The sequence below is a fragment of the Pantoea sp. X-Soil-MYKO-1289 genome, assembly GCF_059730625.1.
In genome coordinates, this window is the sequence record NZ_AP036004.1 from 340,042 (window position 1) to 559,081 (window position 219,040).

The window sequence follows — 219,040 nt, forward strand, 5'->3', positions numbered from 1 at the left end:
GCAGGGTCGATTTGCCGCAGCCGTTTTTGCCCACCAGACCGACTTTCTGACCGGGATTGATGGTGGCGGAAGCGTTATCGAGCAGCACGCGGACGCCGCGGCGGATTTGCAGAGAAGAAAAGACAATCATAAGCGCCGTATCGTCAGAATATGTTAATTTACCCACCACATAATTAGAGGGTGTCGCGTCGTGCATGGTAGCGGAAAAGCGCCGCTATGACGACGCTTTGGAAGAGGATAACTATGTCGCAGCCAGCAAAAGTTTTGCTGCTTTACGCCCATCCGGAAACGCAGGAGTCGATAGCAAATCGGGTCCTGCTGCAGTCGGCGCAGAAACAGGAGAACGTCACCGTACACGATCTGTACGCCCACTATCCTGATTTTTTTATCGATATTCACTATGAACAGCAGCTGCTGCGCGAACATCAGGTGATCGTTTTTCAGCATCCGCTCTATACCTATAGCTGTCCCGCGCTGCTGAAAGAGTGGCTGGATCGCGTGCTGTCGCGCGGCTTCGCCAACGGCGTCGACGGCAACGCGCTGGAAGGCAAATACTGGCGCAGCGTGATCACCACCGGCGAGCCGGAGGCGGCCTATCAGCAGAACGGCCTTAACCGCTATTCCATGTCGGACATTATGCGCCCGTTCGAACTCACCGCGCAGATGTGCCGCATGCACTGGATGACGCCGATGATCCTTTACTGGGCGCGGCGACAGCCGAAAGAGGTGATGGGCCACTTTGCCCGCGCCTATGGCGAATGGCTTGCCGCGCCGCTGCCCAACGGAGGTCTCTGATGGAAGGACAAACGCTGCTGACCGCAGGGGTGATCTATCTGGTGGCGGCGGTGCTGATTGTGCCCATCGCCGCGCGTCTCGGCATTGGCGCGGTGCTGGGCTATCTGGTGGCCGGTATCGCTATCGGCCCCTGGGGACTGGGCTTTATCAGCGACGTCGATGAGATCCTGCACTTCTCGGAGCTGGGCGTGGTGTTCCTGATGTTTATCATCGGGCTGGAGCTGAATCCGTCGAAGCTCTGGGCGCTGCGACGTTCGATTTTTGGCGTCGGCGCCGCGCAGGTGCTGATCTCCGCCGGCATCCTCGGCGCGCTGCTGTGGCTGAGCGACTTTAGCTGGCAGGCCGCGGTGATTGGCGGCATCGGCCTCGCAATGTCCTCGACCGCGATGGCGCTGCAGCTGATGCGCGACAAAGGCATGAACCGCAGCGAGGCGGGGCAGCTCGGCTTTTCGGTGCTCTTGTTCCAGGATCTGGCGGTGATCCCGGCGCTGGCGCTGGTGCCGCTGCTGGCGGGCAGCGACAGCGGCAATATCGACTGGATGAAGATCGGCATGAAGGTGCTGGCGTTCGCCGGCATGCTGGTGGGCGGACGCTACCTGCTGCGGCCGATTTTCCGCTTTATCGCCGCCTCCGGCGTGCGCGAGGTCTTTACCGCCGCCGCGCTGCTGCTGGTGCTGGGCTCGGCGCTGTTTATGGACGCCCTCGGACTGTCGATGGCGCTGGGCACCTTTATCGCCGGTATCCTGCTGGCAGAGAGCGAGTACCGCCACGAACTGGAAGTCGCCATCGATCCCTTTAAGGGGCTGCTGCTCGGGCTGTTCTTTATCTCTGTCGGCATGGCGCTCAACCTCGGCGTGCTCTATACCCATATTCTGGAGATCCTGCTCGGCGTGCTGATTCTGGTCACGGTGAAAACGCTGGTGCTCTATGTGCTGGCGCGGGTCTATGGCCTGCGCAGCTCCGAGCGTCAGCAGTTCGCCGGCGTGCTGAGCCAGGGCGGCGAATTCGCCTTTGTACTCTTTTCCGCCGCCTCCTCGGCGCGCCTGTTCGCTGGCGATCAGCTGCCGCTGCTGCTGGTGACGGTCACGCTGTCGATGATGACCACGCCGCTGCTGATGCAGGCGATCGATAAGCTGCTGGCGCGGCGCTTTAATGAAGTGGACGAAGATGGCGAAAAGCCGTTCGTGGAGGATGACCAGCCGCAGGTAATCGTGGTGGGCTTCGGCCGAATGGGGCAGGTGGTGGGCCGTCTGCTGATGGCCAATAATAAAAGGATCACGGTGCTGGAGCGCGATATCAGCGCGGTCAGCCTGATGCGCAAGTACGGCTACAAAGTTTACTATGGCGATGCCACCGAGCTGGAGCTGCTGCGCGCCGCCGGCGCGGCCAGCGCGCAGTCGATCGTCATCACCTGCAACGAGCCGGAAGATACCATGGCGATCGTGCATCTCTGTCAGCAGCACTTTCCGCAGCTGGAGATTGTGGCGCGCGCGCGCGGGCGCGTCGAGGCGCACGAGCTGCTGCTGGCGGGCGTCACGCAGTTCTCGCGTGAAACCTTCTCCAGCGCGCTGGAGCTGGGACGCAAGGCGCTGATTTCGGTCGGCATGCATCCGCATCAGGCGCAGCGCGCGCAGCTGCACTTCCGCCGTCTCGATATGCGCATGCTGCGCGAGCTGATGCCGAATCACACGGACAACGCCCAGATCTCCCGCGTGCGCGAGGCGCGGCGCGAGCTGGAGGATATTTTCCAGCGCGAGATGCAGCATGAGAGACGACAGATCGACGACTGGGACGAAGATCAGTAACAGCAAACAGGTTAACTACTATGCGTAAAAGATTTATTGCCGGTGCGGTTTGCCCGCACTGTCAGGAAAAAGACACGCTGGCGATGTGGCGAGAAAACAACGTTGACGTCGTGGAGTGCGTGAAGTGCGGACACCAGATGCGCGAGGCGGACAAGCAGGTTCGCGATCAGGTTCGCAGCCAGGAGCAAGTGATCGGTATTTTCCATCCCGAGTAGCGAAATGGCGCAGCTTTTTTTACGCTTAAACTTACAGCGGGATTGAATTCCGATACAATCGGCGCCACTAACGCTGAGGTTAATCGCATCGCGCAAGAGGCGATCTCAGCCCCGAACCTTTCTGGTTGGTGTTATTGCACGCAAGAATAGACCAATGAGACGGGATCTTAGTTCTCAACGGTTAGGAGATATCATGAAAGTAGCAAAAGACCTGGTGGTGAGCCTGGCCTATCAGGTACGTACAGAAGATGGTGTGTTGGTTGACGAGTCGCCGGTAAGTGCGCCGTTAGACTATCTGCACGGTCATGGTTCCCTGATTTCTGGTCTGGAAAAAGCGCTGGAAAATCACGATGTCGGCGACAAGTTTGACGTGCATATTCCGGCTAACGATGCATATGGCCAGTACGACGACAACCTGGTGCAGCGCGTTCCTAAAGACGTCTTTATGGGCGTTGACGAACTGCAGGTTGGCATGCGCTTCCTGGCGGAAACCGATCAGGGTCCGGTTCCGGTTGAAATCACCGAAGTGGAAGACGAGCACGTCGTGGTTGACGGCAACCACATGCTGGCGGGTCAGAACCTGAACTTCAACGTGGAAGTTGTCGCAATCCGCGAAGCGACCCCGGAAGAGCTGGCGCACGGCCACGTTCACGGCGAGCACGGTCACGACCATGACCACGATCATGACCATGGTCACGATCACGGCAACGGCGGCTGCGGCAGCCACGGCGGTTGCGGCTGCAACCACTAAGCCACCCAGATTTCAAAGGCCACCTTCGAGGTGGCTTTTTTTTTGCCTTTGCGATCGAAGAATGCGCGAGCAAGCGGCGAGGCAAGGCGCCAGGAAGCGGGAGAGCGGAGTATACCGCGGTATGTGAGCATCTCCGGCTGACGCAGCAACGCGGCATCGCTGCTGCGCAGCCATTCTGGACAGATCAATAATGCGGAGGCGGCGTCTCTTCCGACTGCGACGCCACCATCGACGGCGCGGCCGCTTTCAGCTTATCCAGCAGCAGGCGCTGCTGCTCGCGCATTTTCGCCATTTCCAGCTCATGCTGCACCACCGTCTGATTAAGCTGATCGATGGTCAGCTCCTGAAAGGCCAGCTTGCTTTCCAGCGCTTCAAGCCGTTGTTCCCACTCTGATTGTTGCATGACCTCTCCTTATAGTACGACGCTGCGAATCTCGCATCAGGCGCTGATTCTACGGCTTCCCCGGTAAGAATCACCCGATTTCTTTGCCGCTCCGCCTGTATAGGGTTGAATAACGCCTTTTGCAGCATCATCTCTGATGAAACTTCCTGATGCAAAAAAGGTCGGAGGAGAACCGGGTAATTACGCTGCGGGAGTGTTCGCCGCTGCCGCGTACAGTTATAGTGTGGAGCTTTAGTCCGCAATAATTCCCGAGGTGAGACGCTTCGGTTTTGGAGAAAGGATGAAATCACTGTTTAAAGTCACAATGTTAGCCACCACCATGGCCATCGCGCTGAACGCGCCGCTGGCAATGGCAGCCGAAGCGACCGCAGCGCCTGCTGCGAGCGATGCGGCACCGCAGGCGCCAAAAAATGCGGCCTTCAAAAATGAAGACCAGCAATCAGCCTATGCTCTGGGCGCCTCGCTGGGTCGCTACATGGACAACTCCCTGAAGGAACAGGAGAAACTGGGCATCAAGCTGGACAAAGATCAGCTGATCGCTGGCGTTCAGGATGCGTTTGGCGGCAAGAGCAAACTCTCCGATCAAGAGATCGAGCAGACTCTGCAGGCCTTTGAAGGCCGCGTGAAAGGCGCCGCGCAGGCGAAGATGGAAAAAGACGCGAAAGAGAACGCTGATAAAGGCACCGCTTTCGCCGACAAGTTCGCCAAAGAGAGCGGCGTGAAGAAAACCGAATCTGGCCTGCTGTATAAAGTAGAGAAAGAAGGCAGCGGCGACGCGCCGAAAGACAGCGATACCGTTGTCGTGAACTACAAAGGCACCCTGATCGACGGCACCGAGTTCGATAACTCCTATACGCGCGGCGAGCCGCTCTCCTTCCGTCTCGACGGCGTGATCCCGGGCTGGACCGAAGGTCTGAAGCACGTGAAAAAAGGCGGCAAAATCAAGCTGGTGATCCCGCCGCAGCTCGCCTACGGCAAAAACGGCGTGCCGGGCATTCCGGCCAACTCAACGCTGGTGTTCGATGTTGAACTGCTCGACATCAAGCCGGCACCAAAAGCAGATGAGAAAGCGCAGGCGCCAGCCGCCGACGCGAAGAAAGCTCAATAATCTGTCTGCCGCCGCCTTCGGGCGGCGGTTTCATTTCCAGCCTGCGACAAAGCTCTGGCATAAGCGTGCGACATTTGCCAGACTATCCTCTGCATAACTTTCCCAATAAAAAGAGTCTGCCCGCTGCGCTGAGACAGGCTCCAGCCATTTAGGGTAATGTCTTCGATGTCAAATCCATTCAATCCCGGCGAACTGAGCGACTTCGATTTACTGGAGCAGCGTCCCTTCGAGCAGACGGACTACGATATCCTCCGATCCTATGAGGCGGTGGTCGACGGCCTGGCGATGCTGATTGGTTCGCACTGCGAAATCGTGCTGCATTCGCTGGAAGATCTGAAGCGTTCGGCGGTGCGCATCGCCAACGGCGAGCATACCGGCCGTAAAGTGGGCTCGCCGATTACCGATCTGGCGCTGCGCATGCTGCACGATATGCACGGCGCGGACAGCAACGTTTCTCGCGCCTATTTCACCCGCGCCAAAAGCGGCGTGCTGATGAAATCGGTCACTATCGCGATACGCAACCGGCAGCAGCGCGTCATTGGGCTGTTGTGCATCAACATGAACCTCGATGTGCCGTTCTCGCAGATTATGTCGACCTTTATGCCGCCGGAGATGCATCAGGTCGATTCAAACGTGAACTTCGCCAGCTCGGTGGAAGATCTGGTGACGCAAACGCTGGAGTTCACCATCGAAGAGGTGAGCGCCGATCGCAATGTCTCTAATAACGCCAAGAATCGCCAGATCGTGCTGAACCTCTATGAGAAGGGCATCTTCGATATCAAAGACGCTATCAATCAGGTCGCGGATCGCCTCAATATCTCTAAGCACACCGTCTATCTCTATATTCGCCAGTTCAAGAACGGCGATTTTCAGGGGCAGGAGCGCTGATGCGCTACACCCTGCTGGTGACCGGTCCGGCCTACGGCACGCAGCAGGCGAGCAGCGCCTTGCTGTTCGCCCGCGCGCTGCTGGCCGCTGGTCATCAGCTGCAGAGCGTCTTTTTCTATCGCGAGGGCGTGCTGAACGCCAATGAGCTTACCGCGCCGGCCAGCGACGAGGCGGATATCGTGCGCGCCTGGCTGGAGCTGCATCAGAAGCAGGGCGTGGCGCTGAATATCTGCGTGGCCGCCGCGCTGCGCCGCGGCGTTACCGACGCCCAGGAGGCGGAGCGGCTGCAGCTGGCGGGCAGCAATCTGCAGTCGGGATTTGAACTCAGCGGCCTGGGCGCGCTGGCGGAAGCCGCGCTCGGCTGCGATCGACTGGTGCAGTTTTAATGAATCGCGTCGCGTTTGTGTTTACCCGCGCGCCGCACGGCAGCAGCGCTGGCCGCGAGGGGCTCGACGCCGCGCTGGCCACCGGCGCGCTGAGCGAGTCGATAGGGCTGTTCTTTATCGGCGACGGCGTTCTGCAACTCATGCCTGACCAGCAGCCGGAGAAGATCCTCGCGCGCAATCACGCCGCCACGTTTGGCGTGCTGGCGCTGTATGATATCGAGCAGTGCTATATCAGCCGCGAAGCGCTGTGCGAACGCGGCCTGGCGGAAGAGGGCGCGCGCGTCATGGATGTCGGTATTCTGGATGCGGCGGCGCTGCGGCAGCAGCTGGCGACCTACGATCGCATCATCACCTTTTAAGAGCGCGCTATGCTGCACACCCTGATGCATTCACCTTATTACAGCGACCTCGACACGCTGCTGCTCTTGCTGACGGCGGAAGACGATTTACTGCTGCTGCAGGACGGCGTGCTGGGCGCGCTGGAAGGCAGCAGCGCGTTGAGCCGCTTGCTGACGTCGCCCGCCACGCTGTGGGTGCTGACGGAAGACGTGATCGCGCGCGGCCTTGCTGGTCAAATTTCAGCCAAAATAAGGCCGGTAGACTATACTGGTTTCGTCGCGCTCACTGAAAAACATCGGCAGCAAATGACCTGGTAATGCGTAAAGCCTGGTTATTTCTTGACACCCTATGGGCTCAGCCCTAAAATTCTGCGTCCTCGTAGTTATACGGGGCGATTTATTACGTGTTTACGAAGCAAAAGCAAATCCAGGAGCTATTTAATGGCAACAGTTAACCAGCTGGTTCGCAAACCACGCGTACGCAAAGTTGCAAAGAGCAACGTGCCTGCGCTGGAAGCTTGCCCGCAAAAACGTGGTGTTTGTACCCGTGTGTACACCACCACTCCGAAAAAACCGAACTCCGCACTGCGTAAAGTTTGCCGTGTTCGTCTGACTAACGGTTTTGAAGTTACCTCCTATATCGGCGGTGAAGGTCATAACCTGCAGGAACACTCCGTGATCCTGATCCGTGGCGGTCGTGTTAAAGACCTGCCAGGTGTGCGTTACCACACCGTTCGTGGCGCGCTGGACTGCTCAGGTGTTAAAGACCGTAAGCAGGCTCGCTCCAAGTACGGCGTGAAGAAGCCAAAGGCTTAATGGTTCTCCGTTAAGTAAGGCCAAACGTTTTAACTTAAATGTCAAACTAAACTCGTAGAGTTTTGGACAATCCTGAATTAACAACGGAGTATTTCCATGCCACGTCGTCGCGTCATTGGTCAGCGTAAAATCCTGCCGGATCCTAAGTTCGGATCAGAGCTGCTGGCCAAATTTGTAAATATCCTGATGGTAGATGGTAAAAAATCTACTGCTGAATCAATCGTTTATACCGCGCTTGAGACCCTGGCTCAGCGTTCTGGTAAAAACGAGCTGGAAGCCTTTGAAGTAGCCCTCGAAAACGTACGTCCGACTGTCGAAGTTAAGTCACGTCGCGTTGGTGGTTCTACCTATCAGGTACCAGTTGAAGTCCGTCCGGTTCGTCGTAATGCCCTGGCAATGCGTTGGATCGTAGAAGCTGCTCGTAAACGCGGTGATAAATCTATGGCTCTCCGCCTGGCGAACGAACTTTCTGACGCTGCAGAAAACAAAGGTACTGCAGTTAAGAAACGTGAAGACGTTCACCGCATGGCAGAAGCCAACAAGGCGTTCGCTCACTACCGCTGGTAATCGCCACGTAGTTGTTGTTAAACCAGCGGGCGTGCAAAATGCTAACCCGCTGGGTTCGACTAATTTTGAACGTCCGAGAATCAGAGGAATCAAATGGCTCGTACAACACCCATTGCGCGCTACCGTAACATTGGTATCAGCGCACACATCGACGCCGGTAAAACCACGACGACCGAGCGCATCCTGTTCTACACCGGTGTTAACCACAAAATCGGTGAAGTACACGATGGCGCAGCGACCATGGACTGGATGGCGCAGGAGCAGGAGCGTGGTATTACCATCACGTCTGCAGCGACCACCGCATTCTGGTCCGGTATGGCTAAGCAGTTTGAGCCGCACCGTATCAACATCATCGACACCCCTGGACACGTTGACTTCACCATCGAAGTAGAACGTTCAATGCGTGTGCTCGATGGCGCAGTAATGGTTTACTGTGCTGTAGGTGGCGTGCAGCCGCAGTCTGAGACCGTATGGCGTCAGGCAAACAAATATAAAGTTCCGCGTATCGCGTTCGTTAACAAAATGGACCGTATGGGCGCGAACTTCCTGAAAGTTGTTGGTCAGATTGAATCCCGTCTGGGCGCGACTCCGGTTCCGCTGCAGCTGGCTATCGGCGCTGAAGAGAACTTCACCGGCGTCGTTGACCTGATCAAAATGAAAGCCATCAACTGGAACGATGCCGACCAGGGCGTTACCTTCGTTTACGAAGATATCCCGGCCGACATGCAGGAACTGGCTGAAGAGTGGCGCGGCAAGCTGATCGAAGCGGCAGCAGAAGCTTCTGAAGAGCTGATGGAGAAATTCTTCAGCGGCGAAGAGCTGAGCGAAGAAGAGATCAAAACCGCTCTGCGTCAGCGCGTACTGCGCAACGAAATCATCCTGGTTACCTGTGGTTCTGCGTTCAAGAACAAAGGTGTTCAGGCAATGCTGGATGCCGTGGTTGAATACCTGCCGGCACCGACTGACGTTCCTGCGATCAACGGTATGCTGGACGACGGTAAAGACACGCCTGCTGAGCGTCACGCTGACGACAGCGAGCCGTTCTCTGCGCTGGCGTTCAAAATCGCCAACGACCCGTTCGTGGGCAACCTGACCTTCTTCCGCGTTTACTCTGGCGTGGTTAACTCAGGTGACACCGTACTGAACTCTGTGAAATCCGCACGTGAGCGTTTCGGCCGTATCGTACAGATGCACGCCAACAAACGTGAAGAGATCAGCGAAGTTCGCGCGGGCGACATCGCGGCTGCGATCGGTCTGAAAGACGTGATCACCGGTGACACCCTGTGTGACCCGAGCAACCCGATTATCCTGGAACGCATGGAGTTCCCGGAGCCGGTAATCTCTATCGCCGTTGAGCCGAAAACCAAAGCTGACCAGGAAAAAATGGGTCTGGCTCTGGGCCGTCTGGCTAAAGAAGACCCGTCATTCCGCGTATGGACTGACGAAGAGTCTAACCAGACCATCATCGCCGGTATGGGTGAGCTGCACCTCGACATCATCGTTGACCGCATGAAGCGTGAATTCAACGTTGAAGCGAACGTGGGCAAACCGCAGGTTGCTTACCGCGAAGCGATTCGCTCTAAAGTTACCGACATCGAAGGTAAACACGCCAAGCAGTCTGGTGGTCGCGGTCAGTATGGTCATGTTGTTATCGACATGTACCCGCTGGAGCCGGGTTCAAACCCGAAAGGCTACGAATTTGTCAACGATATCAAAGGTGGTGTGATTCCTGGCGAATACATCCCTGCGGTTGACAAAGGCATCCAGGAACAGCTGAAATCTGGCCCGCTGGCAGGTTATCCGGTTGTTGATCTGGGCGTGCGTCTGCACTTCGGTTCTTACCATGACGTGGACTCCTCAGAGCTGGCGTTTAAACTGGCCGCTTCTATCGCCTTTAAAGATGGCTTTAAGAAAGCGCAGCCGGTACTGCTTGAGCCGATCATGAAGGTTGAAGTAGAGACTCCGGAAGAGAACACCGGTGACGTCATCGGTGACCTTAGCCGTCGTCGTGGTATGCTGAAAGGGCAGGAATCTAACGCTACCGGCGTTCAGATTCACGCTGAAGTTCCGCTGTCTGAAATGTTCGGATACGCGACGCAGTTGCGTTCTCTGACTAAAGGCCGTGCTTCTTACTCCATGGAGTTCCTGAAGTACGATGATGCGCCGAACAACGTCGCTCAGGCCGTTATTGAAGCTCGTAGCAAATAAGGCTACGGTTTAAAAATTGTGAACAGATGCCTTCATCAATGATGAAGGCATAACAGTAAGGATTATCGCCATGGCGAAAGAGCAATTTCAACGTAACAAACTGCACGTAAACGTGGGCACCATCGGTCACGTTGACCACGGTAAAACCACCCTGACTGCAGCAATCACCACCGTTCTGGCTAAAACCTACGGCGGCCAGGCTCGCGCATTCGACCAGATCGATAACGCGCCGGAAGAGAAAGCACGTGGTATCACCATCAACACCTCTCACGTTGAGTATGAAACCCCGTCTCGCCACTACGCGCACGTTGACTGCCCGGGCCACGCCGACTATGTGAAAAACATGATCACCGGTGCTGCGCAGATGGACGGCGCTATCCTGGTTGTTGCTGCGACTGACGGCCCGATGCCGCAGACCCGTGAGCACATCCTGCTGGGTCGTCAGGTTGGCGTTCCGTACATCATCGTGTTCCTGAACAAGTGCGACATGGTTGATGACGAAGAGCTGCTGGAACTGGTTGAGATGGAAGTCCGTGACCTGCTGTCACAGTACGACTTCCCGGGCGACGACACTCCGATCGTTCGCGGTTCTGCGCTGAAAGCACTGGAAGGCGACGCTGAGTGGGAAGCGAAGATCGTTGAGCTGGCTGGCCACCTGGATACCTACATCCCGGATCCGGTTCGCGCAATCGACCTGCCGTTCCTGCTGCCGATCGAAGACGTATTCTCAATCTCTGGCCGTGGTACCGTTGTTACCGGTCGTGTTGAGCGCGGCATCGTGAAAGTTGGCGACGAAGTTGAAATCGTGGGCATCAAAGACACCGCGAAATCAACCTGTACTGGCGTTGAAATGTTCCGCAAACTGCTGGATCAGGGTCAGGCTGGTGAGAACGTCGGCGTTCTGCTGCGTGGTATCAAGCGTGAAGAGATCGAGCGTGGCCAGGTACTGGCTAAGCCGGGCTCAATCAAGCCGCACACCACTTTCGTGTCAGAAGTTTACGTTCTGTCCAAAGAAGAAGGCGGTCGTCACACTCCGTTCTTCAAAGGCTACCGTCCGCAGTTCTACTTCCGTACAACTGACGTGACTGGCAACATCGAACTGCCGGAAGGCGTTGAGATGGTAATGCCGGGCGACAACATCAAAATGACCGTTACTCTGATCCATCCGATCGCGATGGACCAGGGTCTGCGCTTCGCAATCCGCGAAGGCGGCCGTACCGTTGGCGCGGGCGTTGTTGCTGAAGTTATCGCTTAATTGCGTTAGCCAGGTGGCCTTCGGGCCACCAGAGCAGAAAAGAGCACTTCGGTGCTCTTTTTTTATGTCTGAAGCCTGCTCAGGCCAGCTTATCCACACTAATCTTGGGTTTGAAATAAAAACGATTCTCATTTAATCTTTGATCATAAAACGATCGAGGTGAGCAGTAAATGTACGTTTGTTTGTGTAACGCCGTCAGTGACAAAACCCTTCGTGAGGCGGTTCGCCGCTATCAGCCTAAATCTATCCAGCAGCTGCGCCAGCTTGTCCCCGTCGGAAAGCAGTGCGGCAAGTGCATCCGCGTCGCGCGAGAAATCATGGAAGACGAGCTGCAAAATGTGCCGCTCTATAAAGAGATCGCCTAATCCTCCCTGGGCGCATGCCTTAATACCCACAAATTCTGTCGCGTTTTTTTGACTTCTTTTTATCCGCATCTACGCTCTAATTTAACTGGAAGCGGAGGAAGCAAAATGAAGGGCGACATTAAAATCATAAGCCATCTCAATAAATTGCTGGGAAATGAACTGGTTGCCATCAACCAGTACTTTCTTCATGCGCGGATGTTTAAAAACTGGGGTCTGATGCGCCTCAACGACACGGAGTACCATGAATCCATCGACGAGATGAAGCACGCTGATAAATATATCGAGCGCATTCTGTTTCTGGAGGGGATTCCCAATCTGCAGGATTTAGGGCGGCTGCGGATTGGCGAAGATGTAGAGGAGATGCTGCGCTCGGATCTCCAGCTAGAGCTGGAAGGAGCGAAAGACCTGCGTGAAGCAATTGCTTACGCCGACAAGGTGCATGACTACGTCAGCCGCGACATGATGATCGAAATTCTCGCGGATGAAGAGCACCATATCGACTGGATTGAAACCGAACTCGATCTCATCAACAAGCTGGGCATCCAGAACTACCTGCAGGCGCAAATCCGGGAAAGAGACGAAGAGTAGACTAGCTGTGAAACACACCCAGTAGAGCCCGTTTTCGCTGGCAGATAGCGAAAACGGGCTTGTCTCTTTTACCTTATCCGGATGCCCACTCCCGCCTTTACTCCGCTTCGCCACCTGCCGCCGCGATAATACCGCCATAAAATAAGGTTAAAAACAGAACACGGGTTGCTTCCTGAGCAGATTTACGTATAATGCGCGGGCTTGCCAATATTAGCAGGCGCGATTCGAGCAGAATCGCAGGCGGCAGCATGTTAGGTCGCCTGACAATACTCCCAATTGTGGAGTTATATGCTGAACGATTACACTCTCCCATCAATCGTAATGGGTGCGAGTAGTAATTTTTTTCGTCTATAAAAAGTTTGGAGCTCTGGTCTCATGCAGAACCAAAGAATCCGTATCCGTCTTAAAGCGTTTGATCATCGTCTGATCGATCAATCAACCGCGGAAATCGTTGAGACCGCCAAGCGCACTGGTGCGCAGGTTCGTGGTCCGATCCCGCTGCCGACTCGCAAAGAGCGCTTCACCGTTCTGATCTCTCCGCACGTTAACAAAGATGCGCGCGATCAGTACGAAATCCGCACTCACAAGCGTCTGGTAGACATCGTTGAGCCAACTGAAAAAACCGTTGATGCTCTGATGCGTCTGGATCTGGCTGCCGGTGTAGACGTGCAGATCAGCCTGGGTTAATCAGGTCATCGAGCGATTGAGAGGTTGATACAATGATTGGTTTAGTCGGTAAAAAAGTGGGCATGACCCGCGTCTTCACTGAAGACGGCGTTTCAATCCCAGTAACCGTAATCGAAGTTGAAGCAAACCGCGTTACTCAGGTCAAAGGCCTGGAGAACGATGGTTACCAGGCAATCCAGGTTACCACCGGTGCGAAAAAAGCGAACCGTGTGACCAAACCTGAAGCTGGTCATTTTGCTAAAGCTGGCGTTGAAGCCGGCCGTGGCCTGTGGGAATTCCGCACCGCTGAAGGTGAAGAGTACTCAGTTGGTCAGAGCATCAGTGTTGAAATTTTCGCTGACGTTAAAAAAGTAGACGTAACCGGTACCTCTAAAGGTAAAGGTTTCGCAGGTACCGTTAAGCGCTGGAACTTCCGTACCCAGGACGCTACCCACGGTAACTCCCTTTCTCACCGCGTTCCGGGTTCTATCGGTCAGAACCAGACTCCGGGCAAAGTGTTCAAAGGCAAGAAAATGGCAGGTCAGCTGGGTAATGAGCGCGTAACCGTTCAGAGCCTGGATGTGGTACGTGTTGACGCTGAGCGCAACCTGCTGCTGGTGAAAGGTGCTGTCCCGGGTGCGACCGGCAGCGACCTGATCGTTAAACCAGCTGTGAAGGCGTAAGGGGATAGCAATGGAATTAGTACTGAAAGACGCGCAGAGCGCGCTGACTGTTTCCGAAACTACCTTCGGTCGTGATTTCAACGAAGCGCTGGTTCACCAGGTTGTTGTTGCTTACGCTGCAGGCGCCCGTCAGGGTACCCGCGCGCAGAAAACGCGTGCTGAAGTAACTGGTTCGGGCAAAAAGCCCTGGCGCCAGAAAGGCACCGGCCGTGCGCGTTCAGGTTCTGTAAAGAGCCCGATCTGGCGTTCAGGTGGCGTGACCTTCGCTGCGCGTCCGCAGGACCACAGTCAAAAAGTTAACAAAAAGATGTACCGCGGCGCGCTGAAAAGCATCCTGTCCGAACTGGTACGTCAAGATCGTCTGATCGTTGTCGAGACGTTCTCTGTAGAAGCGCCGAAAACCAAGCTGCTGGTACAGAAACTGAAAGACATGGCGCTGGAAGACGTGCTGATCATCACCGGTGAACTGGATGAGAATCTGTTCCTGGCTGCCCGCAACCTGTACAAGGTTGACGTGCGCGATGCAGCGGGTATCGACCCAGTTAGCCTGATCGCCTTCGACAAAGTCGTTATGACTGCTGATGCAGTTAAGCAAGTTGAGGAGATGCTGGCATGATCCGTGAAGAACGTCTGCTGAAAGTACTGCGCGCGCCGCACGTATCTGAAAAAGCGTCTGCTGCGATGGAAAAAACCAACACCATCGTTCTCAAAGTTGCTAAAGACGCGACCAAAGCAGAGATCGTTGCTGCTGTTGAAAAACTGTTCGAAGTAGAAGTTAAAGACGTGAACACCCTGGTTGTTAAAGGGAAAACTAAGCGTCACGGACAGCGTATCGGTCGTCGCAGCGACTGGAAAAAAGCTTACGTCACCCTGAAGGAAGGCCAGAACCTGGACTTCGTCGGCGGCGCTGAGTAAGTCGGAGGAGAAAGACAATGGCAGTTGTTAAATGTAAACCGACATCTCCGGGTCGTCGCCACGTCGTTAAAGTGGTAAACCCTGAGCTGCACAAGGGCAAACCTTTTGCCCCGCTGATCGAAAAGAACAGCAAATCCGGTGGTCGTAACAACAATGGTCGTATCACTACCCGTCATATCGGTGGTGGTCACAAGCAGGCTTACCGTATTGTTGACTTTAAACGCAACAAAGACGGTATCCCGGCAGTTGTTGAGCGTCTTGAGTACGATCCGAACCGTTCTGCGAACATCGCACTGGTTCTGTACAAAGACGGCGAGCGCCGTTATATCCTGGCCCCTAAAGGCCTGAAAGCCGGCGACCAGATTCAGTCTGGCGTTGATGCTGCGATCAAAGCAGGCAACACCCTGCCGATGCGTAACATCCCGGTGGGTTCTACCGTGCACAACGTAGAAATGAAGCCGGGCAAAGGCGGTCAGATCGCTCGCTCTGCTGGCGCTTACGTGCAGATCGTTGCGCGTGAAGGCTCCTACGTTACCCTGCGTCTGCGTTCAGGCGAAATGCGTAAAATCGAAGCTGATTGCCGCGCAACCCTGGGCGAAGTCGGCAACGCTGAGCATATGCTGCGCGTTCTGGGTAAAGCTGGTGCAACTCGCTGGCGTGGTGTTCGTCCGACCGTTCGCGGTACCGCGATGAACCCAGTCGATCACCCGCACGGTGGTGGTGAAGGTCGTAACTTTGGTAAGCACCCGGTAACTCCGTGGGGCGTTCAGACCAAAGGTAAGAAGACCCGTAGCAACAAGCGTACTGATAAATTTATCGTACGTCGCCGTAGCAAATAATTTTAGAGGATAAGCCATGCCACGTTCTCTCAAGAAAGGTCCTTTTATTGACCTGCACTTGCTGAAGAAGGTAGAGAAAGCGGTGGAAAGCGGAGACAAGAAGCCCCTGCGCACCTGGTCCCGTCGTTCAACGATCTTCCCTAACATGATCGGTTTGACCATCGCTGTCCATAATGGTCGTCAGCACGTTCCTGTCTTTGTTTCCGACGAAATGGTCGGCCACAAGCTGGGTGAATTTGCACCGACACGTACTTATCGCGGCCACGCTGCTGATAAGAAAGCCAAGAAGAAATAAGTAGGAGGAAGAGATGGAAACTATTGCTCAACATCGCCATGCTCGTTCTTCTGCTCAGAAGGTTCGCCTTGTTGCTGACCTGATTCGCGGTAAGAAAGTGTCGCAGGCTCTGGATATTCTGACCTACACCAACAAGAAAGCGGCTGTACTGGTTAAGAAGGTCCTGGAATCTGCCATTGCTAACGCCGAACACAACGATGGCGCTGATATCGACGATCTGAAAGTCGCGAAAATTTTCGTAGACGAAGGCCCGAGCATGAAGCGCATTATGCCGCGTGCTAAAGGTCGTGCAGATCGCATCCTGAAGCGCACCAGCCACATTACTGTGGTTGTGTCCGATCGCTGAGACTCTGGAGACTAGCAATGGGTCAGAAAGTACATCCTAATGGTATTCGCCTGGGTATTGTAAAACCATGGAACTCTACCTGGTTTGCGAACACCAAAGAATTCGCTGACAACCTGGACAGCGATTTTAAAGTTCGTCAGTTCCTGACTAAAGAACTGGCAAAAGCGTCTGTATCCCGCATCGTTATCGAGCGTCCGGCTAAGAGCATCCGTGTGACCATTCACACCGCTCGCCCGGGTATCGTTATCGGTAAAAAGGGTGAAGACGTAGAGAAACTGCGCACGGTCGTCGCGAACATCGCTGGCGTACCTGCACAGATCAATATCGCCGAAGTCCGTAAACCGGAACTGGACGCGAAACTGGTTGCTGACAGCATCACTTCACAGCTGGAGCGTCGCGTGATGTTCCGTCGTGCGATGAAGCGCGCTGTTCAGAACGCCATGCGTCTGGGCGCTAAAGGTATCAAAGTTGAAGTTAGCGGCCGTCTGGGTGGCGCTGAGATCGCACGTACCGAATGGTACCGTGAAGGTCGCGTACCGCTGCACACTCTGCGTGCTGACATTGACTACAACACCTCTGAAGCGCACACCACTTATGGTGTAATCGGCGTTAAGGTATGGATCTTCAAAGGCGAGATCCTGGGTGGTATGGCTGCTGTTGAACAACCGGAACCGGCTGCTCAACCTAAAAAGCAGCAGCGTAAAGGCCGTAAGTAAGGAGAGTCGCTGATGTTACAACCAAAGCGTACAAAATTCCGTAAAGTGCACAAAGGCCGCAACCGCGGTCTGGCGCAGGGTACGGATGTTAGCTTCGGTACTTTCGGTCTGAAAGCTGTTGGCCGTGGTCGTCTGACTGCTCGTCAGATCGAAGCAGCACGTCGTGCTATGACCCGTGCAGTTAAGCGTCAAGGTAAGATCTGGATCCGTGTATTCCCGGACAAACCGATCACCGAGAAGCCGCTGGAAGTGCGTATGGGTAAAGGTAAGGGTAACGTGGAGTATTGGGTTGCCCTGATTCAGCCTGGTAAAGTCCTGTATGAAATGGACGGCGTACCAGAAGAGCTGGCCCGTGAAGCCTTCAAGCTGGCAGCAGCAAAACTGCCTATCAAAACCACCTTTGTTACTAAGACGGTGATGTAATGAAAGCAACAGAGCTGCGTGAAAAAAGCGTTGAAGAGCTGAACACTGAGCTGCTTAATCTGCTGCGTGAGCAATTTAACCTGCGCATGCAGGCAGCATCTGGCCAACTGCAGCAGACCCATCTGCTGAAACAGGTTCGCCGTGATGTTGCACGCGTTAAGACTTTACTGACTGAGAAGGCGGGTGCGTAATGACCGATAAAATCCGTACTCTGCAAGGTCGTGTTGTTAGTGACAAAATGCAGAAATCTGCAGTTGTCGCTATCGAGCGTTTCGTGAAACACCCGATCTACGGTAAATTCATTAAGCGTACGACTAAGCTGCACATCCATGACGAGAACAACGAATGCGGTATTGGTGACGTGGTTGAAATCCGCGAAACCCGTCCGCTGTCCAAGACCAAATCCTGGACTCTGGTTCGCGTCATCGAGAAAGCCGTTCTGTAACAGGAACTGCTTTTTCTGAAGAAACCCTCTGCTTCGGCAGAGGGTTTTTTTTTGCCCTTAATCTGCCTACGCTATCGACACTGGTCAAAATATCATCTGCTGACTTGTTCATAATAATCGAGCTTGTATGGCGGCAACGATGCCGCGTATTGGTTCAACATGGACAGGATGAATAGTGTGAAAAAGGAAACACCGGACCGCCTGCGTCGGTTTTTACTCACCGTGCCGCTGCTGGCAGCCATCCCTTCTGTTAGCGTGGCGAAAAAAGAGACGATACTATCGACCCTTCACTCACCGCAGCAAAAGGGCAATGGGATGCAACGGACTCTGTTATTAAAAAATGCTGAGAGGGTCGTCTGTATGGATGATGCGCGACGCGAAATTCGCAACAGCAGCATCTACATAAAAGGCGATAAAATTGAGGCGGTCGGCTCCGCAGACGAGCTGCCGCAAAGCGCAGACGAGATTATCGACCTGCGCGGGCACATCGTGGTGCCGGGCCTGATCAATACGCATCATCATATGTATCAAAGCCTCACCCGCGTCGTGCCGTCGGTGCAAAACGGCGAGTTGTTCAACTGGCTAACGCATCTCTATCCCATCTGGCAGAAGCTGACGCCGGAAATGATACATGTCTCAACGCAGACGGCGATGGCTGAACTGATGCTCTCCGGCTGCACCACTACCAGCGATCACCTGTACGTCTATCCCAACGGCTGCCGGCTCGACGACAGTATCGCGGCCGCAGCGGAAATGGGCATGCGCTTTCATGCCAGCCGCGGCAGCATGAGCGTCGGTCAGAAGCAGGGCGGCCTGCCGCCGGATAGCCTGGTAGAGAAAGAGGCCGCTATCCTGGAAGATACGCAACGCGTTATCGAGCGCTATCACGACAGCCGTCGCGGCGCCATGCTACGCATCGTCGTCGCGCCCTGTTCTCCGTTCTCGGTCAGCCGCGAGCTAATGAAAGAATCCGCGTCGCTGGCTCGCCGCTACAACGTCTCAATGCATACCCACCTGGCGGAGAACGACAGCGATATCCGCTACAGCCGCGAGAAGTTCAATATGACGCCGGCGCAGTATGTCGAGGATCTCGGCTGGGTAGGGCACGACGTCTGGCATGCGCACTGCGTGAAGCTTGACGATCACGGCATCGCGCTGTTTGCGCGCACCGGCACCGGCGTGGCGCACTGTCCCTGCTCCAATATGCGTCTCGCCTCCGGCATCGCGCCGATCCGGCATATGTGCGACGCGGGCGTTAACGTCGGGCTAGGGGTCGACGGCTCCGCCTCTAACGACAGTTCCGACATGATCGGCGAAGCGCGTCAGGCGATGTTGCTGCAGCGGGTCGGCTTTGGCCCTGACGCAATGAGCGCGCGTCAGGCGCTGGAGCTGGCGACGCGGGGCGGGGCGAAGGTGCTGAACCGCGATGACATAGGCGTCATTGCGCCCGGTATGCAGGCGGACCTGGCGGTCTTCGACCTGAACCGGCTCGGGCTGGCCGGGGCAGGGCACGATCCGGTCGCGGCGCTGGTCTTCTGTAATCCGGGTCAGGTGGCCTATAGCGTTATCAATGGGAAAGTAGTGGTGCGCAAGGGCGAATTGACGGTTATCGACCTGCCGAACGTGCTTCATCGCCATAACCAGCTGGCCGCGCAGCTGATGGCCTAAAGGCGCTAAACAGGGAGACAAGGGCGAGTGTCGAAAAATAAGGCAGATTACATTTGCTACTGCTGAGACTATTCCCTAGAATACGCCCTCCCTGTTATCAGGGAAAATAAGCGGCTCCATTGCTGAGCCGTTCATTTTTTCTACCCATCTGTGAGAACCGGTGTTATAATGCCGCGCCCTCAAATATGGGGCTTTCTAACGACCTGAATTTTGGGTCCCGAAGTAGTAGTTGACATTAGCGGAGCACTAAAATGATCCAAGAACAGACTATGCTGAACGTCGCCGACAACTCCGGTGCACGTCGCGTAATGTGTATCAAGGTTCTGGGTGGCTCGCACCGTCGCTACGCAGGCGTCGGCGATATCATCAAAGTTACCATCAAGGAAGCAATTCCGCGTGGTAAGGTGAAAAAAGGTGATGTCCTGAAGGCGGTAGTGGTGCGCACCAGGAAGGGTGTTCGTCGCCCGGACGGTTCTGTCATTCGCTTCGATGGTAACGCATGCGTTATTTTGAACAATAACAGCGAGCAGCCAATCGGAACACGTATTTTTGGGCCGGTAACTCGTGAACTTCGTACTGAAAAGTTCATGAAAATTATCTCTCTGGCACCAGAAGTACTCTAAGGAGCGAACAATGGCAGCGAAAATCCGTCGTAACGACGAAGTTATCGTGCTGACCGGCAAAGATAAAGGTAAGCGCGGTAAAGTTAAGAATGTCCTGTCTTCTGGCAAGGTCATCGTTGAAGGCATCAACCTGGTTAAGAAACACCAGAAGCCGGTTCCGGCTCTGAACCAACCAGGTGGCATCGTTGAAAAAGAAGCCGCTATTCAGGTTTCCAACGTTGCGCTTTTCAATGCGGCAACCGGCAAGGCTGACCGTGTAGGCTTTAGATTCGAAGACGGCAAAAAAGTCCGTTTCTTCAAGTCTAACAGCGAAACTATCAAGTAATTTGGAGTAGTACGATGGCGAAACTGCATGATTACTACAAAGACGAAGTAGTCCAGAAACTCATGACAGAGTTTGGCTACACTTCTGTCATGCAAGTCCCTCGGGTCGAGAAGATCACCCTGAACATGGGTGTTGGTGAAGCGATCGCTGACAAGAAACTGCTGGAAAACGCAGCAGCTGACCTGGCAGCAATCTCCGGTCAAAAACCGCTGGTCACCAAAGCACGCAAATCAGTTGCAGGCTTCAAAATCCGTCAGGGCTATCCGATCGGCTGTAAAGTAACTCTGCGCGGCGAGCGCATGTGGGAGTTCTTTGAGCGTCTGATCACCATTGCTGTACCGCGTATCCGCGACTTCCGTGGTTTGTCCGCGAAGTCTTTCGACGGTCGTGGCAACTACAGCATGGGCGTTCGTGAGCAGATCATCTTCCCAGAAATCGACTACGACAAAGTCGATCGCGTTCGTGGTTTGGATATCACCATTACCACTACTGCGAAATCTGATGATGAAGGCCGTGCTCTGCTGACTGCCTTTGACTTCCCGTTCCGCAAGTAAGGTAGGGTTACTTAATGGCTAAGCAATCAATGAAAGCACGCGAAGTTAAGCGTGTGAAATTAGCAGACAAATTCTTCGCAAAACGCGCTGAACTGAAAGCGATCATTTCTGATGTGAACGCAACCGACGAAGATCGTTGGAACGCTGTTCTCAAGCTGCAGACTCTGCCGCGTGATTCCAGCCCGTCTCGTCAGCGTAACCGCTGCCGTCAAACAGGTCGTCCGCACGGTTTCCTGCGGAAGTTCGGGTTGAGCCGTATCAAGGTCCGTGAAGCCGCTATGCGCGGTGAAATCCCGGGTCTGAAAAAGGCTAGCTGGTAATTGTCACCAATTGAATCACGGGAGTAAAGACAGATGAGCATGCAAGATCCGATCGCGGATATGCTGACCCGTATCCGTAACGGTCAGGCCGCGAACAAAGCTGCGGTCACCATGCCTTCCTCCAAGCTGAAAGTGGCAATTGCCAACGTGCTGAAGGAAGAAGGTTATATTGAAGATTTCAAAATCGAAGGCGACATCAAGCCGGAACTGGAACTGACTCTTAAGTATTTCCAGGGTAAAGCTGTTGTAGAAAGCATTCAGCGTGTCAGCCGCCCAGGTCTGCGCATCTATAAGAAAAAAGATGAGCTGCCGAAAGTTATGGCGGGATTAGGTATTGCTGTTATTTCTACCTCTAAAGGTGTCATGACTGATCGTGCAGCACGCCAGGCTGGTCTTGGCGGCGAAATTATCTGCTACGTAGCGTAATCGGAGGAAACTATGTCTCGTGTTGCTAAAGCACCTGTCGTTGTTCCTGCCGGCGTAGAGGTAAAACTCGACGGTCAGGTAATTTCGATTAAAGGTAAAAACGGCGAGCTGACTCGTACTATCAATAATGCCGTAGAAGTTAAGCATGCTGACAATGCACTGACCTTCGCTCCGCGCGACGGTTTTGCAAACGGCTGGGCGCAGGCGGGTACCGCTCGTGCGCTGCTGAACGGCATGGTTATCGGTGTTACCGAAGGCTTCACTAAGAAGCTGCAGCTGGTTGGTGTTGGTTATCGTGCTGCCGTCAAAGGCAACGTGGTTAACCTGTCACTGGGTTTTTCTCACCCGGTTGATCATCAGCTGCCCGCGGGTATCTCTGCAGAATGTCCGACTCAGACTGAAATCGTGCTGAAAGGCGCTGATAAACAACTGATCGGCCAGGTTGCAGCTGACTTGCGCGCCTACCGTCGTCCTGAGCCTTACAAAGGCAAGGGTGTCCGTTACGCCGACGAAGTCGTGCGTATCAAAGAGGCTAAGAAGAAGTAAGGTAACACTATGGATAAGAAATCTGCTCGTATCCGTCGTGCGACCCGTGCACGTCGCAAGCTCAAAGAGCTGGGTGCTACTCGCCTGGTGGTACATCGTACCCCGCGTCACATTTACGCACAGGTGATCGCCCCGAACGGTTCCGAAGTTCTGGTTGCTGCTTCTACTGTAGAAAAAGCTATCTCTGAACAACTGAAGTACACCGGCAACAAAGATGCAGCTGCCGCAGTAGGTAAAGCTATTGCAGAGCGCGCTATCGAAAAAGGCATCAAAGATGTTTCTTTCGACCGTTCCGGTTTCCAATATCATGGTCGTGTCCAGGCACTGGCAGATGCTGCTCGTGAAGCTGGCCTTCAGTTCTAAGGTAGAGGTCTAGGATGTCACACATCGAGAAACAAGCTGGCGAACTGCAGGAAAAACTGATCGCGGTAAACCGTGTTTCTAAAACTGTGAAAGGTGGTCGTATCTTTTCCTTCACCGCACTGACTGTAGTGGGTGATGGTAACGGCCGCGTTGGTTTTGGTTACGGTAAAGCGCGCGAAGTTCCGGCAGCGATCCAGAAAGCGATGGAAAAAGCCCGTCGCAACATGATTAATGTCGCGCTGAACAACGGCACCCTGCAGCACCCGGTTAAAGGTGCGCACACGGGTTCCCGCGTGTTCATGCAGCCGGCTTCTGAAGGTACCGGTATCATCGCCGGCGGTGCAATGCGCGCCGTTCTGGAAGTCGCTGGAGTTCATAACGTTCTGGCTAAAGCCTATGGTTCCACCAACCCGATCAACGTGGTTCGTGCAACTATCGACGGCCTGGAAAATATGAATTCTCCAGAAATGGTCGCTGCCAAGCGTGGTAAATCCGTTGAAGAAATTCTGGGGTAATCACGATGGCTAAGACTATTAAAATCACTCAAACCCGTAGCTCAATCGGCCGCCTGCCTAAGCACAAAGCCACTCTGGTTGGTCTGGGTCTGCGTCGTATTGGCCACACCGTTGAGCGTGAAGACACGCCGGCAGTACGCGGTATGGTCAACGCGATCTCTTACATGCTGAAAGTAGAGGAGTAACAGATGCGTTTAAATACTCTGTCTCCGGCCGAAGGCTCTAAGCACGCGTCTAAGCGTCTGGGTCGTGGTATCGGTTCTGGCCTCGGCAAAACCGGTGGTCGTGGTCACAAAGGTCAGAACTCTCGTTCTGGCGGTGGCGTACGTCGCGGTTTCGAGGGTGGTCAGATGCCTCTGTACCGTCGTCTGCCGAAATTCGGCTTCACCTCGCGCAAATCATTCGTGACTGCAGAAGTGCGTCTGTCTGATCTGGCGAAAGTGGAAGGCGGTATCGTTGACCTGAGCACGCTGAAAGCAGCCAACATTATCGGTGTTCAGATCGAATTCGCGAAAGTGATTCTGTCTGGTGAAGTTTCTGCACCGGTAACGGTTCGCGGTCTGCGTGTCACCAAAGGTGCTCGTGCTGCAATCGAAGCTGCTGGCGGTAAAATCGAGGAATAAGTAGCAGATGGCTAAACAACCGGGATTAGATTTTCAAAGTGCCAAAGGTGGATTTGGTGAACTGAAACGCAGACTGCTGTTTGTAATCGGTGCACTGATTGTCTTCCGAATTGGCTCTTTCATTCCGATCCCTGGTATTGATGCCGCTGTACTTGCCAAACTGCTTGAGCAACAGCGTGGCACCATCATTGAAATGTTCAACATGTTCTCTGGTGGTGCTCTCAGCCGTGCTTCAATCTTCGCGCTGGGTATTATGCCGTATATTTCGGCCTCTATTATTATCCAGCTGCTGACGGTGGTTCATCCAGCGTTAGCGGAGATTAAGAAGGAAGGGGAGGCTGGCCGTCGTAAGATTAGCCAGTACACCCGCTACGGTACGTTGGTATTGGCGATATTTCAGTCAATCGGTATTGCTACCGGTTTACCGAATATGCCTGGAATGCAGGGCCTGGTATTAAATCCAGGCTTTGCCTTCTACTTTACCGCTGTTGTGAGTCTGGTCACCGGGACTATGTTCCTGATGTGGCTGGGCGAACAGATTACTGAACGAGGTATCGGCAACGGTATTTCGATCATTATCTTCGCGGGTATTGTTGCGGGACTTCCGCCGGCCATTGGCCATACCATCGAGCAAGCGCGGCAAGGCGACCTGCACTTCCTCCTGTTGCTGTTGGTTGCAGTTCTCGTATTTGCAGTGACCTTCTTCGTTGTTTTCGTTGAGCGTGGCCAGCGCCGCATTGTGGTGAACTATGCGAAACGTCAGCAAGGTCGTCGTGTATACGCTGCACAGAGCACACATTTACCGTTGAAAGTGAACATGGCGGGTGTTATTCCGGCCATCTTTGCTTCCAGCATTATTCTGTTCCCCGCGACGATAGCATCCTGGTTCGGGGGCGGTACCGGTTGGAACTGGCTGACAACAATTTCGCTGTATTTGCAGCCAGGACAGCCGCTATATGTGCTACTCTATGCGACTGCAATCATCTTCTTCTGCTTTTTCTACACGGCGTTGGTTTTCAACCCGCGCGAAACGGCAGATAACCTGAAGAAGTCTGGTGCATTCGTACCGGGAATTCGTCCGGGAGAGCAAACGGCGAAGTATATCGATAAAGTAATGACGCGTTTGACCTTAATCGGCGCACTGTACATTACTTTTATTTGCCTGATCCCGGAGTTCATGCGTGATGCGATGAAAGTTCCCTTCTACTTTGGCGGTACATCACTGCTCATCGTAGTGGTCGTCATCATGGACTTTATGGCTCAAGTGCAAACTCTGATGATGTCTAGTCAGTACGAGTCTGCATTGAAGAAAGCAAACCTGAAGGGCTACGGCCGTTAATTCAGGCGCTTGAGAAGTTACGGAGAGTAAAAATGAAAGTTCGTGCTTCCGTCAAGAAATTATGTCGTAACTGCAAAATCATCCGTCGCGACGGTGTCGTACGTGTGATTTGCAGCGCCGAGCCTAAGCATAAACAGCGCCAGGGCTGATTTTTTCACATATTTTTCTTGCAAAGTCGGGTTGAGCTGGCTAGATTAGCCAGCCAATCTTTTGTATGTCAATGCGTTTCCATTTGAGTATCCTGAAAACGGGCTTTTCAGCATGGGGCGCATTTATTTAATTATAGGAGTGCATAGTGGCCCGTATAGCAGGCATTAACATTCCTGATCATAAACACACCGTTATCGCATTAACTTCGATTTTCGGTATCGGCAAGACCCGTTCTAAAGCCATTTGCGCTGCAACGGGTATCGCTGAAGATGTTAAGATCAGTGAGCTGTCTGAAGAACAAATTGATCAGCTGCGTGATGCGGTTGGTAAATTCGTTGTTGAAGGTGATCTGCGCCGTGAAATCACCCTGAGCATCAAGCGTCTGATGGACCTTGGTTGCTACCGTGGTTTGCGCCATCGTCGTGGTCTGCCAGTACGCGGTCAGCGTACTAAGACCAATGCACGTACCCGTAAGGGTCCGCGCAAACCGATCAAGAAATAATCGGGGTGAGTAAATAATGGCAAAGGCACCAGTTCGTGCACGTAAGCGTGTAAGAAAGCAAGTCTCAGATGGCGTGGCTCATGTCCATGCTTCTTTTAACAACACCATCGTTACCATTACTGATCGTCAGGGTAACGCGCTGGGTTGGGCAACCGCCGGTGGTTCCGGTTTCCGCGGTTCACGTAAATCTACTCCGTTTGCTGCTCAGGTCGCTGCAGAGCGCTGTGCAGAAGCCGTGAAAGATTACGGTATTAAGAACCTGGAAGTTATGGTTAAGGGTCCGGGTCCGGGTCGCGAATCAACGATTCGTGCTCTGAACGCCGCAGGTTTCCGCATCACTAATATTACTGATGTGACTCCGATCCCTCACAACGGTTGTCGTCCGCCGAAAAAACGTCGCGTATAACGCCGCGTTTTTAGGATAGTTGGAGAAAGAAAATGGCAAGATATTTGGGTCCTAAGCTCAAGCTGAGCCGTCGTGAGGGCACAGACCTTTTCCTGAAGTCTGGCGTTCGCGCGATTGATTCCAAGTGTAAAATTGAACAAGCCCCTGGTCAGCATGGTGCGCGTAAACCGCGTCTGTCTGATTACGGCGGTCAGTTGCGTGAAAAGCAAAAAGTTCGTCGTATCTACGGCGTTCTGGAACGTCAGTTCCGCAACTACTATAAAGAAGCAGCACGTCTGAAAGGCAACACCGGTGAAAACCTGTTAGCTCTGCTGGAAGGTCGTCTGGATAACGTAGTTTACCGTATGGGCTTCGGCGCCACTCGTGCAGAAGCACGTCAGCTGGTCAGCCATAAGTCTGTAATGGTTAACGGCCGCGTTGTTAACATCGCTTCTTATCAGGTATCTCCGAATGATGTCGTAAGCATCCGCGAGAAAGCCAAAAAGCAATCTCGCGTGAAGGCCGCTCTGGAGCTGGCTGAGCAGCGTGAAAAGCCAACCTGGCTGGAAGTTGATGCGACTAAGATGGAAGGTGTGTTCAAGCGTATTCCTGAGCGTACCGATCTGTCTGCGGACATTAACGAACACCTGATCGTCGAGCTTTACTCCAAGTAAAGCTTAGTACCAAAGAGAGGACACAATGCAGGGTTCTGTGACAGAGTTTCTAAAACCGCGCCTGGTAGATATCGAGCAAGTGAGTTCGACGCACGCCAAGGTGACCCTTGAGCCTTTAGAGCGTGGCTTTGGCCATACTCTTGGTAACGCACTGCGCCGTATTCTGCTTTCTTCCATGCCGGGTTGCGCGGTGACCGAGGTTGAAATTGATGGTGTACTGCATGAGTACAGCACCAAAGAGGGCGTACAGGAAGATATCCTGGAAATCCTGCTCAACCTGAAAGGGCTGGCGGTAAGAGTTCAGGGTAAAGATGAAGTCATTCTGACCCTGAATAAATCTGGCATTGGCCCTGTGACTGCAGCCGACATTACCCATGACGGTGATGTCGAAATCGTCAAGCCGCAGCACGTGATCTGTCACCTGACCGATGAGAACGCCGCTATCAGCATGCGTATCAAAGTTCAGCGTGGTCGTGGTTATGTGCCGGCTTCTGCCCGAATTCATTCGGAAGAAGATGAGCGCCCAATCGGCCGCCTGTTGGTCGACGCTTGCTACAGCCCTGTAGACCGTATCGCCTACAATGTTGAAGCAGCGCGTGTAGAACAGCGCACCGACCTGGACAAGCTGGTCATCGAAATGGAAACCAACGGCACAATCGATCCTGAAGAGGCGATTCGTCGTGCGGCGACCATCCTGGCAGAACAACTGGAAGCTTTCGTTGATTTACGTGATGTACGTCAGCCGGAAGTGAAAGAAGAGAAACCAGAATTCGATCCGATCCTGCTGCGCCCTGTTGACGATCTGGAATTGACTGTCCGCTCTGCTAACTGCCTTAAGGCAGAAGCTATCCACTACATCGGTGATCTGGTACAGCGTACCGAGGTTGAGCTGCTCAAAACGCCTAACCTGGGTAAAAAATCTCTTACCGAGATTAAAGATGTGCTCGCCTCACGTGGTCTTTCTCTGGGCATGCGCCTCGAGAACTGGCCGCCGGCAAGCATTGCTGATGAATAACCGGATCACAGGTTAAGGTTTCACTGAGAAGGATAAGGTCATGCGCCATCGTAAGAGTGGTCGTCAACTGAACCGCAACAGCAGCCATCGTCAGGCTATGTTCCGCAACATGGCCGGTTCTCTGGTTCGTCATGAGATCATCAAAACGACTCTGCCGAAAGCCAAAGAGCTGCGCCGCGTAGTTGAGCCGCTGATTACTCTTGCCAAGACCGACAGCGTAGCTAATCGTCGTCTGGCATTCGCCCGCACTCGTGATAACGAGATCGTGGCAAAACTGTTTAACGAGCTGGGCCCGCGTTTCGCGAGCCGTGCCGGTGGTTACACTCGCATTCTGAAGTGTGGCTTCCGTGCTGGTGACAACGCTCCGATGGCATACATCGAGCTGGTTGATCGTCCAGAAGCTCAAGCAGAAGCTGCCGCAGAGTAATCTGCAGCATCGTAAAAAACCCGCTTCGGCGGGTTTTTTATTGCCTGAAATTTACCCTGTCCGTTAAGCTCACTATTCTGGCTAACTCAGGAGGCGTTCATGTGGTTAATCGACCAGCTGGCTGAACAGCATATTCGCGCGGCGCAGGAAAAGGGCGAGCTCAGCAATCTCCCGGGCGAAGGCGCGCCGCTTGAGCTCGATGACGACAGCAACGTCCCGGCCGAATTACGTAGCGGCTACCGACTGTTAAAAAACGCCGGCTTTCTGCCGCCGGAGCTGGAGATGCGGCGCGAAGCGCTGGAGATCAGCGATCTGCTACGCAATCTCGATCCGGACGATCAGCGCTATCGCGAGCAGAGCAAACGCCTGCTGGTGCTGGAGCTTCAGCTGCGCCAGGCGGGGATGAGCACCGCGTTTTTGCAGGGCGCCTATGGCGAAGCGATCCGCGATCGTCTGTTGAAGGAGGAGTAGTGTACCGTATCGGACAACTGGCAAAGCTGGCCAACGTCACCGTCGACACCATCCGTTTCTATGAGAAACAGCAGATGATGGGGCATGAAATCCGCACTGAAGGCGGTTTTCGCCTCTACAGCGACAGCGACCTGCAGCGGCTGAAGTTTATTCGCGTTGGCCGGCAGATGGGCTTTGGGCTGGATGCGATTCGCGATCTGCTGTCGATCCGCGTCGATCCCGCGCACCATACCTGCGAGGAATCGAAGGCGATAGTTCAGGCGCGCCTGCAGGAGGTGAATGCCTTGATCGGCGAACTGCAAAATGTGCAGCGTTCGCTGCAGCGCTTATCCGACGCCTGCTGCGGCGCCGCGCACAGCAGCGACTGCTGTTCGATACTGGAAGCACTTGAGAAAGGAACGGATCCGAGACCGGAACACGCGCACCGGCGGGATTGAATTTAGCGCAAAAGAGCCTATATTTAGGCGGTCGAAATGAGGAGACCATGATGAGTAAATATCAGCACACCAAAGGCGAGATTCGCGACAACGCAATCCAGGCCCTGTTACACGACCCGCTGTTCCGCCAGCGCATCGAACAGAAGCACAAAGGCAAAGGCAGCTATCGGCGAAAAGAGAAACATGCGAAAGGTGGCGGTTGGGAGGCCAGTGATAAGAAAAGCGCTTATCACTGGCCTTCTGCTTTATGGGCATAAAAAAGCCGCCTTGCGGGCGGCTCTGCGTTAGATTTTGCCGTTCTGCTGCTTCAGCAAATCTCGAATTTCGCTCAGCAGCACCTCTTCGTTAGACGGTTTTGCCACTGGTTTTTCGACTTCTTTTTTCTTGTGCAGTTTATTCATCAGCTTGATGGCGATGAAGATTGCGAACGCCACAATAATGAAGTCGAATACAGACTGAATAAATACGCCATATTCCATCACGACAGGCGGCGTAGCGCCCTCTGCAGGTTTCAGCACCCATTTGAACTGTTTAAAGTCGACTCCGCCGATCAGCAGTCCCAGCGGCGGCATAATGATGTTTGCTACCAGTGAAGAGACGATTTTGCCAAAGGCGGCGCCGATAATCACACCGACGGCGAGATCGACCACATTGCCGCGCATTGCAAAATCACGAAACTCTTTGAAAAAACTCATACTTATCTCCTTTCCCTTGCCAGTGGCTAAAGTCTAACAAACCTTACGGCAATTGCCATCTAAGCGGCGGCATTTGTTAGCCCTGGCTGGGTAGTCGCGCTTAAAGGAAGAACGGACTTGGCTGGAACAAACGCTCAACGTCCGGCACGAACTTTTTGTCGGTCAGGAACATAATGACGTGGTCGCCTTGCTCGATACGTAGGTTATCTTTGGCGATAAGCACATCCTCGCCGCGCACCACCGCGCCGATAAGCGTACCCGGCGGCAGTTTAATGTCGTTGATCATCCGGCCGACCACGCGCGAGGTGGTTTCGTCGCCGTGGGCGATCGCTTCGATCGCTTCAGCGATGCCGCGTCGTAAAGAGGAGACGCCTACGATATCCGCCTTGCGCACGTGGCCCAGCAGCGCGGAGATGGTCGCCTGCTGCGGCGAGATGGCGATATCGATCACGCTGCCCTGTACCAGATCGACATAGGCGCGACGCTGGATCAGCACCATCACCTTTTTTGCGCCCATCTTTTTCGCCAGCATCGCCGACATAATATTCGCTTCATCGTCGTTGGTGACCGCAATAAAAAGATCGACCTGATCGACATGCTCTTCCGCCAGCAGCTCCTGATCCGACGCGTCGCCGTAGAAGACGATGGTGTCCTGCAGCTGCTCAGCCAGTTCGGCGGCACGGCGCGGATTACGTTCGATCAGCTTCACGCTGTAATTTTTTTCCAGCCGCTGCGCAAGACCGAAACCAATATTGCCGCCGCCCACCAGCATAATGCGCTTATAGGGCCTTTCCAGACGCTGCATCTCGCTCATCACCGCGCGGATATTCTGGCTGGCGGCGATAAAAAAGACCTCGTCGCCCGCTTCAACAATTGTTGAGCCTTGCGGGCGGATAGGGCGGTCCTGGCGGAAAATGGCGGCGACGCGCGTATCAATATGCGGCATATGTTCGCGCAGAATAGAGAGCGGATTGCCCACCAGCGGCCCGCCGTAATAGGCTTTTACTACCGCAAGACTGACGAGGCCCTCAGCGAAATTCACCACCTGCAGCGCGCCGGGATACTGGATCAGCCGATAGATATTTTCGATCACCAGCTGTTCGGGCGAAATAAGATGATCAATCGGCACCGCTTCGGGAATAAACAGCTTCTCAGCGTCGCGCAGATAATCCGCCGCGCGAATACGGGCGATACGGTTGGGTGTATTAAACAATGAATAGGCGATCTGACACGCCACCATATTGGTTTCATCGGAGCTGGTGACCGCGACTAACATATCGGCATCTTCCGCGCCTGCTTCGCGCAAAATACGCGGATGCGACCCGTGGCCCTGAACGACGCGCAAATCGAATTTATCCTGCAGCTGACGTAAGCGGTCAGGATCGGTATCAACCACCGTTATGTCATTGTTCTCGCCCACCAGGTTTTCCGCCAGCGTGCCGCCAACCTGGCCGGCGCCAAGAATGATAATTTTCATTGCGTCTCGTGCTCTTTAGTTAGTGCGCTTTTATCAGCTTAGCGTAGAAAAATCCGTCTCCGCCGTCAGTGGTCGGAAAGACCTGCAGCCCGCTGATTTTGCCCTCTGGCAAGGCTTCGGCGCGTGCGTCGGCGTGGCGCGACAGAAAGGCGGTGATTTGCGCTTCGTTCTCGTCCGGCAGCACAGAGCAGGTCGCATACAGCAGGGTGCCGCCTGGTTTCAGATGCGGCCAGATGGCGTCGAGAATGTCGCGCTGCAGCGAAGCCAGCTCGGCGATATCCCGATCGCGACGCAGCCATTTAATATCGGGATGACGGCGGATAACGCCGGTGGCGGAGCAGGGCGCGTCCAGCAAAATACGATCGAACTGCCGCTCGCCGCACCACGCTGCCGGGGTACGTCCGTCGCCCTGTTTGACCTCTGCCTGCATATTAAGGCGCTGCAGGTTCTCTTTAACGCGCGTCAGGCGTTGCGCGTCGACATCAACCGCCATGACCTGCGCATTAGGGGCTATTTCCAGGATATGCGTGGTTTTGCCGCCCGGCGCGGCGCAAAGATCGAGGATCTGCTCGCCATCTTCAGGCGCCAGCAGCAGGGCGCAGCGCTGGGCGGAAAGATCCTGAACCGTAACCCAGCCGTCTGCGAAGCCTGGCAACTGGCCAACCGGCGCGGGGGCTTCAAGCCGCAGCGCGTCAGGCGCCGTCTCGTCGGCAACGGCCGTTTTTCCGCTTTCGGTCAGCAGCGCCAGCCAGCTATCGCGGCTGTGGTGCTGGCGATTAACGCGCAGCCACATCGGCGGACGCTGGTTATTGGCGTCCACTATCTGCTGCCAGTTTTCCGGCCAGGCTTTTTGCAGCCGCTGCAGCAGCCAGCCGGGATGCAGATAGCGCTGCGGCGCACGGTCAACTTCGGCGATCAGCTCTGCCTGCTGACGCTGGAACTGACGCAGCACGCCGTTAATCAGGCCTTTAAGGTTGGCGCGCTTTAGCACTTCAGCGCCGGCGACGGTTTCCGCCAGCGCAGCGTGAGCAGGCACACGGGTATAGAGCAGCTGATAGATGCCGATCATGATGAGATAGTGCAGAACGCGCTGTTTGCCGCTGAGCGGACGCGCCATCAGTTTGCCGATGAGCGCTTCGAGCTGCGGCAGCGTGCGCAGTACGCCGAAGCAGAGCTCCTGCAACAGCGCGCCATCTTTATCGCCTACTTTTTTCTGCGCGGCAGGCAGCACCGCGCTGAGCGATTCGCCCTTATCGATAACACGCTCAATAAGTTGAGCGGCAAGGCTTCGCAGATTGGTTGATTTAGTCATTCGCGTTACGTCATTAAACAAAAAGCCCGGACAGTGCCGGGCTGGAGTCAGGCTAAGACGCGGCCTGACGTGAACCACTCGCGACGCGAGTTCAGCAGATCCTGCGCCGACATGGCTTTTTTGCCTGCCGGTTGCAGCAGCTGAAGATTTAATACTCCTTCAGCTGTCGCGACCTGAATGCCGTGCTTGTCGGCTGCGAGAATTTCGCCTGGCTGTTTCGCGACGTGCGGCAGCACGCTGGCCTGCCACACCTTCACCGGCTGGTCGTCAATCAGGAAATAGCTGACCGGCCAGGGATTAAAGGCGCGGATACAGCGCTCAAGCTGAGCGGCGGAGAGCTGCCAGTCAAGGCGGGCCTCCTCTTTGCTGAGCTTCTCGGCGTAGTTCGCCTGCACGTCATCCTGCTTCTCCGGCTGCGCGCGACCGTCCGCCAGCTGCGAAAGCGTCTCCAGCAGACCCTGCGGGCCGAGCTGCGCCAGCTTGTCATACAGCGTGGCGCTGGTGTCCTGCGCGGTAATCGGGCAGTTCAGCTTATGCAGCATATCGCCCGTATCCAGGCCGACATCCATCTGCATGATGGTTACGCCGGTTTCGCTGTCGCCAGCCCAGAGCGCGCGCTGAATGGGCGCCGCGCCGCGCCAGCGCGGCAGCAGCGAACCATGCACGTTGATGCAGCCGAGACGCGGCATCGTCAGCACCGCCTGCGGCAGAATAAGTCCGTAGGCGACCACCACCATCACATCCGCCGCTAAATCGGCGACCAGCTGCTGATTCTCGACGGGGCGCAGGGACTTCGGCTGAAACACCGGGATGTCGCGAGATTGCGCCAGCGTTTTCACCGGGCTGGGCGTCAGTTTATTGCCGCGGCCGGCGGGACGATCGGGTTGGGTAAAGACGCCGACGACCTGATGCTCAGAAGCGAGCAGCGCGTCAAGATGACGCGCTGCAAAATCAGGTGTGCCGGCGAAGATAATTTTCAGCGGAGCAGACACGGTTATCTCTTCTTTCAACGTCAGGAAGGACGCGCGTTCTGGCGCGCCAGTTTTTCCAGCTTTTGCTTAATGCGCTGACGCTTGAGCGGCGACAGATAATCAATAAACAGTTTGCCGTCGAGGTGATCGATCTCATGCTGAATGCAGATGGCGAGCAGGCCGTCGGTTTCCAGTTCGAAACTCTTGCCCTCGCGATCCAGCGCGCGCACTTTTACGCGCTCGGCGCGCGGAACGAAAGCGCGCTGCTCGGGAATGGAGAGGCAGCCCTCTTCAATACCGGTTTCACCGCTTTTATCCAGCAGCTCCGGGTTGATCAGAACCAAACGTTCGTCGCGATTTTCCGACACGTCGATAACGATGATGCGCTGGTGGATATCCACTTGCGTCGCCGCCAGGCCAATACCCTCTTCGGCGTACATAGTTTCAAACATATCGTCGACGATGCGCTGAACTTCAGCGTTAACTTCTTTCACTGGCGCCGCGATTTTGCGGAGACGATCGTCAGGGAAATGTAATACCTGCAAAACTGACATAAATATCCAGATCTGTATGCGATTAAAAAAAGATTATTGCTTCATATTGTAGACTTTTCGAGACCTGATTGACAGCATTCACCCGCAGGAAGCGGCGCGTAAAGCAGGGAGCGAATATGGGAAATATCGAGCGCTATTTGCGGCTTTCAGCCGTAGCCGGGCTGACCGGAAAACGCTGGCTGGACATTGCCAGCGCGCTTAACGAAACAGACGACGCGGCGCAGGTGTTGATATCGGCCGGTCTGAACCAGCAGCAACGTCATCAGTTTACTCATCTTTCATCGCGTCAGATCGCAGCGACCGAGGCGTGGCTCGCGGCAAGCGACGATAACCATCTGATAACGGCCTTAGACGACCGCTATCCCGCCGCTTTACGCGAGATCTATCGTTTCCCGCCGCTGCTCTATATAAAAGGCGAGCCCGCTTTACTCTCTTCCATGCAGCTGGCGGTGGTGGGCAGCCGTAACTGTTCGCACTACGGCCGGCAGTGGGGCGAATGGTTTACCCGGGAGCTGGCGCTGAGCGACCTCACCATTACCAGCGGGCTGGCGCGCGGCATAGACGGCATCGCGCATCGTGCGGCGCTGGAGGCGCAGGGAAAAACCGTGGCGGTGCTGGGCAGCGGATTGCAGCATCTCTATCCTAAAAATCACGGCGCGCTGGCGGAGGAGATTGTGGACAAAGGCGGCGCGCTGGTTTCTGAGTTCTCTCTCTCAACGCCGCCGCATGCGCTTAATTTTCCGCGCCGCAACCGCGTGATTAGCGGACTGAGCCGCGGCGTGCTGGTCGTAGAGGCGGCCCTTAAAAGCGGTTCGCTGGTGACCGCGCGCTATGCGCTGGAGCAAAATCGCAATGTCTACGCCTTGCCTGGCGCGCTGGGCAATCCCGGCAGCGAAGGGACACACTGGCTGATTCAGCAGGGCGCGTTGCTGGTGGCTCATCCTACCGACATCGTCGACGATCTTCGCGCTGCGCTTAACTGGCTGCCTTTTACACAGCCGGAAGGAATATATTCTGAGGACAGCGGCGATGCAGCATTGCCATTTGCTGAGGTGTTGGCTAACGTAGGTGATGAGGTTACACCTGTTGACGTCGTCGCTGAACGTGCCGGCCAACCTGTGCCAGTGATTGCAGCCCAACTGCTGGAGCTGGAGTTAGCAGGATGGATCGCAGCTGTACCCGGCGGCTATGTCCGATTGAGGAGGGCATGCCATGTTCGACGTACTAATGTACTTGTTTGAGACATATATCCACAACGAAGCAGAAATGCAGGTTGATCAGGATACATTGACTGATGACTTAACCGATGCCGGTTTTCATCGTGAAGATATCTACAATGCGTTGAACTGGTTAGAAAAGCTCGCAGATTATCAGGAAGGCCTGGTCGACCCGATTCTGTTAGCCAACGATCCGCTTTCAATGCGCATCTACACGGAAGAAGAAGGCCAGCGTTTAGATGCCGAATGTCGTGGTTTCCTGCTGTTCCTTGAGCAAATTCAGGTGCTCAATATGGAAACGCGTGAAATGGTCATCGAACGAGTCATGGCGCTCGATACGCTCGAGTTCGATCTGGAAGATCTCAAATGGGTGGTGTTGATGGTGTTATTCAATCTTCCGGGATGCGAAAACGCCTATCAGCAAATGGAAGAACTGTTATTCGACGTCAATGAAGGCATGCTGCATTAATTATTGGTTATGCAGCCATCGTTATGAGCAAATCAGCACTCTTCACCGTGCGTAAACAGGATCCCTGCCCCGCCTGCGGGGCAGATCTCGTTATTCGCAGCGGTAAACACGGCGCCTTTTTAGGCTGCACAAACTATCCAGCTTGCGACTATATTCGGCCGCTAAAAGGTCAGGCTGACGGTCACATCGTCAAGGTGCTCGAAGGGCATGCCTGTCCGCAGTGCGGCGCGGATAAAGCGTTGCGTCAGGGGCGCTACGGCATGTTCATCGGCTGTAGCCACTATCCAGAATGCGACTATAGCGAAGCGATAGACAAACCCGATGAAACCCTTATTGCCTGCCCGCAATGCCTGGAGGGTAAACTGGTGCAGCGTCGTTCGCGTTACGGCAAGACCTTCCACTCTTGTAACCGCTATCCGGCCTGCCAGTTCGCCGTCAATGCAACGCCAGTCGCAGGCATCTGCCCGCACTGTGCTTTTCCGCTGCTGGTAGAGAAGAAAACCGCGCAGGGCGTTAAACGCTTTTGCGCCAGTAAAAGTTGCGGCAAGGCCGCCGCATCAGAGAATTAAGATAACATCATGCAAAACCAAACTTTTTCCGGTTCGCTGGAAGATTGCCTCGAGCAACTGCGCCAGCAGGCCGTTATTGCGTATCCAACCGAAGCCGTATTTGGTCTGGGCTGCGACCCGGACAGCGAAAGCGCCGTAGCGGCGCTGCTGACATTAAAACAGCGTCCCGTTGAGAAGGGATTGATCCTCATCGCCGCCGATTATGCGCAGCTGGAACCCTATATCTCCGACCGCGAACTCACCGTCGAGCAGCGTGAACGCATGTTCGCTCACTGGCCGGGCCCGGTGACCTTTGTCGTACCTGCTACGCCGCAAACGCCGCGCTGGCTGACAGGACGTTTTGATTCACTGGCCATTCGCGTCAGCGATCATCCCGATGTCCAGGCGCTGTGCCGCGCCTTCGGCAAGCCGCTGGTATCGACCAGCGCCAACCTGTCGGGCGAAGCGCCTTGCCGCACGGTCGAGGCGGTCAGGACGCAATTCGGCGCGGCCTTTCCTGTGCTGGCGGGCGAAACCGGCGGTCGGCAGAATCCGTCGGAGATTCGCGATGTGTTAACCGGCAACCTTATTCGTCAGGGCTAATTCATGGATCAGTTTGCGGTATTCGGCAATCCCATCAGCCACAGTAAATCGCCTTTGATCCACCAGGCGTTTGCCGAGCAGACGGGCATTGCGCATCGTTATGGCCGGGTTTGCGCGCCGCTCGAGGCGTTCCCTGACGCTATCGCTGCGTTTTTCGCGCAGGGCGGACGCGGCGCCAACGTGACGCTGCCTTTTAAGCAGCAGGCGTGCGAGTTTGCCGACGAGCTGAGCGAGCGAGCGGCGCTCTCCGGCGCCGTCAATACCCTGAAAAAGTGCAGCGACGGCCGCATCCTGGGCGACAATACCGACGGTATCGGTCTGCTGAGCGATCTTGAACGTCTGGCGCTGATCCGCCCGGGCGATCGCATTTTGCTGGTGGGAGCAGGCGGCGCGGCACGCGGCGTCATCCTGCCGCTGCTTTCCGCCGGCTGCGCGGTGACGATCGTCAACCGAACCCAGGCGCGCGCGGAGGAGCTGGCGCAGCTTTTCCGTCAGAGCGGCGAGATCGATGCCTGCCGTTTTGATCAGCTGACCGGGCGGGCTTTCGATCTTGTTATCAACGCCACCTCCAGCGGCGTCAGCGGCGAGGTTCCGCCGCTGCCTGTTTCCCTGATCGATGGGCAGGTACGCTGCTACGACATGTTTTATCAGGCTGGCGCGACGCCTTTTTTACGCTGGTGCGAACAGCAGGGGGCACAGCAGCGCGCGGATGGTCTGGGGATGCTGGTGGGGCAGGCAGCGCACGCGTTTCAGCTATGGCACGGCGTCATGCCTGAGATCGCGCCCGTTATCGCACAGCTTAAACAGGCGATGCAGCCATGAATCAGGCGATTCAGTTTCCCGAGCGCGAAGAGTGGAACGCGGATAAACAAGCCGTCTGCTTTCCGGCGCTGGTGAACGGCATGATGCTGACCTGCGCCATCTCGGCCGACGCCCTCGAGCAGCGTTTCGGCCAGGGAGAGGCGATGGCCCTGTTTTCCGCGCATCGCTGGGATATAGAAGACGAAGCGGAAGCGGCCATCGCTAATGACGCGTTCGACGATCAGGAGTGGGTCTGGCTCGCCTCGGCGAGATAGTCATCCTTCCAGCGAACGTAATTGTTGGCGGAGTAAAGCAAGCCTGCAATCTCCTGTTCGCTCAGCGGACGCACCTGCCGGACCGGGCTGCCGAGATAGAGGTAGCCGCTTTCCAGACGCTTGCCTGGCGGAACCAGGCTGCCCGCGCCTATCATGACGTCATCTTCAATAATGGCGCCGTCCAGCACGATTGATCCCATTCCTACCAGTACGCGATCGCCGATAGTGCAAGCGTGCAGCATCGCTTTATGTCCGACGGTAACGTCAGCACCGATGGTCAGAGGGAATCCTTCCGGGTTGCTGGCGGATTTATGGGTCACGTGCAGCACGCTGCCGTCCTGTATATTCGTGCGCGCGCCGATGCGTACCTGATTCACGTCGCCGCGTATCGCGACCAGCGGCCAGATGCTGACATCGTCGCCCAGCGCGACGTCGCCAATCACTACGCTAGAGGCGTCAATCATGACGCGCTGCCCACACTGCGGATAACTCTCTTTATAACGTCGTAGAGCTGACATCTGCGTTCTCCTTATAGATTCGGCTACAGACTGGAACGGATCGCGAAGCCAGACAAGCGCAAAAGGCCTGCGATCGTTGAAGATCTCTGCAATAAGATTGTTTTATCGCCATACGGAAAAAAAGATCGAAAAAAGGGTTGTGCAATTAAATCGGATCCCTATAATGCGCCTCCACTGACACGGCACAACGGCTTACGGAATGCGGTGTTCAGGAGATTCGGTTCGCTGAGTCGCCGGATAAAATCCCTGAAAAAAGGGGTTGACTCCGAAGGAGAGTCGCGTAATATACGCCACCTCGCAGCAGCAGGCTGAGCCGCTGACTGCACCGCTCTTTAACAATTTATCAGACAATCTGTGTGGGCACTCGGGAGCAGATATCAAAAGCCTCCGGGCTTAAAAAATATCAAGCCTCACGAGTGGACACATAATGACATTCATTATGACGTTTTACAGATGAGCACCGCTTAACTGGTTTAAGCAAATCAAACTTAAATTGAAGAGTTTGATCATGGCTCAGATTGAACGCTGGCGGCAGGCCTAACACATGCAAGTCGAACGGCAGCACAGAAGAGCTTGCTCTTTGGGTGGCGAGTGGCGGACGGGTGAGTAATGTCTGGGAAACTGCCCGATGGAGGGGGATAACTACTGGAAACGGTAGCTAATACCGCATAACGTCGCAAGACCAAAGTGGGGGACCTTCGGGCCTCACACCATCGGATGTGCCCAGATGGGATTAGCTAGTAGGTGGGGTAACGGCTCACCTAGGCGACGATCCCTAGCTGGTCTGAGAGGATGACCAGCCACACTGGAACTGAGACACGGTCCAGACTCCTACGGGAGGCAGCAGTGGGGAATATTGCACAATGGGCGCAAGCCTGATGCAGCCATGCCGCGTGTATGAAGAAGGCCTTCGGGTTGTAAAGTACTTTCAGCGGGGAGGAAGGCGATGTGGTTAATAACCGCGTCGATTGACGTTACCCGCAGAAGAAGCACCGGCTAACTCCGTGCCAGCAGCCGCGGTAATACGGAGGGTGCAAGCGTTAATCGGAATTACTGGGCGTAAAGCGCACGCAGGCGGTCTGTCAAGTCGGATGTGAAATCCCCGGGCTTAACCTGGGAACTGCATTCGAAACTGGCAGGCTAGAGTCTTGTAGAGGGGGGTAGAATTCCAGGTGTAGCGGTGAAATGCGTAGAGATCTGGAGGAATACCGGTGGCGAAGGCGGCCCCCTGGACAAAGACTGACGCTCAGGTGCGAAAGCGTGGGGAGCAAACAGGATTAGATACCCTGGTAGTCCACGCCGTAAACGATGTCGACTTGGAGGCTGTTCCCCTGAGGAGTGGCTTCCGGAGCTAACGCGTTAAGTCGACCGCCTGGGGAGTACGGCCGCAAGGTTAAAACTCAAATGAATTGACGGGGGCCCGCACAAGCGGTGGAGCATGTGGTTTAATTCGATGCAACGCGAAGAACCTTACCTACTCTTGACATCCACGGAATTTGGCAGAGATGCCTTAGTGCCTTCGGGAACCGTGAGACAGGTGCTGCATGGCTGTCGTCAGCTCGTGTTGTGAAATGTTGGGTTAAGTCCCGCAACGAGCGCAACCCTTATCCTTTGTTGCCAGCGATTCGGTCGGGAACTCAAAGGAGACTGCCGGTGATAAACCGGAGGAAGGTGGGGATGACGTCAAGTCATCATGGCCCTTACGAGTAGGGCTACACACGTGCTACAATGGCGCATACAAAGAGAAGCGACCTCGCGAGAGCAAGCGGACCTCATAAAGTGCGTCGTAGTCCGGATCGGAGTCTGCAACTCGACTCCGTGAAGTCGGAATCGCTAGTAATCGTGGATCAGAATGCCACGGTGAATACGTTCCCGGGCCTTGTACACACCGCCCGTCACACCATGGGAGTGGGTTGCAAAAGAAGTAGGTAGCTTAACCTTCGGGAGGGCGCTTACCACTTTGTGATTCATGACTGGGGTGAAGTCGTAACAAGGTAACCGTAGGGGAACCTGCGGTTGGATCACCTCCTTACCTGAAGATACTGCCTTTCGAAGTGCTCACACAGATTGTCTGATAGAAAAGTAAAGAAGCAAGACGGCTGCGAAGTCGTGACGCATTTTTTGTGTCCCCTTCGTCTAGCGGTTAGGACTCCGCCCTTTCACGGCGGCAACAGGGGTTCGAATCCCCTAGGGGACGCCACTTGCTTGGTGACAGGTGAAAGGTGTCTCCACGAAATATCTCAAAGCCGGCGGCAACGTCAGGTTTGAGATATTGCTCTTTAACAATCCGGAACAAGCTGAAAATTGAAACGACGCGCGGCGTTATTCCCCCGTAACAGGGAATAAAGGCAGCGCGTTCGAGTCTCTCAATAATCACATCCGCGACGTCGCAAGACGCCTGTGGGTTGTGAGGTTAAGCGACTAAGCGTACACGGTGGATGCCCTGGCAGTCAGAGGCGATGAAGGACGTGCTAATCTGCGAAAAGCGCCGGCAAGGTGATATGAACCGCAACAGCCGGCGATGTCCGAATGGGGAAACCCAGTGTGTTTCGACACACTATCGCAACATGAATACATAGTGTTGCGAGGCGAACCGGGGGAACTGAAACATCTAAGTACCCCGAGGAAAAGAAATCAACCGAGATTCCCCCAGTAGCGGCGAGCGAACGGGGAGCAGCCCAGAGCCTGAATCAGCTTGTGTGTTAGTGGAAGCGTCTGGAAAGTCGCAGGGTACAGGGTGATACTCCCGTACACGAAAACACACATTCTGTGAGCTCGATGAGTAGGGCGGGACACGTGGTATCCTGTCTGAATATGGGGGGACCATCCTCCAAGGCTAAATACTCCTGACTGACCGATAGTGAACCAGTACCGTGAGGGAAAGGCGAAAAGAACCCCGGCGAGGGGAGTGAAACAGAACCTGAAACCGTGTACGTACAAGCAGTGGGAGCCTCTTTATGGGGTGACTGCGTACCTTTTGTATAATGGGTCAGCGACTTATATTCTGTAGCAAGGTTAACCGTATAGGGGAGCCGCAGGGAAACCGAGTCTTAACTGGGCGTTAAGTTGCAGGGTATAGACCCGAAACCCGGTGATCTAGCCATGGGCAGGTTGAAGGTTGGGTAACACTAACTGGAGGACCGAACCGACTAATGTTGAAAAATTAGCGGATGACCTGTGGCTGGGGGTGAAAGGCCAATCAAACCGGGAGATAGCTGGTTCTCCCCGAAAGCTATTTAGGTAGCGCCTCGTGAACTCATCTCCGGGGGTAGAGCACTGTTTCGGCTAGGGGGCCATCCCGGCTTACCAACCCGATGCAAACTGCGAATACCGGAGAATGTTATCACGGGAGACACACGGCGGGTGCTAACGTCCGTCGTGAAGAGGGAAACAACCCAGACCGCCAGCTAAGGTCCCAAAGTCATGGTTAAGTGGGAAACGATGTGGGAAGGCCCAGACAGCCAGGATGTTGGCTTAGAAGCAGCCATCATTTAAAGAAAGCGTAATAGCTCACTGGTCGAGTCGGCCTGCGCGGAAGATGTAACGGGGCTAAACCATGCACCGAAGCTGCGGCAGCGACGCGCAAGCGTTGTTGGGTAGGGGAGCGTTCTGTAAGCCGTCGAAGGTGTGCTGTGAGGCATGCTGGAGGTATCAGAAGTGCGAATGCTGACATAAGTAACGATAAAGCGGGTGAAAAGCCCGCTCGCCGGAAGACCAAGGGTTCCTGTCCAACGTTAATCGGGGCAGGGTGAGTCGACCCCTAAGGCGAGGCCGAAAGGCGTAGTCGATGGGAAACAGGTTAATATTCCTGTACTTGGTGTTGCTGCGAAGGGGGGACGGAGAAGGCTATGTTGGCCGGGCGACGGTTGTCCCGGTTTAAGCGTGTAGGCTGAGCATCCAGGCAAATCCGGATGCTTAAGGCTGAGGCGTGACGACGAGGCACTACGGTGCTGAAGCAACAAATGCCCTGCTTCCAGGAAAAGCCTCTAAGCATCAGGCAACACGAAATCGTACCCCAAACCGACACAGGTGGTCAGGTAGAGAATACCAAGGCGCTTGAGAGAACTCGGGTGAAGGAACTAGGCAAAATGGTGCCGTAACTTCGGGAGAAGGCACGCTGGCGCGTAGGTGAGGGGACTTGCTCCCGGAGCCGAGGCCAGTCGAAGATACCAGCTGGCTGCAACTGTTTATTAAAAACACAGCACTGTGCAAACACGAAAGTGGACGTATACGGTGTGACGCCTGCCCGGTGCCGGAAGGTTAATTGATGGGGTTATCCGCAAGGAGAAGCTCTTGATCGAAGCCCCGGTAAACGGCGGCCGTAACTATAACGGTCCTAAGGTAGCGAAATTCCTTGTCGGGTAAGTTCCGACCTGCACGAATGGCGTAATGATGGCCAGGCTGTCTCCACCCGAGACTCAGTGAAATTGAAATCGCTGTGAAGATGCAGTGTACCCGCGGCAAGACGGAAAGACCCCGTGAACCTTTACTACAGCTTGACACTGAACACTGGTCCTTGATGTGTAGGATAGGTGGGAGGCTTTGAAGCGTGGACGCCAGTCTGCGTGGAGCCGTCCTTGAAATACCACCCTTTAATGGCTGGTGTTCTAACGTAGGCCCGTTACCCGGGCTGCGGACAGTGTCTGGTGGGTAGTTTGACTGGGGCGGTCTCCTCCCAAAGCGTAACGGAGGAGCACGAAGGTTGGCTAATCCTGGTCGGACATCAGGAGGTTAGTGCAATGGCATAAGCCAGCTTGACTGCGAGAGTGACGGCTCGAGCAGGTGCGAAAGCAGGTCATAGTGATCCGGTGGTTCTGAATGGAAGGGCCATCGCTCAACGGATAAAAGGTACTCCGGGGATAACAGGCTGATACCGCCCAAGAGTTCATATCGACGGCGGTGTTTGGCACCTCGATGTCGGCTCATCACATCCTGGGGCTGAAGTAGGTCCCAAGGGTACGGCTGTTCGCCGTTTAAAGTGGTACGCGAGCTGGGTTTAGAACGTCGTGAGACAGTTCGGTCCCTATCTGCCGTGGGCGCTGGAAAACTGAGGGGGGTTGCTCCTAGTACGAGAGGACCGGAGTGAACGCACCGCTGGTGTTCGGGTTGTCATGCCAATGGCACTGCCCGGTAGCTAAGTGCGGAAGAGATAAGTGCTGAAAGCATCTAAGCACGAAACTTGCCCCGAGATGAGTTTTCCCTGAGCACTTGATGCTCCTGAAGGGACGTTGAAGACGACGACGTTGATAGGCCGGGTGTGTAAGCGCAGCGATGCGTTGAGCTAACCGGTACTAATGACCCGTGAGGCTTAACCTTACAACGCCAGAGGCGTTTTGTGAGACGCGAGATTTTCAGCTTGTACCGGATAATTCTGCGCGGCCTGCGGGCGGCGCGGAAGACAGAATTTGCCTGGCGGCCTTAGCGCGGCGGTCCCACCTGACCCCATGCCGAACTCAGAAGTGAAACGCCGTAGCGCCGATGGTAGTGTGGGGTCTCCCCATGCGAGAGTAGGGAACTGCCAGGCATCCAAATACAGTGTGCTGATATGGCTCAGTTGGTAGAGCGCACCCTTGGTAAGGGTGAGGTCCCCAGTTCGACTCTGGGTATCAGCACCAGTTACGTAAGAGTTCGGCGAATAAAGAATTTGCCTGGCGGCTTTAGCGCGGCGGTCCCACCTGACCCCATGCCGAACTCAGAAGTGAAACGCCGTAGCGCCGATGGTAGTGTGGGGTCTCCCCATGCGAGAGTAGGGAACTGCCAGGCATCAAACAAGAAAAAGCCCTTTGCATAAGCAAAGGGCTTTTTTCTTTTCTGCGGTTTACCTTTTCTGCCCATAAAAAACCCCGGAACCGGTCCGGGGTGTTGATGCTGTGCTCGGCGTTAATGGATAACCTGCGATAAAAACGCGCGTGTACGTTCAGACGTCGGATTCGAAAAGAAGGTTTCCGGCGGCGCCATCTCTACGATCTCGCCGCGATCCATAAAGATCACGCGATCGGCCACGGTACGGGCAAAACCCATCTCATGGGTAACGCACAGCATTGTCATACCGTCTTCCGCCAGCCCAATCATAGTATCCAGCACCTCTTTAACCATCTCGGGATCCAGCGCAGAGGTCGGCTCATCGAACAGCATAATTTTCGGTTTCATGCAGAGCGAACGCGCAATCGCCACGCGCTGCTGCTGTCCGCCGGAGAGTTGCCCCGGAAACTTATGCGCATGCTCTGCAATGCGTACGCGCTCCAGGTAGTGCATCGCCAGCGCCTCTGCCTCTTTTTTCGCGGTCTTGCGCACCCAGATGGGCGCCAGCGTGCAGTTCTGCAGCACCGTCAGGTGCGGAAAAAGATTGAAGTGCTGAAATACCATACCTACTTCGGTGCGCACGCGTTCGATGTTGCGTACATCATCATTCAGATGGATGCCGTCGACCACGATGCGTCCCTGCTGATGCTCTTCCAGATGGTTGATGCAGCGGATCGTCGTAGACTTGCCGGAACCGGAAGGGCCGCACAGCACGATACGCTCGCGCGGCTTCACCTGCAGGTTAATATCTTTCAGGACATGAAACTGCCCGTACCATTTATTCACGTTCTCGAGCGAAATCATCAAAGCTGAATCGTGATGCAAATGTTGTGTCATGGAAAACCTCAATGCGATTTACGCCCGGTGTGAAAGCGCTTCTCCAGATGTTGGCTATAGCGCGACATGCTAAAACAGAAAATCCAGTAAACCAGCGCGGCAAAGACATAGCCTTCGGTCGACATCCCCAGCCATGCGGGATCGACGGTAGCCTGCTGCACGCTGCTGAACAGATCGAAAAGACCGATAATGATCACCAGACTGGTATCTTTGAACAGCGCGATAATGGTGTTCACCAGGCCGGGGATGGTGAGCTTCAGCGCCTGTGGTAAAATCACCAGCAGCTGCGTTTTCCAGTAGCCGAGCGCCAGCGACTCCGCCGCTTCATACTGACCTTTCGGCAGCGCCTGCAAACCGCCGCGCACCACTTCGGCAACGTAAGCCGACTGGAACAAAATCACCCCGACCAGCGCACGCACCAGCTTATCGATGCTGGTGCCTTCCGACATAAACAGCGGCAGCATCACCGACGACATAAACAGCACGGTAATCAACGGCACGCCGCGCCAGAATTCGATAAAAATGATCGAGAGCGTACGCACGACCGGCATACGCGAGCGACGTCCCAGCGCCAGCAGAATGCCCAGCGGCAGCGCGCCGGCGATGCCGACCGCGGCGATAATCAGCGTTAACGTCAGTCCTCCCCACTGGCGCGTCTCGACGTGCTCCAGGCCAAACAGGCCGCCATACATCAGCAGCCAGACGACGAGGGGATAGATCACCGCCCAGCAGGCGATATAACGGCCGCGATGCGGCAGAGATTTCACAAACATCGGCACAATCGAGGCGACGCCCAGCACCAGCGCCAGGTTAATACGCCAGCGCAGCTCGTGCGGATAGAGCCCATACATAAACTGGCCGAAGCGCGCATGAATAAACACCCAGCATGCGCCCTCTTTGGTGCAGTCGGCGCGCGTCTCGCCAATCCAGTTCGCCTGGAATATCAGCCACTCCAGCGCGGGCGGGATCACCTCCCACATCAGCCAGAGGCAAAACAGCGTCAGCAGCGTATTAAACCAGCTGGAGAAGAGATTTTTTCGCGCCCAGACCCAGGCGCGGCTCAGCGGCGTGGCGGCGGCCGGCGAGGCTTCGTGTGTGGTAACAGACATCGTCATCCCGTTCTCTTAGCGCTCAACCAGCGCAATTTTGCGGTTATAGATATTCATCAACAGTGAAATCACCAGGCTGATCACCAGATAGACGCCCATGGTGATAGCGATAGTTTCGATCGCCTGGCCGGTCTGATTCAGCACCGTACCGGCAAACAGCGACACCATATCGGGGTAGCCGATCGCGGCCGCCAGCGAGGAGTTTTTCACGATGTTGAGGTACTGGCTGGTAAGCGGCGGAATAATGACGCGCATCGCCTGCGGAATAATGACCTGACGCAGCGTCACCGGATTGGGCAAGCCCAGCGAGCGCGCGGCTTCATGCTGGCCGTGCGGCACGGACTGAATGCCGGCGCGGATTACCTCGGCGATAAACGACGACGTGTAGACAGAGAGCGCCAGAGTCAGCGCCGCCAGCTCCGGGATCATTACGAAGCCGCCGCGGAAGTTAAAGCCGCGCAGCGTCGGCACGTCCCAGTGCGTGGCGGCGCCGAAGCCCAGATGCGCCACCACAGGGAACAGCACAAACATGGCGAGAGCGACGGGCCAGGTGCGACGCAGCTGGCCGGTCTTGAGCTGATATTTGCGATGATAGCGGAACAGCGCATAGCTGCCCACGGCGGCCAGTGCCAGCGCAACGATAAAGGGCCCGGAGCCTGGCGCATACTGCGGCCAGGGCACATAGAGTCCGCGGTTGCTGACGAAGGCGAGATCGAATGCGCTTAACGCCTGTCGCGGGCCGGGAAGATTACGCAGCACCGCGAAGTACCAGAAGAAGATCTGCAGCAGCGGCGGAATATTACGGAAGGTCTCGATATAGATTGTCGAGAGCTTGCGCAGCAGCCAGTTATCCGACAGGCGCGCCAGGCCGATGAAAAATCCCAGCAGCGACGCGAAAACGATGCAGAGCGCAGAAACCAGCAGGGTATTGGTCAGGCCCACCAGAAACACGCGCGCGTAGGTGTCGCCTTCGGTGTACTCGATGAGATGCTGGACGATACCGAAACCGGCGCTGCGATCAAGAAAGCCGAATCCGGACGTAATGCCGCGGCTGGCAAGGTTGATAATCGTATTGTGGATCAGATAACCCACCACGATAACCACCGCAACAATGGCGATAATCTGGTAAAGCCAGGCGCGAACCGCGGGATTACCGAATGAAATGTCCCTTTTCACGCTTGGGCGTTGTGACATGTTGAAACCTCAGAGACAAAGCGCAGGCAGGACGCCGCGCAACGCGGCGTCCCGTTAACATGTGTGATTAGCGGACCGGCGGGGCGTACTGAATGCCGCCCTGATTCCACAGCGCGTTCTGGCCGCGCGCAATCTTCAGCGCGCTGTCTTTACCCACGTTGCGGTCAAACACTTCCTGATAGTTGCCGACTTGCTTGATGATGTTATAGGCCCATTTGTTGTCGAGCTTCAGGTCTTTGCCGAAGTCGCCTTCCGCGCCCAGCAGGTGCGCCATATCCGGCGTGGTCGGCTTGGCGGTCATCTGATCTACGTTCTTCGAGTTGATGCCCATCTCTTCGGCGTTCAGCATGGCGTAGAGCGACCACTTCACGATGGTAAACCAGTCATCGTCGCCGCGACGCACTACCGGGCCCAGCGGCTCTTTCGAGATCACTTCCGGCAGTACGATAAACTCGTCCGGCTTGCCGAGCTTGATACGCAGCGCGTAGAGCTGCGACTGATCGGACGCCAGGGTATCGCAGCGACCGCTGTCGAGCGCCTTGGCGGATTCGTCAGAGCGATCGAAGGTCACCGGGGTGTACTGCATTTTGTTGGCTTTGAAGAAGTCCGCTACGTTAAGTTCGGTGTCGGTGCCCGCCTGAATACAGACCGTGGCGCCGTCCAGCTCTTTCGCGCTTTTCAGGCCTGCTTTCTGGTGAGTCAAAAAGCCGATGCCGTCATAGTAGTTCACGCCAGCGAACAGGAAGCCCATGCCGCCGTCGCGCGAAGAAGTCCAGGTGGTGTTGCGCGACAGAATATCCACTTCGCCTGACTGCAGCGCGGTGAAACGCTCTTTCGCGGTCAGCGGGGTATATTTTACCTTGCTGGCGTCGCCGAAAACGGCGGCGGCTGCCGCGCGGCAGACGTCAACGTCGATGCCGGAGAATTTGCCGCTGGCGTCAGCATAGGAGAAGCCCGGCAGACCATCGCTGATACCGCACTGCACAAAACCTTTCTTCTTAATTGCATCCAGCGTGGTGCCAGCGTGCGCCTGCTGAGTAACCGCGAGGAGCGCAGCGGCGGCGACCAACGTAGAGAGCATCATCTTTTTCATAAAGCATCCTGTGTGGCGTAATTATTTTGTTATGTTTGATGCGCGCTCTGCAGCGCGCTATTACCTGTCTGTGGCGGTCAGCCACGCATAGCACTGCAAAGCCAGTGCCAGGTTTGCAGAAACGTGAGTGGGCTGGAAAGATCTCTTATTAATCTGAAGTATCTGGAAAGCAGCGTTACTATCGCGCACCAAAAGGAAGCAAAGCGAGTCGTCCCGATCACAATTAGTGCAAATAGTTTCACTATATGGAAGCAATGTGAGCCACAGCTCAGGAAAGGATGTATGCGAAAGATGAGTTACGCTTTTCGGCAATGGCGATCACTGAGCGGCCGTCAGCGCAGGCGCTGCGGGGAAACGAGCGAGGAAAAAGGGGAGGCGCGTCAGAGAGGAACGGGAATCAATGCGCAGGTCATTTTCACTGGCGCGATTGCAACTAAGGTTACCATTTGCGAGCGAGTTGTTTCATCGCTTTCAGCTTTATGGCGAAAGGCTGAGCCAATAAAAACGCCAGCACTCAGGCTGGCGTCATTTACCGCATCAACTAAAAATCAGTTCATGCCGTATTTTTTCAGTTTCTTACGCAGAGTACCACGGTTGATACCCATCATCAGCGCAGCACGGGTCTGGTTGCCACGGGTATACTGCATCACCATGTCCAACAGGGGCTGCTCGACTTCAGCCAGTACCAGCTCATAGAGGTCATTAACATCCTGACCGTTCAGTTGAGCAAAATAGTTCTTCAGTGCCTGTTTAACCGAATCACGCAGAGGCTTTTGCGTCACCTGATCCTGTGAGTTAACGGTAGAAACGGTCAGTACGTCAGAATTTACGCGTTGTTCGAACATAGTTCTTTCAGCTCTTTATTTCGTTTACGCAAGATTTTCGAAGTATGCCTCCAACGCCTCCAGCTGTTCGCTGGCATCCTCTATGGCGTTGAATGTGCGCCGAAACTGGTCATTAGGGGCATGCTCCTGCAAATACCAGGAGACGTGCTTTCGCGATATACGGTATCCCTTGCCTGGACCATAAAAGTCGTGCAGCTCACGTATATGCGCAACGAGCATACGCTTCACCTCTGCCAGCGGCAGCGGCGCAAGCAGCTCCCCAGTGTCCAGATAATGCTGGATTTCCCGGAAGATCCACGGTCTTCCCTGAGCCGCGCGGCCTATCATCAGGGCATCGGCCCCCGTATAGTCAAGCACGGCTCTGGCTTTATGCGGGTCAGTTATGTCGCCATTCGCGATAACGGGAATGGTGACACTCTGCTTAACTGTCCGAATGCTGTCGTATTCAGCTTCCCCGTTGAACAGGCAGGCACGAGTGCGTCCATGTATCGTCAGGGCCTGAATGCCACAGCGTTCAGCCAATTGGGCAATCTCTACACAGTTACGGTTTTCCGTATCCCAGCCGGTGCGAATCTTCAGCGTAACGGGCACATCCACTGCGTTAACCACGGCGGTGAGGATAGATTTCACCAGCTCGGGATACTGCAGCAGCGCTGAGCCTGCCATCTTACGATTCACTTTTTTGGCCGGGCAACCCATGTTGATATCGATAATCTGCGCGCCAGACGCCACGTTAATACGCGCGGCCGCCGCCATATCATCGGGATCGCAACCTGCTATCTGCACGGCGCGAACGCCGGGCTCGTCACTGTGCACCATACGCAAACGGGATTTGTCACTGGCCCAGACTTCAGGGTTAGATGACAGCATCTCGGAGACCGCCATACCGGCGCCGTTCTCAAAACAGAGCGTGCGGAACGGCCTGTCGGTAATCCCGGCCATCGGCGCAGCAATGAGTCGATTACGTAGCTGGTGGTGTCCAATGCGCATGAAGAAGAAGTGACCGTAACTGTTCGCAAGGCGGCGTATATTACGCATTTTTTACCGAAGATGAAAGGCCAAACTTTGAACAATTCGCCGTAATCAGCGGTATAAAGATGGTTAAACAGCAGTCAATTTTTTAATTGCCATTTATATTCAATGACTTAAAAAAATACGCTGAAATTGTGAACAAAAATTTTTCTCAAAACATGGCGTAAATCACAACATAAAAAGCGCCACATCAGGGAATTAACCAGAGATATGACGCCCAGGCGCTGCTTTATTGCGCAATCTGATTGCGACCGGAGCGCAATTAACGCGTCCGGCTGCCGCTGTTTTTATTCAGGCAGAGAGCAGAGCGGTAAAACCGGTCGGCGATCGGATTAGCGACGCACGCCGGTAATGCGGCACCACTCCTCTTTTTCCGCCACCGGATCGAGCGCGAAGCGTTCGGCATAGGCCTCGCAAACGCTCTCCGCCTGGCTTGCCAGCACGCCGGAAAGACCCAGATGGCCGCCCGCTTTCGGCAGCACGCCAATCAGCGGTGCCAGCTCGCGCAGTGGACCGGCGAGAATATTGGCGACCACGACGTCGGCCTGCAGGTTCTCAGGCTGTTGATGCGGCAGGTAGAGCGACAGGCGATCGGCGACGCCGTTGCGCTCCGCATTATCGCGACTGGCCTGGATCGCCTGCGGATCGATATCGATGCCGATCGCCTGCGCCGCGCCCAGCTTCAGCGCGGCAATCGCCAGAATGCCGGAGCCGCAGCCGAAATCGATCACCGTTTTGCCCGCCAGATCCAGGCCATCCAGCCAGGTGAGGCAGAGCGACGTGGTCGGGTGAGTGCCGGTGCCGAACGCCAGGCCCGGATCGAGCATGACGTTAACGGCGTCAGGATCCGGCACGTCGCGCCAGCTTGGACAGATCCAGAGGCGCTCGCCGAAGCGCATCGGATGAAAGTTATCCATCCACTCGCGCTCCCAGTCTTTATCTTCGATCTGTTCGATCTTATGGCGAAAGCCGGATCCCAGCAGCGGATGCTGGCTCAGCTCTGCGACTACCTCCTCCATCTCTGTTTCCGCATCGAACAGGCCGATCACGTCGGTATCGCCCCACAGGCGCGTTTCGCCCGGCAGCGGCTCGTAAACGGGATTATCGTGCGTGTCCTGAAAGGTCACGGAGACCGCGCCGCTCTCCATCAGCGCATCGCTGAGGGGTTCGGCGTGCTCGCCGGTGCTGTTAATTTTGATTTGAATCCATGGCATAGCGTTTCTCTTTATTCCAGCGCGGCATCAGGCGCGCGGCCAAACAGATTACCGACCAGAAAAGCCAGCAGGCTTATGGTCAATGACGGAACGATAGGGTGAAAGCCACCCCATTGAATATTGAGGCTGGCAAGCAGCGTATAGCTGCCGGCCCCCGCCAGCATGCCGGAGATGGCGCCGGCGGCGTTGGCGCGCGACCAGTAAAGGCCAAGCACCAGCGGCCAGAGGAAAACGGCTTCCAGACCGCCGAAGGCCAGCAGATTGAGCCAGATAATCATATCCGGCGGATTCCACGCCGCCAGCAGCAGCAGCGCGCCCAGCAAGAAGGTGATGGTGCCGGATAGCAGGCGCAGCCGCGCTTCGTTTTCACTCTGCTGCGGCGCGATGCGCAGATAGAGATCTTTGATCAGGGTAGCGGAGGATTGCAGCAGCTGCGCGTTGATGGTCGACATGATCGCCGCCATCGGCGCGGCGAGAAACACGCCAGCGGCCATCGGCGGCAGCACGGTGATCATCAGCGTCGGAATAACGCGATCGGGAATAGTGAGATCTGGCAGGATCACCCGGCCGAGCGCGCCGGCGAGGTGCATGCCGAGCATCAGCACTACAACCACGATGGTGCCGAGAATAATGCCGCGATGCATCGCTTTGCTGTCTTTATACGAGATGCAGCGCACGGCGGTATGCGGCAGGCCGATAACGCCGAAACAGACCAGCACGGCGAAAGAGCTGAGAAACGTCGGGTTGATAACGTTATCGACCCCTTCCGGCGACACCAGCTGCGGATCGATAGCGCGCAGTTTAGTCACCGCCGTGTCGAGCCCGCCCGCCTGATGAATCACGGCGAACAGCAGCAGAAAGGTGCCCACCAGCATCACCAGGCCCTGCATGGCGTCGTTGAGCACGCTGGCGCGGAAGCCGCCGAAGGCGGTGTAGAGCGCGATTGTGCCGCCGAAAATCAGCAGGCCGGTATCGTAAGGAATGCCCGCAGCGGTTTCCAGCAGGCGCGCGCCGCCGATAAACTGCACCGTCATTGCGCCGATAAAGGCCACCAGCAAGCTAATGCTCGCCAGCCAGATCAGCAGCGTGCTGCGGTAGCGGGCATAAAGCATATCGTTCAGCGTCACCGCATTATAGCGGCGCGCCAGAATAGCGAACTTCTTCCCTAACACGCCGAGCGACAGCCAGACCGCCGGCACCTGAATCATCGCCAGCAGCACCCAGCCGAGTCCATATTTATAGGCTGCGCCGGGGCCGCCGATAAAGGAACTGGCGCTGATATAGGTGGTGGTAACGGTCATCGCCAGCACAAAACCGCCCATGGAGCGGCTGCCGAGAAAATATTCCGTGAGAAAACTGCCCTGGCGCTGTTTGCGCATGGCAAACACCGACAGCGCGGCGATCAGCACCAGGTAAGCCAGCAGCGGAAGAATGATTTCACTTTCCATCGTTATCCTCTAACGGCATATCGCGGAACACCAGACGTATCATCAGCCAGCACAGCACGATAAACAGCAGCGGGGCAAACACGCAGGAGAGTTCAAACCAGCGCGGCAGACCGGTCACGCCAGCCTCATCGCCGCCCAGCCAGGCAGAGACGCCCCAGACGGCCAGATAGGCGAGCGTCAGGTAGAGCGCCCAGCGCGCCTCTTTATTCGCTTGCAGAAAACGCCAGTCCATTATGCAACCTCTACGGCGACAAAAATGAAAAAGGCCGGTATCACCGGCCTGGTCTTGTTGACAAGGTGCCAACCTGGGCGCTGTCAGCAGTCTGAATCACTCCTGCATCGCCCTTGCTGTTGCGCTTACTTATCGTACAGTCCGAGTTTCTTTTCCAGATAGTGGATGTTGGTGCCACCCTGCTGGAAGTATTCATCAGACATAATGCGCATTTGCAGCTCGATATTGGTTTTAATGCCGTCGATGATCAGCTCAGCCAGCGCGTTTTTCATGCGGGCGATCGCCACGTCGCGGGTTTCGCCGTAGCAGATCAATTTGCCGATCATGGAATCATAGTACGGCGGCACGCTGTAGCCGGCGTAAATATGCGATTCCCAACGCACGCCAAAACCGCCCGGCGCGTGGAAACGGGTGATTTTGCCCGGGCTCGGCAGGAAGGTATTGGGATCTTCCGCGTTGATACGGCACTCGACCGCATGGCCGCGAATGATCACATCTTCCTGCTTGATAGAGAGCGGCTGACCGGCAGCGATGCGCAGCTGCTCTTTGATCAGATCCACGCCGGTGATCATCTCGGTAACCGGATGCTCGACCTGAATACGGGTGTTCATCTCGATAAAGTAGAACTCGCCGTTTTCATACAGGAACTCGAAGGTGCCTGCGCCGCGGTAGCCAATTTCGATACAGGCGTTTGAGCAGCGCTCGCCGATATAGCGGCGCAGTTCCGGCGTAATGCCCGGCGCTGGCGCTTCTTCGACCACTTTCTGGTGGCGACGCTGCATAGAGCAGTCGCGCTCGGCCAGATAGATCGCGTTGCCCTGGCCGTCGGCCAGTACCTGAATCTCGATATGACGCGGGTTCTCGAGATACTTCTCCATGTAGACCATGTCGTTGTTGAAAGCCGCTTTGGCTTCCGCTTTCGTCATGTTGATGGACTGCTCGAGCTCTTTATCGCTGCGCACGACGCGCATGCCGCGACCGCCGCCGCCGCCGGACGCTTTGATGATGACCGGATAACCGATACGCTTAGCGATAGCGCGGTTTTTCTCCATGTCGTCGCCCAGCGAGCCGTCGGAACCGGGTACGGTCGGCACGCCCGCTTTTTTCATCGCGTTGATGGCGGAAACTTTGTCGCCCATCAGGCGGATGGTGTCCGCTTTCGGGCCGATAAAGATAAAGCCGGAACGCTCAACCTGCTCGGCGAAATCGGCGTTCTCAGAGAGGAAGCCGTAGCCGGGGTGGATGGCGACCGCGCCGGTAATCTCGGCGGCGGAGATCAGCGCCGGGATGTTAAGATAGCTTTTAACCGACTGCGCCGGGCCGATGCAGACGGTTTCGTCCGCCAGCAGCACGTGTTTCAGATCGCGATCTGCGGTGGAGTGCACCGCCACGGTCTTGATGCCCAGCTCTTTACAGGCGCGGAGAATACGCAGTGCGATTTCACCGCGGTTAGCAATGACAATTTTATCCAGCATGGTTCGCCTCGTTATTCGATGACGACCAGCGGCTCGTCAAATTCAACCGGCTGGCCGCTTTCGACCAGAATGGCTTTCACGACGCCAGATTTATCGGCTTCGATCTGGTTCATCATCTTCATCGCTTCAACGATGCAGAGCGTGTCGCCGGCGTTAACTTTCTGTCCGATTTCAATAAAGGCTTTCGCGTCCGGGCTCGGCGTGCGATAGAAGGTGCCGACCATCGGCGAACGCACGATATGGCCGCTGATTTCAGCAGGCTTGGCGGACTCTGCGACCGGCGCTGCGATCGGCGCGACGGCGGAGGCTAACGCAGGCTGCGGAGCTGGCGCGGCGTAAGCCTGCTGCATAACGGGATAACCCACATTGGCAGGTGCACGGCTGATACGAACGGACTCTTCGCCCTCAGAAATTTCCAGCTCAGCGATGCCGGATTCTTCAACCAGTTCGATCAGTTTTTTAATTTTACGAATATCCATGAGTGTGGTTCCGTACTCTGTTTAATTGGAGTGAGACAGGCGTTTTACTGCCGTTTGTAAAGCCCATGAGTAGCCGTCGGCGCCTAAACCGCAAATAACGCCGGCGGATACGTCGGAAAGATAGGAGTGATGGCGGAAAGGTTCACGCGCGTGCACGTTAGAGAGGTGCACCTCGATAAAGGGAATGCTTACCGCCAGAAGGGCATCGCGCAATGCTACGCTGGTGTGCGTAAATGCAGCGGGATTAATAATAATGTAATCCACATTGCCTCTGGCCTCATGAATGCGATCGATCAGCTGATATTCCGCATTGGACTGCAAATGGCTCAGTTCCACGTCGAGCTGGTCAGCCTGCGCGGCTAACTCGCTGACGATCTGCTGCAGCGTAGCGCGCCCATACTTTTCCGGCTCGCGCGTGCCCAGCAAATTAAGGTTGGGACCGTTCAAAAGCAGAATGTGAAATTTATGCGCCATCGTGCTGCCATCTCCCGCAATCATTGAGGCATCGCGTAAAATACCTTGCTATCTTCCGTTTGTCACCCGCCGCACCCAAAAAGGCGACGCCGCGCGCAACAAAGCCGGGCATTATATCCGTTTCGGGACAATTCGCAGCAAAATACTGGTCTTATCTGCGAAGTTGATCCAGCGTGGCCCGGAGGCCACACCTTTTATCAGAAATAACGGGGAGAAGACAACTCAGCGCGGCAACCACTGACGAAACTTTTTGTAACGCCACGCTAACAACACCAGCGCGCCTAGCGCGTAAAGCAGCGGCTGAGGCGAGAGCACCTTCACCGACCAGAGATAGTGAACCGGCGCGAGGATCGCCGCCAGATAGATAAAGTTATGCAGCGTTTGCCAGCGGCGGCCGAGTTTGCGCTGGGCGCGCTGGAACGAGGTAGCCGCGAGCGCCAGCAGGATCAGCCAGGTCAGGATGCCCAGCGTAAGGTAGGGGCGCGTAATCAGCTCGCGGCCCAGCAGCCCCAGGTTGTCGACGCCTAACTCCAGCAGGTAGTAACTCAGCAAATGAAGAGAGGCCCAGACGAAGGTCCAGACGCCGAGCAGGCGACGGGTGCGGATCAGCAGCGGCTGTTTCGCATAGCGCGCCAGCGGCGACACCAGCAGCGTGCCCAGCAGCAGCTTCAGCGCCATTCTGCCGGTGAAGTGCTGAATATCCTTCGCCGGGTCGGCGCTCAGCCAGCCCTGGCTCGCCGCCATAAAGAGATAGACCAGCGGCAAAAACGCCGCCAGATGCAGGATCGCCTTGAGCCAGACGATCTGTTTCAGCGTCAGGCGCACTCAGTAGTTCTCCCGCAAGTCGAGGCCGCGATAAAGAGAGGCCACCTCGTCGGCGTAGCCGTTAAACAGCAGCGTCGGCTGACGCTTCACGCTGAGCGTGCCGCCGGGGCCGATAAAGCGTTCGGTCGCCTGCGACCAGCGCGGATGATCGACGTGCGGATTTACATTGGCGTAAAATCCATACTCATTTGACGCGATCTGATTCCAGGTCGTCGGCGGGCGATCGCGCGTCAGGGTGATCTTGACGATCGACTTAATGCCTTTAAAACCGTATTTCCACGGCACGGTCAGGCGAATCGGCGCGCCGTTCTGCGGCGGCAGCGCTTTGCCGTACACGCCGGTGCTGAGCAGGGTCAGCGGGTGCATCGCCTCGTCAAGGCGCAATCCTTCCACGTAGGGGTAGTCCAGCCCGCCGCCGATAAAGCGATCTTTCTGCCCCGGCATCTGATCGGGCGCATAGAGCGTCTGAAACGCGACGAAACGCGCGTTGCTGTTGGGCTCCGCCAGCTTCAGCAGCTTATTGAGCTCGAAACCGACCCAGGGCACCACCATCGACCAGGCCTCGACGCAGCGCATGCGGTAGATTCGCTGCTCCATCGCGAACTTTTTGAAAATATCATCCATGTTCAGCGTGATCGGCTTCGCCACTTCGCCGTCAATGGTCAACTGCCAGGGATCGGTTTTCAGCGTGCCGGCATTGGCGGCGGGGTCAGCCTTATCAAGACCAAATTCATAGAAGTTGTTATAGCCGGCGACCTTATCTTCCGGCGTCAGCGTCAGGCTGGCCTGATACTTTTCCGGCTTGCTGAAGGTCAGCGGGCGTCCGGCCGGCGCGGCGGGACGATCGTTGCCTTTGAACCAGCTCAGCACGTCCGCCTGCGCGACGCCGGGCATGCCGAGCGCCGCGGCGCTCAGGCCAAGGGTTTTCAGCACCTGGCGGCGCCGCATATTAAAGATGCTTTCCGGCGTAACGTCGGCTTCAGTCAGATATTTTGTGGGTTTCATCGCTCACCTCCCGGCTCGAATATGCCTTTCAGCATGATGACTATTGCCGATCGCCGCGACTTTCGCCGCTAAAATATGAAATTTCCTGCACGACGCGCCGATGAGAATGCGCCGAAAAGCTGAACGACCCGGACTAACCGTTGTCTGGTACGGATATACTTGCTCATCTTACGCAGCGGCGCTGCCGCAGAGCGGGATTTATGCTATTTTGCTCGCGCTTGCGTCAGGCGCGGCGCAGGGCGGGCGTAAATGGGTCAATACCGCAGCGAACAGGCACAGGGATGCGATTAACCACGAAACTATCTGCGTTTATTACATTTTTAAGCTTACTGGCGATGTTTTTGATGCTGGTGGGCTGCGCTTTTAGCGTTTACTGGCTAACCCATCAGCGCGTCGAAGGGCGCGTGCAGACGCTGGCGACCGAAGTGGATCAAGCGCTGCTGAAGCAGCCGCCCGACGCGCTGCGCGACTGGTTGCAGCACACCATGACGGTGATAAACACCGAGCGGATCGAGCTGCGCAACGGCGACGGCATCCTGTTCCGGCTCAGCCGGCATGAAAATCCGATGCTGGAAGATGAAACCAACCGCTATATCCAGTTCGACGTGCCGCTGCTTCATCAGCCGGGCGTAACGATGCGCGTCGTGGTGCTCGATCCCGCCAAAACCTGGTTCCAGTCTTTTACCGGCGTCTATACCCTGGCGGCGATCCTCTTTGTGGTGCTGGTGATGAGCCTGCTGCTTTTTATGATGCACTGCTGGCTCAACCGCCAGTGGCGCGGCATGGAGCGGCTGGAAAAACGCGCCGAAGCGATCCTGGCGGGCGAGCGCACGCAGCTGCGCAAAGGCGACGTCGACGAGTGGCCGCCGCGCGCCAGCAGCGCTATTGATTTACTGCTGAACGATCTGCAGGAGGCGGGCGAGCAGCGCCTGCGCATCGATACGCTGATCCGCGTCTTCGCCGCGCAGGACAGCCGCACCGGCCTCAACAACCGGCTCTTTTTTGACAATCAGCTGGCGACGCTGCTGGAAGACCAGGAGGATGTCGGCACGCACGGCGTCGTGATGATGGTGCGCCTGCCCGATCTCGATATGCTCCATGAGACGCTGGGAACGACGCTGGTGGATGAGTATCTCTTCGATCTGGTCAATATGCTCTCAACCTTCGTCTTGCGCTATCCCGGCGCGCTGCTGGCTCGCTACTTTCGCAGCGACTTTGCGGTGCTGCTGCCCCATCGCAGCCTGAAAGAGGCCAACAGCATCGCGGATCAGCTCATAAACGCCGTCGATTCGCTGCCGCCGATGCGCATGGTGAACCGCGACGATCTGATCCATATCGGCATCAGCGCCTGGCACAGCGGGCAGAGCGTGTCGCAGGTAATGGACAACGTCGAGATGGCGACGCGGCGGGCGACGCTGCTGGGCGGCAACAACTGGTCCAACGGCGAGGGCAATCCCCTCGATGCCGGACGCGGCAGCGTGCGCTGGCGAACCCTGCTGGAAAATACCCTCAGCCGCGGCGGGCCGCGTCTCTATCAGAAACCGGCGGTGCTGCTGGATGGCAGCGTGCATCACCGCGAGCTGCTGATGCGTATTTTCGACGGCGATAAAGAGGTGGTTGCGGCAGAGTTTATGCCGCTGGTGCTACAGTTCGGCATGGCGGACGGCTGGGATCGCCAGCTGATTACGCGCATCGCCGCCCTGTCTGACGTCTGGCCTGACGAAACCCTGGCGCTGCCGATCAATATCGACTCGCTGCTGCAGCGTCCCTTCGTCAACTGGCTACAGAACATGCTGCTGCAGTGCACCAAAGCGCAAAGAAAACGATTTTTATTTGAACTTGCCGAGGCAGACGTCTGTCAACACATCAACCGTTTAGCGCCGGTGTTCCGTGCGCTGCAGGCGTTTGGCTGTCGTATCGCTGTCGATCAGGCAGGGTTAACCGTGGTGAGTAGCGCCTATATCAGGCAATTCCCCATCGATTTAATCAAGCTCGATCCCGGTCTGGTGCGCAATATCGATCGGCGTACTGAAAATCAGCTGTTTGTGCAGAGCCTGCTGGAAGTGTGCAAATCCGCCCAGACGCAGGTATTCGCGACAGGGGTACGGACGCACGCGGAATGGCAGACATTAATTGGCCTGGGCGTGTCGGGTGGGCAGGGCGATCTCTTCGCGCCTTCGCAGCCTGTAAACAGTAATGTGAAAAAGTATTCACAACGCTATCATATTTAGCCATTTCCAGGGGCAGCGGCCCAAAGCGGGATCTGGACGCAGGAAGAGGCGGCGGCATCGTCAACATCCTGTGGCGGAAATGTTAGATTTTATGTCGAACGAGCGCGTCGCAACGGGGGCGCGAAGCCAGTAAAACGGGTAAATACCGCCGTTTTGTACCGGTCAGTTCTCGTTGTGCATCGCATAAAGTCAAATTGGTCTATTTTTTCACCGAAGCAGAACGTTTTTGCGCCTTGTGGCGGCTTCGCGTGGTTGGTAAAGTAAGCGGATTTTATTTTCCGCCCCCAGCTTGCAGGATTATCCTTTAGATATGTTTAAAAAATTTCGTGGCATGTTTTCCAATGACTTGTCCATTGACCTGGGTACCGCGAATACCCTGATTTATGTAAAAGGACAGGGCATCGTGCTGAACGAGCCTTCCGTGGTTGCCATCCGTCAGGACCGTGCCGGTTCCCCAAAGAGCGTGGCGGCCGTTGGCCATGATGCAAAGCAGATGCTCGGCCGTACGCCAGGTAATATTGCAGCGATTCGCCCGATGAAAGATGGCGTGATCGCAGACTTTTTCGTTACTGAAAAAATGCTGCAGCACTTTATTAAACAGGTGCACAGCAACAGCTTTATGCGTCCTAGCCCGCGCGTGCTGGTGTGCGTGCCGGTTGGCGCGACCCAGGTAGAGCGTCGCGCTATCCGTGAATCCGCGCAGGGCGCGGGCGCGCGTGAAGTCTTCCTGATCGAAGAGCCGATGGCGGCGGCGATCGGCGCGGGCCTGCCGGTTTCAGAAGCGACCGGCTCTATGGTAGTCGATATCGGCGGCGGCACCACCGAAGTGGCGGTTATCTCTCTGAACGGCGTGGTGTACTCCTCCTCTGTCCGTATCGGCGGCGATCGCTTCGATGAAGCGATCATTAATTATGTGCGTCGCAACTACGGCTCGCTGATCGGCGAAGCGACGGCAGAGCGTATTAAGCATGAGATCGGCTCCGCCTATCCGGGCGACGAAGTGCGCGAAATCGAAGTCCGCGGTCGTAACCTGGCGGAAGGTGTGCCGCGCGGCTTTACGCTGAACTCTAATGAAATTCTCGAAGCGCTGCAGGAGCCGTTAACCGGCATCGTGAGCGCGGTAATGGTTGCGCTGGAGCAGTGTCCGCCGGAACTGGCGTCGGATATCTCCGAACGCGGCATGGTGCTGACCGGCGGTGGCGCGCTGCTGCGCAACCTGGATCGCCTGCTGATGGAAGAGACCGGCATTCCGGTGGTCGTCGCAGAAGATCCGCTGACCTGCGTAGCGCGCGGTGGCGGTAAAGCGCTGGAAATGATCGACATGCATGGCGGCGATTTGTTCAGCGAGGAATAATCGCCTCAATCGGCTGAGACCTGGATCGAAATGCGCAGGGAGTCGCGTGTAAGCTGACGCCGCGCGCGTCGGCGTCAGGCGTCCAGCCCAGGGAAGTACGGCGATGGCCGTACTTCCTTACCTGTTGTCGAGGAACACGCAGAATATATGAAGCCGATTTTTAGCAGGGGGCCTTCCCTGCAGTTGCGCCTGTTTTTGGCGGTGATAGTAGCCATCGCGATTATCGTCGCCGATAGCCGCCTGGGTTCGTTTACCCAAATCCGCAACTATCTGGACACATCGGTCAGTCCGTTTTATTTCCTGGCCAACGGCCCGCGTCAGATTCTTGACGGCATTTCCGGTTCGCTGGCGTCGCGCCAGCAGCTTGAGCTGGAGAATAAAGCCCTGCGCCGCGAGCTTTTCCTGAAAAACAGCGACCTGCTGATGCTGGGGCAATATAAGCAGGAAAACGCACGCCTGCGCGAACTGCTCGGTTCGCCGCTGCGTCAGGACGAGCACAAGATGGTGACGCAGGTGATCTCCACCGGCACCGATCCTTACACCGATCAGGTGGTGATCGACAAAGGCAGCGTCAATGGCGTCTATGAAGGCCAGCCGGTCATCAGCGACAAAGGCGTCGTCGGTCAGGTTATCGCCGTCGGCCAGGTGACCAGCCGCGTTCTGCTGATTTGCGACGCGTCGCATGCGCTGCCGATTCAGGTATTGCGCAACGATATTCGCGTCATCGCGGCAGGCAACGGCTGCACCGAAGATCTGCAGCTGGAGCACCTGCCAGGCAACACCGATATTCGCGTCGGCGATATGCTGGTGACCTCTGGCCTGGGCGGGCGTTTCCCGGAAGGGTATCCGGTCGCGGTGGTCTCTTCCGTCAAGGTTGATACGCAGCGCGCCTATACCGTGATTCAGGCGCGTCCGACCGCCGGTCTGCAGCGCCTGCGCTATCTGCTGCTGCTGTGGGGCGCGGATAAAAACGGCGACATGCCGTTGGCGCCGGATGAAGTGCACCGCGTCGCCAACGAACGCCTGATGCAGATGATGCCGCAGGTGTTGCCGCCAGCGGGCGAGATGGGGCCGCCTGCGCCGTCCGCGCAGATGGGGCCGCCGGCGCCAGCCAGCAGCGGCGGGACGCAAAGCGCGCCTGCTAACGCGCGCGGAGGCCAGCCTTGAGTCGTTACCGCAGCCAGGGTCGTTGGGTTATCTGGCTGTCCTTTCTTGTCGCCCTCGTGCTGCAGATCATGCCATGGCCGGAACAGCTCTATATGTTCCGGCCTTCATGGATCCTGCTTATCCTGGTTTACTGGGTGCTGGCGCTGCCGCACCGCGTCAACGTCGGCACCGGCTTCGTGCTGGGCGGAGTGATGGATCTGATTGCCGGATCTACCCTTGGCGTGCGCGCGCTGGCGCTCAGCATCATCGCCTATCTGGTCGCCTTTAAATTCCAGCTTTTCCGCAACTTAGCGTTGTGGCAGCAGGCGTTAATGGTTATGGTGCTGTCGCTGGCGGTAGATGTCATTGTCTTCTGGGCGGAATTTTTGGTGATCAACGTATCGTTCAGACCGGAAATTTTCTGGAGCAGCGTTATCGACGGGATTCTCTGGCCCTGGCTATTCTTATTAATGAGAAAGATTCGTCGTCAGTTCGCTGTTCAGTAAGGAAATTTATGCTATCCCTCTATCTGGCTTCCGGTTCACCGCGTCGACGTGAGCTGCTGACGCAGCTTGGCCTGTCGTTTGAACGTCTCCATACCGATGTTGAAGAGCGACGCCGCCCTGATGAAGCGGCGGAAAGCTACGTGCGTCGCCTGGCGCATGATAAAGCGCGCGCCGGCGTCGCCGTGGCGGAACAGGACCTGCCGGTGCTGGGCGCGGATACTATCGTGGTGCTCAACGGCGACGTGCTGGAAAAACCACGCGACGCCGCCGACGCCGCCAGCATGCTGGCGCGGCTCTCCGGCCAGACGCATCAGGTAATGACCGCCGTTGCGCTGGCGGATCGCGAGCGCGCGCTCGACTGCTTAGTGACGACGGACGTGACCTTTCGCCTGCTGAGCGCGGCGGAGATCGCCGACTATATCGCGACCGGCGAGCCGATGGACAAAGCCGGCGCCTACGGAATTCAGGGCACAGGTGGAAACTTTGTCCGTAAAATTAATGGAAGCTATCACGCGGTTGTCGGATTGCCGTTGGTTGAGACAGGCGAGTTATTCAGCCATTTTCAGTCACTGCGTGCCGTAAGGGGATAACATGACGGCTGAATTACTGGTCAACGTCACGCCTTCCGAGACGCGCGTTGCCTATATCGACGGCGGCATTCTGCAGGAAATACATATCGAGCGCGAAGCGCGGCGCGGCATCGTCGGCAATATCTACAAAGGACGCGTCAGTCGCGTGCTGCCCGGCATGCAGGCGGCCTTTGTCGACATCGGTCTGGATAAAGCCGCCTTTTTGCACGCCTCCGATATCATGCCGCACACCGAGTGCGTCGCCGGCGATGAGAAGAAAAACTTTATCGTGCGCGATATCGCCGAGCTGGTGCGGCAGGGACAGGATTTAATGGTGCAGGTGGTGAAAGATCCGCTCGGCACCAAAGGCGCGCGCCTCACCACCGACATCACGCTGCCGTCGCGCTATCTGGTCTTTATGCCAGGCGCCTCGCACGTCGGCGTCTCGCAGCGTATCGAAAGCGAACGCGAGCGCGAACGCCTGAAGGCGGTAGTGGCGGACTACTGCGACGACCTCGGCGGCTTTATTATCCGCACCGCGGCCGAAGGCATCGGCGAAGAGGAGCTGGCGCAGGACGCCGCTTTTCTGAAACGCCTCTGGAGCAAAGTCACCGAGCGGAAAAAACGCAATCAGACCCGCTGCCTGCTCTATGGCGAGCTGGCGCTGGCGCAGCGCATTCTGCGCGATTTCGCCGGCGCGGCGCTGGATCGCATCCGCGTCGATTCGCGTCTCACCTGCGAACTGCTGGTGGAGTTCACGCGTGAATACATTCCGGAAATGGCCGACAAGCTGGAGCTTTACGCCGGCAAGCAGCCGATTTTCGATCTTTTCGACGTCGAGAACGAAATTCAGCGCTCGCTGGATCGTAAGGTCGAGCTGAAGTCAGGCGGCTATCTGATCATCGATCAGACCGAGGCGATGACCACCATCGATATCAATACCGGCGCCTTTGTCGGCCACCGCAATCTCGACGAGACCATTTTCAACACCAACGTCGAGGCGACGCAGGCGATCGCGCGCCAGCTGCGGCTGCGCAACCTCGGCGGCATCATCATCATCGACTTTATCGATATGAGCAACGACGAGCATCGCCGTCGCGTGCTGCATTCGCTGGAGGCGGCGCTGAGCAAGGATCGGGTAAAAACCGGCATCCACGGCTTCTCGGCGCTCGGCCTGGTAGAGATGACGCGCAAGCGCACGCGTGAAAGCATCGAGCATGTGCTGTGCGAGGATTGTCCGGTCTGCAAAGGGCGCGGCACGCTGAAGACGGTGGAAACGGTCTGCTACGAAATCATGCGTGAAATCGTCCGCGTTCATCACGCCTACGACTCCGATCGTTTTCTGGTTTATGTCTCTCCGGCCGTCGGCGAAGCGCTGAAAAGCGATGAGTCGCACGCGCTGGCGGAGGTGGAGATTTTCGTCGGTAAACAGGTCAAGGTGCATATCGAACCGCTCTATACCCAGGAGCAGTTCGACGTCGTTATGATGTAAGCCCTCGCTTCCGGCGAATCCCTCGTCGACGGGCTAAAAAAGCGGCCTTGCTTAGGTTAAAATGCGCATTCATACCGCTGATTGTCTGGCGACGGTTGAGTATGAGAGATAACCATCCGTCCAGTGCGGAAGACAAGGAGAGGTGTGTGAGGCAGCTGCCGAGGATTATGTTACTGCTGGTTGCGACCGCTATTGTGATCGTGGCGCTGCTGGTCAGCGGGCTGCGTCTGGCAATGCCGCATCTCGACAGCTACCGCAGCGAAATTCTGTCGACGGTGTCGCGCGCCAGCGGCGTCGGGGTGACCGCCGACGCGCTGAGCGGCCGCTGGGAAACCTTCGGTCCGACGCTGCAGATCCGCGATCTGCGCGTCGATATGCAGGAGAACGGCAAGCTCGACATCGCGCGCGTCACGCTGGCGCTGGATGTCTGGCAGTCGCTGCTTCACTGGCGCTGGCAGTTTCGCGATCTCACCTTCTGGCAGCTGCGCCTCGACAGCAACCGTCCGCTTTTCTCCAGCGATAAAGAGAAGAACAGCTTCCGACCCGGCCGCATCAACGAACTTTTCCTGCGTCAGTTCGACCACTTCGACCTGCGCGACAGCTCAATCTTTTTCCGCACCCCTTCCGGCCAGCGCGCCGAGCTGGCGATCCCGAAACTCACCTGGCTGAACGAAAAGAACCGCCATCGCGCGGAGGGCGAGGTGAGCCTCTCCAGCTTTACCGGCCAGCACGGCGTAGTGCAGGTGCGGCTCGACTTAAACGATAGCGAAGGCTTACTCAACGACGGCCGCATCTGGATGCAGGCGGACGACGTCGACGTGCGGCCGTGGCTGGGGCGCTGGATGCGCGACAATACGCGGCTCGACAGCGCCCGTTTCAGCCTGGCTGCCTGGGTCAGCCTGCACGAAGGCGAGCTTTACGCAGGCGACCTGCTGCTGCGCAAGGGCGGCGCCAACTGGCAGAGCGAAGAGGGCGCGCATCACCTGCAGGTCGACGGCCTGACCGCGCATCTCTCGCGCTATCAAAACGGCTGGATGGTCAACGTGCCGCAGACGCGTCTCAGCACCGACGGCGAGGCATGGCCGGCAGGGCACTTCGCGCTGCTGTGGCGTCCGCAGGATAAACAGCTGCTCGGCCCTGAACATCAGGGCGAAGTGCGGGTCAGGGCGACGCAGCTGGTGCTGAACCGCATCGCGCCGCTGGTGCCGCTCTTCGCGCCGCTGTCGCCGTCGCTGTTCGAAAACTGGCGCGCGCTGCAGCCGCAGGGCACCATCGAAGGGCTGGCGCTGGATATTCCGCTGGAGCAGCCAGATCAGACGCGGATGCAGGTCAAATGGCGCGACTTCCGCTGGCAGCCCTGGCAGCTGCTGCCGGGCGTCAGCAACCTGAACGGCGAGGCGCGCGGCAGTCTGAGCAACGGGCAGGTCAAGGTCGCCATGGGCCGCACCGATGTGGCCTATAGCGCCATGTTCAACGCGCCGCTGGAGATCCACCAGCTGCACGGCTCGATGAGCTGGCTGCGCGACGCGAACGGATTAACGCTCGACGGCCGCGATCTCGATGTGCAGGCGCGATCGCTCTGGGCGCGCGGCGATTTCCGCTATCAGCAAAATCTCGGGCGCGATCCGCGCCTCGACATTCTCGCCGGCATCCGCGTTACCGATGCGGGCGACGCGTGGCGCTACTTTCCGCAGCCGCTGATGGGCAAGGCGCTCACGCGTTATCTGAGCGGCGCCATTAAAGGTGGCCAGGTCGATAACGCCACGCTGCTCTTCGCCGGCAATCCGAAGCTGTTCCCCTTCCGTCATAACGACGGCATGTTTCAGGTCTGGGTGCCGCTGCGTCAAGGAACCTACGCGTTTCAGCCCAACTGGCCTGACGTGACGCAGCTCGATATCGATCTCGACTTTATCAACGACGGGCTGTGGATGCGGGCGCCGCATTTCAGGCTGGGCGACGTCGACGTCAGCCATTTCAGCGCGGCCATCCCGGACTATCTGAAAGAGAAGCTGCTAATTGACGGCGATATCAGCGGCAACGGCGATCAGATCGCGCGCTATTTCCAGGATACGCCGCTGAAAAAGTCGCTGGGCGCGGCGCTTGAGCAGCTGGAGATCAAGGGGAAAACCCAGGGGCACCTGAAGCTTGATATTCCGCTCGACGGCGAGCTGGTCCACGCCAGCGGCAACGTCGATCTCAACAATAACGCTTTGCACATCAAACCGCTCGACACCACCCTGGAAAACCTCACCGGCCGTTTCCGCTTTAATAACGGCAATCTGGACAGCGACACGCTGCGCGCGAACTGGTTCGGTCAGCCGGTCAACGTCAGCTTCAGCACCAAAGAGAATCCGCAGGACTTCGGCGTTAATATCCAGCTCGACGGCGACTGGCAGCCGGCGAAGCTGTCGCAGGTGCCCGCGCAGATCGCCAGCCAGCTTAGCGGCCATCTGCCGTGGCAGGGCAAGGTGAACATTAGGCTGCCGCATCAGGGCGGAGCGCGCTATGACGTCGAGTTGAAAGGCGATGCGAAAGAAGTAAGCAGTCGCTTACCGGCGCCGCTCAACAAGGCCGGCGGCGAAGCGATGCCGATTGCGGTCAACGCCAGCGGCGATCTGAAACAGTTCGAACTCAGCGGCAGCGTAGCGAATCGCCATCGCTTCAACAGCCGCTGGCTGCTTGAGCCGCAGCTGCGCGTCGAGCGCGGCGTCTGGCTGAACGATGCGCGCAGCAAACCCGCCTTGCCGGATCGCGCGGGCATGGTATTGAATCTGCCTGCGCTGGACGGGGAAGCCTGGGCCGGACTGATGATGGCGGGCGGCGCCGCTCAGGGCGGGGGCGCGAGCGAATTGGGCGACGTGGCCCTGCCAGGCGACGTCACCTTGCGCACGCCGGCGGTCACCCTGGCCGGGCAGCAGTGGCATGATATCGACGCGACGCTGGAGCAAGGCGCTAAGGGCAGCAGCAACGTCAGCATCACCGGGCGCGAAATTCGCGGCCAGCTGGCGATGGCGCAAAACGCCGCGTGGCGCGTCGCCCTCGACTACCTCTATTACAATCCCGAATGGCAAAGCGGCGGCGACAGCGGCGCGGCGCGCCAGCAGCAGCAGGCGAGTAAAATCGACTTCAGCCGCTGGCCCGCGCTGCAGCTGAGCTGCGCCGAATGCTGGCTGCGGGGTCAGAAGTTCGGGCGCATTCAGGCGCAGGTGATGCCGAAAGGTGATACGTTAGCACTTACTAACGGTCTGGTGGATACCGGCAGCTCGCGCCTCAGGGTCTCCGGCGAATGGGTCAACAGCCCCGACACGCCGCGCACCTCGCTAAAGGGCTCGCTGAGCGGCAGCAATATCAACAACGCCACCAACTGGTTTGGCGTCAACACGCCGCTGCGCGACGCCTCGTTCAAGGTCGATTACGATCTGCACTGGCGCTCGGCGCCGTGGCAGCCTTCGGAAGAGACGCTGAGCGGCACGCTGAAAACCCACTTCGGCAAAGGGCAGATCGCCGACGTCAATACCGGCGCGGCGGGACAGCTGCTGCGCCTGATGAGCTTCGACGCGCTGCTGCGCAAGCTGCGTTTCGATTTTAGCGATACATTTAATAACGACGGCTTCTACTTCGACTCGATCAACGGCACCGCATGGATTGAAAATGGCGTAATGCGCACCGATAACCTGCTGGTGGACGGGCTGGAAGCGGATATCGCTATGCAGGGCAAGGTCGATTTAGTGAAGCGCAATATCGATATGGAAGCGGTGGTCGCGCCCGAGATCTCCGCCTCGGTCGGCGTAGCGACCGCCTTTGTAATCAACCCGGTCGTGGGGGCGGCGGTCTTCGCAGCGAGTAAGGTGCTGGGCCCGCTGTGGAATAAAATCTCGCTGCTGCGCTATCACATCGACGGCCCGCTGGATAAGCCGCAAATCAACGAAGTGCTGCGCAAACCGCGCGAAGAAGAGAAGAAGTGAATTTGACGCCGTCAGGGAATTGCCGCAGGCTAGTAAAATCTGACGTTATTAGCGCAGGGCCACCGGGCTCTGACGCGCAATACGTGTCACACCCTCATTATCCGAGCATAAAACGAGCGAGATACGATGACTCTGAACCTGGTAAGTGAGCAGTTGCTAACTGCTAACAATATTAATCAGCAGGACCTGTTTTCCCTGTTAGGGCAGCTTTCAGAACGTCGTCTGGATTATGCCGACCTCTATTTTCAGTCCAGCTTCCATGAATCCTGGGTGCTGGAAGACAAGATTATCAAAGACGGCTCCTGGCATATCGACCAGGGCGTCGGCGTGCGCGCCGTCAGCGGCGAAAAAACCGGCTTCGCCTATGCGGACCAGATTACCCTGAACGCGTTGCGCCAGTCGGCGGAAGCGGCGCGCAGCATCGTGCGCGAGCAGGGCGACGGCAAGGCGCATACCCTTTCTAACGTTATGCATCGCGCGCTCTATCAGCCGCTTAACCCGCTCGACAGCCTGACGCGCGAAGATAAAATCGCCCTGCTGCAGCGCGTGGACAAAGTGGCGCGCGCCGCTGACGCGCGCGTGCAGGAGGTCAACGCCAGCCTGAGCGGCGTTTACGAGCAGGTGCTGGTGGCGGCGACCGACGGCACGCTGGCAACGGACGTGCGTCCGCTGGTGCGCCTCTCCGTCAGCGTGCTGGTAGAGGATAACGGCAAACGCGAACGCGGCGCCAGCGGCGGCGGCGCGCGCGTCGGCTACGAATTCTTCCTCGCCGATGAAAACGGCGACGTGCGCGCCGACGCCTGGGCGAAAGAGGCGGTGCGCATGGCGCTGGTCAATCTTTCCGCCGTCGCCGCGCCGGCGGGCACCTTGCCTGTGGTGCTGGGCGCGGGTTGGCCGGGCGTGCTGCTACACGAGGCGGTAGGCCATGGCCTGGAAGGCGACTTCAACCGCCGCGAAACCTCGGTGTTCAGCGGCAAAATGGGCCAGCTGGTGGCGTCCGAACTCTGCACCGTAGTGGACGACGGCACCATCGAAGGGCTGCGCGGTTCGCTGGCGGTGGATGACGAAGGTGTTCCGGGCCAGTACAACGTGCTGATCGAAAACGGCGTGCTGAAGGGCTATATGCAGGACAAGCTCAACGCGCGTCTGATGGGCGTCGCGCCGACCGGCAACGGCCGCCGCGAGTCCTATGCCCATCTGCCGATGCCGCGGATGACCAACACCTATATGCTGGCGGGCAAATCGACGCCGCAGGAGATTATCGAAAGCGTCGAATATGGCATCTACGCGCCTAACTTCGGCGGCGGCCAGGTCGATATCACCTCCGGTAAATTCGTCTTCTCGACCTCAGAGGCCTATCTGATTGAGAACGGCAAGGTGACGAAGCCGGTCAAAGGCGCCACGCTGATTGGTTCCGGCATTGAGGCGATGCAGCAAATCTCGATGGTCGGCAACGATCTGGCGCTAGATAAAGGCGTCGGCGTGTGCGGCAAAGAGGGGCAGAGCGTGCCGGTCGGCGTCGGTCAGCCGACGCTGAAGCTGGATAAACTCACCGTCGGCGGCACCGCCTGATCCTCCGCCCTCGCTGACAGCGCGCGGGTCTGGCAAGGATGCCGGACCTGGCGCTTTCGATCGCTGGACAGGGCGCAGGCCGTTAGCTGGCGCGATGCTGCTGATACTGCTCCGCCACCTGCTGGAAATACTCCGTCAGATAGTCAATGCACACCTGCACCTTCAGCGGCAGCTTATCCTTTTCGGTATAAAGCGCATAAACCGGACGCGGATCGGACTGATACTGCGGGAAAAGAATATCGATCTCCCCTGCGTTAATCTCCTCAATGACCCACATCATCGGCACATAGGCGATGCCGTTGCCAGCCTTGAGCCAGCGGATCAGCGTCAGCGAATCGTTGGTGACGAAACGGCCCTGCGGCGAGAGGCGTGAAACCAGCCCTTCCGGCGCGATCAGCTCGAAATTGTTATCGGGACGCACGCTGTACTCAAGCCAGGCGAAGTTATCGACGTCGGCCGGCTTCTCCGGCGCGCCGTGCTGCTGCAGATAGCTTTTCGCCGCGCATACCACCATCGGCATCGCGCCAAGGCGGCGAGAAAACAGGCTGGAGTCCTTTAGCGCGCCGACGCGGATCACCAAATCGAGCCCGTCGGCGATCAGATCCGGCGCCGGAATGCCCGCCACCAGATTCACGCTCAGACCGGGATACTCGCGCAGCATATTGCTGGTCATTTCGGCGAGGACGTTTTGCGCCATGGTAGAGGAGCTGCCGATGCGCAGCGTGCCGACCGGCGTATTGTTGAACGCGTAGAGCTGCTCGTGCACCTGCGTGGCTTCAGCCAGCATGCGGCGACAGCCCTGATAATAGATTTTGCCCGCCTCGGTCAGACCGATGCTGCGCGTGCTGCGGTTCAGCAGCTTGACCTGTAGCTCATCTTCCAGTTTCGCCACAATCTGACTGATAGACGAAACGCTGAGGTGAAGCTGGCGTGCGGCGGCGGTAAAAGAACCTAATTCAACCACTTTGGCGAAAATTGACATGCCTTTCAGTCGTTCCATTGTTTACTCTGGTTAAAAAGTGATTTAGCTCACATTCTGTAGAAAACGTATAGTCAGGCGCGTTACTATATGTGCGCCCGGGTATTCCCCGGTGATTCGCTTTTGCCCGGGAAGGGTTAAGCCGACCTGCTGCAAAACGTCTGTTGCCGCCCGATGATACGCTATTATTTACTCAGCAGTGGTTCGGATGCTGTCATCCGCCACCCAGCCGTTGCGGCTTGCAGCCGGGCAGGCTAAGGATTATCCCGGTCAGGTCGTACTAAGGATCCCTGATGAGTGTGCTTCCGGTTTTTGTCGTATTTGGGCTCTCTTTCCCGCCCATTTTCATTGAATTAATCGTCTCGCTAATGCTGTTCTGGCTGGTGAAACGACTGCTGACGCCAAGCGGTATCTACGATCTCGTGTGGCATCCGGCGCTTTTTAACACGGCGCTCTACTGCTGTGTGTTTTACCTGGTATCCCGTCTATTCGTCTGAGGTTTAAGTGAAATCGCTAATAAGAAAAATCGCGCGCTACGCGATTACTATCCTGCTGGTTATCATCGCTATTGTTATCATCTTTCGCGCCTGGGTGTTTTACACCGAGTCGCCGTGGACGCGCGACGCCAAATTTGCGGCGGATGTCGTGGCGATTTCGCCGGACGTGACGGGTTTGATTACCGACGTGCCTGTGCATGACAACCAGCTGGTGAAAAAGGGCGATACCCTGTTTGTCGTGGATCGCCCGCGCTATCAAAAAGCGCTGGATCAGGCGCAGGCCGACGTCGAATACTATCAGGCGCTGGTCAGCGAAAAACGTCGTGAGGCGGCGCGCCGCAACAAGCTGGGCACCTCGGCGATGTCGCGCGAAGCGATCGACCAGGCGAACAACGATCTGCAGACCACGGAACATCAGCTGGCGAAATCGATCGCCACACGCGACCTGGCGAAGATCGATCTGGATCGCACCGCCATCACCGCGCCGTCCGACGGCTGGGTAACCAACCTCAACGTCTATGAAGGCGAGTTCATCACCCGCGGCTCCGTCGCGGTAGCGCTGGTGCAGCAGCACTCGTTCTACGTGCTGGCCTATCTGGAAGAGACCAAGCTGCACGGCGTCGAGCCGGGCTATCGCGCCGAAGTGACGCCGCTCGGCAGCAACGTCGTGCTGCGCGGCACCGTCGACAGCGTCGCCGCTGGCGTGACCAACAGCAGCAGCTCAGTCGACAGCAAAGGCATGGCGACCGTGGACTCCAACCTCGAGTGGGTACGCCTGGCGCAGCGCGTCCCGGTGCGCATTCGTCTCGATCAGCAGCCCGGCAATCGCTTCCCGGCGGGCACCACCGCGACCGTGGTGATCACCGGCCAGAGCGATCGCGCCGATACGCAGGTGTCGCCGATGTCGCGTCTCTTCAATCGCCTGCGTGAGTTTGGTTAAGCGGGGCCGATATGATCGAGTTCCTGCGTTTCCCGATCAAGCTGACCTTCGCGCTGGTGGCGGCGCTGATGATCGGCTTTCATCTTAACCTTGAAACGCCTCGCTGGGCGGTGATGACCGCCGGCATCGTCGCGGGCGGCACCGCGTTCGTCGCCGGCGGCGATCCCTACTCCGGCGCGCTGCGCTATCGCGGCGTGCTGCGTATTATCGGCACCTTTATCGGCTGTATCGCCGCGCTCACCATTATGATCGCTACGGTGCGCGCGCCGGTGGTGATGCTGCTGCTCTGCTGCATCTGGGCAGGCGTCTGCGTCTGGCTTTCGTCGCTGATCAAAGTTGAAAACTCCTATGCGCTGGGGCTGGCGGGCTATACCGCGCTGATTATCGTGGTGACCGCCGACGCCAACAATGGCCTGACGCTGGTGCCGCAGTTTGCGGTTGAACGTTGCAGCGAGATTGTGCTCGGCATTCTCTGCGCCATTCTGGCGGATATGCTCTTCTCGCCGCGATCGATTAAAAAGGTCATCGACAGCGAAGTCGACGCGCTGCTGGTGGCGCATTATCGCCTGCTGCAGCTCTGCGTGGCGCATGAAGACAAAGAGGAGGTCGATAAGGCGTGGAGCGCGCTGGTGCGCCGCACCTCGGCGCTGGGCACCATGCGCGGCCAGCTGATGATGGAGTCATCGCGCTGGCAAAACGCCAACCGTCGGCTGCAAATGCTCAACACGCTGTCGCTGACCATGATTACCCAGGCGGCGGAAACCTTCCTCATTCAGAATTCGCGCCCGGAATATATTCCGTCGCAGTATCGTCTGCTGATAGAGAAGAAAGTCGAAAGCGTTGCCGACGTGCATCGGCGCATGAAAGTGATGCGGCGGGTGATTGGCGCCAGCGAAGAGGGTAAGGCGCCCGTGACGCTGGCGAGCTGGGTCGGCGCGGCGACGGAATATTTGCTGCTGCTGAAAGGGATTAAAAGCAACAGCCGCATCACGACGCTGGAAGAAAGCATTCTCGAGCGCGAAATCGTTATCCAGGCGCGCTCTGCTGAAACCCATCACGCGATGATTAACGGCATCCGCACCTTTGTCGCGACTGCCCTCGGCTCGCTGTTCTGGCTCTATACCGGCTGGACCTCCGGCAGCGGCTGTATGGTGATGCTGGCGGTGATCACCGCGCTGGCGATGCGCGTGCCGAATCCGCTGATGATGGCGAAGGATTTCTTCTACGGTATGATTTTTGCGGTGCCGCTGAGTTCGTTTTACTTTATGTACCTGCTGCCCAGCACCCAGCAGAGCGTGCTGCTGCTCTGCATCGCTATCGGGCTGCTCGGCTTCATTAGCGGCATCCTGATACAGCGTCGTCAGCTAGGCACGCTCGGTGCGCTGGCCGGTACCATCAACGTGCTGGTTCTGGATAATCCCATGACCTTCCACCTGAGCGTGTTCATCGACAACGTGCTGGGGCAGATGATCGGCGCTTTCGTCGCGCTGATGGTTATCCTGCTTATTCGCGACAAATCGAAAGCGCGCACCGGACGTAAACTGCTGAACCGCTTTATGTATGCCGCCGTGTCGGCGCTGACCACCAACCAGGCGCGCCGCCGCGAAAACCATCTTCCCGCGCTCTATCAACAGCTGTTTATGCTGCTGAACCTGTTTCCCGGCGATATCGACAAGTATCGCATCGCGCTGACGCTGATCATCGGCCATCAGCGGCTGCGCACTGCGGACGTGCCGGTCAACGCCGACCTGTCGGCCTTCCATCGCCAGCTGCGCGCCACGGCGGATCGGGTGATTTCAGCGCGCAGCGATGAGAAACGGCGTCACTACTTTGAGCAGCTGCTGGCGGAGTTCGAGGTCTATCAGCAGAAGCTGGTGCAGTATGAAGCGCCGCTCAGCGTAACCGAGCCGGTGAAACGCCTTGCCGATATGCTCAGCAAATACCAGAACACCCTCCTCCAGATCTGAATCTGGCCGCTGCCTGGCGCAGCGGCCGCTCCTTCCCTAAAACGCCCGCTTTTGCCATCTATACTTTTCTGACAGGAAAAGAAACTGACAGGAGCGACCCTATGACGACCCCACTGCACGACTGCGAATTTTTTCAGACCGGCTATCTGGCCGATGGCGAATGGCATCGCGCCGCCGCCACCTTTGATGTATTGAACCCCGCTACCGGCGAAGTGCTGGCCGCCGTGGCGAAGGCGGGCAAGGCCGAAACCGAACAGGCGATCGCCGCCGCCGAACGCGCTTTCCCCGCCTGGCGCGCGCAGACCGCCAAAGCGCGTGCCGAAATTCTCTATCGCTGGTACCAGCTGATGATCGACAACAAAGCCTGGCTGGCGCAGCTGATGACCGCCGAACAGGGCAAGCCTTTGAAAGAGGCGGAAGGCGAGGTGGAATACGCCGCCAGCTTTATTCAGTGGTTCGCCGAGCAGGCGAAGCGCGCCAACGGCGAAATCATTCCGCCCGCCAAACCTGGCTCGCGTATTCTTGCCACGCGCGAGCCGATTGGCGTCGTGGCCGCGATCACGCCGTGGAACTTTCCCATGGCGATGCTGACGCGCAAGCTCGGACCCGCGCTGGCGGCAGGCTGCACCGGCATTATCAAGCCGGCGAACAATACGCCGCTGAGCGCTTTCGCGCTGCTGGCGCTGGCGAAAAAAGCGGGCGTGCCGGATGGCGTGCTCAACGCGGTGGCCGGCGATACCCACGCCATCAGCGATGCGATTATGGCCAGCAAGGCGGTGCGTAAAATTTCCTTCACCGGCTCGACCGCGGTCGGTAAAACGCTGGTGCGCAACGCCGCCGACACCATGAAAAAAGTGTCGATGGAGCTGGGGGGCAACGCGCCCTATATCGTTTTTGAGGATGCGGATATCGACGCGGCGGTTAAAGGCGCCATCGCCAACAAATTCCGCAATGCCGGTCAGGTCTGCGTCAGCGTCAACCGCTTCTATATCCACGACGCCGTATACGACCGTTTTGTTAACCAGCTGGCAGAGGAAGTGAAAAAGCTCAAGGTCGGCAACGGCGTAGAAGAGGGCGTGGTCGTGGGGCCGCTGATTGAGGCTTCCGCCGTAGATAAAGTGGAAGAGCACGTTAAGGACGCCAAAGCAAAAGGCGGACGGATCGTCACCGGCGGCGAGCGTCATGCGCTGGGCGGCAACTTCTGGCAGCCGACGGTGATCGCCGACGCGCACGAAGAGATGACGCTGGCGAAGGAAGAGACCTTCGGTCCGGTCGCGGCCTGTTTCCGCTTTAGCGACGAGCAGGAGGTTATTCGTCGCGCTAACGATACCGAGTTCGGTCTTGCAGCCTACTTTTATACGCAGAATCTGCAGCGCGTCTTTCGCGTCTCAGCCGCACTGGAAAGCGGCATGATCGGCATCAACGAATGCGCGGTGTCGACCGAGCTGGCGCCGTTCGGCGGCGTAAAAGAGTCGGGGCTGGGGCGCGAAGGTTCGGTGCTTGGCCTGGAGGAGTACCTGGAGGTCAAGGCGCTGCATATCGGCGGCCTGAGCGAAAGCTAACGCGCGGGCGGCCTCGCGCCGCCCGGTGAGGAAGGACAGGAGCCTTCATTATGAAAACCGAGCGTTTCGACTTTGACGAGATCGTCGACCAGTCGCATTTTTTCCGCCAGTTCAGCGAGCGCTTCGCCCTGAACATTTATCGTATTGGCGACCTGGATGCGTTATGGGACGTACTCACCGGCGAAGAGCTGCCGATGCCGCTGGAAATTGAATTTATCAATCTGGGAAAGGGGCAGAAACGACGCTATGGCGCGCTGATCCTGTTATTTGATGAGGCGGAAGAGGAGCTGGAAGGCCAGCTCCGCTTTAATATTACCTGACGCAGCAAAAAGGGCCCCGACAAGCGGGGCCAAAGGGTTCGTCAGCAGTTGTTGACGAGGAATTACTTATAGAGTTCAGCAGTGAAGTGGTAGCTGTCGCCGGTGCGCGCCTCGATGACTTTATAAGCGCTGGCGCCTTGCTCATCGGCTTTCTGCGAAAGCTGCGCGCGATAGTCCATCGGCGAGCCTGCTGTACCACTGATTGTCACTGTCCCCGCAGGCTGCATATTCTGCGCCTGATCGCCGGTAATCAGCTGCGCTGCCTGAGCGCCGAATGCGATTACGGAAAGCAGGCTAACGGTTGCGATGGTTGTTTTGATTTTCATTGTTCGTCTCCTCATTACAATCAACAACCTGCGGTTGGCATCATGATGCGGGTCGTCGATATAGCAGGCGTCGCGCAGGCGCCCGATCGGTTAATTATTTATAAAGCTCAGCCGTGACGTGATAGGTGTCGTCCTGGTTGTTCTCGATGATGCGGTAGTGGCCTGCGCCCTGCGCGTCGGCCTTCTGAGAAAGCGCCTGACGGATATTGGTCTGATCGCCGTCATGACCGCTGATGCTAATAGTCTGGTTCAGCGGCTGCAGCGTTTCGGCCTGTTGATTCGATACCAGACTGGCTGCGCTGGCGCCAAACGACAGCGCGGCGGTCAGAGTGGCTAAAGCGATAAGTGATTTGGTTTTCATGGTCTACTCTCCTGAATTCATCGATAAGGCCACCCGATGCGCAATGCGCGCTTCAATAAGGTCGCCCGTCCAACGACGTCTGGCTAACGCGCTTATTTATACAGCTCGGCGGTAGCGTGGTAGTTGCCGTTGTTATAAGCCTCGATTACGCGGTAGGCGCTGGCGCCTTTCTGTTCTGCCTTCGCATTCAGCTCTTCTTTAATCTGCATTGGAGAACCGGCTACGCCGCTTACGCTTACTGAGCCGATAGACTGCAGATTTTGCGCCTGCTGTGCGTTAATTGATTCTGCTGCAAAAGCGCCGAATGACAGTGCAGATAGAATGCTCAGGGTTGCGATAGTAGTTTTAACGTTCATATATATTTCCTCGTCGTCTGTTTTTGTCTTTTTGTTTGATGTGATTCGCATCACGAAAAGAAGTATAGAACTAATAACGTGTGAAATTAATATCTGCCTAATAATGTTTTGTTGTGATTCTTTATCCTTATGACTCTTTTTTATTCTTTAACGTTATAAAAAGTGGTTGAAAAACAGGCGATCACTCGTAAATGCTTTCCAAAACATGTGGTTAAGTGACTTTAACTTTTTGTGCGAAAGGATGTGGTGAATGTGGCTGGTTATTGATTTGGATCTGGGTGTTCTCGCTAATCATGTAGTGTAAAGCAGCGTAAAATAGCGCGAAAGGTTAAGCAGGCAGAAAGGTATGACCATAGCCGTTCGCGGCGTCAGCGGGAAATAGAATAAGTTAACGGACTGAACAGGCAGGAAATGAAAAGGCTGACAGGAGAGGTAGGGCGACCGGCAGCGCGACTGCCGGTCAACGACGCGGTTTACAGCTCTTGTTCAAAGACGGTGAGAAGCGCGCTATGCAGTTTTTTGACGGTGAAGGCACGCGCGGGCGTAATAAATATCGTATCGTCGCCGGCGATAGTGCCGAGAATGCCTTCCGCTTTGCCCAGCGAGTCTAGCAGACGGGCGATCAGCTGCGCTGCGCCAGGGCTGGTGCGAATCACGATCAGCGCATCGTTATAGTCGATATCCAGCACCAGATTTTTTAACGGGCTGGTGGTGGTCGGCACGCCCAGCTCCGCCGGCAGACAGTAAACCATCTCCATTTTGGCGTTACGCGTGCGCACCGCGCCGAATTTCGTCAGCATACGAGACACCTTCGACTGATTGATATTGTCGAAGCCTTCCTCCTGCAGCGCCTGTACAATCTCGCCTTGAGAGCTGAATTTCTCTTGTTTTAACAAGGCTTTAAACGCTTTAATCAATTCGTCTTGCTTAGATGGGTTTCGCATAAGCTACCAGTAAAGAAAAATGCCGAACGCCCGCCGACGGCAGATACATTATTATGCATATGAATGAATTTTTATGCAATTAGTCGATAAAAAAGGCAGGCGCCGCGAGTTGCGGGCGGCAATGATAACAAAATTTTTTGCGCAGACCAAAAGGACGATAGAGCAGGAAAAGCGAAGGTTGCAGAATTGTTATACAATTGAGGTGTCATATGGATAGCTATCACGGCCGTGCTCTATCTGCCATCGACATCGTTGTCGGTCATTCAGGCGCGTTGTGCTGACAAAGTAGCAACCCAAAAGATTAAGTGCTGCTGCACGCATAATGAACAGTGGGTTTGTCATCGTCTGAGAAGTTGATTCAGGTCTGGACACAGATGGAAATTCGGCTCTACTCTGCCCCACCTTAATAAGGAGTACAGAATGAAAGTTGCCGTTCTTGGCGCTGCTGGCGGAATCGGTCAGGCGCTCGCCCTTCTGTTAAAAACCCAGCTTCCTGCGGGTTCCGAACTCACGCTCTATGATATTGCGCCGGTGACGCCCGGCGTGGCGGTGGATCTCAGCCATATTCCTACCGCGGTAAAAATTCAGGGCTTTAGCGGCGAAGACGCGACGCCTGCGCTGCACGGTGCGGACGTTATCCTGATCTCGGCGGGCGTCGCGCGTAAGCCGGGCATGGATCGCGCCGATCTGTTTAACGTTAACGCAGGCATCGTGCGCAATCTGATCGAGCAGGTGGCGCAAACCGCGCCTAAAGCGCTTATTGGCATTATTACCAATCCGGTTAATACCACGGTGGCGATCGCCGCCGACGTGCTGAAAAAGCACGGCGTTTATGACAAAAATCGCCTGTTTGGCGTGACTATGCTGGATATTATCCGCGCCAATACCTTCGTCGCCGAGCTGAAAGGCAAACAGCCGAATGAGGTCGAAGTGCCGGTTATTGGCGGCCACTCCGGCGTGACTATCCTGCCGCTGCTGTCGCAGGTGCAAGGCGTGAGCTTTAGCGACGACGAGGTCGCCAGCCTGACGAAACGTATTCAGAATGCGGGGACGGAAGTGGTCGAAGCTAAAGCGGGCGGCGGATCCGCGACGCTGTCGATGGGGCAGGCCGCGGCGCGCTTCGGCCTGTCGCTGGTGCGCGCCCTGCAGGGCGAGGCGAACGTGGTGGAGTGCGCTTATGTCGAGGGCGACGGCGAGTATGCCCGCTTCTTCTCGCAGCCGCTGCTGCTGGGCAAGAACGGCATCGTCGAGCGGCGAGCTATCGGCGCGCTGAGCGATTTTGAACAGCAGGCGTTAAACGGCATGCTGGAGACGCTGAAAAAAGATATCGCGCAGGGCGAGGAGTTTGTGAAGCAGTAAGCGCTGCGTTCAGACTCTTTTCACCGCTGACGAAGCCCGACTTAACGGGCCTCGTCAGCGTGTGAACCGCTTTCCACTTCCCTTCGTTGCGCCCCTTTACCCGTTCACCGCCGCGCTACAGACCGCCAGACTTAAAGGTGCGCGCTGCCGGCGTGCCGTTGCTGGCGGGCGTCTTCTTGCCCAGCGTCTCCATACGCACCTGGAAAGGCGGGAAGGGCATTTCGATGCCGTGCTCGGCAAAGCCTTTCAGGATCAGCTGATGCAGCTCGTGGCGCAGCGGCATGCGGTGTCCCATCTCCGCCGCGTGAATGCGCAGCTCAAACAGCTGAATCCCCTGCTGCAGATCGACCAGGAAGACATCCGGCGCCGGCACGTCCAGCACATAGCTGCAACGCTCGCACGCCTGTCTCAGCACCGTCGTCACCTCTTCGCTGTTCACATGCGCGGGCGCAGGAATAGTCAGCACCACGCGCGTTACCGAGTCGGAAAGCGACCAGTTGACGAACTGCTCGGTAATAAAGGCCTTGTTCGGTACGATAATCTCTTTGCGGTCCCAGTCGATAATGGTGGTGGCGCGCGTGTTGATGCGCGTAATGCTGCCGGTCAGATCGCGGATGGTTACGGTATCGCCGATGCGGATCGGCTTTTCGAACAGGATAATCAGGCCGGAAATAAAGTTGGCGAAAATCTCCTGCAAACCAAAACCGAGTCCCACACCGAGCGCGGCGACCAGCCACTGCAGCTTCGACCACTCGATGCCGATCATTGAGAAGCCAATCAGGCCGCCGACCAGCATCAGCACATACTTGGTCAGCGTGGTAATGGCGTAACCGGTGCCGGGCGTCAGATTAAGGTGCTGCAGCAGCGCCAGCTCCAGCAGCGCGGGCATATTGCGCACCAGCTGGGTGGTGATGATCAGCACCAGAATCGCAATCAGCACCGAGCCCAGCGTAATAGGCTGAATGCTCTCTACGCCCTGCACCGTAGTGCTGACGTCCCACAGTCGAATATTCTCGAGAAAGCCGAAGGCGGAATGAATCTCCGACCAGAGCACGATCACCGACACCAGCGCAATCAGAGTCAGGATCGAGCGCACCAGCCGCAGCGACTGCGCGCTGATGGCGTCGAGGTCGATAATCGGCTCGTCTACATCGACCTCGCCGTTTTGCGCGGCGGACTCTTTCTCATCTTCGTGACGCGCGCGGTTGGCCAGCATATCGGCACGGCGCTGACGCGCGCGGTCAAAGGCGATGCGCCGCCGCTGGATCAGCATCCAGCGGCGGATAATGTGGTAGATCACCAGCAGCAGGAACCAGATGGCGACCGAGGTCTCCAGTCGCGCCAGCAGCGCCTGCGCGGTCGCCAGATAGCCGATCATCGAGGCGAGGGCGGCCGCCAGCGGAATGGCGATCATCAGGTTCCACAGCACGCGGTTCACCAGATTCTCGCCGTTGCCCTCTTTGTCCAGATAGAGTGGAATGCCGGCGCGCTTCAGGCTCACGGTAACGATCGACAGCGCGCCGCAGATCAGAATAAAGCAGAGCCGGCCAAGCGAGGCGGAAAACTGGCGATCCTCCATATTGGCGAAGGCGATCAGCAGCATAATCAGCGGCACAATCAAGCCGATGGTAAGCGAGTAGTAGCGGGTCGCGCGAGCCACGCGGGTTTGCGGCCAGCGAAAATGCACCACAAATAAACCGTTCGGCCGGGCGAAGGCGGCGCTGATCATAAAGGCCCACAGCAGCGGCAGCGTCGCCGTAATGCCGTCGCCGAACGCCACCGCGATAGGGTAGGGCCAGGCGTGCTGTAACCCATAGCCGAGCGCCGCCCAGAGCACCGGCAGCGGCAGCGCCACCAGAATCGACCAGAAAACGGTGCGCACCGTCAGACGAAAGCGATCCTGCGTTACTTTGCCCACCTTGCTCGCCGAGCGCGCCAGGAAGGCATTGAAATGGCGGCGCGTTCTGAGGCTGAAGCCGACCAGCAGCACCGCGCCGATCAAGGGCAGCACGGTCTCGCGGCTGGTAACCATCATCGCCAGCGCTTTGCCTAACTGGCCCAGGGTATCGAGCGACAGCAGGCGCGACAGATCCCGCGCCACTTCCACCGGATAGTTCAGGCCGATCGGGCTGATGTCCGCCGTCCAGAACAGATAGCGGTGGGTGGCGTCTTTCACGTCGGTCAGCGCATCCTGCAGCTGGGTATTGGCGACTTTGAGCTTGGTAATCTCGAGGATCAGCGTATCGCAGCCGGAGATCAGCGAATTCAGCAGCTCGCGCTGGGTTTTCAGCTGCGCCTCCAGAATACGGCGCTGTTCGGCGCTGAAGGGCTTTCCGTCGGGCTGATGCGCTTTACGCAGCGTCTCCTGCTGCTGCTGCAGATCCTCGTAGCGCAGGCGCTGCACGCGCAGCTGCGCCATTTCGTTGTCGATCTGCTGCGACTTAGGCATATCAGGCAGTCGCGCCACCTGCGCGCGCAGCGCTTCGCCCAGCAGATTGGAGGCGCCGAGCCACTGTGACTGCTCGCGCAGGGTGCTCAGCGCCTGACGCACCTGGATAATCTGATTGGTCGCCAGCCGCTGCTGAGAGGCCACCAGATCCATGCGCTGCGCCTGCTGGTTCAGTGCGGCGGAGAGGTCGCGGTTAACGCGAAACTGATCGCTGATAACGGGCGGCAGGTCGCCGCTGTTTTCCGCCAGCTGTTCGGTGCGCGCCAGCGCCAGCTCCGCCTCGCGCTGACGCTGTTCGTTCAGCTGATTGCGCAGCGTCTGCAGATAGTTATCGAGCTGCGCCGCTTTGCGCTGATGCAGATCGGCGCGCATGCGCGCCAGCTCCTGACGATTGTTAGCGGAGAGCTGCGCCAGCTCCAGCTCGTCCACGCGCGCTTTATTGACCGCGTTTTCCGCCTGGCGCGCCCATATCTGCGCCTGGCTCTGCGGCGAGGCGGCGGCCGATCCGCTCTGTAAGCGGCGATCGCTCTCAGTCATCGCCCGACGCGCGTCGGTTTGCTGCTGCGGAAGCTGCGACAGCGAGTCGCTGATCTCACGGGCGCGGTCCTGCTCCTGCTGCGCCTGGCGGCCCTCTTCCAGCAGCTGGCTGCTGACCTGCAGGATCTCCTGATCGAGCTGCGCGCTGCTCATGCTGCTGGTGCTGCGCACGCTTTTGCTGCTGTCGTCTAGCGAGGTGATTTGCTGGCGCAGTTCGCGCGCGAGGCGGGGGAAGTCGTCGATGACCTGCTGATACTGCTTTGCGCGCTCCAGCGACGCATCGCGTTCGGAAAGATAGTTGAGGGCAGCCTCAAGAGATTGCACCTGCTCCGCCTGCGCGGGAGAGCTTTTTGCCGCTTTCGCCTCGTCCAGCGCCTGTTTAAGTTGGCTGGCGTCCGGCACGGTGGCCGCCAGCGCTGAAGTGCTGAGCCAGAGGCTCAGCAGCAGGATGAGAAACGATCGCACAGCAAAAACACTCTCAGCGGTTAGTCGGCGATAACGTCGACGGGATCGGTCTGCGGCAGCGCGATAGCCAGCGGCTGGCCGAGGCGCGTCTTGCTCTCGGCTTCCAGGCTCTCAGCCAGCTTCACGCGTCCCGGCGCGAACAGATTAATCACGGTGGAACCGAGCTTAAAGCGGCCCATCTCCTGGCCTTTCAGCAGCACAACGGCGCCTTCGCTATCCGCAGCCGGATAGTGCCAGCGTTTGATCACCCCTTCGCGTGGCGGCGTAATGGTGCCGGCCCAGCTGGTTTCGATGCTGCCGACGATAGTGGCGCCCACGAGGATCTGCACCATCGGACCGATATCGGTATCGAAATAGCAGATAACGCGTTCGTTGCGCGCGAACAAATTCGGGATATTGCGCGCCGTCAGCGGGTTCACCGAGTAGAGATCGCCCGGCACGTAGATCATCTCGCGCAGGATGCCGTTACACGGCATATGCACGCGATGGTAGTCGCGCGGCGCAAGGTAAGTAGTGACGAAATGGCCGTCGCGGAACTGCGCCGCCATCGCTTCCTGACCCGCCAGCAGCGCGTCGAGCGTATAGTGATGGCCTTTCGCCTGGAAAATCTGGTCGCCTTCGATGCGGCCCAGCTGGCTGATGGCGCCGTCGGCGGGCAGCACGATCAGGTTCGCGTCGGGATCGACCGGACGCGCGTCATCTTTCAACGGGCGAACAAAGAAGTCGTTAAAGGTGCGATAGCTGGCGGTATCGGACTTCCGCGCTTCCGACATATCCACTTTGTAGAACCAGACGAAGATATCAATCACCAGTTTGGTCAACCAGCCGCCGCGACGGCTGGCACCCCAACCGGCAAGTTCTGTTAACCATTTTTTCGGCAGTACATGATTCAGGCCGAGTTTTACACGATCAAACACCTTAGCCTCCTGGCTTTGTTTCGCGTCAATCAAAAAGGGGGCGAATCATATCAGCGCCCCGGTCAGATGGCGAATTTCCCCGTGATCCCGTCCGTTACAGAGGCGATGCCGGGTCAATGCCGCGCTAAGCAGCGAGCATCACTCGCTGGAGGAGAAATTCTTGCGCGTTTTCACCTGCGCCATGCTCTCCAGAATACGGTGATAGTTGTCGAAGCGTGAAACGTCTATCTGGCCCGCCTCGACGGCGGCGCGAATAGCGCAGCCGGGATCGCTGCCGTGCTTACAGTCACGGAACTTACAACTGCCGAGAAATTCACGAAATTCGACAAATCCGCGGGTAATTTGTTCCGGCTCAAGATGCCATAAGCCGAACTCGCGCACTCCCGGCGAATCGATCACGTCGCCGCCGTGAGGAAAGTGATACAGGCGCGACGCGGTGGTAGTGTGCTGGCCCAGCCCGGAGACGTCAGAAACATCGTTAGTCACGATGGCGGTTTCCACCGCCGCGTCCAGGCCGAGCAGGGCGTTCAGCAGGCTCGACTTGCCGACGCCGGACTGTCCGGCGAAAATGCTGATGCGATCGGTCAGGGCCGCTTCGAGATCCGCCAGGCCCGCTTTGGCATGGCTGGAGACCATCAGCACGCGATAGCCGATACGGCGATAGATATCCATCTGCTGGTCGACGAAGGCGCGCGCCGCGTCATCCAGCAGGTCGGTCTTGTTCAGCACCAGCAGCGGCTCAATGCCCAGGGTTTCGCTCGCCACCAGATAGCGGTCGATAATATTAAGCGACAGCTCAGGCAAAATCGCCGAAACGATAATGATCTGGTCGATATTGGCGGCGATCGGCTTTAGCCCGTCGTAGTAGTCGGGGCGCGTCAGCACGCTGCTGCGCTCATGCACCGCTTCGACAATGCCTTTGCCGCCGCCGAGCGCCGGGCGCCAGACGACGCGATCGCCGGTTACCAGCGAACGGATAGTGCGGCGCAGGTTGCAGCGATGCACCTCGCCCGCGCGGTCTTCGACGTCTGCGTGCATGCCGAAACGGCTGATCACAACGCCTTCCGCCGCTTCACCGAACAGATTGTCGTCAGCTTCCGGCGCATCGCGCTGGTTCAGACGACGCTGATGGTTAGCGCTGACGCGACGTTGTTGACCTTTCGACAGTTTATTTTTGCTCACGCATCCTCTCAGGCTTTCGTCAGACTTCGCCCGGTTGGGCAAAACGTCTATGATACACCTTATTCACTCTTGATGACGACTACGGCTACGGCGGGAAAAAGCATGGCGACAGGAAATGAAAATAATCTGATTTGGATCGATCTGGAGATGACCGGACTGGATCCGGAGCGCGACCGTATTATCGAGATTGCCACGCTGGTGACCGACGCGAATCTCAATATTCTGGCGGAAGGGCCGGTAATGGCGGTGCACCAGTCCGACGCGCAGCTGGCGCTGATGGACGAGTGGAACGTGCGCACCCATACCGCGAGCGGGCTGGTGGAGCGCGTTAAGGCCAGCGAGTTTGACGATCGCCGCGCCGAACTGGCGACGATTGAATTCCTTAAGCAGTGGGTGCCTGCTAACAGCTCGCCGATTTGCGGCAACAGCATTGGTCAGGATCGCCGCTTTCTTTTCAAATACATGCCGGAGCTGGAAGCCTATTTCCACTATCGCTATCTCGACGTCAGCACCTTAAAAGAGCTGGCGCGTCGCTGGAAGCCGGAAATTCTGCCAGGCTTCAAAAAGGCGGGCACGCATCAGGCGCTGGATGATATTCGCGAATCGGTCGCCGAGCTGGCATACTACCGCGAGCACTTTTTGCAGCTTTAGTTCTGAAAGGTGCGCAGGAAAACAGCAGGTTGCTGCTTTAATCGGCAAACGAATCGAAAGCGCAAAATTTTGCTTTTAGACTCTTGCAGCAGCAATAAATTCTCGTATAATGCGCACCCCGTACCGATGAAGAATTTATACAACGGTACAAGGCGCGGGAATAGCTCAGTTGGTAGAGCACGACCTTGCCAAGGTCGGGGTCGCGAGTTCGAGTCTCGTTTCCCGCTCCAAAATTTGATTAGCAGTACCTTTCCTAAGCGGGAATAGCTCAGTTGGTAGAGCACGACCTTGCCAAGGTCGGGGTCGCGAGTTCGAGTCTCGTTTCCCGCTCCAAAATTTGTTTAGCAGTACCTTTCCAGTGCGGGAATAGCTCAGTTGGTAGAGCACGACCTTGCCAAGGTCGGGGTCGCGAGTTCGAGTCTCGTTTCCCGCTCCAAATTTTACATCACTAAAAATCATACGCTTAGTTGAGCCGTTGACGATCGCCGCGTAACGCTGCGCTTATCAGGTTATCCACAGCGCGCCAGCCGTGTTTCACCGCAGCTCAGGGCGATCTGTAAAACTATTTTAAACAGAGTTATCCACAAGTTTCTCTCTTACTCCGCACGCTATCCACATTCTTATTTGCACACACTCTTTGCGTAACTGATTGAATTTCCGGGTAGTGAAGATATTTCATTTTGTTAAAGTCTTCTCTGGCGCGCTCTGTGGCAGTTGAATGACAACAGCTTTTTATTTTTATGCACAGCTTGTGGAAAAGTAGCTGGCGGTCGCCGCTGGTTAATCATGCATCACGCGGCAAACCCTTCTCAATGGCGCGCACCAGCCGTTTCTGCTGCGCGGGCTGGACGTCAATCGCCAGCGCCTGCCTTTTTTCCTGCTGCTGAAGCAGCGCCCATTCGATATGTTCGTCAAGCAGCGGGTTTTCGCCCAGCCGCTTCTCCAGCACGCCCGCGATTTCAGCGCGCCAGGGCGCGTTGCCCAGCGCCACCGCGATATTGCGCAGCCAGCGCAGATGGCCGATGCGGCGTATCGCCGAGCCTTCCGTCACGCGTAGAAAGGTTTTCTCGTCCCACTGGAACAGCGTCATTAGCTCCGGCGCATGCAGCGCGGCGCGCGGCGAGAAGTCCGTTTCGTCGCTGAGTTGTCCATAGCGGTTCCAGGGACAGATCAGCTGACAGTCGTCGCAGCCGTAAATGCGGTTGCCCATCAGCGGACGCAGCGCTTCCGGAATGGCGCCCTCAAGCTCGATGGTGAGGTAGGAGATGCAGCGGCGCGCATCCACCACATAGGGTTCGACGATGGCGTTGGTCGGGCATATGGTCATACAGGCGACGCAGCGGCCGCACTGCTCTTCCTGCGGCGCATCGATCGGCAGCGGCAGATCGATCAGCAGTTCGCCGAGGAAAAACCATGAGCCCGCCTCGCGGTTCAGGATCAGCGAGTGTTTGCCGGTCCAGCCAAGACCCGCTTTGGCCGCCAGCGGGCGTTCCAGCAGCGGCGCAGAGTCGACAAAGGGGCGGAAATTGAGCTCGCCGCACTTTTCCTGAATCATTTCTCCGAGCTTTTTCAGGCGATTGCGCAATACTTTGTGGTAATCGCGTCCCAGAGCGTAGCGGCTGACATAGCCGAGCTGCGGGTTTTTCAGCGTACTGGCAAAGGCGGCTTTAGCCGGAAGGTAGTTCATGCGTACGCTGATAACGCGCAGCGTGCCGGGCAGCAGTTCATGCGGACGCGCGCGCATCATGCCGTGGCGCGCCATCCACTCCATTTCGCCGTGATACTGTTTGTCCAGCCACGCCTGCAGCCGCGGCTCTTCCGCGCTGAGATCGGTGTCGGTGATGCCGACCTGCTGAAAGCCGAGATCCTTGCCCCACTGTTTAATCTGTTGAGCAAGCTGATGAAGATCGAGAGGGTATGACATGAGTAACCAGGAATCGAAAGCGAACGGCCGCAGTTTACCATATTCCGTCTGGCCTGCGCAGGCTCTGCGCCAGCTGGAGCGCGACGGCGCCGACGCGCTGGGCATTACGCTTTACGAGCTGATGCAGCGCGCCGGGCAGGCGGCGTTCGAGCTGGCGCGCGCGCAGTGGCCGCAGGCGCGCAGCTGGCTGATTCTCTGCGGGCATGGCAATAACGGCGGCGACGGCTATGTCACGGCGCGGCTGGCGCAGGCGGCGGGCTATGCGGTCACGCTGCTGGCGTGCGACAGCGATAAGCCGCTGCCCGACGAGGCGCAGCGCGCGCGCGAGGCCTGGCTGGAAGCGGGCGGCGAGATCCACGCCGCTGACGCCGCCTGGCCGGAGCAGGTCGATCTTATTGTCGACGCGCTGCTGGGTACCGGCATCAACCGCGCGCCCGCCGAACCTTATCTCAGCTTAATTAAGCTGGCGAACGCCCATGCCGCGCCGGTGCTGGCGATCGATATGCCGTCAGGGTTGTCGGCGGCGACCGGCTGCGCGCCGGGCGAAGCGATCGCCGCGACGCAGACGCTGAGCGTTATCGCGCTGAAGCCTGGCCAGATCACCGGCAAAGCGCGCGATCTTATCGGCGAGCTGCGCTACGCCGATCTTGGCCTGGGCGCTTTTCTCGCCGGTGAAAACGCGCCGATGGCGCGCTACGACGCCAGCTCGCTTTCACGCTGGCTGAAGCCGCGCAAGCCTACCTCGCACAAAGGCAACCACGGCCGCCTGCTGGTGGTGGGCGGCGACACCGGCACCGCCGGCGCGATTCGCATGACCGCAGAAGCGGCGCTGCGCGCCGGATCGGGTCTGGTGCGCGTCCTGACGCATCGCGATAATATTGCGCCGATCCTGACGGCACGTCCGGAGATCATGGTGGACGAGCTAACGGATGACGCGCTGCAAAGCGGACTGGCGTGGGCGGACGTGATCGCCATCGGCCCGGGTCTGGGGCAGCGCGAATGGGGACAGAATGCGCTGAAAGCGGTTGCCGCCAGTGAAAAGCCGATGCTTTGGGACGCTGATGCGCTTAACCTGCTGGCAATCAATGCGGAGAAACGTCAGAATCGCATCATTACGCCGCACCCAGGCGAAGCGGCGCGACTGCTGGGCATTAAGACCAGCGAAGTCGAGAGCGATCGCCTGCTCGCCGCGCAGAAACTCGCGGCGCGCTACGGCGGCGTCGCGGTGTTGAAAGGCGCCGGCACCCTTATCGCCAGCGAGCAGGGCGACATGGCCTTCGCCGACGTCGGCAACGCCGGCATGGCCTCAGGCGGCATGGGCGACGTATTAAGTGGTATTATCGCCTCGATGATGGGGCAGCAGCTGGCGCTGTTCGACGCGGCCTGCGCAGGCTGTGTGGCGCATGGCGCGGCGGCGGACGCAGTGGCGGCGCGGCGCGGAACGCGCGGCATGTTGGCAACAGATTTATTCGAGCTGCTTTGGCAGTTTGTTAATCCAGAGATGACCCAATAATAAAGCATGAAGACCTGTGTTATTTCCTTGCCCGACGAGGCGGCGACCCTCGATCTGGGCGCTAAGCTGGCCCGCGCCTGTACCGGCGCGGCGGTAATCTATCTCTATGGCGATCTGGGCGCGGGTAAAACGACCTTCAGCCGTGGATTTTTGCAGGCGCTTGGCCATCAGGGCAACGTCAAAAGCCCGACCTACACGCTGGTAGAGCCCTACCAGCTCGACGCGCGCGCGCTCTATCACTTCGATCTCTATCGCCTGGCCGATCCGGAAGAGCTGGAGTTTATGGGGATCCGCGACTATTTCACCGGCGAGGCTATCTGTCTGGTGGAGTGGCCGCAGCAGGGCGCGGGCGTCCTGCCGCCGCCCGATCTGGCGCTCACGCTAAGCTACGTCGGCGCCGCGCGCGAGGCGCGCCTTGAGGCGCACTCCGCGCTGGGCGAACTTCTGACCGAGCAGGTGGCGCAGGCATGATCGCACGGATGAAAAGCGCGCTGCTGCTGATACTCTGTCTGGCGACAGCGCCCGCGCTGGCGGCCAGCCTCTCCGATATCAAAGTCGAAAACGGCGACAGCAAGGCCACGGTAACCCTGAGCTTCGCCGGCCAGCCGGTGTACGGCTTTTTTCCGCTGCGCAATCCGGATCGCGTGGTGCTGGATATTCGTCAGAGCGGCGTGATTCAGGGGCTGCCGCTTAACTTCAGCGGCGAAAATATCGTCAGGCGCATTCGCACCAGCACGCCAAAGGATAAGCAGAGCATTCGGCTGGTGTTCGAACTGACGCAGGCGGGCAAAACGCGCGCGGTGACCCAGCGCAACGGCAGCAGCTACAACGTGGTGTTCACTATTCAGGGCAAGCAGCCCGTCAGCCGCGCCGCGCCAGTTTCGACCGCGGCCACGACGCCGTCGGGCCGGGCGGCGCCGAGCCGACCCGCCGCGAACCCGTTCAACGCCAACCAGGTGACGGCGGTCAGCAATACCAACACCACCACGCGCCCAGGCAATGCGCAGCCCACCAGCAACGACACGGTGATTGTGGCGATCGACGCCGGCCACGGCGGCCAGGATCCCGGCGCTACCGGCCAGCGCGGCCTGCATGAAAAGAACGTCACCATCGCCATCGCGCGCAAGCTGAAGGTGCTGCTGAACAACGATCCGATGTTTAAAGGCGTGCTGACGCGCGACGGCGACTACTTTATTTCGGTGATGGGCCGTTCCGAAGTGGCGCGTAAAGAGAACGCCAACCTGTTGGTTTCCATTCACGCCGACTCGGCGCCGAGCCACAGCGCCACCGGCGCGTCGGTATGGGTGCTGTCGAACCGTCGCGCCAACAGCGAAATGGCGAACTGGCTGGAGCAGCGCGAGAAACAGTCTGAGCTGCTGGGCGGGGCAGGCGATCTGCTGGCCAACAGCCAGGCCGATCCCTACCTGAGCCAGGCGGTGCTGGATCTGCAGTTCGGCCATTCGCAGCGCGTCGGTTATGACGTGGCGATGAAAGTGTTGCAGCAGCTGCGCGGCGTTTCGCCGCTGCATAAGCGTTTGCCGGAGCACGCCAGCCTCGGCGTGCTGCGTTCGCCGGATATCCCCTCGCTGTTGGTGGAAACCGGCTTCATCAGTAATGCCTCGGAGGAGCGACTGCTCGGCAGTAGCGCTTACCAGGATAAAATTGCGATGGCTATCTACAAAGGCCTGCGCAATTATTTCCTGGCGCACCCGCTACAATCGCTCCCAAAGGAGGAAAACCGTCCGATCGGCTCATCGCCGACGGTGAGCGTCGCCAGTAATCCGGCGACCGGCACCACGCAGTATACCGGCGCGGTGCAGCGTCATACCGTCACCCGCGGCGAAACGCTTTCCGGCATCGCCGCGAAATATGGCGTCAGCATGGGGACGCTGCGCGAGATGAACCGGCTGAAGCGCGATGTGGTCTGGGTCGGACAGCGCCTGAAGGTGCCGGCCAGCAATACGGTGGCGGCGCGCGGCCCGGCGCGTCATAAAGTGGTGCGGGGCGACTCGCTGACGGCTATCGCCGCGCATTACGGCGTCAGTCCGCAGGCGATCATCCAGGCGAACAATATGAAGTCCTCGAACGTGATGTTGGGGCAAACCCTGAAAATACCCGCCTCCTGACGGCCAGCCCGGCCAGGCGCCGGGCCAGGCTCTAAAAGGATAATCACCATGCCCATTCAAATTTTACCGCCGCAGCTGGCTAACCAGATTGCGGCGGGCGAAGTCGTCGAGCGTCCAGCATCGGTGGTCAAAGAGCTGGTGGAAAACAGCCTTGACGCCGGCGCGACGCGCATCGACATCGATATTGAAAAAGGCGGCGCGAAACTGATCCGTATTCGCGATAACGGCTGCGGCATCAGCAAAGAGGAGCTGGCGATGGCGCTGGCGCGCCACGCTACCAGCAAAATCGCCTCGCTCGACGATCTGGAGGCGATTATGAGCCTGGGCTTTCGCGGCGAAGCGCTGGCCAGCATCAGTTCAGTTTCGCGCCTGACCCTGACTTCGCGCACCGAAGCGCAGAGCGAGGCCTGGCAGGCGTACGCCGAGGGCCGCGAGATGGCGGTCACGGTTAAGCCCGCGGCGCATCCGTGCGGCACCACGCTGGAGGTGCTCGATCTCTTCTACAACACGCCCGCGCGTCGTAAATTTATGCGCACCGAGAAAACCGAGTTCGGCCATATCGACGAGGTGATTCGCCGCATCGCGCTGGCGCGTTTTGACGTCTCTATCTCGCTCAGCCATAACGGCAAGCTGATGCGCCAGTATCGCGCGGTCACTGATGAGGCGCAGCGCGAACGGCGGCTGGGAGCGATTTGCGGCACGACCTTTATGCAGCATGCGCTGCGCATCGACTGGCGCCATGACGATCTGCTGCTGCGCGGCTGGGTCGCCGATCCGGCCGGGTCGCGCCAGCTGACCGATATTCAGTATTGCTACGTCAACGGCCGCATGATGCGCGACAAACTGATCAATCATGCGATACGGCAGGCGTTTCAGACGCAGCTGCAGGCCGACCAGCAGCCAGCCTATGTGCTCTACCTGGAGATCGATCCGCATCAGGTGGATGTCAACGTCCATCCCGCCAAGCATGAAGTGCGCTTCCATCAGTCACGGCTGGTGCACGACTTTATCTTTCAGGGCGTGATGAGCGTGCTGCAGGAGAGCAGCGCGCCGACCCTGCCGTCGATTCAGGCGGAAGAGCCGGCGCCGCGCTGGCAGCCGGAGAATCGCCAGGCGGCGGGCGGCAACCACTTTTCTCAGCCCGCCGCGCCGCGCCGCAGCGAAGGCGGCGCGGCGGCGCCAGCATCACCGCCAGCCGCGCAGCCGGGCTGGCAGAATAAAGAGAATGCCTACAGCAAGCGCGAAGGTGCGGTCTATCAGCAGCTGCTGAAAACGCCGGCCGCAGGTCAGCGCGCGCCGGCCGAACCGGCCGCGCCGCGCGCGCAGCCGGTCGAGGCGCCGCTTTCTTCGCATGCGCAAAGCTTCGGCCGCGTGCTAACGGTGGTGCGAGAGCGCTATGCGCTGCTGGAGCAGGAGCAGGCGCTGCTGCTGCTATCGCTGCCGGTGGCCGCGCGCTGGGTGCGGCATGCGCAGCTGCAGCCGGGCGAGACGGGGCTGAAGTCACAGCCGCTGCTCATCCCGGTGCGCATGAAAATCGCGCGGCCGGAGCGCCAGATCGCCGCCGAGAGGCAGAGCCTGCTGAATGAGATGGGCATCGATCTGCAGCCGGAAGGGGACCACGTAACCCTGCGCGCGGTGCCTTTACCCTTGCGCACGCAAAATTTACAAATCTTGATTCCAGAGCTGTTAGGCTATCTCGCCCAGCAGCCGGAGAGCGGCGCCCCTCAGCTGGCTCAATGGCTGGCGCGACGTTGCGATACCGACGCGCCCCACTGGAATCACTCGCAGGCGATTACGCTGCTGGCGGAGCTGGAACGACTCTGCCCGCAACTGCTGAAATCGCCGCCTTCTGGCCTGATTCAGGCCCTGGATATTGAGAGCGCGCTTGCCGCATTAACCCATGAGTGAACAAAACCCGGCTGGCCGACCAAAGGCTATTTTTTTGATGGGGCCGACCGCCTCGGGCAAAACCGCGCTGGCGATAGCGCTAAGAAAGCAGCTGCCGGTGGAACTTATCAGCGTCGACTCTGCCTTAATCTATCGCGGGATGGATATCGGCACGGCCAAACCTTCGGCGCAAGAGCTGGCGCAGGCGCCGCATCGCCTGCTGGACATCCGCGATCCCTCGGAAGCCTATTCCGCCGCCGACTTCCGCCGCGATGCGCTGGCGGCGATGGCGGAGATCGTTCAGAGCGGCCGTATTCCGCTGCTGGTCGGTGGAACCATGCTCTATTTTAAGGCGTTACTGGAAGGATTGTCGCCGCTCCCCTCGGCCGATCCTGAGATACGTCAGCGCATTGAACAAATGGCGCGCGAAAAAGGGTGGGAGGCGCTGCATCGTCAGCTGTGCGACATCGACCCGGTAGCCGGGAGTCGTATTCATCCGAATGATCCACAGAGACTTTCGCGAGCACTGGAAGTTTTTTTTATTTCGGGTAAAACTTTAACGGAACTGACTAAAACATCCGGCGAAGCGTTACCCTACGATGTGTATCAGTTCGCCATCGCCCCTGCGACCCGTGAACTGCTGCATCAGCGCATCGAACTACGCTTTCAGCAGATGCTGGCGTCAGGATTTGAAGCGGAGGCTCGGGCCCTGTTTGCACGAGGTGATTTGCATACGGATATGCCTTCCATTCGCTGTGTCGGTTATCGTCAGATGTGGTCGTACCTGGCTGGCGAGATCGATTACGACGAGATGGTTTATCGGGGAATTTGCGCAACCCGGCAGCTCGCTAAACGCCAGATGACCTGGTTACGCGGCTGGGAAAATGTACGCTGGCTTGACAGCGACAGCCCAGAATCGGCGCGTGACGAGGTGCTTCAGGTTCTTAGTGCGAAGCATGGGTGATTGTGTACAATTGGCTGGTTATCGTGCGCAAATTTTTACGCAGTTTTTTCAGAACTTCGGTTCTACAAGTAATAAACAACAAGCATATAAGGAAAAGATAGAATGGCTAAGGGGCAATCATTACAAGACCCGTTTTTGAACGCACTGCGTCGTGAACGTGTTCCGGTTTCGATTTATTTGGTCAACGGTATCAAGCTGCAGGGACAAATTGAGTCTTTCGATCAATTCGTGATTTTGTTGAAGAACACGGTAAGCCAGATGGTTTACAAGCACGCCATTTCTACCGTGGTTCCATCGCGCCCGGTTTCTCATCATAGCAACAACACCGGTGGCGGCAGCAACAACTACCATCACGGCGGTAGCAACGCTTCTGCGCCGTCGCAGCCACAACAAGACGGCGACAACGCGGAATAACGCGCTACCCGTACAAGCCAGGGCGGGAGAACGCAGACCGTTTTCCGTCCTGGTCTTCTATTTTCTAAGCGAGGTTATAGCTTGTTTGACCGTTATGAAGCCGGTGAGCAGGCCGTACTGGTACACATCTGGTTCTCCCAAGACAAAGAGATGGAAGATCTCCAGGAGTTCGAAACCCTGGTCTCTTCTGCGGGCGTAGAAGCGCTGCAGGTCATTACCGGCAGTCGTAAAGCGCCACATCCCAAATATTTTGTCGGTGAAGGAAAGGCAGCTGAAATTGCCGATGCGGTAAAATCAAGTGGAGCATCGGTCGTATTATTCGATCATGCCTTAACCCCTGCGCAGGAACGCAACCTGGAACGCCTGTGCGAATGTCGCGTCATAGACCGTACCGGTCTGATCCTGGATATCTTCGCCCAACGCGCCCGAACGCATGAAGGTAAGCTGCAGGTCGAACTGGCCCAGCTGCGCCATCTTGCGACCCGACTGGTACGCGGCTGGACGCACCTTGAACGTCAGAAAGGCGGCATCGGCTTACGCGGCCCGGGTGAAACCCAGCTGGAAACCGACCGTCGTTTGCTGCGCAATCGAATCAGTCAGATTTTGTCCCGCCTTGAACGCGTAGAAAAACAGCGCGATCAGGGACGTCAGGCGCGCGCCAAAGCGGACGTGCCGACCGTGTCGCTGGTCGGCTATACCAACGCCGGCAAATCCACCCTGTTCAACGCCGTCACCTCCGCGAATGTCTATGCGGCGGATCAGCTGTTCGCGACGCTCGATCCCACGCTGCGCCGTCTGAACGTGGCGGACGTCGGCGACGTAGTGCTGGCGGATACCGTCGGCTTTATTCGTCATCTGCCTCACGATCTGGTGGCCGCGTTTAAAGCGACGCTGCAGGAAACGCGACAGGCGACGCTGCTGCTGCATGTGATCGACGCCGCCGACGTGCGCGTCAGTGAGAATATCGAAGCGGTCGATGCGGTGCTGGAGGAGATTGACGCGCATGAAATTCCCACGCTGCTGGTGATGAATAAAATCGATATGCTGGACGGCTTCGTTCCGCGCATCGATCGCAATGAAGAGAATCAGCCGATCCGCGTCTGGCTTTCCGCGCAGAGCGGCGAAGGCCTGCCGCTGCTATGGCAGGCGCTTTCCGAGCGTCTGGCGGGCGAAATCGCGCAGTTCGAACTGCGCCTGCCGCCGGAGGCGGGGCGCCTGCGCAGCCGCTTCTATCAGCTGCAGGCCATTGAAGATGAATGGAATGAAGAAGAAGGCGGCATCGGTCTACGCGTGCGTCTGCCGATGGTTGACTGGCGACGCCTGTGCAAACAGGAACCGGCGCTGCTTGATTACATAGTTTGACACGTTGCCCAAACGTCCTTACGCAATAGCTGGTATGGTGTAGCAGGCGGCTGCCGCTTTTCTGGGATCTTTTTCTTTAGCTCTTTAGGGCGAACGAAGGCAGCCAACACCGCTACAGCCGCGATAAGCAGGGTTTACCCAAAACTTTCAGGCTGTAGCAAGCTAGTCACAGCTACAGCCTGAAAGCTGCAGGGTAAACAGCGCACTTACAATAAATGGAGTAGAACATGGCGTGGAATCAGCCCGGTAATAACGGACAGGACCGCGACCCGTGGGGAAGCAGCAATAATAAAGGCGGCAACTCTGGGGGAAACAAAGGCGGTCGTGAACAGGGACCGCCGGATCTGGATGATATCTTCCGTAAGCTGAGCAAAAAGCTCGGCGGACTGGGCGGTGGCAAACAGAGTGACAATGGCCAGCGCAGCGGCGGCAGCGGTGGCAAACTGGTCGGGATCGTCGCTGTCGCGGCGGTTGTAATCTGGGCCGCCAGTGGATTCTACACCATTAAAGAAGCGGAGCGCGGCGTCGTCACGCGCTTCGGCAAGTTCAGTCATCTGGTGGAGCCAGGCCTGAACTGGAAACCTACCTTTATCGATCAGGTGCGCGCGGTAAACGTTGAAGCAGTGCGCGAGCTTGCTGCCTCCGGCGTGATGCTGACCTCGGATGAAAACGTGGTGCGCGTCGAGATGAACGTGCAGTATCGCGTGACCGATCCTGAACGCTACCTGTTCGCCGTCACCAGCGCGGACGATAGCCTGCGCCAGGCGACCGACAGCGCGCTGCGCGGCGTCATCGGCCGATCTACCATGGACCGCATCCTGACTGAAGGCCGTACCGTGGTGCGTAGCGATACGCAGCGCGAAATCGACGAAACCATTCGCCCTTACAACATGGGCATCACGCTGCTTGACGTCAACTTCCAGGCGGCGCGTCCGCCGGAAGAGGTGAAGGCCGCGTTCGACGACGCCATCGCCGCGCGTGAAAACCGCGAGCAGTACGTGCGCGAGGCGGAAGCCTATGCGAACGAAGTGCAGCCGCGCGCAAATGGTCAGGCGCAGCGTATCCTCGAAGAGGCGCGCGCTTATAAAGAACGTACCGTGCTGGAAGCGCAGGGTGAAGTGGCGCGTTTCGCCAAGCTGCTGCCTGAGTACAAGGCGGCGCCGGACATCACTAAAGAGCGTCTCTACATCGAAACCATGGAACGCGTGCTGAGCCATACCCGCAAAGTGCTGGTTAACGATCGCGGCAATAACCTGATGGTGCTGCCGCTCGACCAGCTGATGCGCGGCGCAACCGGCGCGGCGCAGAGCGGCCATAAAGGCGCGAGTCTGAGCACGCTGCCCGCTTCGCCTGGCAGCACTGCCAGCCGCAGCGACACGTCAGCCTACAATCCAGACAGCATCATGGATCAGCGTCGGGCCAATGCTCTGCGCAACGATACCCAGCGCGAAGGGAGAGAGTAATCGATGCGTAAGCCCATAATTGTAGTCATTATTGTTGTTCTGGTGGCGCTCTACGCTTCACTGTTCGTGGTGCAGGAAGGCGAACGCGGCATCGTGCTGCGCTTCGGCAAAGTGCTGCGCGACGATGAAAACAAACCGCAGGTGTTCGCGCCGGGTCTGCATATGAAAGTCCCCTTTATCGAGACGGTAAAAACGCTGGATGCGCGTATTCAGACCATGGACAACCAGGCGGATCGCTTCGTTACCAAAGAGAAGAAAGACCTGATTGTCGACTCTTACATCAAATGGCGCATCAGCGATTTTAGCCGCTACTACCTGGCGACGGGCGGCGGTGACGTTTCACAGGCGGAAGTGCTGCTGAAGCGTAAATTCAGCGACCGTCTGCGTTCTGAGATGGGCCGTCTTGATGTGAAAGATATCGTGACGGACTCTCGCGGCCGTCTGACCACCGACGTACGCGACGCGCTGAATACCGGCAGCGCCGGCAGCGACGACGAAGTGCAGACGCCAGCGGCGGATGACGCCATTGCCAGCGCGGCGGCGCGCGTCGAGCGCGAAACCAACAGCAAAGAGCCGGCGATTAACCCGAACAGCATGGCGGCGCTGGGTATTCAGGTCGTCGACGTGCGCATCAAGCAGATTAATCTGCCGACCGAGGTCTCGGACGCGATTTACAATCGTATGCGCGCCGAGCGTGAAGCCGTCGCGCGCAGCCAGCGCTCTCAGGGTCAGGAAGAGGCGGAAAAACTGCGTGCGCAGGCGGACTATCAGGTCACGCGCACGCTGGCGGAAGCGCAGCGTACCGCGCTGATTACGCGCGGCGACGGCGATGCCGAAGCAGCGAAGCTCTTTGCCGACGCATTCAGCCAGGATCCGGACTTTTACGCCTTTATCCGCAGCCTGCGCGCCTATGAAAATAGCTTCAGCGACAATCAGGACGTGATGGTGCTCAGCCCGGACAGCGATTTCTTCCGCTATATGAAAGCACCCTCTAACGCGACGCGATAAGAACTGCTATAACCTACGGGCCGACAATGATGTCGGCCTTTTTTTTGGGAATGGTAAATGAATAAAACCATATGGATGGCGCTGGCGCTGGTACTGGTGCTGGAAGGACTGGGGCCGATGTTTCTGCCGCGCATCTGGCGTCGTATGATCCTGAGCATGGCGCAGCTGCCGGATCGCCTGCTGCACCGTTTCGGCGGCGGACTGGTAGTGGCGGGCGTGGTCATTTACTACATGATCGCCGCGCACGGCGGCAGCTGATTTCTCTGCTGGCAGGGCTAAATTGTGCCTCCCGCTCGCCTATTCCCCAGGATGTTGTAGTGCGCAAAACTCAGGCGAAAAATGCGCGCAAACGTATGCTAAAAGTGCTGAAAGCCGCAAGATCAGATGGTAGAATCCATTTTTAAGCAATCGGTGATTTTGAAAATGGGTAAGAACGTCGTCGTACTGGGCACCCAATGGGGTGACGAAGGCAAAGGTAAAATTGTAGATCTGCTGACTGAACGCGCTAATTACGTGGTGCGTTACCAGGGTGGCCACAATGCAGGCCATACGCTTGTCATCAACGGTGAAAAAACCGTCCTCCATTTAATTCCATCTGGCATCCTGCGCGAAAACGTCACCAGCATCATTGGTAACGGCGTGGTGCTGTCGCCTGAAGCTCTGATGAAAGAGATGAAAGGCCTGGAAGAGCGTGGCGTACCGGTACGCGAACGTCTGCTGATTTCTGAAGCCTGCCCGCTGATCCTGCAATACCATGTCGCGATGGATCTGGCGCGCGAAAAAGCGCGCGGCGCCAAAGCTATCGGCACCACCGGTCGCGGCATCGGCCCGGCCTATGAAGATAAAGTGGCGCGCCGCGGTCTGCGCGTCGGCGATCTCTTCAACAAAGAGACCTTCGCCGTTAAGCTGAAAGAGATTGTCGATTACTACAACTTCCAGCTGGTGAACTACTACAAAGAAGACGCGGTTGACTACGACAAAGTGCTGAGCGACGTGCTGGCGGTAGCCGACGTCCTGACCAGCATGGTGGTTGACGTCTCCGATCTGCTGGATACGGCGCAGAAGCGCGGCGATCTGATCATGTTCGAAGGCGCGCAGGGCACGCTGCTGGATATCGACCACGGCACCTATCCCTATGTGACCTCCTCCAACACCACCGCTGGCGGCGTGGCGACCGGCTCAGGCATCGGTCCGCGCTGCGTCGACTATGTGCTGGGCATCGTGAAAGCTTACTCGACGCGCGTCGGCGCGGGCCCGTTCCCGACCGAACTGTTCGACGACATCGGCGAGTTCCTGTGCGCTAAAGGCAACGAGTTCGGCGCCACCACCGGCCGTCGTCGTCGCACCGGCTGGCTGGATGCGGTCGCCGTGCGCCGCGCGGTGCAGATCAACTCGCTGTCGGGTTTCTGCATGACCAAGCTGGACGTGCTGGACGGTCTGAAAGAAGTGAAAATCTGCGTAGGCTATCGCCTGCCGGACGGTCGCGAAGTGACCACTACGCCGCTGGCGGCAGAGAACTGGGAAGGCATCGAGCCGATCTATGAAACCCTGCCAGGCTGGAGCGAAACCACCTTTGGCGTGAAAACGCTGGAAGGTCTGCCGCAGGCCGCGCGCGACTATATCAAGCGCGTGGAAGAAGTAACGGGCGTACCGGTTGATATTATCTCTACCGGCCCGGACCGCAGCGAAACCATGATTCTGCGCGATCCGTTCGACGCATAATCCTGCAAAGGCCGGCGCAGCGCCGGCCTCTGTTTCCCGCTTAGCAAGCCGCTAACTCTCCCTTCGCTTTGCCGCATCGCCGTTCGGCTGAAAAAAACACACTCTGGATTCGACTCTGGTTTATCATCTACAGTAGCCGCAAGTCGGTTTACTATTAAAATCAACCGCAACGCGGACGAAATGAATAAACACGCCATGGGTGATCTACCGAGGTAATTGTGCAGCTGACAAGTTTTACCGATTATGGTCTGCGGGCCTTGATTTATATGGCAAGTTTGCCGCAAGGCAGAATGACGAATATTACTGAAGTCACCGAGACCTACGGCGTGTCGCGCAACCATATGGTGAAAATCATCAATCAACTCAGCCGGGCGGGCTTTATCGCCGCGACGCGCGGCAAAAACGGCGGCATCCGTCTTGGGATGGATCCGCATAATATCGTCATCGGCGATGTAGTGCGCAAAATGGAGCCGCTACAGTTAGTAGACTGCGCAACTTGCGCCATCACGCCAGCCTGCCGCTTAAAAAAAGCGCTAAACGATGCGGTACAGCTGTTCCTGCGGGAACTGGACAGCTATACGCTGGCAGACTTAGTCGAGGGGAACGAACCCTTATACCAAATTTTATTGTCCGAACCGCCGGTGGCAATGAATCTGAAATGACATCGGAGGAACCGCTATGTCAAACGATCCTTTTCAGCAACGAGAAGCTGAAAAATATGAAAACCCTATTCCGAGCCGTGAATTTATTCTGGCTCATCTGGAAAAACGCGAAAAGCCGGCCAGCCGCGACGAGCTGGCGCAAGAGCTGAATCTTACCGACGAAGAGCACCTTGAAGCGCTGCGTCGTCGTCTGCGCGCCATGGAGCGCGACGGTCAGCTGGTCTTCACCCGCCGCCAGTGCTATGCGCTGCCGGAACGTCTCGATCTGCTGCGCGGCAAGGTCATCGGCCACCGCGACGGCTACGGCTTCCTGCGCGTGGAAGGTCAGAAAGATGACCTCTACCTCTCCGCCGAGCAGATGAAAATGTGCATGCACGGCGACGTTATCCTGGCGCAGCCGCTGGGCGCCGATCGCAAAGGCCGCCGCGAGGCGCGCGTGGTGCGCGTGCTGGAGCCGCGCAACAATCAGATCGTCGGCCGCTACTTCACCGATGCGGGCGCCGGTTTCGTGGTGCCGGACGACAGCCGTCTGAGCTTCGACATCCTGATCCCGCCGGAAGAGACGCTACAGGCGCGTATGGGATCGGTGGTGGTGGTCGAGCTGGTGCAGCGCCCGACGCGCCGCACCAAAGCCATCGGTAAAGTCGCCGAGATCCTCGGCGACGACATGGGCACCAGCCTGGCGGTCGATATGGCCCTGCGCACCCATGAAATCCCGCACAGCTGGCCGCCGGAAGTTGAAAAACAGGTGAGCAAGCTCAGCGAAGAGGTGCCTGAAGCGGCCAAAAAAGGGCGCGTCGATCTGCGCCAGCTGCCGCTGGTCACCATCGACGGCGAAGACGCGCGCGACTTCGACGATGCGGTCTACTGCGAGAAAAAACGCGGCGGCGGCTGGCGCCTCTGGGTCGCCATTGCCGACGTCAGCTACTATGTGCGTCCCGGCACGCCGCTGGACGACGAAGCGCTGCAGCGCGGCACCTCGGTCTACTTCCCGTCGCAGGTGGTGCCGATGCTGCCGGAAGTGCTCTCCAACGGGCTCTGCTCGCTGAATCCCCAGGTCGATCGTCTCTGCATGGTGTGCGAGATGACCATCTCCTCGGCAGGCAAGCTGACCGGCTTCAAACACTATGAAGCGGTAATGAACTCCCATGCGCGTCTGACCTACAACAAAGTGTGGAATATCCTGCAGGGCAACCCGGAGCTGCGCGAACAGTACGCGCCGCTGGTGAAGCCGCTGGAAGAGCTGCACAACATGTATAAGGTGCTGGAACAGGCGCGCGAAGCGCGCGGCGGCATCTCGTTCGAGACCGAAGAAGCGAAGTTTATCTTCAATGCGGAGCGCCGTATCGAGCGCGTAGAGCGCACCGTGCGCAACGACGCGCACAAGCTGATCGAAGAGTGCATGATCCTCGCCAACATCGCCTCGGCGCGCTTTGTCGAGAAGCATCAGGAGCCGGCGCTGTTCCGCGATCACGATCGCCCCAGCGACGACAGCATCACCAGCTTCCGCACCGTGCTCAACGAGCTGGGCCTGTCGCTGCCGGGCGGCGCGAAGCCGGAGCCGATCGACTACGCCGAGCTGCTGACGCAGATCGCCGATCGTCCGGACGCGGAAATGCTGCAAACCATGCTGCTGCGCTCGATGAAACAGGCGGTCTACGATCCGGAAAACCGCGGACACTTCGGCCTGGCGCTGCAGTCTTACGCGCACTTTACCTCGCCGATCCGCCGCTATCCCGACCTGCTGCTGCACCGCGCCATTAAATATCTGCTGGCGCAGGCGGAAGGCGAAGTGAAAGGCAACGCCACGGCGACCGGCGGCTATCATTACGATCTGCCGCAGATGCTGCAGCTCGGCCAGCACTGTTCCATGACCGAGCGCCGCGCCGACGAGGCAACGCGCGACGTCGCCGACTGGCTGAAATGCGACTTTATGCAGGATCAGGTCGGCAATACCTTTAACGGCGTGATCTCCAGCGTCACCGGCTTCGGCTTCTTTGTGCGCCTCAACGATCTCTTTATCGACGGCCTGGTGCACGTCTCCACGCTGGACAACGACTACTACCGTTTCGATGCGGTGGGCCAGCGTCTGATCGGCGAATCGGGCGGACGCACCTATCGTCTGGGCGATGCGGTTGAAGTGCGGGTAGAGGCGGTGCATCTGGATGAGCGCAAGATCGACTTCGCGCTGATCTCCAGCCAGCGTCAGCCACGCGGCGAGGGCAAAACCGCACGCGAAAAAGCGAAGCGCGAAGGCAAACCGCCGTCGAAGCGTCGTCGTCAGGTCGGCAAGAAAGGCAACTTCGAGCCGAACGAAGCGTTCCGCGACGCGAAGCCGGCATCTGATAAGCCGAAGAAAGAGAAAAAAAGCAAAACCCCGTCGGAAAAAACCCGTAAAATCGCCGCCGCCACTAAGGCGAAGCGCGCCGCGAAAAAGCAGGCCTGATTCCGCCTGATGCGTTAACGGACGCTTTCTGCCGCGCAGAGAGCGTCCGCTGAAGTCCATTCAATTCCTAACTGAGCAGATCGATGAGCGAAATTATTTTTGGTATCCATGCCGTGCAGGCGCTGCTGGAGCGCGATCCCCAGCGCTTCCAGGAAGTCTTTATCCTCAAGGGCCGCGACGATCGTCGCCTGCAGCCGTTGGTGGCGGCGCTGGAAGCTCAGGGTATCGTTATCCAGCTGGCGAACCGCCAGTGGCTGGACGGTCAGGTAGAAGGCGGCGTGCATCAGGGTATCGTGGCGCGCATCAAGCCAGGCCGTCAGTATCAGGAGGGCGACCTGCCGGATCTGCTGCAAAGTCTGGAAAAACCGCTGCTGCTGGTGCTGGACGGCGTGACCGACCCGCATAACCTCGGCGCCTGCCTGCGCAGCGCCGACGCCGCAGGCGTACATGCGGTGATTGTGCCGAAAGACCGCTCCGCCTCGCTGAACGCCACGGCGAAAAAAGTCGCCAGCGGCGCGGCGGAGAACGTGCCGCTGATCCGCGTCACCAACCTGGCGCGCACGCTGCGTCTGCTGCAGGAGTACAACATCTGGGTGGTCGGCACGGCTGGCGAAGCGGACCATACGCTCTATCAGAGCAAAATGACCGGGCCGATGGCGCTGGTGATGGGCGCGGAAGGCGAAGGCATGCGCCGCCTGACGCGCGAGCACTGCGACGAGCTGATCAGCATTCCGATGGCGGGCAGCGTCTCATCGCTTAACGTCTCTGTGGCCACCGGCGTCTGCCTGTTCGAAGCGGTACGCCAGCGCGGGGCGTGATCGCCGCCGCAAAACCCCTCAGTGCCAGGCATAACTGCGCGTCGCTCTCCCATACTTAGTGGGATACGCATCGCGAGGAGTGGTTATGACCTGGACAACCCACACCGTTTTCAATCAGCCGCAGCCCCTTAGCAACAGCAACCTCTTTCTTTCCGATACGCCGCTGCGCGAAGCGCTCGCGCGCGAAGGCGCCGAGTGGGATCGCGAATGGCTGGCCTCGGTCGGCGCGCAGCTTGGCGGGGCCGAGTCGCTGGAGTTAGGAAGGCTGGCCAACGCCGCGCCGCCGGAGCTGCTGCGCTACGACGCGCGCGGCGTACGTATCGACGAGGTCCGTTTTCATCCCGCGTGGCACCTGTTGATGCAGGGCGTCTGCGCCAGCCGACTGCATAATCTCAGCTGGCAGCCCGACGTGCTCGATCGCGCCATGGTGGCGCGCGCCGCGCGCTTTATCCTCCACGCTCAGGTCGAAGCCGGCACGCTCTGTCCGGCGACCATGACGCACGCCGCCGTGCCGCTGCTGCAGCGCTGGCTGCCTGACGCTTTCAGCGGCTGGCGCGACCCGTTGCTCAGCGATCGCTACGACACCCACGCGCTGCCTGGCGATCAGAAGCGCGGCCTGCTGATCGGCATGGGCATGACGGAAAAGCAGGGCGGCAGCGACGTTACGACCAACACCACGCGCGCGGAGCCGCTGGCGGATCGCGCGCCCGGCTCGATCTGGCGCATTACCGGCCATAAATGGTTCTTCTCCGTGCCGCAGAGCGACGCGCATCTGATCCTCGCGCAAAGCGGCAGCGGCTTAAGCTGCTTCTTCCTGCCGCGTCTGCTGCCGGACGGCACGCGCAACGCCATTCGCCTTGAGCGGCTTAAAGATAAGCTGGGCAACCGCGCCAACGCCAGCAGCGAAGCGGAGTTTCAGGAGGCCACCGGCTGGCTGGTGGGAGAAGAGGGCGACGGCGTGCGGCTAATCCTCAAAATGGGCGGCATGACCCGATTCGACTGCGCGCTCGGCAGCCACGGCCAGATGCGGCGCGCTTTCTCTGTCGCGCTGTACCATGCGCACCAGCGCCAGGTGATGGGTAAAAACCTGGTGGATCAGCCGCTGATGCGTCAGGTTTTAGCGGCGCAGGCGCTACAGCTTGAGGGACAGACGGCGCTGCTGATGCGGCTGGCGCGCGCCTGGTCGCAGCCGGCGCAGCCGCTGGAAGGCGCCTTCGCCCGGCTCTTCACCCCGGCGGCGAAATACGCCGTCTGCAAGGCGGGCATGCCCTTTGTCGCCGAAGCGATGGAGGTGCTGGGCGGCGTGGGCTACTGCGAGGAGAGCGAACTGCCGCGCCTCTATCGCGACATGCCGGTCAACAGCATCTGGGAAGGATCGGGCAACGTGATGTGTCTCGACGTGCTGCGCGTGCTGCGGAAACAGCCCGGCGCGGCGGAGATGCTGCACCAGGAGTTTGAGGCGGTCAGAGGCGTGAATCGCCTGTTTGACGCCGCGTGGCGACAGCTAAAGCTGCGCCTGAGTCGACTGCAGGAGAGTCAGGGGCGGGAAATCGCCCAGCGCCTGTTTCTGCTGGCGACCGGCGCGCAGCTGCTGAAATATGCCGAGCCGCCGCTGGCGGACGCCTGGTGCCGGCAGTGGCTCGACGCGCGCGGCGTCCGCCCGCTGGAAAGTCAGGTGGCGGAGCGCTTACTGCTGCGCGCCAGCGGCGGGTGACGCGCCGTAAAGGATCGCCGTGGCGTACCAGTATCCCGGCGTCACCGTTTCGTCCACCATGATGACCTGGTAGTAGACCGCGCCGCGCTGATTGGCTTCCGCCGCCAGCGCGCGCTGCGCGTCATCCGGCGAGCCGCGAACCTGGGTGCTAACGCTGCCGAGCCTCGGCAGCCCGCCGCTCTGCGCGCGCGTGATCTCCTGCGCCTGATGGGTGGGCGCAGGCGGCGGCTGCGGCGTGGTTTTCAGCGCCGAACAGCCGCTCAACAGCAGCGCCATTGTCAGTAAGTAAGCGTAACGCATAAGGTTTACTCCAGAGGGACGGTGCAGTAAGTGTAAGCCACCGTCCCAAAGCGGGTCAGGATTTCAGGTGAAATACGCTGACCAGCTGCGTCAGATGATGGCCTTTGTGACTCAGGTTCTGCGCCGACGCGTCCGCCTGCGCCATCAGCTCGCTGTTCTCATGGGTCGCCTGGCTGATCTGGTTCATCGCCTGATTCACCTGACCGATGCCCGCCGCCTGCTGCTGCGCCGCGACGTTGATTTCGCTCATCAGCGCCTGCACCTGCTCGATGTGCGACACGATATGGGTCATGGCGTCATGCGTCTGCTGCGACAGCTGATGGCCTTCCGAGACGTTGCTAATCGACGTGGCGATCAGGCCGTCGATCTCTTTCGCCGCCTGGGCGCTGCGCTGCGCCAGCGCGCGCACTTCCGCCGCGACCACCGCGAAGCCGCGACCGTGTTCGCCGGCGCGCGCCGCTTCTACCGCCGCGTTAAGCGCCAGAATATTGGTCTGGAATGCGATCGATTCGATCACGTGGGTAATATCGGCAATGCTCTGGGAAGAGATCTGAATCGCCGACATGGTGTTAACCGATCGGCTCACCGTCTGGCTACCGTGAGTGACCAGGCTGCTCGCTTCCGCCACCAGCGTCATCGCCTGGCGCAGGTTATCGGCGGTATGCTCGACCGTGGCGCCGAACTGCTCCATGCTCGCCGAGGTCTCTTCAACGCTGCTCGCCTGGCGGCCAATCTGCTCGCTGATATTGAGGCTGCTGGCGGCGATGGTGTCGGTGCCGTCGCTGATCTCCTGCGCGGCGACGCGCACCTGACCAACAATCTTCTCCAGCCCGTCGCCGATGCCGTTGATAGCGTTAATCAGCTGGCCGACTTCGTCATGGCGGCGCGTCTCCAGATGGACGCGCAGGTTACCCGCCGCATACTCTTCGGCCAGGTGGATGACCTGCTGCAGCGGACGCGTAATGGCGCGGCGGCTGTAAAACACAAAGCCCAGCGCAAAAATCAGCACCAGCGCCAGGCCGGTCAGCATAAACAGGTTGCGGCTGTGGGTAATCGGCGCCAGCAGCGTGTCGCGGCTCACCTCGCCCACGACTATCCAGTCCCAGCCTGGCAGCTGCTGCCACGCCAGCATTTTACTTTCGCCGTCCAGCTCCGCTTCCTGCACGCCCTGCGGCTGGCTCAGCAGCGCCTGCTGCACGCTGGCGTCCCAGCCCGGCAGCTTGCCTTCATTCTGCGCGGCAAAAAGATATTGTCCCTGCGCCGCGCCCGGCGCGCCGTTCAGCACGTAAAAGTGGCCGCTGTCGCCCAGCTTGCGCGCCAGCACCTTATCGCGCATCAGCGCGTACTGCTTATCAATCTGCACGCCGACGAACAGAATGCCGACCACCGCGCCGCTTTCATCTTTAACCGGCTGATACTGCGTGATGTAGCGGTGGCCGAACAGCGTCGCCAGTCCGCGATAAATCTCGCCGCGGCTGACGCTTTTCCACGCCGCGCTGGCGCGATCGAGGCGGGTGCCGATGGCGCGGCTGCCGTCCTCTTTTTTCAGCGAGGTAGAGATGCGGTAGTAGTCGTCGCCGTCGCGCACGAAGATGGTGGAGACGGCGGTGGTGCGCTGCAAAAAGTCATCGACCGCGACCTGATCGAGGTTCAGGGTTTTCAGACCGGCGCGCAGGGTCGGGGTCGAAAACTCTCCGACCTGAATACGCGAACTGTCGTCGCGGCTAAAGCGCTGCGGCAAAAAGCTGGCGAACAGCTGGGTATAGTTGTTGACCTCTTCGGTGAGGGTAGCATTGAACATCGACGCCATTTCGCTGATGCCCTGCACCTGATTGTGCATATCATCCGTGGCGAGGCTTTCCAGCTGGCGGGCTGCGTTGTGGCTTTGAGTCAGTGTCAGGACGAACAGCAGCAGCGCGACGCTGAGAGACGTCAGTACAGACAGCTTGACTCCAAGACTCATGGGGCTGAGAGAGAGACGCTTCATAAAATACCTTTGGATCGGTTTAGGGGAAATACGATTAACGGCATCGGCAGCAAAAGGTTTACGCCTTAAATCGAACGGCGGATGTGTGAAGTCGTTCGCAGATTAAGCGCGGGGCACGTAAACTCAGCGGAGTCGACATCCACAGCGGAGCGAGCATGATTGAACTGAACACGGAACGGCTGGCGGGCATTCAGGTGCTGCACGCCGCGCCTGCGGGCCAGCGCGAAGCGGCGCTGCCGACGGTGCTGCTTTACCATGGCTTCACCTCCTCTAAAGAGGTCTACGCCTATCTGGCGGTAGCGCTGGCGCAGGCGGGATTTCGCGCCGTAATGCCCGACGCCGATCTGCACGGGGCGCGCGACAACGGCAACGACGCGGTGCGGCTTTCTCGTTTTTGGCAGATTCTGCAGCGCAATATCGACGAGATGCCGCAGCTGGAGAACGCGCTGCGCGCCGCGGGTCTGGTCGACGGCGACCGCTTCGCCGTGGCGGGCGCGTCGCTGGGCGGCATGACCGCGCTGGGGGCGATGGCGCGCTATCCGCAGATCCGCAGCGTCGCCTGCCTGATGGGATCGGCTTACTTTATGCGGCTCAGCCACGCGCTATTTCCGCCGGTAAGCGTCAGCTCCCCTGAGGATCGGGCGCAGTTCGATCGGCTGATGGCGCCGCTGGCGGCCTACGATCCCAGCGAAAAGCTGGACGCGCTGGCGAACCGGCCGCTGCTGCTGTGGCACGGCGAAGCGGACGACGTGGTGCCTTTCGCGGAGACCGCGCGGCTGGTGGAGGCGCTGCAGGGGAGCGGGCAGGCGGACAAGATGACCTTCTTCGCGGAAAAAGGCATCAGCCACAAAATCACCCCTTTCGCGCTGCGCGCGCTGGTGGATTTCTTTAAGCGGAATTTATGACGCAGCCGGGCTGGCGGCGCGCCGTCAGCCCGTTGCCCTGCAGAGATCACAACTGATTCGATAATCGCTGCGCCGCGCTGGTTGTTGCGCTGGCGTGCGTATTGCCCGGCGCGTCCAGTCGATTGACGTAGACATAGCCTGAGGCCGCTTTGCTGCTGTTACTTCTTATCTGCTGCGCACAGTCAGTCTGGCTGGCAAGGGCGGGTGGAGACAGGAAGAGACCCAGTAAAGTGGCGATGACGAACGTTTTCATGCCCGACTCCTCACTGATGGGAACACACTCTGCGACGCTGCTGATTAAAAAAGCGTCGTCATGGTTAATTTTAGCGCGCCGCGCCGCCAATGCCAGACGGCGGCGTTGAACGCCTTCATCAGGAAAATTGATAAAGGGCCGCGCAACCCGCTGAATCTCATGCCTTAGCACGGAAAGCCGCTTTAATTGCCATTTAATGAAATGTGCGCTTGAGTTTAGCGTCCTGCGTCAGTATGATTACGCGTCAATTTTTCAGCTGCATTCAGGGGCGCGTTACATTCAGCGAATGTTTCACGACCTATAACGTTCCTTGCTTCCGTGGGCCGCAGCTGACCCTGACAGGAGGCTGAATAATCCGTAAGGAGCAATTTCGATGCGTCATTACGAAATCGTATTTATGGTCCATCCTGACCAGAGCGAACAGGTTCCGGGCATGATCGAGCGTTACACTGGTGCTATCACTGGTGCAGAAGGCACGATTCACCGTCTGGAAGACTGGGGCCGCCGTCAGCTGGCTTACCCGATCAACAAACTGCACAAAGCTCACTACGTTCTGCTGAACGTAGAAGCGCCGCAGGAAGTGATCGACGAGCTGGAAACGAACTTCCGCTTCAACGACGCCGTTATCCGCAGCATGGTTATGCGCGTTAAGCACGCGGTAACCGAAGCATCTCCGATGGTTAAAGCGAAAGACGAGCGCCGTGAGCGTCGTGAAGATTTTGCTAACGAAACCTCTGACGAGTCAGATGCTGGGGATTCTGAAGAGTAATCATCCGTGACGGCCAATCGACTGCGCCTGTCTGGCACCGTGTGCAAGACGCCGGTTCGAAAAGTGAGCCCGTCAGGAATTCCTCACTGTCAGTTCGTGCTTGAGCACCGCTCAGTGCAGGAAGAAGCCGGTTTCCACCGGCAAGCCTGGTGCAGAATGCCCGTGATTATCAGCGGCGCGCTTCATCAGGAGATTACTCAACATATAACGGTCGGCACGCCGCTCATTCTCGAAGGCTTCATTAGCTGCCATCAGGCGCGAAATGGACAGAGTAAAATGGTGCTGCATGCCGAGCAGATTGAATTGATAGATTCTGGAGACTAGCCAAATGGCACGTTATTTCCGTCGTCGCAAGTTCTGCCGTTTCACCGCGGAAGGCGTTCAAGAGATCGATTATAAAGATATCGCAACGCTGAAAAACTACATCACTGAAAGCGGCAAGATCGTACCGAGCCGTATCACCGGTACTCGCGCAAAATACCAGCGTCAGCTGGCTCGTGCTATCAAGCGCGCGCGTTACCTGTCTCTGCTGCCGTACACTGATCGTCATCAGTAATCGGCAACTGTCCATTAACGACTTTAAGAGGATAAGGTAATGCAAGTTATTCTGCTTGATAAAGTAGCAAACCTGGGCAGCCTGGGTGACCAGGTCAACGTTAAAGCGGGCTACGCGCGCAACTTCCTGGTACCGCAGGGCAAAGCTGTCCCGGCTACCAAGAAAAACGTTGAATATTTCGAAGCTCGCCGCGCTGAACTGGAAGCCAAACTGGCTGACGTTCTGGCTGCTGCCAACGCACGCGCTGAGAAAATCAATGCACTGGGTTCAGTGACCATCGCCTCTAAATCAGGCGACGAAGGTAAACTGTTCGGTTCTATCGGTACTCGCGACATCGCTGACGCTGTAACTGCGGCTGGCGTTGAAGTGGCTAAGAGCGAAGTTCGTCTGCCGAACGGCGTTCTGCGCACCACCGGTGAGCATGAAGTTGACTTCCAGGTTCACAGCGAAGTTTTCGCTAAACTGGTTGTGAATGTAGTTGCTGAGTAATTTTACTCGGTAATGCGAAAAAGCCGGCCTTGCGCCGGCTTTTTTGTTTTTGCCGCACGGCTACTGCGCGCGAATAAAGCTGCCGTCCGGCTGACGCGTAAAGAGCACCGGCCCGCTGGCGCCGTCCACGGTCAGTCCCGTCACCACGCCCTGCGCATTTTGTCGAATCTTCACCTGCTGTCCGCTCTGCAGCGCACTCAGCGGCTGATCGCTGCCCTCGACGCGCGCCATGGCGAATACGTCGCCCACCGGCAGATTATTGTCGCGAAACAGCTGCGCCAGCGTCTGGCCTGAGGCGATGGTATAGCTGCGCCACTCACCCTGAGAATCCGCTTTCGGCGGCTGCGCATTTTGCTGCGGCGCTTTCTGGTCGTAGATCTCCGCCTGCATTGGCACCTCTTTTTCGCCGCCAGCCGTCTGCGGACGCTCGACAGGGTACTGCGGCGAGCTGGAGGGCCACAAAAACGCCAGCAGCATCACCAGCAGGGCGATAACGATGCCGCGCCGGTGCGCGGGCGGCAGCGGGGACATCCAGCGGATAGTATCCGTATAGTGCCAGACCGTGCTGAGCCAGGCGGGCAAGCGGGAAGGCGCCTCTGAAGCCATTCGTGAATCCTCCTCATCGCCAGCGGCGCGCGACGGTTTAGCAGGCCGCCAGGCGAAGCGTTGGCGCAATGTGCGCAAAGTGCGTGGCGCGCGTGTCCTGCGGCGTTGTGGGGCGATTTGACCCATGTATCTTCTCTTCTTTCAGTACGCTGCCGAGGTTGCCCTCGTCCAGAGTTATAGTATGGGCAATACGGGCGCGACGTGCCTGTCAGCCTCAAGAAATATGACCTGCGTATTGTTTCTGTTTCACCGCCAAAAGTCACCTGCGCGGCGCGGGATTTTACGCCAGCGGCCCGCGCTGCTATGCTGCCGGTTCAAATTAGCGAAAGAGACAGGTATTAAGATGACGACCCCTTCATTCGACAGCGTCGAATCACAAGCAAGTTACGGAATTGGTTTACAGGTTGGCCAGCAGTTGCTCGAGTCCGGTCTGCAGGGACTTCAGCCGGAAGCGCTGCTCGCGGGCCTGCGCGACGCGCTGGAAGGGAATTCGCCGGCCGTGCCGGTCGACGTCGTGCATCGCGCGCTGCGTGAAGTGCATGAGCGCGCGGAAGGCGTACGTCGCGAGCGCGTAGAGGCGATGGCTGCGGAAGGCCAGACTTTCCTGGCGGAAAACGCGCAGCGCGAAGGCGTTAACAGCACCGAGTCGGGCCTGCAGTTCAGCGTGATCAAGCAGGGCGACGGTCCGATCCCGTCACGTCAGGATCGCGTGCGCGTGCACTATACCGGTAAGCTGATCGACGGCACGGTATTCGACAGCTCGGTGGCGCGCGGCGAACCGGCGGAATTCCCGGTGACCGGCGTGATTGCAGGCTGGATTGAAGCCCTGACCCTGATGCCGGTCGGCTCGAAATGGGAGCTGACCATCCCGCACAATCTCGCCTACGGCGAGCGCGGCGCAGGCGCATCGATTCCGCCGTTCAGCACCCTGATCTTTGAAGTTGAGCTGCTGGAAATCCTGTAATCTCGATCGGCGGCTTAGCTGACTCTCTACAGGTTTGTAAAAACGAAAAGTGAAGCGCCAGCAATGGCGCTTATTTATTCTTTTTATCCGATGCGCAATAGCCAGAATGCCCGTCAGCCACGGCTAAAAAGAACCGATCCCTTTTTCTACTCGATAAAGGTCAGATGCTGCGCATCGACTTTAGTGTTGAAATCATCACGATCGATCTCACCGGTAATGCGTACCTTTTTGCCCACGAGCTGGCCATAGTCATCATCTACGTAAACACGTATCCGTCCCGTCTCATCAGAGAGCCAGTATTCATCCTCATCACCTGTTTTTTCCGTAATGCGCCCTTCCAGAACAATGCGGGCGGCATCGCTTTTTGCTTTCGCTTTAGCGACCGTAGAAACATCTACGCTGCGAGCATGCGCGGCCGACCCTATGCAGAGCAGCGAAAGCGCGATAATCAGCATTAGTTTTTTCATACTACCCCCTGAGATAATTAATCTGTTTCCACCTTTTATTCAAAACTGTCGTTTCACATTTTCTCCTTATCTCATATTAATTTCCCTCTTTGCCTTTTTGCAGGGTGTTGTCACCGGCTAAAAACATATTTTTATTATATTGCCGACGACTATTTTCAATGATTCTTTTGACTTTTTTCAGGATGAAACGCTCTACGGGCTCTTCTGGGGAAAGAGTGTAGGTCCTGGTGATGATATCAAGCCGGAAGTCCGGGTGGTATTCAGTGTTATATTTAACGTAGGTTTTTATAACCAGCAGCCCTTCATGAGATAAGGTGACATCATCAATGGTTCCTTTCATGTTATAAGGCACTTTATATTCTGCGAATTTATCAATAATGCTCTTTTTCAATGCTTCAGAGATAACCAGATCATAGTCATAAGGATTAATACCCTTTAACGCCAGCAGTTTCTGTATGGTCACTCTCAGCTGGACGGTTTTTCGTTACCAGGGAGATGTCCAGCATTTTACTTTCGGTATAGATTACACCGAGATTAACATGCTGTGCAGGGGTCGCGATGACCTGTCCCTTCTGACGGCTTCCGGCTGGCTGGAAAATAATGCCCTGTTCAATCAGCGCGGCATAGATAAGCGAAAAGCCGATGATGACCGCTGCGCCCAGAAGGGCATACAGGATGGTTTTCTTCATTTACTCTCCATGTTATTAAGTGATATTGCAGGCCTCGATAGCGACAGAGGCAACAGATAATCCCGCCTGCTGAAAATATTAAAGACAGGCTTTTATCAGAAAAGGAGTTTCACGTGCTAAAAAGGACGAAAAAAAGCATTATCATACCGGCATCATTGTTTATTATTATCATATTCCTGTTGAATGTCTGTTACACCATCAACGAAGGTGAAAGGGGCGTGCTATTACGCTATGGAAAAATAGTCAGGGTTGCCGAACCTGGTCTGGGATTTAAAATTCCCTGGGTTGAGGCGGTTCAAAAAATCCCTCTGCAAAAAAACAGTATGCTTTTTAAAGATATTCAGGCTTACAGCCAGGATCAGCAACCAGCGACAATGTCTGTCTCAGTCAACTTCCATGTGCCCATATCCGCGGTCAAAAATCTGTATATCTCCTATTTGACGCTTCATAACTTAAAAAATCGCTTAATAGCCAGAAAGGTGCCTGCGCAGGTCGAAATTATTTTTGGTCAATATAATGCGATTAACGCTATTCAAAATCGTGAAAGACTGATTCAGGATGTGTTAAACGCGCTGCGTACCTCGATTATCGGACCCGTGATGATTGATAGCGTGCAGATTGAAGGCATCAACTTCTCTGCAGATTATGAAAGTTCGATTGAAGAGCGAATGAAAGCAGAGGTGGCGATCGCAACGAACAGACAGAATCTGGAAACCACCAAAATTGAAGCGCAGATTGTCATCACTCAGGCGCAGGCTAAGGCGGAGAGTCTGCTTGTGTCTGCTAAGGCGGATGCAGAATCAATCAGGCTAAAAGGCGCTGCGGAAGCTGACGTTATCCGACTGCGGGGAGCTGCGCTGCAAAAATACCCTGAGCTTATTCGACTGACCACAGCGGAGCAGTGGAATGGCAAACTACCTGAAACGATGATCCCAGGAGGGAGCGTGCCTTTTATCTCTACGCGGTAAGGCTAACAGGCAGGCCAGCCATTCAATCGCCTGCCTGTCAGGCTTCAGGCCGTCAGCCAGCAAAAAAGCTGAGGCGCGCCGCCTGAAAATATCGGCGCGCCGACAGCGGCTATTTTTTCTGTAAGTCGACTTTCCACAGCGCAAAGCCGATCTCATCGCTGCCCTGCGGCTGCATCGGATAGCGCGCATGGCTGCGAATAAAGGCGGTCGCCTTCTCGCCGGGCGCGGTTTCAAAGCGAATATCGAGCGGAATGCTGCTCTCAATCGGCGCCAGCCGCCAGTTATTGTCCGCCTGCGGACGCACTTCGCCCTGTTTTTTGCTCTCGGCGCTGATATAGGCCGCGACTACCGCGCGGTTCTCATCGGGCGAGGCGAAGGCGATAAAGCGATCGCCGGTGCCGGCGAACTTGCCGCCGTAGGCGCGATAGTTATTGGTGGCGACCAGGAAGGTGGCGTGCGGATCGACCGGCTTGCCCTGCCAGCTCAGATTTTTAATGCGCGACGCATCTGGATGGATCAGCTGACATTCGCCGTCGTAGCGGGCCGGTTGGGTGACGTCGATCTGGTAGTTAACGCCGTCGATCACGTCGAAATTGTAGGTGCGGAAATCCCAGTTGATCAGCGACTGAGGATCGCGGCGCTGCGGATCGATCTGGTTGAACTGGCCTGCGGCGCACTCCAGCCACTCTTTCACCTGCGCGCCGCTGACTTTCATCACCACCAGCGTGTTGGGATAGAGATAGAGATCGGCGGCGTTGCGGAAGGTGAGTTCGCCTTTCTCCACTTCAGTATAGCTGGCCGGATCGTTCTTGCGCCCGCCCGCCTTAAAGGGCGCGGCGGCTGAGAGCACCGGCAAATGGCCCAGATCGGGGTCGCCCTGAATAAAATGCTCTACGTAGGCGCGCTGCGCGTTATTGACGATCTGCACGGTCGGATCGTCCTGCACCAGCGAAAGATAGCTGTACATCACGTCCGCCGACTTGCCGATCGGCTTCGCCACAAACTCGCGCGTGGCGCGGTGATCGTCCGCCAGCACCTTCACCAGCGCCGGATCCTCAGCCGCCAGCGACTTTTTCTGCGCCGCATCGTAAATCGGCCGCGCTGCCGCTTTGCGATCGCTGACCTGCCAGCGGCCAGCGTCATTGGTCAGTACCAGATCCACCACGCCGAGATGATCGCCCCACATGCCGGGCATTACCGCCGCAACGCCGTTCAGCGTGCCTTTCTCGATATCGGCTCCTTTGATGGCGGCGAACTCCTTGCCGGGAAAGACGGCGTGCGCATGGCCAAAAAGAATCGCGTCGATGCCTTCAACCTGGCTGAGGTAGTAAACCGAGTTCTCCGCCATGGCATGGTAAGGCTCGCTGCTGAGGCCGGAATGGGGGATAGCCACCACCAGATCCGCACCCTGAGCGCGCATCTGCGGCACATAACGACGCGCGGTTTCGGTGATGTCTTCGACGCGCACTTTGCCCTGCAGGTTAGCTTTGTCCCACACCATAATCTGCGGCGGCGCGAAGCCGATAAAACCGATCTTCAGCTGCTGCGGCTTACCGTCGCGATCCGTCACCTCAACCGTCTTGATCAGCCAGGGGGTAAACATCGGCCGGTTGGTCTGGAGATCGATGATATTGGCGTTCACGTAGGGAAAACGCGCGCCCGCCAGCGCCTTGCGCAGGTAGGGCAGGCCGTAGTTGAACTCATGATTGCCGAGGTTGCCGACGCTGTAGTCCAGCGTATTCATCGCCTTGTAGACCGGATGGATCTCGCCCTGCTGCAGGCCTTTCGCCGCCATATAGTCGCCGAGCGGGCTGCCCTGAATAATATCGCCGTTGTCCACCAGCACGCTGTTCTTCACCTCCTGACGCGCGGCATGGATCAGCGACGCGGTGCGCACCAGCCCGAACTTTTCGGTCGGGGTATCTTTGTAGTAGTCGAAATCCATCATGTTGCTGTGCAGATCGGTGGTTTCCAGCAGACGTAGATCAACGGTGGCGGCGTGCAAACTCAGTGAGAGACTCAGCGCCAGAAAGGTCATAGTCGGTTTAAACATGCGTGCTCCTGCTGCAAAAAGTTAAGTCTCTCAAATTAATGTAAAAGAATGATGATGTGTCAGAGGATTACGTGATGGGTTTAACGTTTTGCGCGTTGAAAAAGCTGAAAAGCGTGCGGCATGGCGGCGGGCCTCAATCTATGGTATTGATATTGTTAAAATATTGAGACTTTAGCGCCTGGAAGGCCGGGCGGAAGCGCAGTAGCTGCTAAAATTTAACCAAAGTAGCGCACGATCGCCTCGTGCGGCTGCCACCGAAAAGGAGGTGAAAAATGTTAGAGCAAATTTGCCAGCTGGCGCGCGAAGCGGGCAGCGCGATCATGCTGATTTATGAAAAGGAAACGCCGGTAGACGTTTCCCGCAAATCCGACGACTCCCCGGTGACCGCTGCGGATATTGCCGCGCACGATATTATTCTGCAGGGGCTTAAACAGTTAACGCCGGAAGTGCCGGTGCTGTCGGAGGAAGATCCCCCTTCATGGAGCGAGCGCCAGCAGTGGCAGCGCTACTGGCTGGTCGACCCGCTCGACGGCACCAAAGAGTTTATCAAGCGTAACGGCGAGTTTACCGTCAATATCGCGCTGATCGATCAAGGCAAGCCGGTGCTAGGCGTGGTCTACGCGCCTGCGCTCGGCGTGCTTTACGCGGCTGCAGAAGGCAAAGCCTGGAAAGAAGAGGGCGGCAACAAGACGCAGATCCACGTGCAGGAGGCGCGGCCGCCGCTGGTGGTGGTGAGCCGTTCTCACGCCGACGAGGAGCTGAAAGAGTATCTCAAGCAGCTGGGCGAACATCAGACCGTCGCCATCGGCTCCTCGCTGAAGTTCTGCCTGGTGGCGGAGGGCAAGGCGCAGCTCTATCCGCGCTTTGGGCCGACCAACATCTGGGATACCGGCGCGGGGCACGCCGTCGCCGTGGCGGCCGGCGCGCACGTTCACGACTGGACAGGCAAAACTCTGGATTACGCGCCGCGTGAATCCTTCCTTAATCCGGGATTCCGCGTCTCGCTGTTCTGATCAAGAAGGGAGGCCAGCGCCTCCCTTTTTTCAGGATTTAAGCAGCGTCCGAACCAGGCTAATCACCTGCATCACTTCCTCCTGCGTCAGCGCGCCGTCTTTCACGAAGCGCACGCGGCCGCTCTTATCCAGCACCACAATCGCCGAGCCGGCGTCCGCCAGCTGCCATGCGTGCTTTACGTTGCCTTTGCTGTCGACGATAAACTGCGACCAGGGATACTGCTTTTTATTGCTCTCAATACTGCTGCGCACAAACATCCCGGTGCCGGGAATGGCGTCGTCGGTATTAACGATGGTGGTGGTCTGGTAGCGATCGTGCGGGAAGGCCGCGGCTTTAATCGCCTCAATCACGGCGGCGTTCTTCTCTTTCGCGGAGGATCGCCCGGCGATGTGCTGAATCACGCGCACCTTGCCAGCGAGCTGCGCGCTGTTCCAGCGCTGGTAGCGGAAATCATCCTGTTGATAGAGCAGCTCTCCTTTATCCTCGACGCCAACCGCGGGCACGCGCTGGTCTTGTTTCAGGCTGTGAGCGAAAACGGCGCCGGGCAAGAGAACCAGCGCTAACAGAGTGCAGGCGAGTCGCATTATCAGTCTCCTCGGTGATCGGACCAGTTGGTCATTTTTCTGCAATAGTAAGCGGGGATGATGCGCCTGTCTTGTTAAGGTGTCAGGTTTGCTATGTATGCCACAATCTCTTAACAAGTTTGGATTTATACTGTGTTGGTAAAGCGACATAACAGACTATTCTGTAATGATGTGTCAATTCAGTAAAAAAGTTCAGTTTTCGGAACATTACCCCAGTGGAGTGTTCTATAGTTTACCGGCACTTTGCGCTTCATGGGCTCGTACCGAACTTGGCAACGGCGAAGCGTATTTATAAATGTACAGGAGTTAGACAGCATGAAGATCTTCCAACGCTATAATCCATTGCAAATAGCGAAATACGTAAAAACGCTGTTCAAAGGACGGATGTATATCAAGGACGTTGGCGCGTTCGAATTCGACAAAGGAAAAGTGTTGATTCCGCGCGTAAAGGACATTCAGCATCTGAGCGTGATGTCCGAAATTAACCGTCAGGTGCTGCGCCTTCAGGCGGAGTTCAACTGATAAAAAAGGGCGCCGACGGCGCCCTCTGATTTTCTACTCTTCAGCTTCCGTGGCTTTCGCCACATTCAGCACCGGCGGACGATCGTCAATCCGCGTCACCAGCAGCTGATCGATACGATAACTGTCGATATCCACCACTTCGAACTTAAACCCGGCGAACTTGACGAAATCGGTACGTTTCGGGATCTTGCGCAGCATATACATCATAAAGCCGCCGATGGTTTCGTAGTTGCCCGACTGCGGGAATTCGTCGATATGCAGCACGCGCATCACGTCGTCGATCGGCGTGCCGCCCTCTACCAGCCAGGAGTTCTCGTCGCGCGCCACGATCTGCTCTTCCAGCCCCTGGCCCACCAGATCGCCCATCAGCGTGGTCATGACGTCGTTGAGGGTGATAATGCCCACCACCAGCGCGTATTCGTTCATGATCACCGCGAAGTCTTCGCCGGCGGTCTTGAAGCTTTCCAGCGCTTCGGAGAGGGTCAGGGTATCCGGCACGATCAGCGCGGCACGGATCTGCACGCCGCTGTTAAGCGCCATACTCTGATTGCCCAGCACGCGCAGCAGCAGCTCTTTGGAGTCGACATAGCCGACGATATGGTCGATATCGCCGTCGCACACCAGGAACTTCGAGTGCGGATGCTCGGCGATTTTGGTCTTCAGCGTGGTTTCATCTTCACGCAGATCGAACCAGACCACGTTTTCGCGCGAGGTCATCGACGAGGGCACGGTGCGCGACTCCAGCTCGAACACGTTTTCGATCAGCTCGTGCTCCTGCTTACGCAGCACGCCTGCCAGCGCGCCCGCTTCCACCACCGCGTAGATATCGTCGGAGGTGATATCGTCTTTACGCACCATCGGCAGCTTAAAGACGCGGAAAAAGACGTTCGCCAGGCCGTTGAAGAGCCAGACCAGCGGACTAAACACCAGCAGACAGAAACGCATCGGGTTGATGATGCGCAGCGCCACCACTTCCGGCGCGATCATGCCGACGCGCTTCGGCGTCAGATCGGCGAACAGAATAAAGAAGCTGGTGACGATGATGAAGGAGCAGATAAAGCTGAGCTGGTCGGCGAGCGCCGGCTCCATAAAGCGGCTAAAAAGGCTGCTGAAGGCGGGCGAAAAGGCCGCATCGCCGACGATACCGCCGAGGATAGCCACCGCGTTCAGGCCGATTTGCACCACGGTAAAGAAGGTGCCAGGCGTTTCCTGCATCTTCAGCACGCGCTGCGCGTTGATATTGCCTTCGTCGGCCAGCAGTTTGAGTTTGATCTTGCGGGCGGCCGCCAGCGAGATTTCCGAGAGAGAGAAAAAGGCGCTGATCACGATCAGCAACAATATGACAAGCAAGCTATCTAACATAGGGTTTCCAAAGGGTTATCCACTTGTCATTTTTGGCCTGGGCAGCGCGCCTGAAAGGCGTACCGATCGTACTCACCTCATCGTCTGGGCTGTCCGTGCCAAAAATGTCTGCGCCTTATCGACGATGCGAAGCAGCGCCGGGGCAGAAATAGAGCAGGCGAAGCCTGCGCCGCTGATTATAGCAGCAGCGCCCTCAACGCCGCCAGAGTTCGCAGCAATGCCGTTGAGCTCAGATTAATCCGAGTGGCGCGCGCATCTGTTGCGCAGCGGTTGTATCGCTCCGGCCATTTGCCGACAATAGTGGGCTATTTGGCTTTGTTACCGTTTTTTCGCAGCCGCAGGCCGCTTTCTACGGCTATGATGATGACAGCGCCGCTGCGATGTTCTTATCCAGGGATATATTACGCCCCGCGGAATAGGGGTCGGCATGATTAACAGGAGTACGCGTGCCACGAATTCACGTCTGTTTTATGACCTGCCTGCTGGCCGCCGCGCCGGTCGCTGAGGCAGCGAAAGTGCGCCTTGAAGTGCAAGGCTTAACCGGGGACCTTAACAAGAACGTGCGTGCTCGTCTCTCGACCATCGGCGCCGACGAGGTGTCGAACGATGGCCGTTTTCGCGCGCGCGTTTCAGAGGCGATCCAGCAGGGACTCAAAGCGCTCGGCTACTACGAGCCCGATATTGACTTCGAGGCGCGTCCCGCGCCGCCGCAGGGCGGACGGCCGGTGCTTATCGCCCACGTCAAACCCGGCGAGCCGGTTAAAATCGCCGGCAGCACCATCGTGCTTGAAGGCGACGCGCTGCGCGATCCCGACTATCAGGCCTGGGTGAAAGAGGGCACGCCGAAAAAAGGGCGGCAGCTCAATCACGGCGAGTATGACAAATTTAAAAGCGGCTTCTCGAACCTCGCGTTGCGCAACGGCTATTTCGACGGCGACTTTAAAAAGAGCCAGCTCGGCGTCTCTGTCGAGCGGCGCGAAGCCTTCTGGGATATCGACTACGACAGCGGCCAGCGCTACCGCTTCGGCGACGTCAGCTTCTCCGGCTCGCAAATCCGCGAGGAGTATCTGGAAAACCTGGTGCCGTTTAAAAAAGGCGACTACTACAGCTCGCGCGAGCTCGCCGAGCTGAACCGGCGCCTGTCGGCCACCGGCTGGTTTAATTCGGTGGTGGTCGCGCCGGAGTTCGCGCAGGGGCGGAAAACCAAAGTGCTGCCGCTCAACGCCGCCGTGACGCCGCGCACCGAAAACACTATCGAAACCGGCGTCGGCTACTCCACTGACGTCGGGCCGCGCCTGAAGGCGACGTGGAAAAAGCCCTGGGTTAACGACAGCGGCCATAGCCTGGCGGCCAGCGCCTATCTCTCCGCGCCGGAACAGCAGCTCGACCTGAGCTACAAAGTGCCGCTGCTGAAAAGCCCGCTAGAGCAGTATTACATCTTCTCCGGCGGCCTGAAGCGCACCGATCTGAACGACACCAAGGCCGACACCACCACGCTCGGCGTGTCGCGCTACTGGGAGAACAGCACCGGCTGGCAGAAAGCGGTCAACCTCAAGTGGAGCCTCGATCACTTTACCCAGGGCAGCGTCACCAACACCACGATGCTGCTCTATCCGGGCGTCAGCCTGAACCGCACGCGCTCGCGCGGCGGCCTGATGCCGACGTGGGGCGATTCGCAGCGCTACTCTATCGACGTCTCCGACACCACATGGGGATCGGACGTCGACTTCCTGATCATGCAGGCGCAGAACGTCTGGATCCGCACGCTGGCGGATAAGCACCGCTTTGTGGCGCGCGGCAACCTCGGCTGGATCGAAACCAACAACTTCGAAAAAGTGCCGCCGGATCTGCGCTTCTTCGCGGGCGGCGACCGCAGCATTCGCGGCTACAAATATAAGGATATTTCCCCGCGCGACGACGACGGCAAGCTGACCGGCGCCTCGAAGCTCGCCACTGGCTCGCTGGAATACCAGTACAACGTCACCGGGAAATGGTGGGGCGCGGCGTTTATCGACTCGGGCGAAGCGGTCAACGACATCAAACAGAGCAATTTTAAAACCGGCGCGGGCTTCGGCGTGCGCTGGGCGTCGCCGGTCGGGCCGATCAAACTGGATATCGCCCGGCCGATTGGCGACAGCGAGGAGCATGGTTTGCAATTTTATATCGGACTGGGGCCTGAACTATGAAGCTGTGGAAAAAGGTCCTGATCGGCGTACTGATTTTTCTGGTAGTGCTGCTGGGCGGCGTGGCGTTTTTAATCGGCACCACGCCTGGCTTGCATCTGGTGCTGAACGGCGCGGCGCGCTGGGTGCCGGGCTTATCGATCAAGCAGGTCGACGGCGGCTGGCGCAACCTGACGATCAGCGGGCTGCGCTATGAGATGCCCGGCGTCAACGTCGATGCCGGCACGTTTCATCTGGCGGTGGATCTTAACTGCCTGCTGCACTCCTCGGTGTGCGTCAACGATATCGCGCTGAAGGATGTCAGCGTGGTGGTCGACAGCAAAAAGATGACGCCAGCGCAGGAGGCGCCGCCGGAAGAGGAGAGCGGCGGCGGCGATCTCAGCACCCCTTATCCGATTACGCTGCGTCATCTCGGCCTGCATAACATCAATGTGAAGATCGACGACACCGCTATCTCGCTGCTCGACTTCACTACCGGTCTGCAGTGGCAGGATCGCGCGCTGACGCTTAATCCGACCCATATCCAGAGTTTGCTGGTGGCGCTGCCGAAAGCGGCGCAGGTCGCCAACGAAGAGGTGGTGCAGCCGAAGGTGCAGCAGCCGCAGCCGGATGAGAAGCCGCTGGGCGAAACGCTGCAGGCGATGTTCGCCAAACCGCTGCTGCCTGAGCTGCCCGACTTCCGTCTGCCGCTCGATATTGACGTGCAGGAGATCCTCGGCGAACAGCTGCGCCTTACCGGCGATACCGACATTGCGGTGAATCGCCTGCTGCTGAAGGCGAAAACCGCCGACCGTCGGCTGCAGCTGCAGACGCTGGACGTCGATTCGAACCTCGGCCAGCTTAACGGCAGCGGCGAAGCGACGCTGGCGGACAACTGGCCGGTGAATTTCACGCTTAACGGCACGGCGAACGTCGATCCGCTGAAAGGAGAGAAGATCAAGCTGGATCTCGGCGGCGCCATGCGCGACGAGCTGAAGCTGGGCCTGAATCTCTCTGGTCCGGTACGCGCCCAGCTCGACGCCGCCACGCAGCTGGCGGTGGCGGGGCTGCCGCTGTCGCTGCGTCTCACCAGCCCGCAGCTGCGCTGGCCGCTGACCGGCGCGGTGCAGTACCAGGCGGATAATCTCGACTACCAGTTCAAAGGCAAAGCCACTGACTATATGATGTCGCTGCGCACGGCGGTGAAGGGCGACAGCGTGCCGCCCGCCACCGTGGCGCTGGACGGCAAAGGCAACGTCGAGCAGTTCAACCTCGACAAACTGCGCATCGGCGCGCTGCAGGGCAACATCGACCTGACGGCGCTGGTGGACTGGAGCAAAGCCATCAGCTGGCGCAGCGAGCTGACGCTCTCCGGCATCGACACCGCGCGCCAGTATCCTGACTGGCCGGCGAAGCTGGATGGCAAAATCGCCACGCGCGGCAGCCTCTACGGCGGCAGCTGGCAGATGAGCGTGCCGCAGCTGCAGCTGAAGGGCAACGTCAAACAGAATGCGGTCAGCGCCGAAGGCTCCCTGAAAGGCAACAGCTATAACCAGTGGGATATCCCGGGCGTGAAAATCGTGCTGGGTCGCAACAACCTGGACGTGAAAGGCTCGCTGGGCGACGCGCTCAATCTGGACGCCACCATCGACGCGCCCCATCTCGATAACGCGCTGCCGGGGCTGGGCGGCGTCGCCAAAGGCACCATCAAGGCGCGCGGCACGCTGCAGGCGCCGCAGCTGCTGGCCGATCTCAACGCTACCGGCCTGCGCTGGCAGCAGCTGCAGATCCGTCGCGTCACGCTGGACGGCGACGTGCGCTCCAGCGATCAGGTCGCCGGCAAGCTACAGCTACGCGTCGAGCAGCTGAAGCAGGACGCGCTGACTATCAGCCTGCTGACGCTCAACGCTGACGGCAATGAAAAAGCGCACCAGTTGAAACTTAACGTGCAGGGCGAGCCGGTCTCCGGCCAGCTGGCGCTCAACGGCAGCTTCGATCGCCAGCAGCAGCGCTGGCAGGGCACGCTTAACAATACGCGCTTTGACACGCCGGTAGGCGAATGGCGTCTGACGCGCGCGATGGCCATCGACTACCTTAACGCGAAGCAGACCGCCACCATCGGGCCGCACTGCTGGCAGAACCCCAACGCGCAGCTCTGCGTGCCGGAGCCGGTCGAAGCTGGCCCGAGCGGCCACGCGCATATCCAGCTTAACCGCTTCGACCTCGCGATGATTAAACCCTTCCTGCCGGATGAAACCCAGCTGGCAGGCGTCTTTAGCGGCGACGCGCGCGTGAACTGGACGGCGGACGGCGCGCTGCCGACCGGCACCGTCTCGCTGAAAGGCAACGGCGTTAAGGTGCGGCAGGATGTGCAGGGCAACACGCTGCCCATCGATTTCAGCGCGCTCAACCTCAACGCGGCGCTGCGCAACGGCCGCGCCGATCTCGACTGGCTGATCCGCATCGCCAACAATGGCCAGCTCGACGGCAACGTGCAGATCGGCGATCCGCAGAACCGCCGTACGCTGGGCGGCAACGTCAACATCCGCAATATCTCGCTGGCGATGCTCAATCCGGCGCTGATGCAGGGCGAGAAGATCAAAGGCAACCTTAACAGCGCGCTGCGCCTCGGCGGCAGCGTGAAGCAGCCGCAGATCTTCGGCCAGCTTGGCCTGCAGGGCGTCGACGTCGACGGCAACTTTATGCCGGTCGATCTCACCGCCGCGAACCTGAATATGGTGTTCAACGGCATGAGCTCGACGCTCAACGGTCTGGTGCAGACCGCGCAGGGCAATATCAACCTCAACGGCAACGCGGACTGGAGCCAGCTCGACAACTGGCGCGCCCGCATCGCCGCGCAGGGCAGCCGCGTGCGCGTGACCGTGCCGCCGATGGTGCGCATGGACGTCTCGCCGGATCTGGTTTTCGAGGCGACGCCGGCGGCCTTTAGCCTGGATGGCAGCGTCGATATTCCCTGGGCGCGCATCACCGTGCAGGAGGTGCCGGAGAGCGCCACCGGCGTCTCCTCGGACGAGGTGCTGCTGGATAAAAACCTGCAGCCGATTCAGCCGAAAACCGCCGCCATCCCGATCAACAGCAATCTGGTGATCCACGTCGGCAACGACGTGCGGCTGTCGGCCTTTGGCCTGAAGGCGAAGCTCAACGGCGACCTGAAAGTGGTGCAGGACAGAACCGGGCTGGGCCTCAACGGCCAGATTAATATCCCGTCCGGCCGCTTCCACGCTTACGGTCAGGATCTTATCGTGCGCAAAGGCGAGCTACAGTTCGCCGGCCCGCCGGATCAGCCCTATATCAACCTCGAGGCGATTCGTAACCCCGAAGCCACAGAGGACGACGTAACGGCCGGCCTGCGCGTGACCGGGCTGGCGGATGAGCCGAAGGTCGAGGTCTTCTCCGACCCGGCGATGTCGCAGCAGGAAGCGCTTTCCTACCTGCTGCGCGGCCAGGGACTGGGCTCGGACGGCGACGGCAACGCATTAACCTCCGCCTTAATTGGTCTGGGGGTTGCGCAAAGTGGTCAGGTTGTGGGTAAAATCGGCGAGACGTTCGGCGTCAGCAATCTTGCCCTTGATACCACCGGCGTTGGCGACAGCCAGCAGGTGCAGGTCAGCGGCTATGTGCTGCCGGGTCTACAAGTAAAATATGGTGTCGGCATATTTGATTCACTGGCGACGTTAACCTTGCGTTATCGCCTGATGCCCAAACTCTATTTGGAAGCCGTGTCTGGTGTGGACCAGGCTCTTGATTTGCTCTATCAGTTTGAGTTTTAGCAATGCGAATAATTGTCTACGGCAGTTTACGGCGCAAACAGGGAAACAGTCACTGGATGACGAATGCGCAATGGCTGGGGGATATGCAGATTGAGGGCTACGAGCTCTACAGTCTCGGCCATTATCCGGGCGTGATCCCGGGCGAAGGAACCGTCTATTGTGAAGTTTACCGCATCGATGCCACGACGCTGGGCGAGCTGGATGCATTGCGCACTAAGGCTGGCGAATACAAACGCCAGCTGATGCAAACGCCTTACGGCAGCGCATGGCTTTACGTCTATCAGCGCCCGGTTAAGGGACGTCAGCGCATCGCCAGCGGCGACTGGCTACGGCGCGACGACCCTCCGTCAGACGCATAAACGAAAACACCGTCCAGAGGGCGGTGTTTTTTTATCTGCGGCCTTAAAGAGCGGGTGATATGTGCCGAAGAGCAAAGCGTCCCGCGTCAGGGACAAAAACGCCGGGAGCGTTTTTGAACAACGCCGCGCGTTGGCCCGGCGACGGGCGCACCTCAAGGATGAGGTGCGTAATTGCGCGGGTCGAGCTGGCATGGATGCCGCTTTTTGCGTCTTTGCGATCGGCCCATATCACCCGATCACTCACCCGGCGCACAAACAAAAACACCGTCCAGAGGACAATGCCGATTGTTTAAGGAGTGATTTACCGATCCGGTGGCAGGTGTCAAATCAGCGTCTTGCTGATCTATAATCTGGTGCGGTATCAGATGATAAAAATGGCGTTCAGCCTGAAGGGGATTCGAGTTATGGTCAGGATGCGTAATAAAATCATCGCGCTGATGTAAATGGTAAATAACAGCGGCTTTAATAAGTTAGCGCGTGATATTAAATGGAGCCATGCTAAATAGAAGTTAAGTTTGAAAGTATAGAATCATTTTATTATTTTATCTGTCTCGTAAATTAATGGCGCCTCATCCAGCAACTCATCAGTTAATATATTTTTATTTGGCCTGGCAATCTAACGCACTAAATAACCTCATATGCGTACTCTTTTTGCTCTATTAATCAGAAGGGAGTGGGTGCTATGATGGCATAATCCACTTAAATGTTAAAATCGCTTTCTTCTTTACATGACTTATATTAAAGCCATCCGCTTACTTAACAATTGATTCGGGAATGTACCTGTACACCTACACTTCAACTAAAACGAAGCAATTCTTAAGAAACGGGTATGTGTTTCATCTATCAGAGTCTAATTAATGCTACCAAAAACTCATCTTGTTAACTCATCCCAGGGGACGTTTTTAACTTTCGGCAAAGATGCTATTTCAAAAGAGCTTTTCATTCATGGTCAGTGGGAATCCTGGTTAACTTCAATAACAAATGAATTTGTCAAAGATTTTAATTCACCCATCGTTTTTGATCTGGGAGCAAACCTTGGTGCATATACCGTTCCCGTAGCATCATCTATTATGAAAAAAAATGGACACGTCTTCGCATTTGAGCCGCAAAAGACGGTGTACTATCAATTGTGCGGTAATATTTTCCTTAACCGTCTGGATAATGTTACCGCGTATAATTACGCTGTGGGTCAGGATAACTGTTTTATAGAAATTGCGATACCGGACTATCATAAAACGAATAATATTGGCGCCTTTTCAATTAATGAAGATTTTCGTAGAGAGTTGGGTACGCAGGCATGGATGAGCAATAAAAAAGATGTGGTAGAACTAATAAAACTGGATGATATCATTCTCGATCATAAAGCTCGCTTTCTTAAAATAGACGTTGAAGGATTAGAGATTGATGTGCTGAGAGGTGCAGTAGGTTTTCTTGAACATAATAATTTCCCTCCCTTTTCTTTTGAAGCCTGGGGTAGTCAGCAGTGGTTTGCGGAAAAAAAACGTGAACTATTAAACTTTATTTTACAATTAGGTTACCAGATTGAGCCTATTCAAATGGATGATTTTATCGCTCATCATCCTCGCAATGAAGCCAAAGTCGAATTTGTGCGGGGACAAGGTGGCTTTCTGAAAAAAGTAATCCGAGTCGGGTAACTCCGCCTCAGTATAATGATCGGTTGTTTGACCCTTATTGTTTATTACTTTTACTTTTCGACTGAAACAGATATGACTTAAACCATTATGGTTAAAGCTAATTAATTTTTTAATAATTCGTCAAACCCCAGGGAGCGATATCAGTCTGACGAATAAAGGTAAGGGTTTTTGGGAAATTACATTTCTGTTATTGAAAATAAAACCATAATTTTTTATCAGTAAATAACGTTGCGCATTGTTATTTTAGCCTCAGGGGATTTGTTCATGAGTGAGTTTTTACGTGTCAAGGGAATGCATCAATTTTATCGGGACGTTTTTACTCGGGATATTTATCTACCTGAAGCGGTTGTTATGCCAGAACATGTTGTGTCAGAAATACTCAGTGGAAATGTGAGTATCTCTGGCGAGCAGCCTGAAACTATGATAGATGCGATTGATACCGGACTTGATGTGATAAATGACAATGCACTTAAAAAAATACTTTGTGCCATCGCCGTTGCTAATCAAGCTCTTGATAACAACAATAAAGGCTATCAACGTCAATTTCCTGCAAGGCTGAGAGAGAAAGTTATTGAGTACCTGGAAGTCGCCCTAAAAACCAATAATGTTAACTATCTTGTTGCTGCTATTCAAATATTGTTTCGTATCAATGAAATTGATTTGGCATTTTATTTAATCCAGGACAACTTTTCAGCGGTTGAAAATTACGATCAAGTGCTCAAAATTGTTCTACTCATCAGTTTGATGGAGAGGGACTTTTTAGTGGCTCTGGATGTAATTAAGCCATTAGTTTCTAAAGGGTTGCATCTTCTGGCTGATATGACAACAAGGCTGATGATAACGTGTGGAATTTACCAGTGTGGTGGTATGCCTAAAAGCTTTATCGATTTTCAACCACTCAGAGAGGGCGACTATGACCTTGATTACACCCACTACAAGTGGTTATTTGAAAAAACATCAGCCACCAAAACCACCGTACTTATAGCCTGCGATAAGAATTATTACTTTGAACACGCTGTGCCGTTGATATATTCTATTTATGAAACGAATCGCGATGAATTAGATGTACACCTGCATCTCTATAATAGTGATGATGACGTTTGTGAAAATGTTTCGGCGCTCCGTCAACGGATGCCTGAGTTACATATATCTGCGAGTCTGGAAAATGTTGTCATTGATGGCGGGGTATCTGTTAGTTATGCCTGTCGCCGTTTTGTTTTTCTCAGTTATGCACTAAGGGTTTTTAATACGCCGATCCTTTCCCTTGATGCAGATGTGCTGATTCGTAAGCGGTGGACACTGCCGGAATCGCCAGTTTCCAGTCTGATATTAATGAAGAGTAATTCCTCACCATTCTGGGAGGATGTTCTGGGAGGATTATTATATGCAGAAACCCAGTGATGTAGCGCAAAAATATTTGGACAAGGTAGCACATTTTATTGATGTGAACCTTAAAGCTAAAAATTACGTCTGGTTTCTGGATCAGGTGGCACTTTCTGCGAGTTTAGATACGCTGACGGAGCTGGAGCAGGGAGCTGTTTACCGTCCGGAGAGAAACTCAATAATCGATCTGAACCATAAAAATGAAGTTTTCTGTTGGGTCATAACAACAAATAAAAATGCAAAGGGTCCCTATCAGCAATACAAATTATTACTCACTGAAAAATATCAGCGCCGTTACTTTGGCAAGTGACGAGCGATCTGGCTGGGGCAGGGCCACGCTCTTTGAGGATTACACCTTTCGCTAACAGTTAATGGCATCGAACCGCAGACTGTCGAGGCTATCATTGATGGGTTTCTGCTGCCAGTCATGCTAACCAGCCATTACAGCCAGGCAGATAAAAAGATGGCGTTCAACGCACATCAAATGAACTCATCAACAATCTCAAGCGGCTCTCTGGCTCATGCTGGTCGCTAAGATGACCAACATTTTTTTAGCAGGATATTTTCGGGTGGTTATCTGTCGCTCCTGCGGGTAATTCCGCCCTCTGCGAGCCGGCAATATCAGCCATCTTGCCTTTCCTTCGAGCGTTCTCAGTTCCGCGGGGATCGTCCCCTGGGAAACCTACGGCAAGGTCATTAGAAGCCGCGATATCTCACTGATTGCGCCCCTCAGGCTCAGCTGATAAAGCAATCCCCTTTAAGATACGTCGCCATCACTACCTCATCAGGAATGAGGTCGGAGAGAGAACGGGCGCGTGCGGGAATAGTGGCATGAACGATGGCCGGGCCTGGTAACGTTCCATTTAAAAAGGGCTCCATGAAAAACATGGAACCCTTTTTATACCCGCTATCGGAACGCTATGAGTACCGAGGACGGTGTTTTTTATCGGGCGGCGGCAGATTATTTCTGCTTTGCGCGCTCGAAAGAGGAGATGATTTCAGCTTTCGCCGCTTCGGCGTTGTCCCAGCCTTCAACCTTCACCCATTTGCCTTTTTCCAGCGCTTTATACTGCTCGAAGAAGTGGGTGATCTGCGCGCGCAGCAGTTCCGGCAGGTCGTTCACATCTTTAATGTGATCGTACTCTTTGGTCAGCTTGGTGTGCGGCACGGCAACCAGTTTGGCATCTTCGCCAGACTCGTCAGTCATTTTCAGCACGCCAACCGGACGGCAGCGGATCACGGAGCCCGGCTGCAGCGGATACGGGGTCGGAACCAGCACGTCAACCGGATCGCCATCCAGCGACAGGGTGTGGTTGATATAACCGTAGTTGCACGGATAGAACATCGCCGTAGACATAAAACGGTCTACGAACAGGGTGCCGGAATCTTTGTCGACTTCGTATTTGATCGGATCGGCGTTGGCCGGGATCTCAATGACAACGTAGATATCTTCTGGCAGTTCTTTACCGGCAGGCACCTGGTTCAAACTCATCGGGCATTCCTTCAATAGTCACATGTTGAGTGTCGGCTATTATAGCCAACTGCCTGGGAAAGTATGCCCCAATTTTGACCTTTCGGAATGCTCCTCGTCCTACTTCGCGACGACGAACAGCGAGACGATCCCCGCAGCAATAAGTGGTCCGACCGGCACGCCGCGAAAGAAGGCGACGCCAATCACCGTGCCGATTAACAGGCCGCCGACTACCGACGGCTGCGCGCTCATAAAGCTAACGCCGCGCCCGCCCAGCCAGGCGACGAAAATACCGACCAGAATTGCCACGATCGACTGCCAGCTGGCGAAAGATTTCAGCAGCGACGAGGCGGGAAGCGAACCGCTGGCGAGCGGCGCCATAACGGCGACCGTCAGGATAATAATGCCGAGCTGAATGCCCTGTTTCTCGACGTAGGGAAAGAACTGCGACAGCGGGGTGAGCTTGATCGCCAGCAGGATCAGAATCGAGATGGTGACCGCGCTGTTGTGAACGAAATAGCTGAGGACCGCGAGGCCGATAAGAATAAGGGTAGAGGCGTACGCAGCCATGATTTCTCCCTGAAAATAGACGGATGCGCCAGCCGAAGCCGACGCGTGAATAAAAGCACCGTCTCCATTTATCAACAATCGCCGCCGTCGGCGCAACTGCCTTTATTCATCGCGCGCAGCAACAGCGCCTGATTACGCACCAGATCGACGCGCTGTGCCGCCAGCGAAATCTGCGCCAGCGTGCCCTGCTTGCTGTTGAAATAGGCCGCGCTCGCCGACTGCCAGCTATCGCGATACGCCAGCCACTGGCGCTGCGCTACACGCATCTTATTTTTAGGCTCGCTGGCGAGGCTTTTCATTAACTGGCTATATTGCGTGTTCATCTCGCTATCCCAGGCCTGGCTGGCGCGATCGTAGCACGACACCATCGCCACGGTGGTGGATGCGCCGTTGAGACACTGCTCCAGCGCATGATCGATCGGGTTCTGCTGCGCCAGCGCAGAGGTGCAGAACAGCAGGCCGGCGGCGGCCATACCTTTTTTCATGCTGTGAATCCTTATTAAGAAAGGTTAAGCGTGGGTGATCATCAGGGAAATGACCATCAACGTCGGTAAAGTTCCCCTGGGCAACTGCCGATAACTTGTACGTTTTAGAGCTACTGGATTTTCTGCCTTTATATAAGCAAACGGAAAACAACATCATGAAAAAGCTCTCACTACGCACAGGATTATTAGCTTTACTCGCCTTTATGACTCTGCTGCTGCTGGCGGTCAGCGTCATGGGTATCATTGCCATTAACAAAGGAAACCGATCGCTGGATGTGATCAACCGCATCCAGGGTATCGAACTTAACGCGCTCTATCAAAGCAACGGCGATCTGATGCGCGCGCGCGCCACCGCCGCGCTGGCGGTGCGCAAAATCGAGATTGGCCTGCTGGACGAGGGCGCCGCCCTGGCGAAGCAGGCGCAGGCTGACGTGCAGGATTCGCAGCGAAATATGAAGGCTTTTATCGCGGCGGGAACGGTAACGGCGCACGGCAAAAAGCTGGCTGACGACATCATATCGAGCTACAACGCCTACCTGGCGCAGGGCATCAAACCCATCATGGATGCGCTGGAAAAACAGTACACCGACGAATATTACAGCGTGCTGGAGGGCAATCTCGCTAAGCTCGCCCTGAACTACAGCAACGCGGTGGCGGCGTTCGGTAGCTATGCCGATCAGGTGACCGACGCGCAGCTGGCGCAGGCGGCCTGGAACGAGACGCTGATGAAGGCGCTTATCGGTGCGGCGGTGGCGCTGACGCTGCTGCTGTTCGTGCTGGCCTGGGTGCTGATGCGCCGTCTGCTGCTGCTGCCGCTTAACCGCGCCATTATCCATCTGGAGCAGGTCGCGGCAGGCGATCTGTCGCAGACGCTGCCGCCTGCGGGCGACAACGAGCTGGGCCGCCTTAACCGCGCGCTAGGGGAGATGCAGCAGGCGCTGCGCGCTCAGGTGAGCCAGGTGCTCCATGCCAGCCTGCAGATCGATGTCGGCAGCCGCGAGCTGGCGGCGGGCAATGTGCATCTTTCCCAGCGCACCGAAGAGTCGGCGGCGTCGCTGGAGCAGACCGCCGCCAGCATGGAGCAGCTGACCGCCACGGTGCGCCTGAATGCCGCCAACGCGCAGCAGGCGAACAAGCTGGCGAGCAGCGTCTCCGACACCGCCGATCGCGGCGCAGAGGTGGTCAGCTACGTGATGGAGAAGATGCAGGAGATTACCGCCAGCGCGAACCGCATCGGCGATATTCTCGGCGTGATCGACGGCATCGCCTTTCAGACCAATATCCTCGCGCTGAACGCCTCGGTGGAAGCGGCGCGCGCAGGCGAGCAGGGACGCGGCTTCGCCGTCGTGGCTAACGAAGTGCGCACGCTGGCGCAGCGCAGCGCCAACGCGGCGAAAGAGATCCGCGGGCTGATCTCGGAGTCGCAGACGCGGGTGAAAGAGGGCAGCGATATGGCGACGCGCGCCGGCGAGACCATGGATGAGATCTCCAGCGAGGTGATGCGCGTCACGACGCTGATGAAGGAGATTTCTATGGCGTCCGATGAGCAGAGCCGCGGTATCGAGCAGGTGAATCAGGCGGTGACGCAGATGGACGAGGCGGCGCAGCAGAACGCGGCGCTGGTTGAGCAGGCTACGGCGGCGACCCAGTCGCTGGAGGCGCAGTCGCAGCATCTGCAATCCACGGTATCGCTGTTCCGGCTGGAAACGGCGTAAAAGAAAAGGGCGCGAGATACGCGCCCTTGTCGTCTGTGCGTTGATGCTGCTACGCCAGTAAGATAGCCCGATGTTTACTGCGCGGCGTCCGGGTATTCGCGCAGGAAGCGCTCAACGTCGTCGACCATTGCATCGTTGCCGCAGAAAAACGGGCAGCGCTGATGCAGGGTTTCTGGCTGGATGTCGAGGATACGGTTCGCACCGTCGCTCGCCTTGCCGCCAGCCTGCTCGGCGAGAAATGCCATCGGGTTGCACTCATAGAGCAGGCGCAGCTTGCCGTTCGGGTGGCTGGCGGTGCTCGGATAGAGATAGATGCCGCCTTTCAGCAGGTTGCGGTGGAAATCCGCTACCAGCGAGCCGATGTAGCGCGAGGTGTAAGGACGATGTGAGGCATGATCCTCTTCCTGGCAGAACTTCAGGTATTTCTTCACGCCCTGCGGGAAACGAATATAGTTGCCTTCGTTAATCGAGTAGGTGTAGCCCGTCGGCGGATAGGTCATGCGCTCGTGGCTCAGGCAGAAGACGCCGAGCGACGGATCGTAGGTAAAGGCGTGAACGCCGCAGCCGGTGGTGTAGACCATCATGGTCGAGGAGCCATACACGACGTAGCCCGCCGCGACCTGCTTGTGGCCCGGCTGCATAAAGTCCGCTTCGGTGACTGGCGTGCCAGGCGCGCTAACGCGATGGTAGATAGAGAAGATGGTGCCGACGGAGACGTTAACGTCGATATTGGAAGAGCCGTCCAGCGGATCCATCAACACCACGTATTTGCCGTGTTCTACTCCTTCGAAGATTACAAACTCGTCCTCTTCTTCCGAGGCGATCCCCGCCACGATGCCGCGCGCTTTCAGCGCCGCTTTCAGCTTCTCGTTCGCGAAGAGATCGAGCTTCATCTGCTGCTCGCCCTGGACGTTTTCAACGCCGCTTGCGCCGAGAATATCTACCAGGCCGGCTTTGTTGATGTCGCGATGGATGATTTTCGCGCCCAGCTTAATAGCGGAAATTAGCGCCGTCAGTTCACCTGTTGCGTGAGGAAAGTCGTGCTGTTTCTCGACGATAAATTCGCCTAACGTTTTCATAACACATTCCCTGAATCTTCGATGGAGTGGCAGCCTGCCTGGCAAACCGCCAACGTTTGCGTACGCAGTTTAGCCGAATGAACTTCAAAAACCATAGTCCTAATCCGTTTCTTAAGTCCGCGAGGGGGGTTACACTGTGCGCCGAACTTTTGAGTAATGGATCTCGTTATGCGTATTCATATCCTTGGGATTTGCGGCACGTTTATGGGCGGTCTGGCGATGCTGGCACGTTCCCTTGGCCATCAGGTGACCGGTTCGGACGCCAACGTTTACCCGCCGATGAGCACGCTGCTCGAGCAGCAAGGCATTGAATTAACAGAGGGTTACGACGCCTCTCAGCTCGACCCCGCGCCGGACCTCGTTATCATCGGCAACGCCATGACGCGCGGCAACCCCTGCGTGGAAGCGGTGCTGGAGCGCAACATTCCCTATCTTTCCGGCCCGCAGTGGCTGCATGACTTCGTGCTGCGCGATCGCTGGGTAGTGGCGGTAGCAGGAACTCATGGCAAAACAACCACTTCTGGTATGGTAGCCTGGATACTGGAGTCGTGCGGACTGGAGCCGGGCTTTATCATCGGCGGCGTGCCGGGCAACTTCGACGTCTCGGCAAAATTAGGAAAAAGTCCATTCTTCGTCATCGAGGCGGATGAGTATGACTGCGCCTTCTTCGACAAGCGTTCCAAATTCGTTCACTACTGCCCGCGCACGCTGATCCTCAATAACCTTGAGTTCGATCATGCGGATATCTTCGACGACCTGCGCGCCATCCAGAAGCAGTTCCACCATCTGGTGCGCATCGTGCCGGGCCAGGGCAAAATCCTGCTGCCAGAGCACGATCACAACATCCGCCAGGTGATGACGATGGGCTGCTGGAGCGAGCAGGAGAGCGTCGGCGAGGGCGGCCGCTGGCAGGCGAAGAAGCTGGTGCAGGACGCCTCGCGCTGGGAAGTGCTGCTCGACGGCGAAAAGGTCGGCGAGGTGAACTGGTCGCTGGTGGGCGAGCACAACATGCATAACGGCCTGATGGCGATCGCCGCGGCGCGTCACGTCGGCGTCAAACCGGAAGACGCGGCGCAGTCGCTCGACAGCTTTATCAACGCGCGCCGCCGCCTGGAGCTGCGCGGCGATGTCAACGGCATTAAGGTCTATGACGATTTCGCCCATCACCCGACGGCGATTCTGGCGACCTTATCGGCGCTGCGCAGCAAAGTCGGCGGCCGGGCGCGTATTCTGGCGGTGCTGGAACCGCGCTCTAACACCATGAAAATGGGCGTGAGCAAAAACGATCTGGCGCCTTCGCTGGCGCGCGCGGATGAGGTATTTCTGTTCCAGCCGCACCATATTCCCTGGCAGGTCTCCGACGTGGCCGAAGCCTGCATGCCGCCGGCGCACTGGAGCGCCGATATCGATACGCTGGTTGAGATGGTGGCGAAAGCCGCTCAGCCGGGCGATTCGATTCTCGTTATGAGCAACGGCGGATTTGGCGGCATTCATCAAAAGCTGCTGGATCGACTCGCTTAACGCATCGGGCGCTTTTTCAGGGCGCCTTTTTATTTTTCCGCCCGCGCCAGCCTGTTTTTTTATTTTTTTTCCGACGGTCGCGTTAATATTTGAAACCGATCTCTCTACTCTCTCCGCTATTGCCATCTTTATTCTTTTTCTGTCAAAAACAGAAAGGATTGCCGCTGCGATAATTTTTAGCATCGGCTCTGCTGCCATATAAGAAATAACAGTTTTCCCGTTAATTATATAAGTAACAGGTGTTCATGATGCAATCATGCTTATTTTGGTATGCGGGTTAATTATAGGTTAATGGGTATTGTGAGCAGGCTTATTTATTAAGGTTGTCTCACGCTTTTAAATAAGGATGTTATTATGGGAAAGAGTAAACTATTACGCGCCACTCTGGGCATGGCGCTGCTGCTTGGCTCTGCGGCGGCGCTGGCGACCGCGACGGTAGATTATCGCCATGAATACCGGCTGCGCGACCGTACGCACTACGACAAACTGGGGCTCAGCACCACGTTGCCCAATGATATGTTTATCGGCATTGAAACCAAATATAAGACCGGCGGCGCCGATCCTAAAGATAAGTTTTATAACGATACGGTGCTAAACGTGGTCGAAGTGACCTTTCTGAAATCGTATTACTGGGGGAACTGGACGATTTCGCCCTTTATTCAGCCGGAGTTTAATTCCGCGCGCACCGAATGGAAATTTGGCGTTGCGCCCTGGTATAAAATCAACGACCGCTGGTTTATCGGCGGACTCTATCGCCTTGAGCTGACCGATTATGCGCATGAAGATAAATGCCGCACCGGCGGTATCGATTATTGCGATACCGATCGCCATCGCACCGCTAACCGCTTCGACCTCTATTTGCGTAATAAAAGCGATCGGCTGACCACGACCTATAAGCTGGTCTATAAGCATGCGGACGCGAAGCTTTTCGCCAATAAGCACGATGACTATGAGCAGGAGCTGCAGTTTGACTACGCGCTCGGCAACGATCGCGCCTGGGTGCCGTATGTGACCTTCGGCGATATCGGCCGCGCGTCGACCTCCAGCGAGCGCCAGCTGCGTCTGCGCGCCGGCATTCTCTACAACTACCGTTAACCGCTGTTCTGGCGGGCAGCTTTGCCCGCCTCGGCGTGGCTTAGCTTTCCGCCAGCTCGCGCAGATACTGGAAAATCTGACGTGACGATTTAGGCGCTTTGTTGCCCGCTTTCTCTTTCTGCGCGTTGCGGATCATGCTGCGCAGCTGCTGACGATCGGCGTGCGGATAGAGGGTAATCACTTCGTTCATCGCCTCGTCGCCCTGTTCGATCAGGCGATCGCGCAGCGCTTCCAGCTTGTGGAACAGCGCAACCTGCTGGTTGTGGCGGTTCTTCAGCTTGTCCAGCGCCTGACGGATTGGATCGACGTCGCGCGAGCGCAGCATTTTACCGATCAGCTGCAGCTGGCGGCGACGGCCCTCTTTCTTGATGCGCTGCGCCAGTTCGACGGCGGCCAGCAGCTCTTCATCCAGCGGGATCTTCTCCAGGGCGTTCTTGCCCAGATCGACCAGTTCGGCACCCAGGCGTTTCAGCTCTTCAGCGTCGCGTTTAATTTCGCTTTTACTGACCCAGATAATCTCCTCATCTTCTTCTTCCTGATTATCCGGCACATCGTCGAGCCACTCATCGGGCTGTTTGGTCATTTTCTGGGCTCCCCTAAAAAAAGAGGCTAATCCTATCAGTTTATCGGGTGACTGCGAAATTGTTCTCTGACTCTGATAGACTCAAAACTTTCATACTTAAGATTAGACGGCAGGCCGATGAACGTATCTACTCAGGTTGCAGAACAGCGAAAAGTGTTGGAACAGGCAGTGGCGCAGGCGCTCGATCTGGCGAAGGCCAGCACCGACGGCGCGGAAGTGGCAGTGACCAAAACCACCGGAATCGGCGTCAGCACCCGTTACGGCGAAGTGGAGAACGTCGAGTTCAACAGCGACGGCGCGCTCGGCATCACCGTTTATCATCAGAACCGCAAGGGCAGCGCTTCATCGACCGACCTCAGCCCGGAGGCGATCAAACGCACCGTGCAGGCGGCGATCGATATCGCGCGCTACACCTCAACGGATCCTTATGCTGGCCCGGCGGATGCCGATCTGCTGGCGTTTGACGCGCCGGATCTCGATCTCTACCATCCCTGGGAGATCGACGCCGATCGCGCCATCGAGCTCGCCGCGCAGGCGGAGCAGGCGGCGCTGAAAGCGGATCCGCGCATCACCAATACCGAAGGCGGCAGCTTCAACAGCCACGTCGGCATTAAAGTCTTCGGCAACAGCCACGGCATGTTGCAGAGCTACTGCTCCAGCCGCCATTCGCTCTCCAGTTCCGTTATCGCCGAACAGGATGGCGATATGGAGCGCGACTACGCCTACACCATCGGTCGTGCCTTCGAGGATCTGCAAAGTCCCGACTGGGTGGGCGCAGAGTGCGCGCGTCGCGTGCTGTCGCGGCTGGCGCCGCGCAAGCTCTCTACCATGAAAGCGCCGGTGATTTTCGCGCCGGAAGTCGCCACCGGCCTCTTCGGCCATCTGGTCGGCGCCATCAGCGGCGGCAGCGTCTACCGTAAGTCGACCTTTCTGCTTGACGCGCTCGGCCAGCAGATCCTGCCGGAATGGCTCACTATTCAGGAGCAGCCGCATCTGCTGAAAGGCCTGGCGTCAACGCCGTTCGACAGCGAAGGCGTACGCACACAGGCGCGCGACATCGTTAAGGATGGCGTGCTGCAAACCTGGCTAATGACCAACTATTCGGCGCGCAAGCTGGGCCTGAAAAGCACCGGCCACGCGGGCGGCATCCATAACTGGCGCATCGCCGGGCAGGGCAGCAGTTTCGACGATCTGCTGAAGCAGATGGGGCGCGGTCTGGTGGTCACGGAACTGATGGGCCAGGGCGTCAGCGCCATTACCGGCGACTATTCGCGCGGCGCGGCCGGCTACTGGGTAGAGAACGGCGAGATTCAGTATCCTGTGAGCGAGATCACTATTGCAGGAAATCTCAAGGATATGTGGCGCAATATCGTCACGGTCGGTAACGACATCGAAACCCGCAGCAACATACAATGTGGTTCGGTGCTGCTGCCGGAGATGAAAATCGCCGGACAATAATAGAACTCGCTTCCTGAAAGCAGCCGCTCTGGCTGCTTTTTTTTTACCCACAATAAAAAGGATATACCGATGCGTAAGCGTGTGATTGCGATGTTGTCTCTCTCTTTGTTGTCTGGAAGCGCCAGCCTGTACGCGGCGGATTTAGAAAATGATATGGATACGCTGAAAGACGGGCTGAATACCGTGATGAAAACAAGCGACGCGCAGGAGATGCATAAAGCGCTGGGCGAGATGCGCCAGGCGGCGCAGGACGCGAAAAAATCGACGCCGGATAAGCTCGAAGGGCAGCCGGCCAACAGCGCGCCGATTAAGGACTATCACGCCGGGCTGGATTCGCTGATTGCGCAGATCGACGTGGTCGACAAGCTGGCGCAGGCCAACAACGTCGACGGCGCCAAAGCCGAAGCGAAAAAGCTGGCGGAGATCCGCAACGCCAATCATAAAAAGTTCCGCTGACTCTCGGGCCGGTCCGCGCGACCGGCTTTATTCCGTCATTGGCTTTTCTTATCTCCTCTTTTTTCACCGTCGCGCCGCGCGCCGCTGCCTGCACACTTCTCTTTTGACGCCCCTTTTTAACGTTTAAAGCGCGCATAACGCGGCTTGCATCACACAATCCGTGCGTCCTGCGATCTGGCGCACAGCCTGCCCTGCGATTTCCACTTCCATGCGGAAAAAGTGCGTCTGCACTTCCACTTCGTCACGCCGTAATTTATTCGCAACGCGAATTTTCGTGAACAGGAGTAGCAAGGTGAGCAGTAACGGAGCTTCGGTACGGCAGGCAACGCCGGAAGAGATTCAGGCCCTGGCCGACAAGGTGATGGCGCAAATCGCGGCGATCTACGCCCAACACGATATCGCGCCCAACGCGGTGCAGCAGCAGATGCTGGCGTCGCACGTACGCGCCATGGCGCTGCGCTCGCTAACCGGCGAACCCCTTCCCGAGGTGGAAGCGGAGCTGTTTGAAGATATTTCGCCAGAGACCATGCAGCTGGCGCAGCAGGTGGTCGATCTGTTCGGCAATCTGCCGCGCGAAGAGGCCTGGCTTCTCTCCGTCCATATAGAAGTGGCTCGATCTAACTGACTGTATAAAGAGGAAATCATCATGGTAACCGTAGTGATTGGCGATCGTTTAGGTAAAGGACAGAAAGTAGCGGCGGGCGTGGAAAAGGCGGGCGGCCGCGCCGTCGTGGTGCCGGGCGTTGCGGCGGATATGAAGCTGGGCGACGTGATGAAGGCGGAAAACGCCGATTTCGGCATCTCTTTTTGCGGCAGCGGCGGCGCAGGCGCCATTACCGCGCAGAACAAATATGGCTACAAGGCGCGCCACGGCATGCGTTCTGTTGACGAAGGCGTCACCGCCATCAACGAAGGCGCCAACGTGCTCGGCTTCGGCTTTATGGACAAAGAAGAGCTAGGCGAGCGGCTGGTGCAGGCCTGGAACAAGAAGCACGGCAGCTGATGATGAAAGAACAATACGTTACTCAGGTGACGGTGCAGGGCAAAGGCGACAGTAAAGAGAAAGCTTTTGCCGATGCTCTGAGTCGCGTGCAGAACCAGGTTCTGCGCGCGACGCAAAAGATTCTGCTGCGCATCGAACCTCTGGATGTTCGGGTGCTGCGCGCGCAGGAGAGCGTCAAAACGGAGAAGTTTTTGTTCTTCTTTCTGGCGCGCCAGCGGCGGAACTACAGCGTTGAGCTGGAGATCTCCGTCAGCGTCACCGTGATTGATACCGGGCAGGTGACATTCACGGCGGCACCGTAAAAACAGACGACAACAAAGGTAAAAAAACATGTTTTTAATTATTTTGTTTAAGTCGTTGATCATTGGGGGACTGGTAGGTGTGGGCGTTGGCGCCGGCGCGGCGCGCATGTTCCACGCGCCGACGTCGCAGGGGATGGGCGCGTTCCGTACGCTGGGCGAGCTTAACTCCTGCGAAGGCGATCCCGCTTCGCACTTCTCCTTTGGTCTCGGCTTTTTCTTCAATGCCTGGGCATCATCCGTCGCGGCAGGCTCCTTCACGCAGGACGTCGACCACCGCATCATTCCTAACTGGGGCGCGGCCGCGCTGATGGTGAAAAACCGTAACCTGGCCGAAACCCTGCACGACCCGAAAAAGATGGCCATCGCCTGCGGCATTATCGGCATGATCGTCGTCGCCTTTCTGAACTCCACCGCCTCGGCGGTGCCGGCCGCGCTGCAGGTGACCGCGGTGAAAGTGCTGGTACCGGCGGCAAACCTGCTGGTTAATACCGTCATGCCGGTGATCTTCTGGCTGGCGGCTATCGACGCCGGGAAAAAATCGGGCTTCTGGGCGACGATTTTCGGCGGCCTGGCGCAGCTGATCATGGGCAACGCCGTGCCTGGCCTGGTGCTCGGCATCCTGATCGGCAAAGGCGTTGAAGAGAGCGGCTGGAACAAGGTCACCAAAGTGATGATGGTGGCGATCGTGCTGCTGTTCGTGCTGAGCGGCTTCTTCCGCGGCTTCGATATGAAACTGCTGCAGTCGTTCCAGTTGGGCATTCCCGGCTGGCTCGACGCGATCCACAACTCTCTGAGCGGCAAGTAAGGCTAACGACATGACTGAAAATAAAGGCTTCTGGTACGCCGACTGGTCTTTCCCGATCTTCGTCGGCCTGCTCTCGGCGGGCGTGTTCGCCGGTACGCACATGTATTACCTCTACGGCATCGGCGCGTTTAACGAAGTGGCGTTTGTTTCTATGCTGCGTGCCGGCATGGAAACCGGCGTCTACGGCGCGGTGGCGGCCTTCGGCGCGAGTTTTCTCTTCGCCCGCATCATCGAAGGCTCGCTGGTGGGTATCCTCGATATCGGCGGCGCCATCCAGACCGGCGTCGGCCTGGGCGTGCCGGCGCTGCTGCTGGGCGCGGGCATCGTCTTTCCGGTGGCTAACTTCGCCGCCTCGCTGGCAACCGGTCTGGTGATTGGCCTGGCAATCGGCTACATCATCATTCTGGCGCGCAAATTCACCATCAACCAGAGCGACTCGACCTACGGCGCGGACGTGATGATGGGCGCGGGCAACGCCTCCGGCCGCTTTTTAGGGCCGCTGATCATCCTCTCCGCGATGGCGGCCTCGATCCCTATCGGTCTGGGCTCGCTGCTCGGCGCGCTGCTCTTCTACCTCTGGAATAAGCCGATCACCGGCGGCGCGATCCTCGGCGCCATGATCCTCGGCGCGATTTTCCCGGTCGCTATCTGAAGCTGGCGGCGGCTCGCCAGCGGGCCGCCGCGTTAAGGAGTTGCTATGTTCGATCTGATTCTTCGCCGCGCACGGCTGACGGATGAGCGGCTGGTGGATATTGCGCTGCAGGACGGCAAAATCGCCGCCATCGCCGACCGCCTGCCGGGCGAGGCGAAAAGCGAACGCGATCTGGCCGGACGCTGCTACGTCAGCGCAGGCTGGATCGATTCTCACGTCCACTGCTACCCCAAATCGCCCATCTATCACGACGAGGCGGACGCTATCGGCGTCGCCACGGGCGTCACGACGGTGATCGACGCGGGCAGCACCGGCGCCGATCATATCGATGACTTTTATGCCATTACCCGCGCCGCCACCACCCAGGTCTACGCGCTGATCAATATCGCGCGCACCGGCATCGTGACCCAAAACGAGCTGGCGGATATGCGGCAGATCGACGGCGACGCGGTGCAGCAAGCCGTAGAACGGCTGCCCGACTTTATCGTCGGCCTGAAGGCGCGCATGAGCAGCAGCGTAGTCGGCGAGAACGGCATTCAACCGCTGATCAAGGCCAAAGCGATCCAGCAGCGGGTCGGCGGTCTGCCGCTGATGGTGCATATCGGCAATAACCCGCCGGATCTGGCGGAGATCGCCGAGCGCCTCACCGCCGGCGACATCATTACCCACTGCTTTAACGGCAAGCCCAACCGCGTGCTGACGCCGCAGGGCGAACTGAAGGCGTCGGTGCGCAACGCCATCGCGCGCGGCGTCAGGATGGACGTCGGCCACGGCAGCGCCAGCTTCAGCTTCGAGGTGGCGCGCGTCGCCATCGCGCAGGGCATTCTGCCCGACACCATCAGCTCGGATATTTACTGCCGCAACCGCCTCAACGGCCCGGTGCATAACCTGGCGCACGTCATGTCGAAGTTTTTCAGCGTCGGCATGACGCTGCAACAGGTGATCGACTGCGTCACCTGGAAGGCGGCGGACGGGCTGCGCCTGGCGCGCAAAGGGCGTCTGGAGGTCGGCTTTGACGCCGATCTCACTCTTTTCAGCGTTACCGAAGCGCCCCGCCTGTTTGTCGATTCCGAAGGCGAACAGCTCACCGGGGAGAAACATCTTACGCCGCTGGCCGCCGTGGTGGCGGGCGAGTGGTTCCTGACAGAAGAAGGGAAAGCCAATGTCTTCGATCTATGAAAAATATGGCCTGAAGCCGGTTATCAACGCCTCCGGCCGCATGACGATCCTCGGCGTCTCTACGCCGTCGCCGGACGTGGTCGACACCGTGCAGCTCGGCCTCAGCCACTATTTTGAAATGAAAGATCTGGTCAACAAGACCGGCGCTTACATCGCGCAGCTGCTGAATGTGGAAAACGCGGTGGTGGTCTCCTGCGCCTCGGCGGGCATCGCGCAGTGCGTCGCGGCGGTGATCGTCAAAGAGAACGACTGGCTGCTGGATAATCTGCACGCCGCGCCGCTTGAGGTGCCGCACGATATCGTGGTGCCGAAAGGCCATAACGTTAACTACGGCGCGCCGGTCGGCAGCATGGTGGCGCTGGGCGGCGGTCGTCTGGTCGAGGCGGGATACAGCAACGAGTGTTCGCCCGAGCAGCTGGCGGCGGCGATCACGCCGCAAACCGCCGCGATCCTCTACGTGAAATCGCACCACTGCGTGCAGAAAAGCCATCTGAGCGTCGAGCAGGCGGCGGTAGTGGCGCGCAAACACGGCGTACCGCTCATCGTCGACGCCGCCGCTGAAGAGGATCTGCAGTGCTACTACCAGTACGGCGCCGATCTGGTGATCTACAGCGGCGCGAAGGCGATTGAGGGGCCGACCAGCGGGCTGGTGATCGGCAGACAGCAGTACGTCGAGTGGGTGAAGCGCCAGAGCAACGGCATCGGCCGGGCGATGAAAGTAGGCAAAGAGGGCATTCTCGGCCTGACGCAGGCGATTGAAAATTATCTGCGGCTGGAAAAAACCAGCGGCGCGCAGATGGTGGAGAAAATGACGCCCTTTATCGACAACCTCAATCAGCTGCGCGGCGTGAGCGCCCGCGTCGTGTGGGACGCGGCAGGACGCGATATCGCCCGCGCCGAGATCAAATTCGACGAGGCGGCCATCGGCCAGCGCACCGGCGACATCGTGCAGGCGCTGAAAAATGGCGCGACCGCCATCTATTTTCGCGGCTACAAAGCCAATGAAGGCATTATCGAGGCGGATGTGCGCAGCGTCAGCGCTGAACAGCTGCACACCATCTTTACCTCGATTCAAACGCTGTTGAACGGAGGAAAAACCGCATGAAGCTGACCCCGAATTTCTATCAGGATCGTCTCTGTCTTAACGTGCTGGCAGGCTCGAAAGCCAACGCGCGCGCCATCTGGGAGGCAGCGGAAGGGCATGTGCTGGTGGGCGTGCTGTCGAAAAACTACAGCAGCAACGAGGCGGCTATCGCCGATATGCGCGAGTACGCCGCGCTGATCGACAACGCGCTCTCGGTCGGGCTCGGCGCGGGCGACCCGAATCAGTCAAAAATGGTGAGCGAGATTTCCGCGGTGCTGCAGCCGCAGCACGTTAACCAGGTCTTTACCGGCGTCGCCACCAGCCGCGCGCTGCTGGGCCAGTCGCAAACCGTGGTCAACGGCCTGATTTCGCCGACCGGCACGCCGGGCCTGGTGAAGATCTCCACCGGCCCGCTCAGCTCGCAGGGCAGCGACGCGCGGGTGCCGATTGACAGCGCCATCGCGCTGCTGAAGGATATGGGCGGCAGCTCGGTGAAATATTTCCCGATGGGCGGGCTAAAGGCGGTCGACGAGTACCGCGCCGTCGCCCAGGCGTGCGCGGCGTATGACTTCTGGCTCGAGCCGACCGGCGGCATCGATCTCGATAACGTCGAAGCGATCCTGACGATCGCGCTGGAGGCGGGCGTCAGTAAAATTATCCCGCACGTCTACAGCTCCATTATCGATCCCGTCAGCGGCGATACGCGCGTGGAAGATGTGCGCCAGCTGCTGGCCATTTGCAAAAAACTGCTGCCGTAGCGACAGTCACGCCGGCGCGCTTCACAGGGCGCCGGCGCTTGCCTGGAGGTCACGCGCCGTTCGCTTTAAGCTGCTATTTTTCGATATGATGCCGCTGAATGCATGCCAGCGCCGTAACAGGTAGACCGCCTTGAGATTTCCAAATCAACGCCTTGCGCAACTGTTTGACGCCCTGCAAAACGAAACGCTGCCTCAGGATGAGCTGGCGCGGCGCTTCGCCGTTTCAACGCGCACCGTGCGTGCCGACATTAGCGCGCTTAACGCGCTGCTGGAGGAGTACGGCGCGCAGTTCGTGCTCAGCCGCGGCGCGGGCTATCAGCTAAAAATCGACGACGCGCAGCGCTTCCAGCATCTGGATCGCCAAAACCGCTCGCCGCTGCGCGTGCCGCGCACCTCCGCCGAACGGGTGCGCTATATGCTGACGCGCTTTCTGACCGCCGCCTGGTCGCTTAAGCTGGAAGATCTGGCCGATGAGTGGTTCGTCAGCCGCGCCACGCTGCAAAACGACATGACCGAGGTGCGCGAGTGGCTGGCGCGCTATCACCTGCACATCGAGAGCAAACCCCATTACGGCATGAAGCTGTTCGGCAGCGAAGTGGCGATCCGCACCTGTTTAACCGATCTGCTGTGGCAGATCGACCAGGAGCAGGCCGACAGCCCGCTGATCACTATCGAAGCGCTGCACAGCAATATTCTGGAGACGCTGCGTCCGCTGCTGCAGCAGTGTCTGACGCGCCATAACGTTCGCCTCAGCGACGAGGGCGAGCGCTATCTGCGCCTCTACTGTGCCGTCGCGGTGCGGCGCATCAGCGAAGGCTATCCGCTGAGCGATCCCGGCGCGGAGGATGTCGGGCTGGACGTGCGCGAGGCGGCGCGCGAGCTGATTAATTTGCTGCGGCCGCTGGTGGGCAAGCCGGTATCGCCAGCGGAAGAGGGCTGGCTGCGCGTCAATATCGCGGCGCGCCAGATGCAGGAGGTGGCGCCGAGCGCCATCAACGCCGATGACGCCGACGCGCTGGTGGACTATCTGCTGAGCTATATCAATACCCACTACAACTACAATCTGCAGGGCGATGAACAGCTGCGCGCCGATCTGCTGACGCACATTAAAACCATGATCACCCGCGTGCGTTATCAGATCCATATTCCCAACCCGCTGCTGGATAATATTAAACAGCACTATCCGATGGCCTATGACGTGACGCTGGCGGCGGTCTCCAGCTGGGGCAAATACACGCCTTACGTGATCAGCGAGAATGAGATCGGCTTTCTGGTGCTGCATATCGGCGTCGGGCTGGAGCGTCATTACGACGTCGGCTACCAGCGCCATCCGCAGGTGCTGCTGGTGTGCGACAGCGGTAACTCCACGCTGCGGATGATTGAGGCGATGCTGCTGCGCAAATATCCGCAGCTACAGGTCGCCGGTCGGCTGTCGCAGCGCGAATATGAGGCGCGCGCGCGCATCGATGAAGATTTCGTTATCTCTACCACGCGGCTGAGCGAGAAGGATAAGCCGGTGGTGGTGATGTCGCCGTTTCCCACCGGCTTCCAGCTGGAGCAGATCGGCAAGCTGGTGCTGGTGGACCGCACGCGGCCCTATATGCTGGAGAAGTTTTTCGACGCGCAGCACTTCCTGATCGTCGATAAGCCGATGACGCAGTCGCAGCTGTTCCGCCAGCTGTGCGATCGGCTGGAGGCGGAAGGATTTGTCGACGCGAGCTTCTATCCCTCGGTAGAGGAGCGCGAGGCGATCGTCAGCACCATGCTGGGCGAAGGGATCGCGCTGCCGCACTCGCTCGGCCTGCTGGCGAAAAAAACCGTGGTCTATACCGTGCTGGCGCCGCAGGGCATCGCGTGGGGCGACGACACCGCCTCGGTCATCTTTCTGCTGGCGATCAGTAAAAGCGAATATGAAGAGGCGATGGCGATATACGATCTCTTCGTGACCTTTCTGCGCGAAAGGGCGATGCCCCGGCTGCGCGACAGCAAAGACTTCGCCGCATTCAAGGCGGTGGCGATTGAGTGTCTGGGACGGTTGTGACAGCAGGCTCCAGCCCGCAAGGCAGGCTGGAGCCGAAGGCGGCGTTTAGCTTTTCTTCGCCAGCAGGCGCGGGATTTCGCGCAGGCACCAGGCTTTGGCTTCGCCCATGCTGTCGCGGCGCCACGCCATAATAATATCCACTTCGCGGGTATATTCCGGGCTGACGACGCGCAGCCGACCTTCCGCAATATCTTTCTCCACCAGCGAATAGGGCATGGTGGCGACGCCGAGCCCCGCCAGCAGCGCGCGGCGCTTGTCGTCCATGCTGCTGACCGTCAGACGCTGCTGTTTGTCCAGCAGCTGCACCGTCAGCACCGGGCGCTCGCGCGCCGTATCGGCCACCGCGATGCCGCGATACTTCACGCGCGTCACCTCAGACTGAGGTTCCGGCTCGTTGTGAATCGGATGGTCGGCGCTGGCCACATAGACGCTCATCATGGTGTAGAGCTTGCGCGTATTGATTTCGGTCGAGGCGCGGAAGTGCATATCGGGCGCGATAACGATATCGGCGCGGCCCTGCTCCAGCCGCTCCCACGCGCCCGCCAGCACTTCGGTGATCAGCGAAATCTGGGTATTGGCCTTTTCCGACAGCTTCTCCACCAGCGGGAAGAGGGCGTCGGTCGGCACCAGCGCTTCGGTGACGATGGTCAGATGGGTTTCCCAGCCGCGCGCCAGCGCTTCGGCGTCGGTGGTGAGTTTGTCTGCCGCTTCCAGCAGCACGCGTCCGCGCTCCAGCAGCATACGCCCGACATTGGTGAATTTCGTCCGGTGGCCGGAGCGGTCGAACAGCACCACGTCCAGCTCCTCTTCCAGCTTTTGCATGGTATAGCTGAGCGCCGAAGGAACGCGCCCCAGCTCATCCGCCGCTGCCGCAAAACTGCCGCGGCGATCGATCGCATCCATTACGCGCAACGCTTCAAGGGTTAAGGCACGCTCTTTAGCCATCCGAACTCTCTTTCAGGAAATTTGAATATGCACGGCAGATTAACTGGCTAACAATACGGCGTCCAGCCTTTTACCATAATGGGTATCAAGTCTGCGGTCGTTCTCTGCCGCAGCGAGCTGGAGGTAAATCATGATAACGACGCGTAGTGCGTCCGCGTGCGGTCAGGCCGATTTCGGCTGGTTGCAGGCACGCTACAGTTTCTCTTTTGGTCACTATTTCGATCCCAAATTAATGGGCTACGCCTCGCTACGCGTGCTGAATCAGGAAGTGCTGGCGCCAGGGGCCGCCTTTCAGCCGCGCACCTATCCGCAGGTGGACGTGCTGAATATCGTGCTGCAGGGCGAGGCGGAGTACCGCGACAGCGAAGGTAATCATATTGTCGCGCGCGAGGGCGAAGCGCTGCTGCTCGCCACGCAGCCGGGCGTCAGCTACAGCGAAATCAACCTGCGAAAGGATCAGCCGCTGACGCGGATGCAGCTCTGGCTCGCCGCCTGTCCCGAGCGGGAAAACCCGACGCTGCAGAAGATCGCGCTGCCGGAGCATGGCAATCTGCAGCTGATCGCCTCGCCGGACGGCGCGGGCAATAGCCTGCAGCTGCGTCAGCAGGTATGGGTGCATCAGCTGCGGCTGGCGCCGGGCGAAGAGCAGTCGCTGACGCTGCACGGGCCGCGCGCCTATCTGCAGTCGATTCACGGCTCGCTGGAGGCGGTCACGCGCGAGGAGCGTTCGGAGAAGCTCGGCTGCGGCGACGGGGCGTTTTTGCAGGAGGAGCAGCAGATCAGGCTGCGGGCGAAAACCGCGACCTGGGCGCTGGTGATCGATATACCGGTATAAAAAAAGGGCGGCTAAGGCCGCCCTGTTCGTCTGTTGCCGCTGTGCCTGTACGGATGAGCGGCCTGATGCACGCTTACTTCAGCATGGTGAACGCGGTGGTGACGTGCTTCACGCCGCTAACCCGGCTGGCGATATCCGCCGCCGCCTTCGCCTCTTCCGCCGTCACCAGACCTAACAGGAACACTTCGCCGTTCTCGGTGGTTACTTTCACGTTCGAGGATTTCACCTGATCGCTGCCCAGCAGCTGCGAGCGGATTTTCGTGGTGATCCAGGTGTCTGACGAGGAGGTGCCGAGGCTCACTTTCTGGCCGATGCGGATCTCGTTGTAGACTTCGGTCGCGCCGTCGACGCCCATGGCGATCTGTTTCGCGCGGCTGGCGATATCCTGCGACGGCGCCTGGCCGGTCAGCAGCACTTTGCCCTGATAGGCGGTGGCGATAATGCGCGCGTCGGTTTTGATCTGCTGATCTTTCGCCAGCGCGTTGCTGACGCGCAGCTCCAGCGTGCCGTCATCCACCTGGGTGCCGACGGTGCGCGGATCGGTGGCGGTTTTGGTGGCGACGGCCGCGCCGCCGGCGACGACGGCGACGCAGCCCTGCAACAGCATGGCGGTTAACAGGATAGCGACAGCATTCAATGCTTTCATGTTTGCTCCTTCAGTCATTCCTGGTGTGGAAACAGGGTGTTATCAATCAGGTCGCACAGACAGTTCAGCGTCAGCATATGCATCTCATGGATGCGGGCGCTGCGGTGCGACGGAATGCGAATTTCCACGTCGTGCGGGCCGAGCAGGCCCGCCAGCTCGCCGCCGTCATAGCCGGTGAGCGCAACAATGGTCATATCACGGGTAACCGCGGCTTCCACCGCCTTAACGATATCTCGCGTGTTGCCGCGGGTAGAGATCGCCAGCAGGACGTCGCCGGCCTGACCCAGCGCGCGCACCTGCTTGGCGTAGATTTCATCGTGCTGACGATCGTTGCCGATCGCCGTCAGCATCACGTTGTCCGCGCTGAGCGCCAGCGCAGGCAGACTGGGCCGCTCGGTCTCGAAACGGTTGATCATGCTGGCGGCGAAATGCTGCGCGTTGGCGGCTGATGCGCCGTTGCCGCAGCTGAGGATTTTATTGCCGTTAAGCAGGGACTGCACCAGCGTCATCGCGGCGCGGGAAATGGCGTCCGGCAGCGCTTCTGCGGCGGCAATCTGGGTTTGAATACTTTCAGTAAAACACGCTTTAATTCTGTCCTGCACACGACCACCTGGTTCTATACGTCTGCATTAAAGGCATTGGGCAGCCACTCCAGCGCCGTACCGGTAATGGCGATGATGTCGAAACGGCAATCCACCGTCTCAAAACTGCCGCCGCGCTGGTTGAGCCAGAGTGCGGCGGCGCGCAACAGCTTTTGCCGCTTAAGGCGAGTGACGCTGGCCAGCGCCCCGCCGTAGCGCGCATCGCGCCGGTAGCGCACCTCCACGAAGACCCAGCATGCGCCGTCGCGCATGATGAGATCCAGCTCGCCGCCGCGATAAGTCACGTTGCTGGCGACCCAGCGCAGTCCGGCACGTTCTAAATAGCGCCGGGCGCGCTGTTCCTGTTCGGCGCCGAAGCGCCGGGTGTTCAGGAGGCGGGAACGATCTCGCCCTGACGATACTGGCTCCATGACAACGTCCTGTTGATCACGCAATCCTGATTCGCGCTCAGCTTGCCGGTATTGCCGTCGATAGTGAAGCCCGGCGTCTGGCGCACCTGGTTAAAGCTGTTTGCCAGCGTCCAGGCGTCGATGCCCATCGCATAGAGGCGAACCAGCGAGTAGTCGTTATTGAACGACTGCGCCGCGCGCTGCATCAGCGCCGGATTATGGCCCGAGAGCAGCGGAATATCGCTGAACTGCAGTCCTTCCATCTCCAGACGGAAGTCGGGGCCTGCGCCCGCCTGGTAACTGCGCGAGCTGGCGTAGAGCGAGGTCGAGCTGCGGCTGCCGGTACGCATGGCGATCATCGGCTTAATCAGCTGCAGCTCATCCTGCGTCGACACGATATAGACTGAATCGACGTTGCCGCCGCTCGCCGCCGCCGGTTCGCTCTGCTGCTGCGGCGACGGGATCGTCAGCCCGGCGATGGTTACGCCCTGGGGTTCGGCGGCGGCCGGCTGAACGTTGACCGGCGTACCGCTCAGCGTAATGCCCGCGCCGCTGTTGATGCCCTGTTTCAGCTCTGCGGTCGAGCCGAAGCGCTGCTGCAGCGGCGCCGTGCCGCCCAGCTTCAGCCACTCCTGAGCAAACGCGTTGACCACGCGATCGCCGAAGCTGCTGCGCGGCACCAGCAGCAGCGGCTGGCGCTTGCCCTGGTTCCACATATGGTGCGCGGCATCGCGCGCTTCGTCTTCAGGAGAAAGCGCAAAATAGCAAATATTCGGATGGTTCTGGATCTGCTCCGGCGCGTTGAGCGCCAGTACGTTGAGCGGCGTCTGGCTGTTGGCGACCGTTTCGACGTTGTTTTTCAGCAGCGGGCCGACCACCAGCGTCGCGCCATCCTGCTGCGCCTGCTGCATCACCTGCTGAATCGGCTGGCTGCTGGTGTCGTACACCTTGATCTGCGCGCTGCTGGAGGGCGCGCTGGCTTCAGGCTGAGTCTGGGCGGCAGCGGGCTGCGATGCCGCAGCCGGCGTAATAGCGGCCGCCGCCGGACTGACCACGGCGTTGGCTTCGCTGGTCGGCGCAGGCTGTGCGCTTTCCGCAGCGGCCGGCTGGGTCGCTGGCTGTGCGGTTGGCTGCGGCGCAGCGTTCAGGGCGCCGTTTTTCGCATCGTTGAAGCCTTTTTGAATGGCGCTGGCGAAGACCTGCGCCTGACCGTTCAGCGGCAGCAGCAGCGCGATGGTGCTGGTAGAGGCTTTGGTGAAGTTCTGCGCCTGGCTCAGCGGCGTCGGCAGGGTTTTAGCCGCCGGGTTTTGCGGATAGCGCGTCTGCCAGTCTTTCAGGGCGGATTTCAGCATCTCGCCATCCTGGGCGTTGGCGCGCCAGACGTTAAGCAGATCCAGCCAGCCCTGCAGCGTGTTTTCATCGGCGTTGATCACCAGGCTGCTCGCCTCTTGCGGCGTCATCTGCGTCAGCACCTGCCAGGTGGCGTCGATGTTTTTCTGACGATCGTCGCCGCTCAGCAGCGGCTCCTGCGCAATATAGGCGCGCAGCAGCGCCAGCGAAGGTTTGCCCTGCGCGGCGGCGATTTGCAGGCCGTAATAGCGCGCCTGCTGCTCTTTCGACAGGTCGTCGACCTTGACCTGGTTCAGCAGCTGCGTCGCGCCCGGCACGTTCTGCTGGCTGAACAGGAACTGCGATTTAAGCAGCAGCAGCTCCTGCTGTTGGGTGTCGCTGAGCTGGCTCGGCAGCTGGTTGAGCTGCTGGCCGGCTTGAGGATACTTTCCTTCTTTCATCAGGGCACGGATGGCAAGTAATTGCCAGTCTGTCCTGCTATCATCGCTGCTTTGCTGCACTTGCTGCAGATAGTAATCAGACCCGCCGGTAATGGGCCCCTGAATATTTACGTTTGAGGTTTGCGGCCCCTGACCGCTACAGGCGGCTAAAATCAGCCCAGCAAGAAGGACAGGCACAAAGCGTCCTGCTTTATGACGAACGACTTTTGAAGGAAGCATACTGTATCCAGTGATGTTTTTTTCAAGATGCTCAATATTAAATCGGCAATTCGGATGAAACAATGAAACAACTCGATCGGGCAGAGATTTCTGCCAGCACGCTCTACATCGTTCCAACCCCGATTGGTAATTTGGGTGATATCACCCAGCGGGCGCTGACGGTGCTTTCGGGCGTCGATCTGGTCGCAGCGGAAGATACACGTCATACCGGACTGTTGCTACAACATTTCGCCATCGCTGCGCGGCTCTTCGCACTTCACGACCACAACGAACAGCAGAAGGCCGAACTGCTGCTGGCGAAGCTGCAGCAAGGGCAGAGCATCGCGCTGGTCTCCGATGCCGGGACCCCGCTGATCAACGATCCGGGCTACCATCTGGTGCGCCGCTGCCGCGAGGCGGGCATCCGCGTCGTGCCGCTGCCCGGCGCCTGCGCCGCCGTCACAGCATTAAGCGCCGCCGGGTTACCGTCCGATCGTTTCTGTTACGAAGGGTTTCTGCCCGCCAAAACCAAGGCGCGTTGCGACGCGCTGCGCGCGCTGGCGCAGGAGCCGCGCACCCTTATTTTCTACGAGTCCACCCACCGTCTGCTCGACAGCCTGGAAGATATGGTGAAGGAGCTGGGCGCCGATCGCTATGTGGTGCTGGCGCGCGAGCTGACCAAAACCTGGGAATCGATTCACGGCGCGCCGGTGGGCGAGCTGCTCGCCTGGATCAAAGAGGATGAGAATCGTCGCAAAGGCGAGATGGTGCTGGTGGTCGAAGGGCATAAGGCGGATGAAGAGGCGCTGCCCGCCGAGGCGCTGCGCACGCTGGCGCTGCTGCAGAAAGAGCTGCCGCTGAAAAAGGCCGCGGCGCTGACGGCGGAAATCCACGGCGTGAAGAAAAATGCGCTCTATCGCTTTGCGCTCGATCAGCAAGAGGCGTGACAAATGGGGCCGAATGCCCTAATATCTCGCGCCGAAGCTGACCAGACAGTCGCCGCTTTGTCGTCGTCCCTCTTGTAGGGAGACGGGCAGAGGGGAGGAAAGTCCGGGCTCCATAGGGCAGGGTGCCAGGTAACGCCTGGGGGGCGCAAGCCTACGACCAGTGCAACAGAGAGCAAACCGCCGATGGCCCATTTATGGGATCAGGTAAGGGTGAAAGGGTGCGGTAAGAGCGCACCGCGCGTCTGGCAACAGTTCGCGGCACGGTAAACTCCACCCGGAGCAAGGCCAAATAGGGGTTCGCATGGTACGGCCCGTACTGAACCCGGGTAGGCTGCTTGAGCCAGTGAGCGATTGCTGGCCTAGATGAATGACTGTCCACGACAGAACCCGGCTTATCGGTCAGTTTCGACTTTTCAGGTGAAAACCCCGCGCAAGCGGGGTTTTTGCTTTCTGAAGGAGAGCGGAATGACTCTTCACTCTATTTTCTATGAAAGAATACGCCTCATGGTTTAGTTTCAACCTCTCTGAAAACACTCCGCAAAAACGACATCTTCTGTGTTTATTTTTCCTGTCTAAATGCCACTTTTTACTGGTCCTTAGAAACTTATGGCCCTCTCTGTAGCCAGGTAATGACTTCTCGACCGGGTTCTTTACCAAATGCTACCAAAACAAATTTCCCTTAAGTCTAATCATTGTTGTTAATGTGGTTATTGCTTGTAAAATGACCGGACTGACGGTTTTTTATAACAAGTAGAGGGACTTATGAAACAGTACGCGAATGGAATCACGTCAACGCTTATCAATGCCCTAAAAAATCCATTTCCTGCTGAATGCTGGGCTAATGCAGACGCTGAAGAGCTTCAGGCTCTGAACGCCTGTGTTGAAGAAATGAAAGAGCGCTCATTGCTACGGATCTGGCGTTTCGCTACCGCTGGAGCAGTAACTCGAGCCGGAGGGAGAATTTTGGCGTTTCTCTGTCAGTGGGATAACAGCCCCGCAATGCCAGTCGATTTCCTTACTCCAGTTTCACGGTAAGAGAACAGACGATGGCTACGGGATACTGGATTGTGAAAGGTGACAAAACAAGCTGCGGTGGAACGGTTCTTGAAGGCACAAGAAAAAAAACTTTTGCCGGTAATTACGCAGCCCTGAACGGTCATAAGGTTTCATGCGGCAAGCATCCTGGCGTTTTTCATGTCGCGGGTGGGCATCCAGGAGATATCGTAGAGACTGTGCATGTCGCGAGCACGCTGTACAGTCGTTCAACCTGCCCTTGCAGGGCTCGTTTTATCCCTTCCCAGACCTGGGCATGGCATGGTCCATATCAGGATCCCCCTGTAAAAGCTGCCCCGATTGCTACGAAAGCTGCCCCCGACCCCGTTCAGGAGCCTGAACAGTATGCCCAGGGAGTTAAAAAAGAGAGGCAGGAACAAACAAAATCACAAAACTCAAAACGCAAGCCCGTCGACGCTGGATTTTGTGTTCTTCCTTATGGAGCGGAAACGAGAGCCTATGAACCCTGGTTATTCGAAAGCGAACCGCCAGTAGGAACACGCGAACTCTACCGCTTACTGAACGGCGCAGGCCAGGAGTATAAGGCTGGTTCAATTCTGCTTTTGGTCGATCCTGATAAGCAGGAGAGCGAACAGATTGAGCATATGCAGGCCGCAAAACAACGTATTGATGCAGCGTTAGCACCACTCTCACACCAGCAAGCCAACTTTCTTTATAAGCACAAAGATACCATTGAGATGTTCGCTGCCGCTGCCAGCACTGCCAATGATGTGGCTGGATATTCAGGTAAAGTGACTGAGGCCGCTAAAGGATATTTTCAAAAGGTTGAAAATATCCTCATTGAGATCGAGAAAACCTATAAAAACCAGTACATCACTAACGGAACACTCATTGGCGAACAGTTTTTCGTTGAGCGCCGTCGCCTGTTCGGTCAGCTTGATAGCGTGCTGAAGATGTTCATGAAGCATCGTTTTATGTTCAATGAGTACACAGACCTGAAAAGCGCCCTTGGCCTGTCAAGCCGTTCAATCACCCACCGCTGGAATGAAACAGGTGTCAGCGATATTGAAGGTTACGCCACTCATATTGAAAAGCTGGCGAAATACGTTAAGTGGATGGAAACAGCCGGGAAGATTGGCATTGGCCTGTCTGCTTTTGATACCGCAGCAAAGATTACCGAAGCCTGTTCCGTTGGCAGGGATTGCGCCAAAACCTCGTTTACCTCCATTGGGGAGTTTTCAGGTAGCCTGGTAGGTGGAATGGCCGCAAGTAGGCTCATTGGTGCTGGCGCTGCAAATACCGTCTGTGCAGTTGTTTTGGGAGCTGCGACTTTTGAAGCCATGGGGGCAGGTGCGTTACTTTGTACTATTGGTGTAAGCGGTGGTATAGCATACGGAAGTGACAAGGCTCTAAGCTGGGCAGGAGGAAAAACGGGTCAGTCTATCGGGAAAGGGCTTGGCCTTTATGAGGTAAGCGATGAAGACTAATTTAGAAATGATTTCGGTAATAGCTATTCTTACCGGGACACTACTCATAATTATCAGCAGTACTGTATCTCTGCTTAACCGAAAACGATTTAATGAAATCTGCAAACTATATAAAGCAAAATACGGCAGCCTGCCAGATGCTGTGTTGTTGTTTGAGAATGTCAATTCGCTTTATGTCAAAGGAGCATATGGAATAAAAGTACAATTTATATACATGCCACTATTGTGGAATAGTAGTTCACCTCTCACCAAAAATGATGATAAGGACTTCATTAGAGGACTACCGAAACGGCTGATTAGGCCATTTTACGTCGAAATATACTTCGGTGCTGCCAGCATACTGTTTTTTGTTATTGGTGGATTGTTAATGTTGGCGATTGAGCACGGTTGGGTGTAAAAGGCACTTCAGTTGACGGGATTTACTCTGTTACACAAAGTTAGATACAGTCTGCGATACCAGACAGCCCAGCGCTGCAACCATAGAGGCCGCAGGTGCCGGAGCATTACTCTGTACGCTCGGCGTAAATGGCGCTATTGCATATGGGAGCGATAAAGCCACATCTGCGTTCAGTGGTTTCGTTGGTGAATCGCTATATGAGGTTACAAGCAATGACCATTAATGATCTATTTAGCGCCAAGGCAACAGTAATTATTGGGGCACTTGCTTTCGGCTTTGGTATAGCCAGTATCATAGCTTCAGTTCTCAACAGGGATAGATTTAAAGAGATCTGCATCCTGTACAAAGAAAAATACGGTAATCTGCCCGCTGCCGTGTTGCTGTTCGAGAACGTCAATACGCTTTATGTCAAAGTGGCATACAGCACAAAAGTGAGTTTTATTTACATGCCGCTGTTGTGGAATAAAAGCTCAATCCTGACCAAAAACGATGACAAGGACTTTATTCGTGGGCTACCCAAACGGCTTATTGGTCCGTTCTACGTAGAGATATACCTGGCGGTTGTCAGTCTGTTATTTATTGTTATTGGTGTGTTACAAATGTTGGCAATTAGGCAGGGCTGGGTTTGAAAGTTGCGTCCCTTGCCTGTTCGGTCAACTCGATAGCGTGCTGAAGATGTTCATGAAGCATCGTTTCATGTTCAATGAGTACACAAACCTGAAAGGCGCCCTTGGCCTGTCAAGCCGTTCAATCACTCATCGCTGGAATGAAACAGGCGTTAGCGATATTGAAGGTTACGTCACTCATCTCGAAAAGTTGGCGAAATACGTGAAGTGGATGGAAAGAGCCGAGAAGATTGGCATTGGCCTGTTTGCTTTCAACACCGCAGCAAAGATTACCGAAGCCTGTTCCGTTGGTAGGGATTGCGCCAAAACCTCGTTTACCACTATTGGGGACTTCTCGGGGAGTCTCGCTGGAGGAGCTTTGGCTGGTCGAATCTTACAGGGTGGTGTAGCAGATTCTATTTGTGCAGTAATTCTGGGGGCTGCAACTATAGAGGCAGGAGGTGCTGGAGCATTAATTTGTACTCTCGGTGTTAGTGGCGGCATAGCATATGGAAGTGATAAAGCTCTAAGCGATTCCTTTAGAGCTGCCGGTGAATTCATCGAAGGAAAATTAGGGGTTTACGAGGTGACCGACAATGACTAATTTAAAAATGACTTCTGTAATACTTATTCTTACCGGGCTTTTATTCTTGATCTTAAGCCTCATTCAATCTGCTTTAAATAGAAAACGGTTCAAAGAAGTTTGCATATTGTACAAAGAGAAATTTGGAAGTCTTCCCGATGCTGTATTGTTGTTTGAGAATGTCAACTCACTTTACTACCAAGGTGCATACGGCATAAAAACACAGTTTATATTTATACCATTACTCTGGAATCGAAGTTCAATATTGACTAAATATGATGATAAGGACTTTATTCGTGGGTTGCCAAAAAGGATTACCAGACCGTTTTATATAGAAATATTTCTCGGTCTTGCTAGTGTGCTTTTTTTCATTACTGGCGGATTATTAATGTTTGCGATTAAACACGGTTGGGTGTGAAAGACACTTCAATTGGCGAGATTTATTCTGTTATATAAAGTGAGATGCTGTCTGTGACACCAGACAACTCCAGCGCCGCCGAAACCCGACGTATAGTTGAACGAACCCGGCTTATCGGTCAGTTTCGACTTTTCAGGTGAAAACCCCGCGCAAGCGGAGTTTTTGCTTTCTGGGTATCGCTGATATCAAATCTTATGCCGCCTTCGGCGCTTCTGTTCTCCCCATGCTAAACTGCGCCCCGGCAACGAAAGGAGCAGCCCGTGGCGAAATACCAGCAACTGACGGATGAAATTCAGCAGCAGATCGAGGCGGGCATCTGGTCGCCGGGCATGAAGCTGCCGTCGCTGCGTCAGCAGGTGGCGCAGCACGGGCTGAGCCTGATGACGGTGATGCACGCCTACGAAGTGCTGGAGAGCCAGGGCTGGATCGTCTCGCGGCCGCAGTCCGGCTACTATGTCGCGCCGCGCGCGCTGCAAACCGCGCCGGCGCAGGTGGCGCTTAGCGAGCAGGTCGATATCAACAACTTTGTCTTCGACGTGCTGCAGGCGATCCGCGACCCGGCGATTGTGCCGTTTGGCTCTGCTTTTCCCGATCCCGAACTCTTCCCGCAGCGCCAGCTGATGCGCTCTCTCTCCAACGTCTCCCACCAGCTGACGCCGCTCGACGCGCTCAACAACCTTCCGCCCGGCAACGCGGCGCTGCGACAGATGCTGGCGCAGCGCTACGCGCGGCAGGGCATCACGCTGTCGCCGGATGAAATCGTTATCACCAACGGCGCGCTGGAGGCGCTCAACCTCAGCCTGCAGGCGCTGACCGAACCCGGCGACTACGTGGTAATTGAGCAGCCGACCTTCTATGGCGCGCTGCAGGCGATTGAGCGGCTCAAGCTTAAAGCGCTCGCGGTGCCGAGCGACGCGCAGCACGGCATCGATATGCAGCAGCTGGAAGAGACGCTGCAGCGCTGGCCGGTAAAAGCGTGCTGGCTGATGACCACGCTGCAAAACCCGCTCGGCGTCACGCTCTCGCCGGCGCGCAAAGCGCAGCTGGTGGCGCTGCTGGCGCGCTATCAGGTGCCGCTGATCGAAGATGACGTTTACGCCGAACTCTGGACGGGCGCTGAGGCGCCGCATCCGGCTAAATACTGGGATCGCGGCGGCGACGTGCTGCACTGCGGCTCTTTTTCCAAATGTCTGGTGGCGGGGTTTCGCGTCGGCTGGGTCGCGGCAGGGCAGCACGCGCAGCGCATCCAGCGGCTGCAGCTGATGAGCACGCTCTCCACCAGCGCGCCGATGCAGCTGGCGCTGGCGGACTTCCTCGCCACGCGCCGCTACGATACCCATTTGAAAAAACTGCGGCAGACGCTGGCGCGGCGCAAGGAGTGGGTGCGCCAGGCGCTCCGCCGGGCGCTGCCGGCGGACGCCAGCGTAAGCGATTCGCCGGGCGGCTTCTTTTTATGGGTGACGCTGCCGCGCGGCTATGACACCACGCAGCTCTATCAGCAGGCGTTGCAGCAGAGGATTAGCATTGCGCCGGGGCGGCTGTTTTCAGCGGGCGAAGAGTTTACCCACTGTTTTCGCTTTAACGCCGCCTGGCCGTGGGATACGCGCGCCGAGGCGGCGGTTGAGACGCTGGGCAGGCTGATTGCCGACCAGCGGAGCGGTTAAACCTGCGCCGCCTGCTGGTGTCCCCAGGTTAGATAATAGACGTCATAGAAATCCACTTCGCCTTTCTGCTGCAGCAGGCGATGAATGCCGCTTTTCACCTCTTCCGGCGCGTCCGGCAGATTCAGGATCTTTTTCACGCCGCTTTCAGAGACCGGCTGCACGTAATACCACTCGCCGTTGTAGCAGACGCGCAGATCCAGCGCGTCGATATCCTCGAAGCGATATTTCGGGTTGATATCCAGCAGCATCAAAAAGCTCATCACCAGCACGAACAGCGTGGCGAACCAGAAGGCGGGCCAGCCCAGCATCTCGGTGGAAAAGATCAGCGCCACGCACAGGCCGTAGCAGAGATACATCAGCGCCCAGAGGCCGGGATGAGTTTTCAGAAAAGAGAAGCTGAAACGCGGCCGGTTATCGCGGCGCTCTTCGCGATTAAGCGTCGCGATTTCGTCGATTAAGATTTGTTTAATGGCGTCCATTGTTCACCTCACCGTCACTTTTCTGCTCAGTAGAACAGATAACAGTTAGCCGGGGCAGACACAGAAACGCGCCGAATTTTTATAACAGTTGAGGCGCGCCGTCCCGGTAAGAACGGCGCGCGCGTTTAGCCGCGCCCGTGCGGCTCGTCCCAGTCAAACGCCGGTCCCAGCGAAATCACGCCGTTCGGGTTGATGGTTTTATGGCTCACGTAATAGTGATGGCGGATATGCGGCAGATTCACCGTCTCGGCGATGCCCGGCATCTGGTAGATATCGCGCAGGAAGCCGCTCAAGTTGAGATAGTCGCCGATGCGGTGGCGATCGCACTTAAAATGCGTAACGTAGACCGGATCGAAACGCACCAGCGTAGTCCAGAGACGCAGATCCGCCTCGGTGAGCTGGTCGCCGGTCAGATAGCGGTGCTGCCCCAGAATCTGCTCCAGGCGCGACAGCGAATGGAACAGCGCGGTCACCGACTCGTCATAGGCCGCCTGCGAGGTAGCGAAGCCCGACTTATAGACCCCGTTGTTGACCGTGTCGTAAATCCAGCCGTTCAGCTCGTCGATCTTCTCGCGCAGGGCGGGCGGATAGTAGTCCCCGGCGCGCGCGCCGACGGCGTCGAAGGCGCTGTTGAACATGCGGATGATATCCGCCGATTCGTTGCTGACGATGGTGTTTTGCTGTTTGTCCCACAGCACCGGCACGGTCACGCGTCCGGTGTAGTGCGGATCGGCATGCAGATAGAGCTGATAGAGAAATTCGTTCTGATAAAGCTTGTCGCCGGTGGCGTCGGGAAAATCGTCGTCGAAGGTCCAGCCGTTCTCCAGCATCAGCGGATGCACCACGGAGACGTCAATCATCGACTCCAGCCCTTTAAGCTGACGCATCAGCAGCGTGCGGTGCGCCCAGGGACAGGCGAGAGAAACATACAGATGATAGCGATCGCGCTCAGCCTTAAAGCCTGCGTCGCCCGTGGGACCGGCGCTGCCGTCCGCGGTCACCCAGTTGCGCCAGACCGCTTCAGTGCGCTTAAAGCGTCCGCCGGTTGATTTGGTGTCGTACCAGGTGTCGTGCCAGACACCGTCAATCAGTTGGCCCATATCGCCTCCAATGCAAACAGGGCGAGGAGTATCCTCGCCCTGCTAAGTATATGTGGCATTACGCCAGATGTGTGCTTAACGCAGCGCCGCAGCGGGCGCAGATTTCTTACGCAGCAGACGGTCGATGCTGTACGCGCCCGGACCGACCAGGCCCAGCACCAGGAAACCGCCCGCGATAGAGAGGTTCTTCATAAACATCAGCTGGTTGACGCCTTCCGCGAAGTTGCTGTGGAACAGGAACGCCGTCAGGATGGTGAAGCCGGCGGTAAACAGCGCGGTGAAGCGGGTCAGGAAGCCGAACAGAATCGCCAGGCCGCCGCCGAACTCCAGCAGGATCACCAGCGGCAGCATAAAGCCGGGTACGCCCATCGCTTCCATATACTGCTGCGTTCCCGCATAGCCGGTGATTTTGCCCCAGCCGGCCGTGATAAACAGGATTGGCATTAAAATGCGCGCCAGCAGCAGACCAGTATCTTCGAATTTTTTCATCATTAACTCCAGGCTAGATTGTCGGCAGGGCAGTCGCGCCTGCGTTGGATAATTCCCGGCAAAAAGCGGCGTTGCCGTTTGCTGAGCTGATAGCTGGAGATAATAGTCGCGCAGGGGAAAGGTTGTAAGCGAGATATTCTGTAGGTGATATTCAGGAAATCTGATGAAGCGAAGCCGGCGATTTCGCACCGGCTGAATGCAGAGGGGATTAGCGCTGCGGCAGAGCCGATTTCAGCATACGCCAGGTGCTCCAGACGCCGAATCCACGCTTGAGCAGGCGCATAAATTTATTTGGGCTGCGCACCGACCAGATTGCCAGTGCGCTGCTGCCGATGGCCAGATAGCGCCGCATGCTGAGGAACGTCAGCCAGCCGCGATCGTACTGCGCCGTGCTTAGCAGGAAGTCGCGGCGGCTCGCGCTCAGGTCAAGCCGCTGCTGCTGTATTTCGCCGATTAGTTCATGAATACGCGCTTCACGTTCCAGTTTGCTGCGGCTCATAGGCGGTCATCCTCCAGCAGCTTGCGATCGGTCTCCAGCTCTTTGCGGGTGTGGTGCAGCAGCGTGGACTGACGCGATTTGCGCAGGCTCCACAGGCCGAAAATAATCGCCAGAAGAAAGAGTACGCCGGTAGTGATGCCGATCGCCATCAGGCGATACTGCGCATCGACGGCCCAGATAATCAACACCATCAGGCTCATCAGCCCGAATGCGGTAAACAGCATGGTCAGGCCAACCATCAGCAGCAGCTGAATCAGGTTGGCCTTTTCCGCTTCCAGCTCGACCACCGCCAGCCGTACGCGGGTCTCGACCATGCTGACCAGCGTAGTGACGATGCGCTGACCAATGTTGATGACCCCTTTGCCGGGGCCGTGGCTCTGCTGTGAATCCGCCATAATTAACGCCGTGAAATCAGGATGCCGATCGCCACGCCGATTGCCGCGCCGATGCCAACGCCATGCCAGGGATTTTCACGCACGTAGCCGTCTGCTTTCTGCGCGGCTTCACGCGTGGTCTGCGCCAGATATTCGCCAGAATCGCCCAGCTTCTCGCGCGAGCTGTCGAGCGCGACGCGCGCTTTCTGACGCAGCTTATCCAGTTCGCCTTTGGACTTATCCGTTGTGCTGCTCAGCACCTCTTCCAGAGTGTCCGCCAGATTTTTTAACTCAGCACGCAAATGTTCAGATGAAGTCTCTTTTGACATGTAATGTTCCTTTTAGCTTCAGTGGTTGAGTCCGGGTTAATAAGGCTCCGCCTGTAACTTTTTCAGCTCCTGGCGTGCTTCTTCCAGTTTACGTTCGCGTTTGGCGATTTTTTCCTTATCGTCGCCGTCCTGACGCTCCTCTTTCAGCTCGCGCTCGCGCTCAGCGACTTTCTCTCGCTGCGCCTTGATGCGCGCCTGGTGAGACGCTTTCAGTTTATTGTCGCTGCAGTTGGCGCGCACTTCGGTCAGAGCGCGCTCCAGTCCGTTGACGCGACGCTGATTGTTATGCTGTTTCGCCATCGCAATTTCATGCTGAATATCCTGCTCTTTCTGCTGACAGAGCGATTCCGCCGCCATCAGCGAACCTGAGAGAGAAAACAGCGCGAGGCCAAGAAGTAGTTGATGTTTCATCAGGCTTATTACCTTCCTTTGTTGTTGACCTGCCGCGAGCGGACAGGATCATCTCCTGGCGTGTCAGATAGCTGAGCCATCCACTAAGCATAGACAGCGCCTGCAAAAAGTTCAAAAAAGACGGGGGGATACGGATTATTCTGTTGCCGCCCTGCCAGCGCAGGACGGCAATCGCGAGTCAGGAGATATTTAGCGTTGTCGAGGCGGCGGAAGCGGAGTCGGGATGTCTGGCGACCACAAAGCCGTCCGGCAGCAGGCGGCGCAGCACTTTTTGCGCGGCGAGGCTCTGCTCTTCGTTCTCGAAATGAATAATCAGCGCATCGCCCGACGGGGTAATGCTTTTAATGCGGATGCCCTGCGCCGTCAGCTGCTGATAGAGGTAAAACCCGTCCGGCAGCGGGCCGCCGGCATGGGATACGCGGATCTGCACCACGCTTTCGTGCCGCAGCAGCGTCGGCGTCAGGCAGATCGCCAGCAGCAGCAGCACGGCGATAGTCAGCCAGGGCAGCATGCGACGAGGGATGGGGCCGTGAATTTTCATGACTCGCCCTTGCCGTTCTGATTCGCCTGGCGTTTGCGCCACAGCACCACCAGCGATCCCACCAGGCCTATCACCAGCAGCACCAGCGGCAGCAGCATCAGGCAGAACATCAGCTCATCTTCATAGCGGCGGAAAATCGGCGTCTTGCCCAGCGCAAAGCCGAACACGGTCAGAATCAGCACCCAGAGCAGCGCGCTGACCCAGTTAAAAAACTGGAAGCGGGCGTTATTCAGCCCGGATAAACCGGCAATGGTCGGCAGCAGGGTACGCACGAAGGCGATAAAGCGGCCAATCAGCAGGGCCGACAGGCCGTGGCGATGAAACAGGCTGTGCGCGCGGGCGTGATACTGCGCGGGAAGATGAGAGAGCCATTTCTGCACCGTCGGCGTGTTGCCGAGCCAGCGGCCCTGAATATAGCTGACCCAGCAGCCGAGGCTGGCGCCGGTGGTGAGCACCAGTACGGTAAGCGGAAAGCTCATGGTGCCTTTGGCGATCAGCACGCCTACCAGAATCAGCAGGCTGTCGCCGGGCAGAAAGGCGGCGGGCAGCAGGCCATTCTCCAGAAACAGGATCAAGAAGAGCACGCCGTAAATGGCCCAGACCAGCGTCGGATCGGAGAGGGTTTCGTAGTCCTGTTGCCACAACGCCTGCAGCAACGCTTGCAAAATATCCATCAATCATTCCTGAACATCATTGTTTAACGCGTCTTAAAAGACATAAGCGCAGACCGGCGGTTGATTATCTGTTTTAGGAGCGCAGTCTGTGCAGGATTTTCCGGATCCTTCCAGAATAGATTGTTAAATCAGCGAATTTTTAAACCCTGTCGCAAAAGGTAAGAAAAGGTCGATAACTGTAACAAAAATCACAGGTTTGAGACAGGGGAATGTGCCCGCCGCACAGGAGTTTTACCTGTTGACGCGGTCCGTCAAAAGGAGCTTTACACGACCTGACACTATTGCAGACTAACTGACTTTCCTGCGTGAAAACGCAGCAGAATCAAGGTTAATTGCTCGCGCCGTCCGGCAGGATAACGGGATTTTCAGCAAACATATAACGATCCACGTTAAATTCGAAGTCGTCGGCGGTCGCGTTAAACAGCATCTGCTTAGTATTTTCCAGATGTTGCCACATCGCCAGTTTGCAGGCGGCGGGATCTTTGCGCATCAGCGCTTTGAGGATTTGATCGTGGTCGTCGCACCAGCTGAGGATGCTGCGCTGGTCGATATGCTCGTGGAGTTTGAGCCAGTAGGGGTTATGCAGGCGATGCAGCCACATTTTTTCGACGATGGCCGCCAGCGCGCTGTTTTGGGTGGATTGCGCAATCCGCACGTGAAACTGCATGTCCCACTGGGAGTCGCGGAAGTGATCTTCCTGGCGCGCCTTTTCCTGGATCGCCATCAGTTCGATAATGTCCTGACGCGTCACCTGCGTCGCGGCGAACTCGGCGACGTTGCTCTCAATCAGCTGGCGCGCCTGCAGCAGTTCAAACGGGCCAAAGCTGGCGAATTCGAGCTGGCTGGAGGTCATCACGCGATTCTGCTGCTGACTGGCGATAACGTGAATGCCGGAACCTTTGCGCACCTCAACGTAGCCTTCCACCTCCAGCATAATGATCGCCTCGCGCACCACGGTGCGGCTGACGTTCATCTCTTCCGCGATCAGGCGTTCGGCAGGCAGCTTGTCTCCTACCGGATAAATGCCTGTTTCAATACGGCTTTTCAGATCGCTGGCGAGCTGTTGATAAAGTCGACGAGGTTCGGTCGGTTCCATAGCGCATTCCCGTGTCGCAAATAAAGTTGTTATACCACTTTGCGGCCGTTAAATAAAAGGTCCCGCGCAAGGATTACGCGGGACGCTTTGCTCTGCGGTCAGCGCTGCTAGCCGCGTACCGGCGCGGCCTGAGGCGGCGTTACCTCTTTTTCCAGCTCCGAGACGGGCTTATTGCGCAGCACCGTCCAGATCACCACCGCGCCCAGCAGATCGAATACCGCCAGCGCGGCGAACAGCGGGCTGAAGCCCAGCGTATCGGCCAGCGCGCCGACTACCAGCGCGAACATGGTGCTGGCTGTCCAGGCCGCCATGCCGGTCAGACCGTTGGCGGTCGCGACTTCGTTACGGCCAAACACGTCGGAAGAGAGGGTGATCAGCGCGCCGGAGAGCGCCTGATGGGCGAAGCCGCCGACGCAGAGCAGGCCGATAGCGACGTAAGGACTGGTGAAAAGACCGATGGTGCCGGGGCCAATCATCAGCACCGCGCCCATCGTCACGACCAGCTTGCGCGATACGATCAGGTTGACGCCGAACCAGCGCTGAAACAGCGGCGGCAGATAACCGCCGAGAATGCAGCCAAGATCGGCGAACAGCATCGGCATCCAGGCGAACAGCGCGATCTCCTTCAGGTTGAAGCCATAGACCTTAAACATAAACAGCGGAATCCAGGCGTTAAAGGTGCCCCAGGCTGGCTCCGCCAGAAAGCGCGGCAGCGCGATGCCCCAGAACTGGCGATTGCGCAGGATCTGACGCGCCGACATTTTTTTGGTGTTGCCGGTCTGATGCTGCGCTTCCTGACCGGAAATAATGTACTGACGCTCTTCGTCGCTGAGTTTGGTCTGCTGTTTCGGATGTTTATAGAAGACCAGCCAGCAGATCGCCCAGAGCAGGCTCAGCACGCCGGTAATGATAAACGCCATCTGCCAGCTGTGCGCCACGATCGCCCATACCACCAGCGGCGGCGCCAGCATGGCGCCGATAGAGGAGCCGACGTTGAAGTAGCCCACGGCGACGGAACGCTCTTTAGCCGGGAACCACTCGCTGCTCGCCTTCAGGCCCGCCGGGATCATCGCCGCTTCCGCCGCGCCCACCGCGCCGCGCGCCAGCGCAAATCCGCCCCAGCTGCCGGCCATCGCCGTCGCGGCGCAGAAGATCGCCCACAGCACCGCGAATACGGCATAGCCGACTTTGGTGCCGAGCAGGTCGAGCACATAGCCGGCGACCGGCTGCATAACGGTATAACAGGCGGAATAGGCCGCCACGATGTAGGAGTACTGTTGGGTGGTGATATGCAAATCGGTTTGGAGCGTCGGCGCGGCGACGGCGATGGTATTACGGGTGAGATAACCCAGCACGGTGCCGAGCGTCACCAGCCCGATCATATACCAGCGTAGCCCTTTAATCTTACGCATCATTTACCTCTTCCAGTGTTCTGTCTGCGGTCTTGCCGCTGTTGTTATCTGGAGCGGGACAACCGTGAGCCGACCTAACCCCCACGCCCGCAGGCCGCGCAAAAGCGACCCTGTGTTTACCTTGCCATTACGGAGCGAGAGCGTAACTTGTTATACAACTTTAAAAGTTGAGAGCCATCACAAAAGCCCCTTTTGCAATGTGGGATACTTTAAACCTGCGTAATGACAGCCATTTAGCACGCTGCGGAGAGCAAAAACGTCCATGAGCCCAGGGAATTGCTGCTGTTTATGTGAGCGAGATCTCAAAGAATTATGTAGCTGGCTAAAATTGGTATGATAACTTTGAGCGCATTAAGGCTCTATCCAAGAGGAAGCACGTATGTCGCGTTTTATGACCGAGGATTTTTTGCTGGATACCGAATTTGCCCGTCGTCTTTATCATGACTACGCAAAGGATCAGCCGATTTTCGACTATCACTGCCATCTTCCCCCGCAGCAGATTGCCGAAAATTACCGCTTTGCCAACCTCTATGACATCTGGCTGAAAGGCGATCACTACAAGTGGCGCGCCATGCGCGCTAACGGCGTGCCGGAAGCCTTCTGCACCGGCGACGCCAGCGACCGCGAAAAATTCGACGCCTGGGCGCGCACCGTGCCGCACACCATCGGCAATCCGCTCTACCACTGGACGCACCTTGAGCTGCGTCGTCCTTTCGGCATTACCGACACCTTGCTCTCTGAAAAAACCGCCGACAGCATCTGGGAGCGCTGCAACGCGCTGCTGGCGCAGGATGAGTTTACCGCGCGCGGCATCATGCAGCAGATGAACGTGAAGATGGTCGGCACTACCGACGATCCGCTGGATGATTTGCAGCACCACCGCGCGCTGGCGCAGGACGGCAGCTTCGACGTTAAGGTGCTGCCGAGCTGGCGTCCGGATAAAGCCTTTAATATCGAAGCGGACGGCTTCTTGGGCTGGATTGAGAAGCTGGAGTCGCTGACCGACGTCAGCGTGCGCCGTTTCGACGATCTGCGCAGCGCGCTCAGCAAGCGTCTCGACTACTTCGCTGAACACGGCTGCAAAGTGTCGGACCACGCGCTCGACGTGGTGCTCTACGCCGAGGCGGACGACGCGACGCTGGACGCTATTCTGGCGGGCCGCCGCGCCGGCAAGACGCCGGACGCGCAGGCGATTGCGCAGTTCAAAACCGCCGTGCTGGTGTGGCTGGGCGGCGAATATGCGCGTCGCGGCTGGGTGCAGCAGTACCATATCGGCGCGCTGCGCAACACCAACCGCCGCCAGTTCGAACTGCTGGGGCCGGACGTCGGCTTCGACTCGATTAACGATCAGCCGCTGGCGGAACCGCTGGCGAAGCTGCTGGGCGCGCAAAATCTGCATAACGCGCTGCCGAAAACCATCCTCTACTGCCTGAACCCGCGCGACAACGAAGTGCTGGCGACCATGGCGGGCAACTTCCAGGGCGAAGGCGAGGCGGGCAAAATGCAGTTCGGCTCCGCCTGGTGGTTCAACGATCAGCTCGACGGCATGCAGCGCCAGATGACGCAGCTGGCGCAGATTGGTCTGCTCAGCCGCTTTGTCGGCATGCTGACCGACAGCCGCAGCTTCCTCTCCTATACGCGCCACGAATATTTCCGCCGTCTGCTGTGCCAGATGATCGGCCGCTGGGTCGAGAACGGCGAAGCGCCGGGCGATGAGGCGCTGCTGGGCCAGATGGTGCAAAACATCTGCTTCAATAACGCGCGCGACTACTTCGGCATCGAGCTGGGAGCCTGATTATGCAGCGGCTAAACCGTCACGATTTTCCCGGCGCGACCTACAGCGAGCGCGTCATCCAGTTCGGCGAAGGCAACTTTCTGCGCGCCTTTATCGACTGGCAGCTCGACTGGCTGAACCAGCATCAGGGCACCGACGCGGGCGTGGTGGTGGTGCGGCCGCGCAACCGGGCCGTCAGCGACAGCCTGAATCAGCAGGACGGGCTCTATACCACGCTGATCCGCGGGCTTAACGAGCAGGGCGAACGCGTCAGCGAAACGCGCCTGATCCGCAGCCTGAACCGCGAGATCCAGCCTTACGTTCAGCACGAGGATTTTCTGGCGCTGGCGCGCGCGCCGCAGATGCGCTTTGTCTTCTCCAACACCACCGAAGCGGGCATCGCTTTTGTCGAAGCGGATCGTCTGACGGATGCGCCCGCATCCAGCTTTCCCGGCAAGCTGACGCAGCTGCTGTGGGCGCGCTTTGAGCGCTTTAGCGGCGCTGAAGATAAAGGCTGGCTGATCGTTCCCTGCGAGCTAATCGACCATAACGGCGACGCGCTGCGCGAGCTGGTGCTGCGCTATGCGCGCCACTGGCAGCTGCCGGAAAGCTTCGCCGCCTGGGTGACGCAGCACTGCGTGTTCTACAACACGCTGGTGGACCGTATCGTGACCGGCTTCCCGCAGGAGAGCGAGGCGCTCGCCGCTCAGCTCGGCTATGAAGATCGTTTTCTGGTGGCGGGCGAGGTCTACTACCAGTTCATTCTGCAGGGGCCGCGCGCGCTGTTCGACGAGCTGAAGCTCGATGCGCTGGCGCCGCAGGTGCGGCTGGTGGATGACATCGCGCCGTGGAAGGCGCAGAAAGTAGCTATCCTCAACGGCGCCCACACCGCGATGGTGCCGGTGGCGTTTCAGGCCGGTCTGGAGAGCGTCGGCGAGGCGATGGCGGATCCGGCCATTGCAGGCTTCGTCGATCGCCTGCTGCGCGAGGAGATCATTCCTACGCTCGATCTGCCGCGCAACGAGCTGCACGCCTTCGCCGACGCGGTCGAGCGACGTTTCCGCAACCCTTTTATCCGCCACGCGCTGCTCTCTATCGCGCTCAACGGCATGACCAAGTTCCGCACTCGCCTGCTGACGCCGCTGCTGGCGTCGCACGCGCAGAGCGGCGTCTGGCCGCCGCGTCTGACCTTTGCGCTGGCGGCGCTGATCGCCTTCTATCGCGGCGCATCGGCGGAAAAAAGCTGGCCGCTGCAGGATGACGCGCACTGGCTGGCGCGCTTTGAAAAAAACTGGCAGGCCCTTAATAACGACCAGATCTCCCCGGAACAGCTGGTGCGCGAGGTATTAAGCGACGCGCAGCACTGGGGCGAAGATTTGACCCGGCAGCCTCAGCTGGCGGCCGAGGTCAGCCGACACCTGCAAAATATCATCGCCCACGGCATGCGTGAGGCGTTGAGCACACTGGGATAAAGCTATGCAAGACGCGATTAAGATTCACTCTCAGGATAACGTCGCCGTGGCGCTGCGCGACTTAGAGGCGGGGCAGACCATCGATCTGCAGCAGATATCGGTGCAGCTACAGCAGGCGGTGACGCGCGGCCATAAGTTCGCGCTGCGGCCCATTGCCGAGGGCGAGCTGGTGATCAAGTATGGGCTGCCGATCGCCCATGCCACGCAGGCGATCGCCGCAGGCGAGGTGATCCACTCCAGCAACGCGCGCACCAACCTGAGCGATCTGGACGAGTACGACTACCGCCCAGAGTTTGTTGAGGTGCCGCCGCAGCCGGGCGATCGCGAGGTGCAGATCTATCGCCGCGCTAACGGCGACGTCGGGATCCGCAACGAGCTGTGGATCCTGCCGACCGTGGGCTGCGTCAACGGCATCGCGCGTCAGATCCTGCAGCGCTTTTTGAAAGAGACTGACAACGCGGCGGGCACCGACGGCGCGTTTCTGTTTAGCCATACCTTCGGCTGTTCGCAGCTGGGCCAGGATCATGAGAATACCCGCACCATGCTGCAAAATATGGTGCGTCATCCCAACGCCGGCGCAGTGCTGGTGATCGGGCTCGGCTGCGAAAACAATCAGGTTGATGCCTTTCGCGAGACGCTGGGCCTGCCGGAGAGCGATCGCATCCAGTATATGGTGTGCCAGCAGCACGACGATGAAGTAGAGGCTGGGCTGGAGCATCTGCGCGCCCTGTATGAGGCGATGCGCCACGACAAGCGCCAGCCGGGCAAGCTGAGCGAGCTGAAGTTCGGCCTGGAGTGCGGCGGCTCGGACGGCTTCTCCGGCATTACCGCCAACCCGCTGCTGGGGCGTTTCTCCGATCAGATGATCGCCAACGGCGGCACCACGGTGCTGACCGAAGTGCCGGAGATGTTCGGCGCGGAGCGTATTCTGATGAGCCGCTGTCGCGATGAGTCGACCTTTGATAAGACGGTGGCGATGATCAACGACTTTAAGCGCTATTTTATCGACCATCAGCAGCCGATTTATGAGAACCCGTCGCCGGGCAATAAAGCAGGCGGCATTACCACGCTGGAGGAGAAGTCGCTGGGCTGCACCCAGAAGGCGGGCTCCAGCCAGGTGGTGGACGTGCTGAAGTATGGCGAGCGGCTGAAGACGCCGGGGCTGAATCTGCTGAGCGCGCCGGGCAACGACGCGGTCGCCACCAGCGCGCTGGCGGGCGCGGGCTGTCATATGGTGCTGTTCAGCACCGGACGCGGCACGCCCTACGGCGGCTTCGTGCCGACGGTGAAGCTGGCGACCAACTCGCCGCTGGCGGAGAAGAAGCCGCACTGGATTGACTTTAACGCCGGTCGTCTGCTGGAGGGAATGAGCATGGATGCGCTGCTGGAGGATTTCGTCGACACCATCGTGGCGATTGCCAGCGGTGAGCTGACCAACAACGAGAAGAACGATTTTCGCGAGCTGGCGATTTTTAAAAGCGGCGTGACGTTATAGATCGCCATTGCTGTCTTTTCGCTGGGCACTGTCGCGGGTGGCATGGATCGATCGCAAAGTCGCTTTACGCATCCCTGCTCGCTCGGCCCGCGCCATCCATGGCGCGGGACGCTTTGCTCTTCGTTCCATGCCACCCGCTTTTTGAGCTTTTGCGCCGTCTGAAGCAGCTACATCAACGTCAGCGCATAGACTGGCGACCTGTATGGTCGCCATTTTGTTATCAAGCCCGGCTGGTTTCGCGCTCGGCTTCCGCCTGACACACCGCCGCGGTAAACAGAATATCGGTCGAGGAGTTTAGCGCCGTTTCGGCGGAATCCTGCAGCACGCCGATAATGAAGCCGACCGCGACCACCTGCATCGCCAGATCGTTGGGAATGCCGAACATATTGCAGGCGACCGGGATCAGCAGCAGCGAACCGCCCGCCACGCCGGATGCGCCGCAGGCGCACAGCGAGGCCACCAGGCTAAGCAAAATGGCCGTAGGGACATCAACATCAATGCCCAGCGTATGCACCGCCGCCAGCGTCAGCACGGTAATCGTGATGGACGCGCCCGCCATACTGATGGTGGCGCCCAGCGGAATCGACACCGAATAGGTATCCTCATCCAGATTCAGGCGTTTCGCCAGCGCCATATTCACCGGAATATTGGCCGCCGAGCTGCGGGTAAAGAAGGCGGTCACGCCGCTCTCGCGCAAGCAGGTAAACACCAGCGGATAGGGATTGCGACGGATCTTGCTATAAACCAGCAGCGGATTCACCACCAGCGCCATCAGCAGCATACAGCCCAGCAGCAGCGCCAGCAGATGGGCGTATTGCCACAGCGCGCCGAAACCGGTTGATGCCAGAATTGAGGCGACAAGGCCGAAGATGCCGATTGGCGCGCAGCGAATAACGCAGCGTACCAGCTGCGTCACGGCATGTGAGGCGTCGTTAAGCAGATCGCGCGTGCTCTGTGAGCTATGGCGGAACGCCAGGCCCAGACCAATCGCCCATACCAGAATGCCGATATAGTTGGCCTGCATCAGCGCGGTGATGGGGTTCGCTACCATGCTCATCAGCAGGCCGCGCAGCACCTCGGTAATACCTGACGGCGGCGTGATTTCGGTGGTGCCTACGGCCAGCGTCAGCGTCTGAGGCGCCAGATGGCTAAACACCACCGCCACCACCGCAGCGAAAAAGGTGCTCAACAGATAGAGCACGATGATCGGTTTGATATTGCTCTTCTGCCCCTGCTGGTGATTAGCGATCGAAGCGATCACCAGCACCAGTACCAGCAGCGGCGCCACGGCTTTCAGCGCGCTGACGAAAAGCTCGCCCAGCAGGCCGACGGCCAGTGCGGTATCCTTCGAGACCCAGGCCAGCGCCACGCCGGCCACCAGTCCTACCATAATTTGTTTCACCAGACTTCCTGCGAACAGGGCGCCCAGACGAGCGGAAAGTGAGTTCTGCATAATTGTTCTTTAGGTTGTAGCGGGATGTGGCCTCAGAGGGCGTCGATTAACGCGCCTGAAGCGGTTTGCCCGGCGGAGTATAAGGAAAAGAGCGGGCGAAGAAAGAGATAATTCTGCCGGTGCGAGGCGGATCGGATTTCTAATATGCTGTATGAAGAAGGTGTGACAGAGGGATGAAATGTCGCATCCGGAGCTGGCAAAATAAAACAGGGGCATTACCTGCCCCTGTAGCGGATTATTGCGCGATCTTTTTCTGGTCGTTTTTGCGATTCACCCAGGCGTTGATCAACAGGGTCGAGCCGAGGATCGCGCCGACGACGCCCAGCGAGATCGCCACCGGAATATGGTAGAACTCGACGATCAGCATCTTAATGCCGATAAAGACCAGCACGATCGCCAGGCCATATTTAAGCATCGAGAAACGCTCGGCGACGTTGGCCAGCAGAAAGTACATCGCGCGCAGGCCGAGAATAGCGAACAGGTTAGAGGTCAGCACGATAAAGGGATCGGTGGTCACAGCGAAGATCGCCGGAATACTGTCGACCGCAAAAATCACGTCGCTCAGCTCAACCATAATCAGCACCAGCAGCAGCGGCGTCGCAAACAGCACGCCGTTCCTGCGGGTGAAAAACTTTTCGCCCTCTAGCTCGTCGGTCATGCGCAGATGCTTGCGCAGCCAGCGTACTACCGGCTTGTCGCCCACCGCGTTCTCATCATCCTCTCTGGAGAAGGCCATCTTCAGGCCGGTCAGCAGCAGGAAAGCGCCGAACAGATAGAGGATCCAGCTAAACTGCGTCACCAGCCAGCTGCCCGCGAAGATCATAATAGTGCGCAGCACGATAGCGCCCAGCACGCCGTAAATCAGCACGCGGCGCTGCAGCGCGGCGGGAATAGAGAAGTAGCTGAAGAGCATCAGCCAGACGAAGACGTTATCGACCGCCAGCGCCTTTTCCAGCACATAACCGGTCAAAAATGCCAGGGTTTGCGTGGTGGCGACTTCGCGCCCGGCGCTCCCCTCGAGATACCACCAGAAGGCGGCGCTGAACAGCAGCGACACCGACACCCAAATCAGCGACCAGACGGCCGCCTGTTTAAAACTCATGGTCTGCGCGCCGCGTCGTCCCTGCAAAAAGAGATCGATCGCCAGCATAATCAGCACCACCACCGCAAAGCTGCCCCAGAGAAGAGGCGTTCCTACTGTCTGCATAGCGTTTCCTGCCCTGAAATAAAAAACGGCTGAAGTCAGAAGACGTCAGCCGCTTTACAGGGTTGTAAGCAAACCTCGCCTTCCGGCAAGGTCTCACTTACAACGCAGAATCAGATTCCGGGTTGCCTGCCGACCGGATGCTTACGCATCGTAATGACGATCGTGCAGCTTACAAGTTACTCCCCTTTGCTGTCCGTTAAGATAGGCGCTGGCCATGAAAGAGGCAAGAGCGGGCCATTCATATTTAGACATATTTACACAACCTGCTCGTCGGCAGGGAAAATCACGCCGGTCTGGCGGCGAATTTCGGTCAGCAGCGCGGCGGTGATGCGCGACGTTTCCAGCCCTGGATGGGCGACATGACGCTGCCGCACCAGCTGCGCAAAGGTCTGGGCCTCATAAAGCATGGTATTGATATGCTGCGGCTGGCTAAGATCCTGCGCCTGGGCGGCGCTATGGCGCGGCACCAGGCTGACCGACTGCATCTCCGACAGCTTTTCGATCAGCAGCGAGCCCGCTTCGCCCTGAATTTCGCTGGCGATGCGCGAGTCGCTGACCTTGGAGTGCAGCAGCGTGACGTCGAAATCGCCGTAGTCGAGCAGCACGCTGCCGTGGCCGTCGACCCCGCTGGCCAGCAGCGTCGCGCGTGCGCTTACCGCCTGCGGCGCGCCCCACAACGCCACCGCCGTCGCCAGGCAGTAGTAGCCGATATCCATTATCGAGCCGTTCGACCAGCGCGGATTAAAGGTGTTGGGATTCTCGCCGTCGAGGTAGCGCTGATAGCGCGACGAATACTGGCAGTAGCTGAACAGCGCCTTGCGCAGCGGCCCGATGGCGGGCAGCGCCTGCTGCAGCTGCGCGAAATTAGGCAGGCTGGCGGTTTTAAACGCCTCGAACAGCACCACCTGATGCTGGCGCGCGCAGGCGATCATCCGCTCCGCCTCGCGCAGGTTGGAGGCGAGCGGCTTTTCGCAGATAACGTGCTTGCCGTGCGACATAAACAGCATCGCCTGCTCGCAGTGCAGGGCGTTAGGGCTCGCCAGATAAACCGCGTCGATAAGATCGCTGGCGGCCAGCGCCTCCAGCGAGGTAAAGAGATGCGAACAGGGATAGTCTGCGGCGAAGGTTTCCGCCTGCTGCTGCGAACGCGAATAGATGGCGTTCAGACGCAGATGGCCAGTTTCATGCGCGGCATCGATAAACTGGCGCGTTATCCAGTTGGTTCCCACAATAGCAAAACGGATCACGTCGGCTCTCCTGCGGCAAATAGCGGCAGAGTAGCACGCCGTGCATTGGGCGCAAGCGTTGGAAACAAAGGGAATTTGATCCTGCGATCCGCCTTCCAATATAGTGATGATGCAACGGCGACTGGCTGAAAAAGGTGGAGAAGGCGCTTGAAAGGAAGTAAACACGCACTTAACTGGACCACGCTGCTGGTGGCGATCCCGGTCGGACTGGCGGCGTCGCTGGTGACGCTGGCGTTTCGCGGCGTTATCGAGCTGATCAACCGTTTGCTGTTCAACAGCGACAGTGAGATTACCGTGGCGATGCACGTCTGGCCATGGATCTTCTGGCCGCTGCTGGTGGGCGCGGGCGGCGTGCTGGCGGGCTTTTTCCTGCGCTACGCGGTGAGCATTGAACAGCAGCAAACGGTAAAGACCGACTATCTGGAAGTGATTAACGCGCGGCTCGACGCGGTGCCGACCCGCACCTCGCTGTTTCGCGCGCTCTCCTCTATCGCCAGTATCGGCTCGGGCGCCTCTATCGGTAAAGAGGGGCCGATGGTGCAGCTCTCCGCGCTGTGCGGCAGCGTGCTGGGCCGCTGGATCCCCGCCTCGCTCAACCTCAAAAACAGCGACGTGGTGGCGATGGCCGCCGCCGCCGGGCTGTCATCGGTCTACCATGCGCCGCTGGCGTCGGCGATTTTCGTGGCTGAAATCGCCTTCGGCATTTCGGCGCTGCAGCGCCTGATCCCGCTGGTGATCGCCTCGTCGGTCGCCGTGATGACCATGTGGTCGCTGGGCTTCCGCAATGCGCTCTATCCGCTGGCGGACGTCAGCTTTCAGATGGACGTAAGCAGCCTGCTGCTAACGGTGGTCATTGGCCTGGCCGCCGGGCTGGCGGGCTGGCTGCTGATTAAGCTTATCGCGCGCAGCAAAGCGCTGTTCGGCCATATCCGTTCGCTGCCGCTGCGGCTGGGCGCCGGCGGGCTGGCGGTGGGGCTGCTGGCGCTGATCTCCACCGATATCCTGGGCAACGGCTACGAAGTGATCGTCAAAATCATGGCGGGCGACTATCTGCTGCCGGGCCTGCTGCTGCTGCTGCTGCTGAAGACGCTGGCGACCACGCTGTCGGTCGGCTCCAACGCGGTGGGCGGTCTTTTTACGCCGTCGCTGCTGATTGGCGCGCTGCTGGGCGTGGCGCTGGCGACGCTGGGCGCGGCGCTGCATCTGCCGCTCGGCAACGTGCTGCTCTATGCGGCCATCGGCATGGCGGCGGTGCTGGCCGCCGTCAGCCAGGCGCCGCTGATGGCGATCCTGATGGTGCTGGAGATGACCCTCAACAGCTCGCTGCTTTTTCCGGTGATGATCGCCGCCGTGCTGGCGTCGATGGTGGTCTATCGCCTGCAGTCCGCCAGCACCTATCCGGTGGTCGGCAATCACTTTAACCGCTCGGAGGCGAAATATGACTTCGACAACATGCGCGTGGCGCAACTGATAATTCCGGGGGCGGCGCTGCAGCCGCAGGAGTCGGTGGGGCAGGCGCTGGCGGTCAGCTCGCTGAAGCGCGAGCGCTACGTCTACGTAATTAACGCGGCGGGCGCTTTTCTCGGCGTGGTCTCGATCCATGATATCGCGCGCAAAGTGCTGGCGCAGGAGATCACGCTCGATTCGCCGGTCTCTACGGTCATGGACGACAACTTTCCCTTCGTCTACCAGAACCAGAGCATGCGCGAAGGCTGGGAGGCGTTCGCGCGCGTGACGCTGGAGCGCCTGCCGGTGCTGAATAATCCGCAGGAGAAGCGTTTTCTCGGCGCGCTGACCAAAACCAGCCTGATCCAGAAAGCGCAGGAGTTCCTTTAGGCCGCGTTGCCGCGCATCGCCTGATCCGTCATCCAGAGGCGAGCGTCGAACTCCAGCTGATGGTAGTCCGGCTCCATATGGCAGCAGAGCTGATAGAACGCCTTGTCGTGATCTTTCTCTTTCAGGTGCGCCAGCTCGTGCACCACGATCATGCGCAGGAAAGGCTCGGGAGCGAGGCGGAAAAAGGTCGAGACGCGGATCTCCGCTTTGGCTTTGAGGTTGCCGCCCTGAACGCGCGAAACGGCCGTATGCAGGCCCAGCGCGTGTTTCATCACCTTGATTTTATTATCCCAGATCACTTTGCTTATCGGCGGCGCGTTGCGCATAAAGCGATTTTTCAGCGCCTGGGTATAGTCATATAACGCTTTATCGCTAACGATATTGTGGCTGTCGGGATAGCGCTGCTGCAAAAAAGCGCCAAGCTTTTCATGTTTGATCAGCGTCTGAACCTGCTGAAGGATGTTCTCAGGATAACCCTGCAGATAGATGAGTGAGGACATTAGGGATTCCCGGCGAAAGACAGTATACTGCGCCCCCTTTTTAGGGCGTAAAACAGCCAGATTGTACCAGCCGGAGAATTCATGAGCCAACTTGAACTAGCGGATCGCACCCTGATCCTGCATCGTTTTCCGCAAATGCGTGAAGAGAGTCCGCTTCAGGCGTGGGATGCGGCGGATGAATATTTGCTGCAGCAGACGCTGCCGGAAGGCCCGATCCTGGTGTTCAACGACAGCTTCGGCGCGCTCACCTGCGCGCTCAACCCGCGTCCGGTCTGGCACGTCAGCGACTCCTGGCTCAGCCAGCAGGCGACGCGGCAAAACCTGCGCCTCAATGAACTTGACGACGGCGAAGTGCGCTTTCTCAGCAGCCTCGACCCGCTGCCCGCCGCGCCGGCCGCGGTGCTGATCAAGGTGCCGAAAACCCTGGCGCTGCTGGAGCAGCAGCTGCGCGCCCTGCGCGAGGTGGTGACCGCAGATACGGTGATCCTGGCGGCGGCGCGCGCTAAAGAGATCCATAACTCCACGCTGCAGCTGTTCGAGAAGATCCTCGGCGACACGCGCACTTCGCTGGCGTGGAAAAAAGCGCGTCTGATCTACACCCAGTTCAGCGCGCCGACGCTGGCGCCGCAGGCGGCAACCACCGTCTGGCCGCTGGACGAGACGCCCTGGCAGATCCACAACCATGCCAACGTCTTCTCGCGCACCTCGCTGGATATCGGCGCGCGCCTCTTTATGCATCATCTGCCGGAAAATATCGAAGGCGAGATCGTCGATCTCGGCTGCGGCAACGGGGTGATCGGCCTGATGGCGCTGGAGAGCAATCCGCAGGCGGAAGTGCATTTTCTTGACGAGTCTTACATGGCGGTGGCGTCGAGCCAGCTCAACGTCGAGGTGAACCGCCCGCAGGATGTGACGCGCTGCGTCTTTCGCGTCAACAACGTGCTGAGCGGCTATCCCTCAGACCGTCTGCACGCCGTGCTCTGCAACCCGCCGTTCCATCAGCAGCACGCCGTCACCGATCACCTGGCGTGGCAGATGTTCCGCGACGCTAAACGCTGTCTGCAGTACGGCGGCGAGCTGCGCATCGTCGGCAACCGCCATCTCGACTATCACCATAAGCTGAAAAAACTGTTCGGCAACTGCACGCTGGTGGCCTCGAACCAGAAGTTCGTGGTGCTGCGCGCGGTGAAGATGCGCTGATCAGATTGCCAGCGCCAGCTGCACCGCCTGGGCGATCGCCCGGCGGGCATCCAGCTCCAGCGCCACGTCGGCGCCGCCGATAAGGTGAACGCTTTTGCCGTGGGCGCGCAGCGCCGCCTCCAGCTCGCGCTGCGGCTCCTGACCGGCGCAGATAATCACGTTATCCACGACGACTTTCTCCACTGCGCCGTCGCGGCGCAGCAGTAGCCCCTCATCGTCGATCGCCAGATACTCGACGCCGCCCCACATGCGCACGCCGCGCGCCTGCAGCGTGGCGCGATGGATCCAGCCAGTGGTTTTGCCCAGGCCCGCGCCCGGTTTGCCCAGTTTGCGCTGCAGCAGCCAGATGGCGCGCGCGGCAGGCTGCGGCTCGGCGTGCGTCAGGCCGCCGCGCTGCGCCAGCGTCAGGTCGATGCCCCATTCGCGGCAGAAGCTTTCGCGGGTCTGCGCCTCCGCCGGCTGAGAAAGGTACATGGCGGTATCGAAGCCGATGCCGCCCGCGCCGATAATGGCGACGCGGCGGCCTACCGGTTTTTTGTCGCGCAGCACCTCAAGGTAGCTGAGCACGCGCGGATGATCGATGCCGGGGATCGCCGGCGTGCGCGGCTGAATGCCGGTTGCCAGCACCACCTCGTCCGCCTCGGCCAGATCCGCCGCCGTCACCCGACGGCCGGTTTGCACCTCGACGCCGGCCGCGGCAAGCTGGTGGGTGAAGTAGCGCAGGGTTTCGCTAAACTCCGCTTTGCCGGGGATCTGGCGCGCGATGTTGAACTGGCCGCCGATGGCGTCGTCGGCGTCGTAGAGCCTTATCCGATGGCCGCGCTGCGCCGCCTGCAGGGCGAAGGCCATGCCTGCCGGACCGGCGCCCACTACCGCGATAGCCTTCGGCGCGACGCAGGGCGTTACCGGCATCAGGGTTTCGTGGCAGGCGCGCGGATTCACCAGACAGGAGGTGATCTTGCCGACAAAGATCTGGTCGAGGCAGGCCTGGTTGCAGGCGATGCAGGTATTGATGCTCTCCGCCGCGCCGCGCGCCGATTTGCTGACGAAGGCGGCGTCGGCGAGAAACGGGCGCGCCAGCGACACCATATCCGCGCAGCCGCTCTGCAACAGCTGTTCCGCTACCTGTGGATGGTTGATGCGGTTGGTGGCGATCACCGGGGCCGAAACATGCTGGCGCAGCCGCCGCGCCGCCGAGGCGAAGGCCGCGCGCGGCACCGAGGTGGCGATGGTGGGAACGCGCGCTTCGTGCCAGCCGATGCCGGTATTGAACAGGGTGACGCCGCTTTTCTCCAGCGCGGTCGCCAGCGTGAGCGTCTCTTCCAGCGAGCTGCCGTCCTCCACCAGATCGAGCATCGACAGGCGGAAAATCACAATAAAGTCGCGGCCCACGGCGTCGCGCACCGCGCGGGTGACGGCCAGCGCGAACGCCTGGCGGCGCGTCGCGTCGCCGCCCCAGCGGTCGCTACGCTGGTTGGTGCGCGGCGCTAAAAACTGATTAATCAGGTAGCCTTCCGAGCCCATGATCTCTACGCCATCATAGCCCGCGCGCTGCGCCAGCCGCGCGCAGCGTGCGAAGTCGTCGATGGTTTGCAGGATCGCCTGCTCACTCATCTCCTGCGGCAGATAAGGGTTAATCGGCGCCTGGATCGCCGAGGGCGCCACCAGATCCTGCTGGTAGCTGTAGCGGCCGGTATGCAGGATCTGCAGGGCGATTTTGCCGCCTTCCGCATGTACCGCGTCGGTAATCTGGCGATGCCAGCCGCACTGTTCCGGCGAGACCAGCGTCGCGCCATGCTTCATCGCCACGCCCTGCGCGTTGGGCGCGACGCCGCCGGTGACGATCAGCGCGACGCCTTCGCGCGCGCGCTCGCCATAAAATGCGGCAAGGCGCTGGGCGCCGTCGCCATGCTCTTCCAGTCCGGTATGCATCGAGCCCATCAGGAAGCGATTGCGCAGCTGCGTAAACCCCAGGTCGAGCGGGGCGAACAGGGCAGGGTAGGCATGACTCTTCACGGCGGCATCACTCAGGTTAAGTGGTCGGATGAGTGTAATGTAGCTGCCGTGATGTTAAAAAAAAGTGAAAGTTTGCCGCGCTGTGAGGCGCATCAAAAAAGCGAGCCTTAGCCGCCCCGACGGCGTATCCATGAGAAGCGCGACTGATAGCCGCTGTTGAAGTGGGTATTGCGGCGATAGCTGGAGCCGGTTTCCGCCATGCAGTAGGTGCAAAAGCTGACGTTTTCGATGTTCGCCGCCGGCACGCCCGCCTCTGTCAGCCTTAGCGTCGCCAGCTGCGGCAGATCGAACCAGACGCCGTTGCGGGTCGCCTTCGCCTGCGGCCTGACGGCGAGCGGATTGTGCGGCTGCTCGCGCTGCCAGCAGGGCGGCTGCGATCCAGAAAGCGTGGGCGCGACGGCGCTCAGCATCTCCTCGCCCAGCTCATAGCAGCAGGGCGCGATGGCTGGCCCGATGGCGACATAAAGGCCGTCCGGCGAGCTGCCTGTTTCGCACAGCCTGTCGACGGCGCGCTCCAGCACGCCCGCCAGCGTGCCTTTTAGCCCGGCATGCACCGCCGCCACGCGCCGCTGCTGCGTATCGGCGATCAGCACCGGCAGGCAGTCGGCGGTGTAGACCGCGACCGGCCGGGCGCCCAGTCCGATAATCCCGTCGGACTCGCAGCTTTTCGGCGGCACGTTGGCTTCGTCATCCACCACCGTGGCGCTGTGGCGCTGATGGCCGTAAGCGACATCGTCGGGCGGCGCTTCGCCTGCCGGCTGGAAGGCATAGTCAACCCACTCCAGCGCATCAAGCAGGGTAGAGCGTACGCGGATTCCCATATGAATCTCCTCTGAGGCGTTTGGCTGCATTCAGCTTAGGTTAACTGCTACATTTTGAAAGCGTTACCTCTTCCCACTTTCGGCTTAAGGATAACAGGATGAAAATGACCGCAACGCTGCTGACCAGCGGCCTGATGGCGCTGATGCTGTCGGGCTGCGCCTCGCAGACAACGCAACATGCGCAGCAACAGCTCGGCCAGCAGTCGGTGCTGGCCCTGAACTGGTTCCAGCAGTCCGGCGAGTATCAGGCGCTGACGTGGCAGGCCTTCAACGGCGCGCGGCTGGCGTTCGACGCCGCGCCGTCGCTCACCGGCAAGCCCAAGGCGGTGATCGTCGATCTCGATGAAACCATGATCGACAACAGCGCCTACAGCGCCTGGCAGGCGAAAAACGGCCAGCCGTTCAGCGCGCAAAGCTGGTCGACGTGGACCCAGGCGAAGCAGGCGCTGGCGGTGCCCGGCGCGGTCGATTTCGCCCGCTACGTCACTTCGCACGGCGGCACGCTGTTTTACGTGTCGAACCGCGACCAGAAAGATTTCGACGCCACCGTCGCTAATCTGACGCAGCTCGGCTTCCCGCAGGTGACGCCGCAGACCGTGCGCCTCAGCACCGGCAGTTCTAACAAGCAGGCGCGTTTCGACGCCATCAAAGCGGCGGGCTACAACGTGGTGCTCTACGTCGGCGATAACCTCAACGATTTCGGCGCGGCGACCTGGCACCAGGGCAACGCGCAGCGTCGCGCCTTTGTCAGCCAGAACCACGCGCTGTTCGGCACCCAGTTTATTGTGTTGCCTAATCCGCTCTATGGCGACTGGGAGAGCGGCATGGCGGAAAACTATAACAAGCTGACGCCGCAGCAGCAGCTCTCAACGCGCGATGCGCAGCTAAAAGCGTGGAACGGTAAATAATTCGTCAAGCGAAAGAGCCTGCGCCAGCAGGCTCTTGTTTTTATCCGTCGATATTTACGTTTGCAGGTAACTATTTTGCTGCAAACTAATTTGATTATCTCTTACTTTCAAAACCAGCTTTATTAAGTTTATTACACTGCCTTTTTTGCCAGCAGCCAGTGTTAATCGCTATTGGTTAAAAAATTAATTCGGATTTTTCTGTAATAAAGTACCGCTGGTAACTGAGCATGTGTAAAAATGTCGCCAGCTGGAATGTCATTATTTGTCAGCAGGAAAAGCTTTTAAATAATAAGGTTATTTCAATCAATTGATATTGATGAAATTTAATGGTTTCTTCCGCGTCGCTTAAATCAGGCATACTTAAATAGCTTTACCTGAAATTTACCTCTGTTGAATTATTCCTTACAAAAAGCGGGCCGCCCTGGCCTGGAAAAAAATTACGGATGCGTAATCAATCATAAACGTCTATAAACAATTTCTGTGATCAACTGCGTTATTTCTTAAACCGACACCGGTTAACGGTGAGCCGGTTCACCGCCTTGTTCGCCTGAATATTCGATCCCCGGTTGTTGAGAGAGACGATTGTGACGACACTGAAACCTTTATTAGCGAAAAATCGCAGCTGGGCGCTCCAGCGCCGCGAGCGTAATCCTGACTATTTTGAAAAATACCTCCATCAACAAAAACCGCATTCACTCTGGATTGGCTGTTCAGACAGCCGCGTACCGGCCGAAGTCCTGACCGGCTCGCATCCCGGCGAACTCTTCGTTCATCGCAATATCGCCAACATGGTGGTCGACGGCGACGACAACCTGATGAGCGTGCTGCAGTACGCCATCATCTATCTCGGCGTAAAACGCATCGTGCTGTGCGGCCACTACGGCTGCGGCGGCGTTCAGGCGGCGATTGACCTGCCGCAGAGCCCGCTGGCGCAGGAAGAGTCGGCGCTGGCGCGCCGTATCGCCGCGCTGCGTCAGGCATTAGGGGATGGACTGCCCGACGCGCCGCAGATCGCCGCGGAGGCGCTGAACCGGCTGGTGGAGGTTAACGTGCTGGCGCAGTTCGCCCGTCTCGCCGCCGCCGCCCCGGTGCGCGACGCGTGGCGCGCGGGCCAGACATTAGATCTGTTCGGCTGCGTTTACGATCTGCAGTCGGGCCACCTTAAAGAGTTAATCCAGCAATCAGCAGAGGAATCTTCGCCATGAATGTGAATACGCTTCGTCAGGATATTCCTGCCGGCCTGGTGGTTTTTCTGGTGGCGCTGCCGCTCTGTCTGGGCATTGCGCAGGCGAGCGGACTGCCGCCGTTCGCCGGCCTGCTGACCGGGGTGATCGGCGGGCTGCTGGTCACCGCGCTTAGCCCGTCGCGCTTTGCCGTCAGCGGCCCGGCGGCGGGCCTGGTGACCATCGTCGTCGCCTCTATCGAGACGCTCGGCAGCTTCAGCGCTTTTCTTACCGCGCTGGTGCTGGCTGGCCTGATGCAGTGCGGCCTCGGCCTGCTGCGCGCCGGCCGTTTTATCTCGCTGGTGCCAGGCAGCGTCATTAAAGGCATGCTGGCGGCTATCGGCATTTTGCTGATTATCCAGCAGATCCCGGTGGCGTTCGGGATCGAGGGTGATGCCGGTCTGGCCGGATTCGCCAGCGGCGCCGCGACCTTTTCCGCGCCCGCGATGCTGGTCGCCGGCGGCAGTCTGGCGATCCTCTGGCTCTGGACCACGCCGCTGGTGAAAAAGGCGGGCGTGCTGGGCTGGATACCCGGTCCGCTGGTGGCGGTGCTGTTCGGCTGCGCCGCCACGGTATTCGGCGGAGAGTGGATGCCGGAGATGGCGGCCCAGCTGTCGCGCATCGCGCTGCCGGAGTTCGACAGCCTCTCCGCGCTGGCGGCGCAGCTGGAGAGCCCGGCCTGGAACGCGTGGCAAAATCCGTCGGTCTGGGTGGTGGCGGTGACGCTGGCGCTGGTCGCCAGCCTGGAGACGCTGCTGAGCCAGGAGGCGCTGAAGAAGCTGCGCCCGCAGAATCCGCCGCCGTCGCCCAACCGCGAGATGTTCGCGCAGGGGATCGGCAACCTCAGCGCCGGCCTGCTGGGCGCCATGCCGATTACCGCGGTGATCGTGCGCAGTTCGGTGAACGTCAGCACTGGCGCGCAGACTAAGCTCTCTATTCTGATCCACGGCGTGCTGCTGCTGATCTGCGGGCTCTGGTTCAGCGATATGCTGAACGCCATTCCGCTGGCCAGCCTGGCGGCGGTGCTGCTCTATACCGGCTATAAGCTGGCGACGCCGCGCCTGTTTATGGAGCAGTTCCGCATGGGCGCGCAGCAGTACGTGCCGTTCCTCGCCACCATCGGCGGCATTATCCTGTTCGGCATGCTGGCAGGTATCGGCATCGGTCTGGCGACGCAGATGCTGTACAGCCTCTACAAGAGCCACCGCAACGCGCTGCAGCTGACGCGCTATGACGATCACTATGTGCTGCGCTTTCAGCAGAATCTGACCTTTCTGCACAACCCGAAGCTGCAGGGGCTGCTGGCGGAGATCCCGGAGAACAGCGTGGTGATTGTGGATCACGATAACGCCGAGTATCTGGATCCCGACGTGAAAGCGGTGCTGAAGGATTTCGGCGACAACGCCGATAAGCGCGGCATTCGCCTCAGCCAGTGGCCGGTGGCGGTGAAGTAAAAGAGGGATTCGCCTGCTAGTCAGGTGATTACGCGGGTGACATGGCCTGATCGCAAAGACGCAAAAGACGGCATCCCTGCCAGCTCGGCCCGCGCAATTACGCACCTCATCCTTGAGGTGCGCCCGTAGCCGGGCCAACGCGCTGCGTTGTTCAAAAACGCTCCCGGCGTTTTTGTCCTTGTCGCGGGACGCTTTGCTCTTCAGGCCATGTCACCCGCTAGTTTGACTTAGTTGCTGTCTGAAAAATCGGATATCTCGGATAGCCGATTTTTTTATTTAAGGCATAATTGGCGCGCCGTAAGCCAGGCGGCGCAGCCCAGATTGCGAGTAGCGTCGATCTCTGCCGTTTATTCACTGAATTGCCCGGGCGGCAAGTGCGGTTTAATGGCGTACGGCGAAAGTCCGGGAAGGGCAGGGAGCGGAGAATTTACAGGCTACAGGGTTCAAACCTATGCGCGTTAAGCTGTTTGCAGAGCACAACACGACAACGAATCTCCTCTCGCTGTTTCTTATCACCCTGCTGTTTTGCTTTTTGGGCAGCCATCTGCGCGTGCCTGCGGAGCTTTCTCTCTTCTGGCCGGTAAACGCCATCGTCGCCGCCGTCATCGTCCGGCATCCCTGGCTGCACCGCATTCGCTACTATCTTGCCAGCTTCGCCGCCATGGTGGCGAACGACACGCTCTTTTCCGGCTGGGCGTGGCCCGCCGTGACGCTTAACGTCGCCAACCTGCTGTTTATCATTATCTCCGTTTCGATGCTGGTGAAGCACTACCTGCGCGACTCCGATCGCAGACAGATCAGCAACGCGCTGCGCATCTTTCCCGCCTGCCTGCTGGCCGCCTTCGCCTGCGCCACCTGGGGCGGGCTGGCGCAGGATTTAAGCTTCGACACCCGCTTCGCCACCGCCTGGGGCGACTGGTTCAGCGAACAGTTCTCTACCGGCCTGATGCTGCTGCCCTTCCTGCTGACCCGCAACTGGCGCGGCCTGTCGTTCGCCGCGCTGCTTTCGCCGGGCAAATGGCTGCCGCTGCTGAGCGTGCTGCTGTCGCTGGCGGTCGGGGCGATGATGGGCGGCGCCGGCAGCCTGACCTTTCCGGTTCCGGCGCTGATCTGGTGCGCCATCGTCTTGCCGATCCCGGTCACCAGCCTGGTGATCCTGCTGACCGGCATCAGCGAAATTGTGCTGGTATCGCACGGCGTGATGAACATTCAGGGCAACGATAACCTGCTGCATTTAAGCCATCTCACCTCGGCGCGTCTCGGCGTCGCCACCGTCGCCATCAGCCCGCTGATCGTCGCCGTCAGCATGGATGCGGTGCGTCAGCTTAATCAGCGGCTCGCGCTGCGCGCCAACTACGATTTTCTTACCCAGCTGCTGTCGCGCTCCGGGCTCTATGAAAGCCTGAAAGAGGAGCCGTTCTCGGCGCAGCGCAACGTCGGGGTCATCCTGCTGGATGTCGACTATTTCAAAGCCATCAACGACAACTTTGGCCATGATGCCGGCGACGGCGTACTGGAGGAGATTGCGCTGCGCATGCAGCAAGTGGTGGGCAAGCAGGGGCGCATCTGCCGTTTCGGCGGGGAGGAGTTCGCCATCGTGCTGTTCGACGCGCGTCCCGAGCGGCTCTACCAGCTGGCGGAGACGGTGCGGCAGGCGATCGGCAAAGAGAAGTTCTGGCTGCAGGGCAACACCGTCACCGTCACCGTCAGCCTGGGGCTGGCGCAGGGCAAGGCGGGCGAAGAGCGCGACTGGCACAGCCTGGTTAACCAGCTGATCTCCGCCGCGGATAAAAACCTCTATCTCTCCAAGCGCAACGGGCGCAACCAGACCACGCCCGCTTTCAAAACCCTTGCGCTGGCCACCAGCGACGTGGCGTAACGCGCCGCTTCGCGACTAAACGCTGCTTTTCAGCTGGCTGGTTTGCTGATGGCGCTCCAGCGCCAGCTCGATCAGGCGGGTGATCAGATCGCGATAGCTGAGTCCCGCTGCCTGCCACAGCTTGGGATACATGCTGATGTTGGTGAAGCCGGGCAGGGTATTCACCTCGTTGACGATAATCTCGCCCGCTTCCGTCAGGAAAACGTCGACGCGCGCCATTCCGCTGCACTCCAGCGCCTGAAACGCCTTAATCGCTACGGCGCGGATCGCTTCGCTGCGCGCGGCGTCGATGGCGGCTGGCACCTGCGTCTGCGCGCCGGTTTCGCTGATATATTTGGTCTCGTAGGAGTAGAAGGCGTCGTGCACCACCACTTCGCCGCACGGACTCGCCTGCGGATCGTCGTTGCCCAGCACCGCGCACTCGATCTCGCGGCCTTTGATGCCGGTTTCAATCAGCACCTTGCGATCGAAGGTAAAGGCGAGATCCAGCGCGCGGTCGAAGTCGTCGACGCTGTCGACTTTGCTGACGCCCACTGAAGAGCCCTGATTGGCCGGTTTGATAAACAGCGGCAGTCCGAGCTGCGCGACAATCTCCGCCGCCTGAATACGCGACCGCTGCGCCTGCGTAACGCTAATCCAGGGCGCGACCTGCAGCCCGGCGTCGCGCAGCAGGCGTTTGGTGAAGTCTTTGTCCATGCTGACCGCCGAGCCGAGCACGCCAGAGCCGACAAAAGGCAGCGACGCCATGCGCAGCAAGCCCTGCAGCGATCCATCTTCGCCGAGCGTGCCGTGCACGATAGGGAAAATCACATCGATCTGCGACAGCGCATGACCGCTCTGACGAGCGATCACCTGCTGCTGCGACGCGCCCGGCACCAGCGCCACGCTTTCGCCGGCGCGGTTAAGGGCGATCAGCGACGGATCCTGCGCGTTGATCAGAAAGTTCGAGGCGTCGTTCAGATGCCACTGACCCTGTTTATCAATGCCTAACAGCACCGGCTCGAAACGCGTTTTATCGATCGCATCAAGGATATTTTTAGCCGACTGTAACGATACTTCGTGCTCGGCCGATTTGCCGCCGAACACAATGCCTACCCGCAGTTTTGTCATTAGAGCTTGCCTGAAAAGATGTTGCGAAACCCACAAGATAACACGCGGATTTCGCGCTGTAACGGCGTGGCGCAGCGCAGCGTCGGCTTAATTTAGCGTAGCGGAGAGCAGGGCGCGGCACTGGGCGGCGTCGGCGCTGGCCTGCGCCTTTTGCCCGGCGCTCAGCGTCTGCCAGGCGTCCGCCACGTGCTGGCCGAGGCGCGGCTGGAAGCGGATTTTTTGCAGCGCATAGTCGGAGTTGCCGCCTTCGATCACCGTGCGCATATCCGCCACAAAGCGGCGGCTGTCGTCATGGTGAATCGCGCAGAATACTGAGATGTAGTAGGCCTCATCCTCTTTGCTGTAGTGCGGCGTCAGCCAGTACCAGCCGGCGGCTACGCAGAGGAGAAGAAGGGGAATAAGAATGTTAAGTCTGAATCGCATGTATCGGTTCGGTTCGCCTGGGCGAAGCGCGGCTCCTTTAAATTAACGTCATCACCACGATGCCGGTGGCGGAAATGTCGTTCAGCGCGCACTCAAATTCCGCGTCGCCGCCGCTAATTCTGACCCGGCCGCCAGGCAGTCGCGCGAGGTTGCGCAGGCTGGCCATGCCTTCAATATCCAGCAGCCATTTGCCGTCCACCACCGCCTTAAAGCTGCGGTTAACGATGTACTGCTGCTCGCCTTCAATCACCGCCAGCAGATTGCTGTGGGGCGCCACCTTATCCAGGAACAGCTTGCTCTCCAGAGTCACAAAATCGACAGGCGCGAGTTCACCATTTGTTAACTTAACCCGCTCAATATCGGTCAGGCTTTTCATCGGGTGACTTTCGCTGCCTTTTTCCGCCTTCTGCGCCTGCACCGCGCTGGGCGGATTGCCCTGGCCATAGAGGATCCAGTTTAGTTCGGCATCGGTATCGATAAGGCACTGCACCACCAGATCAGCCGGGAAAGCGTCTCTTTTATAACGCATTGCCAGGTTGCTCGAAGAGAGCCCGACATGCTCGGCATACTGCGACTTTTGTTTAAACCCATAGGCCTGAATCAGCCTGTCGAGGATAGCCCCGCCGCTCCCGTTAAAATTAGTGACTAACATTTTTGAGCTTCCTCTTGTGTTACTAACATATTTGAATTAGCATCACTGCGTTGTGAATGTTATCGCATATAACTGACATTACGTTAACTGGAGATGATGCCCTATGAGGCCTGATATTACAAATGCCATAGCTGCGCTCCTTTTATTACGAATCGGCGTAAAACGTCCCGTTTCAGCGCTTTTTATCCAGGCAGAGCGCCTCTCGTCTGGGTTTTGCGCCAGGCCCGGCGCATTGGCTACAGCGACGCGCGGCGTGCCAGGCGCGCCAGCGCGCGTCACGAAAACGCCTGGCTCTTTTTCTGTTAACTTTCAGCCAGAGTGATTCACTTATGATGAATAGCCACTCTGAACCTGCGGCGGCCATGAGCTTCGATGAGTTTCGCAGAAGCTGGCGGCGAATGCGGAGCGACAGCCGTAATCCGGCGCTGGTCGCCTTCAACCGGCAGAGCGAGGAATTTAAGTTCTGCGTGCTGACGCTGGCGAACCGGGAAAAACCGGGGAGCTTCCGGCTACAGGAGGTCGGCGACGCCTTTGAATCCTTCGATGAGCCCCGCCGCGCGCTGATTATTGCCGCCATGAACAAACTGGTGCGCTGGGGCAGGCTGCTGCCGCGTCCCTTTTCCGACGCCGACCAGTATCTGTCTGAGTAACTGACCTTAACCGCAAATCGATGACGTCAACCCGTCGGGCTTCCCTTTGTCTGAATTCAGGAGAGAAAAGATGAAATACCCTAATCCTCACGCCGACAGCGATGCGCTGAACGTTCTGCTAACCGCCGCGCGCTACGACGAACGCAGAGGCCGCGCGCAGGCGGTCGCTGACCGTCTGGCCGCGATGGCGACGCATATCGGCCGCCAGGGGCTGAGCGGCATCGAGGCCGCCGAGCTGCTCCGCTATGAGGCGCAGCGCTACCGCGATGAATCGCAGGAGCTGCGCTAATGGTCGACAGCATGGACATTGAGCAGCAGCGTCAGGCGGAGCAGCTGGCGCTCGATATCGCCGCCGTGACGCAGCGGGCGAAAGGCGTCAGCGCCTTCTTCTGCGAGGAGTGCGACAGCGCGATCCCTGAGGCGCGTCGACGCGCCATCAGCGGCGTTTCGCGCTGCGTCGCCTGTCAGGAGATCGCCGAGCTGCGCGGCCGCCACTATCAGGGCGGCCGGTAATGCAGCGCCTCTTTTGGCCGTGGAACGCGCCGCGTCAGGCTATCGCCTCGCCTTATCCTACTCACGCCGCGATGCAGCAGCGCAGTCGCGAGCTGGCGGCGCTGTCGCAGGCGTGGCGATCGCTGGAGCAACAGCCGTCGCTGGTGCAGCGCGCCATCAGGCTGCGTCACGATCGGCTGGCGCGCGAACGCGGCTCTGCCCGCGCCGCGACCTGGCTGACGACCACCTTCGTCGATCGCCTGCTGCCGCGCGTGGAGCGGGTCAACGCGCAGTATCGGCTCGGCGCGATGCGTCGCGGCGTGGCCGCGCGGCTGAGCGGCCACGCCGCACAGGAACAAGGCGCGGCAGCGGCGGCTGGCGCGCTGTGGGAGCTGATGCGCCGCTTTAACCAGCTGCCCGATATGGCGCGCGCCGATGTCGATCGGCTGGCGGGCGATATCGCCAGCTTTATCTTCGCCGAGCTGGTGCAGCTGCACGCGCAGAATCGCAGCGAATCGGACTGGCGCTACAGCCACGACCTCTATCTGACCGCCGCGACGATTACCCGCGAGTTTGGCCAGACGCCGCCGCTGTGGCAGAAGGTCACTACGCGCTTCTTCGCGCCGGAAGAGGCGACGCCGGCGATTATGCGTATGCAGGGAGAGACGTGGTGGAAAGGGCGGCTGCGCCGCATCGCCGCCGAATGGCGCGAACATCTGCAGATTGCGCTGGCGCAGGTCAGCAAAACGCATTCGCCCTACGCCAGCCGCGTGACCATTGCCGAATGGCGCGAGCAGAAGCGCCGCACCCGCGACTTTTTGCAGAGCATGGAGCTGGAGGACGAAGAGGGCAACCGCATCAGCCTGATCGACAAGCATGACGGCAGCGTCGCCAATCCGGCCATCCGCCGCTGCGAGCTGATGACGCGCATTCGCGGCTTTGAAACCATCTGCCATGAGATGGGCTACGTCGGCGAGTTTTGCACGCTGACCGCGCCGGCGCGCTATCACGCCACGCTCGGCAGCGGCCAGCTCAACCCCAAATGGCGCGGCGCCAGCCCGGCTGAGACGCAGCGCTACCTCTGTCAGCTCTGGCAAAAAGTACGCGCCAGGCTGCACCGCGAGCAGATCCGCCTGTTCGGCATTCGCGTCGCCGAACCCCACCATGACGGCACGCCGCACTGGCACCTGCTGCTGTTTATGCGCCCCCAGCAGGCCGCGCAGGTGCGCCAGATCCTGACGGAGTACGCCTGCCAGCAGGAGAGCGAAGAGCTGACCAGCGAACAGGCGCGCAAGGCGCGCTTTCACACCACCGCCATCGATCCGCAAAAGGGCAGCGCCACCGGCTACATCGCGAAATATATCGCCAAAAACATCGACGGCTACGCGCTCGACGGCGAGCGGGACAGCGAGAGCGGCGCGCCGCTGCGCGACTGCGCCGCCGCGGTTTCCGCCTGGGCGGGACGCTGGCATATCCGTCAGTTTCAGTTTGTCGGCGGGGCGCCGGTCACCGTCTGGCGCGAGCTGCGCCGTCTCACCGAGGGCAAGGGGCTGAGCGACGAGCTGGCCGAAGCGCGCGCGGCGGCGGACAGCGGCGACTGGGCCGCCTACATCAACGCCCAGGGCGGCCCCTTTGTGCGGCGCGATGAGCTGGCGGTGCGCGTCTGGTACCAGCAGGCCGAAGAGTGCAACAGCTGGGGCGAAGAGATTACGCGCATCAAAGGCGTCTACCTCAGTGCCACGGGCAAGCAGAAACCGCTGCTGACCCGGCTGGTTAACTGGAAGCTGGTGCCGAAGCGTAATGCGGAGGCTGAAAAGGTCGAGCAGGACGCATCAGCTTGGAGTTCTGTCATTAACTGTACGCGGATATCGCGCCGGCCAGGCGTATTAGCGCGGTTAAATCATTGGCCTGAAGCGGCGGTAAAAAAGAGGGCGAAACCGGCTGGCGATGGCGCTTTATACAGTCAAAATACGCCGCCCTGACGCGCTTTTTCCGCCTTTTTTACTAATTTGGCTTAGGGGTTGTCACGCCAAAAAAGTCTCTATATCAATAGCCTAAAGGCAGGTCGTTCCGATCTTAATTTTCTTTATATCAGATTGCATGCTGTGCTACTGTATAGATATACAGTTATAAGATGGGGGAGGGAAAGTGGATACTGATTTACAAGAACAGGTAATGCTTGAGCGCGTCGAGCTCATTGCACGTCTGACCACTGAAGGAGTTTGCAGGGAACGCGACCGGGAAGTGGCCCTCGCTTTGATCGCCGAGATTGCCGGCGACATGATGATAAAAAACAAGGAATTTGCCGTTTCGTTCTCCGCGATACCCACTAATAAATAACAATGCAGGTATCGCGATGAGAGGCGATGGCTCGACGCATAATCAGCGGCAGATCTCCCACCTTTCCCTTTGACGCTCGCGCTGTCTGACGACGGCTGAACGGAAGCAATAACGGCACCCTCGGGTGCCGTTTTTTTTTGCGCCGCGATCGGGCTGTTTGCCCATATTCCAGCGGGCGGGCCGGCGTTGAGCCGTCGCCCCGCAGCGAGGAGACTGGCTATGCCGGACGACGCGCACGCGCCGCCGCACTTAACGGCCCGAACCCGGGTCTGCAGACACCACCTCCAGCGGGGAACAACAACAGTGACGCACCATTTTAGCGTGCCCGTCCGCGGGTCCGATCGGGAGCTATCGCCATGAATATCTACGCGCTCCAGGGCGATACGGTCGATGAGATCTGCTATCGCTACTACGGCCGCACGCAGCAGGCGGTCGAGCAGGTTTACGCCGCCAATCCTGGCCTCGCCGAGCGCGGCGCCGTCCTGCCGCACGGCTGTGCGCTGACGCTGCCCGATCTGCCCGACGCGGCCACCGGCGAAACCGTCAATCTGTGGGACTGAAGATGGAGAAAACCAGCTCGCTGATTAACTACCTGGTCAGCCTGTTTCTGATGTGGCTGGGCCGCCACACCATTCAGGATATCGCGTTTCTGGTCGGCTCCGGCGTGGCGGTCATTACCCTGATCGTCAACGTAGCGACCTTTTTCATCAACTGGCACTACCGCCGCAAAACCTATGAGCTTCAGCGCCGGCGCGCAGGGAGGCTGTCGTGAGCCAGACCGCGAAGCGCTGCGCCGTGGTCGCCGTGCTGGCGATCGCCGCGCTGCTGCCGCAGTTCGAGACCCTGAAAATCTCCTCCGGCGGTTTGCAACTGCTGGCCGACGCGGAGGGCTGCCGCACCTCGCCCTATCAGTGCAGCGCCGGCGTCTGGACCAACGGCATCGGCCATACCGCAGGCGTGACGCCGCAGAGCGCTGTCAGCGAGCGCCAGGCGGCGGTCAATCTGGTCGATGACCTGATCCGCGTCGAACGCCAGCTCTCTCTCTGCGTGCCGGTGGCGATGCCGCAGCCGGTCTGGGACGCGCTGGCGAGCTTCGCCTTCAACGTCGGCGCCGGCGCCGCCTGCCGCTCGACCCTGGCCAGCTATCTCAATCAGCAGCGCTGGCGCGCGGCGTGCGACCAGCTGTCGCGCTGGATCTACGTTAACGGCGTGAAAAGCGCCGGACTGGCGCAGCGGCGCGAGCGGGAGCGCGCCTGGTGCCTGCGAGGCGTCCCATGACGCGCCTCTGTCTTGCGCTGCTGGCGGCGCTGCTGCTGGCGCTCGCCTTCACCGGCTGGCGCGGCGCGCAGCTCGGCGCGCAATTACGCGAGGCGCAGCGCGCCAGCGCCGCGCTCTCCGCCGATCTCGCCAGCCGCGATCGGACCATCGCCCGCCTCAATCGCGAGGCGCAGGCGAACAGCAAACGCGAGGCGGCGCTGCGTCAGCAGCAGAGTCAGGCCAGCCGCCTCGCCCTTAACCGAGAAGTGCAAATAGCGAGGGAAACCGATGCAAACCAGGCGTTACGCGAGTGGTCTGCTGCCGCTTTGCCTGACGATCTTATCCGGCTGCACAGCCGTCCCGCCTTCGACAACGCCCGCGATTATCTGGGCTGGCTGTCCGCGCGTGAACAGCTGTCCAGTGCCGGGCAACAGCCTGCGAACGCAGGGCGATCTGGCGGCAGATAACCGTCAGCTAGAGGCTGCGCTCGCGTCTTGCGGGCTGCAGATTGAAACCATTAAAGCGTGTCAGGAGCAACAGGATGCAGAAACCTCAACAGCTACGCGCGGCGCTGAGCCGCAGCGTGCCGCTGCTACAGCAAAACCCGGAGCGGCTGTCCATGACGATCGCCGCCGGAACGGTGGTGGCGACCAGCGCGCCGTCGCTCTCTTTTGAGTATCGCTACCGGCTGGAGTTAACCCTCGCCGACGTTGAGCAGGATATCGAGGCCGTGATCGTGCCGCTGCTCGCCTGGCTGCGGGATAACCAGCCGGAGATGATGGGCAACGCCGAGAAACGACGCAGCGATTTTACCTTCGCCGTTGACGCCGCTGGCGCGCTCAGCATCGGCCTGCAGCTGACCGAGCGCGTGCTGGTCACGCAGCAGGAGAGCGCGCTGCAGGTCACCTTTCCCGGCGAGCCGACGCCGCCCGCTAACGACAACGCGCCGCTGCAGCTCTGGGTGCACGGCGCGCTGGTCAGCGAGTGGCAGCGCTAAAGCTGTTCTGTCATCTCTCAGCGGTCGGCGTCGCGTTGCTGGCCGCATGCACCGGAGGTAACACTAGCGACATGAACGAACATATCAGCGAAATCCTGCGCCTGCTGCGCAACCTTATCCGCATCGGCACCGTCTCGGCGGTGGATCCGCAGAGCGGGCGCTGCCGCGTACGCAGCGGCGACAATGAAACCGGCTGGCTGCCGTGGCTCAGCGCCCGCGCCGGACGCTCGCGCGCCTGGAGCGCGCCGTCGATCGGCGAGCAGGTGCTGCTGCTGAGCCTGGGCGGCGAGCTGAATACCGGCTTTATCCTGCCGGGCATCTTCTCCGACAGCCATCCTGCGCCTTCCGCCTCGGCTGACGCGCTGCACTGGGCGTTTCCCGACGGCGCGGTTATCGAGTATGAGCCGCAGAACGGCGCGCTCAGGGCGAGCGGCATTCAGACCGCGCGCCTCCAGGCGGCGACCAGCATCCTGCTCGATGCGCCGCTGGTGGAGTGCAGCGCAAAGCTGAAGACCGCCACGCTGGAGGTGACCGGCGGCGGCACGCTGCAGGGCAACGTGACCCACAGCGGCGGCAGCCTGCGCTCTAACGGCATCGTGGTGGACGCCCATCAGCATGGCGGCGTGAAGTCGGGCGGCGATCTTTCTGGAGGACCGCAGTAATGGCCGAAAGATATATCGGTATGAGCCGCGACAGCGGCGCGGCGCTGGCGGAGCTGGAGCATATCCGCCAGTCGGTGCGCGATATTTTGACCACGCCGCTCGGCTCCCGAGTCATGCGTCGCCGCTACGGCTCGCTGCTGTCGGCGCTGATCGACCAGCCGCAAAACCCGGCGCTGCGCCTGCAAATTATGTCCGCCTGCTATATGGCGCTGTTGCAGTGGGAGCCGCGCATTCAGCTGAGCGCTATCAGCTATGAGGCGTCGTATGACGGCGGCATGACGGTAGAGCTTACCGGCAGCCGCAGCGATACGGCGCAAGCCTTTTCCCTGACTATTCCCGTGAGCTGAACCTATGGCAACCATTGACCTGAGCCAGCTGCCTGCGCCCGACGTGGTGGAGGCGCTGGATTATGAAACCCTGCTGGCCGAGCGCAAGGCGACGCTGATTTCCCTCTATCCGGCCGAGCAGCAGGCGGCGATAACCCGCACGCTGGCGCTGGAGTCGGAGCCGCTGGTGAAGCTGCTGCAGGAGAACGCCTATCGCGAGCTGATCCTGCGCCAGCGCATCAACGAGGCGGCGAAAGCCAATATGGTCGCCTGGGCGACCGGCGCCGATCTCGATCAGCTGGGCGCCAACAACGGCGTGACCCGGCTGACGCTGAGAGCGGCGGACGACAGTACGCTGCCGCCGACCGCGGCGGTGATGGAGAGCGACGATAACTTCCGCATGCGCATCGCCGCCGCGTTCGAAGGGCTGAGCGTGGCGGGGCCGAGCGGCGCCTACGAGTATCACGCCAAAAGCGCCGATGGACGCATAGCGGACGTTTCCGCCACCAGTCCGGCGCCGGCGGAGGTGGTGATCACCGTGCTAAGCCGCGAAGGCGACGGCACCGCGCCAGCCGATCTGCTGGCCATCGTGGCCAACGCGCTTAACGATGAGGATGTGCGTCCGGTCGCCGATCGCGTCAGCGTGCAGACGGCCGCTATTGTCGACTACCGCGTCGACGCGACGCTGTTTCTCTATCCCGGCCCGGAAGCGGAGCCGATCCGCGCCGCCGCCGAAGCGAAGCTGCTCGCCTTTATCAACGCCCAGTCGCGTTTGGGGCGCGATATCCGCCAGTCGGCGCTCTACGCCGCGCTGCATGTGGAAGGCGTGCAGCGCGTCGAGCTGGCGCAGCCGACGGCCGACGTGGTGCTGGATAAGACCCAGGCTGCGTACTGCAGCGGCTACAGCATCAGGGTAGGAGGTTCCGATGAGTGATCGGCTGCTGCCGAGCGGCTCCTCAACCCTTGAAGTCGCCGCCGCGCAGGCCTGCGCCGATATCGAGGCGATGCCGGTACCGCTGCGCCAGCTATGGAACGCGCAGACCTGCCCGGTGGCGCTGCTGCCTTATCTCGCCTGGGCCTGGTCAGTCGACCGCTGGGACGCCGGGTGGAATGAGGCGACCAAACGCAACGTCGTGGCCGCTTCGGAGTACGTGCACCGGCATAAAGGCACCATCGGCTCGCTGCGGCGCATCGTCGAGCCGCTCGGCTATCTGATCCGCATTACCGAGTGGTGGAAAACCGGCGACGCGCCGGGCACGTTTCGCCTCGACGTCGGTGTGCTCGATACTGGCATTACCGAGGAGATGTACAACGAGCTGGAGCGGCTGATCGCCGATGCCAAGCCGTGCAGTCGGCATCTGATCGGCCTTTCGATCAATCTCGATTCAAGCGGGACGCTGCCGGTAGCGGCCGCCAGCTACAGCGGCGACGAGCTAACGGTTTATCCCTATACCCCTGAAATCATCACCGTGAACGGGCCAGGCTACACCGGCTCAGCGGTACATTTAATTGACCTGACGGAAGTGCGCACATGACAACGAAATATTATGCCCTGCTGACCAATCAGGGCGCGGCCAAACTGGCGAACGCCACGGCGCTCGGCACTAAGCTGCAGATCACCGAAATGGCGGTAGGCGACGGCGGCGGCGCGCTGCCGACGCCGGATGCCTCGCAGACGAAGCTTATCGGCGAGAAACGGCGCGCGGCGCTGAATTCATTAAGCGTCGACGCGGCTAACAGCAGCCAGATTATCGCCGAGCAGATTATCCCCGAGAACGAAGGCGGCTTCTGGATCCGCGAAATCGGCCTGTTTGACGCCGACGGCGTGATGATCGCCGTCGCCAACTGCGCCGAGACCTATAAGCCGCAGCTGCAGGAGGGCAGCGGCCGCACGCAGACGGTGCGCATGATTATCATCGTTAACAGCGCCGCGTCAGTGACGCTGAAGATCGACCCGTCGGTGGTGCTTGCGACGCGCCAGTATGTGGATGACGGGGTGATTGAGGCGAAAGCTTATGCGGATAAGGGCATCGCTGATCACGTCGCGGCGGCGAACCCGCATAAGCAGTATCTGCAGATTGCGAACGCGCTGAGTGAAATTAAAGATGCTGCGCTGGTATCGAAATTGCTGCAAAACCTTAATCTTATAGATTCTGATGGATATGGGGGACGATTAATTGGCGTTCGTATTATTACTTCTTCTCAAGTTTATATTGCGAGTACAGATACGAAAGCAGTGATTGTTGAGGCTGTAGGCGGTGGCGGTGGTGGTGGTGGAACATTCACAACCACTGTGGAAGGTGAAAAAGCTCTTTCAGCCGGCGGCGGTGCCGGAGGTTATGGAAAATCTCGATACATGACCGGATTTAATAATGTGAATGTCACTATTGGCGTTGGTGGAATTGGAGGCCTACCTGATAAAAATACACCTGGTGGAAATGGCGGGGATACCTCATTTGGTTCGCTAATGGTTTGCAGGGGAGGAGCGGGCGGCACTTTTTGTACACCTTGGCCATATCCTATTCATACCTCAGGTGCGCCATCTGGTAGCGTTAGTGGGGCTAATTTGTATGCTTATGTGCCTAACCATGGCGCACCCGGCTACTATGCCAGGAATGGCTGGCTTTCTGGTGCAGGGGCAAGTTCACCGTTTGGCTTTGGTGGAATGCAGGTCGGAGGAACGTCCTCTGGAGTTAATGCTTCCGGTTATGGCTCTGGAGGTAGCGGAGCGTCAACGGCCAATCTTATAGCTGGTCAGAAAGGTGGTGCGGGTAGTCAGGGTTTGGTAATTGTATGGGAATATGCTTAATGGCTGAACAATATGCAGTTATCGACAGCGACGGAAAAATTCAAAACGTCGTTTTATGGGATGGGAAGAGTAATTGGTTACCTCAGGAAGGACTAAAGGTTATTGCATGTAATAAAGATGAATGCATGATTGGCGGAACTTATATTAACGGGACTTTTTTACTGCCTGATTCTGAACCTTATACTTCGGATGAGTTGCTCGAACAGAATGTGCGCAAAAAAAATAAACTTCTGGATGATGCTGCGACCAGAATAGCTATTTTGCAGGATGCCGTATCACTTGAAATGGCAACGGAAGATGAGCACGCTTCACTTATTGAGCTGCAAAGGTATCGAGTACTTCTCAATCGAATAGATGTATCATCTACAGCAGATATTAACTGGCCAGTTATGCCTGCTTCATAATAAAAATCCCCGCCTTGCGGGGATTTTTTTATTGCTCCATGTTTACCTGTCCCTCAGCAAACCGCAACCGCATGATTTCTCTCACCTGACCTGACAATCTGAACGCACCCTCAACACGGAGTGCATCAGATGTCTGATTATCATCACGGTGTACGCGTTGTCGAAATCAACGACGGCACGCGCACCATTTCTACCGTATCCACCGCCGTAGTCGGCCTGGTCTGCACCGCAGACGACGCAGACGCCACGGCTTTTCCCCTCAACACCCCGGTGCTGCTGACCAACGTGCAGGCCGCTATCGCCAAAGCCGGCAGCAAAGGCACGCTGGCGGCGTCGCTGCAGGCGATTGCCGACCAGTCGAAACCGGTTACCGTAGTGGTTCGCGTCGCCGAAGGCGAAACCGAAGCGGAAACCACCTCGAACATCATCGGCACCACTGATGAAAACGGCCAGTACACCGGCATGAAGGCGCTGCTCACCGCGCAGACGCAGCTGGACGTTAAGCCGCGCATCCTCGGCGTGCCGGGCCTGGACTCGCAGGAAGTGGCGACCGCGCTGGCGAGCATCGCGCAGCAGCTGCGCGCCTTCGCCTATGTCTCAGCCTGGAACTGCAAAACCATCAGCGATGCGATGAACTACCGCAAAAACTTCAGCCAGCGCGAGCTGATGGTGATCTGGCCCGACTTTGTCGCCTGGAACACTACCACCAGTGCGGCTGAAACCGCGTTTGCCACAGCGCGTGCGCTGGGCCTGCGCGCCAAAATCGACAACGACACCGGCTGGCATAAAACCCTGTCGAACGTCGGCGTCAACGGCGTGACCGGCATCTCCTCATCGGTCTTCTGGGATCTGCAACAGAGCGGCACCGACGCCGACCTGCTGAATGAAGCCTGCGTCACCACGCTGATCCGCAAAGATGGCTTCCGCTTCTGGGGCAACCGCACCTGCAGCGACGATCCGCTCTTTGTCTTTGAAAACTACACCCGCACCGCGCAGGTGCTGGCCGACACCATGGCTGAAGCGCATATGTGGGCCAATGACAAACCGCTGACGCCGGTGCTGGTGCGCGAAATCGTGGCGGGCATCAACGCCAAATTCCGCGAGCTGGTCAACGCCGGCTACCTGCTGGGCGCGTCTGCCTGGTACGACGAAAGCGCGAACGACGCCGCTACCCTGAAGGCGGGCAAACTCTTTATCGACTACGACTACACGCCGGTGCCGCCGCTGGAAGATCTGACGCTGCGCCAGCGTATCACCGACACCTATCTGGCGAACTTCGCCGCATCCGTTAACAGCTGAGGAGCCGGATAAATGGCACTACCCCGCAAACTGAAAGGGCTGAACCTTTTCAATGATTCAAACAGCTATCAGGGCGTTGTCTCTTCCGTCACCCTGCCGAAACTCTCGCGCAAGCTGGATGCCTATCGCGGCGGCGGCATGAACGGCGCGGCCTTTATCGACAACGGTCTGGACGACGACGCGCTCGATATGGAGTGGACTATCGCCGGTATGGATGACCTGGTGCTGACGCAGTGGGGCGGTTCCGCCGTACCGCTGCGCTTCACCGGCTCCTACCAGCGTGACGACACCGGCGAGGAGATCGCGGTGGAGATTGAGGTGCGCGGCCGCCATCAGGCGTTCGACTTCGGCGAAGCCAAACAGGGCGAAGATACCGAAACCAAAATCACCACCAAAAACACCTACTTCAAACTCACCTGGAACGGTAAAGAGCTGATTGAGATCGATACCGTCAACATGGTCGAGAAGGTGAACGGCGACGACCGCCTTGCCCAGCGCCGTAAAAATCTCGGCCTGGCATAACCCTGACGCCAGCGCCCGGCGCTGGCTTTTTCATCGGTATGAGAGAGAAACATGGAACAAAAAGAGAATATCGTTGAGCTGGAAACCCCGCTGAAACGCGGCGACGCCACGATCGCGCAGGTTGAGCTGATTAGGCCGAGCGCCGGCTCGCTGCGCGGCGTGCGCCTTGCCGATCTCGCATCAAGCGACGTCGATGCGCTGCTGACGGTACTGCCGCGCATCACGCTGCCTGCGCTGACCAAAGCAGAGTGCAACAGCCTCGACCCGGTGGATCTCATCGCGCTGGGCGGCAAGGTGATTGGTTTTTTGCAAGCGAAGTCGGCAGCGTCGACTGGCCTGGCGGACTGACGGTCAACGATCTGATGGCTGATATCGCCGCCATTTTTCACTGGCCCCTTTCTGAAATGAACGACCTGCCGCTGGCCGACCTGCTCGACTGGCGGCATAAAGCCCTGATCCGCAGCGGAGCAAATACGGATGAGTGAAGACCTCAAACTGCAGGCGCTGCTGAAGGCGGTTAATCAGGCGCTGCGCCCGCTACAGAGCCTCCAGAACCAAACGCAAAACGTCGCCAGTTCGATTGCCGATACGCAACAGAGCCTGGCGGCGCTACAGGCGCAGTCGGCGAAAATCGACGGCTTTCGCGCCGCCAGCCGCCAGCTGAGCGACACCCAGCAGCAGCTTAAACAGGCGAAGGCGGAAACAGCGGCGCTGGCGCTGGCGATGCGCGCCAGCGGTCAACCTGCGGAGCAGCAGAGCCGCGCGCTGGAGAAGGCGCGTCAGCATACCGCCGCGCTGCAAAGTCAGGCGCAGAGCCTGCGTCTGGCCGTGCAGCAGCAGCGCGCGAGCCTGAACGACGCGGGCATCTCCACGCGCAGCCTGAGCAGCGAGCAGCTGCGGCTGAAAGCGGCCGCGGCGCAGGCCAGCCAACACCTTAGCGGGCAGCAGCAGCAGCTACAGCGGCTGAACCAGCAGCAGGAGCGGCAAAACCAGACGGCGGAGCGCTACCGCAAAGGGCAGGCGCTGGCGGGCCAGATTCGCAGCGCCAGTGCGGCAGGCATCGGCCTGGCGAAAACGGGCTTCACCGCTAGCGCCGCGCTGCTGCGTCCCGGCTACGAGCTGGCGCGCGTCGATGCCGCCCTGCAGGCCAAAACCGGCCTGCAGAAAGGATCGCCGCAGGCCGTCGCGCTGGATAAACAGGCGCGCAGCCTCAGCGTGCAGACCGGCGTTCCGGCGCAGGCGGTGGCGCAGACCCAGCTCGATATCGCCCAGGCGGGCGGCTCGATCGATGATATCGCCTCCGCGACGCCGGTGGCGCTGAACATGGCGCAGGTCAACAGCCACTCGGCGGCGGATAACGCCGGTCTGCTGATGGACGCGAAAAGCGCGTTCGGCCTCAACAGCGGCGACATCGCCCACCTTGGCGATGTGCTTAACGCCACCCTCGACCAGACCGGCATGAAGTTTGAGGATCTGAGCAGCGCGCTGAGCAGCGTCGCGCCGGTGGCGAAAAGCGCCGGCGTCGGCGTTGAGCAGACCTCCGCTATGCTGGGGCTGCTGGCGCAACATCACATGACCGGCGCGGCGGCGGGCGAAGAGGTTGGGGCGATCCTGACGCGGCTGCAGACGCGCGACGGCGAGGGCGCAATCGCCGCGCTTGGCGTGTCCACCCGCGACGAAAACGGCGACGCACGGCAGATCCTGCCGCTGCTGAAAGATATTCAGGCCGCGTTCGCCAGTAAGGGAATGGACGCGGCGCAGCAGGCGGACGCGCTGAAGAGCATCGTCGGCGCGAAGGCAGCCTCGTCAGCCTCGCTGCTGACGCGAGGCGCCGCCAGCGGCGAGCTGGAGACGCTCACCGCCTCGGTACAGCGATCCGACGGCGGGACGGCGCGCATGGCGCAGGCGCAACAGGATAGCCTCGGCGGGGATCTGCAAAAGCTGGACGCCTCGAAGGCGGCTATCGGCGTCGACCTCTTCGCGCCGCTCGACGGCCCGCTGCGCACGCTGACGCAGGAGGCGACGCAGTTCCTGCAGACCATCGACCAGTGGCTGCAGGATAACCCGACGCTGGCGAGCGGCATCGCAACGGCGGCGGCGGTGGCGCTGACTTTTGTCGGCGCGCTGGGCGCTATCGGCATGGCGGTCTGGCCGGTGGTCAGCGGCGTCGGCGCCATTATGGCCGGGGTCGAGATCCTCGGTGGCCTGTTCACTGTAGTCGGCGGCGCGATCGTCACCGCCATCGGTGCCATCACGCTGCCGGTAGTCGCTATCGTTGCGGCCATCGTCGGCGGCGCGCTGCTGATCCGTCAGTACTGGGAGCCCATCAGCGCCTTTATCAGCGGCGTCGCACAGGGATTCTCTGCGGCGATGGGGCCGATCGGCGACGCCTTTGCGCCGCTGCAGCCGGTGTTCGCCTGGGTGACGGACAAAATTAAGTCGGTGTGGAACAGCTTTACCCAGCTGCTGGAGCCGGTGAAAGCGACGCAGGAGCAGCTGGCCGCCGCCGGCGATATGGGAAAAAGCTTCGGCAATATGCTAGCCGAGGCGCTAAAGATCCCCGGCCACGCGCTGGACCAGCTCACCAGCGGCATCGACTGGGTGCTGAACAAGCTCGGCATCGCCAGCAGTAAAAGCAAAGCGCTGAAGGCGGATCTGCCGCCAGACGCGGCGCCCGTCGAGAACGCTGCCGCCAGCGGGCTGCAAAGTAACCTGCTGACCAGCGGCCCGAGCTACCGGCCGGTAGTCGCGCCCGCCGCAGGCAGCATGACGCAGCAGAACGCCTACACCAGCAATATCACGGTGAATGCGCCAGCCGGCATGGATGCGCATGAGATTGGACGAGTTGTGCAGCAGCATTTAGATCAACAGCAGTTCGAGCAGCAAAACCGGCAGCGCAGCGCCATGACAGGAGGATTTTATCCATGATGATGATCTACGGCATGCTGCCCTTTATGCGGCAGACGCTGCCCTATAACCAGCTGATACACAGCAGCGGCTGGAACTGGACCAGCAACAGCCGCGTCGGCAGGCGCGCCGCAGCGCAGTTTACCGGCAAAGGCAGCGACAAGATTACCCTGAGCGGCGAGCTGCGCCCGGAGCTGACCGGCGGCCCGGTTAAGGCGCAGGCGTTTCAGCTGCTGGCTGACGAAGGACGCGCCTGGCCGCTGATCGGCGGCGACGGCACCATCTACGGCATGTATGTCATCGAGAGCTTTAAGACCACGCACAGCGACTTCTACGCCGACGGCAGCGCGCGCGTGATTGCCTTTACCCTCGACCTGCTGCGCGTCGACGAGTCGCTGGTCTCGATGTTCGGCGACCTGAAAGCGCAGGGCAGCGCGCTGTGGGCGAAGGCGGAAGCGGCGGCAGGCAATTTCTCTTCAGGCATTGCGGCGGGAGGTTTCTCACTGTGAGCGAACTCGGCGCGATGGCGATTAAGGCGGGCAGCCGGCCGGCGCCCGATTTTATGCTGTGGATCGGCAGCAAAGATGTGACGCCCAATCTGCGCGATCGGCTGATCTCGCTGACGCTTACCGATAATCGCGGCTTCGAAGCGGATACGCTGAACCTTGCTCTGGACGACAGCGACGGCCTGCTGCAGCTGCCGCAGCGCGGCACAGTCGTGTCGCTGTTCCTGGGCTGGGTTGGCCAGCTGCACAACAAGGGCGACTTTACGGTCGATCAGGTGAGCCACGGCGGCGCGCCCGATGTGCTGACCATTGTGGCGCGCAGCGTCGATTTTCGCGGGGAGCTGGGCAAGGCGCGTGACTTCTCTTACCACGACGCCACGCTGGGCAGCATCGTGACACAGATTGCCCAGCGCTGCGGGCTGATTTTGCAGATGGCGGAAGGGTTCGCCGGGATCAAGATCGATCATATCGATCAGACCCACGAAACCGATCCCAGCTTCGTTACCCGCCTGGCGCAACGCTATGGCGCGGTTGCGGTTATCAAAGCGGGGCGGCTGCTTTTTTTGCGGCCCGGCAGCGGCCAGTTAGCCAGCGGCGGCGCGATACCTACGGTGACGCTGACGCGCCAGGATGGCGATAAACACAATTTTACTGTTGCCGATCGCACCACTTATAGCGGCGTGCAGGCGCGATGGCTCTCAACAAAAGAGGCGAAAACGCATGTGGTGCAGATGCAGCGCAAGGCAAAGGCCACGAACGCCAGCGCGGTCGCCCATCCTGATGCGCAAAGCGCGCCGCAGTTAACGGGTAAGCAGGAAGGGGATTATCTTTCCGGCGCGAAAGAGAGCCTGCTGGTGCTGCCGGACGTTTTTAGCAGCGAAGAGGCGGCGATGCAGGCGGCGCAGGCGAAGTGGAACGAGGTACAGCGCGGCGCGGCTCACTTTACCTTTCAGCTGGCGAGCGGGCGTGCGGATCTCTATCCAGAAACCCCGGTCAGGGTCAGCGGCTTTAAAGCGGTGATAGATGCCAGCGCCTGGGTGATCAGCAAGGTGACGCACAATCTGACCGTTAACAACGGTTTTACCACCACGCTGGAGCTGGAGAACGACATCACGGATGTGGAATATGAGAGAATTAACTAACTAATAGTTAATTAATTTGCTTTTTGTGAGTTGTTTGCGCAATAATGACCGCGTCAACTACTGAGGAACTCACAAATGATGCATTGTCCGCTGTGTCAGAGCGCTGCTCACACGCGCAGTAGCCGTTACATCTCTAACGAGACCAAAGAACGCTATAACCAGTGCCAGAACATCAACTGCAGCTGCACCTTTAAGACGCACGAGAGCGTAACCGGCATGATTGTGACGCCGGGTAAAATCGAAAAGGTGGCGATAGCGAAGAAGCAGCCTGAGGTTCGCGCCTGAGTATTTAGGCGTTTGAGCGTTTGAAAAGCAAAGCCCGCGTAAGCGGGTTTTTTTATGGCGGCAGCGCCGCCTCTTGGAGTTCTGGCGATAAGTGTATGGGGTTGGGGCGGGGCTTGGGACTGCACCAGGTACGAACACTTGCGGTACTACAGCCCGAGAAAATAAATGAAGGTTTCATCGTAAAACTGAAAAATGTGTATCTGTTATATCTTGAACAAAGCATTTAGTCTTTTTAGATTAAAATGGCACTTAGTTAAATTTAAATTAATTTCAATTAAAATAATTTCTAAATGAAATTAAGAAAATGTGTACTCTTAAAAAGAGTAGTGTTATAAAAAAAGAAATTTCTACATCTAAAAACTAAGTGTGTTAAAACTTTTACTGAGATGAGGAAGGAAATAATGGCTTCTAAAAGAATTGTAGTTTTTAATCATAAGGGCGGGGTAAGTAAAACTACGTCAGTTTATAATTTGGGCTGGATGCTCGCAAGTAAAGGTTATAAGGTCTTAGTTGTGGATGGTGATCCACAATGTAATCTTTCAAGTTTAATCCTTGGAGAAAAGTTTGAAGAATATTATGAATCAGATGAGACTAGAAACCAAAATATTAAAGACGGTGTCGAACCAGCATTCAAAGGTAGGCCGAAACCTATTGAGGCTGTTCATTGTATTTCACCTTCGCGCGCGAAAAATTTATTTTTGCTAGCTGGGCATGCTGATCTTTCCGCTTACGATGCATCGTTGACACTTGCTCAAACGGCAGGGAGTGCGATTACTACACTACAAAACCTTCCTGGGGCATTTAATGAGTTAATGCGTCTAACGGAGGAGAAATATGATATAAATTTTACAATTATTGATCTTAACCCTAGTTTAAGTGCCATTAATCAAAATTTATTCCTGTCATCTAATGCATTTATAATGCCTACAAACCCTGACCCCTTTTCTATTATGGCTTTGCATACATTAAAAGATACCCTGCCAAGATGGTTAGAGTGGAAACGGGCAAATATAGATATATATAAAGAAAGTGCCTATCAATTAACTGATACCAATCCTAAATTTATAGGGGCGTTGATACAGCGGTTTAATATCCGGAAAGGAAGAGCAGCGAAACCTTATCGAGATAATATTGCTGAGATTAAAAATAAAATAACTGAGGATTTGATACCATCCCTTACACGGGTTGGCATGACTTTAACTGCTACCGAATATTCTCAACATTTAATTGACGATGGCTATTGCCTCGCTGAAATTCCTGATTTTCAAGGTTTACTTCCTAAGTCATATGATGCGGAAGTCCCAGTTTATGCCTTGGAAGATCATGAAATTCATGAAACTGGGCCAGTTTTCGATCAAATGTCAAAGAAGCGTAACCTTTTTGGCCAACAATTCAGTACCATCACGGATGATATCGTGAGGTTGATACAATATGCATAATGCTTATGCAAGTTTCATTAAGAACTTAGGTGAGGCAAAGGCTTTGACTGGCCTTCATGAATTCCTTTCTGGAAGAATTGGTGGGCCTATGTCATTTGATGACTTGCTTAGGGCACAGTATGTGTATAGCGTTAGCGCCTTCGATAAATTTATGCATGATATTATTTTGATTGGCATGGTGGATACCTTCCTTGGCAAAAGAGTCCCTACAGATAAATATCTTAATGAAACATTTTCAATATCCATATTAAATCAGCTAACATCCCAAACATTGACTCCTCCTCACTTAATATTTAAAGACACAGTATTTTTAAAACTAAAAACACTATCATTTCAAGACCCCAGCAAAATTGCTGACGGCCTTGCATATATATGGAATGAAAGCCATAAGTGGGTGAAAATATCTCAAGCCATGGGGATGACAGACCGAGCATTAAAGATTCAAATGCGGCTTATTGCTGATAGAAGAAATGCAATTGTCCATGAATCTGACATTGATCCAGTTAGCTTATCAAAAATTGATATAGACCCAGTTTTAGCTAAAGATGTTACAGCTTTCTTGGAAAAATGCGGAACGGCAATTTTTAATTTCGTGAAATGATTTCTTTGGTTATTGGGGGGTAGCCTCTTCCTAATTCAAAACCATTCTAGTTTTTATCATTTCGTATGCTTTTCTTTGTATGAAAACTTTAGGTTTCAATCTATGTTATGTAAATTTTAAGGAAACAGCCTGCCATCTTAAAGTGGGGGCAGGCCGTGGATTTAACTATGCAACATTTAAAATAAATTTTTATTCGCGATCTCTCAAACGACAATAATCTATTTCAATTGTATCAATGGCATATGGGGCATCGTTAAAACTAGCCACTTCTATACGTACTCTTTTCAGAGGAGTGTCACAGGATGGACATCTACTGTCATCCGAAACACTTCCATTAGCATTTATCCCCTGAATCTTAGAGTTGCAGCTAGGGCAGTGCTCGGTATTGATTTCATCATAATATGCCATTTTAGCCTCATATAGTAATGAGTGTCCTAGCCTTCTGAGACTCATTTTGACACTCAGAATGATTAAACAAATAAGCCACCCATGTAAGGTGGCTTAAATTCATGATTTTGATGCTAAAATTTGGTGGCCCCTGCTGGGTTTGAACCAGCGACCAAGCGATTATGAGTCGCCTGCTCTAACCACTGAGCTAAGGGGCCAGCGGAGCGGGGATTATAATGTATCTGTTTAGAGCGATCCAGCACTCATCCGCTGGATGCTGAAAAATTCTCCAGTGTATGAGTGCTTGATTAAGCTACAAATTTCCAGAATACGCGGCCCGTTTTTATTCCATTATGCAAACATCCTGCACAAGCAAACCCGCTATCGCCCGCAACCGCGCCGATAAACCTTCGCCTTAGTCCCGATAGCGCGACGCCGACTGGCTCAGCGAAAGATAGGGCAGCATCGCGCCGCGCGCACGATCATACTCCTGCCACAGCGCAATCTCTTCCAGCGCAGGAATAGTCACCGCTTCGCCCGCCTCCAGACCCGCCAGCGCGGCATCCACCATCTCTTCCACTTCCATAATCATACCGGCAGGCAGCTCATCAATCGACTTGCCGGAGCGATCGAAGATCTCCGTACGCGTAGCCCCTGGCAGCACGGCCTGCACCTGCACGCCGCTGTTCTCCAGCTCGCGCTGCATCGAGCGGGTCAGCGTCAGCACAAAAGATTTGCTGCCGTTATAGGCGCCGTTGAACATCTCATGCGTCAGCGAGAGCACCGAGGCGACATTGATAATCACGCCGCGTCCGCGCGCGCGAAACGCATTGGCCGCCGCGTGCGCCAGGCGGGTAGGGGCGATGATGTTGAGCGTCAGCATGGTCTGAATGCGATCGATATCGGCATCGATAAACTCGCCGTCGACGCTCATGCCAGCGTTATTCGCCAGCAGCGTAATCGCCGTGTTGTCCCGCAGCTCCTGCTCGACGCGCTGCAAATCATGCGCATCGGTCAGATCGGCGCGCAGAATACGCGCTTCAATCTGATGCTGCTGTTGCAGCGTCTGCGCCAGCGTCTCCAGCCGCGCCTGGTCGCGCGCCACCAGAATCAGATCGTAGCCGCGCGCCGCGAGGCGTCGTGCGTAGGTAGCGCCGATACCGCTGGATGCGCCGGTGATTAAAGCAAAGCCTTGCGATGATGCTGACATGGTAAACCTCTGTTGTATGATGGTTGTCATATTTGTAGTTAATATGACGATCGTCATATGCACCGTCAAGCTGGAATATGATGGTCGTAATAATTACTATGAACAGTAGAACCTATCAGCGGGAAAAGAGTGATGGATAAACAGAGCCATAAGGCGCGCACGCGTCAGCGCATTCTGGATGAGGCGGCGCGGGTAATGCGCGAATGCGGCACGGAAAGCATCGGCGTAGCGGCGCTGATGAAGCGCGTCGGTCTGACGCACGGCGGCTTCTATGCGCACTTCGACTCGCGCGAGGCGCTGGTGCAGGCGGTTATCGCCGAAATGTTCACCGACTCGACGCAGCGGATGGCGCCGCTGTGGCAGGGCGCGGATCCGGCCGCGCGGCTGAGCGCGCTGATCGACTACTACCTGTCGGAGACGCATCGCGACTGTCGCGCCGAGGGCTGCCCGCTGCCCGCGCTGGTCAGCGAGGTCGGCCATCTGCCGGAAGAGGCGAAATCTGTCTTTACCCAGGGCGTAACGTCGATGCTGCAGCGGTTAGGCGAGCTGCTTGCCGAGCTGGGACAGCGCGACGCCGAGGTGCTCGCCAGCAGCCTGCTGGCTGAGATGGTCGGCGCGCTGGCGCTGGCGCGCGCCTGTAGCGATAAAGCGCTCTCTGCGGCCATGCTGGCGCGCAGCCGCGAGGCGCTGAAGCGCCGCACCGGACTGGAGCAGGCGGCATGAGCGAGCACAACATCAGCGACATCATCGCGCCTGGGCTGGAAGTGCTGTTCTGCGGCATTAATCCTGGCCACTCCACGGCGCACACCGGCTATCACTTCGCCCATCCCGGCAACCGCTTCTGGAAGGTGCTCTATTTGGCTGGCTTTACCCGGCAGCAGCTCCGGCCCGAAGAGGAGCAGCGGCTGCTGGAGACCGGCTGCGGCATCACCATGCTGGTAGAGCGTCCCACCGTGCAGGCGAACCAGCTGGCCGCTGAGGAGCTGCGCGACGGCGGCGCGCGCCTGACTGACAAGGTGCTCAACTACCAGCCGCGCGTGCTGGCGATCCTCGGCAAAGACGCCTTCAAGCGCGCCTTCAATCAGCGCAAGGTGGAGTGGGGCTTACAGGGCATTTTTATGGGCAAAACCCAGGTCTGGGTGCTGCCTAATCCCAGCGGGCTGAATCGCGCCTCGCTCGACGAGATCGTCGAGGCATACCGGCAGCTCTATGATGCGCTGCAGCAGGGCGTGAAATAGCAGGCGGCGAAAAAAGGGCAATAAAAAACCCCGGCGAGCCGGGGTTTTTTTAACGCTAGCGGATTAGTCGTCGAGGAAGCTGCGCAGCACTTCCGAACGGCTCGGGTGGCGCAGCTTACGCAGCGCTTTCGCTTCAATCTGACGAATACGCTCACGCGTAACGTCGAACTGTTTGCCCACCTCTTCCAGCGTATGGTCGGTGTTCATATCGATGCCGAAACGCATGCGCAGCACTTTGGCTTCGCGCGCGGTCAGGCCCGCCAGCACGTCATGGGTGGCTGAACGCAGGCTCTCGGAGGTCGCAGAGTCGAGCGGCAGCTCCAGCGTGGTGTCTTCGATAAAGTCGCCCAGATGCGAATCTTCGTCGTCGCCAATCGGCGTCTCCATGGAGATAGGCTCTTTAGCGATTTTCAGCACCTTGCGGATCTTGTCTTCCGGCATCAGCATACGCTCGGCCAGCTCTTCCGGCGTCGGCTCGCGGCCCATCTCCTGCAGCATCTGGCGCGAGATACGGTTGAGCTTGTTGATGGTCTCAATCATATGCACCGGAATACGGATGGTACGCGCCTGGTCGGCGATAGAGCGGGTGATCGCCTGACGGATCCACCATGTCGCATAGGTCGAGAACTTGTAACCACGACGGTATTCGAACTTATCAACCGCTTTCATCAGGCCGATGTTGCCTTCCTGAATCAGATCGAGGAACTGCAGACCGCGGTTGGTATATTTTTTCGCGATTGAAATCACCAGACGCAGGTTCGCTTCCACCATCTCTTTCTTCGCACGACGCGCTTTCGCTTCGCCGATAGACATTCGACGGTTGATATCTTTTACCTGCTCGATGGTCAGGCCGGTCTCTTCTTCGATCTGATGCAGTTTCTGCAGGCAGCGCATCACATCTTCTTCCACTTCTTTCAGCTTTTCTGACCAGGGTTTATTCATGGCCAGCGCGGCTTTGAACCAGCTCTCGCTAGTCTCATTGCCGGTAAACAGCGTGATGAAGTTTTTCTTCGGCATTTTGCACAGTTCAACGCACAGCTTCATGATGATGCGCTCTTGCGTACGCACGCGCTCCATCATCTCGCGCATGTTGTTCACCAGGTAGTCGAACTGCTTCGGCACCAAGCGGAACTGCTTAAAGACGTCAGAAAGGTTCTGAATCTCTTTTACTGCGTCAGCATGGCTGCGACCTTTGCTCTTGATAACAAGGCGGGTCGTTTCATACTGCGTGCGCAGCTCGACGAATTTCTCGCGCGCCAGTTCCGGATCGATTGAGTTATCGTCGTCCGAGCTGTCGTCTTCGCTCTCTTCGTCTTCATCTTCGTCGTCGTCGCGGTCTTCCTGAGACAGCTCAGAGCCGACGTGGGTGGCGGTAGGCGCCAGATCTTCTTCAGCGTTTGGATCCACGAAGCCGGTGATCAGGTCGGAGAGGCGAGATTCGCCCGCTTCGACTTTGTCGTACTGCTCCAGCAGATAGGTAATGGCTTCCGGATATTCCGCAACGGAACACTGTACCTGGTTGATACCGTCTTCGATACGCTTGGCGATGTCGATTTCGCCTTCGCGCGTCAGCAGCTCAACGGTACCCATTTCGCGCATATACATGCGCACCGGGTCGGTGGTGCGGCCAATTTCAGATTCTACGCTGGATAACACCTGAGCGGCGGCTTCCGCGGCATCTTCGTCAGTATCGGCGCTGTTTTCGTTCAGCATCAGATCGTCGGCGTCAGGGGCTTCTTCCACCACCTGAATGCCCATATCGTTAATCATCTGGATGATGTCTTCGATCTGATCGGAGTCGACGATATCTTCCGGCAGATGGTCATTGACCTCAGCATAGGTCAGATAGCCTTGCTCCTTACCACGGGTGACAAGCAGCTTAAGCTGTGACTGCGGGTTTTGCTCCATAAGACGGTATCCACACTTCTGTTAATTAGATTGGTGTCGGTCGGCAGCGAGCCAACTATAACAGTGAAGGCGTTGTGTTATTGCCGCTGCCTTCGTCGCGGCCAGGGCATTTGCCCCTCATATATCGGCACTTAAGCCGCTTTGAATATTTTTCGGGCCTGGCTTATTCGCCATTTTCATCCCCGGCAGTGCTCGCACTCCTCACGTACTTCAGTACGCTCCGGGTGCTGCGCGCTGGCGGTGATGAAACTGACTTCACCGCCGACGGCCCTGCTACCTTGCGCTCTGAACGGTAGGCTTTCTCGCCTTGCCCGCTAAGAGTCTGTGCTGGACTATCTGACTTTCTCGCCTGGGCCCTGCCAGCGCGCTCTGCACTGGCGGGCTTCGTCGCCCCAGTCGTGCTAACAGCGCGCGCTGCGTAATGCGTCACGTCTCCGGCTTGGCTTATCGCGTCACTTAGCCTCGGCTTGCGGCGCGTCGCCCCAGAAACGAATGGGCCAGAGATGCGCCTTTAGCTACGCGCAACATTCTGACCCAGTAAAATTCTACTTTTTCGCCAGCGCCTGGCTTAACGTCCAGAATTCACGGCGCTCTTCTGCGCTTAAACCCTGGGTGCGATCGCGAGCGATCAGCTCTTCCAGACGCTGTTCAAGCGCGGCGTCGTAAATACTCGCCAGCGAATCATGAAACACCGCTTCAACTTCCTCATCCACTATCATGTGGTTCCACGTGGCTAAGGTTTCAAGCGTCTGACTAAAATTTGTTCCGCGATATAACTCTAGTAGCTGTCCGGTAGTCAATCCAGGATTCTCGGTGCAACGGCTGACTAATTCAGCAAACAGCGGTAGGCCGGCCATCTTTACCTGCGCCAGACCTTCAAGCGTCGGCACCAGCGTCGCAAGATGCGGGTTTTGCACCAGCAGCGCCACCAGCACGCGCATCGTGGTGCGCTTGAGCGGCGGCGCTGTCGGCGCCGCGCCGCTGGGCGCCAGCTTCGGCATCAGCTTCTCTAACTGATTATCGTCAAGAATGCCGAGTTTATTACCCAGTTCCTGACGCATATAGATGCGCAGCGTCTCGCCGGGGATCTGGCTAATCAGCGGCAGCGCCAGCGTGCTCAGGCGCGCTTTGCCGTCGCGCGTGCTCAGATCGACCTGCGGCAGCAGCGAGTCGAACAGGAAAGAGGAGAGCGGCATCGCCTGCTCCATACGCGCTTCAAACGCCTCTTTACCCTCTTTACGCACCAGCGTGTCCGGATCTTCGCCGTCTGGCAAAAACATAAAGCGTAGCTGACGTCCGTCATTCATGTAAGGCAATGCGGTTTCCAGCGCGCGCCAGGCGGCTTCCCGACCCGCGCGATCGCCGTCGTAACAGCAGATCACGGTATCGGTGCTGCGGAACAGCAGCTGGATATGCTCCGCCGTCGTGGAGGTGCCCAGCGACGCCACGGCATAATCAATGCCGAACTGCGCCAGCGCCACCACGTCCATATAGCCTTCCACCACTAACAGGCGCGCAGGCTGCGGATGATTCTTTTGCGCTTCATACAGGCCGTAAAGCTGACGGCCCTTATGGAAAATCGGCGTTTCCGGCGAGTTCAGGTACTTGGGCGTATCGTTGCCCAGCACGCGGCCGCCGAAACCAATTACGCGTCCGCGCTTGTCGCGGATTGGAAACATGACGCGCTCGCGAAAGCGGTCATAGGTGCGGCCCTTATCGTTGGAAACCAGCATGCCGGCTTCCATCAGCGACTCGCGATCGTCTTTATTGCCGCCGAAGCGCTTTAAAACGTTATCCCAGCCCGGCGGCGCGAAGCCGATAGCGAAATGCTCAATGACCTCGGCGCTTAAGCCGCGGTTGCTGAGATAGTCGCGCGCCGCGCGCGCATTGGACTGCGTCAGGCTCTGCTGATAAAACCCGTTAAGGTTTTCCATCAGCTGATAAAGGCTCTGGCGCTGATGGCGCTCCATCTGACTCGGGCCGCTGCCCGCTTCGTAGGGCACTTCCAGACCATGCTGCGTCGCCAGCTCTTCAATACTTTCGACAAATTCCAGTCGATCGTAATTCATCAAAAAGTCGATGGCGTTGCCGTGCGCGCCGCAGCCGAAACAGTGATAAAACTGCTTCTCGCCGTTTACGGTGAAAGAGGGGGTTTTCTCATTGTGGAAGGGACAACACGCGTGGAAGTTCTTACCCTGCTTTTTCAGCTTAACGCGGGCATCGATAAGATCCACGATATCCGTGCGGGCAAGCAGATCATTGATAAAAACGCGCGGGATTCTTCCAGCCATAAGCCCCAGTTTTTCAGCTCATAAACGGCAACAAGCCGCGCTTCCTTTCGGAAAGCACGGCCTCTTACTTGACTCTGTCTGCGTTTAACACGCGGTGGAGGCGAACCTCCGGAAGAACTTAGTACAGACGAGTGCGGCGTGCGTTTTCGCGAGCCAGTTTCTTGGCGTGACGCTTAACTGCAGACGCTTTAGCGCGCTTACGTTCTGTGGTCGGTTTTTCATAGAACTCACGACGACGAACTTCAGCCAGAACGCCTGCTTTCTCGCAGGAACGCTTGAAGCGACGCAGTGCTACGTCGAATGGCTCGTTTTCACGTACTTTAATTACCGGCATGTAACTCTCACCTCGATAAAATTCGGTTTTTGCTGCTGACTGCGGCGCCAGCACATTTCAAAATGGTGCAGCATTTTACTCCAACGCGAGTCGGTTTGTAAAGCACCATGGACAATTAAGAACCAACAGGAGCGTTTGCCGATGCGGCTGCCGGTTTTTTTCAAGGGTGCGGAGTATAGCGCACTCTTTGCGCGCCACGAAATCACTTTTTGCAGCGAAAGCGTCGACGAACGCAGGCGTGGCTATGCTACACTGCGCGCCGCAAGTAAGGGGTAAGCGCTATGCGAATTCTGGGTATTGAAACATCCTGCGATGAAACCGGCATCGCAATCTATGATGACGAAGCGGGCCTGCTCGCCAATCAGCTTTACAGCCAGGTGAAACTGCACGCCGATTACGGCGGCGTGGTGCCGGAACTGGCGTCGCGCGATCACGTGCGCAAAACCGTGCCGCTGATACAGGCGGCGCTGAAACAGGCGAACCTGCAGCCGCAGCAGATCGACGCCGTCGCCTACACGGCGGGGCCTGGGCTGGTCGGCGCGCTGCTGGTCGGCGCCACCATCGGCCGCTCGCTCGCCTTCGCGTGGAAAGTGCCTGCGGTTCCGGTACACCACATGGAAGGGCATCTGCTGGCGCCGATGCTGGAAGAGAATCCGCCGCAGTTCCCGTTTGTGGCGCTGCTGGTGTCGGGCGGCCATACCCAGCTGATTAGCGTAACCGGCATTGGGGAATATGCGCTGCTGGGCGAGTCTATCGACGACGCCGCAGGGGAAGCCTTCGACAAAACCGCCAAGCTGCTGGGGCTCGACTATCCTGGCGGCCCGATGCTGTCGAAAATGGCGCAGCAGGGCGTGGCGGGACGTTTCACCTTCCCGCGTCCGATGACCGATCGTCCGGGGCTCGACTTTAGCTTTTCCGGCCTGAAGACCTTTGCCGCCAATACCATTCGCGAGAATGCGGACGACGCGCAAACGCGCGCCGATATCGCCCGCGCCTTCGAGGATGCGGTGGTCGATACCCTGATGATCAAGTGCAAGCGCGCGCTGGAGCAAACCGGCTTCAAGCGGCTGGTGATCGCGGGCGGCGTCAGCGCCAACCGCACGCTGCGTGAGCGGATGGCGCAGATGATGCAGGCGCGCGGCGGAGAAGTCTTCTATGCCCGTCCTGAGTTCTGCACCGACAACGGCGCGATGATCGCCTATGCGGGCATGGTGCGTCTGAAGGGCGGCACGCGCGGCGGGCTGGGCGTCAGCGTACGGCCTCGCTGGCCGCTGGCGGAACTGCCGGCTATCTAACGGTAAAAAGCCGGCATCGCCGGCTTTATTTCTTCTCTTCTTCTTCGCGCGCTTTCTTGCGCTTCCAGATTTTACTCTCCTGCCCGCGCCACAGCCGCTGAATATTGTCGTGATGACGCAGCAAAATCAGGCATGACAGCATCGACACCGGAAAGGTGAACTGCGGCTTAAACCACCAGACGTAAAAAGGCGCGATCAGCGCGCTGACGATGGCGCCCAGCGATGAGTAGCCGCTCAGCAGCACCGTCAGCAGCCAGGTGCCGGTCATCAGCCCGGTTAAATCCCAGCCGATCGGCGCGATAGCGCCCAGCGCGGTGGCGACGCCTTTGCCGCCGCGAAAGCGAAAAAAGAGCGGATAGATATGGCCGAGACAGGCCGCGATAGCGGTAAGGCCAAGATAAAGCGGCGCGAGATGCAGCAGATAGGCCAGCCAGACCGGCACCATGCCTTTGAGAATATCGAAAATCAAAACGCAGGCCGCAGCGGCTTTGCCGCCGATGCGCAACACGTTGGTCGCGCCAGGATTGCCTGAACCCTGAGTACGCGGATCGGGCAGTCCGGCGATTTTGCAGACCAGAATGGCGCTCGAAATCGAACCGCAAAGATACGCGAAAAAAATCATACCAGGCGCGATAGCACTCATATTACCGTACCGTTTCCTTTAGGGTCGTTTTGTCTTCGTGAACCGTGGATAATA

The 219,040-nt window shown here is 58.0% G+C and carries 234 protein-coding genes, 6 tRNA genes, 4 rRNA genes, 1 other RNA gene and 2 pseudogenes (1 of these 247 cut by a window edge); 169 read left to right on the top strand and 78 right to left on the bottom strand.

From position 1 onward, the window contains the following. Nucleotides 1-130 carry the beginning of an ABC transporter ATP-binding protein gene (locus tag AC6I7Z_RS01550; RefSeq protein WP_497812932.1) on the bottom strand. It extends 1,775 nt beyond the left edge of the window, so only the first 130 of its 1,905 coding nucleotides appear in the window; the start codon lies at nt 128-130; the stop codon falls past the left edge of the window. A 113-nt stretch (nt 131-243) separates the two neighbouring features. Here AC6I7Z_RS01550 and kefG point away from each other — a divergent pair, with 113 nt between their 5' ends. From kefG to slyD, 4 genes are all read left to right on the top strand, one after another. After that, nucleotides 244-795 (top strand): glutathione-regulated potassium-efflux system ancillary protein KefG, encoded by a 552-nt coding sequence (gene kefG / locus AC6I7Z_RS01555; RefSeq protein ID WP_497812933.1) that lies wholly within the window; start codon nt 244-246, stop codon nt 793-795. After that, entirely contained in the window at nt 795-2,600 is a 1,806-nt protein-coding gene (gene kefB / locus AC6I7Z_RS01560) for a glutathione-regulated potassium-efflux system protein KefB (RefSeq protein ID WP_286868894.1), read from the top strand. The genes kefG and kefB overlap by 1 nt, the downstream gene beginning before the upstream one ends. 20 nt (nt 2,601-2,620) lie before the next feature. Next, nucleotides 2,621-2,815: a YheV family putative zinc ribbon protein gene (locus AC6I7Z_RS01565; protein WP_033753007.1), complete on the top strand. Its 195-nt coding sequence runs from the start codon at nt 2,621-2,623 to the stop codon at nt 2,813-2,815. 193 nt (nt 2,816-3,008) lie between these two features. After that, entirely contained in the window at nt 3,009-3,566 is a 558-nt protein-coding gene (slyD, locus tag AC6I7Z_RS01570; protein WP_096072150.1) for a peptidylprolyl isomerase, read from the top strand. A 184-nt stretch (nt 3,567-3,750) separates the two neighbouring features. On the opposite strand, the gene AC6I7Z_RS01575 is transcribed toward slyD, so the two are convergent. After that, the gene (locus AC6I7Z_RS01575; RefSeq protein ID WP_033753004.1) at nt 3,751-3,969 is read right to left on the bottom strand and encodes a SlyX family protein; all 219 of its coding nucleotides are present in this window, start codon (nt 3,967-3,969) and stop codon (nt 3,751-3,753) included. Nucleotides 3,970-4,249: 280 nt separating this feature from the next. Between AC6I7Z_RS01575 and fkpA the strand changes: the two genes are divergently transcribed. From fkpA to bfr, 11 genes are all read left to right on the top strand, one after another. Next, nucleotides 4,250-5,077, top strand: a complete 828-nt coding sequence (gene fkpA / locus AC6I7Z_RS01580) for an FKBP-type peptidyl-prolyl cis-trans isomerase (RefSeq protein WP_497812934.1) — start codon at nt 4,250-4,252, stop codon at nt 5,075-5,077. 165 nt (nt 5,078-5,242) lie between these two features. Then, a complete protein-coding gene (locus tag AC6I7Z_RS01585) occupies nt 5,243-5,965 on the top strand; it encodes a helix-turn-helix transcriptional regulator (RefSeq protein WP_033792553.1) in 723 nt (240 codons plus the stop codon). Next, a complete protein-coding gene (tusD, locus tag AC6I7Z_RS01590) occupies nt 5,965-6,351 on the top strand; it encodes a sulfurtransferase complex subunit TusD (RefSeq protein ID WP_497812935.1) in 387 nt (128 codons plus the stop codon). Before AC6I7Z_RS01585 ends, tusD begins: the two co-directional genes overlap by 1 nt. Continuing rightward, a complete protein-coding gene (gene tusC / locus AC6I7Z_RS01595) occupies nt 6,351-6,710 on the top strand; it encodes a sulfurtransferase complex subunit TusC (RefSeq protein WP_497812936.1) in 360 nt (119 codons plus the stop codon). The genes tusD and tusC overlap by 1 nt, the downstream gene beginning before the upstream one ends. Nucleotides 6,711-6,719: 9 nt before the next feature. Then, the gene (gene tusB, locus AC6I7Z_RS01600; RefSeq protein WP_033752993.1) at nt 6,720-7,007 is read left to right on the top strand and encodes a sulfurtransferase complex subunit TusB; all 288 of its coding nucleotides are present in this window, start codon (nt 6,720-6,722) and stop codon (nt 7,005-7,007) included. Between the two features lie 123 nt (nt 7,008-7,130). Further along, a complete protein-coding gene (gene rpsL / locus AC6I7Z_RS01605; protein ID WP_003852912.1) occupies nt 7,131-7,505 on the top strand; it encodes a 30S ribosomal protein S12 in 375 nt (124 codons plus the stop codon). 96 nt (nt 7,506-7,601) lie between these two features. Beyond that, the gene (gene rpsG / locus AC6I7Z_RS01610) at nt 7,602-8,072 is read left to right on the top strand and encodes a 30S ribosomal protein S7 (RefSeq protein WP_013510774.1); all 471 of its coding nucleotides are present in this window, start codon (nt 7,602-7,604) and stop codon (nt 8,070-8,072) included. A 93-nt stretch (nt 8,073-8,165) separates the two neighbouring features. Further along, the gene (fusA, locus tag AC6I7Z_RS01615) at nt 8,166-10,280 is read left to right on the top strand and encodes an elongation factor G (protein WP_033752983.1); all 2,115 of its coding nucleotides are present in this window, start codon (nt 8,166-8,168) and stop codon (nt 10,278-10,280) included. A gap of 70 nt (nt 10,281-10,350) precedes the next feature. Further along, nucleotides 10,351-11,535, top strand: a complete 1,185-nt coding sequence (gene tuf, locus AC6I7Z_RS01620; RefSeq protein WP_033752981.1) for an elongation factor Tu — start codon at nt 10,351-10,353, stop codon at nt 11,533-11,535. Between the two features lie 170 nt (nt 11,536-11,705). Then, nucleotides 11,706-11,900 (top strand): bacterioferritin-associated ferredoxin, encoded by a 195-nt coding sequence (gene bfd, locus AC6I7Z_RS01625; RefSeq protein WP_033752979.1) that lies wholly within the window; start codon nt 11,706-11,708, stop codon nt 11,898-11,900. Nucleotides 11,901-12,005: 105 nt separating this feature from the next. Continuing rightward, on the top strand, nt 12,006-12,488 hold the full coding sequence (gene bfr / locus AC6I7Z_RS01630) for a bacterioferritin (protein ID WP_033752977.1): 483 nt from the start codon (nt 12,006-12,008) through the stop codon (nt 12,486-12,488). A gap of 97 nt (nt 12,489-12,585) precedes the next feature. Here the strand turns inward: bfr and AC6I7Z_RS01635 are convergent, their stop codons facing one another. After that, on the bottom strand, nt 12,586-12,738 hold the full coding sequence (locus AC6I7Z_RS01635) for a hypothetical protein (protein WP_497812937.1): 153 nt from the start codon (nt 12,736-12,738) through the stop codon (nt 12,586-12,588). Nucleotides 12,739-12,863: 125 nt separating this feature from the next. Here AC6I7Z_RS01635 and rpsJ point away from each other — a divergent pair, with 125 nt between their 5' ends. The 32 genes from rpsJ (at nt 12,864) to AC6I7Z_RS01795 (ending at nt 29,436) form a co-directional block, all read left to right on the top strand. Beyond that, a complete protein-coding gene (gene rpsJ, locus AC6I7Z_RS01640; protein WP_001181005.1) occupies nt 12,864-13,175 on the top strand; it encodes a 30S ribosomal protein S10 in 312 nt (103 codons plus the stop codon). Nucleotides 13,176-13,207: 32 nt separating this feature from the next. Continuing rightward, the gene (rplC, locus tag AC6I7Z_RS01645; protein ID WP_033792404.1) at nt 13,208-13,837 is read left to right on the top strand and encodes a 50S ribosomal protein L3; all 630 of its coding nucleotides are present in this window, start codon (nt 13,208-13,210) and stop codon (nt 13,835-13,837) included. Nucleotides 13,838-13,847: 10 nt separating this feature from the next. After that, complete coding sequence (gene rplD, locus AC6I7Z_RS01650; RefSeq protein WP_033752971.1) at nt 13,848-14,453, top strand: 50S ribosomal protein L4; 606 nt, start codon at nt 13,848-13,850, stop codon at nt 14,451-14,453. Continuing rightward, complete coding sequence (gene rplW, locus AC6I7Z_RS01655) at nt 14,450-14,752, top strand: 50S ribosomal protein L23 (protein WP_033752969.1); 303 nt, start codon at nt 14,450-14,452, stop codon at nt 14,750-14,752. Before rplD ends, rplW begins: the two co-directional genes overlap by 4 nt. 17 nt (nt 14,753-14,769) lie before the next feature. Further along, nucleotides 14,770-15,591 carry a 50S ribosomal protein L2 gene (gene rplB, locus AC6I7Z_RS01660; RefSeq protein ID WP_033752967.1) on the top strand — a complete coding sequence of 274 codons (822 nt, stop codon included), beginning with the start codon at nt 14,770-14,772 and terminating at the stop codon, nt 15,589-15,591. 16 nt (nt 15,592-15,607) lie between these two features. Further along, a complete protein-coding gene (gene rpsS, locus AC6I7Z_RS01665; RefSeq protein WP_001138115.1) occupies nt 15,608-15,886 on the top strand; it encodes a 30S ribosomal protein S19 in 279 nt (92 codons plus the stop codon). Nucleotides 15,887-15,899: 13 nt separating this feature from the next. Further along, nucleotides 15,900-16,232 (top strand): 50S ribosomal protein L22, encoded by a 333-nt coding sequence (rplV, locus tag AC6I7Z_RS01670; RefSeq protein WP_007891659.1) that lies wholly within the window; start codon nt 15,900-15,902, stop codon nt 16,230-16,232. Between the two features lie 17 nt (nt 16,233-16,249). Further along, nucleotides 16,250-16,948, top strand: coding sequence for a 30S ribosomal protein S3 (gene rpsC, locus AC6I7Z_RS01675; protein ID WP_009087585.1), 699 nt, complete (start codon nt 16,250-16,252; stop codon nt 16,946-16,948). A 12-nt stretch (nt 16,949-16,960) separates the two neighbouring features. Next, on the top strand, nt 16,961-17,371 hold the full coding sequence (gene rplP, locus AC6I7Z_RS01680) for a 50S ribosomal protein L16 (protein ID WP_002438716.1): 411 nt from the start codon (nt 16,961-16,963) through the stop codon (nt 17,369-17,371). Continuing rightward, nucleotides 17,371-17,562 (top strand): 50S ribosomal protein L29, encoded by a 192-nt coding sequence (gene rpmC / locus AC6I7Z_RS01685; protein WP_025902044.1) that lies wholly within the window; start codon nt 17,371-17,373, stop codon nt 17,560-17,562. Before rplP ends, rpmC begins: the two co-directional genes overlap by 1 nt. Further along, entirely contained in the window at nt 17,562-17,816 is a 255-nt protein-coding gene (rpsQ, locus tag AC6I7Z_RS01690; RefSeq protein ID WP_033752951.1) for a 30S ribosomal protein S17, read from the top strand. Before rpmC ends, rpsQ begins: the two co-directional genes overlap by 1 nt. A 315-nt stretch (nt 17,817-18,131) precedes the next feature. Continuing rightward, nucleotides 18,132-19,484, top strand: a complete 1,353-nt coding sequence (locus AC6I7Z_RS01695) for an 8-oxoguanine deaminase (RefSeq protein WP_497815379.1) — start codon at nt 18,132-18,134, stop codon at nt 19,482-19,484. A 251-nt stretch (nt 19,485-19,735) separates the two neighbouring features. Beyond that, nucleotides 19,736-20,107 (top strand): 50S ribosomal protein L14, encoded by a 372-nt coding sequence (gene rplN / locus AC6I7Z_RS01700; protein ID WP_006120590.1) that lies wholly within the window; start codon nt 19,736-19,738, stop codon nt 20,105-20,107. A 10-nt stretch (nt 20,108-20,117) separates the two neighbouring features. Further along, nucleotides 20,118-20,432 carry a 50S ribosomal protein L24 gene (gene rplX, locus AC6I7Z_RS01705; protein WP_003850150.1) on the top strand — a complete coding sequence of 105 codons (315 nt, stop codon included), beginning with the start codon at nt 20,118-20,120 and terminating at the stop codon, nt 20,430-20,432. Between the two features lie 14 nt (nt 20,433-20,446). Further along, nucleotides 20,447-20,986, top strand: coding sequence for a 50S ribosomal protein L5 (gene rplE, locus AC6I7Z_RS01710; protein ID WP_033752947.1), 540 nt, complete (start codon nt 20,447-20,449; stop codon nt 20,984-20,986). A 14-nt stretch (nt 20,987-21,000) separates the two neighbouring features. Beyond that, nucleotides 21,001-21,306 carry a 30S ribosomal protein S14 gene (gene rpsN / locus AC6I7Z_RS01715; protein WP_033752945.1) on the top strand — a complete coding sequence of 102 codons (306 nt, stop codon included), beginning with the start codon at nt 21,001-21,003 and terminating at the stop codon, nt 21,304-21,306. A 33-nt stretch (nt 21,307-21,339) separates the two neighbouring features. Further along, complete coding sequence (gene rpsH, locus AC6I7Z_RS01720; protein ID WP_033752943.1) at nt 21,340-21,732, top strand: 30S ribosomal protein S8; 393 nt, start codon at nt 21,340-21,342, stop codon at nt 21,730-21,732. A 12-nt stretch (nt 21,733-21,744) separates the two neighbouring features. Beyond that, a complete protein-coding gene (rplF, locus tag AC6I7Z_RS01725) occupies nt 21,745-22,278 on the top strand; it encodes a 50S ribosomal protein L6 (protein WP_033752942.1) in 534 nt (177 codons plus the stop codon). Between the two features lie 9 nt (nt 22,279-22,287). Next, nucleotides 22,288-22,641 (top strand): 50S ribosomal protein L18, encoded by a 354-nt coding sequence (gene rplR / locus AC6I7Z_RS01730; RefSeq protein WP_033752941.1) that lies wholly within the window; start codon nt 22,288-22,290, stop codon nt 22,639-22,641. A 14-nt stretch (nt 22,642-22,655) separates the two neighbouring features. Further along, a complete protein-coding gene (gene rpsE / locus AC6I7Z_RS01735) occupies nt 22,656-23,156 on the top strand; it encodes a 30S ribosomal protein S5 (protein ID WP_033752940.1) in 501 nt (166 codons plus the stop codon). Nucleotides 23,157-23,161: 5 nt separating this feature from the next. Next, nucleotides 23,162-23,341 (top strand): 50S ribosomal protein L30, encoded by a 180-nt coding sequence (gene rpmD / locus AC6I7Z_RS01740; RefSeq protein WP_021186404.1) that lies wholly within the window; start codon nt 23,162-23,164, stop codon nt 23,339-23,341. Nucleotides 23,342-23,344: 3 nt separating this feature from the next. Beyond that, entirely contained in the window at nt 23,345-23,779 is a 435-nt protein-coding gene (gene rplO, locus AC6I7Z_RS01745; RefSeq protein ID WP_033752938.1) for a 50S ribosomal protein L15, read from the top strand. 7 nt (nt 23,780-23,786) lie between these two features. Then, nucleotides 23,787-25,118 carry a preprotein translocase subunit SecY gene (gene secY / locus AC6I7Z_RS01750; protein WP_033752936.1) on the top strand — a complete coding sequence of 444 codons (1,332 nt, stop codon included), beginning with the start codon at nt 23,787-23,789 and terminating at the stop codon, nt 25,116-25,118. Nucleotides 25,119-25,150: 32 nt separating this feature from the next. Next, nucleotides 25,151-25,267 carry a 50S ribosomal protein L36 gene (gene rpmJ, locus AC6I7Z_RS01755; RefSeq protein ID WP_004160566.1) on the top strand — a complete coding sequence of 39 codons (117 nt, stop codon included), beginning with the start codon at nt 25,151-25,153 and terminating at the stop codon, nt 25,265-25,267. 146 nt (nt 25,268-25,413) lie between these two features. Beyond that, a complete protein-coding gene (gene rpsM, locus AC6I7Z_RS01760) occupies nt 25,414-25,770 on the top strand; it encodes a 30S ribosomal protein S13 (RefSeq protein ID WP_033752934.1) in 357 nt (118 codons plus the stop codon). Between the two features lie 16 nt (nt 25,771-25,786). Further along, on the top strand, nt 25,787-26,176 hold the full coding sequence (rpsK, locus tag AC6I7Z_RS01765; protein WP_004160563.1) for a 30S ribosomal protein S11: 390 nt from the start codon (nt 25,787-25,789) through the stop codon (nt 26,174-26,176). Between the two features lie 32 nt (nt 26,177-26,208). Next, nucleotides 26,209-26,829, top strand: coding sequence for a 30S ribosomal protein S4 (gene rpsD / locus AC6I7Z_RS01770; RefSeq protein WP_010618555.1), 621 nt, complete (start codon nt 26,209-26,211; stop codon nt 26,827-26,829). Between the two features lie 25 nt (nt 26,830-26,854). Beyond that, nucleotides 26,855-27,844: a DNA-directed RNA polymerase subunit alpha gene (locus AC6I7Z_RS01775; protein WP_003850179.1), complete on the top strand. Its 990-nt coding sequence runs from the start codon at nt 26,855-26,857 to the stop codon at nt 27,842-27,844. Between the two features lie 40 nt (nt 27,845-27,884). Next, on the top strand, nt 27,885-28,271 hold the full coding sequence (gene rplQ / locus AC6I7Z_RS01780; protein WP_003850180.1) for a 50S ribosomal protein L17: 387 nt from the start codon (nt 27,885-27,887) through the stop codon (nt 28,269-28,271). A gap of 99 nt (nt 28,272-28,370) precedes the next feature. Further along, nucleotides 28,371-28,742, top strand: a complete 372-nt coding sequence (locus AC6I7Z_RS01785) for a DnaJ family domain-containing protein (RefSeq protein WP_048784036.1) — start codon at nt 28,371-28,373, stop codon at nt 28,740-28,742. Further along, nucleotides 28,742-29,179, top strand: coding sequence for a Zn(2+)-responsive transcriptional regulator (gene zntR / locus AC6I7Z_RS01790; protein ID WP_497812938.1), 438 nt, complete (start codon nt 28,742-28,744; stop codon nt 29,177-29,179). The genes AC6I7Z_RS01785 and zntR overlap by 1 nt, the downstream gene beginning before the upstream one ends. Before the next feature lie 50 nt (nt 29,180-29,229). Continuing rightward, entirely contained in the window at nt 29,230-29,436 is a 207-nt protein-coding gene (locus tag AC6I7Z_RS01795) for an alternative ribosome-rescue factor A (RefSeq protein WP_497815380.1), read from the top strand. A gap of 27 nt (nt 29,437-29,463) precedes the next feature. On the opposite strand, the gene mscL is transcribed toward AC6I7Z_RS01795, so the two are convergent. The 5 genes from mscL to def form a co-directional block, all read right to left on the bottom strand. Next, nucleotides 29,464-29,874, bottom strand: a complete 411-nt coding sequence (gene mscL / locus AC6I7Z_RS01800) for a large-conductance mechanosensitive channel protein MscL (RefSeq protein ID WP_497812939.1) — start codon at nt 29,872-29,874, stop codon at nt 29,464-29,466. A gap of 100 nt (nt 29,875-29,974) precedes the next feature. Beyond that, on the bottom strand, nt 29,975-31,351 hold the full coding sequence (trkA, locus tag AC6I7Z_RS01805) for a Trk system potassium transporter TrkA (protein WP_033752924.1): 1,377 nt from the start codon (nt 31,349-31,351) through the stop codon (nt 29,975-29,977). Between the two features lie 19 nt (nt 31,352-31,370). Then, entirely contained in the window at nt 31,371-32,663 is a 1,293-nt protein-coding gene (gene rsmB, locus AC6I7Z_RS01810) for a 16S rRNA (cytosine(967)-C(5))-methyltransferase RsmB (protein ID WP_497812940.1), read from the bottom strand. Nucleotides 32,664-32,710: 47 nt separating this feature from the next. Continuing rightward, nucleotides 32,711-33,655 carry a methionyl-tRNA formyltransferase gene (gene fmt, locus AC6I7Z_RS01815; protein WP_497812941.1) on the bottom strand — a complete coding sequence of 315 codons (945 nt, stop codon included), beginning with the start codon at nt 33,653-33,655 and terminating at the stop codon, nt 32,711-32,713. A 20-nt stretch (nt 33,656-33,675) separates the two neighbouring features. Next, on the bottom strand, nt 33,676-34,188 hold the full coding sequence (gene def / locus AC6I7Z_RS01820; protein ID WP_033752920.1) for a peptide deformylase: 513 nt from the start codon (nt 34,186-34,188) through the stop codon (nt 33,676-33,678). A 116-nt stretch (nt 34,189-34,304) separates the two neighbouring features. Between def and dprA the strand changes: the two genes are divergently transcribed. Genes dprA through AC6I7Z_RS01850 form a run of 6 tightly spaced genes read left to right on the top strand, consistent with a single transcriptional unit; the run spans nt 34,305 to nt 38,101 of the window. Beyond that, complete coding sequence (gene dprA / locus AC6I7Z_RS01825) at nt 34,305-35,429, top strand: DNA-protecting protein DprA (protein WP_497812942.1); 1,125 nt, start codon at nt 34,305-34,307, stop codon at nt 35,427-35,429. Beyond that, complete coding sequence (gene smg, locus AC6I7Z_RS01830) at nt 35,401-35,874, top strand: DUF494 family protein Smg (protein WP_033752918.1); 474 nt, start codon at nt 35,401-35,403, stop codon at nt 35,872-35,874. Before dprA ends, smg begins: the two co-directional genes overlap by 29 nt. A gap of 23 nt (nt 35,875-35,897) precedes the next feature. Continuing rightward, a complete protein-coding gene (locus AC6I7Z_RS01835; RefSeq protein WP_497812943.1) occupies nt 35,898-36,443 on the top strand; it encodes a DNA topoisomerase family protein in 546 nt (181 codons plus the stop codon). Nucleotides 36,444-36,452: 9 nt separating this feature from the next. Beyond that, nucleotides 36,453-37,025 (top strand): L-threonylcarbamoyladenylate synthase type 1 TsaC, encoded by a 573-nt coding sequence (gene tsaC / locus AC6I7Z_RS01840; RefSeq protein WP_497812944.1) that lies wholly within the window; start codon nt 36,453-36,455, stop codon nt 37,023-37,025. Between the two features lie 3 nt (nt 37,026-37,028). After that, nucleotides 37,029-37,847: a shikimate dehydrogenase gene (aroE, locus tag AC6I7Z_RS01845; protein WP_497812945.1), complete on the top strand. Its 819-nt coding sequence runs from the start codon at nt 37,029-37,031 to the stop codon at nt 37,845-37,847. Then, nucleotides 37,844-38,101 carry a DUF1488 family protein gene (locus tag AC6I7Z_RS01850; RefSeq protein ID WP_497812946.1) on the top strand — a complete coding sequence of 86 codons (258 nt, stop codon included), beginning with the start codon at nt 37,844-37,846 and terminating at the stop codon, nt 38,099-38,101. The genes aroE and AC6I7Z_RS01850 overlap by 4 nt, the downstream gene beginning before the upstream one ends. Here AC6I7Z_RS01850 and AC6I7Z_RS01855 read toward each other — a convergent pair. After that, a complete protein-coding gene (locus AC6I7Z_RS01855; RefSeq protein WP_497812947.1) occupies nt 38,068-38,619 on the bottom strand; it encodes a gamma carbonic anhydrase family protein in 552 nt (183 codons plus the stop codon). The two genes, AC6I7Z_RS01850 and AC6I7Z_RS01855, sit on opposite strands and share 34 nt — an antisense overlap. 490 nt (nt 38,620-39,109) lie before the next feature. Here AC6I7Z_RS01855 and AC6I7Z_RS01860 point away from each other — a divergent pair. The 6 genes from AC6I7Z_RS01860 to rrf (AC6I7Z_RS01885) all read left to right on the top strand — a co-directional run bounded on the left by AC6I7Z_RS01860 (nt 39,110) and on the right by rrf (AC6I7Z_RS01885) (nt 44,382). Continuing rightward, nucleotides 39,110-40,651, top strand: a 16S ribosomal RNA gene (locus AC6I7Z_RS01860). A 93-nt stretch (nt 40,652-40,744) separates the two neighbouring features. Then, nucleotides 40,745-40,819, top strand: a tRNA-Glu gene (locus AC6I7Z_RS01865). A 211-nt stretch (nt 40,820-41,030) separates the two neighbouring features. After that, nucleotides 41,031-43,935: ribosomal RNA gene (locus AC6I7Z_RS01870) — 23S ribosomal RNA — on the top strand. Between the two features lie 92 nt (nt 43,936-44,027). Continuing rightward, nucleotides 44,028-44,143, top strand: a 5S ribosomal RNA gene (gene rrf / locus AC6I7Z_RS01875). A gap of 15 nt (nt 44,144-44,158) precedes the next feature. Then, nucleotides 44,159-44,234 (top strand) — tRNA-Thr (locus tag AC6I7Z_RS01880). Nucleotides 44,235-44,266: 32 nt separating this feature from the next. Further along, nucleotides 44,267-44,382: ribosomal RNA gene (rrf, locus tag AC6I7Z_RS01885) — 5S ribosomal RNA — on the top strand. The 16S, 23S and 5S rRNA genes sit together here with 2 tRNA genes alongside, the layout of an rRNA operon. Nucleotides 44,383-44,499: 117 nt before the next feature. Here the strand turns inward: rrf (AC6I7Z_RS01885) and AC6I7Z_RS01890 are convergent. The 14 genes from AC6I7Z_RS01890 to msrP form a co-directional block, all read right to left on the bottom strand. Further along, on the bottom strand, nt 44,500-45,258 hold the full coding sequence (locus AC6I7Z_RS01890) for an amino acid ABC transporter ATP-binding protein (protein WP_048785028.1): 759 nt from the start codon (nt 45,256-45,258) through the stop codon (nt 44,500-44,502). An 8-nt stretch (nt 45,259-45,266) separates the two neighbouring features. After that, nucleotides 45,267-46,367 (bottom strand): amino acid ABC transporter permease, encoded by a 1,101-nt coding sequence (locus AC6I7Z_RS01895; protein WP_497812948.1) that lies wholly within the window; start codon nt 46,365-46,367, stop codon nt 45,267-45,269. Nucleotides 46,368-46,382: 15 nt separating this feature from the next. Continuing rightward, nucleotides 46,383-47,561 carry an amino acid ABC transporter permease gene (locus tag AC6I7Z_RS01900; protein ID WP_497812949.1) on the bottom strand — a complete coding sequence of 393 codons (1,179 nt, stop codon included), beginning with the start codon at nt 47,559-47,561 and terminating at the stop codon, nt 46,383-46,385. 67 nt (nt 47,562-47,628) lie between these two features. Beyond that, nucleotides 47,629-48,654 carry an amino acid ABC transporter substrate-binding protein gene (locus AC6I7Z_RS01905; protein WP_033792385.1) on the bottom strand — a complete coding sequence of 342 codons (1,026 nt, stop codon included), beginning with the start codon at nt 48,652-48,654 and terminating at the stop codon, nt 47,629-47,631. 548 nt (nt 48,655-49,202) lie between these two features. Continuing rightward, nucleotides 49,203-49,499 (bottom strand): DNA-binding transcriptional regulator Fis, encoded by a 297-nt coding sequence (fis, locus tag AC6I7Z_RS01910; protein WP_000462905.1) that lies wholly within the window; start codon nt 49,497-49,499, stop codon nt 49,203-49,205. Nucleotides 49,500-49,523: 24 nt separating this feature from the next. Continuing rightward, a complete protein-coding gene (gene dusB, locus AC6I7Z_RS01915) occupies nt 49,524-50,489 on the bottom strand; it encodes a tRNA dihydrouridine synthase DusB (RefSeq protein ID WP_033754748.1) in 966 nt (321 codons plus the stop codon). A 374-nt stretch (nt 50,490-50,863) separates the two neighbouring features. Continuing rightward, nucleotides 50,864-51,745, bottom strand: coding sequence for a 50S ribosomal protein L11 methyltransferase (prmA, locus tag AC6I7Z_RS01920; protein ID WP_497812950.1), 882 nt, complete (start codon nt 51,743-51,745; stop codon nt 50,864-50,866). Nucleotides 51,746-51,756: 11 nt separating this feature from the next. Beyond that, on the bottom strand, nt 51,757-53,193 hold the full coding sequence (panF, locus tag AC6I7Z_RS01925; protein ID WP_497812951.1) for a sodium/pantothenate symporter: 1,437 nt from the start codon (nt 53,191-53,193) through the stop codon (nt 51,757-51,759). Then, entirely contained in the window at nt 53,183-53,425 is a 243-nt protein-coding gene (locus AC6I7Z_RS01930; protein WP_497812952.1) for a YhdT family protein, read from the bottom strand. Before AC6I7Z_RS01930 ends, panF begins: the two co-directional genes overlap by 11 nt. 125 nt (nt 53,426-53,550) lie before the next feature. Next, nucleotides 53,551-54,900 carry an acetyl-CoA carboxylase biotin carboxylase subunit gene (gene accC / locus AC6I7Z_RS01935; protein ID WP_033754760.1) on the bottom strand — a complete coding sequence of 450 codons (1,350 nt, stop codon included), beginning with the start codon at nt 54,898-54,900 and terminating at the stop codon, nt 53,551-53,553. 11 nt (nt 54,901-54,911) lie between these two features. After that, nucleotides 54,912-55,379, bottom strand: a complete 468-nt coding sequence (gene accB / locus AC6I7Z_RS01940; RefSeq protein WP_497812953.1) for an acetyl-CoA carboxylase biotin carboxyl carrier protein — start codon at nt 55,377-55,379, stop codon at nt 54,912-54,914. A gap of 21 nt (nt 55,380-55,400) precedes the next feature. Then, on the bottom strand, nt 55,401-55,853 hold the full coding sequence (gene aroQ, locus AC6I7Z_RS01945) for a type II 3-dehydroquinate dehydratase (RefSeq protein WP_497812954.1): 453 nt from the start codon (nt 55,851-55,853) through the stop codon (nt 55,401-55,403). A 222-nt stretch (nt 55,854-56,075) separates the two neighbouring features. Continuing rightward, on the bottom strand, nt 56,076-56,678 hold the full coding sequence (gene msrQ, locus AC6I7Z_RS01950) for a protein-methionine-sulfoxide reductase heme-binding subunit MsrQ (RefSeq protein WP_497812955.1): 603 nt from the start codon (nt 56,676-56,678) through the stop codon (nt 56,076-56,078). Beyond that, entirely contained in the window at nt 56,679-57,683 is a 1,005-nt protein-coding gene (msrP, locus tag AC6I7Z_RS01955; RefSeq protein ID WP_497812956.1) for a protein-methionine-sulfoxide reductase catalytic subunit MsrP, read from the bottom strand. 281 nt (nt 57,684-57,964) lie between these two features. Here msrP and csrD point away from each other — a divergent pair, with 281 nt between their 5' ends. From csrD to tldD, 8 genes are all read left to right on the top strand, one after another. After that, entirely contained in the window at nt 57,965-59,914 is a 1,950-nt protein-coding gene (csrD, locus tag AC6I7Z_RS01960) for an RNase E specificity factor CsrD (RefSeq protein WP_497812957.1), read from the top strand. Nucleotides 59,915-60,224: 310 nt separating this feature from the next. After that, nucleotides 60,225-61,268 carry a rod shape-determining protein MreB gene (gene mreB / locus AC6I7Z_RS01965; protein WP_003855260.1) on the top strand — a complete coding sequence of 348 codons (1,044 nt, stop codon included), beginning with the start codon at nt 60,225-60,227 and terminating at the stop codon, nt 61,266-61,268. A 147-nt stretch (nt 61,269-61,415) separates the two neighbouring features. Beyond that, nucleotides 61,416-62,435 (top strand): rod shape-determining protein MreC, encoded by a 1,020-nt coding sequence (gene mreC / locus AC6I7Z_RS01970; protein WP_497812958.1) that lies wholly within the window; start codon nt 61,416-61,418, stop codon nt 62,433-62,435. Next, the gene (gene mreD, locus AC6I7Z_RS01975; protein WP_033754780.1) at nt 62,432-62,920 is read left to right on the top strand and encodes a rod shape-determining protein MreD; all 489 of its coding nucleotides are present in this window, start codon (nt 62,432-62,434) and stop codon (nt 62,918-62,920) included. The genes mreC and mreD overlap by 4 nt, the downstream gene beginning before the upstream one ends. Before the next feature lie 8 nt (nt 62,921-62,928). Further along, the gene (locus AC6I7Z_RS01980) at nt 62,929-63,510 is read left to right on the top strand and encodes a Maf family protein (RefSeq protein ID WP_497812959.1); all 582 of its coding nucleotides are present in this window, start codon (nt 62,929-62,931) and stop codon (nt 63,508-63,510) included. 1 nt (nt 63,511) lies between these two features. Then, the gene (rng, locus tag AC6I7Z_RS01985; protein WP_497812960.1) at nt 63,512-64,981 is read left to right on the top strand and encodes a ribonuclease G; all 1,470 of its coding nucleotides are present in this window, start codon (nt 63,512-63,514) and stop codon (nt 64,979-64,981) included. A 146-nt stretch (nt 64,982-65,127) separates the two neighbouring features. Then, complete coding sequence (gene yhdP, locus AC6I7Z_RS01990) at nt 65,128-68,946, top strand: AsmA2 domain-containing protein YhdP (protein ID WP_497812961.1); 3,819 nt, start codon at nt 65,128-65,130, stop codon at nt 68,944-68,946. A gap of 126 nt (nt 68,947-69,072) precedes the next feature. Then, entirely contained in the window at nt 69,073-70,518 is a 1,446-nt protein-coding gene (gene tldD, locus AC6I7Z_RS01995; protein WP_497812962.1) for a metalloprotease TldD, read from the top strand. An 82-nt stretch (nt 70,519-70,600) separates the two neighbouring features. On the opposite strand, the gene aaeR is transcribed toward tldD, so the two are convergent. Beyond that, nucleotides 70,601-71,518, bottom strand: coding sequence for an HTH-type transcriptional activator AaeR (gene aaeR / locus AC6I7Z_RS02000; RefSeq protein WP_033754793.1), 918 nt, complete (start codon nt 71,516-71,518; stop codon nt 70,601-70,603). Nucleotides 71,519-71,790: 272 nt separating this feature from the next. Between aaeR and aaeX the strand changes: the two genes are divergently transcribed. From aaeX to AC6I7Z_RS02025, 5 genes are all read left to right on the top strand, one after another. Beyond that, on the top strand, nt 71,791-71,994 hold the full coding sequence (gene aaeX / locus AC6I7Z_RS02005; RefSeq protein ID WP_033754795.1) for a p-hydroxybenzoic acid efflux pump operon protein AaeX: 204 nt from the start codon (nt 71,791-71,793) through the stop codon (nt 71,992-71,994). 7 nt (nt 71,995-72,001) lie between these two features. After that, the gene (gene aaeA / locus AC6I7Z_RS02010) at nt 72,002-72,934 is read left to right on the top strand and encodes a p-hydroxybenzoic acid efflux pump subunit AaeA (protein ID WP_497812963.1); all 933 of its coding nucleotides are present in this window, start codon (nt 72,002-72,004) and stop codon (nt 72,932-72,934) included. Nucleotides 72,935-72,945: 11 nt separating this feature from the next. Further along, nucleotides 72,946-74,901: a p-hydroxybenzoic acid efflux pump subunit AaeB gene (gene aaeB / locus AC6I7Z_RS02015; RefSeq protein WP_497812964.1), complete on the top strand. Its 1,956-nt coding sequence runs from the start codon at nt 72,946-72,948 to the stop codon at nt 74,899-74,901. A gap of 101 nt (nt 74,902-75,002) precedes the next feature. Beyond that, nucleotides 75,003-76,463 carry an NAD-dependent succinate-semialdehyde dehydrogenase gene (locus AC6I7Z_RS02020; RefSeq protein ID WP_497812965.1) on the top strand — a complete coding sequence of 487 codons (1,461 nt, stop codon included), beginning with the start codon at nt 75,003-75,005 and terminating at the stop codon, nt 76,461-76,463. 50 nt (nt 76,464-76,513) lie between these two features. Further along, nucleotides 76,514-76,783 carry a barstar family protein gene (locus AC6I7Z_RS02025; protein WP_497812966.1) on the top strand — a complete coding sequence of 90 codons (270 nt, stop codon included), beginning with the start codon at nt 76,514-76,516 and terminating at the stop codon, nt 76,781-76,783. Nucleotides 76,784-76,845: 62 nt separating this feature from the next. On the opposite strand, the gene yhcN (AC6I7Z_RS02030) is transcribed toward AC6I7Z_RS02025, so the two are convergent. The 4 genes from yhcN (AC6I7Z_RS02030) to argR form a co-directional block, all read right to left on the bottom strand. Beyond that, nucleotides 76,846-77,109, bottom strand: coding sequence for a peroxide/acid stress response protein YhcN (gene yhcN / locus AC6I7Z_RS02030; protein WP_033754807.1), 264 nt, complete (start codon nt 77,107-77,109; stop codon nt 76,846-76,848). Between the two features lie 94 nt (nt 77,110-77,203). Next, entirely contained in the window at nt 77,204-77,470 is a 267-nt protein-coding gene (locus AC6I7Z_RS02035; RefSeq protein WP_497812967.1) for a YdgH/BhsA/McbA-like domain containing protein, read from the bottom strand. 92 nt (nt 77,471-77,562) lie between these two features. Beyond that, complete coding sequence (gene yhcN / locus AC6I7Z_RS02040) at nt 77,563-77,826, bottom strand: peroxide/acid stress response protein YhcN (RefSeq protein ID WP_033754812.1); 264 nt, start codon at nt 77,824-77,826, stop codon at nt 77,563-77,565. A gap of 473 nt (nt 77,827-78,299) precedes the next feature. Continuing rightward, entirely contained in the window at nt 78,300-78,770 is a 471-nt protein-coding gene (argR, locus tag AC6I7Z_RS02045) for a transcriptional regulator ArgR (RefSeq protein ID WP_033792363.1), read from the bottom strand. A 420-nt stretch (nt 78,771-79,190) separates the two neighbouring features. On the opposite strand from argR, the gene mdh reads away from it, so the two are divergent. Beyond that, on the top strand, nt 79,191-80,129 hold the full coding sequence (mdh, locus tag AC6I7Z_RS02050) for a malate dehydrogenase (protein WP_497812968.1): 939 nt from the start codon (nt 79,191-79,193) through the stop codon (nt 80,127-80,129). Nucleotides 80,130-80,244: 115 nt separating this feature from the next. Here the strand turns inward: mdh and mscM are convergent, their stop codons facing one another. The 3 genes from mscM to rsgA form a co-directional block, all read right to left on the bottom strand. Further along, entirely contained in the window at nt 80,245-83,580 is a 3,336-nt protein-coding gene (gene mscM, locus AC6I7Z_RS02055) for a miniconductance mechanosensitive channel MscM (protein WP_497812969.1), read from the bottom strand. Between the two features lie 20 nt (nt 83,581-83,600). After that, nucleotides 83,601-84,497, bottom strand: coding sequence for an archaetidylserine decarboxylase (asd, locus tag AC6I7Z_RS02060; protein WP_033754823.1), 897 nt, complete (start codon nt 84,495-84,497; stop codon nt 83,601-83,603). A 138-nt stretch (nt 84,498-84,635) separates the two neighbouring features. Next, nucleotides 84,636-85,679: a small ribosomal subunit biogenesis GTPase RsgA gene (rsgA, locus tag AC6I7Z_RS02065; RefSeq protein ID WP_497812970.1), complete on the bottom strand. Its 1,044-nt coding sequence runs from the start codon at nt 85,677-85,679 to the stop codon at nt 84,636-84,638. Between the two features lie 102 nt (nt 85,680-85,781). On the opposite strand from rsgA, the gene orn reads away from it, so the two are divergent. From orn to AC6I7Z_RS02085, 4 genes are all read left to right on the top strand, one after another. Beyond that, nucleotides 85,782-86,330, top strand: coding sequence for an oligoribonuclease (gene orn / locus AC6I7Z_RS02070; protein WP_033754827.1), 549 nt, complete (start codon nt 85,782-85,784; stop codon nt 86,328-86,330). 154 nt (nt 86,331-86,484) lie between these two features. After that, a tRNA-Gly gene (locus AC6I7Z_RS02075) sits at nt 86,485-86,560 on the top strand. A gap of 27 nt (nt 86,561-86,587) precedes the next feature. Further along, nucleotides 86,588-86,663 (top strand) — tRNA-Gly (locus AC6I7Z_RS02080). A 27-nt stretch (nt 86,664-86,690) separates the two neighbouring features. Continuing rightward, nucleotides 86,691-86,766: transfer RNA gene (locus AC6I7Z_RS02085), tRNA-Gly, on the top strand. Between the two features lie 348 nt (nt 86,767-87,114). Here the strand turns inward: AC6I7Z_RS02085 and queG are convergent. Then, nucleotides 87,115-88,254 (bottom strand): tRNA epoxyqueuosine(34) reductase QueG, encoded by a 1,140-nt coding sequence (gene queG / locus AC6I7Z_RS02090; RefSeq protein WP_277269218.1) that lies wholly within the window; start codon nt 88,252-88,254, stop codon nt 87,115-87,117. On the opposite strand from queG, the gene nnr reads away from it, so the two are divergent. The 15 genes from nnr (at nt 88,253) to AC6I7Z_RS02165 (ending at nt 106,353) form a co-directional block, all read left to right on the top strand. Next, nucleotides 88,253-89,767, top strand: coding sequence for a bifunctional ADP-dependent NAD(P)H-hydrate dehydratase/NAD(P)H-hydrate epimerase (gene nnr / locus AC6I7Z_RS02095; RefSeq protein WP_497812971.1), 1,515 nt, complete (start codon nt 88,253-88,255; stop codon nt 89,765-89,767). The two genes, queG and nnr, sit on opposite strands and share 2 nt — an antisense overlap. A 6-nt stretch (nt 89,768-89,773) precedes the next feature. Beyond that, nucleotides 89,774-90,238, top strand: a complete 465-nt coding sequence (gene tsaE, locus AC6I7Z_RS02100; RefSeq protein ID WP_033792357.1) for a tRNA (adenosine(37)-N6)-threonylcarbamoyltransferase complex ATPase subunit type 1 TsaE — start codon at nt 89,774-89,776, stop codon at nt 90,236-90,238. Beyond that, on the top strand, nt 90,235-91,893 hold the full coding sequence (gene amiB / locus AC6I7Z_RS02105; protein ID WP_497812972.1) for an N-acetylmuramoyl-L-alanine amidase AmiB: 1,659 nt from the start codon (nt 90,235-90,237) through the stop codon (nt 91,891-91,893). The genes tsaE and amiB overlap by 4 nt, the downstream gene beginning before the upstream one ends. 48 nt (nt 91,894-91,941) lie before the next feature. Further along, the gene (mutL, locus tag AC6I7Z_RS02110; protein ID WP_497812973.1) at nt 91,942-93,801 is read left to right on the top strand and encodes a DNA mismatch repair endonuclease MutL; all 1,860 of its coding nucleotides are present in this window, start codon (nt 91,942-91,944) and stop codon (nt 93,799-93,801) included. Then, nucleotides 93,794-94,744 carry a tRNA (adenosine(37)-N6)-dimethylallyltransferase MiaA gene (gene miaA / locus AC6I7Z_RS02115; RefSeq protein ID WP_497812974.1) on the top strand — a complete coding sequence of 317 codons (951 nt, stop codon included), beginning with the start codon at nt 93,794-93,796 and terminating at the stop codon, nt 94,742-94,744. Before mutL ends, miaA begins: the two co-directional genes overlap by 8 nt. A 102-nt stretch (nt 94,745-94,846) precedes the next feature. Then, the gene (hfq, locus tag AC6I7Z_RS02120) at nt 94,847-95,158 is read left to right on the top strand and encodes an RNA chaperone Hfq (RefSeq protein WP_033754840.1); all 312 of its coding nucleotides are present in this window, start codon (nt 94,847-94,849) and stop codon (nt 95,156-95,158) included. Between the two features lie 81 nt (nt 95,159-95,239). Next, nucleotides 95,240-96,520, top strand: coding sequence for a ribosome rescue GTPase HflX (gene hflX / locus AC6I7Z_RS02125; protein ID WP_048784414.1), 1,281 nt, complete (start codon nt 95,240-95,242; stop codon nt 96,518-96,520). 227 nt (nt 96,521-96,747) lie between these two features. Then, nucleotides 96,748-97,983, top strand: a complete 1,236-nt coding sequence (gene hflK, locus AC6I7Z_RS02130) for an FtsH protease activity modulator HflK (RefSeq protein WP_497812975.1) — start codon at nt 96,748-96,750, stop codon at nt 97,981-97,983. Nucleotides 97,984-97,986: 3 nt separating this feature from the next. After that, on the top strand, nt 97,987-98,991 hold the full coding sequence (gene hflC / locus AC6I7Z_RS02135; RefSeq protein ID WP_033792335.1) for a protease modulator HflC: 1,005 nt from the start codon (nt 97,987-97,989) through the stop codon (nt 98,989-98,991). A gap of 57 nt (nt 98,992-99,048) precedes the next feature. After that, complete coding sequence (locus AC6I7Z_RS02140; RefSeq protein WP_497812976.1) at nt 99,049-99,249, top strand: DUF2065 domain-containing protein; 201 nt, start codon at nt 99,049-99,051, stop codon at nt 99,247-99,249. Between the two features lie 165 nt (nt 99,250-99,414). After that, nucleotides 99,415-100,713 carry an adenylosuccinate synthase gene (locus AC6I7Z_RS02145; RefSeq protein ID WP_033755291.1) on the top strand — a complete coding sequence of 433 codons (1,299 nt, stop codon included), beginning with the start codon at nt 99,415-99,417 and terminating at the stop codon, nt 100,711-100,713. A 218-nt stretch (nt 100,714-100,931) separates the two neighbouring features. Beyond that, the gene (gene nsrR, locus AC6I7Z_RS02150) at nt 100,932-101,375 is read left to right on the top strand and encodes a nitric oxide-sensing transcriptional repressor NsrR (RefSeq protein ID WP_033754853.1); all 444 of its coding nucleotides are present in this window, start codon (nt 100,932-100,934) and stop codon (nt 101,373-101,375) included. 16 nt (nt 101,376-101,391) lie between these two features. Then, nucleotides 101,392-103,821, top strand: a complete 2,430-nt coding sequence (gene rnr, locus AC6I7Z_RS02155; RefSeq protein ID WP_497812977.1) for a ribonuclease R — start codon at nt 101,392-101,394, stop codon at nt 103,819-103,821. Nucleotides 103,822-103,904: 83 nt separating this feature from the next. Beyond that, on the top strand, nt 103,905-104,639 hold the full coding sequence (rlmB, locus tag AC6I7Z_RS02160; protein WP_371245467.1) for a 23S rRNA (guanosine(2251)-2'-O)-methyltransferase RlmB: 735 nt from the start codon (nt 103,905-103,907) through the stop codon (nt 104,637-104,639). A gap of 85 nt (nt 104,640-104,724) precedes the next feature. Then, complete coding sequence (locus AC6I7Z_RS02165) at nt 104,725-106,353, top strand: isovaleryl-CoA dehydrogenase (RefSeq protein WP_497812978.1); 1,629 nt, start codon at nt 104,725-104,727, stop codon at nt 106,351-106,353. Here the strand turns inward: AC6I7Z_RS02165 and bsmA are convergent. Both bsmA and AC6I7Z_RS02175 read right to left on the bottom strand, forming a co-directional pair. Then, nucleotides 106,327-106,653 carry a biofilm peroxide resistance protein BsmA gene (gene bsmA, locus AC6I7Z_RS02170; RefSeq protein ID WP_048784407.1) on the bottom strand — a complete coding sequence of 109 codons (327 nt, stop codon included), beginning with the start codon at nt 106,651-106,653 and terminating at the stop codon, nt 106,327-106,329. The genes AC6I7Z_RS02165 and bsmA overlap by 27 nt on opposite strands. Nucleotides 106,654-106,708: 55 nt before the next feature. Beyond that, nucleotides 106,709-108,640 carry a methyl-accepting chemotaxis protein gene (locus tag AC6I7Z_RS02175; RefSeq protein WP_497812979.1) on the bottom strand — a complete coding sequence of 644 codons (1,932 nt, stop codon included), beginning with the start codon at nt 108,638-108,640 and terminating at the stop codon, nt 106,709-106,711. 155 nt (nt 108,641-108,795) lie between these two features. Here AC6I7Z_RS02175 and yjfP point away from each other — a divergent pair, with 155 nt between their 5' ends. Further along, nucleotides 108,796-109,545 (top strand): esterase, encoded by a 750-nt coding sequence (gene yjfP, locus AC6I7Z_RS02180; protein WP_497812980.1) that lies wholly within the window; start codon nt 108,796-108,798, stop codon nt 109,543-109,545. Nucleotides 109,546-109,591: 46 nt separating this feature from the next. Here yjfP and AC6I7Z_RS02185 read toward each other — a convergent pair whose 3' ends face one another. Continuing rightward, complete coding sequence (locus AC6I7Z_RS02185; RefSeq protein ID WP_497812981.1) at nt 109,592-109,798, bottom strand: hypothetical protein; 207 nt, start codon at nt 109,796-109,798, stop codon at nt 109,592-109,594. Between the two features lie 373 nt (nt 109,799-110,171). Between AC6I7Z_RS02185 and rpsF the strand changes: the two genes are divergently transcribed. Genes rpsF through rplI form a run of 4 tightly spaced genes read left to right on the top strand, consistent with a single transcriptional unit; the run spans nt 110,172 to nt 111,612 of the window. Continuing rightward, the gene (rpsF, locus tag AC6I7Z_RS02190) at nt 110,172-110,567 is read left to right on the top strand and encodes a 30S ribosomal protein S6 (RefSeq protein WP_033754871.1); all 396 of its coding nucleotides are present in this window, start codon (nt 110,172-110,174) and stop codon (nt 110,565-110,567) included. Nucleotides 110,568-110,573: 6 nt separating this feature from the next. After that, nucleotides 110,574-110,891 carry a primosomal replication protein N gene (gene priB / locus AC6I7Z_RS02195; RefSeq protein ID WP_497812982.1) on the top strand — a complete coding sequence of 106 codons (318 nt, stop codon included), beginning with the start codon at nt 110,574-110,576 and terminating at the stop codon, nt 110,889-110,891. Between the two features lie 4 nt (nt 110,892-110,895). Then, the gene (rpsR, locus tag AC6I7Z_RS02200; RefSeq protein WP_000135199.1) at nt 110,896-111,123 is read left to right on the top strand and encodes a 30S ribosomal protein S18; all 228 of its coding nucleotides are present in this window, start codon (nt 110,896-110,898) and stop codon (nt 111,121-111,123) included. 39 nt (nt 111,124-111,162) lie between these two features. Next, nucleotides 111,163-111,612: a 50S ribosomal protein L9 gene (gene rplI / locus AC6I7Z_RS02205; RefSeq protein ID WP_033754882.1), complete on the top strand. Its 450-nt coding sequence runs from the start codon at nt 111,163-111,165 to the stop codon at nt 111,610-111,612. Nucleotides 111,613-111,672: 60 nt separating this feature from the next. On the opposite strand, the gene AC6I7Z_RS02210 is transcribed toward rplI, so the two are convergent. After that, complete coding sequence (locus AC6I7Z_RS02210) at nt 111,673-112,218, bottom strand: OapA family protein (RefSeq protein ID WP_497812983.1); 546 nt, start codon at nt 112,216-112,218, stop codon at nt 111,673-111,675. Between the two features lie 343 nt (nt 112,219-112,561). Here AC6I7Z_RS02210 and bamJ point away from each other — a divergent pair, with 343 nt between their 5' ends. Then, nucleotides 112,562-113,182 carry a BamJ family beta-barrel-assembly machinery protein gene (bamJ, locus tag AC6I7Z_RS02215; protein WP_033754889.1) on the top strand — a complete coding sequence of 207 codons (621 nt, stop codon included), beginning with the start codon at nt 112,562-112,564 and terminating at the stop codon, nt 113,180-113,182. Between the two features lie 146 nt (nt 113,183-113,328). On the opposite strand, the gene AC6I7Z_RS02220 is transcribed toward bamJ, so the two are convergent. The 3 genes from AC6I7Z_RS02220 to AC6I7Z_RS02230 form a co-directional block, all read right to left on the bottom strand. Then, on the bottom strand, nt 113,329-113,649 hold the full coding sequence (locus tag AC6I7Z_RS02220; RefSeq protein WP_497812984.1) for a NirD/YgiW/YdeI family stress tolerance protein: 321 nt from the start codon (nt 113,647-113,649) through the stop codon (nt 113,329-113,331). A 76-nt stretch (nt 113,650-113,725) separates the two neighbouring features. Continuing rightward, nucleotides 113,726-114,112, bottom strand: coding sequence for a hypothetical protein (locus AC6I7Z_RS02225; protein WP_497812985.1), 387 nt, complete (start codon nt 114,110-114,112; stop codon nt 113,726-113,728). Next, nucleotides 114,075-114,338 carry a hypothetical protein gene (locus AC6I7Z_RS02230; RefSeq protein WP_497812986.1) on the bottom strand — a complete coding sequence of 88 codons (264 nt, stop codon included), beginning with the start codon at nt 114,336-114,338 and terminating at the stop codon, nt 114,075-114,077. Before AC6I7Z_RS02230 ends, AC6I7Z_RS02225 begins: the two co-directional genes overlap by 38 nt. Before the next feature lie 113 nt (nt 114,339-114,451). Between AC6I7Z_RS02230 and AC6I7Z_RS02235 the strand changes: the two genes are divergently transcribed. Then, complete coding sequence (locus tag AC6I7Z_RS02235) at nt 114,452-115,306, top strand: prohibitin family protein (RefSeq protein ID WP_497812987.1); 855 nt, start codon at nt 114,452-114,454, stop codon at nt 115,304-115,306. A gap of 109 nt (nt 115,307-115,415) precedes the next feature. Here AC6I7Z_RS02235 and AC6I7Z_RS02240 read toward each other — a convergent pair whose 3' ends face one another. After that, complete coding sequence (locus tag AC6I7Z_RS02240; protein ID WP_497812988.1) at nt 115,416-117,359, bottom strand: bifunctional 2',3'-cyclic-nucleotide 2'-phosphodiesterase/3'-nucleotidase; 1,944 nt, start codon at nt 117,357-117,359, stop codon at nt 115,416-115,418. Between the two features lie 272 nt (nt 117,360-117,631). Between AC6I7Z_RS02240 and cysQ the strand changes: the two genes are divergently transcribed. Next, entirely contained in the window at nt 117,632-118,372 is a 741-nt protein-coding gene (gene cysQ / locus AC6I7Z_RS02245; protein WP_497812989.1) for a 3'(2'),5'-bisphosphate nucleotidase CysQ, read from the top strand. A 30-nt stretch (nt 118,373-118,402) separates the two neighbouring features. Here cysQ and AC6I7Z_RS02250 read toward each other — a convergent pair whose 3' ends face one another. Next, entirely contained in the window at nt 118,403-118,957 is a 555-nt protein-coding gene (locus tag AC6I7Z_RS02250) for a YtfJ family protein (RefSeq protein ID WP_497812990.1), read from the bottom strand. Nucleotides 118,958-119,272: 315 nt separating this feature from the next. Here AC6I7Z_RS02250 and AC6I7Z_RS02255 point away from each other — a divergent pair, with 315 nt between their 5' ends. Then, complete coding sequence (locus AC6I7Z_RS02255) at nt 119,273-119,479, top strand: DUF1107 domain-containing protein (RefSeq protein WP_033754894.1); 207 nt, start codon at nt 119,273-119,275, stop codon at nt 119,477-119,479. Nucleotides 119,480-119,512: 33 nt separating this feature from the next. Here the strand turns inward: AC6I7Z_RS02255 and paeA are convergent, their stop codons facing one another. Further along, nucleotides 119,513-120,841, bottom strand: coding sequence for a polyamine export protein PaeA (paeA, locus tag AC6I7Z_RS02260; RefSeq protein ID WP_033754895.1), 1,329 nt, complete (start codon nt 120,839-120,841; stop codon nt 119,513-119,515). 470 nt (nt 120,842-121,311) lie between these two features. Here paeA and tamA point away from each other — a divergent pair, with 470 nt between their 5' ends. From tamA to AC6I7Z_RS02290, 6 genes are all read left to right on the top strand, one after another. Further along, entirely contained in the window at nt 121,312-123,027 is a 1,716-nt protein-coding gene (tamA, locus tag AC6I7Z_RS02265) for an autotransporter assembly complex protein TamA (RefSeq protein WP_497815381.1), read from the top strand. Beyond that, nucleotides 123,024-126,794, top strand: coding sequence for an autotransporter assembly complex protein TamB (gene tamB, locus AC6I7Z_RS02270; RefSeq protein WP_497812991.1), 3,771 nt, complete (start codon nt 123,024-123,026; stop codon nt 126,792-126,794). Before tamA ends, tamB begins: the two co-directional genes overlap by 4 nt. Before the next feature lie 2 nt (nt 126,795-126,796). After that, entirely contained in the window at nt 126,797-127,153 is a 357-nt protein-coding gene (locus AC6I7Z_RS02275; RefSeq protein WP_033792318.1) for a gamma-glutamylcyclotransferase family protein, read from the top strand. 857 nt (nt 127,154-128,010) lie between these two features. Further along, nucleotides 128,011-128,808, top strand: a complete 798-nt coding sequence (locus AC6I7Z_RS02280; RefSeq protein ID WP_497812992.1) for an FkbM family methyltransferase — start codon at nt 128,011-128,013, stop codon at nt 128,806-128,808. A gap of 264 nt (nt 128,809-129,072) precedes the next feature. Next, a complete protein-coding gene (locus AC6I7Z_RS02285) occupies nt 129,073-130,209 on the top strand; it encodes a hypothetical protein (RefSeq protein WP_497812993.1) in 1,137 nt (378 codons plus the stop codon). After that, nucleotides 130,193-130,501, top strand: coding sequence for a hypothetical protein (locus AC6I7Z_RS02290; RefSeq protein ID WP_497812994.1), 309 nt, complete (start codon nt 130,193-130,195; stop codon nt 130,499-130,501). The genes AC6I7Z_RS02285 and AC6I7Z_RS02290 overlap by 17 nt, the downstream gene beginning before the upstream one ends. Before the next feature lie 651 nt (nt 130,502-131,152). Here AC6I7Z_RS02290 and ppa read toward each other — a convergent pair. From ppa to AC6I7Z_RS02305, 3 genes are all read right to left on the bottom strand, one after another. After that, entirely contained in the window at nt 131,153-131,683 is a 531-nt protein-coding gene (ppa, locus tag AC6I7Z_RS02295) for an inorganic diphosphatase (protein WP_033754908.1), read from the bottom strand. Between the two features lie 99 nt (nt 131,684-131,782). Then, on the bottom strand, nt 131,783-132,232 hold the full coding sequence (locus AC6I7Z_RS02300; protein ID WP_033754911.1) for a DUF441 domain-containing protein: 450 nt from the start codon (nt 132,230-132,232) through the stop codon (nt 131,783-131,785). 71 nt (nt 132,233-132,303) lie between these two features. Beyond that, nucleotides 132,304-132,717, bottom strand: coding sequence for a lysozyme inhibitor LprI family protein (locus AC6I7Z_RS02305; RefSeq protein WP_497812995.1), 414 nt, complete (start codon nt 132,715-132,717; stop codon nt 132,304-132,306). A gap of 155 nt (nt 132,718-132,872) precedes the next feature. Here AC6I7Z_RS02305 and AC6I7Z_RS02310 point away from each other — a divergent pair, with 155 nt between their 5' ends. After that, nucleotides 132,873-134,432, top strand: coding sequence for a methyl-accepting chemotaxis protein (locus AC6I7Z_RS02310; RefSeq protein WP_497812996.1), 1,560 nt, complete (start codon nt 132,873-132,875; stop codon nt 134,430-134,432). A 74-nt stretch (nt 134,433-134,506) separates the two neighbouring features. Here the strand turns inward: AC6I7Z_RS02310 and fbp are convergent, their stop codons facing one another. Beyond that, nucleotides 134,507-135,511, bottom strand: a complete 1,005-nt coding sequence (fbp, locus tag AC6I7Z_RS02315) for a class 1 fructose-bisphosphatase (RefSeq protein ID WP_497812997.1) — start codon at nt 135,509-135,511, stop codon at nt 134,507-134,509. A 168-nt stretch (nt 135,512-135,679) separates the two neighbouring features. On the opposite strand from fbp, the gene mpl reads away from it, so the two are divergent. Further along, nucleotides 135,680-137,032 carry a UDP-N-acetylmuramate:L-alanyl-gamma-D-glutamyl-meso-diaminopimelate ligase gene (gene mpl / locus AC6I7Z_RS02320; RefSeq protein ID WP_497812998.1) on the top strand — a complete coding sequence of 451 codons (1,353 nt, stop codon included), beginning with the start codon at nt 135,680-135,682 and terminating at the stop codon, nt 137,030-137,032. Between the two features lie 354 nt (nt 137,033-137,386). Further along, nucleotides 137,387-138,127, top strand: coding sequence for an oligogalacturonate-specific porin KdgM family protein (locus AC6I7Z_RS02325; RefSeq protein ID WP_497812999.1), 741 nt, complete (start codon nt 137,387-137,389; stop codon nt 138,125-138,127). 40 nt (nt 138,128-138,167) lie between these two features. On the opposite strand, the gene yjgA is transcribed toward AC6I7Z_RS02325, so the two are convergent. Further along, nucleotides 138,168-138,710, bottom strand: coding sequence for a ribosome biogenesis factor YjgA (yjgA, locus tag AC6I7Z_RS02330; RefSeq protein WP_033754925.1), 543 nt, complete (start codon nt 138,708-138,710; stop codon nt 138,168-138,170). Nucleotides 138,711-138,827: 117 nt separating this feature from the next. On the opposite strand from yjgA, the gene pmbA reads away from it, so the two are divergent. The 11 genes from pmbA (at nt 138,828) to AC6I7Z_RS02385 (ending at nt 148,448) form a co-directional block, all read left to right on the top strand. Next, complete coding sequence (pmbA, locus tag AC6I7Z_RS02335) at nt 138,828-140,168, top strand: metalloprotease PmbA (RefSeq protein ID WP_497813000.1); 1,341 nt, start codon at nt 138,828-138,830, stop codon at nt 140,166-140,168. A 69-nt stretch (nt 140,169-140,237) separates the two neighbouring features. Beyond that, nucleotides 140,238-140,624, top strand: coding sequence for a cytochrome b562 (gene cybC, locus AC6I7Z_RS02340; RefSeq protein ID WP_497813001.1), 387 nt, complete (start codon nt 140,238-140,240; stop codon nt 140,622-140,624). Nucleotides 140,625-140,916: 292 nt separating this feature from the next. After that, the gene (locus tag AC6I7Z_RS02345) at nt 140,917-141,249 is read left to right on the top strand and encodes a glycine dehydrogenase (protein ID WP_048784390.1); all 333 of its coding nucleotides are present in this window, start codon (nt 140,917-140,919) and stop codon (nt 141,247-141,249) included. A 15-nt stretch (nt 141,250-141,264) separates the two neighbouring features. Next, a complete protein-coding gene (locus AC6I7Z_RS02350) occupies nt 141,265-141,627 on the top strand; it encodes an SFCGS family glycine-rich protein (protein WP_096072111.1) in 363 nt (120 codons plus the stop codon). A gap of 2 nt (nt 141,628-141,629) precedes the next feature. Next, entirely contained in the window at nt 141,630-141,929 is a 300-nt protein-coding gene (locus tag AC6I7Z_RS02355) for a DUF4312 family protein (protein WP_033755294.1), read from the top strand. A gap of 28 nt (nt 141,930-141,957) precedes the next feature. Next, nucleotides 141,958-142,734, top strand: coding sequence for a DUF4311 domain-containing protein (locus AC6I7Z_RS02360; protein WP_033754938.1), 777 nt, complete (start codon nt 141,958-141,960; stop codon nt 142,732-142,734). A gap of 10 nt (nt 142,735-142,744) precedes the next feature. After that, nucleotides 142,745-143,386, top strand: a complete 642-nt coding sequence (locus AC6I7Z_RS02365; protein WP_033754941.1) for a DUF4310 family protein — start codon at nt 142,745-142,747, stop codon at nt 143,384-143,386. Between the two features lie 45 nt (nt 143,387-143,431). Next, nucleotides 143,432-144,565 (top strand): amidohydrolase/deacetylase family metallohydrolase, encoded by a 1,134-nt coding sequence (locus tag AC6I7Z_RS02370; protein ID WP_497813002.1) that lies wholly within the window; start codon nt 143,432-143,434, stop codon nt 144,563-144,565. Further along, on the top strand, nt 144,549-145,670 hold the full coding sequence (locus tag AC6I7Z_RS02375) for a DgaE family pyridoxal phosphate-dependent ammonia lyase (RefSeq protein ID WP_497813003.1): 1,122 nt from the start codon (nt 144,549-144,551) through the stop codon (nt 145,668-145,670). Before AC6I7Z_RS02370 ends, AC6I7Z_RS02375 begins: the two co-directional genes overlap by 17 nt. Continuing rightward, on the top strand, nt 145,667-146,407 hold the full coding sequence (dagF, locus tag AC6I7Z_RS02380; protein ID WP_497813004.1) for a 2-dehydro-3-deoxy-phosphogluconate aldolase: 741 nt from the start codon (nt 145,667-145,669) through the stop codon (nt 146,405-146,407). Before AC6I7Z_RS02375 ends, dagF begins: the two co-directional genes overlap by 4 nt. Before the next feature lie 130 nt (nt 146,408-146,537). Then, the gene (locus tag AC6I7Z_RS02385) at nt 146,538-148,448 is read left to right on the top strand and encodes a BglG family transcription antiterminator (protein WP_497813005.1); all 1,911 of its coding nucleotides are present in this window, start codon (nt 146,538-146,540) and stop codon (nt 148,446-148,448) included. Between the two features lie 45 nt (nt 148,449-148,493). Here AC6I7Z_RS02385 and AC6I7Z_RS02390 read toward each other — a convergent pair whose 3' ends face one another. Further along, entirely contained in the window at nt 148,494-149,393 is a 900-nt protein-coding gene (locus AC6I7Z_RS02390; RefSeq protein ID WP_048784382.1) for a LysR family transcriptional regulator, read from the bottom strand. 130 nt (nt 149,394-149,523) lie between these two features. Between AC6I7Z_RS02390 and AC6I7Z_RS02395 the strand changes: the two genes are divergently transcribed. Beyond that, entirely contained in the window at nt 149,524-150,228 is a 705-nt protein-coding gene (locus AC6I7Z_RS02395) for a pirin family protein (protein WP_497813006.1), read from the top strand. Between the two features lie 73 nt (nt 150,229-150,301). On the opposite strand, the gene dolP is transcribed toward AC6I7Z_RS02395, so the two are convergent. The 4 genes from dolP to AC6I7Z_RS02415 are packed head-to-tail and all read right to left on the bottom strand — an operon-like array spanning nt 150,302 to nt 153,874. Further along, a complete protein-coding gene (gene dolP / locus AC6I7Z_RS02400; RefSeq protein ID WP_033792302.1) occupies nt 150,302-150,874 on the bottom strand; it encodes a division/outer membrane stress-associated lipid-binding lipoprotein in 573 nt (190 codons plus the stop codon). A 14-nt stretch (nt 150,875-150,888) separates the two neighbouring features. Next, nucleotides 150,889-151,476 carry a DnaA initiator-associating protein DiaA gene (gene diaA / locus AC6I7Z_RS02405; protein WP_033754962.1) on the bottom strand — a complete coding sequence of 196 codons (588 nt, stop codon included), beginning with the start codon at nt 151,474-151,476 and terminating at the stop codon, nt 150,889-150,891. A 14-nt stretch (nt 151,477-151,490) separates the two neighbouring features. Next, nucleotides 151,491-151,886, bottom strand: a complete 396-nt coding sequence (locus tag AC6I7Z_RS02410; protein ID WP_497813007.1) for a YraN family protein — start codon at nt 151,884-151,886, stop codon at nt 151,491-151,493. Then, on the bottom strand, nt 151,844-153,874 hold the full coding sequence (locus tag AC6I7Z_RS02415; RefSeq protein WP_497813008.1) for a penicillin-binding protein activator: 2,031 nt from the start codon (nt 153,872-153,874) through the stop codon (nt 151,844-151,846). Before AC6I7Z_RS02415 ends, AC6I7Z_RS02410 begins: the two co-directional genes overlap by 43 nt. 62 nt (nt 153,875-153,936) lie before the next feature. Here AC6I7Z_RS02415 and rsmI point away from each other — a divergent pair, with 62 nt between their 5' ends. The 8 genes from rsmI to AC6I7Z_RS02455 all read left to right on the top strand — a co-directional run bounded on the left by rsmI (nt 153,937) and on the right by AC6I7Z_RS02455 (nt 160,968). Then, nucleotides 153,937-154,800, top strand: coding sequence for a 16S rRNA (cytidine(1402)-2'-O)-methyltransferase (gene rsmI, locus AC6I7Z_RS02420; protein WP_497813009.1), 864 nt, complete (start codon nt 153,937-153,939; stop codon nt 154,798-154,800). Nucleotides 154,801-154,833: 33 nt separating this feature from the next. Continuing rightward, an RNA gene (gene rnpB / locus AC6I7Z_RS02425) (RNase P RNA component class A) lies at nt 154,834-155,211 on the top strand. A gap of 635 nt (nt 155,212-155,846) precedes the next feature. Then, entirely contained in the window at nt 155,847-157,301 is a 1,455-nt protein-coding gene (locus AC6I7Z_RS02430) for a PAAR domain-containing protein (RefSeq protein WP_497813010.1), read from the top strand. Beyond that, nucleotides 157,291-157,698, top strand: coding sequence for a hypothetical protein (locus AC6I7Z_RS02435; RefSeq protein ID WP_497813011.1), 408 nt, complete (start codon nt 157,291-157,293; stop codon nt 157,696-157,698). Before AC6I7Z_RS02430 ends, AC6I7Z_RS02435 begins: the two co-directional genes overlap by 11 nt. A 212-nt stretch (nt 157,699-157,910) precedes the next feature. Then, nucleotides 157,911-158,327, top strand: a complete 417-nt coding sequence (locus AC6I7Z_RS02440; protein WP_497813012.1) for a hypothetical protein — start codon at nt 157,911-157,913, stop codon at nt 158,325-158,327. A gap of 52 nt (nt 158,328-158,379) precedes the next feature. After that, nucleotides 158,380-158,907, top strand: coding sequence for a hypothetical protein (locus AC6I7Z_RS02445; protein ID WP_497813013.1), 528 nt, complete (start codon nt 158,380-158,382; stop codon nt 158,905-158,907). Further along, on the top strand, nt 158,900-159,304 hold the full coding sequence (locus AC6I7Z_RS02450; RefSeq protein WP_497813014.1) for a hypothetical protein: 405 nt from the start codon (nt 158,900-158,902) through the stop codon (nt 159,302-159,304). The genes AC6I7Z_RS02445 and AC6I7Z_RS02450 overlap by 8 nt, the downstream gene beginning before the upstream one ends. A 260-nt stretch (nt 159,305-159,564) precedes the next feature. Continuing rightward, nucleotides 159,565-160,968, top strand: coding sequence for an aminotransferase-like domain-containing protein (locus AC6I7Z_RS02455; protein ID WP_497813015.1), 1,404 nt, complete (start codon nt 159,565-159,567; stop codon nt 160,966-160,968). Here the strand turns inward: AC6I7Z_RS02455 and AC6I7Z_RS02460 are convergent. From AC6I7Z_RS02460 to AC6I7Z_RS02510, 11 genes are all read right to left on the bottom strand, one after another. Then, nucleotides 160,965-161,447 (bottom strand): YlaC family protein, encoded by a 483-nt coding sequence (locus AC6I7Z_RS02460; protein ID WP_497813016.1) that lies wholly within the window; start codon nt 161,445-161,447, stop codon nt 160,965-160,967. The genes AC6I7Z_RS02455 and AC6I7Z_RS02460 overlap by 4 nt on opposite strands. A 125-nt stretch (nt 161,448-161,572) precedes the next feature. After that, nucleotides 161,573-162,547: a glutathione S-transferase family protein gene (locus AC6I7Z_RS02465; RefSeq protein ID WP_497813017.1), complete on the bottom strand. Its 975-nt coding sequence runs from the start codon at nt 162,545-162,547 to the stop codon at nt 161,573-161,575. Nucleotides 162,548-162,622: 75 nt separating this feature from the next. After that, the gene (locus tag AC6I7Z_RS02470) at nt 162,623-163,036 is read right to left on the bottom strand and encodes a DoxX family protein (RefSeq protein ID WP_033792297.1); all 414 of its coding nucleotides are present in this window, start codon (nt 163,034-163,036) and stop codon (nt 162,623-162,625) included. A 208-nt stretch (nt 163,037-163,244) separates the two neighbouring features. After that, the gene (locus AC6I7Z_RS02475; RefSeq protein WP_033792296.1) at nt 163,245-163,535 is read right to left on the bottom strand and encodes a YqjK-like family protein; all 291 of its coding nucleotides are present in this window, start codon (nt 163,533-163,535) and stop codon (nt 163,245-163,247) included. Next, nucleotides 163,532-163,930 carry a phage holin family protein gene (locus AC6I7Z_RS02480; protein WP_497813018.1) on the bottom strand — a complete coding sequence of 133 codons (399 nt, stop codon included), beginning with the start codon at nt 163,928-163,930 and terminating at the stop codon, nt 163,532-163,534. Before AC6I7Z_RS02480 ends, AC6I7Z_RS02475 begins: the two co-directional genes overlap by 4 nt. A 2-nt stretch (nt 163,931-163,932) precedes the next feature. Then, nucleotides 163,933-164,238 (bottom strand): ElaB/YgaM/YqjD family protein, encoded by a 306-nt coding sequence (locus AC6I7Z_RS02485; protein WP_497813019.1) that lies wholly within the window; start codon nt 164,236-164,238, stop codon nt 163,933-163,935. Between the two features lie 36 nt (nt 164,239-164,274). Then, entirely contained in the window at nt 164,275-164,649 is a 375-nt protein-coding gene (locus AC6I7Z_RS02490; RefSeq protein WP_033754994.1) for a DUF1090 domain-containing protein, read from the bottom strand. Between the two features lie 178 nt (nt 164,650-164,827). Continuing rightward, a complete protein-coding gene (gene mzrA / locus AC6I7Z_RS02495; RefSeq protein ID WP_497813020.1) occupies nt 164,828-165,190 on the bottom strand; it encodes an EnvZ/OmpR regulon moderator MzrA in 363 nt (120 codons plus the stop codon). Next, nucleotides 165,187-165,864 (bottom strand): DedA family protein, encoded by a 678-nt coding sequence (locus AC6I7Z_RS02500; RefSeq protein WP_033755000.1) that lies wholly within the window; start codon nt 165,862-165,864, stop codon nt 165,187-165,189. Before AC6I7Z_RS02500 ends, mzrA begins: the two co-directional genes overlap by 4 nt. A gap of 328 nt (nt 165,865-166,192) precedes the next feature. After that, nucleotides 166,193-166,960, bottom strand: a complete 768-nt coding sequence (gene exuR / locus AC6I7Z_RS02505) for a transcriptional regulator ExuR (RefSeq protein WP_497813021.1) — start codon at nt 166,958-166,960, stop codon at nt 166,193-166,195. Between the two features lie 107 nt (nt 166,961-167,067). Further along, entirely contained in the window at nt 167,068-168,372 is a 1,305-nt protein-coding gene (locus AC6I7Z_RS02510; RefSeq protein ID WP_497815382.1) for an MFS transporter, read from the bottom strand. A gap of 379 nt (nt 168,373-168,751) precedes the next feature. On the opposite strand from AC6I7Z_RS02510, the gene uxaC reads away from it, so the two are divergent. Genes uxaC through AC6I7Z_RS02525 form a run of 3 tightly spaced genes read left to right on the top strand, consistent with a single transcriptional unit; the run spans nt 168,752 to nt 173,113 of the window. Next, a complete protein-coding gene (gene uxaC, locus AC6I7Z_RS02515) occupies nt 168,752-170,167 on the top strand; it encodes a glucuronate isomerase (RefSeq protein ID WP_497813022.1) in 1,416 nt (471 codons plus the stop codon). Between the two features lie 2 nt (nt 170,168-170,169). Then, nucleotides 170,170-171,618, top strand: a complete 1,449-nt coding sequence (locus AC6I7Z_RS02520) for a tagaturonate reductase (protein ID WP_497813023.1) — start codon at nt 170,170-170,172, stop codon at nt 171,616-171,618. A 4-nt stretch (nt 171,619-171,622) separates the two neighbouring features. Further along, the gene (locus tag AC6I7Z_RS02525) at nt 171,623-173,113 is read left to right on the top strand and encodes a UxaA family hydrolase (protein WP_497813024.1); all 1,491 of its coding nucleotides are present in this window, start codon (nt 171,623-171,625) and stop codon (nt 173,111-173,113) included. A gap of 220 nt (nt 173,114-173,333) precedes the next feature. Here the strand turns inward: AC6I7Z_RS02525 and sstT are convergent, their stop codons facing one another. The 3 genes from sstT to AC6I7Z_RS02540 all read right to left on the bottom strand — a co-directional run bounded on the left by sstT (nt 173,334) and on the right by AC6I7Z_RS02540 (nt 177,020). Next, entirely contained in the window at nt 173,334-174,566 is a 1,233-nt protein-coding gene (sstT, locus tag AC6I7Z_RS02530) for a serine/threonine transporter SstT (protein WP_497813025.1), read from the bottom strand. 235 nt (nt 174,567-174,801) lie between these two features. After that, entirely contained in the window at nt 174,802-175,773 is a 972-nt protein-coding gene (locus AC6I7Z_RS02535) for a TerC family protein (RefSeq protein ID WP_497813026.1), read from the bottom strand. A 254-nt stretch (nt 175,774-176,027) separates the two neighbouring features. Beyond that, nucleotides 176,028-177,020: a Gfo/Idh/MocA family protein gene (locus tag AC6I7Z_RS02540; protein ID WP_497813027.1), complete on the bottom strand. Its 993-nt coding sequence runs from the start codon at nt 177,018-177,020 to the stop codon at nt 176,028-176,030. A 147-nt stretch (nt 177,021-177,167) separates the two neighbouring features. Here AC6I7Z_RS02540 and AC6I7Z_RS02545 point away from each other — a divergent pair, with 147 nt between their 5' ends. Next, nucleotides 177,168-178,856 (top strand): chloride channel protein, encoded by a 1,689-nt coding sequence (locus AC6I7Z_RS02545; RefSeq protein ID WP_497813028.1) that lies wholly within the window; start codon nt 177,168-177,170, stop codon nt 178,854-178,856. Here AC6I7Z_RS02545 and AC6I7Z_RS02550 read toward each other — a convergent pair. Beyond that, the gene (locus AC6I7Z_RS02550; RefSeq protein WP_497813029.1) at nt 178,853-179,356 is read right to left on the bottom strand and encodes a M48 metallopeptidase family protein; all 504 of its coding nucleotides are present in this window, start codon (nt 179,354-179,356) and stop codon (nt 178,853-178,855) included. The genes AC6I7Z_RS02545 and AC6I7Z_RS02550 overlap by 4 nt on opposite strands. Before the next feature lie 81 nt (nt 179,357-179,437). On the opposite strand from AC6I7Z_RS02550, the gene rlmG reads away from it, so the two are divergent. Then, the gene (rlmG, locus tag AC6I7Z_RS02555) at nt 179,438-180,556 is read left to right on the top strand and encodes a 23S rRNA (guanine(1835)-N(2))-methyltransferase RlmG (RefSeq protein ID WP_033755027.1); all 1,119 of its coding nucleotides are present in this window, start codon (nt 179,438-179,440) and stop codon (nt 180,554-180,556) included. On the opposite strand, the gene AC6I7Z_RS02560 is transcribed toward rlmG, so the two are convergent. Both AC6I7Z_RS02560 and AC6I7Z_RS02565 read right to left on the bottom strand, forming a co-directional pair. Further along, nucleotides 180,557-182,572 carry an oxidoreductase gene (locus AC6I7Z_RS02560; protein ID WP_497813030.1) on the bottom strand — a complete coding sequence of 672 codons (2,016 nt, stop codon included), beginning with the start codon at nt 182,570-182,572 and terminating at the stop codon, nt 180,557-180,559. It lies immediately after the preceding gene. Between the two features lie 107 nt (nt 182,573-182,679). Beyond that, nucleotides 182,680-183,393: a purine nucleoside phosphorylase YfiH/LACC1 family protein gene (locus tag AC6I7Z_RS02565; RefSeq protein WP_497813031.1), complete on the bottom strand. Its 714-nt coding sequence runs from the start codon at nt 183,391-183,393 to the stop codon at nt 182,680-182,682. Between the two features lie 98 nt (nt 183,394-183,491). Here AC6I7Z_RS02565 and AC6I7Z_RS02570 point away from each other — a divergent pair, with 98 nt between their 5' ends. The 4 genes from AC6I7Z_RS02570 to AC6I7Z_RS02585 all read left to right on the top strand — a co-directional run bounded on the left by AC6I7Z_RS02570 (nt 183,492) and on the right by AC6I7Z_RS02585 (nt 188,857). After that, on the top strand, nt 183,492-184,301 hold the full coding sequence (locus tag AC6I7Z_RS02570; RefSeq protein WP_286870353.1) for a 5'-nucleotidase, lipoprotein e(P4) family: 810 nt from the start codon (nt 183,492-183,494) through the stop codon (nt 184,299-184,301). A gap of 584 nt (nt 184,302-184,885) precedes the next feature. Continuing rightward, nucleotides 184,886-185,506 carry a carbonic anhydrase gene (locus AC6I7Z_RS02575; protein ID WP_497813032.1) on the top strand — a complete coding sequence of 207 codons (621 nt, stop codon included), beginning with the start codon at nt 184,886-184,888 and terminating at the stop codon, nt 185,504-185,506. Nucleotides 185,507-185,508: 2 nt separating this feature from the next. Further along, nucleotides 185,509-186,978, top strand: coding sequence for a SulP family inorganic anion transporter (locus AC6I7Z_RS02580; RefSeq protein WP_497815383.1), 1,470 nt, complete (start codon nt 185,509-185,511; stop codon nt 186,976-186,978). Between the two features lie 451 nt (nt 186,979-187,429). After that, a complete protein-coding gene (locus AC6I7Z_RS02585) occupies nt 187,430-188,857 on the top strand; it encodes a GGDEF domain-containing protein (RefSeq protein WP_497813033.1) in 1,428 nt (475 codons plus the stop codon). Between the two features lie 15 nt (nt 188,858-188,872). Here AC6I7Z_RS02585 and ddlA read toward each other — a convergent pair whose 3' ends face one another. The 3 genes from ddlA to AC6I7Z_RS02600 all read right to left on the bottom strand — a co-directional run bounded on the left by ddlA (nt 188,873) and on the right by AC6I7Z_RS02600 (nt 191,042). After that, nucleotides 188,873-189,967, bottom strand: a complete 1,095-nt coding sequence (gene ddlA, locus AC6I7Z_RS02590; protein ID WP_497813034.1) for a D-alanine--D-alanine ligase — start codon at nt 189,965-189,967, stop codon at nt 188,873-188,875. Nucleotides 189,968-190,054: 87 nt separating this feature from the next. Continuing rightward, a complete protein-coding gene (locus AC6I7Z_RS02595) occupies nt 190,055-190,390 on the bottom strand; it encodes a hypothetical protein (RefSeq protein ID WP_497813035.1) in 336 nt (111 codons plus the stop codon). A gap of 37 nt (nt 190,391-190,427) precedes the next feature. Continuing rightward, the gene (locus tag AC6I7Z_RS02600; protein ID WP_497813036.1) at nt 190,428-191,042 is read right to left on the bottom strand and encodes a phage repressor protein CI; all 615 of its coding nucleotides are present in this window, start codon (nt 191,040-191,042) and stop codon (nt 190,428-190,430) included. A gap of 398 nt (nt 191,043-191,440) precedes the next feature. Here AC6I7Z_RS02600 and AC6I7Z_RS02605 point away from each other — a divergent pair, with 398 nt between their 5' ends. The 27 genes and pseudogenes from AC6I7Z_RS02605 (at nt 191,441) to AC6I7Z_RS02735 (ending at nt 209,680) form a co-directional block, all read left to right on the top strand. Then, nucleotides 191,441-191,692 (top strand): hypothetical protein, encoded by a 252-nt coding sequence (locus AC6I7Z_RS02605; RefSeq protein WP_497813037.1) that lies wholly within the window; start codon nt 191,441-191,443, stop codon nt 191,690-191,692. Between the two features lie 70 nt (nt 191,693-191,762). Then, entirely contained in the window at nt 191,763-191,981 is a 219-nt protein-coding gene (locus tag AC6I7Z_RS02610; RefSeq protein WP_497813038.1) for a DUF2732 family protein, read from the top strand. After that, the gene (locus AC6I7Z_RS02615; RefSeq protein WP_497813039.1) at nt 191,981-192,205 is read left to right on the top strand and encodes a TraR/DksA C4-type zinc finger protein; all 225 of its coding nucleotides are present in this window, start codon (nt 191,981-191,983) and stop codon (nt 192,203-192,205) included. Before AC6I7Z_RS02610 ends, AC6I7Z_RS02615 begins: the two co-directional genes overlap by 1 nt. Next, nucleotides 192,205-194,166 carry a replication endonuclease gene (locus AC6I7Z_RS02620; protein WP_497813040.1) on the top strand — a complete coding sequence of 654 codons (1,962 nt, stop codon included), beginning with the start codon at nt 192,205-192,207 and terminating at the stop codon, nt 194,164-194,166. The genes AC6I7Z_RS02615 and AC6I7Z_RS02620 overlap by 1 nt, the downstream gene beginning before the upstream one ends. Before the next feature lie 166 nt (nt 194,167-194,332). Continuing rightward, entirely contained in the window at nt 194,333-194,524 is a 192-nt protein-coding gene (locus AC6I7Z_RS02625) for a hypothetical protein (RefSeq protein WP_033755060.1), read from the top strand. A gap of 356 nt (nt 194,525-194,880) precedes the next feature. Then, nucleotides 194,881-195,084, top strand: a complete 204-nt coding sequence (locus AC6I7Z_RS02630) for a tail protein X (protein WP_497813041.1) — start codon at nt 194,881-194,883, stop codon at nt 195,082-195,084. Nucleotides 195,085-195,086: 2 nt separating this feature from the next. Then, nucleotides 195,087-195,296 (top strand): HP1 family phage holin, encoded by a 210-nt coding sequence (locus AC6I7Z_RS02635; RefSeq protein ID WP_033755066.1) that lies wholly within the window; start codon nt 195,087-195,089, stop codon nt 195,294-195,296. Next, nucleotides 195,293-195,802, top strand: coding sequence for a lysozyme (locus tag AC6I7Z_RS02640; RefSeq protein ID WP_497813042.1), 510 nt, complete (start codon nt 195,293-195,295; stop codon nt 195,800-195,802). The genes AC6I7Z_RS02635 and AC6I7Z_RS02640 overlap by 4 nt, the downstream gene beginning before the upstream one ends. After that, nucleotides 195,799-196,149: pseudogene (locus AC6I7Z_RS02645) on the top strand (Rz-like lysis system protein LysB); the annotation flags it as partial. The gene AC6I7Z_RS02640 and the pseudogene AC6I7Z_RS02645, both read left to right, overlap by 4 nt. Then, a pseudogene (gene lysC, locus AC6I7Z_RS02650) lies at nt 196,070-196,384 on the top strand (Rz1-like lysis system protein LysC); the annotation flags it as partial. The pseudogenes AC6I7Z_RS02645 and lysC, both read left to right, overlap by 80 nt. Then, nucleotides 196,323-196,778 carry a phage tail protein gene (locus AC6I7Z_RS02655; protein WP_497813043.1) on the top strand — a complete coding sequence of 152 codons (456 nt, stop codon included), beginning with the start codon at nt 196,323-196,325 and terminating at the stop codon, nt 196,776-196,778. The pseudogene lysC and the gene AC6I7Z_RS02655, both read left to right, overlap by 62 nt. 71 nt (nt 196,779-196,849) lie before the next feature. Then, the gene (locus AC6I7Z_RS02660) at nt 196,850-197,440 is read left to right on the top strand and encodes a phage baseplate assembly protein V (protein ID WP_497813044.1); all 591 of its coding nucleotides are present in this window, start codon (nt 196,850-196,852) and stop codon (nt 197,438-197,440) included. Beyond that, complete coding sequence (locus AC6I7Z_RS02665) at nt 197,440-197,787, top strand: GPW/gp25 family protein (protein WP_096072060.1); 348 nt, start codon at nt 197,440-197,442, stop codon at nt 197,785-197,787. Before AC6I7Z_RS02660 ends, AC6I7Z_RS02665 begins: the two co-directional genes overlap by 1 nt. Before the next feature lie 4 nt (nt 197,788-197,791). After that, nucleotides 197,792-198,700: a baseplate assembly protein gene (locus AC6I7Z_RS02670; protein WP_497813045.1), complete on the top strand. Its 909-nt coding sequence runs from the start codon at nt 197,792-197,794 to the stop codon at nt 198,698-198,700. After that, complete coding sequence (locus AC6I7Z_RS02675; protein ID WP_497813046.1) at nt 198,693-199,301, top strand: phage tail protein I; 609 nt, start codon at nt 198,693-198,695, stop codon at nt 199,299-199,301. Before AC6I7Z_RS02670 ends, AC6I7Z_RS02675 begins: the two co-directional genes overlap by 8 nt. Then, on the top strand, nt 199,298-200,575 hold the full coding sequence (locus tag AC6I7Z_RS02680; protein WP_497813047.1) for a phage tail protein: 1,278 nt from the start codon (nt 199,298-199,300) through the stop codon (nt 200,573-200,575). Before AC6I7Z_RS02675 ends, AC6I7Z_RS02680 begins: the two co-directional genes overlap by 4 nt. Then, the gene (locus AC6I7Z_RS02685; RefSeq protein ID WP_497813048.1) at nt 200,575-200,979 is read left to right on the top strand and encodes a tail fiber assembly protein; all 405 of its coding nucleotides are present in this window, start codon (nt 200,575-200,577) and stop codon (nt 200,977-200,979) included. The genes AC6I7Z_RS02680 and AC6I7Z_RS02685 overlap by 1 nt, the downstream gene beginning before the upstream one ends. 129 nt (nt 200,980-201,108) lie before the next feature. Further along, nucleotides 201,109-202,278, top strand: a complete 1,170-nt coding sequence (locus tag AC6I7Z_RS02690) for a phage tail sheath protein (RefSeq protein WP_497813049.1) — start codon at nt 201,109-201,111, stop codon at nt 202,276-202,278. A gap of 12 nt (nt 202,279-202,290) precedes the next feature. Further along, complete coding sequence (locus AC6I7Z_RS02695; protein WP_048786510.1) at nt 202,291-202,800, top strand: phage major tail tube protein; 510 nt, start codon at nt 202,291-202,293, stop codon at nt 202,798-202,800. Between the two features lie 51 nt (nt 202,801-202,851). Further along, nucleotides 202,852-203,148, top strand: a complete 297-nt coding sequence (locus tag AC6I7Z_RS02700; RefSeq protein ID WP_497813050.1) for a phage tail assembly protein — start codon at nt 202,852-202,854, stop codon at nt 203,146-203,148. Between the two features lie 14 nt (nt 203,149-203,162). Beyond that, complete coding sequence (locus AC6I7Z_RS02705) at nt 203,163-203,285, top strand: GpE family phage tail protein (RefSeq protein WP_053092219.1); 123 nt, start codon at nt 203,163-203,165, stop codon at nt 203,283-203,285. Beyond that, nucleotides 203,278-205,728 (top strand): phage tail tape measure protein, encoded by a 2,451-nt coding sequence (locus AC6I7Z_RS02710; RefSeq protein WP_497813051.1) that lies wholly within the window; start codon nt 203,278-203,280, stop codon nt 205,726-205,728. The genes AC6I7Z_RS02705 and AC6I7Z_RS02710 overlap by 8 nt, the downstream gene beginning before the upstream one ends. Beyond that, on the top strand, nt 205,725-206,216 hold the full coding sequence (locus AC6I7Z_RS02715; protein ID WP_497813052.1) for a phage tail protein: 492 nt from the start codon (nt 205,725-205,727) through the stop codon (nt 206,214-206,216). Before AC6I7Z_RS02710 ends, AC6I7Z_RS02715 begins: the two co-directional genes overlap by 4 nt. A 14-nt stretch (nt 206,217-206,230) precedes the next feature. After that, nucleotides 206,231-207,355 (top strand): contractile injection system protein, VgrG/Pvc8 family, encoded by a 1,125-nt coding sequence (locus tag AC6I7Z_RS02720; RefSeq protein ID WP_497815384.1) that lies wholly within the window; start codon nt 206,231-206,233, stop codon nt 207,353-207,355. Nucleotides 207,356-207,430: 75 nt separating this feature from the next. Beyond that, the gene (locus AC6I7Z_RS02725) at nt 207,431-207,640 is read left to right on the top strand and encodes an ogr/Delta-like zinc finger family protein (RefSeq protein ID WP_033755103.1); all 210 of its coding nucleotides are present in this window, start codon (nt 207,431-207,433) and stop codon (nt 207,638-207,640) included. Nucleotides 207,641-208,041: 401 nt separating this feature from the next. Next, nucleotides 208,042-209,079 (top strand): ParA family protein, encoded by a 1,038-nt coding sequence (locus AC6I7Z_RS02730; protein ID WP_497813053.1) that lies wholly within the window; start codon nt 208,042-208,044, stop codon nt 209,077-209,079. Continuing rightward, a complete protein-coding gene (locus tag AC6I7Z_RS02735) occupies nt 209,072-209,680 on the top strand; it encodes a HEPN domain-containing protein (RefSeq protein WP_497813054.1) in 609 nt (202 codons plus the stop codon). The genes AC6I7Z_RS02730 and AC6I7Z_RS02735 overlap by 8 nt, the downstream gene beginning before the upstream one ends. A 529-nt stretch (nt 209,681-210,209) precedes the next feature. Here AC6I7Z_RS02735 and AC6I7Z_RS02740 read toward each other — a convergent pair. Further along, nucleotides 210,210-210,285 (bottom strand) — tRNA-Ile (locus AC6I7Z_RS02740). Nucleotides 210,286-210,482: 197 nt separating this feature from the next. After that, a complete protein-coding gene (locus tag AC6I7Z_RS02745) occupies nt 210,483-211,277 on the bottom strand; it encodes an SDR family NAD(P)-dependent oxidoreductase (RefSeq protein ID WP_497813055.1) in 795 nt (264 codons plus the stop codon). A gap of 132 nt (nt 211,278-211,409) precedes the next feature. On the opposite strand from AC6I7Z_RS02745, the gene AC6I7Z_RS02750 reads away from it, so the two are divergent. Together AC6I7Z_RS02750 and mug are read left to right on the top strand one after the other, a co-directional pair. Next, nucleotides 211,410-212,000, top strand: a complete 591-nt coding sequence (locus tag AC6I7Z_RS02750; protein ID WP_497813056.1) for a TetR/AcrR family transcriptional regulator — start codon at nt 211,410-211,412, stop codon at nt 211,998-212,000. Continuing rightward, nucleotides 211,997-212,515: a G/U mismatch-specific DNA glycosylase gene (mug, locus tag AC6I7Z_RS02755; protein WP_497813057.1), complete on the top strand. Its 519-nt coding sequence runs from the start codon at nt 211,997-211,999 to the stop codon at nt 212,513-212,515. Before AC6I7Z_RS02750 ends, mug begins: the two co-directional genes overlap by 4 nt. A 63-nt stretch (nt 212,516-212,578) precedes the next feature. On the opposite strand, the gene rpoD is transcribed toward mug, so the two are convergent. From rpoD to rpsU, 3 genes are all read right to left on the bottom strand, one after another. Further along, nucleotides 212,579-214,423, bottom strand: a complete 1,845-nt coding sequence (gene rpoD / locus AC6I7Z_RS02760; RefSeq protein WP_033752514.1) for an RNA polymerase sigma factor RpoD — start codon at nt 214,421-214,423, stop codon at nt 212,579-212,581. Nucleotides 214,424-214,968: 545 nt separating this feature from the next. After that, nucleotides 214,969-216,714: a DNA primase gene (gene dnaG / locus AC6I7Z_RS02765; RefSeq protein WP_497813058.1), complete on the bottom strand. Its 1,746-nt coding sequence runs from the start codon at nt 216,712-216,714 to the stop codon at nt 214,969-214,971. Between the two features lie 118 nt (nt 216,715-216,832). Further along, the gene (rpsU, locus tag AC6I7Z_RS02770) at nt 216,833-217,048 is read right to left on the bottom strand and encodes a 30S ribosomal protein S21 (RefSeq protein ID WP_001144069.1); all 216 of its coding nucleotides are present in this window, start codon (nt 217,046-217,048) and stop codon (nt 216,833-216,835) included. A gap of 281 nt (nt 217,049-217,329) precedes the next feature. Between rpsU and tsaD the strand changes: the two genes are divergently transcribed. After that, nucleotides 217,330-218,343, top strand: coding sequence for a tRNA (adenosine(37)-N6)-threonylcarbamoyltransferase complex transferase subunit TsaD (gene tsaD, locus AC6I7Z_RS02775; protein ID WP_033752505.1), 1,014 nt, complete (start codon nt 217,330-217,332; stop codon nt 218,341-218,343). Between the two features lie 25 nt (nt 218,344-218,368). Here the strand turns inward: tsaD and plsY are convergent, their stop codons facing one another. Further along, a complete protein-coding gene (plsY, locus tag AC6I7Z_RS02780; RefSeq protein WP_497813059.1) occupies nt 218,369-218,986 on the bottom strand; it encodes a glycerol-3-phosphate 1-O-acyltransferase PlsY in 618 nt (205 codons plus the stop codon). Between the last annotated feature and the right edge of the window lie 54 nt (nt 218,987-219,040).

Excerpts from the sequence above, each read along its gene's own strand:
- rsmB (WP_497812940.1), bottom strand. The coding sequence starts at position 32,663 with ATGACTAAATCAACCAATCTGCGAAGCCTTGCCGCTCAACTTATTGAG.
- AC6I7Z_RS02500 (WP_033755000.1), bottom strand. The coding sequence starts at position 165,864 with ATGGATATTTTGCAAGCGTTGCTGCAGGCGTTGTGGCAACAGGACTAC.
- rpmJ (WP_004160566.1), top strand. The coding sequence starts at position 25,151 with ATGAAAGTTCGTGCTTCCGTCAAGAAATTATGTCGTAACTGCAAAATC.
- tsaD (WP_033752505.1), top strand. The coding sequence starts at position 217,330 with ATGCGAATTCTGGGTATTGAAACATCCTGCGATGAAACCGGCATCGCA.
- AC6I7Z_RS02680 (WP_497813047.1), top strand. The coding sequence starts at position 199,298 with ATGACAACGAAATATTATGCCCTGCTGACCAATCAGGGCGCGGCCAAA.
- AC6I7Z_RS01905 (WP_033792385.1), bottom strand. The coding sequence starts at position 48,654 with ATGAAAAAGATGATGCTCTCTACGTTGGTCGCCGCCGCTGCGCTCCTC.
- rpoD (WP_033752514.1), bottom strand. The coding sequence starts at position 214,423 with ATGGAGCAAAACCCGCAGTCACAGCTTAAGCTGCTTGTCACCCGTGGT.
- yjgA (WP_033754925.1), bottom strand. The coding sequence starts at position 138,710 with ATGACCAAACAGCCCGATGAGTGGCTCGACGATGTGCCGGATAATCAG.
- AC6I7Z_RS02410 (WP_497813007.1), bottom strand. The coding sequence starts at position 151,886 with ATGGAGCCAGTATCGTCAGGGCGAGATCGTTCCCGCCTCCTGAACACC.
- AC6I7Z_RS02630 (WP_497813041.1), top strand. The coding sequence starts at position 194,881 with ATGAATATCTACGCGCTCCAGGGCGATACGGTCGATGAGATCTGCTAT.
- mscL (WP_497812939.1), bottom strand. The coding sequence starts at position 29,874 with ATGAGTTTTTTCAAAGAGTTTCGTGATTTTGCAATGCGCGGCAATGTG.
- aroQ (WP_497812954.1), bottom strand. The coding sequence starts at position 55,853 with ATGGCGCATAAATTTCACATTCTGCTTTTGAACGGTCCCAACCTTAAT.
- AC6I7Z_RS02745 (WP_497813055.1), bottom strand. The coding sequence starts at position 211,277 with ATGTCAGCATCATCGCAAGGCTTTGCTTTAATCACCGGCGCATCCAGC.
- tamB (WP_497812991.1), top strand. The coding sequence starts at position 123,024 with ATGAAGCTGTGGAAAAAGGTCCTGATCGGCGTACTGATTTTTCTGGTA.
- AC6I7Z_RS02390 (WP_048784382.1), bottom strand. The coding sequence starts at position 149,393 with ATGGCTAAAGAGCGTGCCTTAACCCTTGAAGCGTTGCGCGTAATGGAT.
- rpsD (WP_010618555.1), top strand. The coding sequence starts at position 26,209 with ATGGCAAGATATTTGGGTCCTAAGCTCAAGCTGAGCCGTCGTGAGGGC.
- AC6I7Z_RS02700 (WP_497813050.1), top strand. The coding sequence starts at position 202,852 with ATGGAACAAAAAGAGAATATCGTTGAGCTGGAAACCCCGCTGAAACGC.
- tsaC (WP_497812944.1), top strand. The coding sequence starts at position 36,453 with ATGCAAAACCAAACTTTTTCCGGTTCGCTGGAAGATTGCCTCGAGCAA.
- bsmA (WP_048784407.1), bottom strand. The coding sequence starts at position 106,653 with ATGCGTTACGCTTACTTACTGACAATGGCGCTGCTGTTGAGCGGCTGT.
- AC6I7Z_RS02300 (WP_033754911.1), bottom strand. The coding sequence starts at position 132,232 with ATGGCTGCGTACGCCTCTACCCTTATTCTTATCGGCCTCGCGGTCCTC.
- AC6I7Z_RS02690 (WP_497813049.1), top strand. The coding sequence starts at position 201,109 with ATGTCTGATTATCATCACGGTGTACGCGTTGTCGAAATCAACGACGGC.
- fis (WP_000462905.1), bottom strand. The coding sequence starts at position 49,499 with ATGTTCGAACAACGCGTAAATTCTGACGTACTGACCGTTTCTACCGTT.
- AC6I7Z_RS02510 (WP_497815382.1), bottom strand. The coding sequence starts at position 168,372 with ATGCGTAAGATTAAAGGGCTACGCTGGTATATGATCGGGCTGGTGACG.
- rpsG (WP_013510774.1), top strand. The coding sequence starts at position 7,602 with ATGCCACGTCGTCGCGTCATTGGTCAGCGTAAAATCCTGCCGGATCCT.
- AC6I7Z_RS01775 (WP_003850179.1), top strand. The coding sequence starts at position 26,855 with ATGCAGGGTTCTGTGACAGAGTTTCTAAAACCGCGCCTGGTAGATATC.
- AC6I7Z_RS02370 (WP_497813002.1), top strand. The coding sequence starts at position 143,432 with ATGTTCGATCTGATTCTTCGCCGCGCACGGCTGACGGATGAGCGGCTG.
- AC6I7Z_RS01575 (WP_033753004.1), bottom strand. The coding sequence starts at position 3,969 with ATGCAACAATCAGAGTGGGAACAACGGCTTGAAGCGCTGGAAAGCAAG.
- rpsC (WP_009087585.1), top strand. The coding sequence starts at position 16,250 with ATGGGTCAGAAAGTACATCCTAATGGTATTCGCCTGGGTATTGTAAAA.
- sstT (WP_497813025.1), bottom strand. The coding sequence starts at position 174,566 with ATGCAGAACTCACTTTCCGCTCGTCTGGGCGCCCTGTTCGCAGGAAGT.
- rpsK (WP_004160563.1), top strand. The coding sequence starts at position 25,787 with ATGGCAAAGGCACCAGTTCGTGCACGTAAGCGTGTAAGAAAGCAAGTC.
- AC6I7Z_RS02535 (WP_497813026.1), bottom strand. The coding sequence starts at position 175,773 with ATGCAGACAGTAGGAACGCCTCTTCTCTGGGGCAGCTTTGCGGTGGTG.
- rplE (WP_033752947.1), top strand. The coding sequence starts at position 20,447 with ATGGCGAAACTGCATGATTACTACAAAGACGAAGTAGTCCAGAAACTC.
- AC6I7Z_RS01855 (WP_497812947.1), bottom strand. The coding sequence starts at position 38,619 with ATGTCAGCTCTACGACGTTATAAAGAGAGTTATCCGCAGTGTGGGCAG.
- mpl (WP_497812998.1), top strand. The coding sequence starts at position 135,680 with ATGCGTATTCATATCCTTGGGATTTGCGGCACGTTTATGGGCGGTCTG.
- AC6I7Z_RS02255 (WP_033754894.1), top strand. The coding sequence starts at position 119,273 with ATGAAGATCTTCCAACGCTATAATCCATTGCAAATAGCGAAATACGTA.
- yhcN (WP_033754812.1), bottom strand. The coding sequence starts at position 77,826 with ATGAACGTTAAAACTACTATCGCAACCCTGAGCATTCTATCTGCACTG.
- bfr (WP_033752977.1), top strand. The coding sequence starts at position 12,006 with ATGAAGGGCGACATTAAAATCATAAGCCATCTCAATAAATTGCTGGGA.
- AC6I7Z_RS02730 (WP_497813053.1), top strand. The coding sequence starts at position 208,042 with ATGGCTTCTAAAAGAATTGTAGTTTTTAATCATAAGGGCGGGGTAAGT.
- AC6I7Z_RS02715 (WP_497813052.1), top strand. The coding sequence starts at position 205,725 with ATGATGATGATCTACGGCATGCTGCCCTTTATGCGGCAGACGCTGCCC.
- AC6I7Z_RS02585 (WP_497813033.1), top strand. The coding sequence starts at position 187,430 with ATGCGCGTTAAGCTGTTTGCAGAGCACAACACGACAACGAATCTCCTC.
- rpsN (WP_033752945.1), top strand. The coding sequence starts at position 21,001 with ATGGCTAAGCAATCAATGAAAGCACGCGAAGTTAAGCGTGTGAAATTA.
- AC6I7Z_RS02275 (WP_033792318.1), top strand. The coding sequence starts at position 126,797 with ATGCGAATAATTGTCTACGGCAGTTTACGGCGCAAACAGGGAAACAGT.
- AC6I7Z_RS02470 (WP_033792297.1), bottom strand. The coding sequence starts at position 163,036 with ATGAAAAAATTCGAAGATACTGGTCTGCTGCTGGCGCGCATTTTAATG.
- AC6I7Z_RS02175 (WP_497812979.1), bottom strand. The coding sequence starts at position 108,640 with ATGAAGCGTCTCTCTCTCAGCCCCATGAGTCTTGGAGTCAAGCTGTCT.
- yhcN (WP_033754807.1), bottom strand. The coding sequence starts at position 77,109 with ATGAAAATCAAAACAACCATCGCAACCGTTAGCCTGCTTTCCGTAATC.
- AC6I7Z_RS02430 (WP_497813010.1), top strand. The coding sequence starts at position 155,847 with ATGGCTACGGGATACTGGATTGTGAAAGGTGACAAAACAAGCTGCGGT.
- orn (WP_033754827.1), top strand. The coding sequence starts at position 85,782 with ATGGCGACAGGAAATGAAAATAATCTGATTTGGATCGATCTGGAGATG.
- mug (WP_497813057.1), top strand. The coding sequence starts at position 211,997 with ATGAGCGAGCACAACATCAGCGACATCATCGCGCCTGGGCTGGAAGTG.
- plsY (WP_497813059.1), bottom strand. The coding sequence starts at position 218,986 with ATGAGTGCTATCGCGCCTGGTATGATTTTTTTCGCGTATCTTTGCGGT.
- AC6I7Z_RS02685 (WP_497813048.1), top strand. The coding sequence starts at position 200,575 with ATGGCTGAACAATATGCAGTTATCGACAGCGACGGAAAAATTCAAAAC.
- rplI (WP_033754882.1), top strand. The coding sequence starts at position 111,163 with ATGCAAGTTATTCTGCTTGATAAAGTAGCAAACCTGGGCAGCCTGGGT.
- tamA (WP_497815381.1), top strand. The coding sequence starts at position 121,312 with ATGACCTGCCTGCTGGCCGCCGCGCCGGTCGCTGAGGCAGCGAAAGTG.
- AC6I7Z_RS02490 (WP_033754994.1), bottom strand. The coding sequence starts at position 164,649 with ATGAAACATCAACTACTTCTTGGCCTCGCGCTGTTTTCTCTCTCAGGT.
- rpsR (WP_000135199.1), top strand. The coding sequence starts at position 110,896 with ATGGCACGTTATTTCCGTCGTCGCAAGTTCTGCCGTTTCACCGCGGAA.
- AC6I7Z_RS02525 (WP_497813024.1), top strand. The coding sequence starts at position 171,623 with ATGCAAGACGCGATTAAGATTCACTCTCAGGATAACGTCGCCGTGGCG.
- mreC (WP_497812958.1), top strand. The coding sequence starts at position 61,416 with ATGAAGCCGATTTTTAGCAGGGGGCCTTCCCTGCAGTTGCGCCTGTTT.
- accC (WP_033754760.1), bottom strand. The coding sequence starts at position 54,900 with ATGCTGGATAAAATTGTCATTGCTAACCGCGGTGAAATCGCACTGCGT.
- AC6I7Z_RS02735 (WP_497813054.1), top strand. The coding sequence starts at position 209,072 with ATGCATAATGCTTATGCAAGTTTCATTAAGAACTTAGGTGAGGCAAAG.
- nnr (WP_497812971.1), top strand. The coding sequence starts at position 88,253 with ATGAGTAACCAGGAATCGAAAGCGAACGGCCGCAGTTTACCATATTCC.
- rplO (WP_033752938.1), top strand. The coding sequence starts at position 23,345 with ATGCGTTTAAATACTCTGTCTCCGGCCGAAGGCTCTAAGCACGCGTCT.
- aaeR (WP_033754793.1), bottom strand. The coding sequence starts at position 71,518 with ATGGAACGACTGAAAGGCATGTCAATTTTCGCCAAAGTGGTTGAATTA.
- def (WP_033752920.1), bottom strand. The coding sequence starts at position 34,188 with ATGTCAGTTTTGCAGGTATTACATTTCCCTGACGATCGTCTCCGCAAA.
- AC6I7Z_RS01585 (WP_033792553.1), top strand. The coding sequence starts at position 5,243 with ATGTCAAATCCATTCAATCCCGGCGAACTGAGCGACTTCGATTTACTG.
- yjfP (WP_497812980.1), top strand. The coding sequence starts at position 108,796 with ATGATTGAACTGAACACGGAACGGCTGGCGGGCATTCAGGTGCTGCAC.
- rpmC (WP_025902044.1), top strand. The coding sequence starts at position 17,371 with ATGAAAGCAACAGAGCTGCGTGAAAAAAGCGTTGAAGAGCTGAACACT.
- aaeB (WP_497812964.1), top strand. The coding sequence starts at position 72,946 with ATGATCGAGTTCCTGCGTTTCCCGATCAAGCTGACCTTCGCGCTGGTG.
- AC6I7Z_RS02035 (WP_497812967.1), bottom strand. The coding sequence starts at position 77,470 with ATGAAAACCAAATCACTTATCGCTTTAGCCACTCTGACCGCCGCGCTG.
- AC6I7Z_RS02620 (WP_497813040.1), top strand. The coding sequence starts at position 192,205 with ATGCAGCGCCTCTTTTGGCCGTGGAACGCGCCGCGTCAGGCTATCGCC.
- tuf (WP_033752981.1), top strand. The coding sequence starts at position 10,351 with ATGGCGAAAGAGCAATTTCAACGTAACAAACTGCACGTAAACGTGGGC.
- rpmD (WP_021186404.1), top strand. The coding sequence starts at position 23,162 with ATGGCTAAGACTATTAAAATCACTCAAACCCGTAGCTCAATCGGCCGC.
- AC6I7Z_RS02355 (WP_033755294.1), top strand. The coding sequence starts at position 141,630 with ATGAAAGAACAATACGTTACTCAGGTGACGGTGCAGGGCAAAGGCGAC.
- AC6I7Z_RS02520 (WP_497813023.1), top strand. The coding sequence starts at position 170,170 with ATGCAGCGGCTAAACCGTCACGATTTTCCCGGCGCGACCTACAGCGAG.
- AC6I7Z_RS02365 (WP_033754941.1), top strand. The coding sequence starts at position 142,745 with ATGACTGAAAATAAAGGCTTCTGGTACGCCGACTGGTCTTTCCCGATC.
- rplB (WP_033752967.1), top strand. The coding sequence starts at position 14,770 with ATGGCAGTTGTTAAATGTAAACCGACATCTCCGGGTCGTCGCCACGTC.
- AC6I7Z_RS02475 (WP_033792296.1), bottom strand. The coding sequence starts at position 163,535 with ATGAGCCGCAGCAAACTGGAACGTGAAGCGCGTATTCATGAACTAATC.
- AC6I7Z_RS02140 (WP_497812976.1), top strand. The coding sequence starts at position 99,049 with ATGAATAAAACCATATGGATGGCGCTGGCGCTGGTACTGGTGCTGGAA.
- rng (WP_497812960.1), top strand. The coding sequence starts at position 63,512 with ATGACGGCTGAATTACTGGTCAACGTCACGCCTTCCGAGACGCGCGTT.
- tldD (WP_497812962.1), top strand. The coding sequence starts at position 69,073 with ATGACTCTGAACCTGGTAAGTGAGCAGTTGCTAACTGCTAACAATATT.
- slyD (WP_096072150.1), top strand. The coding sequence starts at position 3,009 with ATGAAAGTAGCAAAAGACCTGGTGGTGAGCCTGGCCTATCAGGTACGT.
- aaeX (WP_033754795.1), top strand. The coding sequence starts at position 71,791 with ATGAGTGTGCTTCCGGTTTTTGTCGTATTTGGGCTCTCTTTCCCGCCC.
- rplD (WP_033752971.1), top strand. The coding sequence starts at position 13,848 with ATGGAATTAGTACTGAAAGACGCGCAGAGCGCGCTGACTGTTTCCGAA.
- AC6I7Z_RS02570 (WP_286870353.1), top strand. The coding sequence starts at position 183,492 with ATGAAAATGACCGCAACGCTGCTGACCAGCGGCCTGATGGCGCTGATG.
- dusB (WP_033754748.1), bottom strand. The coding sequence starts at position 50,489 with ATGCGCATTGGACACCACCAGCTACGTAATCGACTCATTGCTGCGCCG.
- msrP (WP_497812956.1), bottom strand. The coding sequence starts at position 57,683 with ATGAAACCCACAAAATATCTGACTGAAGCCGACGTTACGCCGGAAAGC.
- rplR (WP_033752941.1), top strand. The coding sequence starts at position 22,288 with ATGGATAAGAAATCTGCTCGTATCCGTCGTGCGACCCGTGCACGTCGC.
- AC6I7Z_RS02360 (WP_033754938.1), top strand. The coding sequence starts at position 141,958 with ATGTTTTTAATTATTTTGTTTAAGTCGTTGATCATTGGGGGACTGGTA.
- AC6I7Z_RS02185 (WP_497812981.1), bottom strand. The coding sequence starts at position 109,798 with ATGAAAACGTTCGTCATCGCCACTTTACTGGGTCTCTTCCTGTCTCCA.
- rpsU (WP_001144069.1), bottom strand. The coding sequence starts at position 217,048 with ATGCCGGTAATTAAAGTACGTGAAAACGAGCCATTCGACGTAGCACTG.
- AC6I7Z_RS02310 (WP_497812996.1), top strand. The coding sequence starts at position 132,873 with ATGAAAAAGCTCTCACTACGCACAGGATTATTAGCTTTACTCGCCTTT.
- dolP (WP_033792302.1), bottom strand. The coding sequence starts at position 150,874 with ATGAAAGCATTGAATGCTGTCGCTATCCTGTTAACCGCCATGCTGTTG.
- rplC (WP_033792404.1), top strand. The coding sequence starts at position 13,208 with ATGATTGGTTTAGTCGGTAAAAAAGTGGGCATGACCCGCGTCTTCACT.
- AC6I7Z_RS02165 (WP_497812978.1), top strand. The coding sequence starts at position 104,725 with ATGACCTGGACAACCCACACCGTTTTCAATCAGCCGCAGCCCCTTAGC.
- AC6I7Z_RS02415 (WP_497813008.1), bottom strand. The coding sequence starts at position 153,874 with ATGCTTCCTTCAAAAGTCGTTCGTCATAAAGCAGGACGCTTTGTGCCT.
- mdh (WP_497812968.1), top strand. The coding sequence starts at position 79,191 with ATGAAAGTTGCCGTTCTTGGCGCTGCTGGCGGAATCGGTCAGGCGCTC.
- AC6I7Z_RS02670 (WP_497813045.1), top strand. The coding sequence starts at position 197,792 with ATGGCAACCATTGACCTGAGCCAGCTGCCTGCGCCCGACGTGGTGGAG.
- AC6I7Z_RS02285 (WP_497812993.1), top strand. The coding sequence starts at position 129,073 with ATGAGTGAGTTTTTACGTGTCAAGGGAATGCATCAATTTTATCGGGAC.
- rpsL (WP_003852912.1), top strand. The coding sequence starts at position 7,131 with ATGGCAACAGTTAACCAGCTGGTTCGCAAACCACGCGTACGCAAAGTT.
- AC6I7Z_RS02485 (WP_497813019.1), bottom strand. The coding sequence starts at position 164,238 with ATGTCAAAAGAGACTTCATCTGAACATTTGCGTGCTGAGTTAAAAAAT.
- aroE (WP_497812945.1), top strand. The coding sequence starts at position 37,029 with ATGGATCAGTTTGCGGTATTCGGCAATCCCATCAGCCACAGTAAATCG.
- hflK (WP_497812975.1), top strand. The coding sequence starts at position 96,748 with ATGGCGTGGAATCAGCCCGGTAATAACGGACAGGACCGCGACCCGTGG.
- rpsE (WP_033752940.1), top strand. The coding sequence starts at position 22,656 with ATGTCACACATCGAGAAACAAGCTGGCGAACTGCAGGAAAAACTGATC.
- AC6I7Z_RS02210 (WP_497812983.1), bottom strand. The coding sequence starts at position 112,218 with ATGGCTTCAGAGGCGCCTTCCCGCTTGCCCGCCTGGCTCAGCACGGTC.
- bfd (WP_033752979.1), top strand. The coding sequence starts at position 11,706 with ATGTACGTTTGTTTGTGTAACGCCGTCAGTGACAAAACCCTTCGTGAG.
- dprA (WP_497812942.1), top strand. The coding sequence starts at position 34,305 with ATGGGAAATATCGAGCGCTATTTGCGGCTTTCAGCCGTAGCCGGGCTG.
- AC6I7Z_RS02750 (WP_497813056.1), top strand. The coding sequence starts at position 211,410 with ATGGATAAACAGAGCCATAAGGCGCGCACGCGTCAGCGCATTCTGGAT.
- AC6I7Z_RS01900 (WP_497812949.1), bottom strand. The coding sequence starts at position 47,561 with ATGTCACAACGCCCAAGCGTGAAAAGGGACATTTCATTCGGTAATCCC.
- cysQ (WP_497812989.1), top strand. The coding sequence starts at position 117,632 with ATGTTAGAGCAAATTTGCCAGCTGGCGCGCGAAGCGGGCAGCGCGATC.
- tusC (WP_497812936.1), top strand. The coding sequence starts at position 6,351 with ATGAATCGCGTCGCGTTTGTGTTTACCCGCGCGCCGCACGGCAGCAGC.
- AC6I7Z_RS02290 (WP_497812994.1), top strand. The coding sequence starts at position 130,193 with ATGCAGAAACCCAGTGATGTAGCGCAAAAATATTTGGACAAGGTAGCA.
- AC6I7Z_RS01565 (WP_033753007.1), top strand. The coding sequence starts at position 2,621 with ATGCGTAAAAGATTTATTGCCGGTGCGGTTTGCCCGCACTGTCAGGAA.
- miaA (WP_497812974.1), top strand. The coding sequence starts at position 93,794 with ATGAGTGAACAAAACCCGGCTGGCCGACCAAAGGCTATTTTTTTGATG.
- AC6I7Z_RS01635 (WP_497812937.1), bottom strand. The coding sequence starts at position 12,738 with ATGCTGCCGCCTGCGATTCTGCTCGAATCGCGCCTGCTAATATTGGCA.
- mutL (WP_497812973.1), top strand. The coding sequence starts at position 91,942 with ATGCCCATTCAAATTTTACCGCCGCAGCTGGCTAACCAGATTGCGGCG.
- AC6I7Z_RS02025 (WP_497812966.1), top strand. The coding sequence starts at position 76,514 with ATGAAAACCGAGCGTTTCGACTTTGACGAGATCGTCGACCAGTCGCAT.
- AC6I7Z_RS02595 (WP_497813035.1), bottom strand. The coding sequence starts at position 190,390 with ATGCGATTCAGACTTAACATTCTTATTCCCCTTCTTCTCCTCTGCGTA.
- rplX (WP_003850150.1), top strand. The coding sequence starts at position 20,118 with ATGGCAGCGAAAATCCGTCGTAACGACGAAGTTATCGTGCTGACCGGC.
- AC6I7Z_RS01895 (WP_497812948.1), bottom strand. The coding sequence starts at position 46,367 with ATGTCTGTTACCACACACGAAGCCTCGCCGGCCGCCGCCACGCCGCTG.
- AC6I7Z_RS02460 (WP_497813016.1), bottom strand. The coding sequence starts at position 161,447 with ATGGACGCCATTAAACAAATCTTAATCGACGAAATCGCGACGCTTAAT.
- cybC (WP_497813001.1), top strand. The coding sequence starts at position 140,238 with ATGCGTAAGCGTGTGATTGCGATGTTGTCTCTCTCTTTGTTGTCTGGA.
- AC6I7Z_RS02325 (WP_497812999.1), top strand. The coding sequence starts at position 137,387 with ATGGGAAAGAGTAAACTATTACGCGCCACTCTGGGCATGGCGCTGCTG.
- AC6I7Z_RS02720 (WP_497815384.1), top strand. The coding sequence starts at position 206,231 with ATGGCGATTAAGGCGGGCAGCCGGCCGGCGCCCGATTTTATGCTGTGG.
- AC6I7Z_RS02435 (WP_497813011.1), top strand. The coding sequence starts at position 157,291 with ATGAAGACTAATTTAGAAATGATTTCGGTAATAGCTATTCTTACCGGG.
- AC6I7Z_RS02605 (WP_497813037.1), top strand. The coding sequence starts at position 191,441 with ATGCGGAGCGACAGCCGTAATCCGGCGCTGGTCGCCTTCAACCGGCAG.
- rplQ (WP_003850180.1), top strand. The coding sequence starts at position 27,885 with ATGCGCCATCGTAAGAGTGGTCGTCAACTGAACCGCAACAGCAGCCAT.
- trkA (WP_033752924.1), bottom strand. The coding sequence starts at position 31,351 with ATGAAAATTATCATTCTTGGCGCCGGCCAGGTTGGCGGCACGCTGGCG.
- AC6I7Z_RS02610 (WP_497813038.1), top strand. The coding sequence starts at position 191,763 with ATGAAATACCCTAATCCTCACGCCGACAGCGATGCGCTGAACGTTCTG.
- dnaG (WP_497813058.1), bottom strand. The coding sequence starts at position 216,714 with ATGGCTGGAAGAATCCCGCGCGTTTTTATCAATGATCTGCTTGCCCGC.
- AC6I7Z_RS02145 (WP_033755291.1), top strand. The coding sequence starts at position 99,415 with ATGGGTAAGAACGTCGTCGTACTGGGCACCCAATGGGGTGACGAAGGC.
- rplV (WP_007891659.1), top strand. The coding sequence starts at position 15,900 with ATGGAAACTATTGCTCAACATCGCCATGCTCGTTCTTCTGCTCAGAAG.
- fbp (WP_497812997.1), bottom strand. The coding sequence starts at position 135,511 with ATGAAAACGTTAGGCGAATTTATCGTCGAGAAACAGCACGACTTTCCT.
- uxaC (WP_497813022.1), top strand. The coding sequence starts at position 168,752 with ATGTCGCGTTTTATGACCGAGGATTTTTTGCTGGATACCGAATTTGCC.
- AC6I7Z_RS01980 (WP_497812959.1), top strand. The coding sequence starts at position 62,929 with ATGCTATCCCTCTATCTGGCTTCCGGTTCACCGCGTCGACGTGAGCTG.
- AC6I7Z_RS02695 (WP_048786510.1), top strand. The coding sequence starts at position 202,291 with ATGGCACTACCCCGCAAACTGAAAGGGCTGAACCTTTTCAATGATTCA.
- argR (WP_033792363.1), bottom strand. The coding sequence starts at position 78,770 with ATGCGAAACCCATCTAAGCAAGACGAATTGATTAAAGCGTTTAAAGCC.
- accB (WP_497812953.1), bottom strand. The coding sequence starts at position 55,379 with ATGGATATTCGTAAAATTAAAAAACTGATCGAACTGGTTGAAGAATCC.
- AC6I7Z_RS02280 (WP_497812992.1), top strand. The coding sequence starts at position 128,011 with ATGCTACCAAAAACTCATCTTGTTAACTCATCCCAGGGGACGTTTTTA.
- mreB (WP_003855260.1), top strand. The coding sequence starts at position 60,225 with ATGTTTAAAAAATTTCGTGGCATGTTTTCCAATGACTTGTCCATTGAC.
- rlmG (WP_033755027.1), top strand. The coding sequence starts at position 179,438 with ATGAGCCAACTTGAACTAGCGGATCGCACCCTGATCCTGCATCGTTTT.
- AC6I7Z_RS02240 (WP_497812988.1), bottom strand. The coding sequence starts at position 117,359 with ATGTTTAAACCGACTATGACCTTTCTGGCGCTGAGTCTCTCACTGAGT.
- AC6I7Z_RS02705 (WP_053092219.1), top strand. The coding sequence starts at position 203,163 with ATGGCTGATATCGCCGCCATTTTTCACTGGCCCCTTTCTGAAATGAAC.
- AC6I7Z_RS02710 (WP_497813051.1), top strand. The coding sequence starts at position 203,278 with ATGAGTGAAGACCTCAAACTGCAGGCGCTGCTGAAGGCGGTTAATCAG.
- AC6I7Z_RS02635 (WP_033755066.1), top strand. The coding sequence starts at position 195,087 with ATGGAGAAAACCAGCTCGCTGATTAACTACCTGGTCAGCCTGTTTCTG.
- rlmB (WP_371245467.1), top strand. The coding sequence starts at position 103,905 with ATGAGCGAAATTATTTTTGGTATCCATGCCGTGCAGGCGCTGCTGGAG.
- rplF (WP_033752942.1), top strand. The coding sequence starts at position 21,745 with ATGTCTCGTGTTGCTAAAGCACCTGTCGTTGTTCCTGCCGGCGTAGAG.
- hfq (WP_033754840.1), top strand. The coding sequence starts at position 94,847 with ATGGCTAAGGGGCAATCATTACAAGACCCGTTTTTGAACGCACTGCGT.
- AC6I7Z_RS02440 (WP_497813012.1), top strand. The coding sequence starts at position 157,911 with ATGACCATTAATGATCTATTTAGCGCCAAGGCAACAGTAATTATTGGG.
- rplN (WP_006120590.1), top strand. The coding sequence starts at position 19,736 with ATGATCCAAGAACAGACTATGCTGAACGTCGCCGACAACTCCGGTGCA.
- AC6I7Z_RS02220 (WP_497812984.1), bottom strand. The coding sequence starts at position 113,649 with ATGAAAAAACTAATGCTGATTATCGCGCTTTCGCTGCTCTGCATAGGG.
- AC6I7Z_RS02550 (WP_497813029.1), bottom strand. The coding sequence starts at position 179,356 with ATGTCCTCACTCATCTATCTGCAGGGTTATCCTGAGAACATCCTTCAG.
- secY (WP_033752936.1), top strand. The coding sequence starts at position 23,787 with ATGGCTAAACAACCGGGATTAGATTTTCAAAGTGCCAAAGGTGGATTT.
- AC6I7Z_RS01695 (WP_497815379.1), top strand. The coding sequence starts at position 18,132 with ATGCAACGGACTCTGTTATTAAAAAATGCTGAGAGGGTCGTCTGTATG.
- AC6I7Z_RS02445 (WP_497813013.1), top strand. The coding sequence starts at position 158,380 with ATGAAGCATCGTTTCATGTTCAATGAGTACACAAACCTGAAAGGCGCC.
- AC6I7Z_RS01795 (WP_497815380.1), top strand. The coding sequence starts at position 29,230 with ATGAGTAAATATCAGCACACCAAAGGCGAGATTCGCGACAACGCAATC.
- AC6I7Z_RS01930 (WP_497812952.1), bottom strand. The coding sequence starts at position 53,425 with ATGGACTGGCGTTTTCTGCAAGCGAATAAAGAGGCGCGCTGGGCGCTC.
- rpsJ (WP_001181005.1), top strand. The coding sequence starts at position 12,864 with ATGCAGAACCAAAGAATCCGTATCCGTCTTAAAGCGTTTGATCATCGT.
- AC6I7Z_RS02655 (WP_497813043.1), top strand. The coding sequence starts at position 196,323 with ATGCAGAAACCTCAACAGCTACGCGCGGCGCTGAGCCGCAGCGTGCCG.
- AC6I7Z_RS02565 (WP_497813031.1), bottom strand. The coding sequence starts at position 183,393 with ATGGGAATCCGCGTACGCTCTACCCTGCTTGATGCGCTGGAGTGGGTT.
- tusB (WP_033752993.1), top strand. The coding sequence starts at position 6,720 with ATGCTGCACACCCTGATGCATTCACCTTATTACAGCGACCTCGACACG.
- AC6I7Z_RS02725 (WP_033755103.1), top strand. The coding sequence starts at position 207,431 with ATGATGCATTGTCCGCTGTGTCAGAGCGCTGCTCACACGCGCAGTAGC.
- dagF (WP_497813004.1), top strand. The coding sequence starts at position 145,667 with ATGAAGCTGACCCCGAATTTCTATCAGGATCGTCTCTGTCTTAACGTG.
- AC6I7Z_RS02375 (WP_497813003.1), top strand. The coding sequence starts at position 144,549 with ATGTCTTCGATCTATGAAAAATATGGCCTGAAGCCGGTTATCAACGCC.
- rpsF (WP_033754871.1), top strand. The coding sequence starts at position 110,172 with ATGCGTCATTACGAAATCGTATTTATGGTCCATCCTGACCAGAGCGAA.
- fkpA (WP_497812934.1), top strand. The coding sequence starts at position 4,250 with ATGAAATCACTGTTTAAAGTCACAATGTTAGCCACCACCATGGCCATC.
- rplW (WP_033752969.1), top strand. The coding sequence starts at position 14,450 with ATGATCCGTGAAGAACGTCTGCTGAAAGTACTGCGCGCGCCGCACGTA.
- AC6I7Z_RS02660 (WP_497813044.1), top strand. The coding sequence starts at position 196,850 with ATGAACGAACATATCAGCGAAATCCTGCGCCTGCTGCGCAACCTTATC.
- rplP (WP_002438716.1), top strand. The coding sequence starts at position 16,961 with ATGTTACAACCAAAGCGTACAAAATTCCGTAAAGTGCACAAAGGCCGC.
- AC6I7Z_RS02465 (WP_497813017.1), bottom strand. The coding sequence starts at position 162,547 with ATGGGCCAACTGATTGACGGTGTCTGGCACGACACCTGGTACGACACC.
- AC6I7Z_RS02020 (WP_497812965.1), top strand. The coding sequence starts at position 75,003 with ATGACGACCCCACTGCACGACTGCGAATTTTTTCAGACCGGCTATCTG.
- tsaE (WP_033792357.1), top strand. The coding sequence starts at position 89,774 with ATGAAGACCTGTGTTATTTCCTTGCCCGACGAGGCGGCGACCCTCGAT.
- hflC (WP_033792335.1), top strand. The coding sequence starts at position 97,987 with ATGCGTAAGCCCATAATTGTAGTCATTATTGTTGTTCTGGTGGCGCTC.
- kefB (WP_286868894.1), top strand. The coding sequence starts at position 795 with ATGGAAGGACAAACGCTGCTGACCGCAGGGGTGATCTATCTGGTGGCG.
- smg (WP_033752918.1), top strand. The coding sequence starts at position 35,401 with ATGTTCGACGTACTAATGTACTTGTTTGAGACATATATCCACAACGAA.
- tusD (WP_497812935.1), top strand. The coding sequence starts at position 5,965 with ATGCGCTACACCCTGCTGGTGACCGGTCCGGCCTACGGCACGCAGCAG.
- paeA (WP_033754895.1), bottom strand. The coding sequence starts at position 120,841 with ATGTTAGATAGCTTGCTTGTCATATTGTTGCTGATCGTGATCAGCGCC.
- AC6I7Z_RS02665 (WP_096072060.1), top strand. The coding sequence starts at position 197,440 with ATGGCCGAAAGATATATCGGTATGAGCCGCGACAGCGGCGCGGCGCTG.
- fusA (WP_033752983.1), top strand. The coding sequence starts at position 8,166 with ATGGCTCGTACAACACCCATTGCGCGCTACCGTAACATTGGTATCAGC.
- AC6I7Z_RS02615 (WP_497813039.1), top strand. The coding sequence starts at position 191,981 with ATGGTCGACAGCATGGACATTGAGCAGCAGCGTCAGGCGGAGCAGCTG.
- bamJ (WP_033754889.1), top strand. The coding sequence starts at position 112,562 with ATGACGACCCCTTCATTCGACAGCGTCGAATCACAAGCAAGTTACGGA.
- kefG (WP_497812933.1), top strand. The coding sequence starts at position 244 with ATGTCGCAGCCAGCAAAAGTTTTGCTGCTTTACGCCCATCCGGAAACG.
- rpsQ (WP_033752951.1), top strand. The coding sequence starts at position 17,562 with ATGACCGATAAAATCCGTACTCTGCAAGGTCGTGTTGTTAGTGACAAA.
- queG (WP_277269218.1), bottom strand. The coding sequence starts at position 88,254 with ATGTCATACCCTCTCGATCTTCATCAGCTTGCTCAACAGATTAAACAG.
- AC6I7Z_RS02395 (WP_497813006.1), top strand. The coding sequence starts at position 149,524 with ATGATAACGACGCGTAGTGCGTCCGCGTGCGGTCAGGCCGATTTCGGC.
- rpsH (WP_033752943.1), top strand. The coding sequence starts at position 21,340 with ATGAGCATGCAAGATCCGATCGCGGATATGCTGACCCGTATCCGTAAC.
- ppa (WP_033754908.1), bottom strand. The coding sequence starts at position 131,683 with ATGAGTTTGAACCAGGTGCCTGCCGGTAAAGAACTGCCAGAAGATATC.
- AC6I7Z_RS02450 (WP_497813014.1), top strand. The coding sequence starts at position 158,900 with ATGACTAATTTAAAAATGACTTCTGTAATACTTATTCTTACCGGGCTT.
- rnr (WP_497812977.1), top strand. The coding sequence starts at position 101,392 with ATGTCAAACGATCCTTTTCAGCAACGAGAAGCTGAAAAATATGAAAAC.
- AC6I7Z_RS02230 (WP_497812986.1), bottom strand. The coding sequence starts at position 114,338 with ATGAAGAAAACCATCCTGTATGCCCTTCTGGGCGCAGCGGTCATCATC.
- AC6I7Z_RS01785 (WP_048784036.1), top strand. The coding sequence starts at position 28,371 with ATGTGGTTAATCGACCAGCTGGCTGAACAGCATATTCGCGCGGCGCAG.
- exuR (WP_497813021.1), bottom strand. The coding sequence starts at position 166,960 with ATGGAACCGACCGAACCTCGTCGACTTTATCAACAGCTCGCCAGCGAT.
- rpsS (WP_001138115.1), top strand. The coding sequence starts at position 15,608 with ATGCCACGTTCTCTCAAGAAAGGTCCTTTTATTGACCTGCACTTGCTG.
- panF (WP_497812951.1), bottom strand. The coding sequence starts at position 53,193 with ATGGAAAGTGAAATCATTCTTCCGCTGCTGGCTTACCTGGTGCTGATC.
- AC6I7Z_RS02305 (WP_497812995.1), bottom strand. The coding sequence starts at position 132,717 with ATGAAAAAAGGTATGGCCGCCGCCGGCCTGCTGTTCTGCACCTCTGCG.
- pmbA (WP_497813000.1), top strand. The coding sequence starts at position 138,828 with ATGAACGTATCTACTCAGGTTGCAGAACAGCGAAAAGTGTTGGAACAG.
- prmA (WP_497812950.1), bottom strand. The coding sequence starts at position 51,745 with ATGCCATGGATTCAAATCAAAATTAACAGCACCGGCGAGCACGCCGAA.
- amiB (WP_497812972.1), top strand. The coding sequence starts at position 90,235 with ATGATCGCACGGATGAAAAGCGCGCTGCTGCTGATACTCTGTCTGGCG.
- AC6I7Z_RS02250 (WP_497812990.1), bottom strand. The coding sequence starts at position 118,957 with ATGCGACTCGCCTGCACTCTGTTAGCGCTGGTTCTCTTGCCCGGCGCC.
- csrD (WP_497812957.1), top strand. The coding sequence starts at position 57,965 with ATGCGATTAACCACGAAACTATCTGCGTTTATTACATTTTTAAGCTTA.
- AC6I7Z_RS02675 (WP_497813046.1), top strand. The coding sequence starts at position 198,693 with ATGAGTGATCGGCTGCTGCCGAGCGGCTCCTCAACCCTTGAAGTCGCC.
- AC6I7Z_RS02600 (WP_497813036.1), bottom strand. The coding sequence starts at position 191,042 with ATGTTAGTCACTAATTTTAACGGGAGCGGCGGGGCTATCCTCGACAGG.
- AC6I7Z_RS01890 (WP_048785028.1), bottom strand. The coding sequence starts at position 45,258 with ATGACACAACATTTGCATCACGATTCAGCTTTGATGATTTCGCTCGAG.
- ddlA (WP_497813034.1), bottom strand. The coding sequence starts at position 189,967 with ATGACAAAACTGCGGGTAGGCATTGTGTTCGGCGGCAAATCGGCCGAG.
- AC6I7Z_RS02480 (WP_497813018.1), bottom strand. The coding sequence starts at position 163,930 with ATGGCGGATTCACAGCAGAGCCACGGCCCCGGCAAAGGGGTCATCAAC.
- AC6I7Z_RS01835 (WP_497812943.1), top strand. The coding sequence starts at position 35,898 with ATGAGCAAATCAGCACTCTTCACCGTGCGTAAACAGGATCCCTGCCCC.
- mzrA (WP_497813020.1), bottom strand. The coding sequence starts at position 165,190 with ATGAAAATTCACGGCCCCATCCCTCGTCGCATGCTGCCCTGGCTGACT.
- rsmI (WP_497813009.1), top strand. The coding sequence starts at position 153,937 with ATGAAACAACTCGATCGGGCAGAGATTTCTGCCAGCACGCTCTACATC.
- AC6I7Z_RS01850 (WP_497812946.1), top strand. The coding sequence starts at position 37,844 with ATGAATCAGGCGATTCAGTTTCCCGAGCGCGAAGAGTGGAACGCGGAT.